The 228,003-nt window shown below is 61.7% G+C and carries 203 protein-coding genes, 5 tRNA genes, 2 rRNA genes and 3 pseudogenes (1 of these 213 only partly in view); 105 read left to right on the plus strand and 108 right to left on the minus strand.

What is annotated here, in order from left to right; all coding sequences use genetic code 11:
• The 3 genes from ACT7DK_RS03870 to ACT7DK_RS03880 all read left to right on the plus strand — a co-directional run.
• Nucleotides 1-2,432: ribosomal RNA gene (locus ACT7DK_RS03870) — 23S ribosomal RNA — on the plus strand (it extends 459 nt beyond the left edge of the window).
• Nucleotides 2,433-2,512: 80 nt separating this feature from the next.
• Nucleotides 2,513-2,627, plus strand: a 5S ribosomal RNA gene (gene rrf / locus ACT7DK_RS03875).
• A 67-nt stretch (nt 2,628-2,694) separates the two neighbouring features.
• Nucleotides 2,695-2,771 (plus strand) — tRNA-Asp (locus ACT7DK_RS03880).
• Between the two features lie 389 nt (nt 2,772-3,160).
• On the opposite strand, the gene ACT7DK_RS03885 is transcribed toward ACT7DK_RS03880, so the two are convergent.
• Complete coding sequence (locus ACT7DK_RS03885) at nt 3,161-5,422, minus strand: Orn/Lys/Arg family decarboxylase (RefSeq protein WP_445396514.1); 2,262 nt, start codon at nt 5,420-5,422, stop codon at nt 3,161-3,163.
• A 212-nt stretch (nt 5,423-5,634) separates the two neighbouring features.
• Here ACT7DK_RS03885 and ACT7DK_RS03890 point away from each other — a divergent pair, with 212 nt between their 5' ends.
• Entirely contained in the window at nt 5,635-6,246 is a 612-nt protein-coding gene (locus tag ACT7DK_RS03890; protein ID WP_445396515.1) for a transglycosylase SLT domain-containing protein, read from the plus strand.
• On the opposite strand, the gene dsdA is transcribed toward ACT7DK_RS03890, so the two are convergent.
• The 6 genes from dsdA to cysK all read right to left on the minus strand — a co-directional run bounded on the left by dsdA (nt 6,223) and on the right by cysK (nt 13,192).
• A complete protein-coding gene (gene dsdA, locus ACT7DK_RS03895; RefSeq protein ID WP_445396517.1) occupies nt 6,223-7,593 on the minus strand; it encodes a D-serine ammonia-lyase in 1,371 nt (456 codons plus the stop codon). The genes ACT7DK_RS03890 and dsdA overlap by 24 nt on opposite strands.
• Before the next feature lie 91 nt (nt 7,594-7,684).
• A complete protein-coding gene (locus ACT7DK_RS03900; protein WP_445396519.1) occupies nt 7,685-9,016 on the minus strand; it encodes an alanine/glycine:cation symporter family protein in 1,332 nt (443 codons plus the stop codon).
• A gap of 74 nt (nt 9,017-9,090) precedes the next feature.
• On the minus strand, nt 9,091-11,124 hold the full coding sequence (locus ACT7DK_RS03905) for a tRNA(Met) cytidine acetyltransferase TmcA (protein ID WP_445396521.1): 2,034 nt from the start codon (nt 11,122-11,124) through the stop codon (nt 9,091-9,093).
• Nucleotides 11,117-11,395 (minus strand): HlyU family transcriptional regulator, encoded by a 279-nt coding sequence (locus tag ACT7DK_RS03910; protein WP_445396523.1) that lies wholly within the window; start codon nt 11,393-11,395, stop codon nt 11,117-11,119. The genes ACT7DK_RS03905 and ACT7DK_RS03910 overlap by 8 nt, the downstream gene beginning before the upstream one ends.
• A gap of 66 nt (nt 11,396-11,461) precedes the next feature.
• Nucleotides 11,462-11,971 (minus strand): PTS glucose transporter subunit IIA, encoded by a 510-nt coding sequence (crr, locus tag ACT7DK_RS03915; RefSeq protein ID WP_445402267.1) that lies wholly within the window; start codon nt 11,969-11,971, stop codon nt 11,462-11,464.
• A gap of 252 nt (nt 11,972-12,223) precedes the next feature.
• Nucleotides 12,224-13,192 carry a cysteine synthase A gene (cysK, locus tag ACT7DK_RS03920; protein ID WP_445396525.1) on the minus strand — a complete coding sequence of 323 codons (969 nt, stop codon included), beginning with the start codon at nt 13,190-13,192 and terminating at the stop codon, nt 12,224-12,226.
• A gap of 279 nt (nt 13,193-13,471) precedes the next feature.
• Between cysK and ACT7DK_RS03925 the strand changes: the two genes are divergently transcribed.
• Together ACT7DK_RS03925 and ACT7DK_RS03930 are read left to right on the plus strand one after the other, a co-directional pair.
• A complete protein-coding gene (locus tag ACT7DK_RS03925; protein WP_445396527.1) occupies nt 13,472-14,986 on the plus strand; it encodes a L,D-transpeptidase family protein in 1,515 nt (504 codons plus the stop codon).
• A gap of 182 nt (nt 14,987-15,168) precedes the next feature.
• Nucleotides 15,169-15,717: a DUF882 domain-containing protein gene (locus ACT7DK_RS03930; RefSeq protein WP_445396529.1), complete on the plus strand. Its 549-nt coding sequence runs from the start codon at nt 15,169-15,171 to the stop codon at nt 15,715-15,717.
• Here ACT7DK_RS03930 and cysZ read toward each other — a convergent pair.
• Nucleotides 15,681-16,442 (minus strand): sulfate transporter CysZ, encoded by a 762-nt coding sequence (gene cysZ / locus ACT7DK_RS03935; RefSeq protein ID WP_445396531.1) that lies wholly within the window; start codon nt 16,440-16,442, stop codon nt 15,681-15,683. The two genes, ACT7DK_RS03930 and cysZ, sit on opposite strands and share 37 nt — an antisense overlap.
• Nucleotides 16,443-16,764: 322 nt before the next feature.
• Between cysZ and zipA the strand changes: the two genes are divergently transcribed.
• Both zipA and ligA read left to right on the plus strand, forming a co-directional pair.
• Complete coding sequence (gene zipA, locus ACT7DK_RS03940; protein ID WP_445396533.1) at nt 16,765-17,763, plus strand: cell division protein ZipA; 999 nt, start codon at nt 16,765-16,767, stop codon at nt 17,761-17,763.
• A gap of 60 nt (nt 17,764-17,823) precedes the next feature.
• The gene (ligA, locus tag ACT7DK_RS03945; protein WP_445396535.1) at nt 17,824-19,866 is read left to right on the plus strand and encodes an NAD-dependent DNA ligase LigA; all 2,043 of its coding nucleotides are present in this window, start codon (nt 17,824-17,826) and stop codon (nt 19,864-19,866) included.
• 34 nt (nt 19,867-19,900) lie between these two features.
• Here ligA and ACT7DK_RS03950 read toward each other — a convergent pair whose 3' ends face one another.
• The gene (locus ACT7DK_RS03950; RefSeq protein ID WP_445396537.1) at nt 19,901-20,449 is read right to left on the minus strand and encodes a LysM-like peptidoglycan-binding domain-containing protein; all 549 of its coding nucleotides are present in this window, start codon (nt 20,447-20,449) and stop codon (nt 19,901-19,903) included.
• A gap of 222 nt (nt 20,450-20,671) precedes the next feature.
• On the opposite strand from ACT7DK_RS03950, the gene gltX reads away from it, so the two are divergent.
• The 5 genes from gltX (at nt 20,672) to ACT7DK_RS03975 (ending at nt 22,725) form a co-directional block, all read left to right on the plus strand.
• Entirely contained in the window at nt 20,672-22,084 is a 1,413-nt protein-coding gene (gene gltX, locus ACT7DK_RS03955; RefSeq protein ID WP_445396539.1) for a glutamate--tRNA ligase, read from the plus strand.
• A gap of 244 nt (nt 22,085-22,328) precedes the next feature.
• Nucleotides 22,329-22,404: transfer RNA gene (locus tag ACT7DK_RS03960), tRNA-Ala, on the plus strand.
• Between the two features lie 38 nt (nt 22,405-22,442).
• Nucleotides 22,443-22,518: transfer RNA gene (locus ACT7DK_RS03965), tRNA-Ala, on the plus strand.
• 35 nt (nt 22,519-22,553) lie between these two features.
• Nucleotides 22,554-22,629 (plus strand) — tRNA-Ala (locus ACT7DK_RS03970).
• A gap of 20 nt (nt 22,630-22,649) precedes the next feature.
• Nucleotides 22,650-22,725, plus strand: a tRNA-Ala gene (locus tag ACT7DK_RS03975).
• A 49-nt stretch (nt 22,726-22,774) separates the two neighbouring features.
• Here the strand turns inward: ACT7DK_RS03975 and xthA are convergent.
• Together xthA and ACT7DK_RS03985 are read right to left on the minus strand one after the other, a co-directional pair.
• On the minus strand, nt 22,775-23,590 hold the full coding sequence (gene xthA, locus ACT7DK_RS03980) for an exodeoxyribonuclease III (protein ID WP_445396541.1): 816 nt from the start codon (nt 23,588-23,590) through the stop codon (nt 22,775-22,777).
• A 47-nt stretch (nt 23,591-23,637) separates the two neighbouring features.
• Nucleotides 23,638-24,399: an SDR family oxidoreductase gene (locus ACT7DK_RS03985; RefSeq protein ID WP_445396543.1), complete on the minus strand. Its 762-nt coding sequence runs from the start codon at nt 24,397-24,399 to the stop codon at nt 23,638-23,640.
• A 187-nt stretch (nt 24,400-24,586) separates the two neighbouring features.
• Here ACT7DK_RS03985 and ACT7DK_RS03990 point away from each other — a divergent pair, with 187 nt between their 5' ends.
• From ACT7DK_RS03990 to fusA, 7 genes are all read left to right on the plus strand, one after another.
• The gene (locus ACT7DK_RS03990; RefSeq protein WP_445396545.1) at nt 24,587-25,609 is read left to right on the plus strand and encodes an efflux RND transporter periplasmic adaptor subunit; all 1,023 of its coding nucleotides are present in this window, start codon (nt 24,587-24,589) and stop codon (nt 25,607-25,609) included.
• Complete coding sequence (locus ACT7DK_RS03995) at nt 25,596-28,688, plus strand: efflux RND transporter permease subunit (protein WP_445396547.1); 3,093 nt, start codon at nt 25,596-25,598, stop codon at nt 28,686-28,688. Before ACT7DK_RS03990 ends, ACT7DK_RS03995 begins: the two co-directional genes overlap by 14 nt.
• A gap of 652 nt (nt 28,689-29,340) precedes the next feature.
• Complete coding sequence (locus tag ACT7DK_RS04000; RefSeq protein WP_445396549.1) at nt 29,341-31,080, plus strand: ABC transporter ATP-binding protein; 1,740 nt, start codon at nt 29,341-29,343, stop codon at nt 31,078-31,080.
• 20 nt (nt 31,081-31,100) lie between these two features.
• Entirely contained in the window at nt 31,101-32,657 is a 1,557-nt protein-coding gene (locus ACT7DK_RS04005; protein WP_445396551.1) for an ABC transporter substrate-binding protein, read from the plus strand.
• A 320-nt stretch (nt 32,658-32,977) separates the two neighbouring features.
• Nucleotides 32,978-33,952, plus strand: coding sequence for an ABC transporter permease (locus tag ACT7DK_RS04010; protein ID WP_445396553.1), 975 nt, complete (start codon nt 32,978-32,980; stop codon nt 33,950-33,952).
• 5 nt (nt 33,953-33,957) lie between these two features.
• Entirely contained in the window at nt 33,958-34,893 is a 936-nt protein-coding gene (locus tag ACT7DK_RS04015) for an ABC transporter permease (protein ID WP_445396555.1), read from the plus strand.
• A gap of 329 nt (nt 34,894-35,222) precedes the next feature.
• Nucleotides 35,223-37,316 carry an elongation factor G gene (fusA, locus tag ACT7DK_RS04020; RefSeq protein WP_445396557.1) on the plus strand — a complete coding sequence of 698 codons (2,094 nt, stop codon included), beginning with the start codon at nt 35,223-35,225 and terminating at the stop codon, nt 37,314-37,316.
• Nucleotides 37,317-37,465: 149 nt separating this feature from the next.
• On the opposite strand, the gene ACT7DK_RS04025 is transcribed toward fusA, so the two are convergent.
• The 3 genes from ACT7DK_RS04025 to ACT7DK_RS04035 are packed head-to-tail and all read right to left on the minus strand — an operon-like array spanning nt 37,466 to nt 40,529.
• Nucleotides 37,466-38,221 carry an ABC transporter ATP-binding protein gene (locus ACT7DK_RS04025; protein WP_445396559.1) on the minus strand — a complete coding sequence of 252 codons (756 nt, stop codon included), beginning with the start codon at nt 38,219-38,221 and terminating at the stop codon, nt 37,466-37,468.
• The gene (locus ACT7DK_RS04030; RefSeq protein WP_445396561.1) at nt 38,218-39,282 is read right to left on the minus strand and encodes a FecCD family ABC transporter permease; all 1,065 of its coding nucleotides are present in this window, start codon (nt 39,280-39,282) and stop codon (nt 38,218-38,220) included. The genes ACT7DK_RS04025 and ACT7DK_RS04030 overlap by 4 nt, the downstream gene beginning before the upstream one ends.
• Complete coding sequence (locus ACT7DK_RS04035; protein WP_445396563.1) at nt 39,279-40,529, minus strand: ABC transporter substrate-binding protein; 1,251 nt, start codon at nt 40,527-40,529, stop codon at nt 39,279-39,281. Before ACT7DK_RS04035 ends, ACT7DK_RS04030 begins: the two co-directional genes overlap by 4 nt.
• Nucleotides 40,530-40,832: 303 nt before the next feature.
• Here ACT7DK_RS04035 and ACT7DK_RS04040 point away from each other — a divergent pair, with 303 nt between their 5' ends.
• On the plus strand, nt 40,833-41,240 hold the full coding sequence (locus ACT7DK_RS04040; protein WP_445396565.1) for a hypothetical protein: 408 nt from the start codon (nt 40,833-40,835) through the stop codon (nt 41,238-41,240).
• Between the two features lie 17 nt (nt 41,241-41,257).
• A complete protein-coding gene (locus ACT7DK_RS04045; protein ID WP_445396567.1) occupies nt 41,258-42,592 on the plus strand; it encodes a hypothetical protein in 1,335 nt (444 codons plus the stop codon).
• Nucleotides 42,593-42,681: 89 nt separating this feature from the next.
• On the opposite strand, the gene ACT7DK_RS04050 is transcribed toward ACT7DK_RS04045, so the two are convergent.
• Complete coding sequence (locus ACT7DK_RS04050) at nt 42,682-42,906, minus strand: hypothetical protein (protein WP_445396569.1); 225 nt, start codon at nt 42,904-42,906, stop codon at nt 42,682-42,684.
• 494 nt (nt 42,907-43,400) lie between these two features.
• Between ACT7DK_RS04050 and ACT7DK_RS04055 the strand changes: the two genes are divergently transcribed.
• The 15 genes from ACT7DK_RS04055 (at nt 43,401) to ACT7DK_RS04125 (ending at nt 55,282) form a co-directional block, all read left to right on the plus strand.
• Nucleotides 43,401-44,624 (plus strand): tyrosine-type recombinase/integrase, encoded by a 1,224-nt coding sequence (locus ACT7DK_RS04055; protein WP_445396571.1) that lies wholly within the window; start codon nt 43,401-43,403, stop codon nt 44,622-44,624.
• A gap of 96 nt (nt 44,625-44,720) precedes the next feature.
• Entirely contained in the window at nt 44,721-45,698 is a 978-nt protein-coding gene (locus ACT7DK_RS04060) for a hypothetical protein (RefSeq protein ID WP_445396573.1), read from the plus strand.
• A 100-nt stretch (nt 45,699-45,798) separates the two neighbouring features.
• Nucleotides 45,799-45,987, plus strand: coding sequence for a helix-turn-helix transcriptional regulator (locus ACT7DK_RS04065; RefSeq protein ID WP_445396575.1), 189 nt, complete (start codon nt 45,799-45,801; stop codon nt 45,985-45,987).
• Between the two features lie 12 nt (nt 45,988-45,999).
• Entirely contained in the window at nt 46,000-46,476 is a 477-nt protein-coding gene (locus ACT7DK_RS04070) for a hypothetical protein (protein WP_445396577.1), read from the plus strand.
• A gap of 312 nt (nt 46,477-46,788) precedes the next feature.
• The gene (locus ACT7DK_RS04075) at nt 46,789-46,959 is read left to right on the plus strand and encodes a host cell division inhibitor Icd-like protein (RefSeq protein ID WP_146137306.1); all 171 of its coding nucleotides are present in this window, start codon (nt 46,789-46,791) and stop codon (nt 46,957-46,959) included.
• The gene (locus ACT7DK_RS04080; protein WP_445396579.1) at nt 46,956-47,234 is read left to right on the plus strand and encodes a hypothetical protein; all 279 of its coding nucleotides are present in this window, start codon (nt 46,956-46,958) and stop codon (nt 47,232-47,234) included. The genes ACT7DK_RS04075 and ACT7DK_RS04080 overlap by 4 nt, the downstream gene beginning before the upstream one ends.
• Nucleotides 47,231-47,632, plus strand: a complete 402-nt coding sequence (locus ACT7DK_RS04085; protein WP_445396581.1) for a hypothetical protein — start codon at nt 47,231-47,233, stop codon at nt 47,630-47,632. Before ACT7DK_RS04080 ends, ACT7DK_RS04085 begins: the two co-directional genes overlap by 4 nt.
• Entirely contained in the window at nt 47,629-48,246 is a 618-nt protein-coding gene (locus ACT7DK_RS04090) for a hypothetical protein (protein ID WP_445396583.1), read from the plus strand. Before ACT7DK_RS04085 ends, ACT7DK_RS04090 begins: the two co-directional genes overlap by 4 nt.
• A 9-nt stretch (nt 48,247-48,255) precedes the next feature.
• The gene (locus ACT7DK_RS04095) at nt 48,256-49,644 is read left to right on the plus strand and encodes a helix-turn-helix domain-containing protein (RefSeq protein WP_445396585.1); all 1,389 of its coding nucleotides are present in this window, start codon (nt 48,256-48,258) and stop codon (nt 49,642-49,644) included.
• 400 nt (nt 49,645-50,044) lie between these two features.
• Nucleotides 50,045-50,350 carry a type II toxin-antitoxin system RelE/ParE family toxin gene (locus ACT7DK_RS04100; protein WP_445396587.1) on the plus strand — a complete coding sequence of 102 codons (306 nt, stop codon included), beginning with the start codon at nt 50,045-50,047 and terminating at the stop codon, nt 50,348-50,350.
• The gene (locus ACT7DK_RS04105; protein ID WP_202088272.1) at nt 50,343-50,639 is read left to right on the plus strand and encodes an addiction module antidote protein; all 297 of its coding nucleotides are present in this window, start codon (nt 50,343-50,345) and stop codon (nt 50,637-50,639) included. Before ACT7DK_RS04100 ends, ACT7DK_RS04105 begins: the two co-directional genes overlap by 8 nt.
• A gap of 7 nt (nt 50,640-50,646) precedes the next feature.
• On the plus strand, nt 50,647-50,820 hold the full coding sequence (locus ACT7DK_RS04110) for a hypothetical protein (protein ID WP_445396589.1): 174 nt from the start codon (nt 50,647-50,649) through the stop codon (nt 50,818-50,820).
• Nucleotides 50,821-51,503: 683 nt separating this feature from the next.
• Nucleotides 51,504-52,406, plus strand: coding sequence for a hypothetical protein (locus tag ACT7DK_RS04115; RefSeq protein WP_445396591.1), 903 nt, complete (start codon nt 51,504-51,506; stop codon nt 52,404-52,406).
• A 1,073-nt stretch (nt 52,407-53,479) separates the two neighbouring features.
• Nucleotides 53,480-53,680, plus strand: coding sequence for a hypothetical protein (locus tag ACT7DK_RS04120; RefSeq protein ID WP_445396593.1), 201 nt, complete (start codon nt 53,480-53,482; stop codon nt 53,678-53,680).
• 12 nt (nt 53,681-53,692) lie between these two features.
• Nucleotides 53,693-55,282 carry a hypothetical protein gene (locus ACT7DK_RS04125; RefSeq protein WP_445396595.1) on the plus strand — a complete coding sequence of 530 codons (1,590 nt, stop codon included), beginning with the start codon at nt 53,693-53,695 and terminating at the stop codon, nt 55,280-55,282.
• Between the two features lie 42 nt (nt 55,283-55,324).
• On the opposite strand, the gene ACT7DK_RS04130 is transcribed toward ACT7DK_RS04125, so the two are convergent.
• From ACT7DK_RS04130 to dusB, 3 genes are all read right to left on the minus strand, one after another.
• Complete coding sequence (locus ACT7DK_RS04130; RefSeq protein ID WP_445396597.1) at nt 55,325-55,690, minus strand: hypothetical protein; 366 nt, start codon at nt 55,688-55,690, stop codon at nt 55,325-55,327.
• A gap of 443 nt (nt 55,691-56,133) precedes the next feature.
• Nucleotides 56,134-56,433: a DNA-binding transcriptional regulator Fis gene (gene fis / locus ACT7DK_RS04135; RefSeq protein ID WP_094038614.1), complete on the minus strand. Its 300-nt coding sequence runs from the start codon at nt 56,431-56,433 to the stop codon at nt 56,134-56,136.
• A 26-nt stretch (nt 56,434-56,459) separates the two neighbouring features.
• Complete coding sequence (gene dusB / locus ACT7DK_RS04140; protein WP_445396599.1) at nt 56,460-57,425, minus strand: tRNA dihydrouridine synthase DusB; 966 nt, start codon at nt 57,423-57,425, stop codon at nt 56,460-56,462.
• 287 nt (nt 57,426-57,712) lie between these two features.
• On the opposite strand from dusB, the gene ACT7DK_RS04145 reads away from it, so the two are divergent.
• The gene (locus ACT7DK_RS04145) at nt 57,713-57,985 is read left to right on the plus strand and encodes a hypothetical protein (RefSeq protein ID WP_445396601.1); all 273 of its coding nucleotides are present in this window, start codon (nt 57,713-57,715) and stop codon (nt 57,983-57,985) included.
• An 11-nt stretch (nt 57,986-57,996) separates the two neighbouring features.
• Here the strand turns inward: ACT7DK_RS04145 and prmA are convergent, their stop codons facing one another.
• The 13 genes from prmA to ACT7DK_RS04210 form a co-directional block, all read right to left on the minus strand.
• Nucleotides 57,997-58,872 (minus strand): 50S ribosomal protein L11 methyltransferase, encoded by an 876-nt coding sequence (prmA, locus tag ACT7DK_RS04150; RefSeq protein WP_445396603.1) that lies wholly within the window; start codon nt 58,870-58,872, stop codon nt 57,997-57,999.
• A gap of 136 nt (nt 58,873-59,008) precedes the next feature.
• Nucleotides 59,009-60,463, minus strand: coding sequence for a sodium/pantothenate symporter (panF, locus tag ACT7DK_RS04155; protein WP_445396605.1), 1,455 nt, complete (start codon nt 60,461-60,463; stop codon nt 59,009-59,011).
• Nucleotides 60,453-60,695, minus strand: a complete 243-nt coding sequence (locus ACT7DK_RS04160; protein ID WP_445396607.1) for a YhdT family protein — start codon at nt 60,693-60,695, stop codon at nt 60,453-60,455. Before ACT7DK_RS04160 ends, panF begins: the two co-directional genes overlap by 11 nt.
• 110 nt (nt 60,696-60,805) lie before the next feature.
• Nucleotides 60,806-61,171: a RidA family protein gene (locus ACT7DK_RS04165; protein WP_445396609.1), complete on the minus strand. Its 366-nt coding sequence runs from the start codon at nt 61,169-61,171 to the stop codon at nt 60,806-60,808.
• Between the two features lie 196 nt (nt 61,172-61,367).
• Nucleotides 61,368-62,708 (minus strand): acetyl-CoA carboxylase biotin carboxylase subunit, encoded by a 1,341-nt coding sequence (gene accC / locus ACT7DK_RS04170; RefSeq protein WP_445396611.1) that lies wholly within the window; start codon nt 62,706-62,708, stop codon nt 61,368-61,370.
• 9 nt (nt 62,709-62,717) lie between these two features.
• On the minus strand, nt 62,718-63,191 hold the full coding sequence (gene accB / locus ACT7DK_RS04175; RefSeq protein WP_445396613.1) for an acetyl-CoA carboxylase biotin carboxyl carrier protein: 474 nt from the start codon (nt 63,189-63,191) through the stop codon (nt 62,718-62,720).
• 34 nt (nt 63,192-63,225) lie between these two features.
• Nucleotides 63,226-63,675 carry a type II 3-dehydroquinate dehydratase gene (gene aroQ, locus ACT7DK_RS04180; protein WP_445396615.1) on the minus strand — a complete coding sequence of 150 codons (450 nt, stop codon included), beginning with the start codon at nt 63,673-63,675 and terminating at the stop codon, nt 63,226-63,228.
• Nucleotides 63,676-63,950: 275 nt separating this feature from the next.
• The gene (acs, locus tag ACT7DK_RS04185; RefSeq protein ID WP_445396617.1) at nt 63,951-65,900 is read right to left on the minus strand and encodes an acetate--CoA ligase; all 1,950 of its coding nucleotides are present in this window, start codon (nt 65,898-65,900) and stop codon (nt 63,951-63,953) included.
• Between the two features lie 182 nt (nt 65,901-66,082).
• Nucleotides 66,083-66,691 (minus strand): 3'-5' exonuclease, encoded by a 609-nt coding sequence (locus ACT7DK_RS04190; RefSeq protein ID WP_445396619.1) that lies wholly within the window; start codon nt 66,689-66,691, stop codon nt 66,083-66,085.
• The gene (locus ACT7DK_RS04195) at nt 66,691-68,481 is read right to left on the minus strand and encodes a DUF294 nucleotidyltransferase-like domain-containing protein (protein ID WP_445396621.1); all 1,791 of its coding nucleotides are present in this window, start codon (nt 68,479-68,481) and stop codon (nt 66,691-66,693) included. The genes ACT7DK_RS04190 and ACT7DK_RS04195 overlap by 1 nt, the downstream gene beginning before the upstream one ends.
• Nucleotides 68,482-68,611: 130 nt before the next feature.
• Entirely contained in the window at nt 68,612-69,040 is a 429-nt protein-coding gene (locus tag ACT7DK_RS04200) for a YqaA family protein (protein ID WP_445396623.1), read from the minus strand.
• A gap of 3 nt (nt 69,041-69,043) precedes the next feature.
• Nucleotides 69,044-69,394, minus strand: a complete 351-nt coding sequence (locus ACT7DK_RS04205) for a DUF2956 family protein (protein ID WP_445396625.1) — start codon at nt 69,392-69,394, stop codon at nt 69,044-69,046.
• Nucleotides 69,394-70,023, minus strand: coding sequence for a molecular chaperone TorD family protein (locus ACT7DK_RS04210; protein ID WP_445396627.1), 630 nt, complete (start codon nt 70,021-70,023; stop codon nt 69,394-69,396). The genes ACT7DK_RS04205 and ACT7DK_RS04210 overlap by 1 nt, the downstream gene beginning before the upstream one ends.
• Before the next feature lie 276 nt (nt 70,024-70,299).
• On the opposite strand from ACT7DK_RS04210, the gene glyA reads away from it, so the two are divergent.
• The 12 genes from glyA (at nt 70,300) to ACT7DK_RS04270 (ending at nt 80,551) form a co-directional block, all read left to right on the plus strand.
• The gene (gene glyA, locus ACT7DK_RS04215; RefSeq protein WP_445396629.1) at nt 70,300-71,553 is read left to right on the plus strand and encodes a serine hydroxymethyltransferase; all 1,254 of its coding nucleotides are present in this window, start codon (nt 70,300-70,302) and stop codon (nt 71,551-71,553) included.
• A gap of 185 nt (nt 71,554-71,738) precedes the next feature.
• Entirely contained in the window at nt 71,739-72,188 is a 450-nt protein-coding gene (gene nrdR, locus ACT7DK_RS04220) for a transcriptional regulator NrdR (protein WP_094038594.1), read from the plus strand.
• Nucleotides 72,189-73,304, plus strand: a complete 1,116-nt coding sequence (gene ribD / locus ACT7DK_RS04225; RefSeq protein ID WP_445396632.1) for a bifunctional diaminohydroxyphosphoribosylaminopyrimidine deaminase/5-amino-6-(5-phosphoribosylamino)uracil reductase RibD — start codon at nt 72,189-72,191, stop codon at nt 73,302-73,304.
• The gene (locus ACT7DK_RS04230) at nt 73,304-73,957 is read left to right on the plus strand and encodes a riboflavin synthase (protein ID WP_445396634.1); all 654 of its coding nucleotides are present in this window, start codon (nt 73,304-73,306) and stop codon (nt 73,955-73,957) included. The genes ribD and ACT7DK_RS04230 overlap by 1 nt, the downstream gene beginning before the upstream one ends.
• Before the next feature lie 13 nt (nt 73,958-73,970).
• Nucleotides 73,971-75,080, plus strand: a complete 1,110-nt coding sequence (ribBA, locus tag ACT7DK_RS04235) for a bifunctional 3,4-dihydroxy-2-butanone-4-phosphate synthase/GTP cyclohydrolase II (RefSeq protein WP_445396636.1) — start codon at nt 73,971-73,973, stop codon at nt 75,078-75,080.
• Between the two features lie 132 nt (nt 75,081-75,212).
• Entirely contained in the window at nt 75,213-77,216 is a 2,004-nt protein-coding gene (siaA, locus tag ACT7DK_RS04240; protein WP_445396638.1) for a biofilm regulation protein phosphatase SiaA, read from the plus strand.
• A 13-nt stretch (nt 77,217-77,229) separates the two neighbouring features.
• Nucleotides 77,230-77,772, plus strand: a complete 543-nt coding sequence (gene siaB / locus ACT7DK_RS04245) for a biofilm regulation protein kinase SiaB (protein WP_445396640.1) — start codon at nt 77,230-77,232, stop codon at nt 77,770-77,772.
• 20 nt (nt 77,773-77,792) lie between these two features.
• Nucleotides 77,793-78,170, plus strand: coding sequence for a biofilm regulation phosphoprotein SiaC (gene siaC / locus ACT7DK_RS04250; protein WP_445396642.1), 378 nt, complete (start codon nt 77,793-77,795; stop codon nt 78,168-78,170).
• The gene (gene siaD, locus ACT7DK_RS04255; protein WP_445396644.1) at nt 78,163-78,951 is read left to right on the plus strand and encodes a biofilm regulation diguanylate cyclase SiaD; all 789 of its coding nucleotides are present in this window, start codon (nt 78,163-78,165) and stop codon (nt 78,949-78,951) included. Before siaC ends, siaD begins: the two co-directional genes overlap by 8 nt.
• Before the next feature lie 37 nt (nt 78,952-78,988).
• Nucleotides 78,989-79,528 (plus strand): HutD/Ves family protein, encoded by a 540-nt coding sequence (locus tag ACT7DK_RS04260; protein WP_445396646.1) that lies wholly within the window; start codon nt 78,989-78,991, stop codon nt 79,526-79,528.
• A gap of 3 nt (nt 79,529-79,531) precedes the next feature.
• Nucleotides 79,532-80,194, plus strand: coding sequence for an alpha/beta hydrolase (locus ACT7DK_RS04265; protein WP_445396648.1), 663 nt, complete (start codon nt 79,532-79,534; stop codon nt 80,192-80,194).
• Between the two features lie 12 nt (nt 80,195-80,206).
• Nucleotides 80,207-80,551, plus strand: a complete 345-nt coding sequence (locus tag ACT7DK_RS04270; protein WP_445396650.1) for a HopJ type III effector protein — start codon at nt 80,207-80,209, stop codon at nt 80,549-80,551.
• A 32-nt stretch (nt 80,552-80,583) separates the two neighbouring features.
• Here ACT7DK_RS04270 and ACT7DK_RS04275 read toward each other — a convergent pair whose 3' ends face one another.
• The gene (locus ACT7DK_RS04275; RefSeq protein WP_445396652.1) at nt 80,584-81,228 is read right to left on the minus strand and encodes a response regulator transcription factor; all 645 of its coding nucleotides are present in this window, start codon (nt 81,226-81,228) and stop codon (nt 80,584-80,586) included.
• Between the two features lie 378 nt (nt 81,229-81,606).
• On the opposite strand from ACT7DK_RS04275, the gene ACT7DK_RS04280 reads away from it, so the two are divergent.
• Nucleotides 81,607-82,311 carry a DUF3108 domain-containing protein gene (locus ACT7DK_RS04280; RefSeq protein ID WP_445396654.1) on the plus strand — a complete coding sequence of 235 codons (705 nt, stop codon included), beginning with the start codon at nt 81,607-81,609 and terminating at the stop codon, nt 82,309-82,311.
• On the opposite strand, the gene ACT7DK_RS04285 is transcribed toward ACT7DK_RS04280, so the two are convergent.
• Entirely contained in the window at nt 82,308-83,843 is a 1,536-nt protein-coding gene (locus ACT7DK_RS04285; RefSeq protein ID WP_445396656.1) for a GGDEF domain-containing protein, read from the minus strand. The two genes, ACT7DK_RS04280 and ACT7DK_RS04285, sit on opposite strands and share 4 nt — an antisense overlap.
• A gap of 211 nt (nt 83,844-84,054) precedes the next feature.
• Here ACT7DK_RS04285 and ACT7DK_RS04290 point away from each other — a divergent pair, with 211 nt between their 5' ends.
• Complete coding sequence (locus ACT7DK_RS04290) at nt 84,055-84,504, plus strand: RrF2 family transcriptional regulator (protein WP_445396658.1); 450 nt, start codon at nt 84,055-84,057, stop codon at nt 84,502-84,504.
• Here ACT7DK_RS04290 and ACT7DK_RS04295 read toward each other — a convergent pair.
• The 5 genes from ACT7DK_RS04295 to ACT7DK_RS04315 all read right to left on the minus strand — a co-directional run bounded on the left by ACT7DK_RS04295 (nt 84,483) and on the right by ACT7DK_RS04315 (nt 90,996).
• Nucleotides 84,483-85,802, minus strand: a complete 1,320-nt coding sequence (locus ACT7DK_RS04295) for a sigma-54-dependent transcriptional regulator (protein WP_445396660.1) — start codon at nt 85,800-85,802, stop codon at nt 84,483-84,485. The two genes, ACT7DK_RS04290 and ACT7DK_RS04295, sit on opposite strands and share 22 nt — an antisense overlap.
• Nucleotides 85,783-87,507 carry an ATP-binding protein gene (locus ACT7DK_RS04300; protein WP_445396662.1) on the minus strand — a complete coding sequence of 575 codons (1,725 nt, stop codon included), beginning with the start codon at nt 87,505-87,507 and terminating at the stop codon, nt 85,783-85,785. Before ACT7DK_RS04300 ends, ACT7DK_RS04295 begins: the two co-directional genes overlap by 20 nt.
• 44 nt (nt 87,508-87,551) lie before the next feature.
• The gene (locus ACT7DK_RS04305; protein ID WP_445396664.1) at nt 87,552-87,926 is read right to left on the minus strand and encodes a DUF1850 domain-containing protein; all 375 of its coding nucleotides are present in this window, start codon (nt 87,924-87,926) and stop codon (nt 87,552-87,554) included.
• Nucleotides 87,926-89,941, minus strand: coding sequence for a TRAP transporter permease (locus tag ACT7DK_RS04310; protein ID WP_445396666.1), 2,016 nt, complete (start codon nt 89,939-89,941; stop codon nt 87,926-87,928). The genes ACT7DK_RS04305 and ACT7DK_RS04310 overlap by 1 nt, the downstream gene beginning before the upstream one ends.
• A 107-nt stretch (nt 89,942-90,048) precedes the next feature.
• Nucleotides 90,049-90,996 (minus strand): TAXI family TRAP transporter solute-binding subunit, encoded by a 948-nt coding sequence (locus tag ACT7DK_RS04315; RefSeq protein ID WP_445396668.1) that lies wholly within the window; start codon nt 90,994-90,996, stop codon nt 90,049-90,051.
• A 277-nt stretch (nt 90,997-91,273) separates the two neighbouring features.
• On the opposite strand from ACT7DK_RS04315, the gene ACT7DK_RS04320 reads away from it, so the two are divergent.
• Nucleotides 91,274-91,882 (plus strand): energy-coupling factor ABC transporter permease, encoded by a 609-nt coding sequence (locus tag ACT7DK_RS04320; protein WP_445402269.1) that lies wholly within the window; start codon nt 91,274-91,276, stop codon nt 91,880-91,882.
• A 68-nt stretch (nt 91,883-91,950) separates the two neighbouring features.
• Nucleotides 91,951-92,679: a DsbA family protein gene (locus ACT7DK_RS04325; protein ID WP_445396670.1), complete on the plus strand. Its 729-nt coding sequence runs from the start codon at nt 91,951-91,953 to the stop codon at nt 92,677-92,679.
• 169 nt (nt 92,680-92,848) lie between these two features.
• Here the strand turns inward: ACT7DK_RS04325 and ycaO are convergent, their stop codons facing one another.
• From ycaO to ACT7DK_RS04340, 3 genes and pseudogenes are all read right to left on the minus strand, one after another.
• Nucleotides 92,849-94,606, minus strand: coding sequence for a 30S ribosomal protein S12 methylthiotransferase accessory factor YcaO (gene ycaO / locus ACT7DK_RS04330; protein WP_445396672.1), 1,758 nt, complete (start codon nt 94,604-94,606; stop codon nt 92,849-92,851).
• Between the two features lie 505 nt (nt 94,607-95,111).
• Nucleotides 95,112-95,429: pseudogene (locus ACT7DK_RS04335) on the minus strand (methyl-accepting chemotaxis protein); the annotation flags it as partial.
• Between the two features lie 685 nt (nt 95,430-96,114).
• Nucleotides 96,115-96,660, minus strand: coding sequence for a PAS domain-containing protein (locus ACT7DK_RS04340; RefSeq protein ID WP_445396674.1), 546 nt, complete (start codon nt 96,658-96,660; stop codon nt 96,115-96,117).
• Nucleotides 96,661-96,728: 68 nt separating this feature from the next.
• Between ACT7DK_RS04340 and ACT7DK_RS04345 the strand changes: the two genes are divergently transcribed.
• A complete protein-coding gene (locus ACT7DK_RS04345; protein WP_445396676.1) occupies nt 96,729-96,899 on the plus strand; it encodes a hypothetical protein in 171 nt (56 codons plus the stop codon).
• A 12-nt stretch (nt 96,900-96,911) separates the two neighbouring features.
• On the opposite strand, the gene asd is transcribed toward ACT7DK_RS04345, so the two are convergent.
• The 5 genes from asd to ACT7DK_RS04370 form a co-directional block, all read right to left on the minus strand.
• Nucleotides 96,912-98,015, minus strand: coding sequence for an aspartate-semialdehyde dehydrogenase (gene asd / locus ACT7DK_RS04350; protein WP_445402271.1), 1,104 nt, complete (start codon nt 98,013-98,015; stop codon nt 96,912-96,914).
• A gap of 110 nt (nt 98,016-98,125) precedes the next feature.
• Nucleotides 98,126-98,665, minus strand: coding sequence for an MltR family transcriptional regulator (locus tag ACT7DK_RS04355; protein WP_445396678.1), 540 nt, complete (start codon nt 98,663-98,665; stop codon nt 98,126-98,128).
• 34 nt (nt 98,666-98,699) lie between these two features.
• Nucleotides 98,700-99,851 (minus strand): mannitol-1-phosphate 5-dehydrogenase, encoded by a 1,152-nt coding sequence (locus ACT7DK_RS04360; RefSeq protein ID WP_445396680.1) that lies wholly within the window; start codon nt 99,849-99,851, stop codon nt 98,700-98,702.
• Between the two features lie 271 nt (nt 99,852-100,122).
• A complete protein-coding gene (locus ACT7DK_RS04365; RefSeq protein WP_445396682.1) occupies nt 100,123-102,030 on the minus strand; it encodes a PTS mannitol transporter subunit IICBA in 1,908 nt (635 codons plus the stop codon).
• 430 nt (nt 102,031-102,460) lie between these two features.
• Complete coding sequence (locus tag ACT7DK_RS04370; RefSeq protein ID WP_445396684.1) at nt 102,461-103,369, minus strand: lysine exporter LysO family protein; 909 nt, start codon at nt 103,367-103,369, stop codon at nt 102,461-102,463.
• A gap of 494 nt (nt 103,370-103,863) precedes the next feature.
• Here ACT7DK_RS04370 and ACT7DK_RS04375 point away from each other — a divergent pair, with 494 nt between their 5' ends.
• The 5 genes from ACT7DK_RS04375 to ACT7DK_RS04395 all read left to right on the plus strand — a co-directional run bounded on the left by ACT7DK_RS04375 (nt 103,864) and on the right by ACT7DK_RS04395 (nt 107,722).
• Nucleotides 103,864-104,631 carry an ABC transporter ATP-binding protein gene (locus tag ACT7DK_RS04375; protein WP_445396686.1) on the plus strand — a complete coding sequence of 256 codons (768 nt, stop codon included), beginning with the start codon at nt 103,864-103,866 and terminating at the stop codon, nt 104,629-104,631.
• A 44-nt stretch (nt 104,632-104,675) separates the two neighbouring features.
• Nucleotides 104,676-105,452 carry an ABC transporter substrate-binding protein gene (locus ACT7DK_RS04380; protein ID WP_445396688.1) on the plus strand — a complete coding sequence of 259 codons (777 nt, stop codon included), beginning with the start codon at nt 104,676-104,678 and terminating at the stop codon, nt 105,450-105,452.
• Between the two features lie 46 nt (nt 105,453-105,498).
• The gene (locus tag ACT7DK_RS04385) at nt 105,499-106,239 is read left to right on the plus strand and encodes an ABC transporter permease (protein WP_445396690.1); all 741 of its coding nucleotides are present in this window, start codon (nt 105,499-105,501) and stop codon (nt 106,237-106,239) included.
• A gap of 3 nt (nt 106,240-106,242) precedes the next feature.
• Nucleotides 106,243-106,935, plus strand: coding sequence for an ABC transporter permease (locus tag ACT7DK_RS04390; RefSeq protein WP_445396692.1), 693 nt, complete (start codon nt 106,243-106,245; stop codon nt 106,933-106,935).
• A 115-nt stretch (nt 106,936-107,050) separates the two neighbouring features.
• Complete coding sequence (locus ACT7DK_RS04395) at nt 107,051-107,722, plus strand: DNA-3-methyladenine glycosylase I (protein WP_445396694.1); 672 nt, start codon at nt 107,051-107,053, stop codon at nt 107,720-107,722.
• Here ACT7DK_RS04395 and ACT7DK_RS04400 read toward each other — a convergent pair.
• Nucleotides 107,719-108,321 carry an arylesterase gene (locus tag ACT7DK_RS04400; protein WP_445396696.1) on the minus strand — a complete coding sequence of 201 codons (603 nt, stop codon included), beginning with the start codon at nt 108,319-108,321 and terminating at the stop codon, nt 107,719-107,721. The genes ACT7DK_RS04395 and ACT7DK_RS04400 overlap by 4 nt on opposite strands.
• On the opposite strand from ACT7DK_RS04400, the gene ACT7DK_RS04405 reads away from it, so the two are divergent.
• The gene (locus ACT7DK_RS04405; protein WP_445396698.1) at nt 108,320-109,012 is read left to right on the plus strand and encodes an ABC transporter ATP-binding protein; all 693 of its coding nucleotides are present in this window, start codon (nt 108,320-108,322) and stop codon (nt 109,010-109,012) included. The two genes, ACT7DK_RS04400 and ACT7DK_RS04405, sit on opposite strands and share 2 nt — an antisense overlap.
• A complete protein-coding gene (locus ACT7DK_RS04410) occupies nt 108,999-111,437 on the plus strand; it encodes an ABC transporter permease (protein WP_445396700.1) in 2,439 nt (812 codons plus the stop codon). Before ACT7DK_RS04405 ends, ACT7DK_RS04410 begins: the two co-directional genes overlap by 14 nt.
• Here the strand turns inward: ACT7DK_RS04410 and ACT7DK_RS04415 are convergent.
• From ACT7DK_RS04415 to ACT7DK_RS04435, 5 genes are all read right to left on the minus strand, one after another.
• Nucleotides 111,434-114,070, minus strand: a complete 2,637-nt coding sequence (locus ACT7DK_RS04415) for a bifunctional diguanylate cyclase/phosphodiesterase (RefSeq protein ID WP_445396702.1) — start codon at nt 114,068-114,070, stop codon at nt 111,434-111,436. The two genes, ACT7DK_RS04410 and ACT7DK_RS04415, sit on opposite strands and share 4 nt — an antisense overlap.
• Nucleotides 114,071-114,092: 22 nt before the next feature.
• Nucleotides 114,093-115,001 (minus strand): TIGR01777 family oxidoreductase, encoded by a 909-nt coding sequence (locus ACT7DK_RS04420; protein ID WP_445396704.1) that lies wholly within the window; start codon nt 114,999-115,001, stop codon nt 114,093-114,095.
• A gap of 326 nt (nt 115,002-115,327) precedes the next feature.
• Nucleotides 115,328-115,828, minus strand: coding sequence for a thiol peroxidase (gene tpx, locus ACT7DK_RS04425; protein WP_445396706.1), 501 nt, complete (start codon nt 115,826-115,828; stop codon nt 115,328-115,330).
• Between the two features lie 134 nt (nt 115,829-115,962).
• Nucleotides 115,963-118,128 (minus strand): phosphate acetyltransferase, encoded by a 2,166-nt coding sequence (pta, locus tag ACT7DK_RS04430; RefSeq protein ID WP_445396708.1) that lies wholly within the window; start codon nt 118,126-118,128, stop codon nt 115,963-115,965.
• 9 nt (nt 118,129-118,137) lie between these two features.
• The gene (locus ACT7DK_RS04435; RefSeq protein ID WP_445396710.1) at nt 118,138-119,340 is read right to left on the minus strand and encodes an acetate kinase; all 1,203 of its coding nucleotides are present in this window, start codon (nt 119,338-119,340) and stop codon (nt 118,138-118,140) included.
• Between the two features lie 281 nt (nt 119,341-119,621).
• On the opposite strand from ACT7DK_RS04435, the gene yfbV reads away from it, so the two are divergent.
• Entirely contained in the window at nt 119,622-120,062 is a 441-nt protein-coding gene (yfbV, locus tag ACT7DK_RS04440; protein WP_445396712.1) for a terminus macrodomain insulation protein YfbV, read from the plus strand.
• 244 nt (nt 120,063-120,306) lie between these two features.
• Here the strand turns inward: yfbV and ACT7DK_RS04445 are convergent, their stop codons facing one another.
• Complete coding sequence (locus ACT7DK_RS04445) at nt 120,307-120,489, minus strand: YgaP family membrane protein (RefSeq protein WP_445396714.1); 183 nt, start codon at nt 120,487-120,489, stop codon at nt 120,307-120,309.
• A 67-nt stretch (nt 120,490-120,556) separates the two neighbouring features.
• Nucleotides 120,557-121,168: a Crp/Fnr family transcriptional regulator gene (locus ACT7DK_RS04450; protein WP_445396716.1), complete on the minus strand. Its 612-nt coding sequence runs from the start codon at nt 121,166-121,168 to the stop codon at nt 120,557-120,559.
• Between the two features lie 130 nt (nt 121,169-121,298).
• Here ACT7DK_RS04450 and aspA point away from each other — a divergent pair, with 130 nt between their 5' ends.
• The 5 genes from aspA (at nt 121,299) to ACT7DK_RS04475 (ending at nt 128,765) form a co-directional block, all read left to right on the plus strand.
• Nucleotides 121,299-122,741 (plus strand): aspartate ammonia-lyase, encoded by a 1,443-nt coding sequence (gene aspA, locus ACT7DK_RS04455; RefSeq protein WP_445396718.1) that lies wholly within the window; start codon nt 121,299-121,301, stop codon nt 122,739-122,741.
• 324 nt (nt 122,742-123,065) lie between these two features.
• Nucleotides 123,066-124,091 (plus strand): AbrB family transcriptional regulator, encoded by a 1,026-nt coding sequence (locus tag ACT7DK_RS04460; RefSeq protein ID WP_445396720.1) that lies wholly within the window; start codon nt 123,066-123,068, stop codon nt 124,089-124,091.
• A gap of 67 nt (nt 124,092-124,158) precedes the next feature.
• Nucleotides 124,159-124,917 carry a M15 family metallopeptidase gene (locus ACT7DK_RS04465; protein ID WP_445396722.1) on the plus strand — a complete coding sequence of 253 codons (759 nt, stop codon included), beginning with the start codon at nt 124,159-124,161 and terminating at the stop codon, nt 124,915-124,917.
• A 729-nt stretch (nt 124,918-125,646) separates the two neighbouring features.
• Complete coding sequence (locus tag ACT7DK_RS04470) at nt 125,647-127,140, plus strand: alanine/glycine:cation symporter family protein (RefSeq protein WP_445396724.1); 1,494 nt, start codon at nt 125,647-125,649, stop codon at nt 127,138-127,140.
• Between the two features lie 179 nt (nt 127,141-127,319).
• Nucleotides 127,320-128,765 (plus strand): NAD-dependent succinate-semialdehyde dehydrogenase, encoded by a 1,446-nt coding sequence (locus tag ACT7DK_RS04475; protein WP_445396726.1) that lies wholly within the window; start codon nt 127,320-127,322, stop codon nt 128,763-128,765.
• On the opposite strand, the gene ACT7DK_RS04480 is transcribed toward ACT7DK_RS04475, so the two are convergent.
• A complete protein-coding gene (locus tag ACT7DK_RS04480; protein ID WP_445396728.1) occupies nt 128,762-129,250 on the minus strand; it encodes a Mut7-C RNAse domain-containing protein in 489 nt (162 codons plus the stop codon). The two genes, ACT7DK_RS04475 and ACT7DK_RS04480, sit on opposite strands and share 4 nt — an antisense overlap.
• Before the next feature lie 179 nt (nt 129,251-129,429).
• Nucleotides 129,430-130,194 carry a hypothetical protein gene (locus tag ACT7DK_RS04485; RefSeq protein WP_445396731.1) on the minus strand — a complete coding sequence of 255 codons (765 nt, stop codon included), beginning with the start codon at nt 130,192-130,194 and terminating at the stop codon, nt 129,430-129,432.
• 345 nt (nt 130,195-130,539) lie between these two features.
• On the opposite strand from ACT7DK_RS04485, the gene ACT7DK_RS04490 reads away from it, so the two are divergent.
• Nucleotides 130,540-131,079, plus strand: a complete 540-nt coding sequence (locus tag ACT7DK_RS04490) for a glycine betaine ABC transporter substrate-binding protein (RefSeq protein ID WP_445396733.1) — start codon at nt 130,540-130,542, stop codon at nt 131,077-131,079.
• A 172-nt stretch (nt 131,080-131,251) separates the two neighbouring features.
• Complete coding sequence (locus ACT7DK_RS04495) at nt 131,252-131,698, plus strand: Spy/CpxP family protein refolding chaperone (protein ID WP_445396735.1); 447 nt, start codon at nt 131,252-131,254, stop codon at nt 131,696-131,698.
• A gap of 135 nt (nt 131,699-131,833) precedes the next feature.
• Here the strand turns inward: ACT7DK_RS04495 and ACT7DK_RS04500 are convergent, their stop codons facing one another.
• The 4 genes from ACT7DK_RS04500 to ACT7DK_RS04515 form a co-directional block, all read right to left on the minus strand.
• On the minus strand, nt 131,834-132,322 hold the full coding sequence (locus ACT7DK_RS04500) for a PIN domain-containing protein (RefSeq protein ID WP_445396737.1): 489 nt from the start codon (nt 132,320-132,322) through the stop codon (nt 131,834-131,836).
• On the minus strand, nt 132,323-133,375 hold the full coding sequence (locus ACT7DK_RS04505; protein WP_445396739.1) for a helix-turn-helix domain-containing protein: 1,053 nt from the start codon (nt 133,373-133,375) through the stop codon (nt 132,323-132,325).
• Nucleotides 133,376-133,512: 137 nt separating this feature from the next.
• Nucleotides 133,513-135,648: a capsular polysaccharide biosynthesis protein gene (locus ACT7DK_RS04510; protein ID WP_445396741.1), complete on the minus strand. Its 2,136-nt coding sequence runs from the start codon at nt 135,646-135,648 to the stop codon at nt 133,513-133,515.
• Nucleotides 135,649-135,680: 32 nt separating this feature from the next.
• Complete coding sequence (locus tag ACT7DK_RS04515) at nt 135,681-137,222, minus strand: AAA family ATPase (protein WP_445396743.1); 1,542 nt, start codon at nt 137,220-137,222, stop codon at nt 135,681-135,683.
• Nucleotides 137,223-137,809: 587 nt separating this feature from the next.
• Here ACT7DK_RS04515 and ACT7DK_RS04520 point away from each other — a divergent pair.
• Both ACT7DK_RS04520 and ACT7DK_RS04525 read left to right on the plus strand, forming a co-directional pair.
• Nucleotides 137,810-139,165 carry a type II toxin-antitoxin system HipA family toxin gene (locus tag ACT7DK_RS04520; protein WP_445396745.1) on the plus strand — a complete coding sequence of 452 codons (1,356 nt, stop codon included), beginning with the start codon at nt 137,810-137,812 and terminating at the stop codon, nt 139,163-139,165.
• The gene (locus ACT7DK_RS04525; RefSeq protein ID WP_445396747.1) at nt 139,165-139,482 is read left to right on the plus strand and encodes a helix-turn-helix domain-containing protein; all 318 of its coding nucleotides are present in this window, start codon (nt 139,165-139,167) and stop codon (nt 139,480-139,482) included. Before ACT7DK_RS04520 ends, ACT7DK_RS04525 begins: the two co-directional genes overlap by 1 nt.
• Before the next feature lie 104 nt (nt 139,483-139,586).
• Here the strand turns inward: ACT7DK_RS04525 and hepT are convergent, their stop codons facing one another.
• From hepT to ACT7DK_RS04675, 30 genes are all read right to left on the minus strand, one after another.
• Nucleotides 139,587-140,396, minus strand: a complete 810-nt coding sequence (gene hepT, locus ACT7DK_RS04530) for a type VII toxin-antitoxin system HepT family RNase toxin (protein WP_445396749.1) — start codon at nt 140,394-140,396, stop codon at nt 139,587-139,589.
• A gap of 784 nt (nt 140,397-141,180) precedes the next feature.
• Nucleotides 141,181-141,726, minus strand: a complete 546-nt coding sequence (rfbC, locus tag ACT7DK_RS04535; RefSeq protein ID WP_445396751.1) for a dTDP-4-dehydrorhamnose 3,5-epimerase — start codon at nt 141,724-141,726, stop codon at nt 141,181-141,183.
• A complete protein-coding gene (gene rfbA, locus ACT7DK_RS04540; RefSeq protein ID WP_445396753.1) occupies nt 141,723-142,610 on the minus strand; it encodes a glucose-1-phosphate thymidylyltransferase RfbA in 888 nt (295 codons plus the stop codon). Before rfbA (ACT7DK_RS04540) ends, rfbC (ACT7DK_RS04535) begins: the two co-directional genes overlap by 4 nt.
• Complete coding sequence (rfbD, locus tag ACT7DK_RS04545) at nt 142,597-143,502, minus strand: dTDP-4-dehydrorhamnose reductase (protein ID WP_445396755.1); 906 nt, start codon at nt 143,500-143,502, stop codon at nt 142,597-142,599. Before rfbD (ACT7DK_RS04545) ends, rfbA (ACT7DK_RS04540) begins: the two co-directional genes overlap by 14 nt.
• Nucleotides 143,502-144,569 carry a dTDP-glucose 4,6-dehydratase gene (gene rfbB / locus ACT7DK_RS04550; RefSeq protein WP_445396757.1) on the minus strand — a complete coding sequence of 356 codons (1,068 nt, stop codon included), beginning with the start codon at nt 144,567-144,569 and terminating at the stop codon, nt 143,502-143,504. Before rfbB (ACT7DK_RS04550) ends, rfbD (ACT7DK_RS04545) begins: the two co-directional genes overlap by 1 nt.
• Before the next feature lie 321 nt (nt 144,570-144,890).
• A complete protein-coding gene (gene galU, locus ACT7DK_RS04555) occupies nt 144,891-145,799 on the minus strand; it encodes a UTP--glucose-1-phosphate uridylyltransferase GalU (RefSeq protein ID WP_445396759.1) in 909 nt (302 codons plus the stop codon).
• A gap of 332 nt (nt 145,800-146,131) precedes the next feature.
• Nucleotides 146,132-147,061, minus strand: a complete 930-nt coding sequence (locus tag ACT7DK_RS04560) for a glycosyltransferase family 1 protein (protein ID WP_445396761.1) — start codon at nt 147,059-147,061, stop codon at nt 146,132-146,134.
• The gene (locus ACT7DK_RS04565) at nt 147,061-149,148 is read right to left on the minus strand and encodes a glycosyltransferase family 2 protein (RefSeq protein ID WP_445396763.1); all 2,088 of its coding nucleotides are present in this window, start codon (nt 149,146-149,148) and stop codon (nt 147,061-147,063) included. The genes ACT7DK_RS04560 and ACT7DK_RS04565 overlap by 1 nt, the downstream gene beginning before the upstream one ends.
• Nucleotides 149,149-149,157: 9 nt before the next feature.
• On the minus strand, nt 149,158-150,636 hold the full coding sequence (locus ACT7DK_RS04570) for a methyltransferase domain-containing protein (protein WP_445396765.1): 1,479 nt from the start codon (nt 150,634-150,636) through the stop codon (nt 149,158-149,160).
• A gap of 46 nt (nt 150,637-150,682) precedes the next feature.
• Nucleotides 150,683-152,419 carry a hypothetical protein gene (locus ACT7DK_RS04575; RefSeq protein ID WP_445396767.1) on the minus strand — a complete coding sequence of 579 codons (1,737 nt, stop codon included), beginning with the start codon at nt 152,417-152,419 and terminating at the stop codon, nt 150,683-150,685.
• Nucleotides 152,416-154,944: a glycosyltransferase gene (locus ACT7DK_RS04580; RefSeq protein ID WP_445396769.1), complete on the minus strand. Its 2,529-nt coding sequence runs from the start codon at nt 154,942-154,944 to the stop codon at nt 152,416-152,418. The genes ACT7DK_RS04575 and ACT7DK_RS04580 overlap by 4 nt, the downstream gene beginning before the upstream one ends.
• Nucleotides 154,937-156,109 carry a nucleotide sugar dehydrogenase gene (locus ACT7DK_RS04585; RefSeq protein ID WP_445396771.1) on the minus strand — a complete coding sequence of 391 codons (1,173 nt, stop codon included), beginning with the start codon at nt 156,107-156,109 and terminating at the stop codon, nt 154,937-154,939. The genes ACT7DK_RS04580 and ACT7DK_RS04585 overlap by 8 nt, the downstream gene beginning before the upstream one ends.
• A 30-nt stretch (nt 156,110-156,139) precedes the next feature.
• Entirely contained in the window at nt 156,140-156,334 is a 195-nt protein-coding gene (locus ACT7DK_RS04590; protein ID WP_445396773.1) for a hypothetical protein, read from the minus strand.
• A gap of 85 nt (nt 156,335-156,419) precedes the next feature.
• Nucleotides 156,420-157,235 (minus strand): sugar phosphate isomerase/epimerase family protein, encoded by an 816-nt coding sequence (locus ACT7DK_RS04595; protein ID WP_445396775.1) that lies wholly within the window; start codon nt 157,233-157,235, stop codon nt 156,420-156,422.
• Entirely contained in the window at nt 157,228-158,004 is a 777-nt protein-coding gene (locus ACT7DK_RS04600; RefSeq protein WP_445396777.1) for an NAD-dependent epimerase/dehydratase family protein, read from the minus strand. Before ACT7DK_RS04600 ends, ACT7DK_RS04595 begins: the two co-directional genes overlap by 8 nt.
• Nucleotides 158,001-159,047 carry an NAD-binding protein gene (locus tag ACT7DK_RS04605; RefSeq protein ID WP_445396779.1) on the minus strand — a complete coding sequence of 349 codons (1,047 nt, stop codon included), beginning with the start codon at nt 159,045-159,047 and terminating at the stop codon, nt 158,001-158,003. Before ACT7DK_RS04605 ends, ACT7DK_RS04600 begins: the two co-directional genes overlap by 4 nt.
• A 9-nt stretch (nt 159,048-159,056) precedes the next feature.
• The gene (locus ACT7DK_RS04610; RefSeq protein ID WP_445396781.1) at nt 159,057-160,910 is read right to left on the minus strand and encodes a hypothetical protein; all 1,854 of its coding nucleotides are present in this window, start codon (nt 160,908-160,910) and stop codon (nt 159,057-159,059) included.
• Entirely contained in the window at nt 160,903-164,229 is a 3,327-nt protein-coding gene (locus tag ACT7DK_RS04615; protein WP_445396783.1) for a glycosyltransferase, read from the minus strand. Before ACT7DK_RS04615 ends, ACT7DK_RS04610 begins: the two co-directional genes overlap by 8 nt.
• 32 nt (nt 164,230-164,261) lie before the next feature.
• The gene (locus ACT7DK_RS04620) at nt 164,262-166,112 is read right to left on the minus strand and encodes a BNR-4 repeat-containing protein (protein WP_445396785.1); all 1,851 of its coding nucleotides are present in this window, start codon (nt 166,110-166,112) and stop codon (nt 164,262-164,264) included.
• A 16-nt stretch (nt 166,113-166,128) separates the two neighbouring features.
• Nucleotides 166,129-166,674: a dTDP-4-dehydrorhamnose 3,5-epimerase gene (rfbC, locus tag ACT7DK_RS04625; protein WP_445396787.1), complete on the minus strand. Its 546-nt coding sequence runs from the start codon at nt 166,672-166,674 to the stop codon at nt 166,129-166,131.
• 1 nt (nt 166,675) lies between these two features.
• Nucleotides 166,676-167,572 carry a glucose-1-phosphate thymidylyltransferase RfbA gene (rfbA, locus tag ACT7DK_RS04630; protein WP_445396789.1) on the minus strand — a complete coding sequence of 299 codons (897 nt, stop codon included), beginning with the start codon at nt 167,570-167,572 and terminating at the stop codon, nt 166,676-166,678.
• Nucleotides 167,569-168,441 carry a dTDP-4-dehydrorhamnose reductase gene (rfbD, locus tag ACT7DK_RS04635; protein WP_445396791.1) on the minus strand — a complete coding sequence of 291 codons (873 nt, stop codon included), beginning with the start codon at nt 168,439-168,441 and terminating at the stop codon, nt 167,569-167,571. The genes rfbA (ACT7DK_RS04630) and rfbD (ACT7DK_RS04635) overlap by 4 nt, the downstream gene beginning before the upstream one ends.
• Nucleotides 168,441-169,508, minus strand: a complete 1,068-nt coding sequence (rfbB, locus tag ACT7DK_RS04640) for a dTDP-glucose 4,6-dehydratase (protein ID WP_445396793.1) — start codon at nt 169,506-169,508, stop codon at nt 168,441-168,443. Before rfbB (ACT7DK_RS04640) ends, rfbD (ACT7DK_RS04635) begins: the two co-directional genes overlap by 1 nt.
• A 10-nt stretch (nt 169,509-169,518) precedes the next feature.
• On the minus strand, nt 169,519-171,120 hold the full coding sequence (locus ACT7DK_RS04645; RefSeq protein WP_445396795.1) for a hypothetical protein: 1,602 nt from the start codon (nt 171,118-171,120) through the stop codon (nt 169,519-169,521).
• 103 nt (nt 171,121-171,223) lie between these two features.
• On the minus strand, nt 171,224-172,306 hold the full coding sequence (locus ACT7DK_RS04650) for a chain-length determining protein (RefSeq protein WP_445396797.1): 1,083 nt from the start codon (nt 172,304-172,306) through the stop codon (nt 171,224-171,226).
• Nucleotides 172,307-172,648: 342 nt separating this feature from the next.
• Entirely contained in the window at nt 172,649-173,398 is a 750-nt protein-coding gene (locus ACT7DK_RS04655; RefSeq protein WP_445396799.1) for an ABC transporter ATP-binding protein, read from the minus strand.
• The gene (locus tag ACT7DK_RS04660) at nt 173,320-174,108 is read right to left on the minus strand and encodes an ABC transporter permease (protein WP_445396801.1); all 789 of its coding nucleotides are present in this window, start codon (nt 174,106-174,108) and stop codon (nt 173,320-173,322) included. The genes ACT7DK_RS04655 and ACT7DK_RS04660 overlap by 79 nt, the downstream gene beginning before the upstream one ends.
• The gene (locus ACT7DK_RS04665; protein WP_445396803.1) at nt 174,108-175,826 is read right to left on the minus strand and encodes a polysaccharide biosynthesis/export family protein; all 1,719 of its coding nucleotides are present in this window, start codon (nt 175,824-175,826) and stop codon (nt 174,108-174,110) included. Before ACT7DK_RS04665 ends, ACT7DK_RS04660 begins: the two co-directional genes overlap by 1 nt.
• Nucleotides 175,827-176,104: 278 nt before the next feature.
• Nucleotides 176,105-176,467, minus strand: coding sequence for a DVU3141 family protein (locus tag ACT7DK_RS04670; RefSeq protein ID WP_445396805.1), 363 nt, complete (start codon nt 176,465-176,467; stop codon nt 176,105-176,107).
• Nucleotides 176,468-176,957: 490 nt separating this feature from the next.
• The gene (locus tag ACT7DK_RS04675) at nt 176,958-178,496 is read right to left on the minus strand and encodes an AAA family ATPase (protein WP_445396807.1); all 1,539 of its coding nucleotides are present in this window, start codon (nt 178,494-178,496) and stop codon (nt 176,958-176,960) included.
• A gap of 685 nt (nt 178,497-179,181) precedes the next feature.
• On the opposite strand from ACT7DK_RS04675, the gene ACT7DK_RS04680 reads away from it, so the two are divergent.
• Entirely contained in the window at nt 179,182-180,033 is an 852-nt protein-coding gene (locus tag ACT7DK_RS04680; protein WP_445396809.1) for a GNAT family N-acetyltransferase, read from the plus strand.
• Between the two features lie 16 nt (nt 180,034-180,049).
• Nucleotides 180,050-180,433 carry a VOC family protein gene (locus ACT7DK_RS04685; RefSeq protein ID WP_445396811.1) on the plus strand — a complete coding sequence of 128 codons (384 nt, stop codon included), beginning with the start codon at nt 180,050-180,052 and terminating at the stop codon, nt 180,431-180,433.
• Between the two features lie 996 nt (nt 180,434-181,429).
• On the opposite strand, the gene hmpA is transcribed toward ACT7DK_RS04685, so the two are convergent.
• Entirely contained in the window at nt 181,430-182,626 is a 1,197-nt protein-coding gene (hmpA, locus tag ACT7DK_RS04690; protein ID WP_445396813.1) for an NO-inducible flavohemoprotein, read from the minus strand.
• A 200-nt stretch (nt 182,627-182,826) separates the two neighbouring features.
• Between hmpA and ACT7DK_RS04695 the strand changes: the two genes are divergently transcribed.
• Nucleotides 182,827-183,417 carry a DUF4202 domain-containing protein gene (locus tag ACT7DK_RS04695; protein WP_445396815.1) on the plus strand — a complete coding sequence of 197 codons (591 nt, stop codon included), beginning with the start codon at nt 182,827-182,829 and terminating at the stop codon, nt 183,415-183,417.
• Between the two features lie 9 nt (nt 183,418-183,426).
• On the opposite strand, the gene ACT7DK_RS04700 is transcribed toward ACT7DK_RS04695, so the two are convergent.
• Nucleotides 183,427-184,407 (minus strand): AraC family transcriptional regulator, encoded by a 981-nt coding sequence (locus ACT7DK_RS04700; RefSeq protein ID WP_445396817.1) that lies wholly within the window; start codon nt 184,405-184,407, stop codon nt 183,427-183,429.
• Between the two features lie 299 nt (nt 184,408-184,706).
• Here ACT7DK_RS04700 and antA point away from each other — a divergent pair, with 299 nt between their 5' ends.
• The 14 genes from antA (at nt 184,707) to ACT7DK_RS04770 (ending at nt 197,713) form a co-directional block, all read left to right on the plus strand.
• Nucleotides 184,707-186,092: an anthranilate 1,2-dioxygenase large subunit gene (gene antA / locus ACT7DK_RS04705; protein ID WP_445396819.1), complete on the plus strand. Its 1,386-nt coding sequence runs from the start codon at nt 184,707-184,709 to the stop codon at nt 186,090-186,092.
• Between the two features lie 3 nt (nt 186,093-186,095).
• A complete protein-coding gene (antB, locus tag ACT7DK_RS04710; RefSeq protein WP_445396821.1) occupies nt 186,096-186,581 on the plus strand; it encodes an anthranilate 1,2-dioxygenase small subunit in 486 nt (161 codons plus the stop codon).
• Between the two features lie 17 nt (nt 186,582-186,598).
• Nucleotides 186,599-187,612, plus strand: coding sequence for an anthranilate 1,2-dioxygenase electron transfer component AntC (antC, locus tag ACT7DK_RS04715; RefSeq protein ID WP_445396823.1), 1,014 nt, complete (start codon nt 186,599-186,601; stop codon nt 187,610-187,612).
• Nucleotides 187,613-187,651: 39 nt separating this feature from the next.
• Entirely contained in the window at nt 187,652-188,560 is a 909-nt protein-coding gene (locus ACT7DK_RS04720; protein WP_445396825.1) for an acetaldehyde dehydrogenase (acetylating), read from the plus strand.
• 13 nt (nt 188,561-188,573) lie between these two features.
• Nucleotides 188,574-189,605: a 4-hydroxy-2-oxovalerate aldolase gene (dmpG, locus tag ACT7DK_RS04725; protein ID WP_445396827.1), complete on the plus strand. Its 1,032-nt coding sequence runs from the start codon at nt 188,574-188,576 to the stop codon at nt 189,603-189,605.
• Complete coding sequence (gene dmpH / locus ACT7DK_RS04730; RefSeq protein WP_094040055.1) at nt 189,602-190,393, plus strand: 2-oxo-3-hexenedioate decarboxylase; 792 nt, start codon at nt 189,602-189,604, stop codon at nt 190,391-190,393. The genes dmpG and dmpH overlap by 4 nt, the downstream gene beginning before the upstream one ends.
• A 68-nt stretch (nt 190,394-190,461) precedes the next feature.
• Nucleotides 190,462-190,653, plus strand: coding sequence for a 2-hydroxymuconate tautomerase (locus tag ACT7DK_RS04735; RefSeq protein ID WP_106729025.1), 192 nt, complete (start codon nt 190,462-190,464; stop codon nt 190,651-190,653).
• A 48-nt stretch (nt 190,654-190,701) separates the two neighbouring features.
• On the plus strand, nt 190,702-191,037 hold the full coding sequence (locus ACT7DK_RS04740; protein ID WP_445396830.1) for a 2Fe-2S iron-sulfur cluster-binding protein: 336 nt from the start codon (nt 190,702-190,704) through the stop codon (nt 191,035-191,037).
• Nucleotides 191,038-191,049: 12 nt separating this feature from the next.
• The gene (locus ACT7DK_RS04745; protein ID WP_445396832.1) at nt 191,050-191,973 is read left to right on the plus strand and encodes a catechol 2,3-dioxygenase; all 924 of its coding nucleotides are present in this window, start codon (nt 191,050-191,052) and stop codon (nt 191,971-191,973) included.
• Nucleotides 191,974-192,092: 119 nt separating this feature from the next.
• A complete protein-coding gene (locus ACT7DK_RS04750; RefSeq protein WP_445396834.1) occupies nt 192,093-193,553 on the plus strand; it encodes a 2-hydroxymuconic semialdehyde dehydrogenase in 1,461 nt (486 codons plus the stop codon).
• A gap of 438 nt (nt 193,554-193,991) precedes the next feature.
• Complete coding sequence (gene dmpE, locus ACT7DK_RS04755; protein ID WP_445396836.1) at nt 193,992-194,777, plus strand: 2-oxopent-4-enoate hydratase; 786 nt, start codon at nt 193,992-193,994, stop codon at nt 194,775-194,777.
• Between the two features lie 87 nt (nt 194,778-194,864).
• Entirely contained in the window at nt 194,865-195,851 is a 987-nt protein-coding gene (locus tag ACT7DK_RS04760) for a TRAP transporter substrate-binding protein (protein ID WP_445396838.1), read from the plus strand.
• Between the two features lie 54 nt (nt 195,852-195,905).
• Nucleotides 195,906-196,457, plus strand: a complete 552-nt coding sequence (locus tag ACT7DK_RS04765; protein ID WP_445396840.1) for a TRAP transporter small permease — start codon at nt 195,906-195,908, stop codon at nt 196,455-196,457.
• Nucleotides 196,454-197,713: a TRAP transporter large permease gene (locus ACT7DK_RS04770; RefSeq protein ID WP_445396842.1), complete on the plus strand. Its 1,260-nt coding sequence runs from the start codon at nt 196,454-196,456 to the stop codon at nt 197,711-197,713. Before ACT7DK_RS04765 ends, ACT7DK_RS04770 begins: the two co-directional genes overlap by 4 nt.
• A 49-nt stretch (nt 197,714-197,762) precedes the next feature.
• On the opposite strand, the gene ACT7DK_RS04775 is transcribed toward ACT7DK_RS04770, so the two are convergent.
• Nucleotides 197,763-198,665, minus strand: a complete 903-nt coding sequence (locus ACT7DK_RS04775) for a LysR family transcriptional regulator (protein WP_445396844.1) — start codon at nt 198,663-198,665, stop codon at nt 197,763-197,765.
• Nucleotides 198,666-198,768: 103 nt separating this feature from the next.
• Here ACT7DK_RS04775 and kynA point away from each other — a divergent pair, with 103 nt between their 5' ends.
• Genes kynA through ACT7DK_RS04795 form a run of 4 tightly spaced genes read left to right on the plus strand, consistent with a single transcriptional unit; the run spans nt 198,769 to nt 202,948 of the window.
• A complete protein-coding gene (gene kynA / locus ACT7DK_RS04780) occupies nt 198,769-199,626 on the plus strand; it encodes a tryptophan 2,3-dioxygenase (RefSeq protein ID WP_445396846.1) in 858 nt (285 codons plus the stop codon).
• 12 nt (nt 199,627-199,638) lie between these two features.
• Nucleotides 199,639-200,271 (plus strand): arylformamidase, encoded by a 633-nt coding sequence (gene kynB / locus ACT7DK_RS04785; RefSeq protein ID WP_445396848.1) that lies wholly within the window; start codon nt 199,639-199,641, stop codon nt 200,269-200,271.
• The gene (kynU, locus tag ACT7DK_RS04790; protein WP_445396850.1) at nt 200,268-201,506 is read left to right on the plus strand and encodes a kynureninase; all 1,239 of its coding nucleotides are present in this window, start codon (nt 200,268-200,270) and stop codon (nt 201,504-201,506) included. Before kynB ends, kynU begins: the two co-directional genes overlap by 4 nt.
• 41 nt (nt 201,507-201,547) lie before the next feature.
• A complete protein-coding gene (locus ACT7DK_RS04795; protein ID WP_445396852.1) occupies nt 201,548-202,948 on the plus strand; it encodes a sodium-dependent transporter in 1,401 nt (466 codons plus the stop codon).
• Nucleotides 202,949-202,974: 26 nt separating this feature from the next.
• Here the strand turns inward: ACT7DK_RS04795 and ACT7DK_RS04800 are convergent, their stop codons facing one another.
• Nucleotides 202,975-203,880: a LysR family transcriptional regulator gene (locus tag ACT7DK_RS04800; RefSeq protein WP_445396854.1), complete on the minus strand. Its 906-nt coding sequence runs from the start codon at nt 203,878-203,880 to the stop codon at nt 202,975-202,977.
• Nucleotides 203,881-203,985: 105 nt separating this feature from the next.
• Here ACT7DK_RS04800 and ACT7DK_RS04805 point away from each other — a divergent pair, with 105 nt between their 5' ends.
• The 7 genes from ACT7DK_RS04805 (at nt 203,986) to ACT7DK_RS04835 (ending at nt 212,769) form a co-directional block, all read left to right on the plus strand.
• Nucleotides 203,986-205,131, plus strand: a complete 1,146-nt coding sequence (locus ACT7DK_RS04805) for a CaiB/BaiF CoA transferase family protein (protein ID WP_096779755.1) — start codon at nt 203,986-203,988, stop codon at nt 205,129-205,131.
• 109 nt (nt 205,132-205,240) lie between these two features.
• Entirely contained in the window at nt 205,241-206,380 is a 1,140-nt protein-coding gene (locus ACT7DK_RS04810; protein ID WP_445396857.1) for an acyl-CoA dehydrogenase family protein, read from the plus strand.
• 12 nt (nt 206,381-206,392) lie between these two features.
• Nucleotides 206,393-207,142, plus strand: coding sequence for an electron transfer flavoprotein subunit beta/FixA family protein (locus tag ACT7DK_RS04815; RefSeq protein WP_445396859.1), 750 nt, complete (start codon nt 206,393-206,395; stop codon nt 207,140-207,142).
• Complete coding sequence (locus ACT7DK_RS04820) at nt 207,142-208,074, plus strand: electron transfer flavoprotein subunit alpha/FixB family protein (RefSeq protein WP_445396861.1); 933 nt, start codon at nt 207,142-207,144, stop codon at nt 208,072-208,074. The genes ACT7DK_RS04815 and ACT7DK_RS04820 overlap by 1 nt, the downstream gene beginning before the upstream one ends.
• Before the next feature lie 119 nt (nt 208,075-208,193).
• On the plus strand, nt 208,194-209,537 hold the full coding sequence (locus ACT7DK_RS04825) for a YjiH family protein (protein WP_445396863.1): 1,344 nt from the start codon (nt 208,194-208,196) through the stop codon (nt 209,535-209,537).
• Between the two features lie 51 nt (nt 209,538-209,588).
• Nucleotides 209,589-211,235 carry an electron transfer flavoprotein-ubiquinone oxidoreductase gene (locus ACT7DK_RS04830; RefSeq protein WP_445396865.1) on the plus strand — a complete coding sequence of 549 codons (1,647 nt, stop codon included), beginning with the start codon at nt 209,589-209,591 and terminating at the stop codon, nt 211,233-211,235.
• A 193-nt stretch (nt 211,236-211,428) separates the two neighbouring features.
• Nucleotides 211,429-212,769 (plus strand): Na+/H+ antiporter family protein, encoded by a 1,341-nt coding sequence (locus ACT7DK_RS04835; RefSeq protein WP_445396867.1) that lies wholly within the window; start codon nt 211,429-211,431, stop codon nt 212,767-212,769.
• A gap of 21 nt (nt 212,770-212,790) precedes the next feature.
• Here the strand turns inward: ACT7DK_RS04835 and ACT7DK_RS04840 are convergent, their stop codons facing one another.
• Nucleotides 212,791-213,690, minus strand: coding sequence for a LysR family transcriptional regulator (locus ACT7DK_RS04840; RefSeq protein WP_445396869.1), 900 nt, complete (start codon nt 213,688-213,690; stop codon nt 212,791-212,793).
• A gap of 92 nt (nt 213,691-213,782) precedes the next feature.
• Between ACT7DK_RS04840 and ACT7DK_RS04845 the strand changes: the two genes are divergently transcribed.
• Nucleotides 213,783-214,595: a phytanoyl-CoA dioxygenase family protein gene (locus ACT7DK_RS04845; protein WP_445396871.1), complete on the plus strand. Its 813-nt coding sequence runs from the start codon at nt 213,783-213,785 to the stop codon at nt 214,593-214,595.
• On the opposite strand, the gene ACT7DK_RS04850 is transcribed toward ACT7DK_RS04845, so the two are convergent.
• Nucleotides 214,592-215,437 (minus strand): helix-turn-helix domain-containing protein, encoded by an 846-nt coding sequence (locus tag ACT7DK_RS04850; protein ID WP_445396873.1) that lies wholly within the window; start codon nt 215,435-215,437, stop codon nt 214,592-214,594. The genes ACT7DK_RS04845 and ACT7DK_RS04850 overlap by 4 nt on opposite strands.
• A 120-nt stretch (nt 215,438-215,557) precedes the next feature.
• On the opposite strand from ACT7DK_RS04850, the gene ACT7DK_RS04855 reads away from it, so the two are divergent.
• From ACT7DK_RS04855 to ACT7DK_RS04865, 3 genes are all read left to right on the plus strand, one after another.
• On the plus strand, nt 215,558-216,190 hold the full coding sequence (locus tag ACT7DK_RS04855; protein ID WP_445396875.1) for an HAD-IA family hydrolase: 633 nt from the start codon (nt 215,558-215,560) through the stop codon (nt 216,188-216,190).
• 191 nt (nt 216,191-216,381) lie between these two features.
• A complete protein-coding gene (locus ACT7DK_RS04860) occupies nt 216,382-216,834 on the plus strand; it encodes a helix-turn-helix domain-containing protein (RefSeq protein ID WP_445396877.1) in 453 nt (150 codons plus the stop codon).
• On the plus strand, nt 216,834-217,334 hold the full coding sequence (locus ACT7DK_RS04865) for a PIN domain-containing protein (RefSeq protein ID WP_445396879.1): 501 nt from the start codon (nt 216,834-216,836) through the stop codon (nt 217,332-217,334). Before ACT7DK_RS04860 ends, ACT7DK_RS04865 begins: the two co-directional genes overlap by 1 nt.
• Nucleotides 217,335-217,454: 120 nt before the next feature.
• Here the strand turns inward: ACT7DK_RS04865 and ACT7DK_RS04870 are convergent, their stop codons facing one another.
• The 4 genes from ACT7DK_RS04870 to ACT7DK_RS04885 all read right to left on the minus strand — a co-directional run bounded on the left by ACT7DK_RS04870 (nt 217,455) and on the right by ACT7DK_RS04885 (nt 220,136).
• The gene (locus tag ACT7DK_RS04870) at nt 217,455-217,766 is read right to left on the minus strand and encodes an AzlD family protein (protein WP_445396881.1); all 312 of its coding nucleotides are present in this window, start codon (nt 217,764-217,766) and stop codon (nt 217,455-217,457) included.
• Nucleotides 217,763-218,473, minus strand: coding sequence for an AzlC family ABC transporter permease (locus ACT7DK_RS04875; protein ID WP_445396883.1), 711 nt, complete (start codon nt 218,471-218,473; stop codon nt 217,763-217,765). Before ACT7DK_RS04875 ends, ACT7DK_RS04870 begins: the two co-directional genes overlap by 4 nt.
• Before the next feature lie 101 nt (nt 218,474-218,574).
• Complete coding sequence (locus tag ACT7DK_RS04880; protein ID WP_445396885.1) at nt 218,575-218,940, minus strand: lysozyme inhibitor LprI family protein; 366 nt, start codon at nt 218,938-218,940, stop codon at nt 218,575-218,577.
• An 80-nt stretch (nt 218,941-219,020) separates the two neighbouring features.
• A complete protein-coding gene (locus ACT7DK_RS04885) occupies nt 219,021-220,136 on the minus strand; it encodes a helix-turn-helix transcriptional regulator (protein WP_445396887.1) in 1,116 nt (371 codons plus the stop codon).
• Between the two features lie 196 nt (nt 220,137-220,332).
• Here ACT7DK_RS04885 and ACT7DK_RS04890 point away from each other — a divergent pair, with 196 nt between their 5' ends.
• The gene (locus tag ACT7DK_RS04890) at nt 220,333-220,737 is read left to right on the plus strand and encodes a transposase (RefSeq protein ID WP_445402273.1); all 405 of its coding nucleotides are present in this window, start codon (nt 220,333-220,335) and stop codon (nt 220,735-220,737) included.
• A 33-nt stretch (nt 220,738-220,770) separates the two neighbouring features.
• Here the strand turns inward: ACT7DK_RS04890 and ACT7DK_RS04895 are convergent, their stop codons facing one another.
• From ACT7DK_RS04895 to ACT7DK_RS04930, 8 genes and pseudogenes are all read right to left on the minus strand, one after another.
• Entirely contained in the window at nt 220,771-221,661 is an 891-nt protein-coding gene (locus tag ACT7DK_RS04895) for a hypothetical protein (RefSeq protein WP_445396889.1), read from the minus strand.
• A 112-nt stretch (nt 221,662-221,773) separates the two neighbouring features.
• Nucleotides 221,774-222,979: a trypsin-like serine peptidase gene (locus ACT7DK_RS04900; RefSeq protein WP_445396891.1), complete on the minus strand. Its 1,206-nt coding sequence runs from the start codon at nt 222,977-222,979 to the stop codon at nt 221,774-221,776.
• A gap of 470 nt (nt 222,980-223,449) precedes the next feature.
• Nucleotides 223,450-223,752 (minus strand): annotated as a pseudogene (locus ACT7DK_RS04905) (energy-dependent translational throttle protein EttA); the annotation flags it as partial.
• Nucleotides 223,753-224,223: 471 nt separating this feature from the next.
• Entirely contained in the window at nt 224,224-224,808 is a 585-nt protein-coding gene (locus tag ACT7DK_RS04910; protein WP_445396893.1) for a hypothetical protein, read from the minus strand.
• Between the two features lie 252 nt (nt 224,809-225,060).
• Nucleotides 225,061-225,369, minus strand: a complete 309-nt coding sequence (locus tag ACT7DK_RS04915; RefSeq protein ID WP_445396896.1) for a GNAT family N-acetyltransferase — start codon at nt 225,367-225,369, stop codon at nt 225,061-225,063.
• Nucleotides 225,370-225,556: 187 nt separating this feature from the next.
• Nucleotides 225,557-225,763 (minus strand): annotated as a pseudogene (locus ACT7DK_RS04920) (ISAs1-like element ISKpn9 family transposase); the annotation flags it as partial.
• A 138-nt stretch (nt 225,764-225,901) separates the two neighbouring features.
• Nucleotides 225,902-227,569, minus strand: a complete 1,668-nt coding sequence (ettA, locus tag ACT7DK_RS04925) for an energy-dependent translational throttle protein EttA (RefSeq protein WP_445396898.1) — start codon at nt 227,567-227,569, stop codon at nt 225,902-225,904.
• 177 nt (nt 227,570-227,746) lie between these two features.
• On the minus strand, nt 227,747-227,941 hold the full coding sequence (locus tag ACT7DK_RS04930; protein WP_445396900.1) for a hypothetical protein: 195 nt from the start codon (nt 227,939-227,941) through the stop codon (nt 227,747-227,749).
• Nucleotides 227,942-228,003 lie beyond the last annotated feature (62 nt).

Here is a 228,003-nt window from a genome sequence, read left to right on the forward strand (position 1 = left end):
GAAAGGCGAAAAGAACCCCTGTGAGGGGAGTGAAATAGAACCTGAAACCGTGTACGTACAAGCAGTGGAAGCCGACTTGTTCGGTGACTGCGTACCTTTTGTATAATGGGTCAGCGACTTACTTTTAGTAGCAAGGTTAACCGTATAGGGGAGCCGTAGGGAAACCGAGTCTTAACTGGGCGATGAGTTGCTAGGAGTAGACCCGAAACCCGGTGATCTAGCCATGGGCAGGTTGAAGGTTGAGTAACATCAACTGGAGGACCGAACCCACTAACGTTGCAAAGTTAGGGGATGACCTGTGGCTGGGGGTGAAAGGCCAATCAAACCGGGAGATAGCTGGTTCTCCCCGAAAGCTATTTAGGTAGCGCCTCGGACTTATACTACTGGGGGTAGAGCACTGTTTGGGCTAGGGGGTCATCCCGACTTACCAACCCCATGCAAACTCCGAATACCAGTAAGTACTATCCGGGAGACACACGGCGGGTGCTAACGTCCGTCGTGAAGAGGGAAACAACCCAGACCGCCGGCTAAGGTCCCCAAGTTCTGGTTAAGTGGGAAACGAGGTGGGAAGGCTCAGACAGCCAGGATGTTGGCTTAGAAGCAGCCATCATTTAAAGAAAGCGTAATAGCTCACTGGTCGAGTCGGCCTGCGCGGAAGATGTAACGGGGCTAAACCAGGCACCGAAGCCGCGGATTCAGAATTTATTCTGAGTGGTAGGGGAGCGTTCTGTAAGTCTGCGAAGGTGTGTCGTGAGGCATGCTGGAGATATCAGAAGTGCGAATGCTGACATGAGTAACGATAAAGGGGGTGAAAAACCTCCTCGCCGGAAGACCAAGGGTTCCTGTCCAACGTTAATCGGGGCAGGGTGAGTCGGCCCCTAAGGCGAGGGCGAAAGCCGTAGTCGATGGGAAACGGGTTAATATTCCCGTACTGACACACATTGCGATGGGGGGACGGAGAAGGCTAGATGGGCCAGGCGTTGGTAGTCCTGGTGAAAGGGTGTAGGTGGTGCGTTTAGGCAAATCCGGACGCACAACACTGAGACCCGAGACGAAGTCACCACGGTGACGAAGTCATTGATGCCCGGCTTCCAGGAAAAGCCTCTAAGCTTCAGATGTGTGTGAACCGTACCCCAAACCGACACAGGTGGTCGGGTAGAGAATACCAAGGCGCTTGAGAGAACTCGGGTGAAGGAACTAGGCAAAATAGTACCGTAACTTCGGGAGAAGGTACGCTGGAGCGGGTGAAGTCCCTTGCGGATGGAGCCTGAGCCAGTCGCAGTGACCAGGTGGCTGGGACTGTTTATCAAAAACACAGCACTGTGCAAACTCGTAAGAGGACGTATACGGTGTGACACCTGCCCGGTGCCGGAAGGTTAATTGATGGGGTTAGCCGCAAGGTGAAGCTCTTGATCGAAGCCCCGGTAAACGGCGGCCGTAACTATAACGGTCCTAAGGTAGCGAAATTCCTTGTCGGGTAAGTTCCGACCTGCACGAATGGTGTAACCATGGCCACGCTGTCTCCACCCGAGACTCAGTGAAATTGAAATCGCCGTGAAGATGCGGTGTACCCGCGGCTAGACGGAAAGACCCCGTGAACCTTTACTATAGCTTGGCACTGAACATTGACCCTACATGTGTAGGATAGGTGGGAGGCTGTGAAGCGGTGACGCCAGTTGCCGTGGAGCCGACCTTGAAATACCACCCTTGTATGTTTGATGTTCTAACTTAGTCCCCTTATCGGGGATGAGGACAGTGCCTGGTGGGTAGTTTGACTGGGGCGGTCTCCTCCCAAAGCGTAACGGAGGAGCACGAAGGTTGGCTAAGTACGGTCGGACATCGTACGGTTAGTGCAATGGCATAAGCCAGCTTAACTGCGAGACGGACAGGTCGAGCAGGTGCGAAAGCAGGTCATAGTGATCCGGTGGTTCTGAATGGAAGGGCCATCGCTCAACGGATAAAAGGTACTCCGGGGATAACAGGCTGATACCGCCCAAGAGTTCATATCGACGGCGGTGTTTGGCACCTCGATGTCGGCTCATCACATCCTGGGGCTGAAGTCGGTCCCAAGGGTATGGCTGTTCGCCATTTAAAGTGGTACGCGAGCTGGGTTCAGAACGTCGTGAGACAGTTCGGTCCCTATCTGCCGTGGGCGTTGGATGATTGAGGGGGGTTGCTCCTAGTACGAGAGGACCGGAGTGAACGAACCGCTGGTGTTCGGGTTGTCATGCCAATGGCACTGCCCGGTAGCTAAGTTCGGAATCGATAACCGCTGAAAGCATCTAAGCGGGAAGCGAGCCCCGAGATGAGTCATCCCTAGAGCTTCGAGCTCTCTAAAGGGCCGTCCGAGACTAGGACGTAGATAGGCAGGGTGTGGAAGCGTAGCGATACGTGCAGCTAACCTGTACTAATGACCCGTGCGGCTTAACCATACAACACCCAAGAAGTGTGAGACCTTGCAGGTCGAGAACGAATTCATCAAAAGACAGCTTTTCCGGATTACCAGTTTATGCCTGGCGGCGATAGCGTTGTGGTCCCACCTGACCCCATGCCGAACTCAGAAGTGAAACGCACCCGCGCCGATGATAGTGTGGCAGCTGCCATGTGAAAGTAGGTCACTGCCAGGCACCCAAATTTGTAGCGTCGATTAAATTCGACCGGTCCACTGAAGTGGACCCTACAAACCGCTTTTGCGGAGCGGTAGTTCAGTTGGTTAGAATACCGGCCTGTCACGCCGGGGGTCGCGGGTTCGAGCCCCGTCCGCTCCGCCACTTTTAATAAGCCCTTAGCTAGTTGATAGCTAAGGGCTTTTTCGTATTGGCTGCGCCGGACGGCGGGAGGATGTCGGCGCGCTGCGCCTCCGCCTCAAAGGCGGTGCCTTTGCCGCTCCGCCATCACATCAAAGCCCTGACCGTTGGCCAGGGCTTTTGCTTTTCTGTTGCCGCGACAAACTGCTCTGCCTCAGTGGGCGTGCGCGCCGGTGCCGCTGGCCCTCCGGCTGGACCTGGATGACATCGCTGTGCGTTTTTCCGCTTGCAGCGGTGTTCCTTTGCCTCCCGTTCGGCAGGGACAAGAGTTTGATGACGGGAAAGTAGCGAGAAAGGGCTAGACTCAAAGCAAAAAGCCACCCGAAGGTGGCTTTTTTGTGCTTGACGGCAGATTAGCGGGCGACGCAGTCCACGAAATAGCGGGTTTCACCCTGGTGCTCCTCGGCCACCAGGCCGTGGATATAGGTCTCGAAGCCTGGGAAGCGCTGGTTGAAGTCCCGGGCGAACTTGAGGTAGTTGACGATGATGTCGTTGAACACCTCTCCCGGGATCAGCAGCGGGATGCCCGGCGGGTAGGGGGCCACCATCACCGCCGTGGTACGGCCGGTCAGGCAGTCGAGCGGTACCCGCTCGATTTCCTTGTGGGCCATTTTGGCGAAAGCATCCGCCGGTTTCATGGCCGGCACCAGATCCGACAGGTACATCTCGGTGGTCAGCTTGGCCACGTCGTTTTCCTTGTAGATCTGGTGGATCTGATCGCACAGATCTTTTAATCCTACCCGCTCGTAGCGGGGATGGCTCTGCACGAATTCCGGCAGCACCTTCCACAGCGGCACGTTGTTGTCGTAATCGTCCTTGAACTGCTGCAGCTCGGTCACCATGGTGTTCCAGCGGCCCTTGGTGATGCCGATGGTGAACATGATAAAGAAGGAGTAAAGCCCGGTCTTCTCGATGACGATGCCGTGCTCGGCCAGGTACTTGGTGACCACCACCGCCGGGATGCCGGTCTCGGCAAAGTCGCCTTTCATGTTCAGTCCCGGGGTCAGTATGGTGGCCTTGATGGGGTCGAGCAGGTTGAAGCCGGGCTCGATGTCGCCGAAGCCGTGCCAGCCGGCGTCGGCCTGCAGCATCCAGGCGTCCCGCTCGTCCAGGCCGTCGTCGGTCAGATCGTCCGGCCCCCAGACGGTGAACCACCAGTCGTCGCCGTATTCGTCATCCACCTTGCGCATGGCGCGGCGGAATTCCAGGGCTTCCGCCAGCGACTCTTCCACCAGGGCGGTGCCGCCCGGCTCTTCCATCATGGCCGCCGCCACGTCGCAGGAGGCGATGATAGCGTACTGGGGGCTGGTGGAAGTGTGCATCAGGTAGGCTTCGTTGAACAGATGGCGGTCGAGCTTGTTGGCTTCGCCGTCCTGCACCAGTATCTGGGAAGCCTGGGACAGGCCGGCCAGCAGCTTGTGGGTGGACTGGGTGGAGAACACCATGGAATCCTGGCAACGCGGCCGGCCCTCGCCGATGGCGTGATAGTCACCGTAGAAGTCGTGGAAGGCGGCATGGGGCAGCCAGGCTTCGTCGAAGTGCAGGGTCTCGATCTCCCCGTCGAGCAGGCTCTTGATCTCTTCCACATTGTAGAGAATGCCGTCATAGGTGGACTGGGTGATGGTCAGCACCCGGGGCTTGGCCTTGGGGTTCCTGGCCAGGATCTCGCGGCAGAAGGGGTTGGCCTGCATCTTTTCGCGGATGCGGGCCGGCTCGAACTCGCTGCGGGGAATGGGGCCGATAATGCCGTAGTGGTTGCGGGTCGGCATCAGGAACACCGGCACGGCGCCGGTCATCATGATGGCATGCAGTATCGACTTGTGGCAGTTGCGATCCACCACCACTATGTCGCCTGGGGCCACGGTGGAGTTCCACACTATCTTGTTGGAGGTGGAGGTGCCGTTGGTCACGAAGAACAGATGGTCGGCGTTGAAGATGCGGGCGGCGTTGCGCTCGCTGGCGGCCACCGGGCCGGTGTGATCCAGCAGCTGGCCCAGTTCGTCGACCGCGTTGCAGACGTCGGCGCGCAGCATGTTTTCGCCGAAGAACTGGTGGAACATCTGGCCGACGGGCGACTTCAGGAAGGCCACACCGCCGGAGTGGCCGGGGCAATGCCAGGAATAAGAGCCGTCGTGGGCATAGTGGGTCAGGGCGCGGAAAAACGGCGGCGCCAGGGAGTCCAGGTAGCTCTTGGCCTCGCGGATGATGTGCCGGGCCACGAAGTCGGGAGTGTCCTCGTGCATGTGGATAAAGCCGTGCAGCTCGCGCAATATGGCGTTGGGGATATGGCGGGCGGTGCGGGTTTCTCCATAGAGGTAGATGGGGATGTCCGGGTTGCGGTGGCGGATCTGATCCACGAAACGGCGCAGTTGCCCCAGCACGTCCTGGGCTTCTTCCTGGCCACAGTCAAATTCCTCATCGTCGATCGACAGGATGAACCCCGCGGCCCGGCTCTGCTGCTGGGCGAAGGAGGTCAGATCGCCATAGCTGGTATAGCCCACCACATCCATCCCCGCCTTCTCGATGGCGGAGGCGAGTTCACGGATGCCCGAGCCGCTGGTGTTCTCGGAGCGGAAGTCTTCATCGATGATGACGATGGGAAAATAAAAGTGCATCAGCTTTCCTTTGGTTGAGCGTCTGAAGGTGGTGGCGGCACGGCGGCTGGGCCGCTACCAATTCTAATCCCTATGCCGTCGGGTGACAAAAAATAGTTATGCACCTGTTGTGATTAAAAATTTAATTGACTCGGGGGTATCGCCGTCCGGCTGGCATTCAGCGCCGGAAGCGGGCACTATGGTTCTCATACAGAACAGCTTATCCCGGGCAGATGAAAGTGAGATGGCAGAATAAAGGCAAGTGGCTGATACTGGCGCTGGCCAGCCTACTGGCAGGCTGTGCCGCCTCGCCACCGCGTAATCCCGAGAATATCTGCGCCATTTTCGAACAACACAAGGGCTGGCACAAGTCTGCCAACAAGGCGCGGGAAAAGTGGGGGGCGCCGGTACACGTCACCATGGCGATGATGTACCAGGAAAGCTCGTTCCGCCACGATGCCCGGCCGCCGATGCGTTATTTCCTGTTCATTCCCTATGGCCGGGCTTCCGATGCCTACGGCTACGCCCAGGCCAAGAAGGCCACCTGGGCCGACTATCAGCGGGAAAGCGGCAACAGCTGGGCCAGCCGCAGCAATTTCGATGACGCCCTCGATTTCATGGGCTGGTATATGAATAAAAGCAGTACCATCAATGGGGTGTCGAAGTGGGACGCCTATGGCCAGTACCTTAACTACCACGAAGGCTGGGGCGGCTATCGGCGCGGCAGCCACCGGCGCAAGGCCTGGCTGCTGAACACCTCGCGCAAGGTCGAGGGCCGAGCCCAGCGCTATGCCGAGCAATACTGGCAGTGCAAGGACAAGCTAAACCGCGGCTGGTTTGGTTGAGGCCGCCTGCGCCAGATAGGCCTCCATCTCCTCCGCCGGCACCATGCCGCCGCCGGTGGCCCACACCAGGTGATGGGCCCGGGCCAGGCGGGCCGGGGTCAATCCCAGCCGCTGGCGATAGCCTTCGGTTTCGGTTAATACCCGCAACGGGCCCGGCATGCCCGCCAGGGCCGATGGCTCGAGCTGGATGCCTTCGCTGCGTGCCAGCAGGCCCAGCAGGAACAGCATTTCCCGATCTTCCAGGGTGTAGAAACCATCCAGCATGGGGGCCATGGTGCGGCCGACAAAACCGGAGGGACGGCCCACCGCCAGGCCGTCGGCGGCGGTCAGGTTGTCGATGCCCAGATCCTGCACCGAAATGCCGTCGTGCAGGCCGGTATAGACCCCCAGCAACATGCAGGGAGCATGGGTGGGCTCGGCAAAGATACAGTGCACGGCGTCGCCGAAGGCCAGCTTGAGGCCGAACGCCACTCCGCCCGGGCCGCCGCCCACCCCGCAGGGCAGGTACACGAACAGGGGATGCTCCCGGTCCACCTTGATCTGCTGCTGGGCCAGCTGGGCCTTGAGCCGCTCGCCGGCCACCGCATAACCGAGGAACAGCTGTACCGAGTTTTCGTCATCGACGAAGTGGCAGAAGGGATCCTGCGCGGCCTGCGCCCGTCCCTGGGCCACCGCCACCGAGTAGTCGCTGTCGTATTCCACTACCGTCACCCCCTGGGCCCGCAGCAGATCCTTCTTCCACTGGCGGGCGTCGGCCGACATATGTACGCTGACCCTGAAGCCCAGTCTGGCGCTGATGATGCCGATGGACAGTCCCAGGTTGCCGGTGGAGCCCACGGCGATGGCATAACGGCCGAAAAACTCGCGGAAGTCCTCGCTGTGCAGCTTGGCGTAGTCGTCGTCCAGGTGCAGCAGGCCGGCCTTGAGTGCCAGTTTTTCCGCATGCTGCAGCACCTCGTAGATGCCGCCACGAGCCTTGATGGAGCCGGAAACGGGAAGTTGGCTGTCCATTTTCAGTAGCAGGCTGCCGGTGATCGGCTGGCCGTAGTGCTCGATCATCGCCTGCTGCATGGCGGGGATGGGGCGAAGGGGAGATTCGATGATTCCCTGCTGCTCCTGGGTCTCGGGAAAGGCGACGTTGAAGTAGCGAGCGAAGCGGGCCAGCCGCCGGCTGGCATCGGCCACGTCACCCGCAGTCAGGCTCAGTGCAGGCAGGGCGAGGTCCACTGGTGTCCGTTCCGGATTGAACCAGCTCACCGGCTGCAGGGCCATCACGGGGGCGAGCAGGGGATGCTGTCTACGGAGGTCGGCGATGGCCTGTGCCGAATAGCTTGGGTGGGGATGCATGTCTTATCTGATCCTGATGGTTGGCTGGAGGCAGTATACCAGTGGCGGCCGGTATTGCTGTAGTCGGCAATACCGGTGACGCCGCGCCCTTTCATGATTTGGCGAAGTAGGACCGGGTCAGCCTGAACACCACAGGGCTCAGCAGCGCCAGGGCGATCAGGTTGGGGATGGCCATCATGGCGTTGAGGGTGTCGGCCAGCAGCCAGATAAACTCCAGCGACTGGGTCGCTCCTACCGGCAGTGCCAGTATCCAGGCGATGCGGAAGGGCACTATGGCCTTGATGCCGAACAGGTACTGCACACACTTCTCGCCGTAGAAGCTCCAGCCGAGGATGGTGGTAAAGGCGAAGATGGCCAGGGCGACGGCGACGATATACTGGCCGCCGGGAATGGCGGAGGAAAAGGCCAGGGTGGTGAGCGAGGCGCCCGCTTCGCCACTGGTCCAGCTGCCGGTGACGATGATGGCCAGGCCGGTGATGGAGCAGACGATGATGGTGTCGATAAAGGTGCCGAGCATGGCGATCAGGCCCTGGCGCACCGGGCTGTCGGTCTTGGCGGCGGCATGGGCGATGGGGGCGCTGCCCAGCCCGGCTTCGTTGGAGAACACGCCCCGGGCCACTCCGAAGCGGATGGCGGCCCAGACGGCAGCACCGGCAAAACCGCCCTGGGCGGCGATGGGGGTGAAAGCGTGCTCTACGATCAGCATAAAAGCGGAGGGAATGGCGGCGAAGTTGAGGGCCAGCACCACCAGGCCGGCGGTGAAGTAGGATACCGTCATCAGGGGGACCAGCTTGCCCGCCACCTCGGAGATCCAGCGGATGCCGCCGATCAGCACGGCACCGACCAGTATCATCAACACGACCCCGGTAGCGAGGCTGGAGATGCCGAAAGAGGCTTGCAGTGCGTCGGCCACCGAGTTGGCCTGCACCGTATTGCCGATGCCGAAACCGGCGATGCCACCGAAGATGGCGAAGGCCGTGCCGAGCCAGACCCACCTGGCACCCAAGCCGTTCTTGATATAGTACATGGGGCCGCCCACATGGTTGCCCAGCTTGTCGGTCTCCCGGAAGTTCACGGCGCAGACCGCTTCGGAATACTTGGTGGCCATCCCCACCAGGGCGGTCATCCACATCCAGAACAGGGCGCCGGGTCCGCCGAAGAAAATGGCGGTGGCCACACCGGCGATATTCCCCGTCCCTATGGTGGCGGACAGCGCCGTCATCAGGGCGTTGAAGGGGGAGATTTCGCCGCTGCCCTGCTCCATGCGGGTAAACAGCAGCCGAAAACCGGTGCCGAGCCGGCGGATGGGCATAAAGCCGAGCCCAAATTGCAGGTACAGACCGATGCCCAGTATCCCCACCAGCATGGGGATGCCCCAGACCAGGCTGTTAATCGAAGCAAGTAACTCGGTGATCAGTTCCATCTGATGCTTCCTTGTTGTAGAGCTGATTGAATCAATACAGTTTTCTTCTATAGCCTAGTGGTATTCAGGACAGATTAACAATCTGTCGGCGCGGACGAGACCGGAAAGAAATGCCGCATGATGGCGCGGAGCGCCTGGATCGCAGCCTTTTGGCCGGCCAGGCCTGCCTGCGGCGCCGCCGCTGCCGGGGTGGCGCCGGGTACCAGCAGGGCCTGGAGCAGGGCCCGCTGCCTGCTATCGAGTCCAAGGGGAATGTGATGGCTGCCCACGAAGCGGGCCAGCACCGGCTGATCGGTCAACAGATCCCGCAGGGCGAAGGCGAAGCCATGGGCGATGGCCTCGTCCAGCCCGGGTTGCGGCGCCGGTGCCGGCAGTGGCAGCTGATGCCACCAGCTTTCCGGCAGAGCCTGCAGCAGTCCCCGGCGATAGAAGGCCAGGTTGGCGCTGAAGTGTGCCTGCCAGGTGGGCAGCACGGCATGGGCGGCCCGGCTGCAGGGCCACAACATCATGGCGGCGTGCAGGCCGCTGACCGCGTCGGCAGTGAGGCCGATGCGTACCGGCTGGAAGCTATTGTGCCGCCAGAAGCGCAATAACTCGGGGCTGGCACCGAAGCTGGTACCGAGGAAATCGGCGCTGCCTTCCTGCTTGAGCCAGTCGAGCAGTCGGGTACCGATACCCCGCTGCTGGCACAGGGGGTGCACCACTATGCGCATGATGCGCCGGTAGCTGAAGCCGCAGGCCTCCCGGAAACCGCCGTGAAAGGCCAGTGACTGGGGCAGCAGGTGGCCGCGGGGGCGGCGGTGTCCTTCCCAGATGGCCTGGCCGAGGGCCGGGTCGAGCTCGCCTTCCCGTACCAGCAGGGCGGCGGCCACCGGTGTTTCCCCCAGACGCGCCAGGACCAGCTCCAGCCCGGGGGCATCCAGCAACTGGCGCAGGTCGCTGGGGCGGGTCTGGTAATGGGCCAGGGTCAGCAAACCGAACAGTTGCCGTAGCAGAGGCTCGTCCTCTGCCAGCTGTTGCCGGCAGAGCCGGCCGATCCGCAGCTCGCCTCCGGCCGGTGGCGGCACCGGGTCCGCGTCCAGCGCCAACAGCCGGAACACCAATGGCTCCAGGGGATCCCGCGGGCTCCAGCGGGCGGGCGTGTCGAGGTGATATTTCTGCCAGTTCGGGGCCAGCCGGGTCAGTTCGGGCTGAAATTTGAGCTGGAAGCCGAGTCCGGTACCTTCGTAGCCGTGCTCGGTGCTGGCAAAGATGCAGCAGTAATGCCGGGCTAGGCTCAGCAGCGTGGGAACCGGGAGGGCGGCGGCCTCGTCGATCAGCAACAGATCCGCCGGCGGCCGCTGGGCCAGCAGGGCGTCCGGTGCGGTAAAGGGCAGGTGCTGACCGCTATGCTCCAGCGCCCGGGCGGCAGCGGCCGGGCTGGGGGCGGTCAGCCGCACCCGGTAACCCATTGTCAGCAGACGGACGGCGGCCAGTCCCAGCAGACTGGACTTGCCCCTGCCCCGATCGGCGGTCAGCACCAGTGGCTGTCGCCGGCGAGCGGCGCTCAGCATCCTGGCCAGGGCTTGGCGTTGTTCCCGGTTCAGGCAACCATGGCGGTCGCGTCGGCGCTGCCAGGGGGTCTCGGGCAGGGTGGGCAGGGCGGGAGCCGGTTGCCCTTGCTGCCACAGCCAGACCTGTTCATCCTGCTGCAGCAGGGCGGCAAAGCGGCGGATAAAGCGGCTTTCCAACCCTTTGGCCTGCTCGGGCAAGGCCACATAACGGACCAGATCGGGATCCGGATAGGACGGCCAGTCGGCCAGGGGCGGACACAACAACAGCACCAGGCCTCCGGCGGTGACCGTGCCCAGCAGGGCGCCGAAGGCATCCGGATGCAGGCCGCCGTAGGCGTTGTAGACCAGGATGGGGTATTCCCGGCCCAGGTAGCGCAGGATACGGGTGGGATCCCGGGACTCATGGCCGGCGGGCGCCGGCCCCAGCCAGAGGCTGTCCTCTGTGCACAGCTCGGCGGCCTGGGCCATGGCCCAGGCTTCGCTGCCGCTCAGCACCAGCAGCCGGCGCTCGCCGATCCGTTGTAGTTGCCAGCGCCAATGAGGCCAGTCAGTCAAATAGACGCTCGCCGTTTTCGTCGATCACCCGCTTGGCCTTGGCGATCATCAACTCGGCGGCCAGCTCGGCGGAAGGCAGCAGATCCGAACGGATCAGCAGGTATTCCCGCCGGTTGCCGTCCTTCAGTTGTACGATACGCCCTTGCAGCCGATACTGGCCACCTTCGGCCTTGGGCTCGGGATAGATGTCGAATCCCTGATAGGACTGGGGCTCAAAGCGGGGGCCGCCGGGCTTGGCCCCTCCGCCCAGTTTCTTCAACCAGTTGAACATGATGCCTACCTTTATTCTCGCCGATAAAAAAGGCGCCTGACGGCGCCTTGCAACAGAAAAAGAGGGTTACTTTTTGATGCGCAGTACCACGTCCTGGGCCAGGGTCACGGCGCCGCTCAGCTTGCTGAGCTCTTTGACCTCGTCCATGTTGGAGATGACGACCGGGGTCAGGGTGGACTTGGCTTTTGCTTCCAGCAGGGCCAGATCGAATTCGATCACAGTGTCGCCCTTCTTCACCTGCTGGCCTTCCTGAGCAATACGGGTAAAACCTTCGCCCTTGAGCTCGACGGTGTCGATGCCGAAGTGCACGAACAGCTCCAGACCGGAGTCGGATTCGATGGAGAAAGCGTGGTTGGTTTCAAAGATCTTACCAATAGTGCCGTCGCAGGGGGCCACCATCTTGTTGCCGCTGGGCTTGATGGCGATGCCGTCACCGACGATCTTCTCGGCGAACACCACGTCCGGCACGTCCTCGATGGCGACGATTTCGCCGGACAAGGGAGCGAAAATCTCGATGCCACTGGTGTCGCTGCTGTCGTCAGATACCATTCTTTTCAGTTTATCGAACAGACCCATAGTCATAAGCTCCTGGAGTTATTTAACGCATAATAATAACAGAGGGACTTTCCCAAAACAAAGCGGCAAAGCCCGTCGAAAACCGCTTGGCCCGGCACAAGGCTTCCACTAGTGTAGGCAAGGGCAGAGATGATGCATCATGATAGCCCGAGCGGGGAGATGGCACCTGCGCCCGGTCAAAGGAGAGAAAGATTTTGTCGTTATTACACGATCATCGGGGTCAAAAAAGGCGCCCGACGGCGCCTTCCTGATTTACTGTTGCAGTTCCTGTTCGGTGAAGATGCCCTGGAACAGGGCGCTGCTCAGGTAACGCTCGCCGGAGCTCGGCAGTACCACCACTATGTTCTTGTCGGCGAACTCGGGCAGGGCGGCGATGCGGTTGGCGGCCACCACGGCGGCGCCGGAGCTGATACCGGCGAGGATGCCTTCGTCCTTCATCAGGCGACGGGCCATTTCGATGGCGTCTTCACTGCTGACGCGCTCTACCCGGTCGAGCAGTGACAGATCCAGGTTGCCCGGAATGAAACCGGCGCCGATGCCCTGAATCTTGTGGGGACCGGGCTTGATTTCTTCACCGGCCAGGGCCTGGGTGATCACCGGAGACTCGATCGGCTCGACGGCGACGGAGGTGATGGCTTTGCCCTTGGTGTTCTTGATGTAGCGTGACACCCCGGTGATGGTGCCGCCGGTGCCCACGCCGGCCACGAAAACATCGATTTCGCCATCGGTGTCTTCCCAGATCTCGGGGCCCGTGGTCTTTTCATGGATCTCCGGGTTGGCCGGGTTGTTGAACTGCTGCAGCAGCACGTACTTTTCGGGGGCTGACTCTTTCAGTTCCAGCGCCTTTTCGATGGCACCTTTCATGCCCTTGGCGCCTTCGGTCAGCACCAGGTTGGCACCCAGCGCCTTGAGCAGTTGGCGACGTTCCAGACTCATGGTATTGGGCATGGTCAGGGTGATCGGATAGCCACGGGAAGCGGCCACAAAGGCCAGGGCAATACCGGTGTTGCCGCTGGTGGGTTCGATCAGTTCCTTGCCCGGTACCAGTTCGCCACGCTTTTCCGCATCCCAGATCATGTTGGCGCCGATACGGCACTTGACGCTGAAGCTGGGGTTGCGGCTTTCGACTTTGGCAAAAACCCGGCCCTGGCTTACCCGGTTCAGTTTGACCAGCGGAGTGCGACCAATGGTCAGTGAGTTATCTTCAAAAATCTTGCTCATCGTGGCTATCCCTAAGGTTCAGTGTCACCAAAAATCATTACACCGTCAGCTTAACCATTCCAGCCGGAATGAGAAGTGACGATTTGTTATAACAATATGTTATTAAATGATAAAATGATATTCCTTTATTCCCTGGCTGATCGCTCCCCAGGTTATGGTGCTTTGCTTGCAACTCTGCTATCAAGGCTGTGACGGGGCGAACGACCCCGGCACTGGTCCGGGTCACCTATAACAGGGTCCCATAGATAGTAGATTCTGGATGCGGGTTAGGAAAGCGAGATGAAAAGGTGCCGAGCAGCGAGCTGGCTGTGGTTGTTACTCTGTCTAAGCCTTGGGGTTTCTTCTGAGCCCTGGCAGAACGAGCCCGAGGCCCGGTTGCAGCTGCACCGGCTGGGCATGGAACTGGCTTTGGCGGATGTCCATCCGGATCTGACCCTGTGGTGGCAGCAAGCGGTGTCAGCCGCCTCTGATGAGGCCGATGACCGGCTGCTGCTGGGACTGAACGCCTTCTGGCGACATTGGTCCACCCTTTCCTTCGTCGAGCGCCAGCATCTGCGCATCCGCCGTGATGCGCTGGTGATCAGTGAGGAAGACCGGAGGGCACTGCATCAGGCGGCCCAAAACGGCAGCCGTCTCCAGTTGGTGCAACGTCTGGTGCCCGGTTACTCAGACCATGACCAGTTGCAGCGGCAGCTGGTGCGGCTGCTGACTCTGGCCGAGCAACCCTGGCCCTCGCTCAAAACGGCTACGCTTCGCCCGGGTGAGTCGGGCGCCGTGGTGCCCCGGGTGCGGGAACGGCTGCAACTGCTGGGGGATCTGTCCGCGGCGGAGGTGGTGGGCGGTGATCCGGCCTACTACGATCCGGGCCTGGAGCAAGGGGTACGGCGTTTTCAGCTGCGTCATGGCCTGCAGGTGGATGGGGTCATCGGCCCCCATACCTATGCCTGGCTGGATGTGCCGCCCCTGACCCGGGCCCAGCTGCTGATGCGCAGCATGCTGCGTACCCTGATCGGCGATACCCTGCCCTCCGCTTACCTGCTGGTGAATATTCCCGAATACCGGCTGCGGCTGTATCAGGATCAGGCCATGGTGCTGGAAAGCGACGTGATAGTGGGCAAGGGCAGCCGCAAGACCCCGATCCTGGCCAGCGAGATCACCAATGTAGTGGTCAATCCTCCCTGGCATGTGCCGCGTTCCATCCTTGCCAGGGACATACTTCCCCGGCTTTCCCTGGATCCCGGCTATATCGAGCGGGAGGGGTTCGAGGTGCTGGACGCCGAAGGCCAAATCGTGCCCCCGGAACAATGGCAGGCGCTGTTGTTTGAGGAGGGCCAGTTCCCCTACCGGCTACGGCAAAGGCCCGGCAGCCGCAATGCCTTGGGCGCCTACAAGTTCCACCTGCCCAACAGCGATGCCATCTACCTGCACGATACCCCGTCCCGTGGGCTGTTCAGCCGGGACAGCCGTGCCCTGAGTTCGGGCTGCGTACGGGTGGAGGAAGCCGAGCAGCTGGCGATCTGGCTGCTGAGCGAGCAATGGAATCCGTCCCGGTTGGCGGAGTTGAGGGCCAACCAGCACACCCGCTGGCTCCGGGTGAACAAGCCGCTGCCGGTGTTCATGGTGTACTGGCCCGGCTGGTTGGGACAGGATGGTTTGCCCCGTTTTCGTGATGATATCTACCAATTCGACGACCGCCTCCGTGCGCCCTTTGAAGCGGGACAGCTCGATCTGGGCTGGCTTGGCGTGGAGCGGGGGGCGATGTCACAAATTTCCCGTTTGACGCACACCTTGTAACCAAAGTTTGTTGATGTTTTGTCCGGCCCCGGGATAAGGTCCTTGCGGTTTGATACGACATCGGCTGTCCGAGAGAAGTTCGTCCGTGAAATCGGCCGGCCCCTGCTCCCGCTACCGGCGGAAGATAGCGGGGCTGTTCCTCGCTGCCGATGCTCTCCGTAAACGGAACTCGAGGAGCCGGTATGAAAGAATGGGGTATGGAGCGTCGTCGTTTTTTACTCGGGGTGGGGGCGTTGGGCTCGACGGCCCTGCTGCCTTTGCCGGCAGGGGCCAGCCTGTCGGCGCCGGTGCGCCGGTTGAGCCTGTACAACCTGCATTCGGGCGAGAAGGTCACGGCCAGTTTCTGGGAACAGGGTCGCTACCTCGACGAGGGGCTCGGCGCCTTCAGTCGCCTGATGCGAGACCTGCGCCGCGACGAGGCCTTTCCCATCGATCCCAAGCTGTTCGACCAGCTGTTCTTGTTGCAGCATCGGCTGGGCCGGCAAGGGGAAATTCAGGTCATCTCCGGCTACCGTTCACCGCAGACCAATGCCCTGCTGCGCAGGCAGGGCAAGGGCGTGGCCAAACAGAGTTACCATATGTTGGGGCAAGCCATCGATCTGCGCCTGCCCGGAGTGCCTCTGGCCGAGCTCGACCGGGCCGCCCGTCAGCTCGGGGTGGGGGGCGTAGGCTACTATCCCAAGTCCGATTTCGTTCACCTGGATACCGGACCGGTACGCAACTGGGGATAGTGCTCCACCCAGAGTGCGGTGGCGCCGCACACCGCCACCGGCATGATCAGCAGGTTGACCAGGGGAAGGCTGGAACACAGGGTGACGCTGGCGCCGAAGCCCCAGGTCAGCCGCCTTTTTTCTGCCAGCGCCCGACGCATCCGGTTGAAGTCGACCTTGTGGTTGTCGAACGGATAATCGCAGTACTGGATGGCCATCATCCAGGCGCTGAAAGCAAACCAGAGCAGGGGGGCCAGGGTCTGGCCAAAAGCCGGGACCAGAAACAGCAGCAGGCAACCGAGGGCCCTCGGCACATAATAAGCCAGCTTGCGCCATTCCCGTCCCAACATGCGGGGTGTGTCTCTGATCAGCCCGAGCCAGCCGTTGTCGTTGGGAATGGTGCCGGTCAATTTCTGCTCCACCCGCTCGGCCAGCAGGCCGTTGAAGGGGGCTGCCAGCATATTGGCCACGCTGGTGAAGATCAGCGAAAACACCACCACTATGGCCACCACCATCAGCGGCCAGAGCACATAGCTCAGCCAGTGCAGGTAGTCGGGCAGTTGCTGCTCGAACCAGACGAACAGTTGCTCGAGCTGCAGAAACAGGAAATAGAAGGCCCCGCCGAACAGCAGCAGGTTGACCATCAGGGGGACAAGCACGAAACCCCGCAGGTCGCGTTCCCACATCAGTGCCCATCCCCTGAGCAGGTACTGGGGGCCGCTGGCCAGGTGGTTAGAGGCGGACATGACAACTCCCGGATTCAGAAAGCCCTCTATTCTAAAGAGCCCCATCCCGGGTGCCAAGCACCTGCGCGAAGCAGACTGTCGTGCCGCGGCGGGCATTTTTTGGACATCGCGCAGTACGGGGCGGCTATTTCCGCATTCCATGACGGATAACGCATGAGAAACGGGTATTTTATCCGGTGTTGGCGGAGATGGCTCTTGTCAAAGGCGCATGGTAAACATACCCTTGTCGGTGTCTTTGGGAATGTCCCGGCTCGAGTAACAGGATTGCGGCTTGCGTCGGCACCATGGCTGATACATAAGCAAAAATTTTAGAGAAACGATAATGCAGGATTTGCGAATTATCTTGATCATCCTGGGCGCGGTCGCCATCGCCGCCTTGCTGATCCACGGCTTGTGGACCAGCCAGAAAGGACGCCAGGAACCGATGCGTGAAAAGCCAATCGGCAAGATGGCGAGTGAGCCGGTGGGCGGCGATAACTTTGACCGGGACGGTGTCGGCAAGGTGCGCGTGGTCGGCACCCGCCAGCCCGAGCCCGCCCCTAGCCAGGATGAAGACGAAGATGACTGGCAACTGTCACCGCGTTTCTCTGCCATCAACGACGATGATGAAGACGAGCCCAGCCTGGGGCTGTCTCCGTCATCTTCCTCGGCCAGCGCGACCCGGTCCAAGCCGGTGGCGGCACAACCGGCGCCCCGGTCTGGCGGCGTCAAGACCGAACAACAGCAGCGCGAGCGCCAGTATCAGGAAGGGGAAATAGACCCCCTGTTCGATGAACCCCTGCAGGAGCCAGCCGCACCCAAGCCTCAGGCGCGGATAGAGCCCGAGCCGGACCCGGTGCCTTCTGCCGAGCCGGAACCCCTGGACGAACCGGCCCCGGCGCTGCGGGAAGTGCCCAAAACCTGGCAGGATGTCTATGTGGTCAACCTGATGGCCCGGCCCAACCAGAAACTGGAAGGCCACGCTCTGATGCGTGCCCTGACCGATTCCGGCTTCTGCTTCGGCGACATGGACATCTTCCACCGTCACCAGACCCCGACCGGCCAGGGCGAGGTGCTGTTCAGCCTGATCAACATGGTCAAGCCGGGCACCTTCAACCCCAACGCCATGGCCGGCTTCAGCACGCCCGGGGTGTCGATCTTCATGCAGTTGCCCAAGCCCGGCATGGCCAAGAACCATTTCAACCTGATGGTGCAGACCGCCGAGAACCTGGCCGAGGATCTGGATGCCCTGCTGTTCGACGCCGAGCGCTCGCCCCTGAGCCCCGACTACCTGGCGCACTGCCGCGAGCAGTTGCGGGACTACGACAGCCAGGCCCGCTAACCCCGATTCTGTTATCAAAGTGCGGCCAGGAGCCGCACTTTTTGTTTGAGCGAAGATCCCATGAGCGACGTCAAAGCCCGACTCCTTGCCCTGCGCGAGCAACTCGACACCTATAACTACCAATACTATGTGGAAGACACCCCCACGGTACCCGATGCGGAATACGACCGGCTGATGCGGGAGCTGGTGGCGCTGGAGCAGGCCCATCCCGAGCTGATGGACCCGGACTCCCCCAGCCAGAAGGTGGGCGGGACACCGGTGTCCGCCTTTCCCGAGGTTGCGCATGCCTTGCCCATGCTGTCGCTCGACAACGTGTTCAGCGACGAGGAGCTGGCCGCCTTCGAAAAACGGGTGATGGAGCGGCTGGGAAGATCCGACCCCCTGGACTTCTGCTGCGAGCCCAAGCTCGATGGCCTGGCGGTCAGCCTGGTGTACGAAGGGGGAAGGCTGGTGCAGGCCGCCACCCGGGGCGATGGCAGCACCGGCGAAGGCATCACCGAGAACGTGCGCACCATTCGTGCCGTGCCGCTGAAGCTGAAAGGGGAGGGATGGCCGGCCCGGCTCGAGGTGCGCGGCGAGGTGTACATGCCCCGGGCCGGTTTCGAGAGGATGAACGACGTCGCCCGGGCCGAGGGCGGCAAGGTGTTCGCCAACCCGCGCAACGCCGCCGCCGGCAGCCTGCGTCAGCTCGACTCCCGCATCACCGCCAGGCGGCCACTGGCCTTCTACTGCTACGGGGTCGGTCTGGTGGAAGGTGAGTCCCTGGCCGAACGCCACTTCGACATCCTGCAGCAACTGAAGGGCTGGGGCCTGCCGGTGTGCCCCGAAATAAAAAGGGTGCAGGGCCGGGTCGGCTGCCAGGCCTATCACGACGACATACTGGCGCGGCGTGACCGGTTGCCTTATGAGATAGACGGCGTGGTCTACAAGGTGGACGAACTGGCCCTGCAACAGCAACTGGGCTTCGTGGCCCGGGCGCCGCGCTGGGCCACCGCCCACAAGTTTCCGGCCCAGGAAGAGCTGACCCGGCTGCTGAAGGTGGAGTTCCAGGTGGGACGCACCGGTGCCATCACCCCGGTGGCCAAGCTGGAGCCGGTGCAGGTGGCCGGGGTCACGGTGTCCAACGCCACCCTGCACAACGCCGACGAGATCGCCAGGCTGGGGGTCATGGTGGGCGATACCGTGATAGTGCGCCGGGCGGGGGACGTTATTCCCCAGGTGGTGGCGGTGGTGCCGGAACGACGTCCGGCCGACGCCACGGCCATCGTGTTTCCCGATCATTGTCCGGTCTGTGACGCCGAGATAGAGCGGATCGAGGGCGAGGCGGTGGCCCGCTGTACCGGCGGCCTGTTCTGCGCCGCCCAGCGCAAGGAAGCCATCCGCCACTTCGCCTCCCGCAAGGCCCTGGACATCGAGGGTCTGGGCACCAAGCTGGTGGAACAACTGGTGGATCAGGAGCAGGTGAAGACGCCGGCGGATCTGTTCCACCTGAGCCAGGGGACCCTGGCCGGGCTGGAGCGTATGGGCGAGAAGTCCGCCGCCAAGCTGCTGGCCGCCCTGGACAAGGCGCGCACCACCACGCTGCCGCGCTTTCTCTACGCCTTGGGGATCCGCGAGGTGGGGGAGGCCACGGCGCTCAACCTGGCCCGCCACTTTCTGACCCTGGAGGCGGTGATGCAGGCCGAGGTAGAGACCCTGCTGGCGGTGCCGGACGTGGGCGAAGTGGTGGCCAAGCACATCTACTACTTCTTCCGCCAACCCCATAACCAGGAAGTGGTGCGGGCGCTGGTGAGCCCGCGGGAGCAGGGCGGTTGCGGCCTGCACTGGCCGGCGATCGAGGCCTTGCCGGCGGCTGCCCAGCCGCTGGCGGGGCAGACTTTCGTGCTCACCGGCACCCTGAGCCGGTTGTCGCGCAACGATGCCAAGGCGGCGCTCCAGGCTCTGGGCGCCAAGGTGGCCGGCTCGGTCTCGGCCAAGACCAGCCAGGTGGTGGCGGGCGAGGCCGCCGGCTCCAAGCTGGTCAAGGCTCAGGAGCTGGGGGTTCCGGTGATGGACGAAGACGGGCTGCTGGCGCTACTGGCCGGGCATGGCAGACAGCTCTGATGGAGAGGGGGGCTGTGCAGCCCCTTTGGTTACTTCAGGGCGTGGTGACGGCGGTAAAGTCCTGGCCCATGCGGCGGAAGGCATTCAGCAGCAGGCCATTGTCCCGGATTTCCAGGTAGTGCAGCCGGCCGTCGGCGTTGATCACCAGGGTCATGTCCTGGCCGGCGTGCAGGTTGCTGAGCGGCTTGTAGGACGGTTCGGCCCGCACCAGGGCGATCAGATCCTGGCCCGGCAACTGCCACTGGCGGAACAGGGCCGCCAGGGTATCTCCCTGGCCCAGGGTATGGTCGATGCGCCGGCCGCCCTCGGGCACCGGTATTTCCCGGGTCAGGGAAGGCTCCAGTGCAAGATTGAGGGTGCCGGTAACGGGCCCTTGCGGGGTCGGCGGCGTCGGTTGCCAGGCCAGCAGCAGCAGCCATAGTGGCGCCAGCACCATCAGGCCGGTGCGGTGCGCCCTGGGCAGTTGGCGCAGTGCCGACAAGGCCCTGCCCACCCCTTGCCGGGCGGGCAGGGTCAACTGGTTCAATTTGGTGCCGAACGATTCCGGCGTATTACGTCTGGTGACTGGTCTTCGTCTGGTCATGTATAGGCCCTCGCGCGCACAAGTGTATCCGTGGGCCGGGTAGCCGACAAGCGGCGGATGAGGCCCTTTTGCTGCCTTGCCCGTTATTGTCGTCTCCACCCTTGCCTCGTCATGCGGGTCAGGTTCGACAAAGCGTTTAACCCGCCCCGGGCGGGTGCTAAAATGAGCGCCACTTCCATCATTTCAGGCTCATTTGGGCTTTTCACCAGCTAAGGCAGAAAAATGACAGTTAAAACGCGGTTTGCTCCCAGCCCCACCGGCTTCCTCCATGTCGGCGGCGCGCGCACGGCTTTGTATTCCTGGCTTTACGCCCGCCATCGTCAGGGCGAGTTCGTCCTGCGCATCGAAGATACCGATCTGGAGCGCTCCACCCAGGAGGCCATCGACGCCATTCTCGAAGGCATGAACTGGCTGGGCCTGGGCTGGGACGAGGGTCCCTACTACCAGACCCGGCGTTTTGACCGTTACAACGAGCTGATCGACCGGCTGCTGGCCGAGGGCAAGGCCTACCAGTGCTACTGCTCCAAGGAGCGGCTGGAAGCCCTGCGCGAGCAGCAGATGGCCAACGGCGAAAAACCCCGCTACGACGGCACCTGCCGCCACGGTGCCCATGACCACCCCGCCGGTGCTCCCCATGTCATCCGCTTCAAGAACCCGGCCGAAGGCACCGTGGTATTCGAGGATCATGTGCGCGGCCATATCGAGATCGCCAACCGGGAGATGGACGACCTTATCATCCGCCGCAGCGACGGCGCCCCCACCTACAACTTCTGCGTGGTGGTGGACGACTGGGACATGGCCATCACCCATGTGGTGCGCGGTGAGGACCACATCAACAACACCCCGCGTCAGATCAACATCTACCACGCCCTGGGCGCGCCCGTGCCCGAGTTTGCCCATGTATCCATGATCCTCGGCGACGACGGCGCCAAGCTGTCCAAGCGCCACGGTGCCGTCAGCGTGATGCAGTACCGGGACGACGGCTACCTGCCCCAGGCACTGCTCAACTACCTGGTGCGCCTGGGCTGGTCCAACGGCGACCAAGAGATCTTCTCTCTGGAAGAAATGATCTCCCTGTTCTCCCTCGACGCCATCAGCAAGTCGGCCTCTGCCTTCAATACCGACAAGCTGCTGTGGCTGAACCAGCACTACATCAAGACCCTGCCGGCCGAGGAAGTGGCGGGCCATCTGGAATGGCATATGCGCGATCAGGGCATCGACTTCGGTCAGGGGCCCGCCCTGGCCGAGGTGGTGAGCCTGTACGCCGAACGTTGCCAGACCCTGAAGGAGCTGGCGGCCCAGAGCCGCTACCTGTTCGAGGACTTCACCACCTTCGAGGAAGGGGCGGCCAAGAAGCACCTGCGTCCGGTGGCGGCCGAGCCCCTGGCCCTGGCCCGCACCAGGCTGGCGGAGCTGGCCGACTGGCGGGCCGGCACCATCCACGAGGCGATCAACGCCACCGCCGCCGCGCTCGAACTGGGCATGGGCAAGGTGGGCATGCCGCTGCGGGTGGCGGTCACCGGTGTGGGCCAGTCGCCGGCCATCGACGGCGTTATGGCGCTGCTCGGCAAGGACAAGGTGCTGGCGCGCATCGACATGGCCCTGGCCTTTATCGCCGAACGGGCCCAGGGCTAATCACCGCTTTAAGCGATAAGCCTTAACGATAAGCCTTAAGCGATAAGCTTGAAGCTGGAAGCCAGAAGAAAAACAAACGGCGCCTTGATACGGCGCCGTCTTTCATTACGCTTCCGGCTTCCGGCCATCATCGCTTAAAAAATGACTGGTTGAATGGCTTTTTTTATTTTGTTGTTGACACTAAAGTGCCCCCTGCCTATTATGCGCCTCGCTCGCAGGGACAAGGTCCCCGAGAGACTTAAGCGGGGCTATAGCTCAGCTGGGAGAGCGCTTGCATGGCATGCAAGAGGTCGGCGGTTCGATCCCGCCTAGCTCCACCAAGATTTCTTGGTAGCCGCTTAAGTCATTTCTGCCAAATGGGGCTATAGCTCAGCTGGGAGAGCGCTTGCATGGCATGCAAGAGGTCGGCGGTTCGATCCCGCCTAGCTCCACCAGGCGGCAGAAAAACACCAGTAAACAGCATTGTTTTGGGGCTATAGCTCAGCTGGGAGAGCGCTTGCATGGCATGCAAGAGGTCGGCGGTTCGATCCCGCCTAGCTCCACCAAAACAATCTGACCCGAATTCGGGGCTATAGCTCAGCTGGGAGAGCGCTTGCATGGCATGCAAGAGGTCGGCGGTTCGATCCCGCCTAGCTCCACCAAACAAAAAGCCGCTGCAGAAATGCAGCGGCTTTTTTTCATCTCATCAAGCTATTGATGATTGCAGAAGCTTGCCCAGATAGGGGCGTGATCCGAAGGCTTGTCCAGCCCCCGCAGTTCGTAGTCGATGCCGGTGTCGGTCAATTGTGCCGCCAGCGGTCGGGTGGCCAGGATCAGATCGATACGCAGACCGCGATTGTCATCGAAGCCCTTGCTGCGGTAGTCGAACCAGGAGTAACTCTGGCTCTCTAGCGGGTGTTGCAGCCGCCAGGTGTCCACCAGGCCCCAGCCCAGCAGCCGATCCATCCACTCCCGCTCTTCCGGCAGGAAGGAGCATTTGCCTTCGCGCAGCCAGCGTTTGCGGTTGTTCTCACCGATGCCGATGTCGAGATCCGTATGGGAGATATTCATGTCCCCGATAATCACCAGGGCTTCGTCCGGCTGGTGGTGCTCATTCAGATAGTTCTGCAGATCCCGATAGAAACGGGTCTTGGCGGGAAACTTGCTTTCGTGGCTGCGGTTTTCCCCCTGAGGGAAGTAGCCGTTGAGCACGGTGAGCAGGCTGCCGTCCGGACGGGCGAAGCGGCCCATGATCATCCGTCGCTGCGCGTCTTCCTCGTCGGTGGGAAAACCCTTGCGGATCTCGAGCGGCGCTTCCCTGCTCAGCAGGGCCACGCCGTAGTGGCCCTTCTGGCCGTGAAAATGAACCCGATAGCCCATGGCTTCCACCTCCGCGAGCGGAAAGGCGTCGTCGTGCACCTTGGTTTCCTGCAGGCCGATAATGTCCGGCTGGTGCTTGTCGATCAGCGCCTGCAACTGGTGCAGGCGTGCTCTGAGGCCGTTGATATTAAAGGAAATGACTTTCATAAAGGTGCCTGTTTCACAAATTTGGCACCATGCTAGCAGAAAGCGGCCTAGTCGGCAGCCGGGCCGTCCGGGTAGATCATCCGTTTGCTCATGCCGCCGTCGATAATGTACTCCTGCCCGGTGATAAAACCTGCCTGGGAAGAAAGCAGGAAACGGGCGAGGGCGGCCACGTCTTCAGCCTCGCCGACCCGCCCGACCGGATGCTGGCGATGATCCTCCGGACCGGGGGCCATGGCCTGTCGCTCAGGGTGCAGCTCACTGACATCGATCCAGCCCGGGCTGATGGCGTTGACCCTGAGCTCCGGGCCCAGGCTGATGGCCAGGGCGTGGGTCAGGGCGATGAGCCCGCCTTTGGCCGCGGCATAGGCCTCGCTGTCGGGCTCCGACTGGTGGGCCCGGGTCGAGCCGATGTTGATGATGGCCGAGCCCGGGCGTAGCAGGCCCGACAGGTGCTTGCAGATAAGCATGGGGCCGGTGAGGTTGACCGCAAGCACTCGCTGCCAGTGAGCCAGGGACAGCTGGCGGATCGATTCGTGATAGGGCAGGCTGATGGCCGCGTTGTTGATGATGCCGGTGAGATGGCCGAACTGGCGTTCGACCAGCCGGCTCAGCGTCTGTATGGCCTGCTCGTCGGCCACATCGAGATGGACCAGTTGTAAACCGGGCAACTGGGCCTCATCCAGTTCGGTCAGGGCGAATTTGTCGATATCCAGCCCCAGTACCTGGTAATCGTGTCGCAGAAAATAACGGGTCATGCCGAGCCCTAGGCCGTGGGCCGCCCCGGTGATGAGTATTTTTCCCTGGCTCATGCTGTCTCCTCGGCCAAAAGTTATACCGGCATTGCGGGTCTAGTACTAAGCGTAGTGGGATTTTTAGGCGATGCTCAGGGGCCGGGGCAGGGCCTGCCACACTTTGTCACATCTTTCCCGCCGGTTGACATAGTCTGGCCGGCCTAACCGGGTACACTGGGACAAGCGTGAGATTAGGGATGGAACAATGTCGAATAATAACAAGTACATGGGGCTGTTATATGGCTGTCTGTTGGGGCTTTCCAACCTGGCCTGGGCCCAGAGCGGCCCCGTGGTCGCTACCGTGCGGGTGACCGAACAGCCGGTGCAGGCCGAGGTTGAACTCATCGGTACCTTGAAAGCCAACCAGGAGGTGGCGATTGCGCCCCAGGTCAGCGCCCGGGTCACCCGGGTACACTTCGTGCCGGGTCAGCGGGTCGAGCAGGGTCAGTTGCTGCTCAGCCTGGACGACAGGGCCGCCCAGGCGGCGGTGAAGGAGGCGGAAGCCGCGCTGATGGACGCGCGTCGTATTCTCAGCAACTTCCAGACCCTGTTCAGCCGCAAGGCGGTGACCCAGACCGAGCTCGAGGGCCAACAGGCGGCAGTGGCCATGGCCGAGGCCAAACTGCAGGCGGCTCGGGTGCAGGCCGACTACCTGAGCCTGAGGGCGCCCTTTGCCGGGGTGGTCGGCCTTTCCGACGTGGCCCCCGGCATGTTGCTGGCGGCCAACACCCCGGTGGCGGAGCTGCTCGATCTCAGTAGCCTCAAGCTGGATCTGGCGGTGCCGGAGCGCTATTTCCGGCAACTGAAGGTGGGCGATCAACTCAATGCCATCACCGATGCCTATGGCGAACAAGTGTTTATCGGCGAACTGGCGGTGATCGCCCCCAGCGTCAACGCGGACACCCTCAATGCCGGGGTTCGGCTGTTGTTCGACAACAGCGCCGGCCTGCTGGTGCCGGGCATGCTGATGCGGGTACGTCTGCTGCTCCACAACAGCGTGCAGGCGGTGATCCCGGCCCAGAGCCTGCTCTATACGGGCAATCAGCGCTATGTGTTCGTGGTGGATGACGAGGGCAAGGCCAGCCGGCGCAGCGTAGAAATAGGGCGCAACCTGGGCGATACGGTCACCATTACCCACGGCCTGGCACCCGGTGAGCGGGTGATCAGCGAAGGCACCGTCAAGGTGCGCGACGGCATGGTGGTGGAGGTCAAGCGTGAAGCTCTCTGATGTTGCCATCGCCCGGCCGGTGATGGCCATAGTGCTCAGCCTGATGCTGTGCGTATTCGGCCTGATTTCCTTTCTGCAGCTGCCCCTGCGGGAGATGCCGGACACCACCTCGCCGGTGGTAACGGTACGCACCGACTATAGCGGCGCCAGCGCCAGCGTGCTGGAAACCCAGGTCACCAAGCGGCTGGAAGACGAGCTCTCGGGCATCAGCGGGGTCAAGTTCATCAGCTCCAGCACCACCGACGGCCGTTCCAGCATTACCATCGAGTTCGAGCCCGGCCGGGATCTGGATAATGCCGCCAGTGACGTGCGCGAGGCGGTGGCCCGTGCCTCACGACGTCTGCCTTCCGAGGCCGATACGCCCATCGTCACCAAGGACACCGGGCGCAATGACGTCATCCTCTGGGTCACCCTGAGATCCACCGGCATGTCGTCCCTGGATCTGGGTGACTATGCCCAGAACGTGCTGGCGGATCGCTTCAGCCTGCTCGACGGGGTCAGCTCGGTGTGGGTGGGCGGCCGCAAGGAGCGGGTGATGAACGTGCGCCTGGATCCCGCCGCCATGGCGGCCCGGGGCGTGACGGTGGCCGATATCGCCGCGGCCTTGCGCACCCAGAACGTGGAGTTGCCCGCCGGTACCCTGGAGAATGCCCAGCAGAACTTCTCCGCCCGTATCCAGCGAGGCTATGACCAGGCGGTGAATTTCGAGACCCTGACCATTCGCCGGCTCGGCTCCGGCGAGCGGGTCTATCTGCGCGATGTGGCCCAGGTGTGGGAGGGGGAGAAACCCGAAGACACCCTGTTCCGCTCCAACGGCCAGAACGTGGTGGGCCTGGGGATCGTCAAGCAGACCCAGGCCAACACCCTCGACGTGGTCGCCGTGGTCAAGGAGGCGGTGCTGGCCCAGCAGCCCTTCCTGCCGGCTGGCACCGAACTGACCTGGACCTACGACAGTTCGGTGTTCATCGAAAGCGCCATCGGTGAGGTCTACCGGACCCTGATGATCACCATGGCCCTGGTGGTGTTGGTGATCTATATCTTCCTGGGCCAGGTACGGGCCACCCTGATCCCGGCGGTGACGGTGCCGGTGTCGCTGGTCAGCGCCTTCATCGTGGCCTCGGCCCTGGGCTTTACCGTCAACCTGATCACCCTGATGGCGCTCATCATGGCCATCGGCCTGGTGGTGGACGACGCCATCGTGGTGCTGGAAAACATCTACCACCACCTGGAGCGGGGGCGCTCGCCGCTGGCGGCCGCCTACCACGGCACCCGGGAGGTGGGTTTCGCGGTCGTCGCCACCACCCTGACCCTGGTCTCGGTGTTCCTGCCCATCGTGTTCATGGGCGGCATCATCGGCCGCATTTTCACCGAATTCGCGGTGCTGCTGGCGACGGCGGTGGCGTTTTCCTCCCTGGTGGCCCTGACTCTGAGCCCGGTGATGGGCAGCAAGATCCTCAAGCCGCACCGCCAGTCCGGCTGGCTGGCCCGCCATTTCGACGCCGGTTTCGCCTGGCTGGAGGGGCGCTACCGACGCCTGCTCGGCAACGAGCTGGGCCATGTGTGGTGGGCACCGGTGATGATGGTGGCGGCCCTGGGGCTGATCGCCCTGTTGTTCCGGGAAATCCCCCAGAGCCTGACGCCGCGGGAAGACAGGGGCGTGGTGTTCGTCATGGTGCGCGGCGCCGAAGGGGCCAGTTTCGAGCGCATGAGCCGGGCCATGGGGGAGGTGGAGGAACGCCTGACCCCGCTGCTGGAAGAAGGCACAGTCACCAGCCTGACCGTGCGCACCCCCGGCTTCGGCGGCGGGGTCAACAGTGGCATGGTGATCGCCGGCCTGGAAAGCTGGGAAAAACGGGACCTGCCGGCGGAAGCGCTGGTGACCAGGATCCGCGGCCTGACCCGGGACGTGGCCGATGTACTGGTGATCCCCATACTGCCGTCGTCCATCCGCAGCGGCTCTACCTCGCCGGTGGAGTTCGTGCTGGGTGGTGCCGACTACGACGAGTTGTACCAGTGGGCCGAGCAGCTCAGGGAGCTGGCACGGCAGAACCCGGGCCTGAGCGATCTTGATCTGGACTATGCCGAGACCAAGCCCGAACTGCTGGTGGAAGTGGATCAGCAACGGGCCGCCAAGCTCGGCATTTCGGTCACCGACGTGGCCGACAGCCTGAACGTCATGCTGAGCGGCCAGGCCATCACCACCTATTCCCGCCAGGGGGAGGAATACGACGTCTATCTCAAGGGGCGGGATGAGGCGTTCCGCCAACTGAGCGATCTGACCGGTATCTACCTGCGCAGCGGCGGTGAAGAGCTGGTCTCCCTCGACAACCTGGTCAGCCTCAACGAGCAGGGCGCCTCTCCCTCGCTCAACCATTACAACCGCAAGAAGGCCATCACCCTCAGCGCCAACCTGGTCGGCAATTACAGCCTGGGCGAGGCGCTGGACTACCTGGACGAGCTGGTGCGCGAGCAACTGCCCGACAACGCCACCGTGGATTACAAGGGAGAGTCGCTCGAATACAGGTCCAACCAGGGTGACGTGGCCTTCGTGTTCGGATTGGCGCTGGTGGTGGTGTTCCTGATCCTGGCCGCCCAGTTCGAGAGCTTTGTCCATCCCTTTATCGTGCTGCTGACGGTGCCGCTGGGGCTGCTGGGCGGTCTGCTCGGCCTCTATCTGGCGGGCATGACCCTCAATGCCTACAGCCAGATCGCTCTGGTGATGCTGATAGGGTTGGTGACCAAGAACGGCATACTGATCGTTGAGTTTGCCAACCAGTTGCGGGATCGGGGGCTTGAGTTCCACGAAGCGCTGGAGGAGGCGGCGGTGCGCCGGCTGAGGCCCATACTGATGACCGCCTTCACCACTGTGGCCGGCTCCATCCCTCTGATCCTGGCCAGCGGGGCCGGCGCCGAAAGCCGGCAGGCGGTGGGGGTAGTGGTGTTCGCCGGCGTGGCTCTGGCCACCCTGCTCACCCTCTTCATCGTGCCGGCCATGTACCGGATGCTGGCGCGCCATACCACCTCGCCGGAGCACCAGCAGCGGCTGTTGACCCAGGCGCTGAAGGAAAAGTCCCAGTAGGCCTGATGCGATAGGCGGCGCCTGGCGAACCATGCCCAGGCCTCTTTCGAGGCCTGGGCATGGTAACAAAGTCGTCTGTTTCACTGGGACAAGTCGACTAAAGGGCACCTCCACCGACACGCTGCAAGCACATCCCTGTGACGGTCGATGTAGCCGTTCCCTCTACTCTTTTTTGGCATGAGTGTTGCCTGTTTAAGTAAGCTCGAGGCTTTGCCTGCAGTCCGAGGCCTCCCGGGGTCGTCGTTTTCCGGGGCCGGCAGGCAAGGGGCCAGCCCTTGTGTCCGACCGAGTTCATTATCCTGCCCGTCCGGGGTTAGGTACTAGAGTAAAAAATCTATTTCATTTTTATCCGGGTTGATCTATCTTGATATAAAGAGTTAGTTGTAAATCCTGCATGCTAACCAGTGGGTGATATTTGTTACTAAAATTGTGAGCCAGATCCGGATAACTGCGGTTCAGTTTTTTGAAAACGGGCCTACAATACTTTCAAATGTTACTTTTTTGTTGCCGTCAGCTGCCGTGGACGGAGAGATCCTGGCCCAGACTGGGGTGGATCCTGGCCGCGGTTCCGGCAATGAGAACAGAACCGGCCGCCCGCCCGGGAGCCGGAAAGGACGCAGTATCGAGGGGCTTGCCCCGGTTAAGGATGAACATGTCCCTGCTAGAAGTGAAACACCTGCGGATCGAGTATCCGTCCCGCCACGGCGTCATGGCCGCCGTCGAAGATCTTTCCTTCAACATCGAAAAGGGTGAAATACTCGGGGTGGTCGGTGAGTCCGGCGCCGGCAAGTCGACCATCGGCAACGCCGTCATCGACCTGCTGAGTCCGCCCGGGCGCATCGCCAGCGGCGAGGTCTACCTGGACGGGGAAAAAATATCCGGCCTGGATCCCGCGGCCATCCGCGCCGTGCGCGGCCGGCGCATCGGTTTTATCTTCCAGGATCCCATGACCTCGCTCAATCCGCTGTTCACGGTGGAATACCAGATGGTGGAGACCCTGCTGGCCAATACCGGCATGAGCCGGGAGCAGGCCCGCAAGAAGGCGGTGTCGTTGCTCGAGGCGGTGGGTATTCCCCAGCCCGAGCTGCGCATCAAACAGTATCCGCACCAGTTTTCCGGCGGCATGCGCCAGCGGGTGGTGATCGCCATCGCCCTGTCGTGCGATCCGGAACTGATCATCGCCGACGAGCCCACCACCGCCCTGGACGTGTCCATCCAGGATCAAATCCTCACCCTCATCCGCACCCTGTGCAAGGAGCGCAACGTGGGCTGCATGCTGGTCACCCACGACATGGGCGTGGTGTCGAACGTGACCGATCGGGTGGCGGTGATGTACCGCGGCCGGCTGGTGGAAATCGGCCCTACCGCCAAGGTGCTGGGCACGCCCGAGCACGCCTACACCCGCAGTTTGATCTCCGCCGTGCCCCGCTCCGACGTCAAGCTGGTGCGCTTCCCGCTGGTGTCCTATATCGAGGATGCCAAGGAAATGAGCCACCTGGATCTCAAGCATCACTGGCTGGGCCAGAGCCAGGATCAGCGGCAATATCAGGGCGCCCTGCTCAGGGTGGAGCACTGCAACCTGCGCTTCGTGACCAAGGATTCCTTCTTCCCCTCGCGCCGGGAATACCTGCAGGCCACCAACGACGTCAGCTTCGAGATCGTCGAAGGCGAAACCTTCGGCCTGGTGGGGGAGTCCGGCTCCGGCAAGTCCACCATCGCCCGGGCCATCACCGGGCTTTACCCGCCCGACAGCGGCCAGATCTGGTTCGAAGGTATAGAGCTCACCGCCATCAAGACCGAGCAGGAACGCCGCCCCCTGCGCCGGCAGATGCAGATGGTGTTCCAGAATCCCTACTCTTCCCTCAATCCGCGCATGCGGGTGGAGGACATCATCGCCGAGCCGATCCGCTTCCACCGACTGGCCGGGAGCGAGGCGCAGACGCGCGGCATCGTCGCCGACCTGCTCGACTACGTGGGCCTGGGCCGGGCGGCGGGGGTCAAGTTTCCCCACGAATTTTCCGGCGGCCAGCGCCAGCGCATCTCCATCGCCCGGGCCCTGGCCACCCGGCCGCGGCTGCTGATCTGCGACGAGCCCACCTCGGCGCTGGATGTTTCGGTGCAGGCACAAATCCTCAACCTGCTCAAGGATCTGCAGGACGAGCTCAGGCTGACCATGCTGTTCATCAGCCACGATCTGCCGGTGATCCGGCAGATGTGCGACCGCATCGGGGTGATGAAAAAAGGCACCCTGGTGGAGGTGGCACCGACCGAACAGCTGTTTACCCAGGCGGCGGATCCCTACAGCCGCTCGCTGATTTCCCTGATGCCCGAGTTCAAGGGCATGTCCCGGGAAGGTCTGGATATTGCAGACGTGGCCGCTGGCCAAAACTAATCCCATCGACGGAGTGTGAAATGAAAAAAGGACTCAACAAAGTAACAGCGGCGCTGCTTGCCGCCGGTTTCGCCTTCAGCCTGCAGGCGGCGGACATCACCATCGCCTACGACTCGGATCCCACCTCCATGGATCCCCACGAGCAGTTGTCGGGCCAGACCCTGGAGATGTCGCACCTGCTGTTCGACCCCCTGGTGCGCTGGACCAAGGAGTTCGACTTCGAGCCCCGGCTGGCGGAGAAGTGGGAGCGGATCGACGAGGAAACCATGCGTTTCCATCTGCGCCAGGGCGTCAAGTTTCACAGCGGCAATGACTTCACCGCCGACGACGTGATCTGGACCTTCAACCGGCTGAAGGAATCCCCCGACTTCAAGGCCATCTTCGAGCCCTTTGTCGAGGCGGTGAAGGTGGATGATCACACCGTGGATCTGGTGACCACCGGCCCCTTTCCGCTGGTGCTGAACACCGTGACCTACCTGTTCCCGATGGACTCCAAGTTCTACAGCGGCACCACCGAGGACGGCAAGGACAAGGCGGAAGTGGCCAAGCACGGCAGCTCCTTCGCCTCCACCAACACCTCGGGCACCGGCCCCTTCAAGCTCAAGTTCCGCCAGCAGGGGGTGAAGGTGGAATACGAGCGTAATGCCGACTACTGGGACAGCAACTCGCCGGGCAACGTGGACAACATCACCCTGGTGCCGATCAAGGAGGACGCCACCCGGGTGGCCGCCCTGCTGGCCGGCGACGTGGACTTCATCAAGCCGGTGTCCCCCAACGACCACGACAGGGTCAAGGCGGCCAGCGGCGTCAAGCTGGTGACCGAGTCCGGTACCCGCATCATCACCTTCCAGCTCAACCAGGACCGCTTCGAGCCGTTCCGGGATGTGCGGGTACGTCAGGCGGTGAACTACGCCATCAACCAGGAGGGCATCGTCCAGCGTATCATGCGCGGCTTCGCCACCACCGCCGGCCAGCAACCGCCCGCGGGCTACGTGGGCCACAACCCCGAGCTCAAGCCGCTGTTCGATCTGGACAAGGCCAAGCAGTTGATGGAGGAAGCCGGCTACAAGGACGGCTTCAAGATCAGCATGATCGCCCCCAACAACCGCTACGTGAACGACTTCCGCATCGCCGAGGCGGTGAAGGCGATGCTGGCGCGCATCAATATCGAGGTGGATCTGAAGACCATGCCGGTGGCCCAGTACTGGCCGGAGTTCGACAAGTGTGCCGCCGACATGCTGATGATCGGCTGGCACTCGGACACCGAGGACACCGCCAACTTCTCCGAGTTCCTGACCATGACCCGCAACAGCGAGACCGGTCGCGGCCAGTACAACTGCGGCCATTATGCCAACGCGGAACTCGACGGCCTGATCGAGGCGGCCAACCTGGAGACCGATACCAGCAAGCGGGAAGCCATGTTGCAGCGGGCCGAAAAGATCCTCTACGACGACGCCGCCTTCGTGCCCCTGCACTGGCAGGACCTGGCCTGGGGGGCGCGCAACAACGTGGAAGCCGAGCCCATCGTCAACGCCATGGACTTCCCTTACCTGGGCGACCTGGTGGTGAAAGAGTAATGCGGCAGGAAGCGGGGATGGGATCCTGGTAGCAATGCGCTCGCTCAGGACGGCTCCGAGGTATTTAAGGCGTCACCCCCGCGCAGGCGGGGGTCCATGTGTTGCTGCCGGTTCCTCGGTATTCACGGGAAAGTGCAACGGGCGCTGGATACCCGCCTTCGCGGGCATGACACCGTAAATTGTGACCTCCTTCCCAGGCTCCGCGTGGGCAGGCAGGGGAAATGACGAGAACGAATATTCCTCGTCCGGCTCCGGCACAGCCCGGAGCCTTTCGCGCGACCCTGGTCGCGATGAGTCAATTACAAGGAAACTTTCAGGTCATGTTGACGTTTTTACTGAAACGGGTGTTCCAGGCCCTGATCGTGATGTTTGTCATCAGTCTGGTGGCCTTTTCCATTCAGGACAACCTGGGCGACCCCCTGCGCGAGCTGGTGGGGCAATCGGTGTCGGAAGAGGTGCGCCAGCAGATGCGGACCGAGATGGGACTGAACGATCCCTTTATGGTCAAGTACAGCCGCTTCGTCGGCAATGTCCTGCAGGGGGACTTCGGGACCTCCTATTTCTTCAAGCAGCCGACCATCGAGGTCATCTTCGAGAAGCTGCCGGCGACCCTTGAGCTGGTGTTCTGTGCCAGCATCATCATCATTGCCCTGAGCATACCGCTGGGGGTGTATTCGGCGATCAAGCCCCGCTCCATCCTGTCCAAGGCGATCATGGGGGTGAGCATCATCGGCATTTCGGTACCGGTGTTCCTCACCGCCATCCTGCTGATGTACGTGTTTTCCATCGAACTCGGCTGGTTGCCCGCCTATGGCCGGGGCGAGCTGAGCAGCCCGCTGGGGTGGGACTCGGGGCTGTTCAACTGGCAGGGCTTTCGCAACCTGATACTGCCGAGCATCGCCCTGTCGTCGATCATGCTGCCGCTGTTCATCCGTCTGGTGCGTTCCGAGATGCTGGAGCAGCTCAGCGCCGAATACGTCAAGTTCGCCTGGGCCAAGGGCCTGGACAAGTACCGCATCTGGTTCATCCACGCCCTGAAGAACACCCTGCTGCCGCTGATCACCGTGGGCGGGGTGCAGATCGGCACCATGGTGGCCTACACCATCCTCACCGAGACGGTGTTCCAGTGGCCGGGCATCGGCCTGTTGTTCCTCGAGTCCATCAACCGGGTGGACACGCCGCTGATCACCACCTACGTGATCTTCGTCGGCTTCATCTTCGTGGTGACCAACACCATCGTCGATTTGATCTACGGTCTGGTCAACCCGACCGTCAACCTGGCCGCCAAGGGGTGAGCACCATGAGTACAGACGTCAGCCTGAGCCGCTGGGCCCGCTTCAAACAATCGGATTTTTTGTATCACTTCCTGCGCGACAAGGTGGCCATGGTCAGCTTCGCGGTATTCGTGGCGCTGGCGGCGGCGGCCTTTTTGTCGCCGCTGATCGCCCCCCACAACCCCTATGACCTGGCCACCATCGACATCCTCGACTCCGAGCTGCCGCCGAACTGGCTGCCGGGCGGCGACGAGCGCTTCATGCTCGGCACCGACGTGCAGGGCCGCGACATCTTCAGCACCATCCTCTACGGCTCCCGGGTATCGCTGATGATCGGCCTGGGCGCGGTGGCGCTGCAGCTGGCCATCGGCATCGTGGTGGGGCTGTCCGCCGGCTACTTCGGCGGGCGCGTCGACAACCTGCTGATGCGCATCGCCGACGTGCAGCTGTCCTTCTCCACCATGATGGTGGCCATCATCGTCTCGGCGGTGTTCCAGGCCACCCTGGGCGCCGATTTCTACGCCCAGTACGCGGTGCTGATGCTGGTGGTGATCATCGGCCTGGCCGAATGGCCCCAGTACGCCCGCACCATCCGCGCCACCGTGCTGGCGGAGAAGAAGAAGGAATACGTGGAGGCGGCCCGGGTGATGGGCTTCAAGTCCGTGCGCATCATGTTCCGCCATATCCTGCCCAACTGCCTGTCGCCGATCCTGGTCATTTCCACGGTGCAGGTGGCCAACGCCATCATGAGCGAGGCGGCGCTGTCCTTCCTCGGCCTCGGCATGCCGGTGGACAAGCCCTCGCTGGGGTCGCTGATCAGCATGGGCTTCAGCTACATCTTCTCCGGCTCCTGGTGGATCACCGCCTTCCCCGGCATCTACCTGGTGGTGCTGGTGCTGGTGATCAACCTGCTCGGCGACTGGCTCAGGGACGTGTTCAACCCCAAGGTGTACAAGGGCTGAGCTGTAGCTTCCGGCCAAAACACCCTGGGTGTTTTGGCCGGCCTGTTCATCCGGGGGCAAGGCCGGCGGTACTGCTGTCGATGGCGGTGGTGCCACAGGCGGATGCCATGAGTCGAGATCGGCAGGAACCCGGAGCCAGCAGTGGCAGGGTGCCGGAAGACCAGCCGAAAGGCCTGTTCTTGTGTGAAAAATGTTCGCGCCGGCCTTCTGGCCATTTGCTCACACCCGGGTTCTACTGCATAATGTGCGCCTCAAAATCTGAGGTGCGGTGTGTCGGTACTCTTCACATGCTCCGTCTATTTCTTCAATCAACCATATAAAGTTGCATCATGTCTGACTTATCCATATACAGAAACATCGGTATCTTTGCTCACGTTGACGCGGGCAAAACCACGACCACCGAACGTATCCTCAAGCTGACCGGCAAGATCCATAAACTGGGTGAAGTACATGACGGTGAATCCACCACCGACTTCATGGAGCAGGAAGCCGAGCGCGGCATCACCATCCAGTCCGCGGCCGTCAGCTGCTTCTGGAAAGGCCACCGTTTCAACGTTATCGACACCCCCGGACACGTTGACTTCACCGTTGAAGTGTACCGCTCCCTGAAGGTACTGGACGGCGGTATCGGCGTATTCTGTGGTTCCGGCGGCGTCGAGCCCCAGTCCGAAACCAACTGGCGCTATGCCAACGAATCCGGCGTTGCCCGTATCATCTTCGTCAACAAGCTGGATCGTATCGGTGCCGACTTCCTGCGCGTGGTGCAGCAAACCCGCGACGTACTGGCCGCCAATCCGGTAGTGATGGTGCTGCCCATCGGCATCGAAGACGAGTTCAAGGGTGTGGTCGACCTGCTGACCCGCAAGGCCTACGTCTGGGACGACAGCGGTGACCCCGAGAAATACACTATCGAAGATGTGCCGGCCGACATGGTCGAGCTGGTGGAAGAATACCGTGAAAAACTGATCGAAAGCGCCGTCGAGCAGGACGACGACCTGATGGAAGCCTACATGGAAGGTGAAGAGCCCTCCATCGAGGACATCAAGCGTTGCATCCGCAAGGGTACCCGCACCATGGCCCTGTTCCCGGCCTTCTGTGGTTCCGCGTTCAAGAACAAGGGCATGCAGCTGGTGCTGGACGCCGTGAACGACTACCTGCCGAGCCCGACCGAAGTCGACCCGCAGCCGCTGACCGATGAAGAAGGCAAGGAAACCGGCGAGTTCGCCATCGTCGATGCCGACGCCCCGCTGAAGGCCCTGGCATTCAAGATCATGGACGACCGTTTCGGCGCCCTGACCTTCGTGCGTATCTACTCCGGCCGCATCAAGAAGGGTGACACCATCCTCAACAGCGCCACCGGCAAGACCGAGCGGGTTGGCCGCATGGTGGAAATGCAGGCTAACCAGCGTACCGACCTGGAATCCGCCCAGGCCGGTGACATCATCGCCATCATCGGCATGAAGAACGTGCAGACCGGCCACACCCTGTGTGATGTCAAGCATCCCTGCACCCTGGAAGCCATGGTGTTCCCCGAGCCGGTGATCTCCATCGCCGTTGCGCCGAAGGACAAGAACGGCTCCGAGAAGATGGGTATCGCCATCGGCAAGATGATCGCCGAAGATCCCTCCTTCCGCGTGGAGACCGACGAGGATTCCGGTGAAACCATCCTGAAAGGCATGGGCGAACTGCACCTGGACATCAAGGTCGACATCCTCAAGCGGACCTACGGCGTCGAGCTGATCGTGGGTGAGCCGCAGGTGGCCTACCGTGAAACCATCACCGCCGAAGTGGAAGACAGCTACACCCACAAGAAGCAGTCCGGTGGTTCCGGTCAGTACGGCAAGATCGACTACATCATCCGTCCGGGCGAGCCGAACACCGGTTTCGTGTTCAAGTCCTCCGTGGTCGGCGGTAACGTACCCAAGGAATTCTGGCCCGCGGTCGAGAAAGGTTTCGGCAGCATGATGAGCACCGGTACCATCGCCGGCTTCCCGGTGCTGGACGTTGAGTTCGAGCTGACCGACGGTGCCTACCACGCCGTTGACTCCTCGGCCATCGCCTTCGAAATCGCCGCCAAGGGCGCCTTCCGTCAGTCCATCGCCAAAGCCAAGCCGCAACTGCTGGAGCCGGTGATGAAGGTGGACGTGTTCAGCCCGGAAGACAACGTGGGTGACGTGATCGGCGACCTGAACCGTCGTCGCGGCATGATCAAGGATCAAAACGCCGGCGTGACCGGTGTGCGCATCAAGGCTGAAGTACCCCTGTCCGAAATGTTCGGCTACATCGGCTCCCTGCGTACCATGACTTCAGGTCGTGGCCAGTTCTCCATGGAGTTCTCGCACTACACCGCTTGCCCGGCCAACGTATCCGAAAAAGTGGTCGCTCAGGTGAAAGAGCGCAAGGCCGCAGAAGCCAAGAAGTAATGCCGGCGTAAGCCTAGGCATTCAACAAAAACCGCTGCCCCGGCAGCGGTTTTTTTATGGTCGGCAGGCGCCGCAACGGGCGTTGTCGGCAAAGGTGAAACCCCCACGGCACGAATAACGCCCGTCATGGCCGGCCAGGCAAAACACGGCTAGGCACAGGACGACAGCGGAACGATCAGGGGCGGTCCGGATGACGAGGCCAGGAATTCCGCTTCAATGCCGTAGACGGAGCGCAGTCTCTGTGGCGTGATCGCGGTGTCAAAGGCGCCCTGCCCGGCGATCTTGCCGGCATCGAGCAAGAGGACGGCATCACTGTGGCGGGCGGCCAGGTTGAGATCGTGGATGGCGATCAGCACCAGGGCGCCGGTCCTCGCGACATAGGCCCGGAGCTGGCGCAGTACATGCATCTGGTGCCTGATGTCGAGCGCGCTGGTGGCTTCATCGAGCAACAGCAGCTCGGGTTCCCGCAGAAGCCGCTGGGCCAGGAGGACCAGCTGCTGCTGACCACCGGACAGGGTCTGCATCCGGTGTCCGGCCAGGTCGGCGATCCCGAAAGCATGCAGGATCCCGGCCGCCGCATTAAGCGAGTCGGCACCAATCTGCCAGCCAAGCCGGTGGTGGAGCCCCAACAGCACGACTTCAAGGACACTCAATTCCGCACGAACCTGATATTGCTGCGGCATAAAACCGATGTCGCGGAGGTCGACGCCCTTGCCTTTCCAGGTGATGGTGCCGCCGTGGGGCACCAGCCCGGCGATGGCATTCAGCAAGGTGGACTTGCCGGCGCCATTCGGTCCGACCAGGCCGAGGATCTGGCCGGCGGCGATGGTGGTGGTGATACCGGAGAGGATCCTGGTTTTCCCCCGCAGTACGGTGACATTGTCGAGACGAAGCTGTTCTTTCATATGGCACCTGACCGGGCACGTTTGGCGATCACGGCGAACAGCATGGGGACGCCGGCGATAGCGGTGATGATGCCGACCGGAATGACGGCGGCGGGCGAGATGAGCTTGCCGAAGACGGAGGCGCCGACCAGAATGACGGCACCGACGATGGCCGCGAGTGGCAAGGCGAACCGGTGATCTTCGCCCACCAGCGCACGGGCGACATGTGGCGCTATCAGCCCCACGAAGCCGATGGTGCCCACGAAGGAAACCGCCGCGGCGGTCAGCAAGGCGACGATGATGAAGCTGTGCTTGCGGATGGTTTCAACCTGCAATCCCAGGCTTCGGGCATTGGCGTCCCCGAGCCTCAGGGTGGTCAGGGCCCAGGTGCTGCGCATGATGAAGGGCAGGCAGAAGGCGAAGATCAGTCCCGATACCGCGACACTGGTCCAGGTTGCCTTGAGCAGGCTGCCGAACAACCAGAACACGATCTGTTGCAGGACTTCCGGCGAGGCCAGAAACTGCAACAACGACTGTGCCGACTGGAAGAAGAACAGGACAGCGATACCGCCGAGTACCAGGATCTCGGGGGTGGCCCCACCCAGGCGCACGATCAGGTACACCAGGCCGCAGGAGAGCAGCGTCATGGCAAAGGCGGCCACCGGCACCAGCAGATAGGTCGGTACCGGGAGCAGCGTGCCGAACATGATGGCGAGGGCTGCGCCAAAACCGGCGGCAGCCGAGAAGCCGAGCGTGAACGGGCTGGCAAGCGGGTTGGACAGGATCGTCTGCATCTGCAGGCCCGCGAGCCCGAGACAGGCGCCGACCAGGACGCCCATCAGGGTCTGGGGCATGCGCAGTTGCCAAAGAATGGTGGCCACGGTGCGATCAGCACCGTCTGGTCCTGCCCATAGTCCCTGCCATATTTCCGCAAGTGCCAGGCCCGATGGACCCGTGGCCAAATCCAGCAGGATAAAGAGCAACAGGCAGGCCGAGGCGGCCAGCAGGGAGAGGTGGCGCCGTATCGAGGTATGGCGATAGGTGACACATATGGTGTCGATATGGGTGAGAGTCAGCGTCATTGGCTGCTCCCTTCGGGCTCGTAGGGCAGCACGAACACGCCATCGGCCTGGATCGGCAACCAGGTTTCGTAATAGCGGCGCAGGTTTTCCGCCGGATCGACATCCCTGAAGGCATCGGGATAGAGTTGTTTGGCAATGTACTGGGCGTAGATGTAATCGGAGAGGGTACGCGAGCCGCCGTGATAGATGGCGTGGACGCCCCCCTTGCCGACGGCGGGAAGGTCATGCCAGCCGGGCCGGGCCAGGTAAGCGCCGATACGTTCGCGGGCGACGGCCGGATCGGCCAGGAAGCCGACGCCGACGGCCTGGGGTTTGTTCAGCCATTCGGAGCCGGCGAGGAAGATAAGATCGGGCTTCTCCGTCAGCACATATTCGGGCCTGAGCGGCCCCCAGTTGCCGATCTGCCCCTTGGCGATGTTGGTACCGCCCAGTCTTTCGATGAGCTCTCCCCACATGCTGTCGCCATAGGAATTGCCGATCTCCGAGGGGCCCTGCTGGGCCAGTTCGACATAGACTTTTTTGTGGGTGGGCCCGGCATTGTCGATGCGGTCCTCGATGTCGGTCATCGCTGCCCGGTAATGCGCCGCCAGCCGTTGGGCGCGATCTTCGGTCCCCATCACCTTGCCCAGCACCTCCGTCGACAGCACATGCTTTTCAACGGTTTGGGCATTGTAATCGAGGGTGACAACGGGGATACCTGCCGCCTCGATTTGCCTGACGCCGTCGCCGAGTGCCTCGTAGGACCAGGCGGCGAGGATGACGAGATCGGGCCTGGCGGCGATGACCTTTTCGACCGAGAAGGTACCGTCTTCGGCGTTGCCGACATCCGGGATCGCCGAGAGTGTCGGCAGGACTTTTTCGTAGGCGGCAAACTGGCGCGGACGCCAGTCCTTCCAGGGCGAGAGCGACAGGGCCACCACCTTGTCGAGCGCGCCGGGACCAACGACCGCCAGATAGTCCTCGTAGTAAAAACCGAGCACGACGCGTTCGGCCGGTTTGGGCAGTACCACTTCGCGTCCCATGACATCGGTGACCCTGATGTCGGCCAGGACCGGGCCCGTCAGCGACAGAAGGGCCGCGGTGACAAAAAATAGTTTCTTTATGCTTACCATGTCGATCTCCGGATATTGTGCATCGGCGATATTGCCGGTATGTGAGCAGGGAGCCCGCCGGTGGCGGTCGCCCCGCGACAGGTGTGTGCGTGCCACAGCGCGGCGGCGCCGGCGACCTGTCTGATGTCGGCTCATGGCATGATCACTGGCGTGGCTGCCCCGGGACGAGTCGGGCCGAGATGTCCGGCGGGCAGGGGGCCCAAACGCAGCGGCTGTCGACGCCTGGGGCGGCGCAGACAGGGTGCGGAGTGATCAGGCCATCGGTGCCGGAGGGGCGCGGGGAGAACCCGGATGGCGGTTTCGGGGCGGGATCAGGTAGCCGGAGGACCAGGTTGGATGTGCCTTGGGCAAGACCCGGGCGGGAAGATGCCATGAGGTAGGCGAGGGGAGTGCCAGCAGTTGTGCGAAGAGGCAGCCTCCGGGGAGGCAGCAAGGGGGTTGCGGATCCTGGTCGTGGTGTTTGCCGGCGGAGGCCTGGCCGGCACCGGCGCAGGAAGGATGCGCCATGGCACCGTGCTGCCCGGCGACGATCGGCATATTCCCGTAGAGGAAGGCACCGGCAACGGCTTGCAGGGCGAGCATGCCGGCCGCGACAAGGGCTACTCTCCATCCACAGTGCCGTCTCACCAAGATCACTCTCCCTTGTATCGCCCGGCAGAACATGCGCCGGCCACGAGCGGTAACCCAGACTACCTAAAAGAGGCATTTGATTTATTGTTTTATATCAATCGGAGGCTCGGCCCAGCGTCCGACGGTTTCCCCTGCGAACGGCCGGGGTTATCTTTATCTTTTGGGGTGCATCGCCAGCGCCCCGGCTTTATCATCGTCGGCCTGTCCTGTTTCTAAAAGACGAGAACCACGCCGTGCTCACCCTGTTGCTTGAACGCATGACTTCCTGCTCCCGCCGGCAGCTGGCCGGCGGGCTGATCCTGGTCGCCATGACGCTGGTGGCCGCCGGGCTGCTGGGGATGCCGGTGGCGCGGACCTGGGCCGGGGCGGGGTACTGGATGGCGGCGGCCCTGCTGTGGCCGGCGCTGGCCCGACGCAATCGCATCCAGGCGCTGCTGTTGCTGGCCATCGGCGGCCTGTGCCTGGCCTGGAGTGCCGGGCTGGGCACGGCCGTGGAGGTGGAGCGCATCGTGACCAGCAACAGCGGCCTGCTGTCGATGCTGGTGGCGGTGAGCTTTCTGGGGCTGGTGAGCCGGCCCGCTACCGAAGGCGACGAGCGGCTGCCCCGGGGGCGGCGGGCGGTGGCTTCCACCCTGGGGGCGGTGCATCTGTTCGGCTCCGTCATCAACCTGTCGTCGGTGTTCATCATCGGTGATCGCCTGGCTCGGCGGGGCACGCTCAGCCGGGAGCAGGCCATAGTGCTGATCCGGGGCTTTACCGCCGCCGCCTTCTGGTCGCCTTTCTTCGCCGCCATGGCGGTGGCGCTGAGCGTGGCGCCCGGGGCGGATCTGGCCCGCCTCTGGCTGGTGAGCATGCCGCTGGCCCTGCTGGCCATGGCGCTCACCTTCTGGCAGCTGTGCCGGCAGGGGGGAGAGCGGGCCTCGGTACGGGAGTTCAGGGGCTATCCGTTGCATGCGGGCAGCCTGGTGCTGCCGGCCCTGCTGGCGTCATGCGTGCTGCTGTTGCACGAATTACGGCCGGCGTTGTCGATTCTGGCGGTGATCACCCTGCTGGCGCCGGCACTCAGCCTGGCGGTGGTGGTGGCCGGCCGGCGCTCGCCGCTGGCGGCGCTGGGGCAACTGGTGAACGGCCGGCTGCCGCAGATGGGCAACGAACTGGCGCTGTTTCTCGCCGCCGGCGTGCTGGGCTACGGCCTGGAAAGCCTGATCGCCGCCTGGGGCGGCACCCTGCCGCTCGCGAGCTTCGGGGCGCTGGAGGCGAGCCTGACCTACCTGGCCACGGTGCTGTTGTCGCTGCTGGGCATTCACCCGATCATCTGCATCGCGCTGGCGGGCTCGGTGCTGGCGCCGCTGTCGCCCGACCATACCCTGCTGGCGCTGGTGTTTCTGTCGTCCTGGGCGGTGGGCACCTCCACCGGGCCCTTGTCCGGCATCAATCTGGCGTTTCAGGGCCGCTACGGGCTGGACTCGTTTCGCATCATGCGCTGGAATCTGGGCTATCTGGGGCTGATGTCGGTGCTGGTGGTACTGGCCATCTGGCTGCTGGCCGCCCTGCTCGGGGTGGACTGAAACTGGCGGACAGGTGGAGCCGCATTGACGGCCGTGATGGCGGCAAGGTGGGATAGGCGCCGCTCCGGTCGTCTACCCCACTCCAAGGATTACCATCCAAGTGAACGCATGCACATGAAATAGGTGTTATGGCTCCGCTTGCCGGAGTGGGCATTGCTCAGGGCCGTGGGCTGAGGGGCCTGAATCATGGCCGCCTGATTGCAGCGCTGGCTATCGGCCAGGAGCCGCTGCTCGTTGGTCTCTATTAAAGCCTGCCGGGGTGTGCAGCCGGTTATCAACAGCACGGCCAGGCCGATGGCAAGGTAGCGTTCCATGGCACAGTTCCTTCTGGTTACCATTTCTTTCAGTGTAGCCAGTTTGAGGTGGCCGCGCCGGAGACTTTGGGAGTGCCGGGGCGGCGTGGGCAACGGGATGGAAAAGCACTCGCTATGGGGCTGGCGGTGTATGAACCAAGGAGGCGGCCCGCATGGTCGGGACCTGGCCCTCGTCGAGAGGGACTGAGCCCATGAGGACCAGGACGGTGCAAGGTATCGCATGGGGTATTGCATCAAGCAAAAAAGGCGTTCACCGCTCAGGTAAAACGCCTCTAGTATCAATAGCTTGTTATTAAGCTATCAGTTCATGCCGTATTACCACAGAACAGGATTCGCGGCCTTTCACTGTGTTTCATGTGGTGTCTGTTAAGTGGTTGATACTTAATGTGTTAGTGTGTTTTTTTGATTCTTTTTGTTTCTCTGTGTTTCCATAAATTCCCCCTTGATACTAAGATATGTGCGCTACACGGTGCGCTACACAAGTCGGGGGCGGCATGGCGAAAAACAAGCTTAATGACAACAAGATAAAGCGGTTGCTCAGGTCTCCGCCCGATAAGGATCAGTGGGTTTCTGACGGAGAGGGGCTGAGCGGCAAGCTCACCAAGCGCGGCACCCTGGCCTGGTACTTCCGTTATCGGCTGGGAGGCAGGGGCACCAAGGAAGATAAACTTCCCCTTGGGAGTTATCCCGGGCTGTCCCTGGCTGCCGCCCGCAAGCTGCGCGACCAGTGCCGGGAGTGGCTGGCCAACAACGAGGATCCCCGCTTCAAGCTCAATGCTACCGCCCAGGAAGCGTTGAAGCCGGTCACGGTACGGGATGCCCTGGAATACTGGCTGGACAACTACGCCGCCCACAACCGCGCTAACCACGACAAGCACCGGCGCCAGCTCGAGGTCCACATCTTCCCCCAGATCGGCAAGCTGCCGCTCAACCTGGCCGACCGCCGCCAGTGGCTCACCGCCTTGGAGCGGATCAGCCATAACGGTTCCCCGGTGGCCGCCGGCTATGTGCTGCAAATGTGCAAGCAGGCGCTGCGCTACTGCGACCGCCGCGGCTACGCCACCAGCACCGCTCTGGAAGGGCTGACGATACCGGACGTGGGCAAGAAGCAGGGCAAGCGGGACCGGGTGCTCACCGATGCCGAGCTGGGCGGCCTGTGGCGCTGGCTCGATAACAACGGCGTCCAGCCCTATTACCGGGATTTGCTCAGGCTGATCACCGCGTTCTGTGCCCGCACCCAGGAGATCAGGCTTTCAACCTGGGCTGAATGGGATCTGGAGGCCCGGCTGTGGACGGTACCCGAGGCGAACAGCAAGACCGGCACCCGCATTATCCGACCCATACCCGAACGGGTGATCCCCTGGCTGGAAGAAATGCGCCGCTCCAATGATGGCCCCTACCTGCTGGGCCAGCTCAAGAAGCCCGAGGCCGTGAGCCAGCAGGGCCGTACCTTTTACAAGCGGCTGAAGCACCGGGAGCCCTGGACGTTGCACAACTTGCGGCACACCTTCATCACCAAAAACGCCGACCTGGGCGCCCCGCCCCATGTGGTGGAGCTGCTGGCCGGCCATGAACTGGGCGGCGTGTTCGCCGTGTACAACCGCAGCCAGTACCTGCCGGAAAAGCTGGAGGTGCTGAACCGCTGGCTTGACCGCCTGGAGCTGCTGGCCGAGGCGCCGGACAACGTGATCCCGGCTTCATTCAACCGCACCGCATAACCGAGTTTGCCGGGAATAGGGGGACGCCCCGAAAAGCTGGTGAACCCTGCCAGCCTGTCCCGGCACCTTTTTCAGGGCCGCAGAGGTAGCGATAACATGTCAAAGCTGTTCCAGCTCAAGAAATGGCTGACCGTACCAGAGGCCGCCGACAGGCTTAGTAGCTCTTTTGGTGAGAAGGTGACTGAGGCGGATGTGCTCAGACTGGCATTGGATGGCCATCTTATCTTATCCGTATCTTTTCCAAACAAAGCGGTGTCTAAAAAGAGAGCGGAGGTCGACGAGGATTACTCTAATCTGGTTGCCAGGCTTCTCATGGGAGAGCTGAGGAAAGAGGCTGCTAGCTTATGTGATCCTCTTATGCTTGATATCTTGGTTGAGCATTTTAAGATGAGTGCTCATGTCGCAGATTTTATTATTAAAAATAATTTCACGGATCTTATCTCACACTATAAATATACCGCGGTTGTGAGTTTGGGCGAGGGTGGCGAGGTTTTTGATCTTCCTCTGATCGGAGCTGAACGGCTTGATGTTGAGCACCGCTATCAGATGCTGACAGGTGGCCCCGAGATTACCTTGCACTGTTTGGAGGGGGTCTTTGTTATAGATGCTGGGGGTGATTACTACCAGTTGCAAGATCGGTTCAGTGATCTTCCCAGTGACAAGCTCCCCAGTTTTGAGCGGCCAAAGCCTTTTAGCGAAAGGGATTACTACCCTGCCGCGACATTGCCGGAAGATGCCTTGTGGGTGGTGCGCACTGAGGCCCTGCTGGATCTTGAAAGGCGCATTCTGCAAGGGGAAGAAACGGACTCTCCAGCAGGTAAAAGCCAGACCAAGCCGCTTATCAATGAAGACCGTTGGTTTGATGTGCTGGGCGTGATGGCCATCCTGCTCTACGAGAACACCGATGATCCCCGGATGAGGAAGGGCGAGAACAACATCAACATGGCGGGCATCAAAGGGGCCGTCATCGACAAGGCCCAGAAGCTGGGATTGAGCGGCGAGCGCCTGGAGAGCCTGAACAAGGACATTTCCGCCGCCCTCAAAATCCTGCAGTACCCGCCACCGAAGAACTGAATTCTTGTCAGCCAAGAATATTCTTGGCACCTGACAAGAATCCCCCACCGACAAAGCACAGAATCCCCCCTGTAACAACAAGCAACCCACAGGGGGATTTATGAACACCGAGAATCAGGATCGCCTACTGAATGCCAAGCAAGTGCAAACCCTGGTATCCGCCAGCCGGGTATCAATCTGGCGCTGGGAGAAAGCCGGCAAGTTTCCAAAAAGCGTAAAGCTGGGCGGCGTGACCCGCTGGCGCGAGTCGGATATTCAAAAATGGATTTCCGGCCTGAAGGCCGCATAAGGGGGGCGCCGCATGACCGACAGCAAAAAGGGCCTGAACTCCGCACAAGTCCAAGCCCTTCAACACAGCAGCATAACGCTCGGTAATGGTAGCACCGGCACCGAACGGGAGCCAGTGAGCAGCCCGGCAACAATTCGGGAGCGGGTTGCCTTGTTCCTGGCCGAGTCTCCGGAGGGCGTTACCGTGCTCAGTATGCTGAACCATAGCGGGGCCACGTCCAGCAGGAATATACCGTCGCTGCTTGAGCGTGAACTGGGGATTAAACTGGATGCGGGCCAGGATGCCAACGGCACCAACGAAGGGCGACATAACCGCTGGCGGATTCAGACCCGGGCCGATTGCCTCAAGGTGCTGGCGGATGTAAACCGCCAGCGGCGAAAGCGCAATGCGCCGCCCTTGTCGCCGGAACGAATGACCCGCATCGCCGGCCGGTACCCTGATTTATCCACCATCACTGCAGCTAGCACTGCGGCCACCGCCAGCGCCTGACCCGGAGCTTTCCCCATGATTCGCTATTCCCACGAGGGGGCATTGTGTCCCCCGGTTTCCCTGTGTATCATCGCCAGTGCTGGCTTAAGCAACCAGCAAGGCAGGCGGATTAAGCACCCGCAGGCTGTGACTCACATAGGACAATCTGAACCCCATTCCCCCACGGCGGCCAATCATGGCGGCCGTGACTTCCCTGTTTCGGGGGCATGGGTCGGGAGCCAAAGAAAACGCCCCCGCTGTGCTTTCCTATGTGAGCACTGCTTTGCGGCTACCCGATCCGCCTATGTCGCATTGCACATAGGAACCATCATCATGATCTACACCTTTCTGATCGTTGCCCAAGGCCGCAAGCTGGCCGAGCTTTCCCGCATTCGCACCATTTCCGCCTATGGCCGCACCGAAGCGGAGGCCCGCGCTCACCTGGCCGGCCTGCCGCTGGTGTTTGCCGGTCGCCGCCCTGCCGGGCTGGAGGTGGCAGCATGAGCCGTTTGATCACCATCCCGAAAAACACCCCTGTCGAGGTCGCCAAGGGCGAGATTTCGCGCAACAACGAGCGCCTGGCCAGCCTGGGCCATGGTGTGAAGGCGATCGGAGAACTGCTGTTTACTGTCGCCGATGCGGGCGAACTTGGAAAAGAGACCGCCGCCCGTGTCGGCTACCTGCTGGACGAGCTTGGGGGAGTGATCAGCGACACGCTGAACATGAACACGATGCTGTCTATCCATATCGAAGCCGCAGAGCAGGAGGGCCGGAAATGAAGCCCTTCACCGAGTTTTGCCAACACCACCAACTCAATCCCACCACCCAGGACGGCCAGGAGCAATACGCCGAATACCAGCGCCAGCTTGAGCTGTTCCGCGCTGCCGCCGAGGGCTCCCGCCGACCGCTCGAGTTTATCATCTGCTGTACCACGATAGAGGGTGACTTTCATGGCTACGGGCCTTTCCTGGCCTACGGCAAAAGCCAAGACGAGATCGTCACTGAGGCCAGCGCCGCCTTGGCCGGCTCCGCTTACGTCGACAAGGCCGTTCACTTTACCACCCGCCTTGATGATGACGGCGAGGTGATCCCGCCGCTCGAGGGTGACCGAGTGCCGAAGGTCTGGCTTGGTGCCCAGAGCTTGCGCGGCGCCTGGCAGGAAGGGGGCGGCGAATGAGCGAGCACCCGCATTACGCCCAAGGGGCTTTCATCATCGAGCTGACGGTGTTCAACCGCTGGCCGTTCCGGCTGGGCCCCTTCCATACCGGCGCCAGCGAAGGCGAGCTTGTGGCAGAGCTGGCGGCCCTGCTCGATGGGCTGCCCTGCCGGCTGGATGGCCTGGACTACTACGACCACACCGAAGTGCCGCAGGCTGAGTACCTGGTGCCTTGGCGGGGCCGGGATACCCTGCTGGCGCACGGGCTGAGGGCCAAGCCATGGGGCGAGCCCTTTGTGCCTGCCGATCTGCCGCTGCTGCGCGGCCTGCTGGCTCATCGTTACCATGAACATTACCGGGGTGTTCTCCCTGGCGAACGGGTCGGGCTACCCATGGACCCCGACGCCTTGCGGCAGGCCATGCGGGATCATATTGAAGGGACCATGGTGGCGGCCCTGGGCCGGGAGCAGGGCGAACAGCAGGCCCTTGCCCTGTACCTGGGTATGATGGGGGCGAGCGGCCTTTCTCCAGTAGCGTTGGAAGTGCTGGATGCGCTGCTGACGGAGCTGGCCGAGACCGCGCAGGGTCATCTACCCGCTATCGAGTCGGGCCGGCCCCGAGCCGTTTTGCACTGAGGGGGTCGGATGAACGCACAGCGTAAAGCCAGGCTGAACCAGTATGCCCTGGACTTTGGTCCCCGGGAGCATGTCCGGCTGATCCACGGTGCTCCTGGCGCCAAGGCGAGCCATATCGCCATTGCCGTGAACGGCGAGTGTTGGCGGGAGTTCAGCCATCCGCCGGTGCTGGCGCCTGATGAAGCTGAGCGGCTGGCCGCCATCGGCGCCGCGGATGTGTACCTGGGCCAGAACGGGATCGCCCCCTTCCGCCGGCGCAGCGTGGCCAACATCACCCACCTGAACGCCTGCTTTGTGGATCTGGACACCTACCAGATTCCGGCCCTGGTCGGGCTGAGCTACCGGGAGCGGTTACAGGCCGTGCTGGAGAATGCGGGGGATTTACCCTTGCCGACCCTGGCCGCCGACAGTGGCCGGGGCATCTACCTGATATGGGCGCTTAAGGCGCCCTTTTTCATCGGTACCGACAAGGGCAAAGGCAGCGCCCAGGCCGAGCTGAGAACCAAGATCCTTGGCCGCTGGCAACGGGTGGAGGATCTGCTTATCCGGCGGCTGGCGGACTTTGGCGCCGATCCCAAGGCACGGGACGCCGCCCGGGTGCTGCGACTGGCCGGCAGTGTGAACCAGCGCAACGGCCACCAGGTGAGTTATGCGCAGATGGCGCAGCCTGTAGACTTCGCCGAGCTGGAGCGGCCCTTGCTCCGGTGGTACGAACGCACTTACCCGGCCCCGGTGAAGCGGGCCCCGGGCGAGCGCCGGCAGCGAGAGGGAGACCGGCAGAGCGTGAGGCAGTTGCTCAATGCCCGCACCCTGGCCGCCGCCCGAATGGAGGATCTGAAAACCCTGGCGGCCCTGCGGGAAGGGCTGAGTGATCACCGGGCCCGGGCCCTGTTTGCCTTTGCCCAGGCCGCCGCCGACTTCTGCCACGACGAGCGGACGCTACTCAGGGAGTGCCAGCAGTACGCCGCCGAATGCTTCAACGACCCGCACGGCAAGTATGCTCTCGAGCGGCTGCCGGTGCGGCTGGGCGCCCTGCTGGCGCGGTTTCGGGAGAGCGTGGGGCACCCGGCCAGCAGCAGGCAGAACCAGCGTTACCGGCTGACCAATGCCCGCATTATCGACGACCTGGCCATTACCGAGCAGGAGCAGGCCCACATGCTGACCCTGATCGGCAAGCCGGAGAAACTTTTACGGCACGCCAAACGAATGGAGAAGCGCAGAAGAAGCCAGGGTATCAGGGCTGCCGCCCAGTATCAGCAGGAGCGCCAGCGCACCCAGGTGGAACGCCGGCAGCGAGCGCGGGAGCTGGCCGCCCAGGGCTTGAGCCGGCAGCAAGTGGCCGAGCGGCTGGGGGTCAGTAAGCGAACCATTCAGATGATACTGAACGCGCAACCCTGAGGAAGGACATGATGTGTTCCTTTACATGATGGTTGTTGCCCAAGGGGGGTGAAATGATGTGTGCTCTTATATGTTTATATACCAGCCCTTTGTCATTAAGGGGATTCCCAAGGGGTGACAGCAAAATTGGTCGCCGGCGGCGAAATTTGGGCGAAAGGCCAGCAATGACCGCGGCGCCTCACTACCGGCACCGCGTGCCGGGCGGCTTGGCCGGCAACGCCGACCAGCGCAGCCGGGAGCCACAGGCAAGAAAAAGCCCTGACGCTGGGCAGGCTTCAGGGCTTTGGCCGTGTGGACTGGGTTCACGGGCTGAGTCGCAGCATAACAGCCATGGCCGCCCGGGTGAATCCCATGTCGGCGCCTGTTGTTACCATGTAGGTTATAAACTACAATTCACGCCATGAAGGTGATCGAATCAAGCAAGTTCCGGCAGTGGCTGAAGAAGCTGAAGGACGATACCGGCAGGGCCCGGGTGGTGTCCCGGATCAACCGGCTGGCTGCCGGCCTGGCCGGCGACGTGGCCCCGGTGGGGCAGGGCGTCAGCGAACTGCGCATTCACTACGGGCCGGGCTACCGGGTTTACTACTACCAGCAGGGTGAGGTGCTGGTGTTGCTGCTGTGCGGTGGCGACAAGGGCAGTCAGCGCCGGGATATTGATACCGCTCACCAGTTGTTGAAGGAATGGAGGGAACAGCACCATGGCTGAAGCATTCACCGAGTTCGACCCCGCCGAGTACCTGAGCAGCCCGGAGGCCATCGCCGAGTTTATCGCCGATGCGCTGGAGACCGGGGACGCCGCCTATATCTCCAAGGCGATCGGCATTGCCGCCCGCGCCAGGGGCATGAGCGAGCTGGCCAGGGAAACCGGCCTGTCCCGCGAGCAGCTTTACCGGAGCTTCAGTGAGCGGGGCAATCCGACCCTGAGGACCATCATGGCGGTGACCAAGGCGCTGGGTGTGGACATTACCGCCCGGGCTCATGTTGAGCAGCATTGACCACGCCATGAAGCCCAAACGGCAATTGCCCGCCGGCGAGAAAATCCCCAGGCTGTTGACCCTTGATGAGATCGAGGCTCTGCGGCAGGACAAGCGACGCCGGCACAAGGCGAACGTGGAAATGCTGAAGACCATGGACTTGTCCCGGTTGATGCCTGATAACGAAAAGCCGGCTGGCTGAGAGATGGGTTCTTCATTATGTGAAGGAAAACCCCGGCAATCACCAGTCCAGAGGGCTGCAATTGCCCAAGGAGGGTGACCGTCGAGGTCTTGAGCAAAGAATACTAAGCGATATCGGTGCCGGCAACACGATGTAATGCCTTGGGGAACAAGCAAAAGCCCCCGGAGTGCTACACGTCACCAGGCTACAATTGCCTCCGGAGGTAGCAGAACAGGGGCTTCCGAGGGAATTGTAGTTCCTTGATAGGGGATGGACAACGCCAATCAACCTCACCCCCTCAAACTGGAGTACCCCCCTAAAACGGGGGTAAAAAACACCCCCAAGTCGGGGGTTATTTGCCAAAACGGCCCCAAACCGGGGTCGCTTACCGGTTCTGTGTGGATGTACAGTACTTGCTGCTGCTCCCTTGGCTGGCCCCATCTGCCGGCCCTTCCCGCCGAGCCGTCGAACGCCGCCCCTTTATTACTCAGCCAACGGCTGGGTTAAAACTCCAGCAGTCTTCCCGCCGAGCCGTCGAACGCCGCCCCTTTATTACGAAACTTTCGTAATATCCGGCACCAGCTTCACCGCTGAAATCCCAGCGATGGCCACCCCCTGATTTGTCAGGCATGCCGCCGAATTGAAACCGCTGGATTCAAATGATGATATAATCACCACATTGAAACCATCAGATTCAAACCCACATGGCCAGACCCAGCACCACCACACCAGAGCAGCGCCAGCAAATCATCGAGCTGAAGCGCCGCCATTCCTTCACCGAGGTCGCCGAGCTGCTTGGCCTGCCCATTGGCACCGTGAAGACCATAGCCAGGCGCTCGGGCGCATTCAGCGACAACCCCAGGCATCGAGAGCTGTTTACCTTGCCGCCCCTGCAAGGCACCACAGCCACCAGCGTGGCCGCCGTGGCGCTGCCGGAGCAGCGAGCCGTGACCGGGGATAAGGAGCTGGACGCCGTGCTATGGCTGCGCGAGACCATCCAGAGCGGCAACCCGGCGCTGATTGACAAGGCGCTGTCCGCTGCCGAGCGCATCAAGACCCCGCCCAGGGAGCTGGAAAGCCGCTATGCCCAATACCTGCTCACCAGCACCGGCAACACCATGGCCGCCGCTTTCGGCTCCATCGGCTTTGCTGACCTGCGAGAGCTGGCCGAGCGCACCAGAGCGAAGGCCATCAACCAAGCCGAGGCCGCCGCCCGCTTTGGTGATGACCCGGACATGATGACCGAGGCCGACCGCTTCTGTATGCGCGTGATGAAAGGCGCAAGGGATGGCCAGCATGGCGGCATTGATGACGAAGACGCCGCCGCCCGGTTCCGCCAACACCCGGAGCTGATGCCGCACACCCTGGAAGACTGTCTTCACGAGCTGGCCTTCTGGCATGACCTGTACCGGCTGCGCCATGCGGCGACTGACTGGGAGGGACCGGAAGAAGCGCATGCCCGCGAGCACTTCACCGTGTCGTTACTGGCCGAAATCCGCCCCCGCCACAAGGCCGAAGCCAAGGCGGTACTGCGGTATCTGCTCGAGCGTGACCGCAAGGACAGCCAGCACTTTGATGTCACCCTCGAGAACCTGCTAAGCCTGTGATCGTGGGCCATGGCCACACAAGCCCGAGTCTTTACAGATCCTGTAAAGCCTTCACAAGCACGGTAAAGCTTTGCTCCCCAGGACGGGGGAGCACTCCCCGAAACGGGTAAACCTTGTGGAGCGCAAACCGCCGCCCAGGCTCCCCAAGGCTGCCGCTCGAGTACCAAATTGGAACACGGGAAGGTGTACCAAAGCGGCACACAACCGGGCCGGGACCACTGCCGGGTTTTCGGCTGTGACACTGTCACCAAATCGGTGACACCCGGCAGCAACCCCGCTGTGTACCTGTTTCGGGTACTGTTTTTGTACCTATTTCGGGTACATCGGAGCGATCGCACATAGAAGGCTGACGCAGCAGGGAGGGCGAAATGCCCACCCTACCGAACGCCCCCTACTTGGGGAGTGGGCGGGGTATCGTTCCTGGAAACGAGCCCCCAGCACGCCAGCCAGAGCAGGGGGGATGGGACTATCCCGATATTCCCCGCGCGTAGGGGTGCCCCGGATCAGGGCCCCCTGGCCGGGCGACACATTGCCCGACACTTTACCCGACACATTCAACGCCAGCGCCGGCAAGGCCCAGGGTGGTAACACAACACATTACCCGACAGTTTACCCGACAGTTTACCCGACACTTCCAAGCCCAGGGCAGGCCGGGCTGGGGCCGTGATCGGTGACAGTTCACCCGACAGTTCGGGCGACAGTTCACAGGGAAGAAGGCGGAATATCTGTACCAGGCACTGCGCAAGCATAAGGTCAGACCAGTTTGGCGACATTGCGCAATCTGCTCCGACCAGTTAGATCGGCGAACACAGACGGCGGCGGATGGAGTGGGTGAAAGCCTTGCCAGCAAAGGGTTTGCTCCGCCTGCGCACTGCGCATCCAACTGCGCAGTTGCGCACAGTCAATGCGCAGCCAGTGCGCAACGCCAGCGGCCGGCAGCCAACACCCGTATTGCTTCGCCCCTCTCCCGGCGTTAGCCTGTCTCCATCATGGGATATTTGTCTATCACATGACCAACCAGCCCTGGCCTCACCGCCGGGGCTTTTTCGTTTCTGGCTGCAGGAGAAGAGATCGTGAGCAAGCAAGAAGACAGCGATGAGATTGCCTTGGCAGTCAACGAACTGATAACCGGCGGCCCTTTCGCCGTCAGCACCGGCAGCGGTATGACACGGGCCGAGTTCGATGACTACTTCAAGCGGCGGTTTCCCGAGCAATGGGCCGAGGGCCAACCGGCGCACACTCATATCAAAGACTATTCCACCCACATTCACTGAGAGGGTATCAACATGGCGGAAGGACTGGGTTCACTGGCCAACGGGTTCATTTCTGGTTTCCAGATGATGGACGGCTACCAACGGGGCAAGAAGGAAGATGCGCGGGCCGACAAGCTGATGGGGTTGCGCGAGCTGGAAAGCCAGCGCGACCACGACTACAAGCAATGGGACATGAAGCACACGGAAGGCAGGGCAAAGCGAAAGGATTTTGAGAGCGATAGAACCCATGATCAGGGGCTGAGGCAATTTGCCGCCGATCAGGATTACCGCAAGCGCACGCTTTCTTTGCAACAGCAGCAGGAGGCTCGCTTGGCCAGGGCGCAGCAGTTTGAGGTTGAGCAGGTGGAACGGCAGCGGTTTCAGGAAGAGCACACGCCACTGTTCTCGGTGATTTATGAGAAAGCCGCCGCCGGCCAGCCGCTGACGGATGATGAAATGCGAATTGCCACCGACCCCCGCGCTGGCAAGTTCAACATCGGCCTGTACAACAGCGAGGCACTGCAGGCCGGGCAAACCGCACTGCGCGAGCTGAATGGCATTATCAAGCAAGGGGCAGCCGGTGAACTGGGTGCCATGAAGCCCCAGGCGTTACACCAGCGCATCAACAGCCCCGAGATCACCAGTGCCATGAAGGTGATCACCAGAGGGGACGCCAGCAAGGTGGAGGGCAAGATCGACCCGACCACCGGCAAGCTGATCACCAGCGCAGAGTTCAGCGATTTCATGCCACTGCCGCCGGGGGAGGACGGCGTGCCGCGCTTCGCCATCAACCTGGCGGTCACCTATGACGACGGCACTACCGAACGCAAGCCGGTCACCGAAGGCCGCAGCCCTGACCAGAAGGACCCCATCAAGCACTTCACCATTCCCACGCTGGGCAATTACCTGGGGCAGCATACCTACCTTAGCCAGGCGGTAGTGAATAGCGGTATTCAGGAGAAACTGGGCTTCACCGAAGGGCCGGACCACAAAGGCTACAAAGGCGCCGCCAAGGATTATCTGCTGGAGACGGAGAAAGCGGCCACCAAAATGCTCGGGTCCAGCTCCTACCAGAACATGTCACCAGAGCAACAGGAGGCCGCGCTGAAGCAGGTAACCGACCGGCGCGACGAAGGGCTGAGCAGAATTCAGACGCTCTATGGCATGGGCAGCAAAGGCGGCGATCGGGGCGATCAACTGACAGCATGGGCAAACAATAACCCTGATCAGCGTGGCTGGCTGCCTATCCTTGCCGGCCCCAAGGGGTCGGCGGAGGACAAGGCCGCACTGCAAAGCGGCGATCCAGCGCAGGTGGAGAAGCGGATTGCCTTTTATATGAAAAAGGCGGAAGAGGATCAGGCCAATAAGATAGTGGCCAGCATCAAGGAGAAGGCCGGGCAGCGGGGGCAAGGATGGACCGGGGCAACCCCATCTTTGGGCTCGGCGCCTGACCTGAGGGAGGCCATGGAAATTCCTCCTGGTGATGTACGGACCACAGAAAAGGAGTTTATCAACGCAGTAGCCCGTCCGTATCTCAACAACGCCACCCCCGGCAACCAGCCGGCGGATCAAGGGCGGTTAGCGGACGCTTGGCGTAACGCTTACCCCTCGATCAACCGCTGACGAAGTAGGCGGCCAGCGCGGCCGCCCACTACTGCCTGGCGGTCACGGTTGATATCGGCATGGCTGAATATAAATAGTGTCACCCGGGGAGGTGCTGAGCTTGGAAGGTAATTTGTTATGTAGGCGGCACAGATCCTTTTTGGTGCTGATGCCCGCAACAACAAAGCTATCTTGTACCCATTCGCCATCCTTGAGGTATCGAATGGATATTTTTCTTCCGGACGCAACTCGACGAGGTATCTCCACGTCATAATATTTACCGGAAGAGAAAATTAGGTAATTGGTTACAACTTCCATCCTTCCATGCCCCGGTGTAGACGCTGAGCTCGCCCATTCATCTGCGTTGCCTATACTCGAGTAGGCCCCCGCCAATCCCACCGCCAAAAGTCCATACATCAATATTTTCATTGTCATATCCCATCATCTCAACAGACCAACTCAGTCCCTGTGCTTGCCATCTGAGTTTATCGCCAGAGCGGCAGAGAACAAGCAAGAACCGGAGTTAAAGAAGGCCAGGTCTACCTATCTGCAACGGTGTGGCGGCGCCACCATGGTCAAGAGTAGAGATGCTGGCCAGCGAGCGCCAGCGCCGAATAGGGCGCCGATTTGAGAAGCAGGTAGGGCAAGGGCTCAAGCAGGGGGCGGACACTTTGGGCGCCGATTTGTGGGCCCGCTGGCGCTGGTGATCAGAGGGCGATAAAGGGGGGCTGAAAGCGGGATGGGGCGTGGCAGGCTATACACTGCAGATAGGACACTTTGTGTCGTGCGCTACATGGTGCGCTACATTAGCAGAAAAGGCGCTCACCGTTTAGGTAAAGCGCCTTTCCTATCAATAACTTGTAGTCAAGCTATCAGTTCATGCCGTACTTTTTCAGCTTCTTGCGCAGGGTGCCGCGGTTGATGCCCATCATGTTGGCGGCGCGGGTCTGGTTGCCGCGGGTGTATTGCATGATCACGTCCAGCATGGGCGCTTCGACTTCGGCGAGGACCAACTCATACAGCTCGGTTACTTCCTGGCCGTTGAGTTGGGCCAGGTAATTGCGCAGGGCCTGTTCCACCGAGTTGCGCAGCGGGCGCTGGGTGGGCTGCTCGGAGGTCGGAGATTTAGTAGTAGTAACCAGTGCATCGGAAGTCGTAGTTTGTTCGAACATATCGGGTCTGCTCTTCTTTTGTTCGTTTAAGCTATATTCGCGAAATATCGCTCCAGAGCGTCGAGCTGCTGCCCGGCGGCCTCGAGAGCGTTGAAATCACTGCGAAAGTCACGGCCCGCGTCACTTTCCTGCAGGTACCACCCCACATGTTTCCGGGCGATCCGTACGCCCATCGCCTCACCGTAAAACTCGTGCAGTGCGGCAACATGTTCCCGGATCATGGCCCGCTCCTGGTCCTTGGGGAGCGGTGCGGGAGTGGTGCCCTGCTCAAGATAGTGGCGGATTTCTCTGAAAATCCATGGCCGCCCCTGGGCAGCCCGGCCAATCATGATGGCATCGGCGCCGGTGTAATCCAGTACAAAACGCGCCTTTTCCGGGCTGTCGATATCCCCGTTGGCGACAACGGGAATAGAGACGGCTTGTTTTATTGCCCTGATGGTGTCGTATTCCGCTTCCCCCTTGTACATGCAGGCGCGGGTGCGGCCATGCACGGCCAGGGCCTGGATGCCACAGTCTTCGGCGATGCGGGCAATCTGCACGCCGTTGCGGTGCTCCGGATCCCAGCCGGTACGTATCTTCAGGGTTACCGGAACCGCCACTGCCTCGACCACGGCGCTGACGATAGACTCGACCAAATCCGGGTACTGCAGCAGGGCGGAACCTGCCATCTTCTTGTTCACCTTCTTTGCCGGGCAGCCCATGTTGATGTCGATGATCTGCGCGCCCCGGTCCACATTGAACCGGGCCGCATCGGCCATCAACGCCGGGTCTGCGCCGGCAATCTGGACGGACCGGACACCCGTTTCCCCTTCATGATCCATACGCCGGCGAGACTTGTCGGAGTCCCGCAGCAGGGGATTGGACGACATCATTTCCGACACGGCCATGCCGGCGCCCATGCGCAGGCACAGGGTACGGAAGGGTCTGTCGGTCACTCCGGCCATCGGCGCCACCAGCAGCGGCGCGGACAATTTGTAAGGACCAATTTCCATGGGAACGGGGTTGTCTCGGCTCAGGGTCGCGTATCTTACGCATTTTTTGGGAAGCTGAAAAGGTCACAAATTAACCGGCGCGGATTTTTTTATAAGTCAAGATGCCCGGGCGTCTTTTGTGCGAAAAACCGGCGGATTCCAATCATCTGGATAGACCTCCCACCAGATGGGGCGAAATGAGCTAAAATGCCCATGCGCGCAGCTAGACGGCTGTTATTACAATGTTTTTTCGAACCGGGGGACTGTTGCTGGCCGTGGCGACCGCGCAAGCTCCATATGCAACCCCATTGCCTTTTGAGGCAGCCTGGCAGCAGCTGCTGGCCCGGCGACGGGAGCGGGTCACTCTGTTGGTGCTGCTGAGCTCCCTGCCGCTGGTGTTCGTGGCCGGTTTTATCTGGCCGGTGGAGGCCTTGTCGTCCTGGCTCGATACGCTGGCCCGGCTGGTGCCCAGCACCCAGGGCATCAAGGGCATGCTACGACTGAAGCCGTATCTACCCCCCGGCCAGCCCTGTGCCGGCCCCTTGGACGGTTGCCGCTTCTGGCTGGGCCCATGTCAATGAGGCCGTACGGCTCAGCGTTTGTGGCCGCTGAGCCGGGCCCATTCTTCCCGGAACACCGGCGCCTCCATGGCGAACCACTGTTCGTACACCCGGTTCAGGCCCTCGGCCTGGGTCTCCAGTATACCGGAGAGGGCCAGCCGGCCGCCGGGCCTGACCAGCGAGCTGATCAGCGGCGACAGCTCCTTGAGCGGCCCCGCCAGGATGTTGGCCACCACCAGATCGGCCTGCAGCCCCTCGGGTTGATCCTGGGGCAGATAGACGCTCAGCCGCTCGGCCACGCCGTTGCGCTCGGCGTTGTCCCGGCTGGCCTGCAGCGCCTGGGGGTCGATGTCGATGCCGATCACCTCTTTGGCGCCCAGCTTGAGCGCCGCCAGCGCCAGTATCCCCGAGCCGCAGCCGAAGTCGATCACCGTCTTGCCGGCCAGCTCCTGGCCGTCCAGCCACTCCAGGCAGAGGGCGGTGGTGGGATGGGTGCCGGTGCCGAAGGCCAGCCCCGGATCCAGCATGACGTTGACCGCATCCGGATCCGGCACCTCGCGCCAGCTCGGGCAGATCCACAGCCGCTGGCCGAAACGCATGGGGTGGAAGCTGTCCATCCACTCGCGTACCCAGTCCTTGTCTTCAAGCTGTTCGACCTTGTACACCAGATCCTTGCGATAGAACTTGCGCATAAAGTCGATCACCGGGGCCGGGTCGGTCTCGGCATCGAACAGGCCGATCACCACGGTATCGTCCCACAGCAGGGTTTCGCCGGGCAGGGGCTCGAACACCGGCTTGTCTTCGGCGTCCATGTAGGTGACGGCCTGGGCGCCGCGCCCCATCAGCATGTTGCTGACCTTGTCGGCGGTCTTTTCGGTGGCGTTGATGCGAATTTGTATCCAGGGCATGGCGTGGCTTCATGATGCTGTAAAGGGGCGATTCTACCATCGGTGTGGCCTGCTGTCCTGTCGGCAGGCAGACCTTACCTTGAGAATCGGGCCGTCCGAATCCGCCCCGGCCGTATCGTCGGCCGGGGTGCTTTTTTCACTGGCGGCCGAACAGCTCGCGCACCCTGTGCGGCGGCGGCGGGCTCAGCAATGAACCCAGTACATAGGCCAGGCCGGAGAGGGTCAGGCTCGGCACTATGGCGTGCAGCCCCAGGGGCTTGATGCCGAAATGCAGCAGCAGGCCGTAGCTCAGGGCACCGGTGACCATGGAAGCCAGGGCCCCGGTGGCGTTGCCGCGCCACCAGTAGAGTCCCAGCACCAGCGGCCAGAAGAAGATGGCCTGCAGCGCCCCGAAGGCCATCAGGTTGAGCCAGATGATCATGTCCGGCGGGCTCAGGGCCGCCCACAGCACGACCAGGCCCAGCCCCAGGGTCACCAGCCGGCTGGCGCGTTTGATGGCGGTGGGCGAAGGCGGGGTACGACACAGGTAGTTGAGGTAGAGATCCTTCACCAGGGTGGCCGACGCCTGGATCAGCTGGGAGTCGATGGTCGACATGATGGCGGCCATGGGACCGGCGAGGAAGAGCCCGGCCACCAGCGGCGGCAGCACCGCCAGCATCAGGGTCGGCATGACCTTGTCGGGCACGGTCAGCTCGGGCACCAGCACCCGGCCCAGGGCGCCGGCAAAATGCATGCCGAACATCAGTACGGCGCCCACCAGAGTCCCGATGATGATGCCCTTGTGCATGGCCGCGCTGTCCTTGTAGGCCAGGCAGCGCACCGCCGAATGGGGCAGGCCGATCACGCCGAAACACACCAGCACCCAGAACGACAGCATAAAGCTCATGCCGAGCACACCGTCCGGCCCCTGGGGACGGACCAGGCCCGGATCGATCTCGGCCAGCCCCGCAAACAGGGCCGACGCCCCGCCGCCGGCGTGCAGCACCCCGGCCAGCAGCACCAGGGTGCCGAGCAGCATCAGCACCCCCTGGACCGCATCGGTGATCACCACGGCGCGAAAACCGCCGATCAGGGTGTAGAGCAGCACCGTCGCCGCGAACAGCATCAGGCCGCCCTCGTAGGGCAGCCCGGTCACGGTTTCCAGCAGCCGGGCACCGCCGATAAACTGCACCACCATGGTGGCGACAAAGGCGGCGAGCAGGCCCATTCCCGCCAGCAGCACCACCAGCGGACTCCGGTAGCGGGCGAACAGCATGTCGTTGATGGTGAGGGCATTGACCCGGCGGGCGATATGGGCGAACTGCTTGCCCAGCACGCCCAGGGTGAGCCAGACCGTCGGCACCTGGATCATTGCTAGCAGCACCCAGCCCAGGCCCAGGCGGTAGGCCGCCCCCGGCCCGCCGATAAAGGAGGAGGCGGAGGCGTAGGTGGCCACCATGGTCATGGCCAGCACGAAGCCGCCCATGGATCTGTTGCCCAGGAAGTAGTCCTGCACGAAGCCGCCTTCCGGCGGACGACGGCCGAGCCAGAATCCCAGGCCCAGCATGGCGGCGAGATAAATGACCAGCGGGATCAGCAACTCAGGGTTCATGGCGGTCTCCCAGCTCAACCGGCCGGAACCCGCGGCGCACCATCAGGATGCACAGCAGCACGAACAACAGCGGATTGAACAGACAACTCAGCACAAACCACAGCGGCCAGCCGGCCAGGATGAGCCCGGGCGGCACCAGGTAGGCGGTAGCGGCCCAGCCGGCCAGGTACAGCAAGGCCAGCGTCACGCTCAGCACCGCTTCCCGGCGGGCGACATGGATGAGTTTGGTCATTTTGGGTCCCCTTTGCAGGGGGCGAAGGATAGCAGCCCGGTGTTTGCCGGATCAACCAGAGGGGGCGGCCGCGCTTTGTTCGCGGCCGCGGCCGCTATCTGGCCGGCGTCTCAGGCGAGAAAGCCTTCTCCCGCCGCGGCGACAAAGGCGATTTCCACCAGGTAGCCGGGGTTGGCCAGCTCCGCCTTGACGCAGGCTCGGCTGGGGGCGGTGCCGGGGGCGAACCAGGCGTCCCACACCTCGTTGAAGGCGGCCAGGTTGGCGAAGTCGGTGAGGTAGATGGTGGCGGACAAGAGCCGCGTCTTGTCGCTGCCGACCTTGGCCAGGGCCAGTTCGGCCTGGGCCAGCACCTGGGCGCTCTGCCCCCGGATATCGGCGTCGAGGTCGCCCTCCGGCACCTCGACGAAATGGGCGATGCCGTTGAACACGGTAATGTCGGACCAGCGCTGGCTGGGGTTGATGCGATGAATCTCCATGATATGACTCGTTCAGGTGGGCTTCGGCTGGATATTCTAACGGGAAAGGAAGAGCCAGGAAAAGGCAGCTGGAGCATGGGAGCCCAGGTATTGCTTCGAGAGCATGAAGAGATTGGGGGGCGATAGAAGTCGACCCAGTCGCAGACAACAACGGCGCCTTGCGGCGCCGTGGGCGAGGGACTCGAGGCCTCTCGGTTTACAGCCCCAGCTTTTTCTCGAGATAGTGGATGTTGGTTCCGCCGTTGCGGAAGTTCTCATCGCTCATGATCTCTTTGTGCAGCGGGATATTGGTCTTGATGCCCTCGATCACCAGCTCGTTGAGGGCGTGCTTCATGCGGGCGATGGCGATATCGCGGTTTTCGCCGTAGCAGATCAGCTTGCCGATCATGGAGTCGTAATAGGGCGGCACCCGGTAGCCGGCATAGATGTGCGAATCCCAGCGCACGCCCAGGCCACCCGGCGAGTGGAAGCGCTTGATCTCGCCCGGGCTCGGGATAAAGGTCTGTGGATCCTCGGCGTTGATCCGGCATTCGATGGCGTGACCACGCACCACCACCTGCTCCTGGGTGATGGACAGGGGCTGGCCGGCGGCAACGCGCAGCTGCTCCTTGATCAGATCCACACCGGTGATCATCTCGGTTACCGGGTGTTCCACCTGGATACGGGTGTTCATCTCGATGAAATAGAACTCGCCGTTTTCGTAGAGGAACTCGAAGGTACCGGCACCGCGGTAGCCGATGTCGACACAGGCCTTGCAGCAACGCTCGCCGATGAACTTGCGCATCTCGGCGGTAATGCCGGGGGCCGGGGCCTCTTCCACCACCTTCTGGTGGCGGCGCTGCATGGAGCAGTCGCGCTCGGCCAGGTGGATGGCGTTGCCCTGGCCGTCGGCCAGCACCTGGATCTCGATGTGACGCGGGTTTTCCAGGAATTTCTCCATGTACACCATGTCGTTGCCGAAGGCGGCACCGGCCTCGGCCTTGGTCATGGCGATGGCCTTTTCCAGCTCGTTTTCGGCGCGCACTACCCGCATGCCGCGGCCACCGCCGCCGCCGGCGGCCTTGATGATCACCGGGTAGCCGATGCGCTTGGCGATGGTGGCGTTCTTCTTGGCATCGTCACCGATGGGGCCGTCGGAGCCGGGCACACAGGGCACGCCCGCCTTCTTCATGGCCTCGATGGCGGATACCTTGTCGCCCATCAGGCGGATGGTATCGGCGCGGGGACCGATAAAGATGAAGCCGGACTTTTCCACCTGGTCGGCGAAGTCGGCGTTTTCCGCCAGAAAGCCGTAGCCCGGGTGGATGGCCACGGCGTCGGTCACCTCGGCGGCGGCAATGATGGAGGGCACGTTCAGGTATGACTGGTTGGCCTGGTTACCACCGATACAGATGGATTCATCGGCCAGCAGCACGTGCTTGAGTTCACGGTCCGCAGTGGAATGCACCGCCACCGTCTTGATCCCGAGCTCCTTGCAGGCGCGCAGGATCCTGAGGGCGATTTCACCGCGGTTGGCGATGACTACTTTATCCAGCATGGCAATTCCTTATTCGATGATGAACAGGGGCTCGTCGAACTCGACCGGCTGGCCGTTGTCGACCAGGATGGCCTTGAGCACGCCGGACTTGTCGGCTTCGATCTGGTTCATCATCTTCATGGCTTCAACGATGCACAGGGTGTCGCCGGCCTTGACGCTCTGGCCCACTTCCACGAAGTTCTTGGCGCCCGGGCTGGGAGCGCGGTAGAAGGTGCCCACCATGGGGGAGCGCATCACGTGACCGCTGATTTCCGGGGCGGCGGCTTCGGCCGGAGCGGCGGTGCCGGGATTGCCGGGGTTGGCGGCAGGGACGGCGGCCGGGGCCGGGGCGGCCTGCACATGATACTGGGGTACGGCCATGGCCGGCGCCGGGGCGCCGTAGCGGCTGATGCGAACGGACTCTTCCCCTTCGGAGATTTCCAGCTCGGCGATGCCGGATTCTTCAACCAGTTCGATCAGTTTCTTGATTTTACGAATATCCATGAGCGTTCTCTTTTTGTGTTGGTGCTGTGCAGAATCAACGACGGGCCAGGTAACGGGCCGCCGCTTCAAGGGCAAATTCGTAACCATCGGCACCCAGGCCGCAGATCACCCCCACCGCCTTGTCGGCCAGGTAGGAATGGTGGCGGAAAGGCTCGCGGGCGTGCACATTCGACAGGTGCACCTCGATAAAGGGGATCTTCACCCCCAGGAGGGCGTCGCGAATGGCCACGCTGGTGTGGGTGAAGGCGGCAGGGTTGATGATGATGAAATCCTGCCGGCCGAAGGCCTGGTGGATGGCGTCGATAAGCTGATATTCCGCATTGGATTGCAGGTGGCTGAGCTCGATATCGCGTTTGCCGGCCTGTTCGGTCAGGCGCGCCACGATATCGTTCAGGCTGTCCTGGCCGTAGATGCCGGGTTCACGCTGGCCCAGCAGGTTCAGGTTGGGACCGTTGAGCAGCAGAATTCGGAGTTTATCGGCCATTATGCAGCAATCCTCGTCAATCTTGCGGGTTACATATCGGGACACATGGAGCCTAGCCGGTTTTGGCCCTGATGGGCAACAAAAATCGTGCCGCTTGGCTCGGTGCGCCCAATTATAGTGATTTCGTGAAAATTGACAGCATTTTACTGGTCTAATGACCTGATAAAGTGTGAGGAAGGCGGGGGCCTCGGGCTCCTTTGGTCAGCTTTTGTCCGTTGGTCAAGGACATAAACGACAACGCCGCCCGAAGGCGGCGTGAATTAGCGGGGCCTGGCTCAGGCGACCCGGCCGCGTTCTTCGATCAGCCGGTCGACCACGCCCGGATCGGCCAGGGTGGAGGTATCGCCCAGGGAGTCGGTCTCGCCGGTGGCGATCTTGCGCAGGATACGACGCATGATCTTGCCGGAGCGGGTCTTGGGCAGGCCTTCGGCCCAGTGGATCACGTCCGGGGTGGCGATGGGGCCGATTTCCTTGCGCACCCAGTCCTTCACCTCCTTGTGCAGCTCGGCGGAGGGCACTTCGCCGGCATTGAGGGTGACATAGGCGTAGATGCCCTGGCCCTTGATCTCGTGGGGCACGCCGACCACGGCGGCCTCGGCGATCTTGGGATGGGCCACCAGGGCGGATTCGATTTCGGCGGTGCCCATGCGGTGGCCGGACACGTTGAGCACGTCGTCCACCCGGCCGGTGATCCAGTAGTAGCCGTCCTCGTCGCGGCGGGCGCCGTCACCGGTGAAGTAGGTACCGGGGAAGGTGGAAAAGTAGGTCTGCTCGAAACGGTCGTGATCGCCGAACACGGTACGCATCTGGCCCGGCCAGGAGTCCAGGATCACCAGGTTGCCGTCGGTGGCGCCTTGCAGCACCTGGCCTTCGCCATCCACCAGTGCCGGTTGTACCCCGAAGAAGGGGCGGGTGGCGGAGCCGGGCTTGAGATCGGTGGCGCCGGGCAGCGGGGTGATCAGGATGCCGCCGGTCTCTGTCTGCCACCAGGTGTCCACTATGGGGCAGCGCTCGTCGCCGATCACCCGGTAGTACCACTCCCAGGCCTCGGGGTTGATGGGCTCGCCCACCGAGCCCATGATGCGCAGGCTGGCACGGCTGGTGCCTTCCACCGCCTCATCGCCCTTGGCCATAAAGGCGCGGATGGCGGTGGGGGCGGTGTAGAGGATGTTGACCTGGTGCTTGTCGACGATTTGCGCCATGCGGTTGGTCTTGGGGTAGTTGGGCACGCCCTCGAACAGCAGGGTGGTGGCGCCGTTGGCCAGGGGACCGTAGAGCAGGTAGCTGTGGCCGGTGATCCAGCCCACGTCGGCGGTGCACCAGTAGATGTCGCCGTCGTGGTAGTCGAACACGTACTTGAAGGTCATGGCCGCATACACCAGGTAGCCGCCGGTGGTGTGCAGCACGCCCTTGGGGGTGCCGGTGGAGCCGGAGGTATAGAGGATGAACAGCGGGTCTTCGGCGTTCATTTCCGCCGGCGGACAGTCGGGGCTGGCGTCCTGGGCGGCTTCATGCCACCAGAGATCCCGGTGTTCGTGCCAGGCGATGTTGCCGCCGGTGCGGCGATAGACGATCACCTTCTTGACGCTGTCCACCTTGGGGTTGGCGAGGGCCTCGTCCACATTGGCCTTGAGCGCTACCCGACGGCCGCCGCGCAGGCCTTCGTCGGCGGTGATCACCACCTTGGCCCTGGAGTCGACGATGCGGCTGGCCAGGGCGTCGGGGGAGAAGCCTCCGAACACCACCGAATGCACGGCGCCGATGCGGGCGCAGGCCAGCATGGCCACGGCGGCCTCCACCACCATCGGCATATAGATGCTGACCACGTCGCCCTTGGCCACACCCTGGGCTTTCAACACGTTGGCGAAACGGCACACCTGTTCGTGCAGCTCGCGGTAAGTGACTCGCTTGTCTTCGTCGGGGCTGTCGCCTTCCCAGATGATGGCGACCTCGTCGGCCCGGCTGGCCAGGTGGCGGTCGATACAGTTGGCGGACAGGTTGAGGGTGCCGTCTTCAAACCACTTGATGCTGATATGGCCGGGATCGTAGGAGGTGTTCTTGACCTTGGTGTAGGGCTTGATCCAGTCGATTTGCTTGCCTTGTTCGCCCCAGAAGGCATCGGGATCCTCGATGGACTGGCGATACATGGCCTGGTAGCCGGCGTCGTCCAGCAGGGCGTGCTGGGCGATATGGGCCTTAACCGGATGAACCTTTACTTCACTCATTATTCCGCTCCTTGGGGCAATAACCATTGTGTAACAAGGTGACGCAGATGGTCGCCTGGCTCAATTAGACTTTCGGCTAGCGATGCAACACCCCCATCACAAGCCGGCAGTGATTTGTTGATGGTTTGTTTACCCCAGTATACGGCCTTGTTGTCGACAATCCAGTCCGGAATCCCCCCGAATCAGGCCGCCCGGCGCTGGCGCAGCTTCAGGAACATCAGCGCCGTGGTCAGGGCATCGCCGAAGGCGCTGTGGCGGGCCAGCAGCGGGACCCCGAGATCTTGGGCCATGTGTTCGAAGCCCAGGTTGGGCTCGATGTCCGGATTCTGCATCAGCCGGCGCCGGCGGTAGAGGTGGGCCAGTTCGACATGGCGATTGGGCAGGGCAAAGCCGAGCTGCTCCCGGGTGAGCCGGCTCAGGATGGCGATGTCGAACAGCACATGATAGCCGAGCAGGGGGCGGTTCTGGATAAAGCCCAGCAGCAGGGGCAGGGCCTTGTCCGGCGACAGGCCCTGGTGCAGATCCTGGTGGCGCAGGCCGTGGATGCGGATGCTGTCGCCGGTGAGTTTGGGACTGGCGGCCAGGGTCAGCTCCAGCCGCTGGCTGGTGAGCACGCGGTTGCCCCGGACGGGCACGGCGGCGATGCTGAGCACGTCCGCCTGACGGGGATCCAGGCCGGTGGTCTCGGTGTCGATGGCGATCAGCTCGTCCCCCTGGTAGGGCTCAAACAGGTGTCGCCAGGGGGTATGGGCGAACTTGCGGGCCAGCCAGAGGCGCTTGAGCGGCAGCATCAGAGGTTCCGGATCTGGAAGTGGAACTCCAGCTTCTGTTTGAGCTTTTTTACCACGTGCAGGGCGTGGCGCAGCAGGTCCCGCCGGTGGCGGGGCAGGCGGGCAGCGTCTATCTGCTGGTTCAGGCCGTCGCCGCCCCGGGCCAGTTGCTGCTCCAGCCGCAGTTGCCAGAACAGGACGAGGGCGGCGCTGAGGTTGTCGGCAAAATCCGGCTCGAAGATACCCTTGTCGGTAAGCAGACGGATTCGCTCCAGGGTGCCGTTCTCGGTGATGCCCTGCTCCAGGGCCAGGGCCCGCACCCCCTGGACGATGGGGAAGATGCCGCCGCGCTTGATGTCCAGGCCCTGCTCCGGCTGCTTGATATCGCCGAAGAAGGTGAGGGGGGTATGGAATTTGAGCGCCTGAGCGGCGAACTCGCTCAGCAGCAGCTCCTGGCCGCGCACTGCCTCCAGCAGCTGTTTTTGCAGCTGGCGCACCAGGGATTCCCGCCCGGCGATGAAATGCGGCTCGCTGAGGATGGCCAGCTGCATATGGCTATGGGGGCTGTTCTGGCGCACCCAGCGGCGGATCCGCTCCTGCCAGGCGCTCAAGGAGTGCACCCATTCCGGGTTGTTGACCATCACCTTGCCCGGACAGGGCGGGTAACCGAGCCGCTCCAGATAGCGGCTGAACTGCTCGGCGAAGGGCAGGATCTCGGCGGCAGACAGGCCCTCTTCCAGCACCAGGGCGTTGTCCTGATCCGTCTTCAGGATCTGCTCGCCCCGGCCCTCGCTGCCCAGCACCATCAGCGCCAGCCGTTCGTGGTAGCGGGCCGGAAAGGCGAACTCGAAGGCCTTGCGCATCAGCTGCTCGTTGAGGCTGGCCAGCAGCTGCATGATAAAGGGCAGGCGTACCCCGTTGTTGTGCAGGTTCTCCACCAGCATGCCGAGGGTGGCGGCGGCCTCGGCCAGTTCGTCGATGCTGCCGGCCCGCAGGATGCGCAGCCCCAGCACGTGGGAATGGGTGGAGAACTGGCTGAGCAGCTGGGTCATTTCCAGTATGCCCACCAGCTGTTCCCGCTCCTTGACCGCCACCCGCTCTATCCGGTGGCGAACCATCAGCATCAGGGCGTTGAACAGGAAGTCACCCTTCTGCACCGAAATCAGGTTGAAGCTGGCGAGGCGCTGCACCGGCTCGGTGCCGGGCAGGCCGTCGAGCACGGCGCCGTAGAGCAGATCGGTGCCGGTAAGCATGCCGAAGCTGCCGTCGTGGGTGACGATGAGCGATTCCAGGTGATGGCTCTTGAGCAACAGGGTGGCCTGGTAGAGGGAGGTCTGGCCGTCGATCACCATGGCCGGCTGGATGTTGCCGTTGTCGATGCGGGTGAGGATGAATTCCGACAGGTTCTTCTGGGAAGAGGCGACCCGTTGCCGGCCCTGCAGATCCCGCTGGAACCAGGCGGCGAAGTCGGGGTTGTCGGTCATCAGGGTGAGAAAGGCCTGGGTGGGCAGCACGAAGCACAGGGTTTCTTCCAGCGCCACATAGCTGTGGCGGCACTCGCCGTCGAACTGGCCGCGGATGTCGAACAGATCGTCGGTGGTATAGTGGGCGTAGATTTCGCCGCGCTCGGCATGGCGCTCTTCCACCACCCCCTTGAGGATGATATAGAGGCTGTCGATCAACTGTCCCGGATGCAGTATGGTCTCGCCCCGATCGAAATAGGCGATGTCGGTCTGATCCAGCACATCCTGGCGCTGCTCGGCGGTCAGGGTATCGAAGGGGGGATGATCGAAGTTGAACTGATCCTGCATGTGCGGCTCCTTGCCCCGGCGTTCACCTCCAGTATCGCCGCCCCCCGGGGACTGTCCAGCCGACTTTAGTCGCAGGGCGATACAGCGGTATTTGAGCGGGGACTGTTGCCCGTCCCGGTTTGGCGCAGAGTTACAGCAACAACTGCTCGGCAAACCAGATCACGATCAGGTAGCGGCTGGCCTTGCCGATAAACACCAGGGGCACGAACAGGGCCAGTCGGACCCGCATTATCCCGGCGATAAAGGTGAGGGGATCGCCCACCACCGGCAACCAGCCCAGCAGCAGGGTCCAGACCCCGAAGCGGTTGAACCAGTACTGGGCCCGGGCCAGTTGCACCGGCTTGACCGGAAACCAGCGCCTGTCCTGGTAGTGCAGCAGGTACTTGCCCAGCCACCAGTTGATCACCGAGCCCAGGGTATTGCCCACGCTGGCCAGGGCCCAGAGCAGCACGGCGGCGTCGGGCTGGCGGCTGAGCACCGCCGCCAGTACCACCTCGGAATAGAAGGGCGCCACGGTGGCGGCCAGCAGGCTGCTGGCGAAGACCAGGAGAAAGTCCACGCCTCAGCCGCGAGCCAGCCAGAGGTAGAGGCCAAAGCCGAGCCAGCTCAAGGCCAGCAGCAGCCAGGGCAGCAGGGAGGCGGATGAGGAGGCCGGTGCCTCGTCCAGCGGCAAGGCCTCGTCCGCCGTTTCCTCATCCTGGCGGCGGGCCTGTTGCTTGCGCGCCTTGTCGGCGGCGCGGGCCTTCGCCTTCTGTTGTTTCTTGTATTCCTCTATGCCCTTCTGGATGCCCTGGGCGATCAGCCGGGTCTGCTCCTTGGTCTGGCCCGGGCGCTGGGTGGCCCGGGCGATGCGCTCGGCCTCGTCCCGGCTCTGGGGCGAGGCCTCGGCGGGCCTATTCTTGTGGTAACGCATCAGTCGGCCACGTTGTTGAGGTAGTGCAGATCCATGCTGAACATGGCCCGCAGCAGTTCGGCGGCCGCGGCATAAAAGCCGAACTCGTCCTGCTCCCGGCAGGCGTCCACGAAAGCGGGCAGCCAGCCGATGATCAGCTGGTTGGCCAGCTCCCGCTGTTGGTCGAGCAGGGTCTGGCGTGCCGGCACGTCCCCCCGTTCGGCCGCGTCGGCGGCGGCCAGGGCCAGGGTGCCCATCATTTCCAGCTGGTTGCAGACGTTGAGCGGATCATCGTCGTCCAGCCGGGTACCGTGTTGGCGCAGCAGCACCGACATCAGCACCAGGGCCTCGTCTTCCGGCGGCGCCAGGGTCGAGGTGTCCAGCAGCGAGGGCTGGCCGAACAGCCGGCCGTACTGCTCGGTCAGTTCCGCATGGGGCTTTTTCAGTCCGGCCACCCGCTCGGCCTGCCGGCGGAACGCCTCGGTGGTGGCGTTCAGGGGGTCCAGGGTGGCCAGGCTGTCCAGGAAGGCGTGCATGTCGTAGCCGCTGAACTCGCGGATCTCGCTGTCGGCCAGGGGGGCGGCGAAGAGGGCGGTAAACCAGTGATAGAGTTCGGCTCGGCGGTGCGAGGTAACCATGAAGTCTTGCATATTCCCCTCAACATTTGTTTGGGTGCCCGGCGCGGCTTTCCGAGACCGGCACCACGGGCCAAAACGCCTATTCTATCGGGTTTGGGCGCTATATCCAGCCCGTGGCCCGGTAGCGGGGGCATGATGAGCTTGTTATGCTCCCTTCAACTTTTTGTGAACTTTTCAACATAAAGATAAAAAAATGTTGATAACTTCCTCGCCGGGGCTAGGCCGGGCCGCGCCTTGGGGGTAAACTCTAGCCCCAACAGTGATAACCGCACGAGTCAGGAGAAACGGATGTTAAAGCGTGACATGAATATCGCCGATTATGATCCCCAGCTGTGGCAGGCCATCAGCGATGAAACCCTGCGTCAGGAGGAGCATATCGAGCTGATTGCTTCCGAAAACTACACTAGCCCCCGGGTGATGCAGGCGCAGGGTTCCCAGCTGACCAACAAGTACGCCGAAGGCTACCCCGGCAAGCGTTTCTATGGCGGCTGCGAGTATGTCGACATCGCCGAAGAGCTGGCCATCGAGCGCGCCAAGCAGCTGTTCGGCGCCACCTACGCCAACGTCCAGCCCCACTCCGGCTCCCAGGCCAATGCCGCCGTCTTCATGGCCCTGGTCAAGCCCGGCGATACCGTCATGGGCATGAACCTGGCCCACGGCGGCCACCTGACTCACGGCTCTCCCGCCAACTTTTCCGGCAAGATGTACAACATCATCCCCTACGGCATCAACGAGCAAGGCGTGCTGGACTACGAAGAGATGGAGCGCCTGGCGGTCGAGCACAAGCCGAAGATGATCATCGGCGGCTTCTCCGCCTTCTCCGGCCTGGTCGACTGGGCGCGCATGCGCGAGATCGCCGACAAGGTCGGTGCCTGGTTCATGGTCGACATGGCCCACGTGGCGGGTCTGATCGCCGCCGGTCACTACCCGAGCCCGATCGCCCATGCCCACGTGGTGACCTCCACCACCCACAAGACCCTGGCCGGTCCCCGTGGCGGCCTGATCCTGTCCGCCTCCAACGATGAAGAGCTGGAGAAGAAGCTGAACTCCGCCGTTTTCCCCGGCGGCCAGGGCGGCCCCCTGATGCACATCATCGCCGCCAAGGCGGTGGCCTTCAAGGAAGCCATGGAGCCCGAGTTCAAGGAATACCAGGGCCAGGTGCTGAAGAACGCCCAGGCCATGGCCGACGAGTTCCAGAAGCGCGGCTACAAGGTGGTCTCCGGCGGTACTCACAACCACCTGTTCCTGCTCGACCTGATCGACAAGGACATCACCGGTAAGGAAGCCGACGCCGCCCTGGGCCGTGCCTTCATCACCGTCAACAAGAACGCCGTGCCCAACGATCCGCGCTCTCCGTTCGTGACTTCCGGTATCCGCATCGGTACCCCGGCGGTGACCCGTCGCGGCTTCAAGGAGACCGAGGTGCGCGAGCTGGCCGGCTGGATCTGCGATGTGCTCGACAACATCAACGACGACGCCACCATCGCCCGGGTGAAGGAGCAGGTACTGGATATCTGCCGCCGCTTCCCGGTCTATGCCTGAGTCTGAGTGGTTCGATGTCAAAACGGGGCCTTCGGGCTCCGTTTTTCTATCCGGCACCGGGTCGTCGAAATGGCGCCGGGTGCCGGGTTCCCGCCGGCTCCGGCGCGGAAGCCTGCCGGCAGGATGCTGGCAATCTCAGGTCCGCTTCTTTACACTAGGGCCATCGCCGGCTCCGCGGAGGCACCATGCACTGCCCCTTCTGTAACGCAACCGAAACCAAGGTCATCGACTCCCGCCTGGTGGGGGACGGCCTGCAGGTGCGCCGGCGACGGGAATGCAATGCCTGCAGGGAGCGGTTCACCACCTTCGAGACCGCCGAGCTGGTAATGCCGCGGGTGATCAAGACCACCGGCATCCGCGAGCCCTTCAATGAGGACAAGCTGGAAGCCGGCATGCAGCGTGCGCTGGAAAAGCGTCCGGTCAGCACCGAGGCCATCGAGCAGGCCATCAGCCGCATCAAATCCCAGCTGCGCGCCACCGGCGAGCGGGAAGTCAAATCCGAGCTTATCGGCAACCTGGTGATGGAAGAGCTCAAGCAGCTCGACAAGGTCGCCTATATCCGCTTCGCCTCCGTTTACCGCTGTTTCGAGGATCTGCGCCAATTCGGCGAGGAAATAGCCCGTCTGGAGCAATAAGTGTTCAGCAAAGAAGATGCGTTCTGGATGGCCGGGGCGCTCGCCCTGGCCGGCCGCGGCCGCTTTACCACCAGCCCCAATCCGGCGGTGGGTTGCGTTATCGTCAATGAAGGCGAACTGGTCGGCGAGGGCTATCATCAAAAAGCCGGTGAACCCCACGCCGAGGTGTTCGCCCTGCGCCAGGCCGGTCCCCGCGCCCGGGGCGCCACCGCCTATGTCACCCTGGAGCCCTGCTCCCACCATGGTCGTACCCCGCCCTGCGCCCAAGGCCTGATCGACGCCGGCGTGGCCCGGGTGGTGGCGGCCATGGTGGATCCCAATCCCCGGGTCGCCGGGCGGGGACTGGCCATGCTGCAGGAGGCGGGCATCCGGGCCGAAGCCGGCCTGATGACGGCGGCGGCGGAGGCGGTCAACGTCGGCTTTCTGCACCGCATGCGCACCGGCCGTCCCTTCGTGACCGTCAAGCTGGCCGCCAGCCTCGACGGCCGCACCGCGCTGGCCAACGGCGAGAGCAAGTGGATCACCGGTCCCCAGGCCAGGCAGGACGTGCAGCGCCACCGGGCCCTGAGTTGTGCCGTGTTGTCCGGAGCCGACACCGTGCTGGCCGACGACGCCGCCCTCAACGTGCGCTGGCCGGAGCTGCCCGCCTCGGTGCGGGAGCAGTACCCCGAGGCCGGGCTGCGTCAGCCGCTGCGCATCGTGGTCGATACCCGCAACCGGCTGCATCCGGGACTGACCCTCTTTTCCGTCCCCGGCCCGGTGCTGTTGCTGCGCGGCCGGGTCGGCGGCGGTTTCGGCCCTCAGGTGGAAGAATGCGTGCTGCCGCTTGCCGGGAATGGCAAACTCGACCTGCCGCTGCTGCTCGACGAACTGGGCCGGCGCCAGCTGAACCAGCTCTGGGTGGAGGCAGGGGCCCGGCTGTGCGGTGCCCTGCTCGGCCAGGGGCTGGTGGATGAACTGGTGCTCTACCAGGCCCCCAAGCTGATGGGCAACAGCGCCCGCGGCCTGTTCGAACTGCCGGAACAGACCGCCATGGATGCCGTGCCCGTGCTCGAATGGCGCGACTGCCGCCGGGTGGGCGATGATCTTAAACTGACTGCAAGGGTAAAAAACTGATGTTTACCGGTATCGTTGAAGCCACGGGCCTGCTTGCGGCCATCAGCCGCAAGGGCAAGGAGTCGGTGATCAGGATCCATTGTCCCGGGCTGGATCTGTCCGACGTCAAGCTGGGTGATTCCATCGCCACCAACGGTGTCTGCCTGACGGTGACCGAACTGGGCAAGGACTACTACTGTGCCGACGTGTCCGGCGAAACCATCGCCCGCACCGGCTTCGCCGACTACCAGGCGGGCCAGAGGGTCAACCTGGAGAAGGCGCTGCTGCCCACCAGCCGGCTGGGCGGCCACATCGTCTCCGGCCATGTGGACGGGGTGGGCAAGGTGGTGCGCCGCACTCCGCTCGGCAGCAGCCTGGAGCTGTGGCTGGAGGCGCCTGCGGAGCTGGCCCGCTATATCGCCGAAAAAGGCTCCATCACGGTCGACGGCATCAGCCTGACGGTGAACGCGGTGGACGGGGCAGCCTTTAAACTGACCCTGGTACCCCATACATTACAAGAAACCACCCTGGACGACTGGCAACCGGGCCGGTCGGTCAACCTGGAGGTGGATATCATTGCCCGCTATCTGGAGCGCCTGCTGAGCGGTGCGCCCGCATCACCACAGGGCGGACTGACGCTGGCGACCCTGGCCGCCAGCGGATTCGTGAAATAACAAGGAGAACACCATGGCCTTAAGCAGTACCCAGGAAATCATCGACGATCTTCGTCAGGGCAAAATGGTCATCCTGATGGATGACGAGGACCGGGAAAACGAGGGCGACCTGATCATGGCCGCCGAGCATGTGCGGCCGGAAGACATCAACTTCATGGCCAAATACGGCCGGGGGCTGATTTGCCTGACCCTGACCGAGGCCCGTTGCCGCCAGCTGGATCTGCCGCTGATGGTCAGCCGCAATACCGAGCAGTTCTCCACCGCCTTCACCGTGTCCATCGAGGCCGCCGAAGGCGTCACCACCGGCATTTCCGCCGCCGACCGGGCCCGCACCGTGCAGGCGGCGGTGGCCAGGGACGCCAAGGCGGCGGATCTGGTGCAGCCGGGCCATATCTTCCCGCTCAAGGCGCAGAACGGCGGCGTGCTGACCCGCGCCGGCCACACCGAAGCGGGCTGCGACCTGGCGCGGCTGGCGGGCCTGGAGCCGGCGGCGGTGATCGTCGAGATCCTGAACGAAGACGGCACCATGGCCCGGCGCCCGGATCTGGAGAAGTTCGCCGAACAGCACGGCATCAAACTCGGCACCATCGCCGATCTGATCGAATACCGCAACCAGAACGAAACCACCATCGAGCAGGTGGCCCGCTGCCATCTGCCCACCGAATACGGCGACTTCGAGCTGGTCACCTTCCGCGATACCATCGACAACCAGGTGCACTTTGCCCTGAAAAAAGGCGAGATCCTGGCGGAGCAGCCGACCCTGGTGCGGGTGCACATCCACGACATGCTGACCGACGTGCTGATGACCGACCGCCACGCCGCGCGCACCTGGCCGCTGACCAAGTCCATGGCGCGCATCGCCGAGGAAGGAGGCGTGCTGGTGATCCTCGGCAAGGAGGAAACCCCGGATCACCTGCTGTCCCTGGTGCGCACCTTCGAGGCGGTGGACAGGGGCGAGCGGCCCGAGGGCGCCAAGTGGCAGGGTACCTCCCGCCGGGTGGGGGTGGGCTCGCAGATCCTGCGCGCCATGGGGGTGGGCAAGATGCGGCTGCTGAGCTCGCCCAAGCGCTACCACGCCCTGTCCGGCTTCGGCCTGGAAGTGGTGGACTACATCACCGACTGACCGCCGGACAGTGGTGACGAGGCCCGCTCCCGAGCGGGCTTTTTATTCGGCGCCGATTGAGTTTTGGCCCGGATGGGGCAACAATGGCCGCCTCACTAAAGGGACAGCTAATTTAAGGTAACAGGAGAGCCTATGGCCATCTGGGGTCGGGGACTCAGGGCGAAGTCCGTGCTCGCGTTGTTGATAGCCTGCCTGCTGGCCTTTATCCCGGCCGGCGGCATCGGCTGGCAGGTGATGGCCTCGGTACAGGAGCATTTCGGCCTGGCCTATGCCCGTAATGTCACTCAACTGAACCGGCAGAATCTGCTGGTGCCGTTGTCGCGGGATCTGGCCCTGGCCCGACGCCTCGCCGATTCGGTGTTGACCCGACAATGGCTGGAGCAGGAAGCGAATGCCGACCATAAGGCGTTGCTGTTCCGCGAGGCCGAAGGCTTCGCCGCTGATTTCAGCAGCCGCTCCTACTTCCTGATCAGCGCCGGCAGCCGCGACTACTATTACCGGGAGCCGGACAAGCCCTTTACCGGCGAGCCCCAGTACCGGCTCGACCCCGACAGCGCCGACGACCAATGGTTTTTCAATATCCTGGCCAGCGGCGACAAGCTCAATATCAACGTCAACCGCGACAGCCGGCTCGGCACCACCCGGGTGTGGCTGAACGTGCTGGTGGAGGAAGGGGGGCGCCCCCTCGGCCTGGCCGGCACCGGCATCGATCTCACCCGTTTTATCCAGGAGTTCATCGCCACCGACGAGCTGGGGGTGACGCCCATGATCATCGATGGCCAAGGCGCCTTCCAGGCGCACCCGGACCCCGCTCTCATCGCCCTGGGTTCGGCCGCCGGCATCCACGGTGGCCAGCGTACCCTGCCCGAGCTGCTCGGCTCCCGGGAGGAGGGTGAGCGCCTGCACCGGCTGATGCGCGAGGCCGTGTCCGCCCCCGAGTCGGTCGGCACCGGCTGGTTCAGCCTGGACGGACGGCGCCAGCTGCTGGCGGTGAGTTTCATCCCCGAGCTGGACTGGTACCTGGTGACCGCCGTGGACATGAACGCGGCCCAGGTGCTGGAGGCCGGTTTCGTCAACAATGCCCTCGCGGCCTTCGTCGTCATGCTGGTGGTGTTGCTGCTGGCCCTGGTCTATGCGGTGGACCGGATATTGCTCAACCCCCTGCGCCGGCTGCAGGGGTCGGCCACCGCCATCGCCCAGGGCCGTTACGATGTCTCCCTGCCACCGCCCTCGGGGGATGAAATCGGCGATCTCAGCCAGGCCTTCGGGGTGATGGCCGACAAGGTGCGCCGCCATACCCGGGAGCTGGAGCAGAAGGTGCAACACCGTACCCGTGAGCTGGAGGAGGCCAACCGCCGGATGCGCCAGGCCCACCAGCAGATCAACGACTCCATCGACTATGCCAGCCTGATCCAGCGCGCCATCTTGCCGGATCAACAACTGACCCAGGTACTGGGCGAGCATCATTTCGTGCTCTGGCACCCGCGGGACGTGGTGGGCGGCGACTTCTACCTCTTTCATCCCGGCGAGGAGGGACGCTTCCTGGTGGGGGTGGTCGACTGCGCCGGCCACGGGGTACCGGGCGCGCTGATGACCATGCTGGCGCGGGCGGCGCTGGACCATGCCATCCGCGAGCGGGGCATCGCCTCGCCGGCGGCCGTGCTGGGGCTGGCGGACAGCACCCTGCGTGGCATGCTGCAGGACTGCGATCTGCCGCGGGGCCTGGCCACCAACATGGACGTGGGCCTGGCCTGTGTGGAGCCGGGCGCGGGCCGGCTGTTGTTTGCCGGCGCCAAGATGTCGCTCTATTACAGCGACGGCGAGCGGGTGGAGGAGTGCAAGGGCAGCCGGCGGGCCCTGCTGGACCGGCGGGATGCCCGCTTCGAGGACAGCTGCGTTCCCCTGAGCGCCGGCCATATCTACTACCTGGCCACCGACGGCTACCTGGATCAGGCCGGCGGCAGCAAGGGATTCGGCCTGGGCAGCAGCCGCTTCCGGGAGCTGCTGCGTACCCATGCCCAGTTGCCCCTGGCGGAGCAGGCCGAGGCGCTGCGCCAGGCGCTGGACGACTACAGGGGCAGCCATCCGCAGCGGGATGACATCACCCTGCTCGCCTTTAAAATCGATGCATGCTGAACGAGGGATTCCGATGCCAGCCATAGACCTGCTTTCGATCCGGGAGCAATTCAACGAAAACCAGATACTGCTCTGTTTCAACGGCCCCATTTCCCGTAGTCTTATCGAGGAAATCGGCAATGCCCTGCGCAACTACCTGCAGGCGGAAAACGCCCTGCCCGCCGCGGCCATGGACGTGTTCGGGGTCTATATCGAGCTGACCCAGAACATCCGCCACTACGCCTCCCGCCTGGGCTACAGCGAGCGCGACGGCGCCGCCACCGTGGTGGTGGCGCGGGGGGAGGACGGGCACTACCTGGTGCTGGCGGGCAACCGGGTCGAGCTGGCCGATGGCCGGGCCCTGTGCCGGCGCATCGAACAGCTGGCCGGCATGGACAAGGCGGCGTTGAAGGCGGCCTACAAGTCCCAGCTGCGCCAGCCGAGGTCGGCGGACAGCAGCACCGGCGCCGGCCTGGGATTGCTGGACGTGGCCAGGAAGTCGTTCCGGCCGATGACGGCCAAGCTGGTGGATACCGGTGACGGTCGGGGGTTTTTCAGTTTATTGGCGGTAATATGAGCGTGAACCCGGAATTAGCTATGAAGGCGTTGAATATCACAGGTACCCAGTCCACTCCGGACATTCTCTGCAACCCGGACACCGGCGTGGTCGCCATGGGCGGCGACTCCTATCCCGAAAACTCCTTCGAGTTTTTCAACGAACTGATCGAGTGGGTGGAGCAATTTCTGGAGCAGACCGAACGGCCATTGCGCCTGGAGCTGCGGCTCATCTATATGAACACCAGCAGCGTCAAGGCCATGATGGACATCTTCGATCTGCTGGAAGCGGCCTTCGGCCGGGGCCGGCAGGTGATGGTGCAATGGTGCTACGACCCGGACAACGAACGGGTGGCGGAGCTGGCCGAAGAGTTCAGGGAAGACTGCAGTTTCCCCTTCGATATTGTGCCCCATGACTAACCGATTGCCCGACGACGCCGAGCTGGAGCGGTTGCTCAGCGCCCCGGAGCACAGGGACAACCCGCTGCTGCCGGTGCTGAGGACGCTGCTGGAGCGGGATCGGGAGCACCGCCTCCGGCTGGAGCGGCTGCTGCGCATCTCCGACTGCAGCTATGATCTGGCCCGTTCCCAGACCGAGGATCTGTTGCAGCAGTACGACAGGCAGTTGCGGCGGCTGGAGAAGATCACCCGCATTTCCGATCGTTACCAGCGCAGCCTGCTGGAGCTCAACGACCGGCTCAAGCAGGCGGCGCTGCGCGATCCCCTCACCGGCCTGGCCAACCGCCGGCTGCTGATGGCGCGGCTGGGCGAGGAATGGGAGCGTTGCCGGCGCGGCAGTCCCCCGTTCTGCCTGGCGATGCTGGATGTGGATCATTTCAAGCGCATCAACGATGCCTTCGGCCACGACGTGGGCGACCGGGTGCTCTGCCTGCTGGCCCAGGCCGTCGGCGGCCAGCTGCGCGGTTACGATCTCTGTGCCCGCTGGGGCGGCGAGGAGTTCATGCTGCTGTTGCCGGATACCGGGCTGGAGCAGGCCCGGCAGCTGGTCGAGCGGATCATGCAGGCGGTGCGCGGCCTGTGCCTGGCGGACATCGACGAGCAGTTGTTGCTCACCGTGAGCGTGGGGCTGACGGCCTATCGCCCCCATGAAGCGCCGGACAGTACCATCAACCGGGCCGACGGCGAGCTGATCCGGGCCAAGCGCAGTGGCCGGAACCGGCTGCAGGTGGCGCTGCCCTGAGCCGCGAGAGACCATTTCCAGAAGGAGAAAGATACAAATGGCAACCTTGTTGGGGCCGGCGGACTTCGTCGACATGCCCTGGAAAAACGGCGGCGGCACCACCCGGGAGCTGTACCGGCTGCCCGCCGAGGGCGACCTCGAACTGCGGGTCTCCATGGCCCGGGTGGGGCAGAGCGGGCCCTTTTCCTGCTTTCCCGGCATCGATCGCATCCTGATGCTGGTGCAAGGCGACGGCTTCGAACTGGAGATGGCCGGTGAACGGCGGCTGGTGACGGAACCCTTTGTCCCCCTGCACTTCAACGGGGAGGCTGCGGTGGGCTGCCGGCTGCTGGGCGGCGAGTGCCTGGACTTCAATGTGATGACCGCCAGACGCTGGGGCCGGGCCGAGCTGAGGGTACACCCTCTGGCGCCGGACCGGGATTACCGCAGCGAGGGCTCCCGGGGCCGCCTGCTGTACCGGCATGGCGCCGAGCCCGAACTCTGGGTGCTGGCGCCGGGGGAAACCCTGGTGCTGGCGGCCCGGGAGCCGGCCGAGGTGCTGGTGGAGATCACCCTTTATCCCCTTGACGGAGCCTGAAGCATGCTGCCCTATATCGAACGAGAGACCGGCCTTCGGCCGGATGCCTGTGTGATCTGGCTGCACGGCCTGGGGGCCGACGGCCACGACTTCGCCCCCATCGTGCCCGAGCTGGGGCTGCCGTCCGAGCTGCGGATCCGGTTTATCTTTCCCCATGCGCCGGCCATCCCGGTCACCGTCAACGGCGGTTACCGCATGCCGGCCTGGTACGACATCCTGTCGTTGGAGATAGAGCGCAAGGTAGACGAAACCCAGCTGCGGGCGTCGGCCCGGGCGGTGCAGGCCTTGATTGAACAACAAATCGGGCAGGGCATCGACAGCCGCCGCATCGTGCTGGCCGGCTTTTCCCAGGGCGGCGCCGTGGCCTACGAGGCGGCGCTGAGTTTCGACCGGCCACTGGGCGGCCTCATCGCCATGTCCACCTATTTCGCTACCGCCGGCAGCCTGGAACTCAATGATGCCAACCGGCACCTGCCGGTGCAGGTGTTGCACGGCGACCGGGATCCGGTGGTGCCGGAGCTGCTGGGACAAAGGGCGTGCCGGGAGCTGGAGTTGCTCGGCCTCCTGCCCGAATATCACAGCTATCCCATGGAGCACAGCGTCTGCGCCGCCGAGATCCAGGACATTTCCCGTTTTCTGTGCCGCCTTCTGGCACCCCAAGACTGAAGGAACCCATTGATGAATATCAAGCAACTGCAGGCCAAGCTGGAGCAGGCCCCCGAAGCAATCGAATTCGCCGAGGTGATCGCGCTTGTCGACAGCCTCTACGACTTCACTCCCACCGCCTTTACCAACGGCGATCAGGAGAACCCGGCGGGGCAGAACAACGGCTCCTGCAAGCTGTTCGCCTTCGCCCGCCTGCAAGGCTTCAGCGAGGAAGAAACCCTGGCCTGCTTCGGCGGCTACTATCGGGATGACGTGCTCGGCAACCCCGACGGCCAGGACCACCAGAATATCCGCAATTTCATGAAAACCGGCTGGCTGGGTATCGCGTTCGATGGCCAGCCGCTGAGTCCGAGATAAGTCCGGCGGGGGGCGGGACGGCCTGTTGCCGGTCAGAATTCCCCGCCATGTCCATCCAGTTGCGACAGGGCGATCACCGCCTGGGTACGGTTCTTCACCCCCAGTTTGCGGAAGATGGCGGTGACATGGGCCTTGATGGTGGCCTCGGAAACGTCCAGTTCGTAGGCGATTTGCTTGTTGAGCTTGCCTTCCGACAGCATGGTGAGCACCTTGAACTGCTGGGGAGTGAGGCTGGCCAGGCGTTCGGCGATATTATCCTGGGGGGCGTCAGCCAGGCTGATGCCTTCGGGAAACCAGGTATCGCCTGCCAGTATGGTGTTGAGGGCACTGACCAGGGTGCGCATGGGGGCGGACTTGGGGATAAAGCCCAGGGCGCCGAAGCGCATGGCCTGCTGTACCACGGCGGCCTCCTCACTGGCGGAGACCACCACCACCGGCAGTTCGGGGTACTGGTTGCGTAGCTGAACCAAACCGGAAAAGCCGCTGGCACCGGGCATCTTCAGGTCCAGCAGCAGCAGATCGACATCCCCGGTTTCGCTCAACAGCTGCATCAGGTTGTCGATGCTGTCCACTTCCTGCAGCTGGGCGCCCTCCACCGCCAGTTGCACCGCCTGGTGCAAGGCATTGCGAAACAAGGGATGGTCATCGGCAATGATAATGCTGTAGCCCGTTTCCATGGTGTTATTTGAATCCTTGTATCGGTGAGTAATCGATGGAAACTTATTCCATCGTTTTTTCCCTTGGTATGATAGGGCTTTAGACCCGGCCTGAGAACAGGAAGGAACGATTTTCGTGATCCCTCAGGACCGGCATGATGCTCCGCATTCTGCAGCCGGCCCTGCGCGGGCGTGGCGGAAACCGACGTACAGGTTCGATGTCGGGCCGGGTTTCGGAGGCCGCCGACGTGCCCGGAGAGGGCTTTCGGCGGCGGGGGCTGGCACTATTCCCCGGTTCTGGCGGTCATATTGGTGTTTTCGTGATCGGCACCGATTGGTGTATGGTTGGCGCAGAATGTGCCGGATGTCCCGGTGGGGAGCGAGATGAGGAAGCCCTTAATGTTTCGAAAATGCATGCTGATGCTGTGTGGGTTGATGGGGGCCGGGGCGGCGGTGGCTCGGGATATCGATCAGTTGCAGGCCGAGTTCAGCGTCCAGCTCAATGGCGATCAGACCCGTGGCATCAATACCCTGGTGATCGATCGCAACAAGGACCGGTACCATGTGCACTTCGCGTTGGAACATTGGCTGCTGGATGTGGATCAGCGTGCCAGCTTCAGTTGGGAGGACTGCACGGCCCGGCCCGACACCTTCAACTACAAGGCCAAGGCCGTCGGCGTGCGGCGTGAAGAGCGGCTGGTGTTCGATCAGCAGACCGACATGGTGCTCTACCAGGACGGCAAGGGTGATCAACTGCTGTCGGCCGAAGGCGGGGCCTTCGACCCGGTCAGCTTCTTCTTCGAGGCGCGTTGCGATCTTATCGCCGGCCAGACCACCCTGACCTACCCCGTGGTCCGGGACGGGGAGATCAAGCAGACCACCTTCAAGGTGGTCGGCGAAGAGGCGATCCGTACCGGGGTGGGTACCTTCGATACCCTGATCGTCGAGCGTGACCGGGGAAACAGCAAGCGCAAGACCCGTTTCTGGGTGGCACCGGAGCTGGACTACCTGCTGGTGCAGATAAGCCATGAAGAAAATCGCCAGCTGGCGGTGACCGCGACCTTGAGCAAGCTGAACTATCGCCTGGTGGACGACGGCATTTAACCCGTCGCCATCTGCTGCTCCTGCAGCGGGGGCTCGCTGCAGATGCGGCAACGGCCGCCTTCCTTGGCCCGGTACAGGGCCCTGTCGGCTCTCACCAGCAAGGCGTTGATGCCATCGCCCTTGTCGGCTTCGGTCAGGCCGCCGCTGAAGCTGAAACCGATGGTTCTGTCGGCCAGGTAGAGCGGGGTGGCGGAGATGGTTTCCAGCAGGCGATGGGCCAGATAAAGGCCCTGCTGGAGATCCGTGTCCGGCAGTATCAGCAGAAACTCCTCGCCGCCGATGCGCGCCAGCACATCGGTGTCCCGTATCGCCCGCCGGCCGACGCCGGCAAAGTGGCGCAATACCTGATCCCCTATGTCATGGCCATGCTGGTCATTGATCAATTTGAAGTGGTCGATATCCACCATCATGATGCAGAAGGGGTGGTGGTAGCGCTGCAGGTTGGCCACTTCGTACTGCAACCGGGCTTCGGCGGCGCGACGGTTGGGGCACTGGGTGAGGGCGTCGGTAGTGGCCAGCTGTTTCAACTGCTGGTTCAGGCGCACCAGCTCGTTGTTGGCCCTGCTGATGGCCAGGCGGTGGCGCCGGTTGCGTTTCAGGGTCAGCAGGGTCAGCAAGCCTCCCCACAGGGAGCCGGTGGTGGCGAGGCTGATGATGGTCGCCCACCTGTCCTGCTCCTGGGCCAAGTGATAAACGTGCTGGGCGTCGGTCAGGGCATGCACCTGATAACCGCTTTCTTTCATCCTGTGGCTGGCCAGGACGACGGGGCTCTTCTGCGGCCCCAGCAACCGCACCTCCGGCAGCAATGGGCTCATGCTGAGGGGTAACAGCGGAGGATCTTGCCCGGTGGCCGGACTGGATCGGTAAGACAGCTGGCCCTCGTCCAGCGCATGCAGCAACCAGGAGGGATTGTCGGCCATCGAAACGATACCTTCGTTGTCGGTGACCAGCAGTTCGGTCCGAAATCCAGGCCGGCTGAAGCCGTTCACCGAAGAGCTGAGCAGCAATAACGCCACGGCGGCGCCGTCGACTTCGATGGGCGCCGCATAATAATAGGTGGCCTGCTTCAGCTCGGGGTCGAGCACGAGGCGACGAAAGCGCTGCGGTATCGCGCCGGCCAGAAAAAAGGAGGGAAGCGGCAGCAGGACCGGACTCTGGATCAGTACTTCACCCTTTGGACCGAGGAGCCAGATCCCGTTGAGTTCGAACGCCGCGCCGAATTTATCCAGGTCCGCCTGTAATGCACCGCCATTGCTGTTGTTTTCCAGAAAGTGCCGGGTGGTGGACAGGGTCGCCAGGGCCTGGGCGATGTGCTGGATTTTCCGCGTGTCCCGTTGCAGAGCCTGACTCGCGGTTGTGGCCGTCAGGGCGCTCTGCTGGTGTAATTCATTCAGTTGGCTCAGGATGCGCTGGTGGATCCAGTGGCGACTCATGAACCAGCAGGACAGGGCCACGACCAGCAACAACAGCAGGATGGCGCCGAACAAGTAGTAGTCCCGTGGCAGCCAACGGATATTCTTTGACGGCATCATCCTTGCACCTGTCAGCCAGGGGGCTCCTTGTTGTCCGGGTGCTTTATAGTCTAGTTGAGTGGCGATAATACGAGCAGCTTTCGGGGAGGTATCAAGGTTATAATCAGTAAATTATATACAACTTATACTGATCCAGATCAACGGCGATCCCGGCCCCATGCCACAGTATGGGGCCAGCAGAGGGGATGAATGCCTGACCCCGGGAGTGATTATGCGCCTGACCCATTACACCGACTACGCCCTCAGGGTACTGATATACCTGAACCTGCACCGCTCGCGCCGCTGCACGGCGCCGGAGATCGCCGCCCATTTCCGGGTGTCCCATCACCATCTGCGCAAGGTGATCCAGGATCTGCACCAGCGGGGCTATGTCACCACCATCAGGGGAAAGGGCGGCGGCCTGCATCTGCTGCGCTCACCGGAGCAGATAGTGATCGGCACCCTGGTGCGGGAGCTGGAGCCGGACATGAAACTGACCGACTGTTTCGAGTCGCGTCATCATTGCGTGATAGCGCCCGCCTGCCGGGGCCGGCAGATGTTCAGCCTGGCGCTGAAGCAGTTCCTGGCGGTGCTGGATCAGCACACCCTGGCGGACCTGATGCCGGCCCGGGTGCGGGGCCAGTGCATCGAGCTGCTCTATCAGGATGCGCCCCCGGTCTGATGCCGGTACTTGGCCAGTTTGTCGTACAGGGTCTTGCGCGGGATGCCGAGCCGCTCTGCGGCCAGGGCCACGTTGCCGTCGGCCTGGTTCATGGCCGCCAGGATCAACTGCTGCTCCAGCTCCGCCAGCTGCTGGGGCAGGGTGAGGCGGGTGTCGCCGGCAGGCGGCAGCACCCCCAGCACATACTGCTCCGCATAATGGCGCAGTTCGCGCACGTTGCCCGGCCAGTCCCGCTTCAGCAACTGCTGCACCAGCTCGTCGCCGGGCGGCGGTGTATCCCGGTTGTATTGAGCCTTGGCCTGCTCCACGAAGTGCAGGAACAGCAGCGGAATATCCGCCCGCCGTTCGCGCAGGGGCGGGATCTGCAGGGTGACCACGTTGAGCCGGAAATAGAGATCGGATCTGAACAGTCCGGCCTCGCCGGCGGTTTGCAGATCGATCTTGGTGGCGGCCACCACCCGGGCGTCCACCTCGATAAGCTTGTTGCCGCCGAGCCGTTCCAGCACCGACTCCTGCAGCACCCGCAGCAGCTTGGCCTGCAGGTTGAGCGGCATGCCTTCGATCTCGTCGAGGAACAGGGTGCCGCCGTCGGCGTGCTCTATCTTGCCGATACGGCGCTTGGTCACCCCGGTAAAGGCGCCGGGCTCGGCGCCGAACATCTCGCTCTCGAAGATGGACTCGGGCAGGGCGGTGCAGTTGACCGCCACGAAATGGCCCTTGCGGCCGCTGCCCTGGTGCAGGCTGCGCGCCACCATCTCCTTGCCGGTGCCGGTGTCGCCCAGGATCAGGACGCTGGCATTGGTGTCGGCGATGTTGTCGATCTGCCGGCGCAGCAGCTCGATCTGCGGGCTGTGGCCGAGCAGCAGGGCGGGGCCACGGCTGGCGGCCAGCTGCCGTTTCAGTTGCCGGTTTTCCAGCACCAGGGCGCGCTTGTCCATGGCCCGGCGCAGGCTGTGCAGCAGCTGCTCCGGCTCGTAGGGCTTCTCGAAGAAATCCTGGGCACCCAGGCGCATGGCGGCCACCGCCATGGGAATGTCGCCGTGCCCGGTGAGCAGCAACACCGGCAGCTCGGCATCGCGCTGCTGCAGCCGCTGCAGCAGCGCCAGGCCGTCCATCCCCGGCATGCGCACGTCGGACAGCACCACCACCGGCGCCTCGGGGGACAGCGCCTGCAAGGCCTGCTCGGCCCGGGCAAAGCCGCGGGCCTTGATGTCGGACAGCAGCAGCGTCTGCAGCAGGGTCTGGCGCACGTCCTCGTCGTCTTCCACCAGCCAGACTTCAATCTCGGGGTTGTTCATCAACCTCTCTCCAACTCAGGGTAAAGCGGGCGCCACCCTCGGCGGTGGCGGCGATTTCCAGCCGGCCGTCGCTGGCTTCCACCAGGTCCCGCACTATCGCCAGTCCCAGCCCCAGCCCCTGTCCCGCCTGCTTGGTGGAGAAGAACGGCTCGGTCACCCTGTCGAGCAGCTCGGGCGCGATGCCGGGGCCATTGTCCCACAGGCAGAGGCGGTGGGGCTCGGCCGCGATGGTGATGGCGGCGTCCGCGCTGCCCGCCAGGGCATCCAGGCTGTTGCCGAGCAGGTTGGCCAGCACCTGCTCCAGGGCGTGCAGCTCCATGGGCAGCAGTATCTCCCCCGGCGGGCGGTGGAGGCGGACGCCCTGCTCCTCGACGCGGGGACCGAGCCAGCTCAGCACATTGTCCAGCGCCTCGTCCAGCCGGGCCCGGCCGCGGGTCTTGCGGCGGGTGGCGGCGAACAGCTTGAGCTGGGAGGTCAGGCGGGCGATGCGGTCCACCAGCCGGCCCATGGTCTGCAGGCTCTGCTCCACCTGTTCGGTGTGGCCGCGCTGGGCCAGCAGCAGGGTGTTGACCGACTGGTTCCTGAGCGCGGTGAGCGGCTGGTTGATCTCGTGGGCCACGCTGGCCGCCATCTGGCCGAGGGCCGCCAGCCGGTTGACCTGGATCAGTTCGTGTTGCATGGATCTGAGCCGGGCCTCGGCCTGGAAGCGCTCCTGCACCTGCCGCTCCAGCTGGCGGTTGGACGCGGCCAGGGCGGCGGTACGCGCCATCACCTTGCGTTCCAGCTCGCCCTTGGCCCTGAGCTGGGCCTGCACATAGCGACGGCGCTGGCGCCAGTACAACAGCAGCAGGATAAAGGCGACGATGCTGAAACCGGCCACGGCGGTGACCAGGCTGGCGGTGTCGTACAGCGGCCGGCTCGGCCACCACAGCTGCAACCGCCAGCGCAAGCGGGGCAGCATCAGCTCGCTGACCCGATACTGATGTCCCTGCCAGACCAGCTGCTCACCCTGGCGGCCGAGTGCCAGGGGGTGCAGCGGCATGGGGTGGTACTGGCGGGTGCGCTCCAGTCGTTGTCGGGCGGACGGGGACAACGGGGTCAGGGTGGCGAACTTGAGCTCGCTGCGGGAGGCCAGGGCGATCACCTGGTCCGGGTCCACCACCATCACCAGGTCCTGGGCCGGCTGCCAGCTCCGCTCCAGCTCCAGCAGGGTGATCTTGGCGGCCAGTACCCCCTGGGCGCCCTGCTCCCGCCCCAGCCTCAGGCCGAAGAAGTAGCCGGGGATGCCGGTGGTGGCGCCCACCCCGTAGAATTCGCCGAAGCTGCCTTCGAGGGCGTCGGTGAAGTAGGGCCGGAAGCGGTAGTTCTGGCCGATGAAGGAATGGGGCTGATCCCAGTTGCTGGCGGCCAGGGTGGTGCCCCGGCCGTCCATCATGTAGAGCGCCTCCACCCCGGTGTCCGCCGCCAGTTGCGCCAGCAGCCGGTTGGCCTGCTGTACGGCCTCGGCATCGTCGGGCGAAGCCAGGGCGCGGGTCAGTACCGGATGGGAGCGCAGGGCGCGGGGAATGTTCTCGAAACGGGCGATTTCCGACTCCAGCGCCGCCCGGTACACCAGCAGCTGCTGCTGGGCCCGGAGCTCCTGCTCCACCGCCTGGCGTTGCCAGCTGCCGTGCCAGATCCAGGCCAGCAGCAGGGCGAACAACATGATGCCGAGCAGCCAGAGCAGCCGCTTGCCGAGTGAAGGGGTATTCAGTTGACCTCCGCTGAGTCACAGGCGCTGAGGGTGACGGCCTGCCCGGCCGGCAGCCAGTGGCCGAGCGGGCGGCACAGGCCGGAATCCAGGCAGAGGGTATAATCGCCGGTAAACTCGGAACTGGCAAGCTGCACCTCGGTCAGCAGCAGCCCCGGCCGCCAGCGCCAGGCGCCGTCCTCCAGCCGGGCCTCGGGCGGCGGCTCCATGCCGGCCCCCGAGCCCCGTACGCTGGCCTCCACCAGCCGCAGCCGGTCGCCTTCGACCCGGTAGTGTTCGGCCCAGCGGATTTTCTCCACCGAGTGATCCCAGCTCAGGCCGATGCTGCCGGTCAGCAGCATCAGGGTGGCGGAGGCGGTGGCCAGGCAGATCATCAGGCCACGGCCAGCGCCCGCTGGCGCTTGTATTGCCACCAGTGGCGCCCCAGCAGCAGGGCGGCCAGGCCCAGGCCGAGCTCGTCGGTCAGCGGCAGCGAGAACACCAGCAGGGCGGCGGCGGCCACGGCAGTCAGCCGCTCCCACCAGGCGAAGGGGCTCAGCCAGTAGCCGATGGCGCCCATGCCCCACAGGGACACCGCCAGCAGCGCCTTGAACACCACGAAGACGGTGGCGGCCAGGCCCGCGTCGCCCTGCAGCATCAGCTCGGGGGCGTATACCGCCATGTAGGGCACCACGAAGCCGGCGATGGCGATCTGCAGCGAGCGGATGCCGATGCGCAGCCCCGATGCCTTGGCGATGGGCGAGGCGGCGAAGGCGGCCAGGGCCACCGGCGGGGTCAGATCCGCCATGATGCCGAAGTAGAACACGAACATGTGCGACACGATCAGCGGTACGCCCAGCTCCAGCAGCGCCGGAGCGGCGATGGAGCTGGTGATGATGTAGTTGGGGATGGTGGGGATGCCCATGCCCAGCACCAGGCAGGTGAGCATGGTCAGCGCCAGGGACAGCAGCAGGCTGTGCTCGCCCAGCTGGATGATGTAACCGGCGACGATGGTGGCGGCACCGGTGAGCGAGATGACCCCGATGATCACCCCCACCAGGGCGCAGGCCACGCCCACCGGCAGGGCGTGCAGGGCGCCCTGGTAAAGCGCGTTCACCACGGTGGACAGGATGCCCTGCTCGCGTTTGGCCAGCAACAGCACGGCGAGCACCGCCACCACCACGAAGATGGCGGTGATGCCGAACTGGTTGAAGGTGGCACAGGCCAGGCCCAGCCCTATCCAGAAGGCGTAGCGCAGCCCCCTGGCGCCCAGGTGTTTGGCGACGCCGTTGCCCATGATCAGCACCACGGTGAGCGCCAGGCCCATCATGCCGGCGAACAGCGGGGTGAAGCCGGAGAACAGCATCACCACCAGCGCCACCAGCGGCAGCAGCAGGTACCAGCGTTGCCTGAGCGCGGCCATCGGCTGAGGACACTGGTCCTTGGGCAGGCCGTGCAGGCCGGCGCGGCCCGCTTCCAGGTGCACCATCAGGAACACGGTGAAGAAGTAGAGCACGGCGGGGATCAGCGCCGCCTTGGTGATCTCCACATAGGGCACGTTGATGGTCTCGGCCATGATAAAGGCCACGGCGCCCATCACCGGCGGCATGATCTGGCCGCCCATGGAGCTGGTGGCTTCCACCGCCCCGGCGAAGTCGGCCTTGTAACCGAACTTCTTCATCAGCGGTATGGTGAACTGGCCGGTGCTGACCACGTTGGCCACGCCGGAGCCGTTGATGGTGCCCATCATGCCGGAGGACAGCACCGACACCTTGGCCGGGCCGCCGCGGGTGTGGCCGACCGAGCCGATGGCCACGTCGTTGAACAGCTTGAGCATGCCGGCCTGCTCGAGGAAGGCACCGAACAGGATGAACAGGAAGATGTAGCTGGACGACACATAGGTGGGGGTGCCGTAGATGCCCTCGGTGCTGAAGGCCAGCTGGGACACCACCTGATCCAGGCCGTAGCCCCGATGCATCAGCGCTTCGGGCAGGTGCTGGCCGAACAGGGCGTAGGCCACGAAGGCCAGGCAGATCAGCGGCAGCGCCCAGCCCATCAGCCGGCGGGCGGCGTCGAACACCATCACCAGGGTGACGCCGCCGATGATCCAGTCGGCCTGGTTCATGTCGCCGGCGCGATAGATGAGGTCCGCCTCGAACCACCAGTGGTAGAAGGCGAACAGCAGGGCGAGTGCGCCCAGCAGCGTGCCCCAGACCGAGGGGCGGGACAGGTGCTGGCCCCGGGCACCGTGAAGCTGGTACACCAGGAACAGCAGAAAGCCGACGTGGATGGCCCGCACCACTGTGGTGGACAACGGGCTGAAGGCGGCGGTGACTATCTGGAAGATCGAAAAGGCCAGGGCGCCGTAGAAAATCAGCGCATGGGGCCGGGTATTGGCACTGTTCATCATGCTTGCTCCTGGAGGCGACGCCCGGGGCGCCGCCTCCTGTGGCCGGATGTTTTCCGGCCTTGTGTTATATGGGTCGAGGGGATGGGGGGAGCGGCTTCCCCCCGGGCTCAGTTCAGCAGGCCCTTTTCCTTGAAGTAGCGCTCGGCACCGGGGTGCAGCGGCAGCGGCAGGCCTTCCACCGCCAGCTCGGGGGCGATGCCGTTGGCGGCGCTGTGGGCGTTGCGCAGGGCGGGCAGGTTTTCATAGACCTGCCTGGCCATCTGGTAGGCGGTGTCGTCGGAGACCTTCTCGTGGGTAACCAGCAGGTTGCTGATGCTGACGGTGGGCACGTCCGCGTCCTGGCCGGTGTAGGTGCCGGCGGGGATCACCCCGGTGCGGTAGGCGTCGTTGCCGATGTTGGCCACCAGCTCCTCGGGGATGGGAATGAACACCACCGGGGCGTGGGAGGCCAGATCCCGGAAGGCGGCCATGCCGAGGCCGGCGGACTGCAGGGTGGCGTCCAGCTGGCGGTTCTTCATCAGCTCCACCGACTCGCCGAAGGGCAGGTATTCGGTGCGGGAGAAGTCGTCGTAGCTCAGGCCGGCGGCCTTGAAGATGGCGCGGGCGTTGAGCTCGGTGCCGGAGCGGGGAGCGCCGACCGAGATGCGCTTGCCTTTCAGATCCTCCAGGCTGGTGATGCCGCTGTCGGCCCGGGCCACGATCTGGATGTAGTTGGAATAGGTGGAACCCACGGCCCGCAGTTTTTTCAGCGGCGCCTGGAAGCCGGCTTCCTCCACCCCGTTCCAGGCGTCGGCCACGCTGTCGGCCAGGGCGAAACCGATCTCGCCCCGTCCCCGGTCCAGCAGGGTCAGGTTTTCCACCGAAGCTCGGGTCGCCTGCACCTGTACCTTGGCATCGGGGATGTGTTCGCCGTAGAGCTGGGAGATGGCCACGCCGAGCGGATAGTAGACGCCGCTGGTGCCGCCGGTGAGCACGTTGATGAACTCGCCGGCCTGGGTGGCGGTGGCGGAGAGGGCCAGGGTGGCACCGAGCAGACAATGTTTGATGACCTTCATTGGTTAGCTTCCTTGGTTATGGGTGTGCAGCAATAAGGTTGCAGGTTTGATGCCAATGGTTAATGGGATGTATTTTTCATTAAGTCATTGATTTTAATGATATCGTTGCCAGGGGGATTCCGGATTCTCAGAATTTATGCGGATACTGTTCCGATATTCCGGAAAACGGGAAGCGTCGGGCGCCATGCCGTTATCCGGGCCCTGTAGTATGATCGGACACGGCCGCAGGCCTGGGTACCAAGACCATTGCAAGGAGCCGACATTGATATTGCTGAGTATGGTGGTGCTGGCGATCGCCGTCCGGGGCGTGGACTGGCGGGCGTGGCTGGCGGACAAGTCGCGCCAGCATCTGTGCTTCGGGGCGGCCATCGCCCTGGTGCCGCTGTGGATGCTGCAGGCCGGGATCAAGGAAGGGCTGGAGGTCCATTTTCTCGGCCTGACCACGCTGGCGCTGGTGCTGGGCTGGCGGCTGAGCCAGCTGATGGCCCTGCTCAGCCTGCTGCTGGTGACGGTGTTCGGGGTCGAGTCCTGGAACGAGTTCGGGGCCAATCTGCTGCTGGGAGTGATACTGCCGATAGGCGTCAGCTACTTCGTGTTCCTGCTGACCTACAGCTACCTGTACCGGCACCTGTTCGTCTATATCTTCGTGGCCGGTTTCTTCAACGCCGCCCTGACCATGGCGGTGAAGATCCTGGCCTTTGCCGGCTACATGACCTGGTCCGGCCAGTATCCCTGGCAGACGGTGCTCGACAACTATGTGAGCATACTGCCGTTGTTGCTGTTCCCCGAGGCGCTGCTCAACGGCATGGCCATTACCCTGCTGGTGGTGTTCCGGCCCCAGTGGGTCTGTACTTTTTATGACAGGGACTACCTGATCAACAAGTGACGATGGGGGCTGTTGGTGGCCGAGCCGGTCTGTTAGTCTGCTCCAAAGCAACCCGAAGCGAGAATCCGATGAAGCATAGAGTACTGAAAACCATGATGCCGGTATTGGCCCTGGGTTTGTTGCCCGCCGCCCAGGCCGAGATGAGCCGGGAAGAGTTCCAGCAACTGGTACGGGAAACCCTGCTCGAGCAGCCGGAAATACTGCGCGAAGCCATCGTCAAACTGGAAGAAAAGGACAAGCAGGCCCAGCAGCAGCAATTCGAACAGCAGCTGAAGGAGCAATCCGCGCAGCTGTTTGCCAACCGCACCGACGGCATCATGGGCAACCCCAAGGGCAAGATCGAGATGGTGTATTTCACCGACTACAATTGCCCTTACTGCCGCCGGATGAACCAGACCCTGCTGGAGGTGCTGAAAAGCGAGCCGGAGCTGAAGGTGATCGTCAAGGACATCGGCATACTGGGACCGGATTCGGTGCAGGCCGCCCGCCTAGCCCTGGCCGCCGCCCGGGAGGCGCCCCGGCAGTACGAGGAGCTGCACCAGGCGCTGATGAGCCAGCAGCGGGTACAGGCCGCGGCCCTGGCCACCATCGCCGACAAGGCGGGGCTGGACGCCAAAACCCTGCAGGCGAAGGCCGACAGCAAGGACATCGCCGACAAGCTGACCCAGAACATGAGCCTGTTCCGCAGCCTGGGGCTGAACGGCACCCCGGCGCTGGTGTTCCCCGACGGCACCCTGATCCCCGGCGCCATCGACGCCGCCGGGCTGAAGGACATCCTCAAGGACAAGCAGTCCTGAGTTTGCCCCGGCCTTGGCGACCATATAAAGCAAAACCCCGGCATTGGCCGGGGTTTTGCTTGGATTGACAGCGCTTCGGAGTGCTTTGTTGTCACTCCCGCGAAGGCGGGAGTCCAGTGCAGGGTGTCATGGACCGCCTTCGCGGAGCGACGAGGCTGCGCTTAGTCCCTTATCCCCACCGGGCGGCGCGCTTGGCCTTCTGCAGCTTCTCGTAGGTGGCCAGCAGCGCCTGGTGGGCGGCGAAGTCCGCCAGGCTTTCGTCGGCGGCGGTCAGGCCGTGGAAACGGGCTTCGCCCGCTACCTGTTGCCAGGCCTGGGCCACGGTGTCGGCGCCGAACATGCTGTCGAAGGCGGCCCGGTATTGCGCCGGCTCGCGGCTTTCGTCCAGGTGCAGCTCCAGCGAGGCCTTGAGGCAGCGGTAGTAGCGGTGGCGTTCTTCGGTAAACACCGAAGCATTGAAGCTCAGGGTCCAGTCGGCGTAGTCCAGGGCGGTTTCCAGCTCGCCGGCGGCCAGGGCCAGCATGCACTTGAGTTCGCCCACCCGCAGGGTGTGCCAGGCGGTGCCCTTGTTGGGGGCGATGCCGAGCAGCTCCCGCACCCGGGTAAAGTCGTCCAGTCCTTCCTCTTCCAGCTGCTCGTACAGGCCCATCAGCTGCTCGCCGTCGGCGTCGCTGGTGGGCAGGCTCAGCAGGGTGGCGCGCAAGTGGGCCCCCATGTTGTTGTTGGCCAGCTCCAGGTCTTCCACCGGGTAGATGTCGGACATGCCGGGCACCAGGATGCGGCAGGCGTACACGCCCAGGTGCTCGTAGTCGGCGATGTACACCGGCTGCTCCAGCTCGTTGAAGATGGCCATCAGGTGGTTGAATTCCTGCTCGGACGTACCGCTGAAGTCCCAGTCGGCAAAGTCGTAATCGGCCTGGTCCTTGAACAGATCCCAGCTGATCAGGCCGGAAGAGTCGATGAAGTGGGTTTCCAGGTTGTGGTGGTCGGCCACTTCGTCGTCGTCGAAGGAAGGCGGCACGAACACGTCCAGATCCTTCAGGCTGCGGCCCTGCAGCAGCTCGGTGACGGTGCGCTCCAGCGCCACTTCAAAGCGCGGATGGGCGCCGAAGGAGGCGAAGCAGGTGCTGTTGGCCGGGTTGAACAGCACCACGCAGATCACCGGGTAGCGGCCGCCCAGCGAGGCGTCGAAGGCGTGGATGGGGAAGCCTTCCGCTTCCAGCGCGGCGATGGACTCCTGGATGTGCGGGTAGCGGGCCATCACCTCGGCGGGGATGCTCGGCAGGCTGATGCGCTCGGCTATGATGCGGTTCTTGATATGGCGCTCGAACACCTCCGACAGCCCCTGGGTGCGGGCTTCGGTCTTGGTGTTGCCGGCGCTCATGCCGTTGGAGACATAGAGGTTGCCGACGATGTTCATCGGGATATAGACGGTTTCATTGTCGCCCTGGCGCTCGAAGGGCAGGGCGCAGATACCGCGCTCGGCGTTGCCCGATTGCAGATCGACCAGTTGCTCGGCGGTCAGCTCACCGTCGGGATCGTAAAAGCCGCGGGTAAAGTCGTCGAGCAGGCCGGCGGGCAGGGTATTGTCCTGGGGCAGCGGGAACCACTTCTCGTTGGGGTAGTGCACGAAGTCGCCCCCGGCGATGTCCCGGCCCAGGTAGAAGTCGGCGAAGAAGTAGTTGGTGGCCAGCCGCTCGAAGTATTCACCCAGGGCCGAGGCCAGGGCCGCCTTCCGGCTGGCGCCCTTGCCGTTGGTGAAGCACAGCGGGCAGTCCCTGTCACGGATATGTACCGACCAGACGTTGGGCACCGGGTTCAGCCAGGAGGCCTCTTCGATGTCGAACCCCAGGGACCGGAGCTGGCGCTGGAAGTAGTCGATGGAGTCTTCCAGGGCGGCGTCTTTGCTGGGGATAAAGGTTTTCATGGTGTCCTCGGGCGTGATCGGCAAAAAAGGGGGCCGATCCTAACCCGAGGCGATAATTTGAACAAGGGCTGTTTCAGCCCGCGGCGGGCAGGCGCAGCCGGGAGAGTTCGCCCATCCAGGCATCGGAGAGCTGCTCGGCCAGCTCGATCTGTTGCAGCAGGCGCTGCTCATCCGAGCCTTCCTCGCGCAGGGCCAGGGCGCAGGCGAAGGCCTGCTCCAGCTGCTGTTGATGCTGCTCCAGCCGGTTTCCGGCCCACTCGCCGTGCTGCTCCAGCCACTGGCGGAAACGTCCCTGCTGCTGCAATTCGGCCATGCGCGCCCGGGCCGCTTCATCCTGGCGGTCTTCCAGCAGCCGGTACCCGGCCTGTTTGAGCACCAGGTGTTCGACCTTGAGCAGGGATTGCAGGCTGAGCCAGCGAGCCTGCTCGACCAGGCCGCGGGTTTGGCCGGCGGCGGTATTGGTGGTGACCACCACTTCCTCCACGAGTCGGATGCTCTGATCCGCCTGCCGGGCCTGCTGATCGGTCTGTTGCTGGCGTTGGCCGAGTTCTCGCATGCTGGCCTCAAAGGCGGCGAGGTGCTCGGCAATGCCCGAGGCGGTGGCCTGGGTCCGTTCCGACAGCGCCCTGACCTCGTTGGCCACCACGCTGAAGCCGCGGCCGTGCTCGCCGGCCCGGGCCGCCTCTATGCTGGCGTTGAGCGCCAGCAGGTTGGTCTGATCGGTAATTTCCCGGATCATCGCCAGGGCGTCGACGATGTGCTGGCGGTGCCGGTCGAGCTGCTCCGCCGACAGCCGCATCTGTTGCATGTGCTGCTGGATCTGGCGGCTGGCATCGCCGACCTGGCGCACCCGATTCTGGGCGTCTTCCGCACTGGCGGCACTGCGCTCGGCCAGGCTGTGCACCTCGGCCATCAGCTGGTCGATATCACCCAGATCCCGTTCGGTCACCTGCAGGTCCTGCAGCAGGTGGCGGGCATTGAGCCGGTGCAGGCCGGCGGTGAGCCGGTTTTCGCTGGTCAGCGCCTGTACCCGCGACATGACCACCATGGCGTCGTTGATCTTGTCGAGGGAGCGGCGGAAGTCGCCGGGCAGGCCCACCGTCATCGCCTGGCGGGAAAAGTCGCCCTCGGCGGCATGGCCGAAACAGGCCGAGGCCTCCTTGAAATACGTTTCTATCACATCGAGCAGGTCGTTCAGGGCCCAGGCGGCCTGGCCTACTTCTCCCTTGTTGCGGGTATCCCCCAGGCGCTGGTAGATATGACCGGCGGAGGCATTCTGCAGCTGCAGGCTGAGCCTCTGCTGGGCCAGTGCCGCGCGTCGCGCCTCGCGGATGGACAGGGCCACCAGCAACAGGGCGAGCAGCAGGCTGGCGCCGAGGAACCAGCCGAAATGGCGCGGAAGCCAGTATTGCAGCACCAGCTGGCTCACCATCAGGCTCAGGATCAGCAGGCTGAAGATCACGAACTGGGAGTAGAAAAAGGGGGCCCAGGAATGTTTGCGCGGGCTGTTAGCAGGCATCGGCTTTCTCCAGGTTGTTCCGGTAGAGGCCGTTGACCCAGGTCGGGTAGTCGAGCTCCTGCCGTTGCAGGTAGTCGCACAGGGCCTGGTAGGAGGCCTCGGCGGCTTCTCGCCGCGCCAGCCCCTGCTCCAGCGTCCTGAGCCGCCGGTAGAGTGGCGCTATCACGGCGATGGCCGGCTCGGGGGCATGGCGGCGCACCGAGAAATAGCCGTTCTTACGACCGTCGAGATCAAAGGAGGGGGTGATATTGGCGTAGACCCAGTAGTAGTCGCCGTTGGCGGTGCTGTTCTTGACGAAACCAAAGAACTCCTGGCCCTGTTGCAGGGTTTGCCACAGCAGCTTGAACACCCCCCCGGGCATGTCGGGATGACGGATAAGGTTATGGGGGCGATTCCGCAGTTGCGGCTCCTTGTAGTCGGACACCGCCATAAAGGTGCGGTTGGCGTAGGTGATATTGCCTTTCAGATCGGTCTTGCTGACGATAAGTTTGTCGGCCGGCCAGGTGATACGGCGGCCTTGATGAGGTTGCTGCATGCGTTCATGATCCCTGGGTAAGCCCTCTCGCCTGCCTGGACCGCACGAACGGGTTGTCGAGAGGGCGAATGGATTCGCTTGAAGATGCATACTTTAGTGGTAAAGATCGCTCCCTTCATGATCCAGAACAAATATTGGGCAACTTGGGGCAGGGCAGCCGCGATCTTCACGGCGTCGTCACAGTTTATCGGCCCAAAATGCAAAACGCCCGCAAGGGGCGGGCGTTGTTAACATCATAACCGGGATAACGCTTACGGCAGCAGGTGCAGCATGCGGCGCAGGGGCTCGGCGGCGCCCCACAGCAGCTGGTCGCCCACGGTAAAGGCGGACAGGTACTCGGGGCCCATGTTCAGCTTGCGCAGGCGGCCCACCGGTACGGTGAGGGTGCCGGTCACGGCGGCCGGGGTCAGTTCTTCCATCGACAACTGGCGGTCGTTGGGGATCACCTTCACCCAGTCGTTGTGGCTGGCCAGCAGCTTCTCGATCTCGGGGATGGAGATGTCCTGCTTCAGCTTGATGGTGAAGGCCTGGCTGTGGCAGCGCAGGGCGCCGATGCGCACGCACAGGCCGTCCACCGGGATGGCGGCGCCGGTCTGCAGTATCTTGTTGGTCTCGGCCTGGCCTTTCCACTCTTCCCGGCTCTGGCCGTTCTCGAGCTGGGTGTCGATCCAGGGGATCAGGCTGCCGGCCAGGGGCACGCCGAAGTTGTCCACCGGCAGGTCGCCGCTGCGGGTCTTTTCGGTGATCTTGCGCTCCAGCTCCAGGATGGCGGAGCCCGGGTCGGCCAGCTCGGCGGCCACTTCGTCGCGCAGCATGCCCATCTGGGTCACCAGCTCGCGCATATGGCGGGCGCCGCCGCCGGACGCGGCCTGGTAGGTGGCCACGGACACCCACTCCACCAGATCCTGCTCGAACAGGCCACCCAGGGCCATCAGCATCAGGCTGACGGTGCAGTTGCCGCCGACGAAGGTCTTCACGCCCTTGTCCAGGGCCTGCCGGATCTGCTTGCCGTTGACCGGATCCAGCACGATGATGGCGTCGTCGTCCATGCGCAGGGCGGAGGCGGCGTCGATCCAGTAGCCATTCCAGCCGGCGGCGCGCAGCTTGGGATAGACTTCCTTGGTGTAGTCGCCGCCCTGGCAGGTCAGCACCACGTCCAGCGCCTTGAGGGCGTCGATGTCGTAGGCGTCCTGCAGGGTGCCGGCGTCTTTACCGAAGTCGGGGGCAGGCTGACCGGCCTGGGAGGTGGTGAAGAAGACCGGATCGATACGGGCGAAATCGCCTTCTTCCACCATGCGGCTCATCAAGACGGAGCCGACCATGCCACGCCAGCCGACCAAACCTACTTTTTTCATCATCGAGTGTCCTTTCTTGGAAAGTGAGTAAACAAAAGCCTCTTTCACAATACTGATTGAGCGCAAAGGTGCAAGGGGCAAGAGGGGATCTCGGGGGATTTTTGGCCGGTTCAACCGGCGAGCAGGGGGTTGGCCTGGGTCATGTCGGCGCAGGCGGCGACCACCGCCAGCGCCAGGGCGGAGCGGATCACCTGCTCCTGTCGCTGCTGCTGCATCTGCAGCAGGCCGGGATCCAGCTCGCCGGCCGGGGGCGGTGCCGTGAAGGGCTGCACCTCCATGGCGGCCACCATGTGCAGCGCCTTGAGCGGCTCGGCGATTTCCGGGTCGGTGAGGCGGTATTCGTGCCCCTGGCTGTTGAGGGAATCCCTGAGTTTGAGCAGTCGGTCGATGTCCTGGTACAGCTGCTGGGAAATGATGCCGAGGCCGTAGACCAGCTTGAGCCGCACCGCCAGATCCGCCAGCGGCCCCATGGTGCCGAGCAGGGGCTCGACCGCGAACTTGACCGCGTAGTCGTCCTTGCGAAACACCTTCTGGATCAACTGGTCGAGCATGTCGTCAAACACCTCCACCATGGCGATCACAAAGCCCCGGGCGGAGGGGCTGCGGTGCAGGCGTTCGAAAATCTCGGCTTCTTGCTCGCGGCTTATCATGTTCTGGCTCTTCGACTGCTCAATCCGCCCCGGCTCAGTGGCTGAGCGCGAGGTACCTCTGTTCTATCTGCTCGGCGACGGCGCTGCCGGCGTCCAGCCCGGTGTAGTGGGCCAGGGTGGCTTTCAGCCCCTCCGTTGCCAGCCGCTGCTGCAGCTCCACCGCCTGGGGATCGTCGTCGTTGCGGTAGCAGAAGGCGGCGGCAATGCCTTTTAACAGATTTGCGTTGTCGATGCCATATTCCAGGGTGCCGAGCAGGGGTTTGATCAGCCGGTCCTCGGGGCCCAGCTTGCGGATGGGCTGGCGGCCGACCCGGTCTATTTCGTCCACCAGGTGGGGGTTGGCGAAGCGGCCGAGGATCTTCTCGATGTAGGCCTGGTGCTGCGCTTGGTCGAAGCCGTAGCGGCGGATCAGCACGGCGCCGCTTTCCTGCATGGCGGCCTTGACCTGCGCCCGGATCGCCGGATCGGCAATGGCCTCGCCGATGGTGCGGTAGCCCGCCAGGGCGCCCAAGTAGGCGGTGATGATATGGCCGGTGTTGAGGGTGAACAGCTTGCGCTCGACAAAGGCCATCAGGTTGTCGGTAAGCTCCATGCCGGGAATGACGGGCACGGGTCCCCTGAACTGGGTCTGATCCACTATCCACTCGCTGAAGGTCTCCACCGTGACCGCCAGGGGATCGGCCTGGTCGGTGGAGGGCGGCACTATGCGGTCCACCGCCGAGTCGACGAAGCCGACAGACTGCTCCAGCTCGGGCAGGTAGCGGGCGTCCAGATGCTTGAGCACTTCGCCCTTGAGGAAGCTGGTGCCGCGCACCTGGTTTTCGCAGGCGATGATGTTGAGCGGGGCGGCGTTGCCGCGCTCGAAGCGCCGTTGCAGGCCCTCGGCCAGGGTACCGGCGATCAGGGTGAGCACGGTCGGGCCCACGGCGGTGGTGATGAGGTCGGTGTTGGCGATAAGCTCCAGCAGCTCGGGACGGCGGGAGTCGATGGCGTCGACGCCGGTGACGGTGTCGGTGCGCACTTCCTGGCCGACGATGTGCACCGGGTAGCAGTGCCGGCTGCTCAGGGCCTCTACCAGTTGCGGGTTGACGTCGGCGAAGGTCACGTGGATGCCGGCGTCGGCCAGCAGCTTGCCGATAAAGCCGCGGCCAATATTGCCGGCGCCGAAATGAATGGCGGTTGTCATGGGTTCACCTTTTTAAGGGAGGCCCGAGGGCCTCGGGTTGCTGACTAGTTTTGGCGTACTCGGGCAAAGGGTCGACTCCACCGACACGCCGCACGAGATGACACTCGCCGTTTCAGCCTGCTGCGAACATTCACTGGATGTTCGGTCAGGCTGAAACGACTCGTCACGGCGAGACAAGCTCGCCCCCTGGGGGCTCGGACATGCCGTCCCTGGCATGTCACGGTCGGTGGAGTCGCTCCCTTTGCCCTCTGGGTATCGCCAGTACCCTGGCTCAGGCCGGATTGAGCGCCTTTAGTACCTCGTCCACGTTGCCGGTGGTGGTCAGTTTGGCGATCACGGCGTCGTCGTCGAGGGCGCCGGTGATGGCGGCGATCACGTCGAGATGCTCGTTGTTGCGGGCGGCGATGGCGATCACCAGCCTGGCGATGTCGTCCTCGTCGTCACCGAACTTCACCCCCTGCGGGTACTGGCAGACGATGACCCCGGTCTTTTTCACCGCGTCCTTGGCGTCGCTGGTGCCATGGGGCACGGCGATGGACTCGCCCAGGTAGGTGGAGGTCAGTTGCTCCCGGGCCAGCATGGCGTCCACATAGGAAGGCTCCACGTAGCCGCCTTGCACCAGTTGTTCGCCGGCGAAGCGGATGGCGTCTTCCTTGCTGGCGGCGCTCAGGCCCAGGTGGATATTTTCCGCCCGCAGCCGGAAGGGGGCATTGTCATCCGCGCCGGCCTCGTCGGCGGCAACCGGAGCAGCGACCGGGGCCGGTTCGGCCTTGGCGCGACCCTTGCTCAGCCGGGCGACCAGGCTGTCGTAGAGGGAGCCGTCGAGGAAGTTGCTGAGCGAGATATGCTCGGCCTGGGGCGCATGGCGGCGGGCCCGGTCGGTCAGATCCTTGTGGGTGAGCACGATGTCGACGCTGTCGTCCAGGTTGTTGATCGCCAGGTTGCTGACCGAGATGCCGAGTCCCGCCGCCGCCACCTTCTTGGCCAGCATGCTGGCGGCCATGGCGCTGGAACCCATGCCCGCATCGCAGGCCACGATGATCTTGCGGACCGCAGCCGGATCCTTGGTGACGCCGGCGGCCGCGCCGGCACCCTTGCTCTCGGCCTTCATCGCCTGAACCTTGGCGGCGGCGGCTTCCAGCTCGTCGCCGTTTTCGGTCTGGCGCTGGGTCTTCAGTAGCAGGGAGGCGACGGTGAAGGACACCGCCATCGAGGCCAGCACCGCCAGCACCACACCGACATGGGCGCCGCGGGGGGTCATCAGCATCACGGCGAAGATGGAGCCGGGAGAGGCCGGGGCCTGCAGGCCGGCGTTGAACAGGGTCAGGGTGAAGACACCGGTCATGCCGCCGGCGATGACCGCCAGGATCAGGCGGGGGTTCATCAGCACGTAGGGGAAGTAGATTTCGTGGATGCCGCCGAAGAAGTGGATGATGGAGGCACCGGCGGCGGATTGCCTGGCGTTGCCGCGGCCGAAGAACATGTAGGCCAGCAGCACGCCCATGCCCGGACCCGGGTTGGCTTCGATCAGGAAGAAGATGGACTTGCCGAACTCGCTGGCCTGCTGGATGCCGAGCGGGGTGAAGATGCCGTGGTTGATGGCGTTGTTGAGGAACAGGATCTTGGCCACTTCCACGAAGATGGAAGTCAGCGGCAACAGGCCGGCGTCCACCAGGAAACCGACACCGGCGGCCAGGGCCGTGGACATCAGCTTGACGAAGGGGCCGATCAGCAGGTAGGCGACGATGGCGCAGAGCATGCCGATGATGCCGGCGGAGAAGTTGTTGACCAGCATCTCGAAGCCGCTCTTGACCTTGCCCTCAATGGCCTTGTCGAAGTGCTTGATGGCCCAGCCGCCGGCGGGGCCGACGATCATGGCGCCCATGAACATGGGGATGTCGGTACCCACTATCACCCCCATGGTGGTGATGGCGCCCACCACGGCGCCCCGGTCGCCGCCCACCAGCTTGCCGCCGGTGTAGCCGATCAGCAGCGGCAGCAGGTAGGTGATCATGGGGCCGACCATGGTTGCCAGGGTTTCGTTGGGCAACCAGCCGGTGGGAATGAAGAGGGCGGTGATAAAGCCCCAGGCGATAAAGGCGCCGATGTTGGGCATCACCATGTTGGACAGGAAGCGTCCGAAGTTCTGAATTTTAATCTTGCTGTTCTGGGATAGCATAACTTTAACCCCGCCTGGTGCGATGTCAGTTCCATTGTCGGTAGGCGATAACCACGCCTGGTGTTTGAGCTCGTGAGAAATCTAACACTTCTGCGGCAAACGGGAGCCAGGCTGGCATTTATCGTGATCTTGATCTCCTTTTGTAATCCGCCCCGGCATTTTTAAGGTGACGATGATCACGTTATAAGATGGTAATTTTTCAACATTTAACAAAATCGCAGGGCAGTGACGACTAAAATGTGATTGGAATCACTTTTTAATGCGGCAACCTCCCCTTGCTTTAGGTGATCCCCATCACATTTACGAAAGAATTATTCCCGATCAAGATAATTGAAAGTGATCTTTGTCACATTTTTATGGCGTGGACGTCGGCGGCCGGGGCCGGGTGGCCGCCGGCGGCGTCGATATGAAAAAAAATTACAGCTCGGGCTCAGGCCGAGAAGGAGAGGAAGCTCAGGATGAATACCGGTGCGGCCAGGCTCAGGATAAAGCCGGAGACGATGGCCACCGGCACTATGGCCACGCCGCCGGAACGCTGCAGCACCGGCAGGGTGAAGTCCATGGCGGTGGCGCCGCCATAGCCGACGGCGCAGGAAGGATGGCGCCGCATCAGCGCCGGGATGATCAGGATGGCCACCAGCTCCCGGGCCAGGTCGTGGAGAAAGGCGGCACTGCCGAGCACCGGCCCCAACTGGTCGCTGATCAGTATGCCGGAGAGGGAATACCAGCCGTAGCCGGAGGCGAAGGCCAGGCCCTGGGACAGGGGCAGGCCGAGCAGCCAGGCACCGGCCAGGCCGCCCACCCAGGAGCTCACCATCACCACCAGGGCGATGGCCAGGCCCCAGGGGTTGAGCACTATCTGGCGCAGCTTCATGCCCGAGTTGCGCAACTGGATACCGATCAGCAGCAGCAGCAGCATCAGCGCCCATTCGCTCAAGCTATCTATCGCCAGCCACTGCGGGTCCAGAAACTGACCGAGCAGCACGCCGCCGAGGATCACCAGGCACAGCTTGACGGAGTCGAGCAGCAGGGCCCATTTGCTGATGGCGGGCGCGCCGCGCTCGCCGCTGACCCGGCCCCGCTTGACATCGAGCAGCCACAAGCCGGCCAGGTTGGCCAGGGTGATGCAGCCGAGGAACACCAGGCAAAGGGTGAAAATGGTGCCCAGGTGGCTGCTCAGGTTGTCGACGAAGGCCAGGCTGATGCCCATCAGGAACAGGATCAGGTACACCATGCGCGCCACCGACATATTGATAAAGTGGACTATGGACTGGGAGCGACAGGGAATGCAGTAGCCCAGGGCCAGGGGCAGCAACACGATAAGCAAGCCGGAGTACATAGAATTTATCTTCCAATTTATTGATGCAGCGGGATTTTTAAGCGATATATTCGATTTGGGACAGAATACGTGAGGAGATATGGAAAAAAAAGCCGAATATCTGCGCCCCTCCCGGGCGGTCATCCCGCCAAGGCAGCAGAGTGTGCCATCCGTCGGCGCTAAGGCGGGCATCCGGGGCCGGCCTGCTGGGCTCGCGCCCGCGACACAGCGTATTTTGAATAAATCTGCATGGGTGGGGAGCAGGGCCGGCGTATTTCGTCAGGGTAAGGAAGGGAACGGGTCGGCAGCTGATGATTTATTCGCTATTTTTGAATAACTTTATACTGTAAAAAGATGTTAATGCTGTATAAAAAACCGACCGGTATGGTATTAGGAAGGCGATTATGTTGTTATTGGTCGGAACTGATGGTAATTTTCCGGTAGCGGTTAACAAGTCGTTAACCATGGATGAAATACATGCCGCCCTGTCGGCATCGGGAACAAAGGTCTAACGGATGAGTAAACCTGCCCTCGAAGTATCGGGCCTGCACAAGCATTACGGCTCCCTGGAAGTGCTCAAAGGTATCGATTTAAGCGCCGTCAACGGCGATGTCATTTCCATTATCGGCTCCTCCGGATCCGGCAAGTCCACCTTCCTGCGCTGCATCAACCTGCTCGAAACCCCGTCGGCGGGCGAGGTGAGGGTGCATGGCGAGTTGATCGAGATGCGGACCAACAAGGCCGGCGAACGCGAGCCGGCGAGCATGCGCCAGGTGGAACGGATCCGTTCCCGGCTGGCCATGGTCTTTCAGAGTTTCAATTTATGGTCTCATATGACCATACTCCAGAACATCATCGAAGTACCGGTGCATGTGCTCAAGGTGCCGAAGAAAGAAGCCATCGACAAGGCCGAGGCCCTGCTGCAGCGGGTCGGCCTCTACGATCGGCGGGAGTATTATCCCGGCCACCTGTCCGGCGGCCAGCAGCAGCGGGCGGCCATCGCCCGGGCCCTGGCGGTGGACCCCGAGGTGATGTTGTTCGACGAACCCACCTCGGCCTTGGATCCGGAACTGGTGGGCGAGGTGCTGGGGGTGATGCGCGGGCTGGCGGAAGAAGGCCGGACCATGCTGGTGGTGACCCACGAGATGAGCTTCGCCCGGGACGTGTCCAACAAGGTGATGTTCCTGCACCAGGGACGGGTGGAGGAGCAGGGCGATCCCAAGCATGTCTTCGCCAACCCGACTTCCGAGCGGTTCAAGCAATTCATCTCTTCCGTTTACTGATACACACAAGCAATACCAAGGACGTTACACAAGGAGTAAGGCTTATGAAGAAACTGTTGGTTGCAGGCGCCATGATGGCCGCACTGGCTGCTGGCGCCGTTCAGGCCCAGGATTGGAAAACCGTACGCTTCGGCATCGAAGGCGCCTACCCTCCCTTTTCCTGGACCGATGAAAGCGGCCAGCTGCAGGGCTTCGACGTAGACATGGCCAATGCCCTGTGCGAGCAGATGCAGGTGCAGTGCCAGCTGGTGGCCCAGGACTGGGACGGCATCATCCCCGCCCTGCTGGCGCGCAAGTACGACGCCATCATCGCCGCCATGTCCATTACCGAAGAGCGCAAGCGCACCGTCGACTTCACCGGCAAATACGCCCTGGTGCCCAACAAGTTCGCCGCCAAGAAAGGCACCGAGCTGGAGCTGAGCAAGGAAGGCCTGGCCGGCAAGCGTGTCGGTGTGCAGATCGCCACCACCCACGACAAGTACCTGACCGACAACTTCGGCCAGGACGTCGCCCTGGTGCGCTATGGCACCGCCGATGAGGCCTACCTGGATCTGAAGGCCGGCCGCATCGACTATGTGTTCCTGGATGCCACCGCCATCGAGGAAGGCCTGCTCAACAAGGAAGGCGGCGATGCCTTCGAGTTCGTCGGCCCCTCGGTGACCGACGCGCAGTGGTTCGGCGAAGGCTTCGGCATCGCCGTGCGCAAGCAGGATCAGAAGCTGAAGGAAATGCTGAACAAGGCGATCCTGGAATTGCGTGAAAACGGTAAGTACCAGGAAATCAACAGCAAGTACTTCGAATACGACGTATACGGCGGTTAAGCAGCGGTTACCGGCCCCGCTGGGGCCGGTATGATAGGAAGTCGTTATGCTGGATCTGAAAGGATACGAAAGCTCCCTGCTGGAAGGGGCCTGGGTGACCATAGAGGTGGCCCTGTTGTCTTTATTGCTGGCGGTGACCCTGGGATTGCTGGGGGCGCTGGCCAAACTCTCTTCATTCAAGCCTGCCCGCTGGCTCGCCACCGGCTATACCACCGTGATCCGGGGCATTCCGGATCTGGTGCTGATGATGCTGATCTTCTTCGGCGGCCAGGTGCTGCTCAACAATTCCCTGTATTCGTTCAACCAGAAGCTGAACGACTGGATAGGGGGAGGCGATCCCGATCACCAGTGGGTCAGCTATCTGCCCGACTATGTGGAGATCAGCCCCTTCATGGCGGGCATCATCACCATCGGCTTCATCTTCGGCGCCTACATGACCGAGACCTTCCGCGGCGCCATACTGGCGGTGGACAAGGGCGAGCTGGAAGCGGCCCGCGCCTACGGCATGAAGCCGACCCTGGTGTTCCGCCGCATCCTGTTTCCGCAGATGATGCGCCATGCCCTGCCGGGGCTGGGCAACAACTGGCTGGTGCTGCTCAAGACCACGGCGCTGGTGTCCATCATCGGCCTCGACGACATGGTGCGCAAGGCCTCCCTGGCGGCGGGGGCGACCCAGTTGCCCTTTACCTTCTACATGGCGGTGGCACTGATCTTCCTGCTGTTCACCGCGGTGTCCACCTCCATGCTCAGGTGGGCCGAGCGCCACTACGCCATTCAGACGAGGTAATCCATGGACTTTTCAATTGTCGTGAATGAATGGGACGTCTACTGGCAGGGGCTTTACACCACCCTGTTCCTGGTGGCGCTGTCCCTGTTGCTGGGATTTGTGATCGCGGTGCCCACCGGTATCTGCCGCAACAGCAACAACTGGCTGCTGAAGGGGCCGGCCTGGGCCTATATCTACTTCTTCCGCGGTACGCCCCTGCTGGTGCAGCTGTTCCTGATCTACTACGGGGCGGGACAGTGGGACTGGCTGCGGCAGTCGCCGGCCTGGGAGCTGTTCAGCCAGGCCTGGTTCTGCGCCATCCTGGCCTTCACCCTCAATACCGGCGCCTATACCGCCGAGATCATCCGCGGTGCCATCAACGCCATGCCCAAGGGACAAATCGAGGCGGCCTATGCCTATGGCATGAGCCGGATGACCACGCTGCGGCGGATCATACTGCCCAATTCCTTCCGCCGTGCCCTGCCGGCCTACAGCAACGAGGTGATTTTCATGCTGCACGGCTCGGCGGTGGCGGGGGTGATCACCATAGTGGATCTGACCGGCGCGGCGCGTATCGTCAACTCTCGTTACTACTCGCCGTTCGAGGCCTTCCTGGCGGCCGGTCTGGTCTATATGTGCCTGACCTTCCTGCTGGTATGGGGCTTCCGCAAACTGGAAAACCGCTGGTTCCGCCACCTGAAGCCGAGAACGGCATGATGCCGTGATCCCCGGGGTTGGAGCCGGTCGGCTTCAATCCCCGGGCGGTGGTGATTGTCCTGGCCTTTTGGCGCTTCCCCATGCACAGTGAGGAAAACTCAAACGAGGCCGAATTATGGAACACTTCGAACTCATCTACCGGCGTGCCTGCACCCGTCATGGCGGCGAGGCCGCACTCCGGCAGCGCATCATGACGCCCCTTTGTACCCCGCAGCAGCTGGCGGCCATCCCCGATGATCGCTGGCTGTCCTCCTTCACCATGAGCCTGTTCCAGTCCGGCTTCGTCTGGGAAGTGATCCGCCAGAAATGGCCCGACTTCGAGCGGGCCTTCTTCGGCTTCGCGCCGGAGAAGATGCTGCTGCTCGACGAGCATCACCTGGAGCGGCTCAACAACGACGCCACCATAGTGCGCCATGCGAAGAAAATCGCCGCCGTGCCGGTCAACGCCCGCATGGTGCTGGAGCTGGGGAAGCCTCACGGCGGTTTCGGTGCCTTCGTGGCCAACTGGCCGGCGTCGGATCGGGTCGGGCTCTGGCAGGCGATCCAGGACCACGGCCGGTTGCTGGGGGGCAATATCGCCGCCTACGGCCTGCGCCGGCTGGGGGTGGACACCTTTATCTTCACCCCCGACGTCACCGCCTACCTGGTCAACCACCGGGTGGTCGATGCCGGGTTAGGCAGCCGCAAGGGCAGGCAGCAGGCCCAGGCGGCCTTCAACGAGTGGCGCCGGCAGAGCGGGCTCAGCTTCAGCGAGATCAGCAAGACCCTGGCCTGCTCCCTCGGCTAGGGCTCCAGATAGGGGGTCAGGAAGGCATGCACCTGGCGGGCGATCCGCGGCTGGGCCTCGGCGGTGGGATGGATGCCGTCGTCCATCATCATGCCGTTCTCGCCGAGCAGCGGGGACACGAAGAAGGGCAGCAGCGGCAGCTCGTGCCGTTCGGCCAGCTTGCCGAAGATGCCCTCGAACTGCTCCAGGTAGCGGCGGCCGTAGTTGGGCGGCAGGCGGATCTCGGTCAGCACCACCCGGGCACCGGCCCGGTCGGCGAGCGCTATCATGGTGTCGAGGTTGCGCTCGATCAGCGGCGGCGGCAGTCCGCGCAAACCGTCGTTGCCACCCAGCTCCAGCACCACCAGGCTCGGCTGGTGGCGCTCCAGCAGGGGCGGCAGTCGTTGCAGGCCGCCCTGGGTGGTATCGCCGCTGACGCTGGCGTTCACCACTTCCACCCGGCGCCCCTCCTGCCGCCACTGCTCGGCCAGCAGCCGGGGCCAAGCCTGGTCGATGCTCATCCGGTAACCGGCGCTGAGGCTGTCGCCGAGGATCAGAACGGTGTTAGCATGGGCGGCGGATGACACCAACAGCAGTATCGTCAAAAGGATACGTGGCATGACAACTTCTTCTCCGATCATCAGGGTGGCCGGCCTGACCCACAGGGTCGGCCTGGGCGATGCATCACTGACCATCCTTCAGGGGATAGGGCTGGAAGTCAAGCCCGGACAAAGTGTGGCCCTGGTGGGGGCGTCCGGCTCCGGCAAGTCCACCCTGCTCGGGTTGCTGGCCGGCCTGGACATCGCCAGCGAGGGCGACATCGAGATCCGCGGCCAATCCCTGGCCGCCCTGGACGAAGAGCAGCGGGCCCGGCTGCGGGCCCGCCATATCGGTTTCGTGTTCCAGTCCTTCCTGCTGCTGCCCACCCTCACCGCCCTGGAAAACGTCATGCTGCCCGCCGAGTTGCAGGGCAGCCGCCAGTGCCGGGAGCGGGCGCTGCACCTGCTGGCACAGGTCGGGCTGGCCGAGCGGGTGCGCCACTTTCCCAGCCAGTTGTCCGGCGGCGAGCAGCAGCGGGTGGCCATCGCCCGCGCCTTTATGACCGAGCCGGACATACTGCTGGCGGACGAGCCCACCGGCAACCTGGATCACCATACCGGTGCCCAGATCATCGAGCTGCTGTTCCGCCTGAACCGGGAGCACGGCACCACCCTGGTGATCGTCACCCACGACGAGGCCCTGGCCGGCCGCTGCCAGCGTCGCCTGCTGATGACCGCCGGTCACCTGGAGGAGCAGCATGCCGAGTCTTAGCTGGCGCCTGATCTGGCGCGAGGCCGGGCGGGGACCGCTCCGGCTGTTCGTGCTGGCCCTGGCCCTGTGCGTGGCCAGCATCCTCAGCGTGACCCTGGTGGCGGACCGCCTCAACAACGCGCTCAAGGTGTCGGGACGGGACTACATCGCCGCCGACCGCATCCTCACCGGCAGCCGGCCGGCCCGGGAAGACTGGCTGACGGAGGCCGGCCGGCGGGGACTGTCCGTGTCCCGTACCCGCTCGTTCCAGAGCGTGCTGTTCGCCAACGACGAGCTGCAGCTGGCCAGTGTCCGGGCGGTGGACGACGCCTTTCCCTTCTACGGCGAGCTCGAGCTGAACCCGGCCGGCCGGGTGCGGCCGGGCACCATCTGGCTGTCTGCCCGGCTGCTGGCGCTGCTCGGGCTGCAGCGAGGCGACCGGGTGGAGCTCGGCAATATCGAGCTCGAGGTGGCGGGAGAGCTGGTGAAGGAGCCGGACGAGGGCTTCTCGCCCTTCCTGCTGGCGCCGCGCGCGCTGATCCACCTGGATGACGTGGCCGCCACCGGCATCTTCATGGAGGGCAGCCGGGCCCGTTATCGCTACCTGTTCCGGGGCGATGAAGCCGGGCTGCAGGCCTATGCCGACTGGCTGCGGCCGCAACTGCAGCAGGGGCAGCGCTGGCGCGGCCCGGACGACGCCGACACCCCGGTGGCCCGCTCCATCAGCCGGGCCGAGCAGTTCTTCCGGCTGGCCTCGCTCACCGGGGTGCTGCTCGGCATCCTGGCCATGGCCATCGCCCTCGGCTATTTTTCCCGCCGGGAGCAGGACCGCATCGCCCTGCTCAAGACCCTGGGCGCCGGGCGCCGGCAACTGCTGTCCTGGCTCGGCCGGCTGCTGACCGGCCTGTTGCTGCTGGGGGCCGGCCTGGGCGCCCTGGCGGGCTACGGCCTGCACAAACTGATCCTGCTGAGCCTGGGGGAGGTGCTCGACATCCCGCTGCCACCGCCCTCCCTCATGCCCTTCGTGGTGGCGGCGGGGCTGGCGCTGCTCACCACCCTGATGCTGTCGGTGGTGCCCCTGCTGCGGCTGTTGCGGGTGCCGCCCCTGCGGGTGCTGCGCAACGAGGCCGAGGCCCGCATCTCCCCCTGGTGGAGCGCCGGCATACTGCTGGCGGGTACCTTCGGCCTGAGCTGGCTGTTCGCCGGCAGTCCGGGCCTGGCGGTGGGGTTGCTGCTGGGGCTGCTGGCCCTGGGGGGGCTGCTCGGCGGCCTGTGCTGGCTGTTGCTGGCCCTGGCCCGCCGCAGCGGCGGCGGCATCGCCTTCCGGCTGGCGCTCAGCCGGCTGCAACGGGCGCGGCTGGCGACCCTGGTGCAGTTCGGCGGCGTGGCCCTGGCGCTGTTCCTCGGCACCCTGCTGTGGGTGGTGCGCGGTGAGCTGGTGGACGGCTTTCTGGCCCGGCTGCCGCCGGACACCCCCAACCGCTTCCTGATCAATATCGCCACCGAGGAGCGGGAGCCGATCCGGGCGCGGCTGCTCCAGGCCGGGCTGGACAGCTCCCGCTTCTATCCGATAGTGCGCGGCCGCCTGACCGAGGTCAACGGCGCCCCGGCGGCACCGGATGTGGACAGCGAGCGCGGCGGCGGCCTGGGGCGGGAGCTCAACCTGACCTTCGACGAGCAATTGCCCGAGGGCAACCGCATCCTGCGCGGCCGGTGGTCGGTCGCCCCCGGCGGGGTTTCGGTGGAGTCGGGTCTGGCCGAGCGGCTGGCGTTGTCGATTGGCGACCGGCTGACCCTGGATCTGGCCGGCCAGCGGGTCTCGGCCGAGGTCCGCAATATCCGCGAGGTGGACTGGGACAGCATGAAGCCCAACTTTTATCTTATCTTCAGCCCCGACGTGCTGGCGGACTACCCGGCCACCTGGCTGGCGAGCTTCTACCTGCCGCCGGCGCAGCGGGCCCTGGAGGTGGAGCTGATCCGTGCCTTCCCCACCATCACGGTGTTCGACGTGGAAGCACTGCTCGATCGGCTGCGCCAGGTGCTGGCCCAGGTCAGCCAGGCGTTGCTGGTGATCATGGCGCTGGTGACCGGCGCCAGCCTGCTGGTGTTGCTGGCCCAGGTTGAAGCCACCCTCGAAAGCCGCCGGCGGGAGCTGGTGCTGCTGCGCACCCTGGGCGCCGGCCAGCGGCTGATCATGGCCTCGCTGCGCTGGGAGTGGCTGGCGGCGGGCCTGGCGGCCGGGCTGGCGGCGGCGCTGGCGGTGGAACTGTGCGTGGCGGTGCTCTTGCCCTGGTGGCTGGACCTGCCCTGGCAGCCCCACCCCCGCATCTGGTTCGGCCTGCCGCTGCTGGGGGCGGCCCTGCTGCTGCTCACCGGCCGTGCCGGCGGCATACTGCGCGGCCCCCTGGGCGAGCGCCTGCGCCAGTTGGCCCAGGGGCTGGGTTAGGCGATATCCAGCGCCACCGAACTTAGCAGGGCGGTGGCTCGCTCGACCTCCATGGGCTGGCCCAGGTGGTAGCCCTGGGCCTGGTCGCAGCCCATCAGCCGCAGCAGCTCGAGTTGCTCCCGGTTTTCCACCCCTTCGGCGATGGTCTGCAGCCCCAGGTTGCGGGCCAGGCTGATGATGGCACCGATAATGGTCCGGCTCTCCTCATCCTCCAGCAGATCCCGGACGAAGCTCTGGTCGATCTTCAGCCGGGTCAGCCGGAGGCGCTTGAGGTAGCTGAGCGACGAATAGCCGGTGCCGAAGTCATCCAGTGCCAGATGAACGCCCAGCAGGTTCAGCTGCTCCATCACCGCTACCGCCCGTTGCGGGTTGTCCATCATCACGCTTTCGGTCAGCTCCAGCTCCAGCAGCTCCGCCGGCACCGCCGCCAGCTGCGCGCGCAGCCGTTCGCACAGGCCGGGATGGCGGAACTGCACCGCGGATACATTCACGCCCATGATCACCGGCGGCAGTCCCTGCCGCTGCCAGCGCGCCTGTTGCTGCAGGGCCGTGGCCAGCACCCAGTCGCCCAGGGGCACGATAAAGCCGTTTTTCTCCGCGATGGGGATAAACTCCGCCGGCGACACCGTGCCCAGCTCGGGATGCTGCCAGCGCAGCAGGGCCTCGAAGCCGATCAGGCGGCCCTCGTCCAGGCTGAACTGGGGCTGGTATACCAGCCGCAGCTGCTGCCGCTCCATGGCCTGGCGCAGGCCGTTTTCCAGCAACAGCATGCGGCTGTAGCGGCTCTGCATCTCGGCGGTGAAGAAACGGTAGCCGTTGCGTCCCGCCTCCTTGGCCTGGTACATGGCGATGTCGGCATGGTGGTAGAGGTCGTTGAAGCTCTGGCCGTCGTCGGGGTAGAGGGCGATGCCGAGCGAGACCGACAAGCGGATGTCATGTTTCCTGATCACATAGGGCTCGGCCATCACGCTCAGCAGCCGCTGGGCGAAGTGGGCGGCGCCCTCGGCGTCGGTCATCGGCAACACCAGGATGAACTCGTCACCGCCGAAGCGGGAGATGGTGTCCTCTTCCCGGCAAAACTGCTTGAGCCGCTCCGCCACCCGGATCAGCAATTTATCCCCGACCTTGTGCCCCAGGGAGTCGTTGATGCTCTTGAACCTGTCCAGATCCAGGAACAGCAGCGCCATGGCCGCCTGCTTCCGGCGGGCCAGCTGGATCGCCTGGCGGGTTCGTTCTACCAGCAGGCTGCGGTTGGGCAGGCCGGTGAGGGGATCGAAGTGAGCGAGAAAGTGGATCTGCTCCTTGTCCCTGATTTGCTCGGTGATGTCGATATGGGTCCCCACCGTGAGGGGGCCCGGCTCGCCCCGGGGATCCCGCAACGTCCTGCCCCGGGACAGTATCCACACCCAGTCGCCATTGGCATGGCGCATGCGGAACTGGTTCTGATACAGGGCATCGTCCGCCCGGCGCAGATAGTCGTCGAAGGCCCGCTGGGCGCGTTCCCGGTCGTCCGGATGCAGCAGCTCGCGCCAGCTCGTGGCCAGCCGCTGGCCGTGGCGCCGCTCGTAGTCGAGCTTGTCGAGGCCCAGCATGGAGAAATACTCTTCGCTGCAGTGCAGTTCATCGCTGTCGCCGTCGTATTCCCAGGCACCGGTATTGGAGGCGGTGATCAGCGATTTCTGACGGGCCAGGGCCTCCTCGAGCTGGTTCCTGGCCTCGGTGATTTCCCGGGTCCGGCTCCGGACTTCCAGCTCCAGGCGGCGGGCCTGCCAGCGGGTTTGCGCCAGCAGGTACACCAGAAAGGCCAGCATCAGGCTGAAGACCAGGGCGCCCAGCAGCTGCTGGGCCAGGCCCTGGGTATCGCGCCAGCCCCCGGGCTGGGCCAGGCTGAGCTGCCAGTGGCCGTTGGGCAGGCGCAGGGATTCGGTGATGGCGTCCGGGGGCAGGGGATGGGCCGAGCCGGCAATGATCTGGCGGTGCGTGCCGCCCTGCCCGTCGGCCAGCCGGCGCCACAACTCGAAGGCATAGCCCCGTTGTTCCAGGGTCTGCAGCTCGACATTGGCCAGCAGATCCGACAGCCGTATCACCACGCTGACGAACCCCCAGAAGGAATCGCCGTCCTCGTCCATAAACACCGGCAGCCGGCCGATCAGGCCCACGCCGCCCTGGGCCAGTTCGACCGGCCCGGTCAGGGTCAGGCGGCGGGAGTCCCGGGCCAGCACCGCCTCCGCCCCCTGGACCGGGTGGGTCAACTGGTTGAGTCCGAGGGCGCCTTCATTGCCGGCCAGCGGATAGGTGTGGCTGATGATGCCTCCCGGCGACAGCGCCAGCGCCTTGACCTGGGGGTAGTAGGGCAGCAACTGCCCGGCCACCGCATCGAAATCCCGGATCTCGCCCCCGCCCTGCTTGACCAGGGCGGCCAGGGCGTAGGCCGAGGACAGGTTGCGCTCCAGCTTCACCTGCAGGCTGTTGATATGGAAACGGGCGATATCGATGGCGGCGAGCTTCTGCTGCTTCACTTCCTGGCTGGAATGCTGCCATACCAGGCTCGAGCCGATCAGCAGACTGAGCAGAAAAACCAGCATGATCATGACTTTGGCGCCGCTGTGCAGTCGGCTCTGGGGTGGGGGCATCTCTTATCCTTCGATGAGGAGCTCAGGCGTTGCGCATGGCTTCCAGGGTTTCCTTCAGGGCCTTGTCCAGGGTGGGATAACGAAAATGGAATCCCACCTGCTGCAGCCTTACCGGCATCACCCGTTGTCCGGTCAGCAGCAGCTCCGCCATTTCGCCGAACAGCAGCCGCATCGCCCAGGCCGGAATACGGGCAAAGTGCGGTTTGCCCAATACCTGGGCCAGGGTGCGGCTGAACTGCTCGTTGGTGACCGGCTCGGGGGCGGTGGCGTTGAAGACGCCGCTGCATTCCTCGTGCTCGAGCAAGAACAGGATCAGATTAACCACATCTTCGATATGGATCCAGGACATATACTGCTTGCCGGAGCCGATGGGGCCTCCCAGCCCCAGGCGGTAGCTGGGCAGCATCTTCTTGAGGCCACCGCCCTCGGCGCCCAGCACCATCCCCAGGCGGATCAGGCAGACCCGGGTCTGTTCGCTGGCCGCCGCCATGGCCAGCTCTTCCCAGCGGGCGCACACCTGGTGGCTGAACTCGGGATGGGGATGGGAGTCTTCGTCTACCAGGGCGTCGCCCTGGCGACCGTAGAAGCCCACCGCCGAGCCGCTGATCAGCACCCCGGGAGGCCGGCTGCCGGCCTTGAGCTTGTCCACCAGCTCGGCGGTCAGGCGCCAGCGGCTCTGGCAGATGAGCTCCTTCTGGGGCGGGCTCCAGCGCTTGTCGGCGATGGGCTCGCCGGCCAGGTTGATCACGGCGTCGAAGGCATCGAGGTTGTCCAGCGCCTGCAACGAAGCCAGGGCCTCGATATCGTGCCCCAGGCGCTGATAGACCTTGTTGGGCGAGCGACTCAATACGGTGACCTGATGATGTCCCCGCAGGTGGCTCATCAGGCGATGGCCGATAAAGCCGGTTCCGCCGGTCAGCAGTATCTTCATGATCCCACTCCTCTGTACCTGGGCTACGAAAGTGCTCTGGCTTCATCAGGCCGCGCCGCGCGCCGCTGGCCGACGCCGCTGGGCTTTCTGCCCCGGCCGAAAGGGGCGCATCAAGAGCACGGCTGGTCTGATGAAGAATACACCTTCAGGATAACAGAGGGTTACGGATATTCCCCATGAGCGGTGGCGGGGAGGCGGGCAGGATCGCGGCCGCGGGAATGGGCCGCGACCGGGGTTATCCACATAAACTGTGAGTAAGTCTGTAGATTACCCCGGTAGCCAAGGCTAGTTTCTTGATCTTAAAACAAAAAACCGATCGGGCAGGATTAGGACAGGGCCGCGATGGCCGCCTCGTAGGCAGGCTCGTCGGTCAGCTCGGCCACGCGCTCACCATACACCACCTGACCCTGCTCGTCGATGCACACCACGGCGCGGGCGGACAGGCCGCGCAGGGCGCCGTCGCTCAGGGCCACGCCGTAGGCCTTCAGGAACTCCGGGTGACGGAAGGCGGAGGCCACCTGTACATTCTCGATGCCTTCGGCGGCACAGAAGCGGCTGGCGGCGAAGGGCAGGTCCATGGACACGCACAGCACCTTGGTGTTGGCCAGGGTGGCGGCTTTCTCGTTGAACTTGCGCACGCTGGCGGCACAGACGCCGGTATCGATGCTGGGGAAGATGTTGAGCAGCAGCTTCTGGCCCTTGAAGTCGCTCAGGCGGAGGTCGGTGAGATCGGCACCGGTCAGGATGAAGTCGGGAGCGGCCTGGCCGGCCTGGGGGAACTGACCGGAAACGGCCACGGGATTGCCCTGGAAGGTCACTGCGGACATTGGTTTATCTCCTTCTGTGAAAGTTAAGGCTAAGTTACCAGTTTTCACGATAAGGAAAAGGTTTTTGTTTTTGCCGGCGCCACCGGGACGGACAAATGAAAACGCCGCCCGGGGAGGGCGGCGTGAAGAGCGGTTTAGCCGTGGGCCTTGGCCGCCTGCTGGGCCGCCTGGATGGCGGTGAGGGCGATGGTGTAGACGATGTCGTCGACCAGGGCGCCCCGGGACAGGTCGTTCACCGGCTTGCGCATGCCCTGCAGCATGGGGCCGATGGACACCAGTTCGGCCGAACGCTGCACCGCCTTGTAGGTGGTGTTGCCGGTGTTCAGATCCGGGAAGATGAACACCGTGGCCTTGCCCGCCACCGGCGAGTTGGGGGCCTTGGACTTGGCCACGTTCTCCATGATGGCGGCGTCGTACTGCAGCGGGCCGTCGATCACCAGGTCCGGGCGCTTCTCCTTGGCGAGGCGGGTGGCCTCGCGCACCTTGTCCACGTCGGCGCCGGTGCCGGAGGTGCCGGTGGAGTAGGAGATCATCGCCACCCGCGGCTCTATGCCGAAGGCCTGGGCCGACTCGGCGGACTGGATGGCGATCTCCGCCAGCTGCTCGGCGGTGGGATCCGGGTTGATGGCGCAGTCGCCGTACACCAGCACCTGGTCCGGCAGCAGCATGAAGAACACCGAGGACACCAGCGAACTGCCGGGGGCGGTCTTGATGATCTGCAGCGGCGGGCGGATGGTGTTGGCGGTGGTGTGGATGGCGCCGGACACCAGGCCGTCCACCTCGTTGCGCTCCAGCATCATGGTGCCCAGCACCACGTTGTCCTCGAGCTGCTCCTGGGCCACCACCTCGGTGATGCCCTTGGACTTGCGCAGCTCCACCAGGCGCTCCACGTAGTTGTTGCGCACCTGCACCGGATCCACGATTTCCACCTTTTCATCCAGCACCACGCCCTGCTGGGCGGCCACCCGCATGATGGCGTCGTGGTTGCCGAGCAGCACCGGCCGGGCGATGCCCCGCTCGGCGCAGATGGCGGCGGCCTTGATGGTGCGCGGCTCCTCGCCTTCCGGCAGCACGATGCGTTTGGCGGCGCGGCGGGCCAGCTCGGTGAGCTGGTAGCGGAAGGCGGGCGGGCTCAGGCGGCGGCTGCGGGCCGACTTGGCGCTGAGCGATTCGATCCAGTGCTTGTCGATATGGCCGGCCACGTAGTCCTGCACCAGCTCGATCCGGCCCAGGTCGTCCACCGGTATCTCCAGGTTGAAATGCTGCAGGCTGACCGCGGTCTGCCAGGTGTTGGTGTTGACCATCAAGATCGGCAGTCCGGTTTCGATGGCGCGCTGGCACAGGGCCATGATCTGCGGCTCGGGATGGTAGCTGCCGGTGAGCAGCAGGGCGCCGATCTTGACCCCGTTCATCGCCGCCAGGCAGACCGAAACGATGACGTCGGAACGGTCGCCGGAGGCCACCAGCAGGCTGCCCGGACGGAAGTGCTCCACCATGTTGTGGATGGCGCGGGCGCAGAAGGTCACGCTCTGCAGCCGGCGGCTGTTGAGTTCGCCCTCGTTGATGACGGCGGCGTTGAGGTGGCGGGCCAGGTCCATCGCCCGCGGCGCCACCAGCGGGGTGTTCCAGGGAATACAGCCGAGGATGCGCAGCGGCGTCTTGCCGAACACCTGCAGCACTTCCAGGTTGGGGGACACCTCGCCCTTGGCATGGGGGTTGAACATCTCGGTGAGATCGGGGCGGGTGTTGCCCTGCTCATCGACCGGTGCGCCCACCTTGTTGATGATGCAGCCGACGATGCGCTTGTTGAGCACGCCGCCGAAGTTGGCACAGGCCAGCTCCAGCCGCTCTTTCAGTTGCTGGCTGCTGTCGCTGCCGGGCTGGGTGATGAACACCATGTCCGCGTCCAGCGCCTTGGCCACGTCGTAGTTGATGCGGTTGGCGAAGGGTTGCTTGTCGGTGGGGATCAGGCCCTCCACCACCACCACCTCGGCGCCGCTGTCCTTCACGTGCTTTTCATAGCGGGCGACGATTTCTTCCAGCAGCACGTCCAGGTTGCCGGCGGAGATCATGCTCTCGGCGTAGCTGAGGGCAAAGGGCTCCGGCGGCGTGAGGTTGGCGGCGTTGGCGATCACCGCGGTGGAATGATCCTGGCCCTTGCGCCGGGAGCGCGGCTGGGACACCGGCTTGAAGAAGCTGATATTGACCCCGTTGCGCTCCATGGCGCGCACCATGCCGAGGCTGACCGAGGTCGCCCCGACGCCGCTGCTGACGGGAATGAGCATTATGGTTCTGGCCATGGTATCCCCTTACTGTTGACGGCTGAGGGCCAGGGCGTCCTGGGCGATCACCCATTCCTCGTTGGTCGGCAGCACCCAGGCCGGGGTGCTGCCCTCGGCGGTGATGCGGCCGGCCTTGCCGAAGCGGGCGGCCAGGTTGGCGTCCGCGTCCAGTTTGAAGCCGAGCAGCCCCAGGTAGGACAGGGTCAGTTCCCGCACCAGGGCGGAGTTCTCGCCGATGCCGCCGGTGAAGACGATGCCGTCGAGGCGGCCGTCGAGGGCGCAGCTGTAGCCGGCGATGTACTTGGCCAGGCGGTAGCAGAAGATATCCAGGGCCCGCTTGGCTTCCGGCAGGCTGTGGTAGTTGTCTTCCGCGAAGCGGCAGTCGCTGGTGTTCTCGGTCAGGCCCAGCAGGCCGGACTCCTTGGTCAGCAGGGTGTTGATGCGGTCGGTGCTGTAGCCCAGCACGTCGTGCAGGTGGAAGATGATGGCCGGGTCGATATCGCCGCTGCGGGTGCCCATCACCAGGCCCTCGAGCGGGGTCAGGCCCATGGAGGTATCCACCGACTCGCCGTTCTTGATGGCGCAGACCGAGGCGCCGTTGCCCAGGTGGCAGCTGATGATGTTCAGCTCGGCCACCGGCTTGTCCAGCAGGCGGGCGGTTTCCTGAGCGATGAAATAGTGGCTGGTGCCGTGCATGCCGTAGCGGCGGATGCCGTGCTCCCGGTACAGCCGGTAGGGAATGGCATACAGATAAGCCTGCTCGGGCATGGTCTGGTGGAAGGCGGTGTCGAACACCGCCACCTGGGGCAGGGCGGGGAAGGACTTGCGTGCCGAGGCGATGCCCACCAGGTGGGCCGGGTTGTGCAGCGGGGCCAGGCTGGCGCAGTCTTCGATGCCCTTGATCACGGTCTCGTCAATCAGCACGGAGCGGGTGAACTGCTCGCCGCCGTGCACCACCCGGTGGCCCACGGCCACCAGGCTCTGCAGCAGCTCGGGGTTGGGGTTCAGCAGGCTGGTTACGATAAAGTCCAGTGCCTGCTGGTGGGCGGCCCCGGCACCCAGCTCGGCACTGCCCTTTTCGCCATTGAGCTTCCACTTGATGCGGGCTTCCGGCAGGTAGAAGCACTCGGCCAGGCCGGAGAGCCGTTCGTCGCCGGTTTCGGCATTGAGGATGGCGAATTTGAGCGACGAGCTGCCGCAGTTGAGAACGAGAACCAACTTGCTAGTCATGTATGAAACCTTTTCGTCAGGGGTTACGAAAATCTTGGCGCCCGGAGGCGATTTCCGGGCAATAAATGCCGGTTAAACTCTATCCTTAAGGTTAGACGCATTCCCAAGTGGAGATAACGCCGTTACCATCCCTGACTTCACCGGTCTGACCGGGCCGATTTAGGGCGAGATAATACCTTTTTTTTGTCATAAAATAACAGAAAATTAGCGCGTTTTTTTGACTTGGATTGATGAATTGTAATTAACCAACAGAAATGGCGCGGCCAGCCCCGGGAGGTATCATGGGCATCTTCACCACCACCTTGCACAGAGGCAAGGCCTACCTGAGCATCTGGCCCAGGGAGCGGCGGCTGGCGGCCCTGTTCCCCGAATACCGGGTGATCGCCGCCACCAGCATGGGCATGCGCACCATGCCGGTGCTGGTGACCCTGAGCCTGTTGTTCCAGTTCCAGTTCGGCGCCCCCCAGTACTGGCCCAGCGTGGTGGCCTCGGTGCTCTTTCTCGCCAGCCTGCCGCTGCAGGGGCTGTACTGGCTCGGCAAGCGGGCCGACACCCTGCTGCCGCCGACCCTGGTCAACTGGTACTGGCAGCTGCACGAGAAGATCGCCGCCGCCGGCATCCCGATCAAGGAGCCGGTGTCCCGGCCCCGCTACTACGAGCTGGGGGAAACCCTGAACCTGGCCTTCAAGCAGCTGGACAAGTCCTTTATCAACGACATGTGAGAGGGGACGGCGACGGGCGTCGTCAGCACCGCGCCGGCGGATCTGAGAGACTGACGACGACGTCGGTTACCTGCTTTTTTGCCGGATGCGTCCCTTTGCCGCAGCTCTTCAACCATGGTCATCTCCGCGCAGGCGGAGATCCATGACACATTGCACCGGACTCCCGCCTCCACGAGAGCGACTACAGAGAGCGACGACGCCGTGTCAGCAGTCTGAAAGGGGCCTTGAGCAGGCCCCTTGGTCTTTATTTGCCGGTATGGATGCCGAGCAGCCGGTACAGCGGGCAGAAGTTGATGAGTCCGGTGGCCAGCGGAATGACGCCGAGCCAGCCCCAGGGTGTCTGGGGCCCCACAAGCACCAGGGCGATCAGCACCAGGCCGAGCAGGATGCGCAGGGCCTTGTCCACACTGCCTATGTTCTTCACCATGTCGTTCTCTCCGTCGGGGATGGTGCCGCCAGTATGGCGCCGGCGACGCGGTCGCTCAGTGACAAAGTCACAACAGCCGCCGCAGGGCATCGGCATTGAGCAACCGGATATGGCCGCGGGACAGGCTCAGCCAGCCCTGGCGGGCGAAATGGCCGAGCCGGCGCGATACCACCTCGCGGGCGGAGCCGATGCTGTGGGCCAGCTGCTCGTGGGTGATGGCGAGTTCGTCGTGGCCTTGCGCCAGCAGGGCGCGGGCCAGCCGGCTGTCGAGGGAATCGAAGGCGATGCTGTCTATCTGGGCCATCAGGGCGGCCAGGCGTTCGCCCAGGCTGGCGAACACCAGCCGGCGGAAGGGCGGCGATCGCTCCAGGGCCCGGTTGAACTCGGCTTCGGGCAACAGCAACAGCCGGCTGGGGCGGGTGGTGACGGCGGTGGCCGGAAAGGGGCTGTTGCCGAACAGGCAGGAAGTGGTGAGCACGCAGCTGTCACCCTCGTTGAGCCGGTACAGCTCCACGTCCCGGCCCTGGCGGCCGAGCAGGCTGACGCGGATCTGCCCCGACAGCAGCCAGATAAACCCCTGGCAGGACTGGCCCGGCGACATCAACGGCTGGCCGGCGGGCAGCTCCAGCAGATGGCAGTGCGGCCGCAGGTCGGCCAGCGGGGCGGGCAAGGGAAGCATAGGCTAATCCTTAATGAAGGAAAGAGGTGTCCTGAATGGTAGATCAACCGGCGAGAGCTGCGGCACCGCTCCGCCGTGCGGGATCGCCACCGGGCCCGCCAATTCATGACAACGCCGAGGCCGGACCACCATGCATGACATGATCCCCATTCGTATCGAAGAAGATCTGCTGGGTACCCTGGCGGTGGAAAACCACCATTATTACGGTATCCATACCCTGCGGGCGCTGGACAACTTCCGCCTGAGCAACCAGACCATCGCCGACTTTCCCGATCTGGTGCGCGGCATGGTGCTGACCAAGAAGGCGGCGGCCCTGGCCAACGGCGAACTGGGCACCATAGATCCGGCTATCGCCGACCGCATCGTGGAGGCCTGTGATCTGATGCTGAGCACCGGCAAGTGTTTCGATCAGTTCCCGGTCGACGTCTTCCAGGGCGGGGCGGGCACCTCGGTCAACATGAACACCAACGAGGTGCTGGCCAACCTCGCCCTGGAGCTGATGGGCCTGCCCAAGGGGCGCTACGACGTGGTCAACCCCAACGATCACGTCAACAAGTGCCAGTCCACCAACGACGCCTATCCCACCGGCTTCCGGGTGGCCCTGTTCAACAGCGGCGAGCACCTGCTGGCGGCCCTGGAGCGGCTGCTCGGGGCCTTCGAGGCCAAGGCGGTGGAATTTGCGGACATCCTCAAAATGGGCCGTACCCAGCTGCAGGACGCGGTGCCCATGAGCCTGGGTCAGGAGTTCCATGCCTTCGCCGTCACCCTGCGCGAGGAAGTGAAAAGCATCCGCCTGTGCCGGGAGCTGCTGCTGGAGGTCAACCTGGGGGCCACCGCCATCGGCACCGGGCTCAACACCCCGCCGGAATATTCCCGCCTGGCCATCGCCAAACTGGCGGAGATCACCGGCCAGGCCTATGTGCCGGCGGAAGACTTGATTGAAGCTACCTCCGACTGCGGCGCCTACGTGATGCTGCACGGCGCCTTCAAACGGCTGGCGGTGAAGCTGTCGAAGATCTGCAACGATCTGCGGCTGCTGTCCTCCGGTCCCCGCGCCGGGCTCAACGAGATCAACCTGCCCGAGCTGCAGGCGGGCTCCTCCATCATGCCGGCCAAGGTCAATCCGGTGATCCCCGAGGTGGTCAACCAGGCCGCCTTCAAGGTGATCGGCAACGACGTGACCGTGACCCTGGCCGCCGAGGGCGGCCAGCTGCAGCTGAACGTGATGGAGCCGGTGATCGCCCAGGCCATGTTCGAATCCCTCAGCCTGATGGAAAAGGCCTGCGTGGCCCTGCGCGACAAGTGCGTGACCGGCATCACCGCCAACCCCGAGGTGTGCCGGGACTATGTGCTCAACTCCATCGGCATCGTCACCTACCTCAATCCCTATATCGGCCATCACGAGGGGGACATCGTCGGCAAGATCTGCGCCAGAACCGGCAAGAGCGTGCGCGAGGTGGTGCTGGAGCGGGGCCTGCTCACCCCCGAACAGCTCGACGAGATCCTCTCCATCGACAACCTGATGCGGCCCCAGTACCGCGCCCGTCGCTACGCGCGGCCCCTGGAGCCCTGAGGCGGCGGGCGCCGGCCGTGGTTGAGCTTTAACCAAGAAAGAGAAATAATCGCCTTTCCAGACGGCCGACCCTTCGTCGCTCTCTGTCGCCACTCCCGCGAAGGCGGGAGTCCGGCGCACCATGTCATGGATCTCCGCCTTCGCGGAGATGACGGCAGTTGAGCAACGGCGATAAAGGGAGCTGTCTGGCGACAAAGCAGGCGATGAACGTTGTCATCAAGCTGCTTTCCTGTTTTCTTCCGGCGGCCCGCTGCGAAACGGAGCTTCTTTGGCCGCCATGCCTGAGCAGGCCGGTCACAGGAGGTGGCCGGCCCGGATACCCTGATGCGATCTATCCTTCTGACGCTGCTGCTGGCGGGGGCGGGGGGCGCGGCCGCCCACTGGCTCGGCTTTCCTTCCGACTGGCTGGTCGGCGCCATGCTGCTGGTGGCCCTCTGCTCCATGCGCGGCCTCGCCACCCGGGTGCCCCGGCACAGCCTGGAACTGGTGCAACTGGTGCTGGGCCTGAGCGTCGGCCTGCGCGTCAACACCGAGTTGCCGGCGGGGGCTTCCCTGCTGATCAGCCTGGGCGGCCTGTTGCTGTGCCTGGCCACCCAGCTGCCCCTGGTGCAGGGGCTGTTGCGCCGGCTCGGCTGGTCCCGGGAGGAAGCCATGCTGGCGGCCTCGCCGGGGGCCCTGTCGGTGATGGCGGCGCTGGCGTCGGAGCTCGACAACCCGCTGCGGGTGGTGCTGTCGCAGACGGTGCGGGTGATGCTGCTGATCAGCGGCGTTACCCTGGTGCTCTGGCTGGGCTGGGTCAACCAGGTGCCCCTGCCCGGCGAGCAGGCCTTGTCCCACGGGCTCAGCCTGCTGCTGCTGGCCGCCGCCCTGCTGCTGGGGCGGGGCCTGCGCCGCCTGCGTCTGCCGGTGAGCCCGCTGCTGGGCGGCATGCTGGTGGGGGGCGTCTTCGCCGCCCAGCAGCCCCAGGGCATGGTGCTGGCCGGCTGGATGCTGCCCCTGTCCATGCTGCTGCTCGGCGCCCTGCTGGGCTGCCGCATCCGCCCCCTGCCGGCGCGGGAGCTGGCAGGGCTGCTGGGCATCGGCCTGGTGATCTGCCTGGCCAGCTCGCTGGTGTCCCTGCTGTGGGCCGGGCTGGTGGCCTGGCAACTGGATATGTCGGTGTTCCAGGTGTGGCTGGCCTATGCCCCGGGCGGGCTGGAGGCGATGATCTACCTGGCGCTGGTCACCGGCGAGGAGCCCTCCTGGGTGATCTTCCACCATGTGGTGCGCATTGTGCTGCTGAGCCTGGGCGGCGGCTGGCTGATGCAGCGCTACCAGGCCCGGGCGGCCGCCCCCGACAAGGGGGACTGACGGCGGGCTTGCAAAAACGGCCGGCATTGGCCAGTCTGGGGCATTCCCCAAAGCACCGCGAGTTCCTATGAATTTCCTGTCCCAGCCGATCCCATCCCATCCCGAGCCGGACTGGAGCCGGCTGCAGGCCCTGCCCATCGAAGAGGCGGGCGATCCCCTGGTGCCGCTCGGCCTGGTCTCCTCGCCCATCCGGGTCTACCCGGCCTATTTTCACCTGGGGGTGCCAAACGCCCTGGCCGAGTGCCATGTGCGTGCGGCGGTGCTGACCCGGCTGCAACAGGCGGCCCGGCTGCTGCCGGCCGGCATCGAGCTGGTGGTGCTGGACGGCTGGCGCCCGCTGGCGGTACAGCAATACCTGTTCGACACCCTGCTGGCGGCCATGCGCGACCATGATCCGGCCGGCAGCGAGGCCGAACACCAGGCCCGGGCCCGCCATTTCGTGGCGCCGCCCAGCGCCGATCCGCGCGCACCCAGCCCGCACCTGACCGGCGGCTCCGTCGACGTGACCCTGTGCGACCGCGAAGGGCGGCTGCTCGACATGGGCACAGAGTTCGACGACATCAGTCCCTGGTCTTACAGCGCCGCCTTCGAGGCGGTGGCCCGGCCCGGTCCGCGGGAGGCGGAGGTGATCGAGAACCGCCGCCTGCTGCACAGCGTGATGAGCCGCGCCGGCTTCACCAACCTGCCCAGCGAGTGGTGGCACTTCGACTACGGCAACCAGTCCTGGGCCTGGTACAGCCAGGCTCCACAGGCCCTGTTCGGAGCCATATTGCTGCCCAGCCTGCAACAGCGCTGGCAGCGGCAGGTGGCGGTGTTTCCCCGTTAAAGGCGGGCGGTGGCCGGCGCCGTCGGCCGACTCCCCCGCGAATCGATCCGCACCGCCGGCGCCGGGGCCGAACCCGGCGCCGTTTGTATCGCACGCCTCATTTCCTGTCTGCCCCTCGCGAACCTGCACCCTGTGCACCATGTCGCCCAGTCTGATTTTTTGCTCTATTTTTGTTAATGCGTTGCGACCTGGATCCGGTGGCGGAGCCGGGAGACGGCATGCGGTGTTGACGATACTTTATACTGTTCTGGCTGTATTTTTATTCATTAAAAACGGTCGACTTGGTAGATGGCTTGTTAAATCCACTTACAACTGCTTACTTTTCAGTAAATGAAAATGTGATATTGCTTACATATTTTAAAATTGTACCGGTGGCAAAACCAAGACAGTTTTTACCTTATGTAAACCGGAAGACGCTTTTTTGAAGCCGGATGGTAAAGGGGGTGTTTCATTTTATTTCTTTAAAAACAATAAGTTGAACTTTATCTCTGGACTGGGGTATAAGCAGGATAACCGGCTTGCCGCAGGCTGTTGCCCTGTTGTTAACCGTTGGGCGGGCTATCGATAAGAAATTCTAATCGGTGGTCCTACTTGTGTTGAGCCGGATAGCAGAGTACTTTTCCCTGCACTTATCGATCGAACCTGGTTTGATCGTTAATTGAAAGCCCCTTTACAGGACGATGTGCTGCGACGGCAGTGTCATCCGAAATCGGAACAAAGGACGTTACTATGAGTGATTTGGTTAACGCGATTAACGGTTATATCTGGAGCCTGCCCCTGATCTATTTGTGTCTGGGCGTAGGTCTTTACTTCTCCCTTCGCACCCGCTTCCTGCAAGTTCGGCACGTCAAGGAAATGGTCCGCCTGATGTTCAAAGGCGAATCCTCTCCCGCCGGTATCTCCTCCTTCCAGGCCCTGGCGTTGTCGCTGTCCGGCCGGGTTGGTACAGGTAACATCGCCGGTGTGGCCACCGCCATCACCTTCGGTGGTCCCGGCGCCGTATTCTGGATGTGGGTCGTGGCCTTCCTGGGTGCCGGTACGGCTTTTATCGAGTCGACCCTGGCGCAGATCTACAAGGAAAAAGACGACAACGGATTGTATCGTGGTGGCCCCGCCTACTACATCGAGAAAGGCCTGGGCATGAAGTGGTATGCCTGGATCTTCGCCTTCGCCACCATCATCGGCTGCGGCCTGCTGCTGCCCGGTGTTCAGGCCAACAGTATCGCCTCCGGCATTGAGAACGCCTTCGGCATTTCCACCTCCGTGTCCGCCGCCGGTGTGGTCGTGCTGCTGGGCCTGATCATCTTCGGTGGGGTCAAGCGTATCGCCCACTTCACCCAGATAGTGGTGCCCTTCATGGCGCTGGGCTACATCCTGGTGGCCTTCGTGATCATCATCATGAACATCGGCATGCTGCCGGATGTGATCAGCCTGATCGTGGGCAGCGCCTTCGGCCTGAAGGCTGGTTTCGGCGCCATCCTGGGCCTGGCCATCGAGTGGGGCGTGAAACGCGGTATCTACTCCAACGAAGCGGGTCAGGGTACCGGCCCCCACGCCGCCGCCGCCGCCGAGGTGTCCCACCCGGCCAAGCAGGGTCTGGTGCAGGGCTTCTCCGTGTATATCGATACCCTGTTCGTCTGTACCGCCACCGCCTTCATGGTGATCATCACCGGCGCCTACAACGTCATGGGCAAGGCTGGTGAAGCCATCGTCGAGCAACTGCCGGGCGTGTCTGCCGGTCCGGGTTACACCCAGGCGGCGGTAGAGTCGGTGATGCCCGGTTTCGGCAGCATCTTCGTGGCGGTGGCGCTGTTCTTCTTCGCCTTCACCACCATTCTGGCCTACTACTACATCGCCGAAACCAACGTGGCCTACATCAACCGTAAGGTACACCGTCCCTGGCTGACCTTCGTCCTCAAGGTCGCGCTGATGGCCTCTGTGGTGTACGGTGCCGTCAAAACTGCGGACGTGGCCTGGGGCCTGGGTGACATCGGCGTGGGCCTGATGGCCTGGCTGAACATCGTCGCCATCCTGCTGCTGCAAAAGCCGGCGCTGGTGGCCCTGAAGGACTACGAGGCGCAGAAGGCCCAGGGTCTGGATCCCACCTTCGATCCCACCAAGCTGGGCATCAAAAACGCCGACCACTGGGTCAAGGACAAGAAGCCCAAGGCGGCTCAGGTCGGCGATGAAGTGGTTGCCGACGCCCAGGCGGAACGCACCTAAACCGAACACTCTTGTGACAAGGCCGGGAACCCTCCCGGCCTTTTTTTTATTCCGGCGCCGGGCCCAAACGCTGCTGGTCCCACCCCGGGGGGGCGCTTGCACCTATACTCGCCGATAACATAACGTTACTGTCTAACCAAGAAATGGTTGCACATTCACCCCTTAAGGAGAGGCGAGAGATGGACACTTCCAACCCCCTGTGGCAAACCGGCTGGTATTGCGACGGCCAGTGGCGTACCAGCCCCGACAGTTACGAGGTGCGCAACCCGGCCAGCGGCGAAGTCATCGCCAAGGTGGCCCGCTGCGGTGGCGCCGAAACCGAGGAGGCCATCGCCGCCGCCGGGCGGGCCCTGGTCCGCTGGCGCAAGACCACGCCCAAGGAGCGGGGCGCCGTGCTGCGCCGCTGGTATGAACTGATGATGCAGCACCAGGATGAACTGGCCGAGCTGATGGTGCTGGAGCAGGGCAAGCCCCTGACCGAGGCCAAGGGCGAGGTGGCCTATGCCGCCAGCTTCCTCGAATGGTTCGCGGAAGAAGCCAAGCGCGCCTACGGCGAAACCATCCCCAGCCCCAGGCAGGAAAACCGGCTCTGGGTGGTGAAGGAGCCGGTGGGGGTGATCGCCGCCATCACCCCCTGGAACTTCCCCTTCGCCATGCTCACCCGCAAGGTGGGGCCGGCCATCGCCGCCGGCTGCACCGCCGTGGCCAAGGCCTCGGAAGAAACCCCCCTCTGCGCCAACGCCCTGGCGGTGCTGGCCGAGCGGGCGGGCATGCCGCCCGGGGTGCTCAACCTGGTGTCCGGCGATGCCCCGGCCATCGGCGAGGCCATGATGGCGAGCCCGGCGGTGCGCAAGCTGTCCTTTACCGGCTCCACCCGGGTGGGCAAGCTGCTGATGGCCAGGGCCGCCGACACGGTGAAAAAGCTCTCCCTGGAGCTGGGCGGCAACGCCCCCTTCATCGTGTTCGACGACGCGGATCTGGACGCGGCCGTGGCCGGGGCCCTGGCCTCCAAGTTCCGCAACACCGGCCAGACCTGCGTGTGCGTCAACCGCTTCTTCGTGCAGGACGGCATCTACGACGCCTTCGTCACCCGCCTGGCCGAGGCCGCGTCCGCCATGAAGGTGGCCGAGGGCCTGACCCCCGGCGCCCAGCAGGGGCCGCTGATCAACCCGGCGGCGCTGGAAAAGGTGGAACGCCACGTGGCGGACGCCCTGGCCCTGGGCGGCCAGCTGGTGTGCGGCGGGGCGCGCCATCCGCTCGGCGGCACCTTCTACCAGCCCACCGTGATCCGCGATGCCAATGAGCAGATGCAGCTGGCCCAGGAGGAAACCTTCGGCCCGGTGGCGGCCTGTTTCCGCTTCAAGGACGAGGCCGAGGCCGTGCGCCGCGCCAACGCCACCCCCTTCGGCCTGGCCGCCTACTTCTACACCAGGGATCTGAACCGGGTGATCCGGGTGGCCGAGGCGCTGGAGTCGGGCATGGTGGGGGTGAACGAGGGCATCATCTCCAACGAGGTGTCCCCCTTCGGCGGGGTCAAGGAATCCGGCCTGGGCCGGGAAGGCGCCCGCATCGGCCTGGAGGAGTTTCTGGAAACCAAATACATCAACCTGGGCGGCCTGGGCTAATCCTCGGGCAGCCAGCCGGGCAGGGCGCGGCACAGCGCCTCGCGCATCCGCCGGGTATGGGAGCCCGGCCAGTACAGGCGGCGGCAACCGGGGCACTGGAACACCGGCGCCATGCCGTCGGGCGGCAGCGGCGGCGGGTGGCCGGCCAGATCCCCGGCCCGGGCCGGGTTCAGGGGGTTGTTGCACAGCAGGCACCGGCGGAACAGCCGCGGCGGCGGCCCGAGCCGGCAGGCCAGGATCACCTCTTCCAGCTGAGCCAGGGGAGCCGAGGCGGCGATCAGCAGGGACTTTTCCGGGCGCAGAAAACGCACCAGGTGCCGGTCCCGGGTGAGCAGGACCCGCCCCTCGGCATCGGCCAGGGCCACCAGCCGATGATCATCCAGGGCGGGCTCGTAGCGGGTGTCGAAGTCCAGCACCCGCAGCCAGCGCGCCAGCCGCCCCAGCATGGCATCGGCCACAAAGCGGGGGTTCCTGCTTTTACCCATCCGGTATCCTCCCGTTCACGACTCTCTTCCTGAGTGTAACCTCGGGCGGGCTGGCCGACGTCCGGCTTCCGCCAGCGGGTTGGCGACGCCGGGGGATGAATGTGCGGGCAGGGAGGAGAAGGCGGGAGAGGGGCACCACCCAAGCGGTGCCCATGCTAACGTGGCGGTGAAAACGGCGCTCAGTTGCCGTTGAACATGGCTTCCAGGGCGGCTTCCTTGTCGTCCTCGGCCGGCTGGGCCTGGGGCTGCTCCTGGGGCTGGGACTGTGCCTGGGGGGCGGTTTCCAGCCGTTTCAGCTGTTGCTCCGCCGCCTGCAGCTGGGCGCGGGTCTCGGCCAGTTCGGCCTGCAGCCGGCCGAGGGCGGGCTCCGCCTGGGCGGCCGGCGCCTGCGCCTTCTCCTGCACCGCCGCAGGTGCCAGGGCTTGCGACAACAGGGGTTGGGGCGCCACCGCCGCGGCCTGGGGAGAGGCCTCGGGTCCGGCCAGCAGGGCCGGGGCCGAATTGTGGTTCAGCCAGTCCTGCATGGCGGAGGGCCACACCGCCGCCCGGCCGGTATGGGACTCGGTGAACACCTTGGTCTGTTCGCCGGTATTGAGCAGGGCCGCCATCTGGTTGGTTTCCGAGTTCCATACCAGGCCGGCCCGCTCCGCGCCTTCCTGCGGGTTATAGCGGGAGGCCAGGTAGAACAGGGGGCCTTCCTGCTGCAGTTCGGTGGCGGTGCGCAGCAGGTTGACGGTGGTGTCGTAATGGGGGCCGAGCAGGCCGGTCATCCGGGTTTTGATCACCGGTTGTTCGAACAGGTTGGTGGTGTTGGGGTCCAGCCCCACCATGGGTTTGAGCAGGGCCCACATCAACTGGCCCGGGCCCATGGCCAGCATGGGGGCCACACAGGCACTCAGCAACAGGCTGAGCGCGGCCGCTTTCAGCAGGGTTAGCAGACGCATCTGAGAATCCATTTAATTTATTAAAAACAAAGGTTTACCTATACGAGTCCGGCACGGGGCCGCACAAATGGAGCAGGCGCGCGCACGTTACCATAAATTGGCCAAAAAGAGGCCGGCGGGGTAAAAAAATAGTACCCTGCCCGGCGGCACGGCCCCGGAAAAGCCCAGCCGGTTCAACGGCAAAGGCGGTTTTTTCGGCGGCCGGGGCGGACGGCGGCGCTGCGACAGTCCCTGCGTGCGGCGGTGCTTATCGCGTCCCATGGCCGGCGCGGACGGCGGGCCGAAACGCCAGGCATGATCCCGGGGCGACTTTTTGGCACCCTTGGCCCTTTTCAGGAGACGGCAATGACGAAGACAGCAACACTGGGGGCGGCGCTGGCCCTGTTACTGAGCGCCTGTAGCGGCGAGCCCGGGCGGGAGATCCGCCTGCTCAGCGGCGAGAGCGAGCAGGAGCTGGCCAGCAGCCATATGGCCCGGGCCGTGCTGGAGCAGGCGGGCTTCGAGGTGAGCATCGGCCGGGCCAACCTCGGCCAGAGCTGGCAGCGGCTGTGGGCCGGTGAGGCGGACGCCAGCCTGAGCATCTGGATGCCCGAGGCCTCGGCCCCCTTCGTGGAACGCTTTTTCGAGCGCTTGCACGACCTGGGGCCCAACTATCTCGGGCCCGGGCTCGACGGGACCCGGCGGCCGGCAGGCGACAGGCCCCATACCCTGGCCCGGCGCGCCCTGGAGCAGGACGCGCCCGAGGCCCTGGCGATCCTGGCCGGGCTGCGCTGGCAGCAGCCGGAGCTGGAGCGGGTGCTGGCCGAGTGGGAGCAAAGCGGCGACTGGGAGCAGGCCGCCGCGGCCTGGCTGGCGCAGCGCCAGCCCCCGGCCGCACCGGAATAACGCCGCGCCTGCGGCGGTCTCCATGGCCGGCGGGCCCGATTTCCGCCGCCCGTGCTTTTGAGCGACAAATCGGGGCAAGCTTGACCGGGGTCATGGTGGCGACCGGCGCACCGGACTAGACTCAGCAGGCGGTGGCCGAGCGTCGCCGCCGATACCCTTTGGAGGACAAGCTATGAACAGGCGATTTTCATGGACGCGGGTACTGGTGCTGGGAATGGCGCTGGGGGCGGGAGGGCCGGCCCTGGCCCAGGGCATGGGGCCGGGCATGGGCATGATGCAGGGTTCCGGCATGGGCATGGGCATGGGACCCATGATGGATGGCGGCATGCCCTGCGGCTCCATGGGCATGCATTCGGGCTGGATGGCGGGAGCCCAGGGGCCCCTGACCGAACAACAGCAGCAGGCGCTGTCGGCCCTGCAGCAGGAGCTGCATGCCGCCCACTGGGAGCAGATGCAGGAAATGCACAAGCTGCAAGCCGACCAGATGATGTCCGACGCCCCTCAAGACAAGGCCGCCATACTGGAGCTGCACCGCAAGATGAGCGACATCCACCTCAAGATGCTGGAGCTGCGGCTCGATGCCCAGGAAAAAATGAACGAGATCCTGAAACCGCAATAACCCGGCTCCCGGGTGCCCAGGGCACGAGCCAGGCATGCTCCGCCGCTCGTGCCCGGCCATGGACGGCAAAGCGCAGCGCCGCAGCCGCCTCGCGGCCTGTCCGTGCCGGGCACCGGCGAACCTGCTTGAGAAGGCTCATGGCTTTTCAATATCGTCCAGGCGCGATAGTGCCATGTCCCAAGGCAAGCGGCTGCCGGCCGCTTTCATATTGTCATATGCAGCACGTGCATTTATTTTATTGAGTAATCCGTATACAACGAGCTGTTCAACAACCCAAATTGTTCCCATTACAACTACCGCTTCCTTGCTGGCGGCTTTTCGTAAATCATTGTCCCCGGTCAGAAGAGGGCAAGATTCCTGTTTGGCAAGGGCCAAAGAAAAGCAATCATAGCGGCTGGGTCCGGCATAGGTTTGCGTCATTCTGAAAGCCTCTACCATTCCTTCAGACGTCAGTTCCGCCAAAACCAGGCCCAAACCAAGCAAGTGAGAATGCTGATGGGAAAGTTCATCATGATAAAGCAAATCAGATACCTTAAACTGAAAGGGTAACTGAAACATCAAGTCCAGCAGTTGCCCGGCCTCCATATCAATCAGAACATTGGCATCACTAATCAGCACCTGCATTTATGCTTGTGCTCCTTCCATCATCTTTGACTGGCGGAACATAGCCAAGGGTATTTTCAGTAATTCCGCTGCTTTGGCATCTGAAATAATACCTTCACCTGCACCACGATACACCAGTTGCTCAAACAACAGAGTGTGCTCGGCAGGGTACGGCTCACCGGGCTCGGCTTTTCGCCAGCCTCGTGCAGAAAACTCGATAAATTGCTTTTTATATTGGTGTTCTTCCAGAATATTAAGATCTTTGCAACGGTAAAGAATGCCGGCCATGCTCAGGCCATACTCATGTTTGAGCAGGTGAAGTTCTTTCCAGTCAATTTTTCTTCGCTGGTTGCCAAGATGCTCAAAAGCCCCAACAGCCGGCAACAAGAAGGAGGAGGCAAACCGATTACAGGCAACCTCTTCATCCATGGTTGAAGGCAAACTTTCATGTAAGAGTAAATGCCCCAGTTCGTGAGCCAAGGTAAAACGCTGGCGACACCCGGGCCACTGGCTGGAAACAACAACAATGGGCTGACCTTCAACCTTTGCCTGCAATCCATCGAATTTATCGGCCTGTTCGGATGCAGTGATAATCACCAGAATGCCTTTTGACTCCAGCAAGTCGATCAAATCGGGCAAGGGGTTTAGCCCCAGCTGCCACTGATTTCTTACTGCGAGGCTAAACTGTTCAACATCCTCAACAGAGTTAATTTCAGGCAGGCTTTCGGGTAAGGAAAAGTCGGGAACAGGAAAAGCAGGCCAGAGGTTTCTGAGCTCAAACCAGCGTTCGGCCTGGTCCAGCACGTCGGCGGTAATACGATCCAGCACCTTTTGTGGGACGCTGGACTTTTTACGGTACTCCACCCCGGAAAGGTGAACTCTAACCGGCCTGAAGAAAAATTCGATGCGTACACCCAATACGTCGGCCATTTTTATGAGCACAGGAGAGGACGGCATGCTGTGATCATGCTCGTACTTCTTGATCATGTTCGCACTTACACCTGCCGCCTTGCCGAGCTTTTCCATCGACAGGCCAGCAGCAGCACGGGCTCGCTTTAATCGCTCACCAATCATACTGACCTCCGGTTTATAAAACAGTTATTTTCCTGGTTATTGTAAACCGTAAAGGCAGTCCTGGCTATGCCGGCGGCATGGCCCTCAGGCCGGATCCGGTTCGGATCCTCAGGCTCAGTGTGGGCACGAGCCACACGTCAGCCCCGTAACGCTTCCCACAAAAACCGCGCCTTGCGCAGCCGGCGGAGGGCCCAGCCCAGCAGGGCGGTGTCCGGCTCCCTGAATTGCGCCCGCTCCCGGTCCAGCCGCCAGGCCATGCGCAAGGGGGTGCTGTACAGCCCGGTGGGGTAATCCACATAGCTCGGGTACCAGGCATAGGTGGCGTACACCAGCGCGGCCAGCGGCAGGGCGCGGCCCCGGCGGCCGAGCGGGTGTTGATCGTCCGTAAGACCCCAGCCGGCGTAAAACGGCTGGCCCCATACCGTGACCGGCCTGCCGCGGATCAAGGCCTCCAGCCCGGTGAGGGAGGTCAGGGTATGCACGGCGTCGCACTCGTCCAGGCAGGCCACAATGCCGGCCCGGGTTTCCACCAGATCGGCGCAGCGGGCCAGCACCGCCTCCGGCACCCGGCCACGGCGGTTGCCGCTCACCACGTCCGGGTGCGGCTTGAACACGATAAAGGCGTCGGGGTGGGCGGCGCGCACCGCCTGCAGCAGGGCGGCGTTGCCCTGCACAAAGGGGCTGCCCAGCAGGATGGAGGCATCGTCATCCACCTGGCCGGGCACCAGGATAATGGTCCGCCTGCCGGCCGGCGTTCGCCAGCCCAGCTCAACCTGGGTGCCCACGTTGTACTTGGTGAGCGCCCGGGCCTTGAAATGGGCCAGCAACTGCTCGCCCTGGGCCAGCTCATGCGGGCCGAACTCATGGCTGGCCAGGTAATGCTCGATGGCGCTGGGCGTGCGCGGATCGTAATAGATGCCCTGGTTATCGATGACCAGGGAGCCCGGGCGGCGCAGATCCGAGCCCAGCCCCACCGAGCGCAAAAAGCCGTCTTCCATCCGCCACACCGGCAGCGGGCAACCGGCCAGTTGCGATTCAAATTTGCGGCCCCACACCAGCACGGCCCGAGAAGGGGAAGTGTCGTTCCCGCGTCCCCCTTTGCCATTCCCGCGCAGGCGGGAATCCAGTTGTCTGTCATTCCCGCGCAGGCGGGAATCCACGTCCGCCTGTTGCTCGAATAAATCCAACCCTGCCGGCGGGCGGTCAACAAAGGTCACCTGGCGCGCATAACGGCTTAAAAACCGGGGCGCAAAACGCCGCCGCCACAGCGAAAAACCCACCGCATACAGGGTATCCACCGGCGGCACCGGCGGGCGCTGGGCCACAATCAGGTCCAGCAGATCTTCCAGCTCGCAGTGCTCGCCGGTGACGGGATCCACATAACGGCAATAACGCAGATAAGCCGCCGCCAGCAACTGCGGCACGGTGCGCTCCACGCCCCGGCGCGGCACCGCCACCCGGTCGTCCGTGACCCCCCAGCCGGCATAAAAGGGCGCGCCAAAGCACACCACCGGCTTGCCGGCCAGCAGCGCCTCGAACCCCAGCTGGGAGGTAACGGTATACACCTTGTCCACCGCCGCCATCAGCGCAAAGGGATTGATGCTGTCGGCCAGCAGCAGCACATCGTCTCCCGCCGCCCCGGTCAGATAGCCCCGCTTTTTGCCCAGCAGCACATCCGGGTGGGTGCGGATGATCAGCTGGGCGTCGGGGTTCTCGTCGCGGGCGGCGGCCAGCATCGCCATAAAGGACTGCTCATTCGCCAGCCCCAGGCGCACCGCCTGATCGCCCCGGGTCTGGTCCACCAGCAGCACCCGGGGGCGGGCGGCATCCAGCCGGGCCGCCACCGCCGGCGGCAGCCGGTTATCGGCATAGCAGTTGTACTTGGTGATCCCCTGGCCGACCAGCCGCTCCCGCAGCTGCTCCGCCCGCCGTTGCCAGTTCTGGCTCCACCAGCTTATATCCTGCAGCATTTGCTCCAGCCGGCTGGGGCGGGTGGCGTCGTAATACACGCCCAGCTCGTCCACCAGCAACGACAGCCGGGTGGCGCCGGACGCCGGGTGGCCGATGTAGCCGACAAAGCCGTCTTCCAGCTGCCAGAACGGCAGGCCCCGCCACGCCGCCAGCCGGCGGGCACGTTTGGTATTGGGCTTCATGCCCCAGCCCACCACGGCCGAGGCGCCGGCCGTTGCCGGCCAGCCAATGGCGTGCGGAGCCAAAAACGCATTCAGCACCCGGCGCTGGCGCCAGATGCCCAAAGAAATAGTTAACAGCATAGGATAATTGCTCCGACCCCTTTTTCCGGGGGTTACGCCTGCTCCCGCTCGAAGGCGACGATTTGCCGCCGCTCGCGGGAAAATTCCACCCCGATCAGGTGGATGGGCAAACCCCGGGTGCGGTATTTTTCCGCGTAATTCTTCTCTTTAAGCTGTTGCAGCGCCTTGCCTTCGGGCAGTTGCTCCACCACCTTGAATTCGAACAGGTAAATCTGGCCGTTAAAGTCGACCGCCATGTCCACCTTGCCGGTGTTGGAGGCGTCCTCCACCGTCACCGCGAGGCCCAAGGCGGCAATATGGCTGTAGAACACGCTGGCGTAGTGGCCCTCGTATCTGGCGATGGGGTTGTTGCGATACCAGTCGTGGGGCAGGGCGGCGAACAGGGATTTGAAATGCTGCTCCAGGGCGGCAAAGTCGTTGGCCTGTAATACCCGCAGCAGGCGAATGGTGGGTTCGGCGCTGTCCAGCCCCAGCCGGGGCAGCAGGGCCTGGTTGAGGCTGGCTTCCACCTCCCGGTTGGGGTAGCCCAGGGTATAGAGCCAGTAGCTGGGCACCGGCTCCTCCTTGTGGCGGATGGTGAGATAACCGGTCTGGAACAGCAGCGCCTCGGTGCTGATATTGTCTACGTCAAACTGCCCCAGCAGGTTGAGCGGGCTTTCCAGCCGGTCCAGCTGCGGGGTGAAAAAGCCGCGCTCGGCCAGCAGTTTGACCAGAAAGCCGGGGGTAGCGCTCTCGAACCAGTAGGGGCGGAATTCCCGCTCCTGAAACAGCAACAGCACATCGAAGGGGTTGTATACCGGCTCGCCGTCCCAGTTGTAGCCGTTGTACCAGGTTTTTATCTGCCCCCGATCCAGCCCCGGCAGCTCGGGCGCGAACACGGTATCCAGATCCTGCTCGGTATAACCGCAGATGGCCGCATAATCCCTGGACAGGGTGATATCCCGCAGGTTGTTCAGCCCGGAGAACAGGCTGACCTTGCTGAATTTGGACACCCCGGTCAGCAGGCAAAAACAGAGGTGGGGGTCGGCGTCTTTCAGCACCGAATACAGGTTTTTCAGCCCCTCGCGCAGCTCGGTGGCGATGGCCGTATCGGTGATGTTGTCCAGGATCGGCTTGTCGTATTCGTCGATCAGCACCGCCACCTGTTCGCCATGTTGCTCATGGGCACGGCGGATAAGTTCGCCAAAGCGGCCGCCTATGGTCTCGTTAACCAGGCTTACTCCCAGCCGCTCGGCCTGTTCGTTCAGTTGCTCGTGGATATTTTGGTCGAGTAGCGGGCGCCCGTTCATCACCCCGCTGCCAAATCCCAGGCGGACCACCGGGCGGGGACGAGACCAGTCCCACTGGCCGTGGATAAAGAGGCCCTGGAACAAGGGCTCTTTGGCCTCGAACAGCTGGTGCAGGGTGTCGAGCAGCAGGCTTTTGCCGAAGCGGCGCGGGCGGGACAGAAAGTAGTAGCTGCCCTGCTCTAGCAACCGGTGGATAAAGGGGGTTTTATCCACATAGTAATAGCCGCCGGTGCGGATCTTCTCGAAAGATTGCACCCCGGTGGGAAGCTTGCGTCGCCCTGCCATGGTTTGCTCCTGTCGGCCCGGAAGAAACGGCCATTGTAGCACAGCGCAAAAAAGGGGCCGGAGACAATTAAGGGCGTGTCTACCGGTGCCCGGGGCCAGGGCACAGTGGACCACCCACAGCGCAACAGGCAGGGATTAACCCAATGCCTTGATGCCCTGGCGGGCAAAGTCGAGCAACGCCTGGTGATAGCCGGATAACACCACATCCTGCACTATGGCGGGGTCGACCTCGAGGTCATGGTGCACCAAGGCATTTCTTTCTCCGGCCAATCACCTAAATAGCTGTTCCGAATAGTAGATCACTGTCGGCAACGACCGGGTTCCGCTAAGCAGACCCTCCGCGTCAGGGATGGCACGGCGGAGCCCCCAGGGATGGGTTCACGGCGTGTCTGCGTGCGGGGCCCGGTCGATGTAGCACTATTAGGATCAGTTATTTAGCGCCAGGGCGCGGTCGATTGAATTAAATGTGCAAAATATCACTCAAAATAAGCTGACTAATCATTATTTGGGTATTTTATTGCTCAATAAGGGGCTTCCTTGCTATTGTTGAGCAATATAATTCTCACCGCATTGCGAGGTAACTCAGTGTGGAACCCATCAACCTCACCATTCAGATTTTCCACCAGGGGAACTGGCAGGACGCGGCCGAGCTGATCATAACGCAACCCCAACTCGGCAGAAGCGGACCGGTGCGGCTGGGATACGACTTCGACTACGCCATTCAGTTCCAGTACCGGGACGACGAACATGCCTGCGGCCTTACCTTGCCCGTGGAGCTGATGATCCCGCACGACTCGCCCACCTGGTTCGGCTTTTTGGAGGACATCATGCCCGCCGGCGCGGCCCGCCGATATTGGGTGAACCAACTGGGGCTGGGCAATATGCCACCGGAAAGGCAGGACACCGAGTTGCTGCGCCAGGGCACCATAGCTCCGGTTGGCAACCTGCGCATCAAGGAAGCCTTGCCCGAGCTGCCCGCCGGCAGCGGCCTCAAGCAGCGGCGTTTTTCCGTGCAGGACGTGGTGGAGCGCGACACCGACTTTCTGGAGTATGCCCAGCAAATGGGTGCGGCCAGCGGGGGCGCCACCGGTGCCGGCGGGGAAGCGCCCAAGCTGCTGCTGCGTTGTTCAAGCAACGATGACGTGTGGATAGACACCTTTCAGGACGATCCGTACAACCCGGATGGCCATTACCTGGTTAAATTTCCGCGCAACAACCGCGGCCCCATCGATTGCGACATTCTGCGCGCCGAATATCACTATTATCAGGAGCTGCACAGCCTGGGCGTGAGCACCATCAGCACCGCAGGCATGCGGCTGTTGGAAGGCGAACGCTTTCCTTCCCTGTGGCTGCCCCGCTTTGACGTGGCCATGGCAAACGGTCGCCAGATCCGCTACGGGCTGGAATCCGTTTACTCGGTGTTCAACAAGGCACCGGGCAGCTATTTAAAGCATCAGGATGTACTGCGCAGCCTGGTTACGCTGCTGGAAAAGCAACACCGGGTAACGGAGCTGGGGGAAAAGTTTGCGCGGCAGGCATTTGTGATTGAGTGGGTAAAGCGGGATCTGTTGAACGTGGCCTTTGGCAACTCGGACAACCACGGCCGCAACACCGCCCTGCTGAAAAAGCCCGAAGGGATCTGGCTCTCGCCGGTGTACGACTTTGCGCCCATGAAGGCCGACCCGGAAACGGTGCCCAGGGCCACCACCTGGGGCAGCCCGCTGGAAGAAGGCGGCCATTTTCACTGGCAGGCCATTGCCGAAGCGCTGGCGGATCTGGTTGAACCGGCGCAGCTGCTGGATGAGCTGGGCGAACTGGCCCGAAAACTGGTCGGGCTTAAGCAGCGTCTGCAAAGCCGGGGCGTGCCCGACAGCATCATCAAGATGCCGGTGATGGGGTTTGATTACCTGGATGCCAAACTGGAAAGCTGGAAATTACTTTAATGAAAAAGCCGAGCCCTACCGAACGGGAAGCCTTGCTGATTGCCCTGCTTACCCAACTGTTCAGCGGTGAGATCACCGAAGGAAAACTGCTGCGTACCCTGAGAAAAGAGCTGCTGAACATGTCGCAAACCGAATACGCAGCCCTGGTGGGCGTGAGCCGGCGGACCTTGTCGGACGTAGAGCGGGACACCGGCAGCCCAACGCTGGCGGTGCTTAACGCCATTTTCAAACCCTTCGGCCTCAGGGCCGGCCTGTTGCCCCGCAGCCCGACCCTGATGAAAAAAATGCTGGCCGGCGAAATGCCGGGGGTGGGCTAATAAATTCGACCTACGGGCGGCGGAGGGTTACATCGGGGGCTACCGTAGGATCCACTTCAGTGGACCGTCCCCAGGGCAAGATTACGAACCCCCCAGGGGTGGGATTAACCCAATGCCTTGATGCCCTGGCGGGCAAAGTCGAGCAACGCCTGGTGATAGCCGGATAACACCACATCGTGCACTATGGCGGGGTCGACCTCGAGGTAATCGTGCACCAAGGCATTTCTCAGGCCAATCACCTTGCGCCAGGGCGTATTTTTATCGATCACTCCTTTTTCGGCCAGCCGGTTGAATGCGGTGAGTGCCTCGTTGCTGGCCATGCCGGTTTCCTTCCTGGCCCAGTGCTTGGCCAGGCCAATGCAAGACTCAATAAGTACCTGAAGCGTCCGCTCGGCAGCCCTTTGCTCAAACCGGCTCCAGGGCCCCTGCTGCAGCCGCCGCTTAAGCTCGGCCAGGTCCAGCTCACACTGGTCGACATGCTCTTTTTGCGCATTCAAGTAGGCATTTGGCCCGGTGTTATTCATGCAGCCCTCCGGTTTTGTTGGCATGAACAAGTCCAGCTCCCACATGGAATAAATGCGCTGCTCCGCTTGCATGCGGTGGGCAGGAAACTGATCCAGCAGCAGCTTGCCCTGATCCAGTACATTCCAGCCAAGGGGAATGGGAGCAATGGCCAGATCCACCACGCTGATGGAACCTTCCGGCATGGCAAGCCGGTGTTGCCAGTCTATCGCCACTTCTTCCGGCCTCAACCGGCGGGAGAGCGCATCCGGCAGCCAGCTGGTAAACACCACCCCAAAATCGTAGTCGCTGGCGGCATGATGATCCCCTCTTGCCCGAGAGCCATAAAGCCACAGCGCGGCAATGTCCGGCCGCCGGCGCGCCAGCTCAATAATCTTCGCAAGTTGCTCCATGCCGACCTCTTTTCCGCTTAAGGCGTGATGTGAAACAGTATATCGAATTGAAATCCGGGCAGCAGGCTTTGTATGAGAAGGAGCATCATCAAGGCGAAAGGGGTTACGCCGGGGTCTGCCGTAGGGTCCATTTCAATGGACCTCCCACCGCCGGCGCGGTGGTTCGGTCGAATAAATTCGACCCTTGGTGGGATTGCGCGGTGGTTTTACCTTGCCGCCTGTGTTCCGGGTTCCCCGCACTCCTGCACTTTCCCCGTCACTCCCGCACTTTCCCCGTCACTCCCGTACTTTCCCCGCCACTCCCGTACTTTCTCCGTCACTCCCGCATTTTCCCCGTCACTCCCGCACTTTCCCCGTCACTCCCGCGAAGGCGGGAGTCCAGGACGGTATGCACCATGCCGTGCCGGGCATCTGGATCCCCGCCTACGCGGGGATGACGGCAGTGGGAGCGGGAATGATATTCCCGTCACTCCCACACTTTCTCCGTCACTCCCGCGAAGGCGGGAGTCCAGGGCGGTATGCACAATGTCGCGCCGGGCCTCTGGATCCCCGCCTACGCGGGGATGACGGCAGTGGGAGCGGGAATGATATTCCCGTCACTCCCGCACTTTCTCCGTCACTCCCGCGAAGGCGGGAGTCCAGGGCGGTATGCACAATGTCGCGCCGGGCCTCTGGATCCCCGCCTTCGCGGGGATGACGGCTGTGGGAGCGAGGATGATGGTAGGGGCGCGCGAGGATGACAAGAAGCGGAGATGACGATGGGGGATGACGGTAGGCGCCGGGGTCAGCCCGGCAGCTCGGCATCCGCAAACAGCGGGGCTTTTTTGTCTTTTTCCGAGAGCAGGGGCGCCAGGGGCAGGGGCCATTCAATCCCCAGGGTGGGGTCATCCCAGCGAATAGCGCGTTCATGCTCGGGGGCGTAATAATCGGTGGTCTTATACAAAAACTCGGCCACCTCCGACAGCACCACAAAACCGTGGGCAAAGCCTTCCGGTATCCATAGCTGGCGCTTGTTGTCGGCCGACAGATGCACCCCCACCCAGTGCCCGAAGGTGGGCGAGCCCCGGCGAATGTCCACCGCCACATCGAACACCTCGCCCAGGGTGCAGCGCACCAGCTTGCCCTGGGGCTGCTCAACCTGGTAATGCAGGCCGCGCAGCACTCCCCTGGCCGAGCGGGAATGGTTGTCCTGTACAAAGGTCAGGCTCCGGTCAATGGCCTGCTCAAACCGGCGCTGGTTCAAGCTTTCATAAAAAAAGCCGCGTTCATCACCAAATACCCGGGGTTCGAGGATCAGTACATCGGGAATGGCGGTAGCTATGAGGTTCATGGGCGAAATCCGGGTTTAATCATGTTCAACAGATATTGGCCGTAGGCATTCTTGGCCAGGGGCGCCGCCAGGCGTTGCACTTGCTCGGCATCGATAAAGCCTTTGCGCCAGGCAATTTCTTCCGGGCAGGCCACCTTAAGCCCCTGGCGGTGCTCTATGGTCTGAATAAAGCTGCCCGCCTCGATCAGGCTGTCGTGGGTGCCCGTGTCCAGCCAGGCATAGCCCCGGCCCATGATGGACACCGCCAGTTCGCCCCGGCTCAGGTAGGCCTTGTTGATGTCGGTAATTTCCAGCTCCCCCCGGGCGGAGGGGCTAAGGCCACGGGCAATGTCCACCACCTGGTTGTCGTAGAAATACAGGCCGGTGACCGCATAGTTGCTCTTGGGGTGGGCCGGCTTTTCTTCCAGCGACAGGGCCTGGCCATGGTCGTTAAACTCCACCACGCCGTAGCGCTCGGGGTCCTGCACATGGTAGGCAAACACGGTGGCGCCGCCGGCTTGGGTGTGGGCTTTGGCCAGCTCTTTGGGCAGGTCGTGGCCGAAAAAAATATTGTCGCCCAGGATCAGGGCGCAGGGCGCGTCGCCGATAAAGTCGGCACCGATGATAAAGGCCTGGGCCAGGCCATCGGGGCTGGGCTGCACCGCATACTGCAGGTTCAGCCCCCATTGGGCGCCATCGCCCAGCAACTGCTCAAAGCGGGGGGTATCCTGTGGGGTGCTGATGATCAAAATGTCGCGAATGCCGGCCAGCATCAGGGTGCAAAGCGGGTAATAGATCATCGGCTTGTCATATACCGGCAGCAGTTGCTTGCTTACCGCCATGGTCACCGGATAAAGCCGGGTGCCGGAACCGCCGGCCAGGATAATGCCTTTACGATGGGTCAATGTTTCGCTCCAGGATCTCGGTAAGCGTGTGTGCCAGCGCCTGCTGCCAGGGCGGCAGCATAATATCAAAGGCCGCTTCCAGCTTGCGACAATCCAGGCGGGAATTAAGCGGGCGCGGGGCCGGGGTGGGCCAGGCGCTGCCGGCAATGGGGTTGAGCCGGCTCAGGGCCAGCGCCATGCCCGCCCGGCGGGCCTGCTCAAAGACAAAGGCGGCGTAGCCATGCCAGCTGGTCGCCCCCGCCGCCGCCAGGTGGTAAAGCCCGGCCAGGGCCGGCCGCGCCCTGGCCCGGCGCAGGGCATGGGCGGTGACATCCGCAATCAGCGCCGCAGCGGTGGGCGCGCCGATCTGGTCACTCACCACGCTCAGCTCTTGCCGCTCGCAGCCCAGGCGCAGCATGGTTTTTGCAAAGTTGTTGCCGCGGGCGGCATACACCCAACTGGTGCGAAAAATCAGGTGGCGCGAACAGTGGCGGGCAATGGCCTGCTCGCCGGCCAGCTTGCCGGCGCCATAGTGGTTAAGCGGCCCGGTGGGGTCATGCTCCCGCCAGGGCTGGTTGCCCGAACCATCAAATACGTAATCGGTGGAATAATGCACCAGCCAGGCGCCCAGCGCCTCCGCTTCCCGGGCCAGCACCTCCACACCGGTGGCGTTCACCAGGGTGGCCAGCTCCCGCTCGGTTTCCGCCTTGTCCACCGCCGTGTACGCCGCCGCATTAACAATCACATCCGGCCTGAGGGCCCGTACCGTTTGTGCCAGCCGCTCCGGCCTGGCCAGATCGCCGCAATAATCGGAACTGTGGCGATCCAGTGTCGTGAGTCGCCCCAGCGGAGCCAGGGCCCGTTGCAGCTCCCAGCCCACCTGGCCGTTTTTACCCAGCAGCAAGATATGCATCAGCCCTGTCCACCATAGTGCTGCGCCAGCCACTGCCGGTATTCGCCGCTTTTCACATGGCTCACCCAGGCCTGATTGGCCAGGTACCATGCCACGGTTTTGCGCAGGCCGCTTTCAAACGTCTCCTGCGGCGTCCAGCCCAGTTCCCGCGCTATTTTGCCGGCATCGATGGCGTAGCGCCGGTCGTGACCCGGCCGGTCGGCCACGTGCGTGATCAGCGAGGCATAAGGGCTGAAAGGCGAGGGGGCCAGCTCGTCCAGCAGGCGGCAAATGGCGTGCACCACCTCCAGGTTGGTTTTTTCGTTGTGGCCACCGATATTGTAGGTTTCGCCCACCGCGCCCCGGCAGACCACCTTGTACAAGGCCCGGGCGTGGTCTTCCACATACAGCCAGTCGCGCACCTGGTCGCCCTGGCCGTAAACGGGCAGGGGCTTGCCTTCCAGCGCGTTGAGGATCACCAGCGGGATCAGCTTTTCCGGAAAGTGGCAGGGGCCGTAGTTGTTGGAGCAGTTGGTGATCAGGGTGGGCAGGCCATAGGTGCGCTGCCAGGCGCGCACCAGGTGATCGCTCGACGCCTTGGAGGCCGAATAGGGGCTGCTGGGGGCATAGGGCGTGCTTTCGGTAAAGAGATCGGCGGTGCCGTGCAGGTCGCCATAGACCTCGTCGGTAGACACATGATGAAAGCGAAACGCCGCCTTGCGTTTGTTGTCCAGGCCGTTCCAGTAGTGGCGGGCCGCCTCCAGCAGGGTATAGGTGCCGACAATGTTGGTGGTAATGAACTCGGCCGGGCCGGAAATGGATCTGTCCACATGGCTTTCCGCCGCCAGGTGCATCACCGCATCCGGCTGATGCTCGGCAAACAGCGCATCCAGCCCGGCGCGATCACCAATGTCGAGCCGGGCAAAGCGGTAACGGGGCGAGTCCATTACCCCGGCCAATGATTCGAGGTTGCCGGCGTAGGTGAGCTTGTCCACGTTCACCACAGCGTCGGGCGTGTGCTGAATAATGTGGCGGATCACCGCCGAACCAATAAAACCGGCACCGCCGGTAATCAGAATGTTGCGCATGGTATTGTTGTGCCCAGATGGTTGGTTTTTCGATAGCGGCCGCATCAATTCGGCGGGGCCTGCCGGAGCCATTTCAATGGACCGTTCCGATCCCCGTCACTCAGCGCTTACCCCGTCACTCAGCGCTTACCCCGTCACTCCCGCGAAGGCGGGAGTCCAGGGCGGGCACAATACTGCGTTGGCATCTGGATCCCCGCCTTTGCGGGGATGACAACAGTGGAACGCGGGGATGACAACAGGGGAACGCGGGGATGACGATAGTAGGATCCATTTCAATGGACCATCCCACCCACGGCGTTGGGGTTTGGTCGACAGCCGATCTTACGGCAAACTCAGGTTCACCACCTGCGGCTCAGCATATTGACCCAAATAGTCGGCGAAGGCGGCGCCCAGCTCCGGGTGGCGCAGGGCGTATTCCACATTGGCCTGCATATAGCCCAGCTTGCTGCCGCAGTCGTGGCTTTTGCCCACAATGCGGTAGGCTTCTACCTGCTCTTGGGTCATCAGCTCGGCAATGGCATCGGTCAGCTGAATTTCGTCACCGGCGCCGGGCGGGGTTTTGGCCAGCAGCGGCCAAATGGCCTGGCTTAGCACATAGCGCCCCACCACCGCCAGGTTGGAAGGGGCTTCATCCACGGGCGGTTTTTCCACAATGGCGGTAATGGGCTTGCTCTGGCCAACCGCCACCTCATGGCCCATGCAGTCGGCAATGCCGTATTGGTTGACCTGCTCGGCGGCCACCGGCTCCACCATGATCTGGCTGATGGCCTTTTCCTTGAAGCGGGCCTTCATTTGCGCCAGGTTGTCGGTTTTAAGGTTGGAAGCGGCATCGTCTATCAATACATCCGGCAGCAGCACGGCAAAGGGTTCGTTGCCCACCAGCGGGCGGGCGCACAAAATGGCATGGCCCAAGCCCTTGGCCACCCCCTGGCGCACATGCATGATGGTGACATGCGCCGGGCAGATGGAGCGCACCTCGTCCAGCAACTGGCGCTTTACCCGTTTTTCCAGGGTGGCTTCCAGCTCGAAGCTGGTATCGAAATGGTTTTCGATGGAATTCTTACTGGAGTGGGTAACCAGCACAATCTCGGTGATGCCGGCCGCCACGGCCTCGCTGACCACGTACTGGATAAGGGGTTTATCCACAATCGGCAGCATCTCTTTGGGAATGGCCTTGGTGGCCGGCAGCATGCGGGTGCCCAAACCGGCAACGGGGATGATGGCTTTCATGTTTTTATCCTGTCATTGTTTGAATTTTTAGGGACTGGTTTTGCGCGAATAAGGGACCATTTCAATGGACCGTTCCGATCCCCCGTCACTCCCGTGTTTGCTCCGTCACTCCCGCGCTTTACCCCGTCACTCCCGCGAAGGCGGGAGTCCAGGGCGATATGCACAACACTGCGTTGGCATCTGGATCCCCGCCTTCGCGGGGATGACAACAGGGGAACGCGAGGATGACAACAGGGGAACACGGGGTTTGTTGTAGGGTCCGTTTCAACGGACCGTCCCGCCAACGGCGTTGGGGTTCGGTCGAATAAATTCGACCCTTGGCCCCGCGGCTGTTAACCGGTTACCGTGGCACGGGCATGGTACAACATCGCCCGTCTTTCTTCCTCGCCGGCGTTTAGCCGTAAAATAGCCTCCACCCAGGCTTGCTGGTCCATGGGCAGCAGCAGGCCGTTTTGCATATGGCGTACCACGGGGCGGTAAACCGGGTGGTCGGCATAAATGCCCACGGCGCCGGCCCGGGTAATGTCAAAAAACTTGGTGCAGGAGCGGGCGGCGTTAAAGGGGCCTTCCAGCAGGGGGGCCAGGCCGATGGTGCGGCCGGGGCGAGCCAGCAGCGCCCGGTACGCCGGCCATTTCATGGGGTGCAGCACGTGCACCCGGGGCAGGGCCGCAAACTGCGCCCGCACCCGGGCGTTGCCGATGATTTCAAAACACAGCGTCGGGTCCTGGCTTAGCGCCGCTGCCACCACGGGATAAAGCCAGCGAATTTCATCCTGGTGCGAGGCCGAGCCGTGATAGAACAGGGTGTTCATCGGCCGGTCGTCGCCATAGGGGCAGCCGGGCGGCAACACCAGCGGCGACCAGTGGGCGTACTTTTCCGCCAGCCAAGGGGTGGACACCCACAATTCGGCCCCCATTTTTTTCAGCCAGGCCTGGTGCCGCCAGGCCAGGTGCCAAAGCTTGCAGCGATAGCGCCAGGGCAGGCCGGCATGGGCGCGCAGGTCGAACAGATCGTCGTCCATAAAAAACACCAGGCGGCCCAGCCCGGCCCGGTTCTGCTCCACCCAGCGGCGCCAGGCCGGGGTTAAATAGCGCACAAACACCAGGGTGCCAAAGTGGGCTCCCGTTTCCGGCGGCGTGCCGTTAAGCCCCAGGGCCAGCACCTCATCCCCGTTGGCCAGCAGCCGGGGGCGCACAAAAAAGTCCGTGCTGGGGTTGGCTCCCTGCTCGACAACAAGGGCGCGGGAAGGAGGGTGCGGCATTACCAAGGCCAGCCCACCCGCGGAATTTTGCCCAGTTTAAAATCCGGCTGCGAATAGTTGAGGTTGGGGTTATAGAAAGGGTCCCGCTCAATCACATGGCCCCAGCGGGTGCGCATATAGTCCGCCTCGCGCCTGGCCCTGGCCTGTTTTTCCGGCGAATCGTCCTTGCCGCGAGAAACCGACTCGTGGTGATAAAGCTCGGCGTAAGGGGTGTAGATCACCCGCCAGCCCGCTTCCCTTACCCGCAGGCAATAGTCCACGTCGTTAAAGGCCACCGACAAGTGGTCGGTATCCAGCCCGCCCAGCTGTTCGAACAGTTCCCGCCGGGTAACAAAACAGGCGGCGGTTACCGCCGACAGATCCTGCGCCAATACCGCGCGGTGCATATAGCCCGGATTATCCCCTTCCAAAACGCCGTGCAGGTGCGAGGCACAGCCCCCCGGCCCCAGCACGTCGCCGGCGTGCTGCACCCGGCCATCGCTGAAATACAGCCGGGCCCCCACCACGCCCACCCCGGGCTGCAACAGGCGGGACACCATTTCTTCCAGCCAGTTCGGGGTGATCACTTCGGTGTCGTTGTTCAGCAGGCAGATCACCTCGCCCCTGGCCTGCTGCACCGCAAAATTGTTGATGGCGGAAAAATTAAAAGGCTGGTCGTAGGGCAATACCCGGATGCGCTCATCCTGTGCGATTTGTTCAAAGTAGGCCAGGGTGGCCGGATCGCTGCTTTGGTTATCGACGATCAACAGCTCGTAATGGGGCCAGGTGGTTTTTTCCAGCACGCTTTCAACACAGGTTTGCAGGTAATTCAGCGCATCCCGCGTGGGTACCACAATGCTCACCCTGGGCAAGGGCGCAGGCAAGGGGTAGCGTACCCGGAGGTAATCGCCCACGGCTTCCACCCCGGCGGTTACCCCTTGCTGGGCCAGATGCCGCTCCAGAGCCTGCCGCTGTGGCCGCACCGGTTGCGGTGGCCGGGCAAGATGGCACAGCACGGCGGGAATATGGCAGACCCCGCCGGCACCGGCCAGGGCGGCGGCATCCAGCACCAGCTGGTAGGCGCCGGCAAAGCCGGACTGCCGCAACACCTTAAGCAGCAGTTCGCTGCGCAGGGCAAAGGCCGTGCCCACATAGCCCGAGGCGTGAGCCAGCTCTTCCGACCAGTCGGGTTTAAACACGGGATCCTGCCGCCGGCTTGCCAGCAGATGATCATGGTCGGAATAGATAAGCTGGGTCTCGTCCTTGGCGGCCTCAACCGCCATCCAGGCCAGGGCCCAGGGAGCCAGCTCGGTGCCCGGCTGCATCATGAATACCCAGGAATGTCCGGCAGCGGCCAGCCGCGCTTCAAGCCCGGCCAGGTTGACCACAGTGGCCAGGCCCTGCAGGGATGGGGGCAATGCCGGAGCCGTATTGTCGTCAACCAGAATGCAGGCCCGGCAGGAAAGGGCATGCTGCCGTTCAAGGCTGCGCAGGCTGCTGGCAATGGCGTTGGCATCGGCGTGCTCCCGGGCGTCGATAACGGCCTCGAAAACAACTTCCCGCAGCTTGGGGCTTTTAACGGCGCGCTGCAGCCGGCTCAAATCGGCCGGGGTAAAGCGTTCGAACAAGGCTATCCATTCGGCATAGGTGGGCGATGCCATGTAATAGCGGGTGTTGGCGGCCAGCCGGTATGCCCGGTAGGGCCGAAAAAGCTGCATGCCCATGGTAATGCCTAGGGCGCGGCGTTGTGATACCGGGGTATGCACAATACGGCGATAAATCACATAGCGGCTGGCGAGGGTACTGATAGGCCGAACCTGGAAAGGAACCCTGCACTGTACCGGCAGCGAGCTGGTCAGCTCCACCCAGGCGCTGCACACCCCGGCGGGAAGCCGGGCCAGCTCGTGCAGGCGCCCCTTCAGCGTAATAGGCAAAGGAGAAAAGCGGCGCTCGCCCGCTCTGGTTTCCGTTACCAGGGTACCTTGCAGGGCCGAGCCCTGGTGTTCCAGCAAGGCGGTGATCAGCACCCAGCCGGGGCTTAGCTTGCCCCGAGCCGGCGTTAACTCAAAGCACTGGATGTGCTCGTTTTTTAAAGGCGATACCGTCACAAGATCCCCTTAGTTGCCGCTGTATCGTTTGAGACTGCGCAACAGCTGGGTGCCGAATCCAGGCGAAGACCCGGCCGACTCTGTGGATACCCGGGCAAGGGGAACCTGCTCGCCGTTGAACTGCACGCCCAGTTCAAAGGCGTCTTCCAGCCAGGCGGCTGGCAGCTCGAACGAAAAACCGCAAGGCGTGGTGCGCCAAAACGCCGGCGCGGTCTGCTCCTGGCCGAACAAGGCGGTCAGCACGTCCTGGCGGACCTTGCGGGGGCTGAACAGCAACCGGCCCCGGGGCCCGCTCACGTAAACCTGGTAGCAGGTTTGATAACGTTCGCTTCCCAGCGCCCAGCCCGACAGCCTGAGGGCATTGGAGTCGGCATGCAGCTGGCCCGGGGTGGGCGAGTCCAGGTGCCAGCGAACCAGCGACTTGAGCTGCGGCTTCAACAGCTTGCGGATGCTGATCCGGCCGGCCGTTGCCTCGACCACGGTTTTTTTAAGATGGGCCTCGTAACTGTTGGCCTTGTCGATGGCATCCCGCGCCTTGATCAGGGGGGAAGGGGTCTCCCAACTGATATCCACCGGAAAGTACCCCAAGGCATGCAGCTGGTTTCTGACCTGCTGGTGGAACTCTGCAGGCACATACGAGTCTAGTATAAAGTCGCGGTACCCGGCCTGCCGGGTCCAGACTTCCACCAGCTCTGCCATCAGTCCCTGCTCCAATACCCGGCGGGTGGTTTTGTCTATGGTGGCGGTGGTAAAACCCTGGCTCACCGCCTCCCGGAGCCCGGCGGAAATGTCAAACTTGCCCTGGGTAATTTGCAGATAGGTACGGTCACCCGACACCACGGGCACTTGCGGCTTGCCGCTGAAAATGCGCCGGCTGATGGTGGACTTGCCGGTGCCCGGCTGCTGCATCAGCAGCCAGGCATAGGGCTTGAGCCTGCGCACATGCACCACATAGCGCTGCAGCGGGTCCCCCGCCTGGTTCACACTGTGGCCTATCACCTTCCAGGCATAGTCTTTCAATACCTTGCCCAGCTTGATACGGGTGGGAAAGTAGCGCTCGTCGATGGCGCGCTTGACCTTTATCCATTCGTCCTGGTGGCCCGGGGCCATGCTGATCTCCAGCACCAGCAGGCCGTTGTCCGACAGGCGCTCCATCAGCCGGTGGATAAGCTCGGCCTGATCCTCGGCATAGTGCAGGGCCGAAAGCAGGGTAATCACATCGAAGGGGCCTTCGGGCAGGCAATCCCAGGACTGGTTAAGAAACTCCGCGGCAGCAAAGCGCAGCCTGGCCCGGGAAAGGGCCTCCGCCGATTTATCTATGCCCACCACGCGTGCGGCGCCGTCGAACAGGGCGTAGCCGCAAAAAAAGCCTTCGTTGCAACCCACATCGAGAAAGCGCTTGCCCGCCAGCGGCGGCAAACGCAGAGAAGACAGTTTCTGTAACGATTCTGAACCACCCCTTACATCGGGGAACGACTGGTATTGCATCTATTGTTCTCACATAAAAAGGGGCGAGTGCGCCACTCACTCATTGTTAGCCAGTGCGCCGATTTTCTGCCTGGCCAAAGCGAAGGTAGTGTAGAAGCGGGTTGAATCCTTCGGCTCTTACATCTGGATTAAGTGACAGGTAGGCGGCACTGTCAAAATTTGGGCTGGGGTTGCGACCTTCAAAACCACCAAATTTGAGGTAGTGGAGTGCCGGGTTCTTGCGGAATTTTTCATCGATTGCTACATCCGGATACTGGGCAAGGTACCATTTGGCATCGAACAGGGGAGAGCTATATAAATCGGCCAGCTTACGCCGAAGGGCCTTTTGATCTGCTCGCTTTTGCAGTTGTTGCTTTAGCAGCGAAGTTTTTGCGTTACGAGTTTGCTGTTGGCCAGAGGCAGCTAAACCGGTAGGATCTTGTTGCTCATCTTCTTTACGGGCTGCCAGGTAATATTTTTCCAGCTCTTCCTGAACATTAAACAGCTGCTCTAGCAAAAGCTTATTTTCCTGCTGTTGTTCCTGTACAGCAGTCTGCCGCTCTGCCAGCTTTTTCTTTGCATCCTCCTGTTCTTGTTGCAGGGTGCTCAGCTGCTTCTGCAGCTGCTTAAGCTGGTTTTGGTGCTCCAGCTTTGCTTTGGCATGAGCCTGTTGCTCCATTTGGAGCTGCTTTTCCAATGCTTGTTGTTTGTGCTGATGATGGGAAACTTGCTTATCATGCTCCTGTAAGCGTGATTCCAGCTCTTCCTGAACAGTGAACAGTTGCTCTAGCAGAAGCTGGTTTTCTTTCTGTTTATCTTCTAGCTTTTGTTTCTCCTGAGATTTTTCTATTTTCAGAGTTTTAATCTGCTTCTGCAGTTGATTTATCTGACTTTGATATTCTTTTTTTGTTTTAGTATGAGCCTGTTGTTCCTGTTCAAGTTGTTGGGTCAATGCCTGCTGTTTTTGTAGATGGTTAGAGGCTTGCTCCTCACTGTTCTGTAATCGAGACTCTAGTTCTTCCTGTACAGAAAATAGCTGATTGAGAAAAAGTTGATTTTCCTGTTGTTTTTCATTTAGTTCTTTTTTGGTTTTGGTATGATCTTGTTGTTCCTGTGCAAGAAGTTGCTGACGTTTCTCTAATTTCTCTTTTAACGTTTTCAGTTGTGATTGGCTACTGGCTTGCTGTTCCAGTACAACCGGGAGTTGCTGCAGGGCAGATAACCCTTTCTGGTAATGATTTACCAACAGGTTGATATTCACAGGTAACAGTGTCGGATCGAAATCTTGGTCCGACAAGGGTTGAGCCAAAGCAGCCAGTTGCTGGCTGAGCGTTTGCAGAGCGGCTGAATGAGTAAACAGTGTATGAGCCAACAATTGAAAAAAAGGATCTGGTTTAATTTCAGCGGTGATGGGAGCATTAACATTAACTGTCAGCTCCGGCCAGCAAAGACGGCAAGCATCCACAAAAGCCTGAGGTGCAGCAAACACTTCTTCCAGATTTGCCATCAGCACCTTGCCCCGGTGTTGCTTATAAAATAGAACAAGTTGGGCAGTGTGTTGTTGCCACGACGTTATCGCCTGTTCAACTGGCACTCCCTCGTTAATGGCTTGCTCCAAAGCAAGATCCATCGGGGCGTAAAGCACAATAGCTGGGAGATTATTAGCCAATGATTCAGTTGCCTGACTTAGCTCTTGCTCGCCAATTAGGTCCAGTGTAGCAACGGGGCTTATACCCACCTGCTGTAGCAGGGAGGCAACCTCGTCTCTGTAGTGAATGGCCGAGGCACCTAACAATAAATTCATGTGTGCTCCTGAGAATTTTCAATTTGGCAAACAAATGCGTGATTATGAACGCTAAAGATTGGACTGGTTTGTTGATAAACATTCAAGTATTGCTTACCCATCCAGCCTGTGGTGGAAGTTATTCCATCGTTCTGCTGCCATTGGTGAACCGCGTTTACTTTCTGCTGCCACTCATCTTGTTTGGCGGCAGTAATAAGTAAGCTCCGGAGTTCGGTTACATCGGCATTGTGCAAAAGCCAGCCTGCCTCCGTGGAGGCAATGCGTTCACCCACGGCACCGGTATTCATACCCACAACGGGGATGCCGCACGCCCAGAGCTCGGTAAGCGTATGGCACCAGGTTTCGGGCCAAATAGAGAGTACAGCCCCCAGATGAGGCCTGATCTCGGCAATTTTTTGCGCAAATTCGTTGCGACGGTATTTACCATGGAAAATTACATGATCCGGCATTTGCAAGCCGGGCTCCAGATCTCCCAAAAGATGGATTTGCAGTAATTGAGGCGGCGTTTGTTCTGCCAGAGCCTGTATTAACTTTCCGCCTTTTGCTTCCGACAGGTTTCCCGGCACCACCATCCGCAGTGGTTTATCGTTACTGGGGCAAATTGCCAGTTGTTGCAGAGCGGCAAAGTCTCGGCCATGGGGTATAATCCTGAACGGTTTGTTTGCCAGTGCCGAGTAGCGCTGCAACAGCAGGTTACGGGTGAACTCGGTGGTGGTAATAAAGGTATCGCACAAGGAGAGTGCCTGCTCAAACGCCGATTGCCAGGCATGGATCTGCCCGTGTTTAAGATGATTAAAACTGCTCTCTGGCCACAGCTCATGTTGGCAGTGGCCTTCTCCGGCTGTGCAGCGTGCAGCGCAGAACTGTTTTTTGTCATCCAGTAACTTTACGGTCGGGCACAGGGTATAGAAGTCGTGAAAAGAGAATATAGTGGGTATGCCAAGATGAAAGGTTACCTCGAGTAACCCCAGGCTGTGCCAGGCAATATGGCGAATATGTACAAGCTCTATCGACCATTGCATCAGCCAGTGCGCTACCACCGCATCATATTCCTTGCTTTTGTGCGGCAATGCACTGATTGGCTCGGCCAATGTGTGGCTGTTGATTTCGGTGTACACACCATCGGTAAAATGTTCCAGCACAATACGCTGGCCAGTACAATGCAGCACCAGCGCCTCTACCTCTGGTGCCAGCGCCTGCATCAGATCCTGATTGGTCTGGGGGGTGCCACCGGTACGTGTTGAAATAACGTAAAGTACCCTTGGCCGGATTTGAGCATGAGTGTCGGTACACTGCCTTAGCGCGGTTCCCACCCGGCTGCGCGCCTGCTGCAGCACGGGGGCAGAAAATGCCTGGCGCACCTGCTCTGTGTAGTGGGGGTAACGAGCATCTACCACGGCACGGCCTGCCTGCAGCAGGGCATCTTTTGCGGAACCAAAACTGGCCGAGCGTTGATGCGCAATATAGGTACTGTCATCAATCAGGTGCAGCCAGCCTTGAGCACCGGCACGCATGCAAAAGTCGTTTTCTTCTCCATAACCCCGAGGAAAAGCCGCTTCATCAAAGTGGCCAATATCATCAAGGCAGGCGCGGCGCATATACATGCAAAAGCCGTTTCCGGTAGGCACTGCTGGCAAGTAATGACCGGATGCCTGTGCAATGGCACGAGCACACTCGGCAAGGCTGGTGCCTTGCAGCAGTGGATTAACGCCGGGGACAGGGGCTGAAAATGCCCCCGCGTTATTGGAAAAAGGGGTGACAGTTGCCACTTTGGGATGGGAGCAGGCAGCCCAGCGCAGCCGTTGCACCCAGCCGGCGGAGACGCAGGTGTCGGAATTTAACAAAATAACATCGGCCTGCCCGGCCAGTGCTATGCCTTTGTTCACTGTATGGGTGTAGCCCTTGTTATGAGCGTGAGTGAACACCTCAAAACCCGGCACCGCTTCATATTGTTTGAGCAATGGAACAATGGCGGCGTCTGTGCTGGAGTCGTTAATCACCAATATCCGGCAGCCTGAAGGGGTGTAAGCCCTAACCGATTCCAGGCACACGGCAACCGCAGTGGCGGCATTGAATACCGGAATAATAATGACCGGCCAGCCGGTTGTGGCAAGGCGTGTGAGCCTGGCATGGTCTGCTTCGCTATGGGTGGAGGAAGACAGGCTCCACCACCAGGGAGCAGTACTCCACTGCAGTTTGGGGGCAGCGCCCTGGGCCTTGCCAACCTGCAGATAATGCAACAGCGGTGCCATGTTTGCCGCCGCTGCGCCGGGTTGCTGCTCCAGGTAGTAGCCAGTATCAAACGCCGGCCCCGGCTCCCGGCCTTCTCGCCAGCCGTGCCGCAGGTAGTGGCGCACCGGGTCTGCGCCTACTGCTGCCACATCGGGATTTTGCAGCAAATACCATTTGGGGTTGAACAGGCCACTTTCGCGAAGCAGCCGTTCTTCTGCTGTTTGCATGGCGTTGGCTGCCCTGACCTTGCCGGGCAATAACCTGGCCGCTTGCTGACGAAGGTATTTAATCACTGCCAAACAGATCCCGGGTGTATACCTTGTCGGCTACATCTTGTAGCTGGTCGGTCATACGATTGGCCAGGATCACATCCGCCGTATGTTTGAACTCATCCAGATGAGTGATCACTCGAGAATGGAAAAACTCGGGCTGGTGCAGCTCGGGCTCATACACCACCACTTCTATGCCTTTGCCTTTAAGGCGTTTCATAATGCCCTGAATGGCTGAGGCACGAAAGTTGTCTGATCCGGACTTCATGACCAGACGGTAGACGCCCACTACCCGAGGGTTGCGCTTGATAACCGATTCGGCAATAAAATCCTTGCGGGTGCGGTTGGCATCCACAATGGCCTGGATCATGTTGTTGGGCACATCCTTGTAATTGGCCAGCAACTGTTTGGTGTCTTTGGGCAGGCAATAACCCCCGTAGCCAAAACTGGGGTTGTTGTAGTGGCTGCCTATGCGAGGATCAAGCCCGACCCCTTCAATAATCTGGCGGCTGTTCAGGCCATGGCTTTCGGCATAGCTGTCCAGTTCATTGAAATAGGCCACCCGCATGGCCAGATAGGTATTGGAAAACAGCTTGATGGCCTCGGCCTCGGTGCTGTCGGTAAACAGCACTGGCACATCTTTCTTTATCGCTCCTTGCTGTAATAACGCGGCAAACTGCTCGGCGCGCGCACTGCGCTCACCCACAATAACCCGGCTGGGGTAAAGGTTATCGTAAAGAGCTTTGCCTTCACGCAAAAACTCGGGAGAAAAAATAATATTATCCGTGCTGAACTTCTCTTTTACCGATGCGGTATAGCCCACAGGCACCGTGGACTTAATGATCATCACGGCGTTGGGGTTTATCGATATAACCTGTTCAATTACTGCCTCCACACTTTTTGTGTTGAAGTAATTGGTCTCGGGATCATAATCGGTTGGAGTGGCAATGATCACGAAGTCTGCATCACGATAAGCCCACTCTGCATCCAGAGTTGCCGTGAAGTCCAGTGCTTTGTTGGCAAGAAATTCGCTAATCTCTTTATCTTCTATTGGCGATTTTTTAGCGTTTAATAAGGCCACCTTTTCCGGCACTATATCAACGGCGATAACCTGATTATGCTGCGCCAACAGCATAGCATTGGATAAACCGACATAACCGGTACCGGCTATGGAAATAGTAAATTTCATCGTCTTAAACTCTTTATTAGCTGGCTGGCATTAGCCGTATTTGTTTGCTGTTGCGGTAATAAGCTCTTGCAATTCAGCTTCAGGCAAAGCATTCACTCCAGCAGCCCCTTCACGGCCGCCGCCAGTAGCAAACTGGCTGCAGAAATCAGCGGCGCCATAGAGATTATTTTTAGGAGCTCGCAAGCTAAAGCTTAAAACAGCATCATAATTAACACCGAAAGCCAAGCGCCCCTATTCGGCTTTCGGTAGACAGAATATATCATTGCATTTGAAAATCTAAATTGAGTTAGCTAACGAAATTAATCTAACGCTAAGAGTGATGCGAATATTTTTCATTGATAAAGTTAACAGCAGTTCTGATTGCATCAGAGGATTTTTCTGTTTCAAGCATTTCAATACAGCGCCAACTATCATAGCCTGCTGCATTTAAAGCTTTTGCAGCTTCACAGTGGTAATCAGCAGGTTCAGAGAAATCACTTAATTTCGGCTGTGAAATATGAAGATGTGCTATCGAATTCATATTGCGTTCAATCGCCTGGCTTATTGAATCACCATTTAAAAATGTGCACCCCGTATCCAGATGAAACACTAAGCCCGGATGAGACACAGCGGCAACAATATGCGCACTTTCTTTATAGGAGGTAATAATCTCACCACCATAAATTTGTGGTACAGATTCAAGCCCAATGCTTACTTTGTACTGCCAACAAATTTCAGCTAAAGCGGCTAAACGTTCCTCAGCAAGCTTTAAAGCATCTTCATAGGAATGACTAAGTATTAAACGATTTTTCGGCGCGCCAAACACTAATACTTTAGCGCCAGCAACATCTGCCAGCTCACTCACAAACTTCATATGCTGTTTTAAAGCAGCAAAATTTTGTTTATCGCCTAACAACTGTAGCTCTGGTTTACCATACAAGAATGCCTGAAATGACGGTATAACCAAGCCAAAACTGTCACAAGCTTTACGATAGTTGCCCATAACATTAGCGTTTAAAGCATCCCAGCCGTTATTAACTTTACCCGGCGCAACTTCAATGCCACCGACACCTAAACCGGCCAGTAGTTCAAATACCTGCTCGTTGTTACCTGTCCAGGCAATATTGGAGATGGCTATTTTACCCACACTTCACCTCAGGGTTCTTCAACCAATTTGCCATTTCAGTAAGCACTTGCTCAGCGTTCATCATATAAGCGCCTGATTGCATGCCAAATTCAGCCGGAAAATCTGTTTTCATATCGTAGTGTACTGCTGGAAAAGGGTCTGCACCAACAGTCAACAGAGGGAAAAAGGTATCTTTAATTACCTTGGTAGAAACAGGCTCCACGGCCATATTCACAACAGGTAAACCTTTGCTAACTACTGTTTGAATATCCTGCCAGATACGCGACAACGGGTACCACTGAAAAGACGACTGCAGGTTAATTTTTTCAAGAATATTGCCACACAGCATATCGAACAAAATATTCTTCTTTAAACCTTGGCCAAATAAGCCAGGCAGCCGGATAACATGAAAGTGCTTAAAGCATCCTTCCAGCGATTTTTCTAGCATTAACCGATGTTTACCGTAAGGGCCTACAACATCTATATCTATTGGCGTTGTCTCAGTAACATTAGTTGGTACAGGATAAACATCTACGGTTGATATCAACACAAAACGCTTTGCCTTAATCGTCTTATACACTGCACTCAGGCTAGTAATAACAGCCAAGTCCTGCTCCGGGTTTTGGTTTGCCCACCACTTAACGGCTGGCACACCCGCGCACACTACCAGATCAAACTCTTTACCTTTAACATCGTCAATGTTTTTAGAGTTAAAGATTTCATCAAATGGTGCCTGGTTATATATATTCGAGCCCACAAACCCCGTGTAGCCAATTAGTGCACTTTTCATATCCTGCTCACTTGAATTTCGTTTTCTGCTTCAATCATAGAAAGAATAGATTCTGATGCATAAAAAATAGTATCGATTTTACCTGACATTACAACAAACTTACGCCCTTGCTTACTGACATAACAGGAGCGGTCATCAGTAGCGCCGATAATTTTAGTTTTAACCGACAATTGCGGCGCTATATACTCAAATTTTTCACAAAATTCTGGCATATAACGTTTAACTTGCTCTTCCATCAACTTACGTTTGCTATCAATTACACTTGCATCTACTTGGCTTAGATAATGACGGGCAGCAGCCATAGTGTTGTATTTACCTAAAGGGGTATGGGTTACGCTTGATAACGTAAAAATATCGGCGGCTTCAGTGGGGTAAATTGAACATAGGTTACCATCTACCATCGTAAGCGCATATGAACCAATCTTTGAACGATAGTACAGCAGCAACGTAGGCTCGTAAAACACCGGGTGGTCTATAGGCAGCAAGCTGCCCCACGTTGCATCAATGACGTAGTCAAATGCCTCACCATTCAAAAATACCTTACCATCTCGCTCGTCGACATTTTCTATCGTAGTTGCCAGCTGTAAATTATCTTTAAGACGTAAGTTAAACAACTCCCGGGCTTTATCAGTACGCATTACCCGCTCATCAGTTAGCAGTACGCCGGAGCAGTTAGTTAAGCCATGTTGCTCTGCTTTAACTTCGGAGAACTCAATGCCGGATGAGGTCATAATTAAACGGTAAGTTAAAAAGTCTATCAGTGAGTCCTGGTTAGGCACGGCATACAGGTTGTGCGTAATAGGGTCTGACAGTGTTGGGTAGCGCTCGATAAAGCGCATATAACCATCGCGACTTTGCACCCGGGTGCGATAGCTGCGCGCATAATGGAAGCCTTGGTGTAATCTAAATTGATTATTTCCAGAAGCCAAAGCGAGAACGCTTTCCTTCCTATCAAAAACCTTAACGTCAAAACCTAGCGCTTTAAAACTTGACGCAATATGGCAACCATACCAACCGGCACCGATAATCCCAAACCTAAACATACCTAACCTCTATTTAAAATAGCGATCAACATAATCGCAGACAAAATTGGTAAATTTTTCTATGTCAAGCTTGAAATTTTCTCTATATGCTCCTTCTGTATCTGACGGTAAATCTTGGACCATAGAGCTTGGTATGTATACGCTTGGCTGACAAGACTCGCGATATACTTCTGAGTCATAGATATTAATATCTTTCTTGTTTCTCAGAACATTCGAAGAGGAAAATACGATTCCGGGTTTATTACTAATCCATTTATACTTCACCATGCCGGCCCCCCAGGGGCAGATGAAAAAATCTATAATAGAAGACCAAACGATACTTTCCATAATACTTACCCCGACCGTATCAAAAATTGATATTTTCTCAGAGTAAGGCCCATTTTTAATTTGGGCTACTAAATCATCACAAAATCGTTTCTCACGTTCTATCAATTCTGCATCATTATTTGCTAAAACCTTAGAGCCATAAGACATTGGCAGATGACCATCATTAGAGTTCTTTCCATCAATTATTATTGACAAGCTCTTGCCAGTCCTGCGCGAGATGCTCTCTATTAAACTGGCTAGATAAATCTCTTGATCTACCCAAATCCTATTGTCAAATCTTACAGTTATTAGTATTACCAAGTCTTTATTTCTTGCCGTTTCACATAGTGAAAAATCAAATTTCTTCTCACTACAGAAATGATGGGAATAATCTACAACCCTACTTGACAAGGAGGATGAAATATAGGAGTCACCGATGATAACAGGAACGCTTTTAGTCTGCTGTTGGTATAAAAGGACATCGGATTTACTACATTCAAGATATTTATCAGGCTCCACCTCAAAAACGTTCTTTTTTACACCAAAAAAACTGTTCGCACCAACATTTAGATACTTATCAATAAATACATTATTTTTTTTATTAATCAACCTCTCCAAAGCTGACCAGTCATTCCAAAGCTGGTGACCAAAATGCCAGTCATTATAAGTTATAACTGAGCAAGGTTTAGGGCTTTCATCTTTATCAAAGATAAAGTCGTAACTATCAAAATTTAATATAATCTCCTTAAAAAACTCTTTGAGGTGGCTCTGTCCTGAAGTTTTCATAAAAGAAACACAGGAGAAGCTATCTAGAAGTATAATGCAACTATTACGACCTTCGAACCCTGAAACAAACACTATAAAGCTTCGGTTACCATCTGGATAGAAATAGTATCCAGACTTTGAACCAAGGTAACATAAAAATTTAGCCCGAACTAAGTCACCATTTTTTTTGAAAAAAACAGGGCCACGGCTTGATACTGCGTCATCTTGCCATTTAGTTGATGCTGCACCGACAGCGCAAAATTGTACACGTTCGTCATTTAAGATGTCATAAAAAGGACAACTGTTATACTCTGTGCTATTTAATTCAAAAAACTCGTCCAAGCAAAAAAATACGTCATCAATAATGCACTGATCAAAAATGCACTTTAAAAAAAAACCAATATCATTTTCTCTCTGCCCCTTGTCCATTTCGACAAATTTAAGAGCGCTTAGAAAAAAAGAAATACACTCTTTAATAAAAATAAACCACTGTTTTTTTTCTATGGTAGCTCTGGATTTAGTTAACGATCTATTCGATACAAACTGCAAGTTGTTATCTAGAATCCATACGCCTAAGGGGCTATCTTCTGTATCAACCCAGAGCAAAGAGTAAAAACTGCCGCAGCGTGATCTAACCAAATATCTAATACGCGCATTCTCTTTAACATAAGTTGACGCGTCACCATTTTTTATAGCCCTACCATTAAAAATATACTGATCACCAACACAGTGGTCAAGGGGCGAGAAAATTTCAACAGAATCAAAACGAAGGGCTTCATTCAAACTAAACATTTAAAGACCTCAGTAATTCGAGAATTGAGGAGTTTTTTAGCGTGTATTTGTCTTCAACGAGCGAACGAGCTTCTTTAGCTATTTTTTTCCTATAGCTTTCATCATCTATTAATCTAGACAACGAACCAAACCAAGAATCATTTTGATTCAACACAATATTAGAGTTACATTTATTTGCTATATCTTTGTATACATCATGCTCAGACACTATAATTGCCATGTCTAAGGCAGCGTATTCCAAGAATTTCAAGTTAGATTTAGACTTATTGAAGTTATCATTAACCAATGGTATTAAACCGATATCCCACTTAACTCTTTTAAGCAACCAATTAACAAACGATGGATAGTCTGTATTTTTAGGTAAAGCAACTCTATTACCAAATAGCGGTTTGTGGTTTTGGAATGCACCTATTACTTCTATCTCAATTTTATCACCGTACTTTTCTTTCAATTTATTCATGGCATCGGATATCATCAACAGGTCTTCTTGGTGAGTATTAGTCCCTATGTAACCAATTTTGACAGGAAAATCTAAGCTTCTTGCATAATCGCCGGAGTATAGATCCCTTTGAACACCAAGCTGCCATAGATTTTCATCTAACATATTTGGTACTACTACGACCGAACTGTTGTAATGTTCAAACTTAGTTTTTAATTTGGCTGTTGATACAGTTATTTTATCTGCAACTTTAGCAAGAAACTCTACTTTCGAGGCAAGCTCATCAAAATTTCCTTTAAAACCTCTTTGCAGCATTCCACCTTTATCAAGGAGATCATCATCTATTTCATAAATTATTTTTTTTGAAGCAGATTTAACTTTAGTAGTCCATTCTTTTATGTCTTCTAGCTTGAATTTACTTGCGTCTCTTTGAATTAGAAAAATGTCATAGTCGTTTGGGTTTGGTAAATCCACGACAACATCTACGTCAAAATTAGCTCTAACATTTGCATGGGTATATGGCATTACAACCCTTACATACCCAGATCCTGCCGGTAAACTATCACCACGCAATGATGGCAACAAAGCTAGCTTAGGCTTTATTTTTTTGGGATTTAGTTCACGATGCTTAGCTAGTGCTTTAGCCATCAATACTAACTCACTAACAGCCGCCTTATGTGGACTATAATTTGCTGCAGTTGACAAACCTTCATACTTAATTTTCTGAATATCTGAAGGATCAGCTATTAATCGTTTAATCAGATCAAAGCATGTATCCACGTCATATGGATCTACCAAGAAGCTGTTATGCCCATTTATGGCATACTCATCTGTACCACCATTCTGCGTAACAAACGATACTGTTTCGCAAGCCATAGCCTCTAAAGCCGTGCGACCAAAAGCCTGATAGTCAGACAGATCAATAAATATATCCGCTTCAGCCAACAAAGCGGCTACTGCTGGTCTTGTCAAAACACCAGCGTTCTCAAACTCAAATTCGCTGGATAATTTTTTGAACTCTTCAGTATCAGATTCACAACCAAATATTTTAACTTTTACTGCATTACCAAACTCACGCTTAATTCTACTGAGCAGAAGCATCGTCCTTTCAGCACCACGATAAGGTGTCTGCGGCCTTATCATTGCGGTAATAACCATCTCGCTACTAGCTTTTTTTGTAATCGGTTTGTATACATCATGGTCAATACTAGGTACAACTTTCTCGACGTGCACTGCATGGTTTACTTTTACTTGATCTATTATCCAGCGTGTTTTTGCGAAACAGAAAATACCTGGTAAATAGTTATAGGATTCGTATGCTTCCTGCCAAAGTGCTGAACCTTTTTCAAAAAACATCGGCTCATAATCTTGTATATAGTAAGCAGGAAGTATGTGTTTATTTGCCTGAACGATACCCTTCAGATACTTTACAGATTTAAAAATAGTCGCGACAACAACATCGAACCCTGATGAAATAACATTGACACTTTGATCATTAAAACCAATAAATATGTCATCAACATTTGGGATATCTGCATAGTTGTTTCTGAATCGTTCCAAGTTTGAATCATTAACTGCGACCTTGGCATTAACACCCAAGCGACGCATAGCGGTCACTTCTTGTACTACAGAATGTGAACCACCACCACCACCTTTAACCGGGAGTAAGAAGAGGACTGATAAGTCAGTCAGGGCTAATGGTTTTCCAACTTTGGAACATTTTTCTATCTCGACTTGCAGCCGACTGCGCACGTCGTCTAGCTGCGCAGTGTTTTTAACTCTTTCGACCAACCCGGTATATTTCTCTACACCATGCTTTTTCTTAAGATTATCAGATCCCTGCTTAGATAGATGTTGTCTGTTTAGATGACCGAAACTTTTAGATTTAGCATGGAATACATAAACGTCGTCTGCGATTGCAAATTTGTAACCAGCATCGATAGCTCTGATACAAAAATCGTTTTCCTCTCCATATCCCACTGGAAACGTTTCTTCATCCATAAAACCTACGGAATCTAAAACCTCTTTTTTAAGCATAAAACAGAAGCCATTGACAAATGGGAGTTCTGGATAGATGCGCGCACTTACTTGTGAAACGAGCTCAGCGAAACCGTCTATAGTAAAACCATCGGGAACACTATTAATGAAAAAACCACCATTTTCATCTCTTAGACGAGGAACACTCTGCCAGCTTGCTGCATTTGATAATGGGCCAACAATACCTAGTTTCTTATCACTACTTAAACAACGCACCAAACCACTTAACCAGCCCTTGGTGACAATAGTGTCGCTATTTAGCGTAACAATATAATCGCCTTTGCACTGGCGCAGCCCCACGTTTACCGTTGGCGTATAACCTTTGTTTTTATCGTTTTCCGTTAAAAAAAACATCGGCTTATTTTTACAAAACGCCCTTAACCATTCGGTTGTGGGTGTTTCAGAGCCGTCATTAATGACGTACACATTAACCTTAAAATCATCAGTGTTGCGTTCTATCGCTTCTAAACAACGCTGCACATCGTCAAGGGCGTTATATACCGGCACAACAATGTCTACCGTGCAGCTTTCACTATTAATGCTATATAACTGCGCCGGTGACGCACTAACACTTTGTACTGCTGGGTTTTCACTTTTGGCAGGTGGCTTTTCTGCTTGTATTGATAGAATTTCAGGCTTAACCGGCACAGCTTTACCAAGCTTTAGATTCGCCAGCTGTATATTAAATTCGATTACCTTCGCTAACGCAGGTGACTGCTTTAATGCTTGCTCAAACAGCGCCAGCGCCTGGCTGTAATGGCCAGCGCGCATGGCGGCATTACCTTGTTCCAGATAGGTTTGTGTGGTGCTTCCTGCCGCCGGGGCTTGTGTATTAACTGCCATATTTACTCTCTGAAATTCTATAAAAATAATGATTATGCGTTAAATGCTACGTCTAGAATATAAATGGGCTTTACCACGCTGGCGTGACCAACGTCGTGGTTGGGCTGGTCGTTGTATTGCAGTAACAGGCTTAACACCTGCTGTTGCTGCCAGCGCAGACGGTCTATTACCGGCTCGGCCAGGCCTAATGGCTCTGGATGTAGTATTTTTTGATTTGCCGGATGATAAGTGTAATCTGGTGCCTTTAAACACAGCGCAGCAATGCAGTCGACGGTTAAATCACCACGGTAAATAACAAACACATTATCCTGCTTGTCCATTACAATTTCCGGGCGTGAAATAGGTATACGTAAGGTACCACCACCGCATAAGTCAAACCCTGATGTACGGTTTGAAATAATCTGGTGTTGCCATTTGCTGCCGTCAAACCACAGGTGTTGATATTGCACTATGCCGTTTTCATCGTTGGCGTAAAACACAATATGCGGCCGGTTACGGCTGTCTACCGCCATGCTGCACTGGTTAATCAGGTTGCTGCCTGGGGATACTGGCCATATTACCTCGGCATTCACTTGAGTAATGGGTAACTGAAAGGGCTTAAGGTTGGATGAATGCCAGCTATTGCCATTATCAAAAGACTGGGCGTAGCAAATGTTCAAGTTGTTTATCTGCTGATCTTCACCAATGCTATGAGTACGCCAGACAAAGCTTAAGTGTAAATTGCCATTATGATCCCGCACAGGATGGTTCCAGTAAGCATTACTGGTCCAGGGAAGGTTGGTGGCACCGGATAAAACAGCTGTATCCGAGTCTTGCCAGCGCTGCTCCGTCTCATTGTATTGCTTGATAAACGCTGAGCCTTTTTGATGATTTCCATCACGATACAGTAATTGCAGCGGAGCACTTTCGGATGGCATTAAGAATGCCGGATAGGTGACTTTGGTTTCCCGCTGGCCGGTCATGGCCAGTTCATCACTCCAGTTTTCTATATATTCCGGAGCCAGGCTGCGGCGATATTTTAACTGGGTGCCATGGTGATCGTAGCTGATATGGAGATAGCCGTCTCTGTCCATGCCCAGGCTGATGCTGTTGTGGGCGTCCTTAATGTTGTAATCGCCCTTTATATCACTCTGCAGCAGTTCGCCGTTGTTCAGGTTTCGCTGTACTACGCGCAGGGTATGCTGGTCTACATAAAAGGCGGTATATTGCCAGCCGTTGTGAGTGAAAATGCCATGGTGACGAAATATCACCGTATTCACGGTATTGCCGGCCCAGGCATCACCCAGCGCCACTTGGCTGATGGTTTTTACACTAAAGCCCGGCTTGTCAGTAGTGTTGTTGTATTGGCTCCATGCGCTGCTTATACCCAGCTGGGCCAGCTGTTCAAACCAACGTGCCTGAGTAAGTACCTGGCTGTGAGCAATGGTGCCCACCGAGGATGCCTTGTCAAAGTGCTTTCTGGCATCTTGAGTATGGTTCAGGCTGGCCCTGGCTCTTGCCAGGGTGTTGAAAGTCCCGGAGATAAGGATGCGCACTGCATTTCTGTTTTTCCGGGGCAGCTCACTTAGCAATGCCTTTGCCGTATCAAGTTCACCAAGCTGAAAGTGAGCGGCGGCCTTGAGGCTGATCAACTCAATATGCTGAGAGTGATGTTTGAGTACTGTGGCATCCTGTGCTGCCAGTGCTTGCCAGTCGCCGGCATGCCAGAGCAAGATGGTTTGCAGGTAAAGCCGGTGTTCATTTGGCAGCAGGGCGCCTTCCGTGGTGGTTGCCAGGGCTCTGGAGTTATGTCGCCGCAGAGCCGGCTGTTGCAGCTTTTTTGACTTGTGGCTTTTTTTGTTTTTGTTCTTTCCTGGCTTTTGGTTTTTGCTCGCTTCAGACATGCTGTGCTCCGGCCATTTAAAACGTGGGGCTCTGGGCCAAAGTCAGGGCGTCGGCATCTTTTGCGGAAAGTTGCGGAGCTGTTCCGGCGGCCAGTGGCCAGTTAATGGCCAGCGCATCATCGTTCCAGGCCAGGGAATATTCATCACCAGGGTTATAGTAATCGGTACACTTATACTGAAACTCGGCTTCTTCACTGGTCACATAAAAACCATGGGCAAAACCCGGTGGCACCCACAACATTTGCCTGTTGCTCTCGTTCAGTAATACGCCAGCCCATTGGCCAAAGGTCGGAGAGTGTTTACGCATGTCCACTGCCACATCAAACACTTCACCTTTGGTAACCCGTACCAGCTTGCCCTGGGGTTTTTTTAGCTGGTAGTGCAGACCACGCAAAATGCCCTGTTTGGATTTGCTGTGGTTGTCCTGCACAAACTGGTAGTTTCCACAGTGTTGTTCAAACTCGCTCTGGCGAAAGGTTTCCATAAAAAAGCCACGCTCGTCACCAAACACCCTGGGGGTAAGCAGTACTACATCGGGAATGGCAAGGGGTTGATATTCCATTTCACTTTCCTTCTGCTTCAAGCAGGTGCAGCAAATACTGGCCATAGTGGGTTTTGTAAAGGGCTTCGCCACGGTGGTGCAGCTCTTTGTCACTTATCCAGCCATTGCGCCAGCCAATTTCTTCCAGGCAGGCAATTTTAAGGCCCTGGCGGTGCTCAATGGTTTGCACATAGCTGCTGGCTTCCAGCAGGCTGTCGTGGGTGCCGGTGTCCAGCCAGGAAAAGCCCCGGCCCAGGCGTTCTACTCTCAGGTTGCCCTGTTGCAGATAGGCATTGTTGACGCTGGTAATTTCCAGCTCGCCCCGTTCAGAAGGCTTAACGTCTTTGGCAATGCTGACCACTTCGTTGTCGTAAAAATACAGGCCGGTTACCGCATAACTGCTTTTGGGCTTTGCCGGTTTTTCTTCAATGCTGATGGCTTTGCCCTCGGCATCAAATTCCACCACGCCAAAACGCTCGGGGTCGTGCACCAGGTAGCCAAATACAGTGGCGCCGCTTGGCTGGGCGGCGGCTTTTTTCAGCTGCTCGGAAAAGTGCTGACCATGAAAGATGTTGTCGCCCAGCACCAGGCACACCGGGCTGTTGCCAATAAAGTCTTCGCCAATAATAAAGGCCTGGGCCAGGCCGTCCGGGCTGGGTTGCACCGCATAGCTGAAGCTCACGCCAAACTGCTCGCCGTTACCCAGCAGTTTTTGGTACTGGGGCAGATCATCCGGCGTTGAGATGATCAAGATTTCGCGAATGCCGGCCAGCATCAATACCGAGACGGGGTAGTAGATCATGGGCTTGTCGTAAATAGGCAGCAGCTGTTTGGAAATGCCCAAGGTGATTGGGTGCAGCCGGGTGCCGGAGCCGCCGGCCAGAATAATGCCTTTAGTGTTGCTGGTGTAGGTGGTCATGCAAAAAACTCTTCAAGGGTTAACTGTAATTGTTGTTGCCAGTGGGGCAGCTCTGCGCCCAGCGCCTGTTCCAGCTTGCTCAGGTTCATGCGGGAGTTCAGCGGGCGGGCAGCCGGGGTGGGGTAGTTGGCAGTAGCAATGCCGTTTACCTGGCTTATGGCAAGCTCTTGACCAAGCGCGCGGGCCTGTTCAAAAATGGCTTGGGCAAACTGCTGCCAGCTGGTGGTGCCATTGGGTGCCAGATGATACACACCACTTTCAATCTCTTTTTCTATTGCCAGCTGAGTTATCAGAGCAATTAAGCGGGCTGGGGTGGGGGCACCTATCTGATCGTTAACCACGCTGAGCTCGGTTCTTTCTTTGCCCAGGCGCAGCATGGTTTTCATAAAATTGTTGCCACGGGCGGCGTATACCCAGCTGGTGCGGAATATCAGGTGGCTGCAGCCTATGGCCTGTATGGCCAAGTCGCCCTGTAATTTGCTGTGGCCATAAAGGTTTTGGGGGCCGGTGGTGTCATCTTCTTGCCAGGGAGTAGTGCCGGTGCCCGGATATACATAGTCCGATGAATAGTGCACCAGCCGTTTGCTCTGTTGCTTGCAATATTCAGCCAGTTGGGCCGGCAGTTCGGCGTTCAGCCGCATGGCCAGCTCCGTCTCGCTTTCGGCTTTATCTACGGCGGTGTAGGCGGCGGCGTTGAGAATAAGATCGGGCTGTTCAGCCTGAAGATAAGCGGCCACGGCATCGGCATTGGCCAGGTCCAACTGCTGACGGGTAGGTGCCAGCAGTTGCCCGTGCAGCACCAGCTGGCGGCGCAGTTCAAAGCCAACCTGGCCGTTGCCACCGGTAATAAGAATTTTTGACTGTGGCATTACACGCTTGCTCCCAGCCGCTCTCCCTGATAGCTGCCGTTTTGCACTCGTAGCCACCAGTCTTTGTTATTCAGGTACCACTGCACGGTTTTGCGCAGCCCGGTTTCAAAAGTCTCGGCCGGTTTCCAGCCCAGTTCGCGTTCGATTTTTGCGGCATCAATGGCATAGCGCACATCGTGGCCCGGGCGATCTTTTACATAAGTGATCAGCTCACGGTAACTGCGTTCTTGCGGCACCAGCTCCTGCAGAATGTCACAAAGGGTGTGCACCACCTCTATGTTCTGCTTTTCGTTGTGGCCGCCAATGTTGTAGGTGTCGCCAATGGCGCCCTGCTGGGCCACCAGCACCAGGGCCCGGGCATGGTCTTCCACAAACAGCCAGTCGCGGATTTGCTTGCCATCGCCATACACTGGCAGCGGCTTGCCGGCCAGGGCGTTGAGGATCATCAGCGGGATCAGCTTTTCGGGGAAGTGATAGGGGCCGTAGTTGTTGGAGCAGTTGGTGACCAGGGTGGGAAGGCCAAAGGTGCGCTGCCAGGCCCGCACCAGATGATCGGAGCTGGCCTTGCTGGCGGAGTAGGGCGAGCTGGGCGCGTAGGAGGTGGTTTCGGTAAACAAGTCATCGGTGCCGTGCAGGTCGCCGTACACTTCATCGGTAGAGATGTGATGAAAACGAAAGCCCTCGGCTTTTTCCGGCGCGGAAGTTTTAAGAGCGCTCCAGTAGCTGCGGGCTGCTTCCAGCAGGGTGTAGGTGCCTACAATGTTGGTTTGAATAAACTCGGCGGGGCCATCGATGGAGCGGTCTACATGGCTTTCGGCAGCCAGGTGCATCACTATGTCGGGGCGGTGCTGTTCAAACACTGTCTGCATGGCGGCTGCATCGCAAATATCCGCCTGCACAAAGGTGTAGCGCGGGTTGTCTTCCACACTTGCCAGTGACTCCAGGTTACCGGCGTAGGTGAGTTTGTCCAGGTTTACTACTTTGTGCTTGGTGTTGTTGATTAGCTCGCGCACCACGGCCGAGCCGATAAAGCCGGCGCCGCCGGTAATTAAAAATGTTTTAGCCATGTTTTTTCCGTTAAATTGTGCTACCGCTGAGCATAAGCTCTTTAATTAGTTCGATTTGGGCTTCGGCCTTGAGAAGCTCGCTTTCAAGTAACTGCTGGCGTGACTGTGTAGCTTGGTGTTCATTCAACAGTTTTTGGTGTTTTTGTTGTAATTCCGCATGTTTTTTCTGCAGTTCGAGTAATCTTCTTTCTTGTTCTTTAAGCGCATTATTATCTTTGGTTAACTGCTCTTTTTCCTGCTTAAGCTGCCCGAGCTCGATAGTAACTGTATTGAGCTGTTGTTGTGTTTGTTCTTTAGCCTGGCTTTCGGCTTGAAGCTGTTGTTGTAGCTTGGTGTATTGCTTTTGAAGATCATTTTGTGCCTGGGTTAGCTGCTCATGGTGCTGTTTGATATTATCCCGCTCTTGAGTGGTGAGCTTGAGCTGTTGCTGTGCCTTCTCCCTAGCTTGGGATTCACTTTGCAGTTGCTGCTGAAGCTCGGTTGTTTGCTTTTGTAGTACAGCTAAGAGTGTTTCCTTTTCCGTTAGTGTGACCTTGTCTTTGGCAAGCTGTTCATTATTTTGCTTAAGTTTATCGGCCTCTTCCAAGCAGGAGTTTAGTTGCTGTTGTACCTGCTCTTTGGCCTGTATTTCAGTTTGTAATTGCTGCTGTAGGCTGTGGAACTGCTTTTGGAGAGCACTCTTTGCTTGAGTTAGTTGCTCATGCTGCTGCGCGAGGTTATCTCGCTCTTGAGTAGTGCTATTGAGCTGTTGCTGTGCTTTTTCTTTACCCTGGTTTTCAACTTCAAGGAGTTTTTTAAGTTCGGTTTGTTTCTGGCTCAACTGTTCGTGTTGCAGCCTTAGGTGATCCCTCTCCTGAGTGGTAGCTTTGAGTTGCTGTTCAGCTTTTTCCTTGGTGTTAGTTTCAGTTTTTATATCATGTTGCAACGCTTCAAGCTGTTGTTGGAGGCTTTCGACTAAAGTATTAGCGCGCTGCAGTTCTGATTGTACGACTTGAAGAGCCTGCTTAGCTGGGTTGATTGCCAGTTGCCAGAGGGAAATGTCTGGATCACTGTTGTCTACATCAAGCAGGTCAAAGCAGTGGTTTTCCAGCTTTGGCAACAGTTCACCGGGGTTATGCGGGCTTTGGTAAAGCGCTATATCCGGCATGCTTACCTGGATATGCCGGAACAGGGAAAGCTGGTTCTGCTCAAGCAGGCTGTCGAGAATGGCCTGCTCTTCGCCGTTGGCTTCCACTACCAGCTGGTTGTGTTGCTCCGGGCTGAGTTGCAAACGCTCCATCAGCACTTGCGGGCTGATGGTGGCCACCTGGTGCTGCCGCACCGCCTTTATGCCGGGGAACAGCTGGCTCAGCCCGGTGGCGGGGTGCAGGCTGCTGGCCTGGGCCAGGTTGTATTCGGTTAATTCTGCATTGGTCGCCGGGCTACTGCTTACTGCCAGCTCCCATACTTCGGCATTAGGCATGCCGGCGGTGGCCTGGCGCAGGGCCTTGGCCAGGGTGGGCAGGGGCTCTATTAAAACAAGGCGGGTAGGGTTTAGTTGCTGATAATGGGGCAACTGGCCGCCGCTTCCGGCACCAATGTGCACCAAAGTGTGGATTGGGGTTGGGTTCATTAATCGTCCTTTTACGGCCAGTTAGCCTGTGCGGATAAAATCGCGTTTGTGATTTTTGGTAGCAGTGTTGGTGCGAATACAGTCGCGCCTGCGGCCAACGGAGTTAGTCCCTGTGGTCGCGGATGATCAGCATCATCATGCTGGTAATAAAAGCCAGGAACAGGGCGACAATGGCAAACACCGTGGTGTTGTAGAGCCGCTCGGGTTGGGTGGCATATTCCGGCTGCAGCGGGCTTTGCAGCACGCTTACCTGCTTGAGTTTGCGGGCGGCCTCTATGCGGGTGTTTTCCAGTGCCGCCAGGGCGCTGGAGTAGGTTTGCTGGGCAAACTGGGCCTTAAGCTCCAGGGTTTGATAGTCGGCGGAAATGCGGTTAAGGGCATTGCCGGTTTCTTGCGCCAGGCGGTTGCGCTCGCGCTCTATCTGGGTTTGCAGGGCATTGATTTCGTTTTTTATTTGCACCATTTCGGCGGAGCGGGTGCTCTGGTAGCTTTGGGCGGCGTTCAGCCTGGCCTGCATGCGGGCCAGTTCGCCTTCCAGCGTGCCCACCACCTGGTTAAGGCTTTCTACCGTTTGCAGGGGAGAGATCAGGCCGTGTTCATTCTGGTAGGCCAATAGGTCGGCGCGGGCTTCATCGAGCCTGTGTTCCAGCCGCTCCAGCTGGCGCTCTAAAAAGCGTACCTGCTCTTCCGCCAGGCGCTGGCCCATGTTGTTCATATGGGCTTCGCCGCTTTGCAGCAACAGGGCGGCCAGTTGATGGGCAAATTCCGGGGTAAAGGCCTGTACCTCTATGTTGAGTACACCGGCGTATTCGTCCAGTTCTACCGATATGCGCTTCTTATAGTATTCGTGTACTTCCTCGATGGGGGCGTCGGCATCCCACAGGCGGGCGAACAGGTCGCCGTTTTGGCTGTAGTGCTGGCGAAAGGGGAGTTCTTGCTGCACTTTTTTCAGCATATCCACGGAAAGCAGGTGTTCGCGCAGCAGCAGCAGGTCACCATTGCCGCCACCGCCTTTTAACAGGCTGGAGAAGTTGAATTCGGCCGGGGCGATTTGCGGGCTTTCCAGCACCACGGTGGCGCGGGAAACATAGCGGTCTTCGGCCCAGGCAAACCAGTAAAAGGCAACGGCAATAATGGACATTATTGCCAGTGCCCAGTGGGGTTGTTGTTTGATAAAGCGGTTCATGGGTGCTCGTGTGTTGGATTCGAAAAAATTTGGTTTTAAATTTTTTGTCGGCAGGGCCGGGTTTATGGATTCCCGTCTTCGCGGGAATGACGATAGGTTCGTCGGGTCATTTCGATGGACCGTTTTGCCATTGGCGCCGGGCTTGTACCTTGAGTTTATGGATTCCCGCCTTCGCGGGAATGACGATAGGTTTGTCGGGTCCATTTCGATGGACCGTTTGTCATTGGCGCCGGGTTTGGTCGACTGAAGTCGACCCTACGAGGTGTTTCGGCATTGGGGTTGTGGTTTGGTCGACTGAAGTCGACCCTACGTGGTGCTCTGGCATCGGTGTTGTGGTTTGGGTTACGCGCGGGTGCCGGCATCCTGGTGGTAGGCGGCAATGGCATCGTTGATATCGTCAAACCAGGTGGCGTGGCCTTTTTTAAGGTAAATACCGGCCTGGCACAGGTCTTTAAGAATGCCTTCGGAGTGGGACACCATAATCAAGCTGGACTGGCCTACCTTGTCCTTAAAGGCTTTGCTGGCTTTATCCTTGAAGTTGCGGTCGCCTACGGCGGTGGCCTCGTCGGAAAGGTATACATCAAAGTCAAAGGCCAGAGACAAGCCAAAATTCAACCGGGCGCGCATGCCGGAGGAATAGGTTTTTATCGGCCGGTCGAAGGCGCTGCCCAGTTCGGCGAAGTCTTCCACATAGTCGATAATGCGCTGCACGTTAAGGCCGCCGCCATGTACCCGGGCCACAAACTTTACGTTTTGCCGCCCGGTCATGCTGCTTTGAAAACCGCCGGAAAGGCCGATGGGCCAGGATACCCGGCAAAGGCGTTCTATTTTGCCGCGCTCGGGGTTGTCCATGCCCGCGATCAGCCGCAGCAGGGTGGATTTGCCGGCGCCGTTCTGGCCAACCAGCCCCACGCTTACCCCCTTGGGGATGGTGAGGTTGATGTCGGTCAGCACCCAGGGGCTTGCCCGACCATCGCGGTTGTTGTAGCGCTTGTAAAGGTTCTGAATATGGATCATTTTGCTTTCAACTGGTCTCGATAACGCAAGTGCATCAGCAGCCCCAGGGCGTTTAGCGCCAGGATCCAAAGCCATAAATAAACGGCGCTGGTGCCGGCCACCACCCGGTAGTTTTCAAAAAAGCCCAGACGCATTAATTCAATTCCATGAACTATGGGATTGAGTGTTAAATACTCCAACGCTGAGTGGGGGAGGCTGTTTAAGGGCAAAATGGCACCACTAACAATCATTAGTGGCAGGTTTGTCATATTTATAACTTTACCTACTTCTGGAATTAACTTTACTGTCACCGACACTACCAGCCCGAACCCAAGCCCAAGCGCCCATAAAGAGAGCCACCCAAATAACGCTTGAATAGCGTTGTCCGGAAAAATATCCAGGCCCAGGCCAAGCCCACCAACAATAAACAGCATAAATATAAAGGTGCGCAGCATGTCATCCACAAAACTGCGCACCAGCACAGTGTCTACCGGTTGTACCTGGCGGTAGGCAAACAGGGCCTGGCTGGCGTTAATGGCGCCCTGGCTGCGAGTTAACCCTTCGCGCACCAAGAAAAAACCCATCATCCCTACAATAAGCCAAGGGATATATTCGGCATTCATGATGAGTTTGTTTGTTGAGCCAAAAGCCCCGCGTATCAACGCCATGATGGCGATTACTGCTGCTGGCTCGAAGATCATCCAGAACCAGCCCATGCGGTCGGCCATGGTGCGGGACACGGCCTCCCGCATAAACATGGCAAACCATACGCTGCGGGTAACCTGCCAGGGAGTACGCGCTTGCATTACAGGTCTATCGCCACTTTGGCGGCAATGGCAATCTGGTAAAGGATCTGGGTGAGGGTGCTGGCCAGCTGCAGGTTTTTGGTGGGCGCGGCCGGCAGCACCAGAATCTCGTCGCCCGGGCGCAGGGTTACGTCCGCCGCTTCGCGCACTTCGCCGTTTTGGCGCACCACCAGAATGCGTTTTTCATCGGCCCGCTCGGTAAAGCCGCCGGCGCCGGCGATATAGTCCTGGGCGCTGCGGCCGGGAGCAAACACCACCGACTGGGGCACCAGTACTTCGCCGCTGATCAAGAGCGCATCGGATTTTTCCGGAATGGTGATCACGTCGCCGTCTTGCAGGCGGATGTTGCTGATGGCGCCGTTGTTGGCCAGCACCAGGCGGCCGTTGGGCTCCACCTGGCGCGCGCGTTCAATAAACTGGCTGATAAGCTCGGCCTCGCGCACCCGGATCTGGGCTTCTTCGTTGGTGGCGGAAGAGGCGCCCAGGTAGGTGGTTTCCAGCCGGTTCAGGCTTTCTTCCAGCGCCTGCCGTTGCCGCTCGGCCACGCTTTGCCGCTTGAGCGAGATGCTGTTCACGTCGGTCATCTCCGCCGGCACGGCCACGGCATCCAGCAGTTCGTGCAGCTGGGCGTCGCGCGGCAGGGCGAAGCGGGAGGGGCCGTAGTAGCTGCCTTCCAGCGTCACCACTATGGTGTCGTCGCGCAGGTCGCTGCTGAAGGTGACCTGGTCGCCGCTTTGCAGCGGCTGCCGGTTGAAGTCGGCCAGATCCAGGTAGCTGGAAACGGGGCCCTGGCTGCGGGCGCCGCGCAGCAGCACATGGGTAACGTTGGATTGCAGCCGAGCCAGTTGCAGCAGATCCTGGCCGCTCATGGCGCCCGGGGTCAGTTCGTAACGGTAGGGGCGGGCCACGTCGCCTTCCACGGTGACGGTGGGGCCGCGCTCTTCCACCACCAGGGTGTCGCCGTCCCGGAATTGCGGGCGGGGCAGGTTGCCGTTAATTAAAAAGTCGTACAGGTCGGCGCTGGCAATGGTGTTGCCGTTGCGCACCACCCGCACCTTGCGGTAGCTGCCCACGGCGTCGTCTATGCCGCCGGCCTGGTCCAGAAAATACAGCAGCGAGTCGTTGGGGGTGCCGGCAAAGCGGCCGGGGTTTTTGACATAGCCGGTAACGAACACCGACACCGGCTGCACGCCCTGCAGGTTGGTGTATACCTGCACGTTGTTGGAATAGATGGAGTTAACGGCGGCGCGCACGCGGCCGTCCAGCTCGCCGTGGCGAATGCCCTGCACCTTGATGGGGCCCACGCCGGGAATAAAGATATTGCCCTGGGCATCCACCGGCAGCACCCGGTCTATTTCCACCGCGCCCCACACCCGCAGGGTGACCTGGTCGCCGGGGGTGATCACGTAATCCGGGTTGAGCCCGTCCGCCCTTATGCCGCGAAAGCCGCCGGTAAACAGGTGGGCGCCAAAGCTGGGAATGGCCCGGGCGGGCAGGGCCTGGCCGGGCTGGGCCTGGGGCGGGCCGTAGCGGCCGCTTTGCCAGCTGGTGCTTTGGTTGGTGCTGGCCTGGTCGGCCTCGGACGGGGCGTTAAAGCGGCTTTGCTGCTCGGCGGGCAGTTCGCCGGCATCGGCGCCAATCAGCTGGGCCTGGGCCTGGGCGGCCAGGGTGAGCAGGGCGAACAGGCCGGTGTGAACCGCCAGTTTTTTTAGTGACATGGGCATTTTTTCTCAAATTTTTGATTGTTCGGGGCATATTCGACCGAACCATGGCGCCGTTGGCGGATTGGTCCACTGAAGTGGACCCTACGGTTGGCTCGGCGCCGTTGTTGGGTGGTCCACTGAAGTGGACTCTACGGTTGGCCCGGTGTTGATGTTGGTTTCTGTAGGGTCGAATTTATTCGACCGGATCATGGCGCCGTTGGCGGATTGGTCCACTGAAGTGGACCCTACGGTTGGCTCGGCGCCGGTGTTGGGTGGCCCGGTGCCGGCGGACCCTAGGGGTTGAGCAAACGGGTGACCGGGCGCACCTGGGCCCAGGCGCCGGCATCGGTTTGGCAGGCCAGGTGGTATGCGGTGGCGCCGGTGGGCTGGCTTACTTCCAGCTCGCGACAGGTCCGGCCGCTGGCGGCAAAGTAGGGGGCGTTGGCCAGCACCTGCACGTTGGGTCCCCAGGGGGACTGGGCCAGGGTGGTGGCGGCGCCGGGGGCGGCATTGCCGAGGAACTGGTTCAGCTCGGAGGAGTATTGGCTGTGGGGGGCACTGGTGTGTTGTTCTGCCTGGCTGGCACAACCGCCCAGGGTTAACACGCCCAGGGCCAGCAGGGTATAGGGAATAATCTTGTTGTTCGATAACAGCATGGGGTTTTGCGCTCTTTTCTTACTGAATTATGGCGTTGAGCTGGCAGATTTTTTGCTTGGGGCCGGGCAGGATGGCGATTGTTGTTTTAATTAAAGACAAAAGGCGGCTGGAGAGAAGAAATGTTGTTAATAAACAAACGGTTATCTTTTGGTTGTTTATAAAAAAGGTACGCTACCGCCCTTAGGTTACAGCCCCTAATCTGCTGGTTTCACTCGCTCCTTGTAAAACGCGGTTGCAAATAGCAAGGCGTTATTTTTTGGACGCGGAATAATAGCACCGCCACTCATGGATTTCGACCGTTGATAAATGGTGCGCGCGTATATTAGACGCAGCAGAATATTAAGGTTGTGTTACGTTTTAATGACCACTTGCTCTAGACGGTGGGGCGCAAAGTGGTGTTGGCGTTATGGATCCCCGCCTTCGCGGGGATGACGGTAGGGGGCGGGGATGACGGTAGCGGGGCGGGGATGACGGTAGCGGGGATGGTCGTTATGCCTGCTCCCGCTCGAAGGCGACGATTTGCCGCTGCCGGCGGGAGAATTCCACGCCTATCAAATGGATGGGTTTGCCACTGGCACGGTATTTGTCGGCGTAGGCCTTGTGCTTCAGCTGGGCCAGGGCGCTGCCTTCCGGCACCTGCTCCACCACCTTGAATTCGAACAGGTAGATCTGGCCGTTAAAGTCCACCGCCATGTCTACCTTGCCGGTGTTGGAGGCATCCTCCACCGTGACCTTAAGGCCCAGGGCGGCAATGTGGCTGTAGAACACGCTGGCGTAGTGGCCTTCGTATTTGGCGATGGGGTTGTTGCGGTACCAGTCGTGGGGCAGGGCGGCGAACAGGGATTTAAAATGCTGCTCCAGGGCGGTGAAGTCGTTGGCCTGCAATACCCGTAGCAGGCGAATGGTGGGTTCGGCGCTGTCCAGCCCCAGTTGGGGCAGCAGGGCCTGGTTTAGGCTGGCTTCTACCTCCCGGTTGGGGTAGCCCAGGGTATAGAGCCAGTAGCTGGGCACCGGCTCTTCCTTGTGGCGGATGGTGAGATAGCCGGTCTGGAACAGCAGCGCCTCGGTGCTGATGTCGCCCACGTCGAACCGCCCCAGCAGGTTGAGCGGGCTTTCCAGCCGGTCCAGCTGTGGGGTGAAAAAGCCGCGCTCGGCCAGCAGTTTGACCAGAAAGGTCGGGGTGGCGCTCTCGAACCAGTAGGGCCTGAACTCCCGCTTCTGCAACAGCAACAGCACATCGAAGGGGTTGTACACCGACTCGGCGCCCCAGTTGTAGCCGTTGTACCAGGCCTTGATCTGCGCCCGGTCCAGTCCCGGCAGCTCGGGCGCGAACACGGTATCCACATCCTGCTCGGTATAGCCGCAAATGGCGCTGTAGGGGGCGTCCAGGGTGATGTCGTTGAGGTTGTTCAGCCCGGAGAACAGGCTGACCTTGCTGAATTTGGACACCCCGGTCAGCAGGCAGAAGCAGAGGTGGGGGTCGGCGTCCTTCAGCACCGAATACAGGTTTTTCAGCCCCTCGCGCAGCTCGGTGGCGATGGCCGTATCGGTGATGTTGTCCAGGATCGGCTTGTCGTATTCGTCGATCAGCACCGCCACCCGTTCGCCGTGCTGCTGGTGGGCGTGGCGGATCAGTTCGGCAAAGCGGCCTGCAATGCTCTGGTTGCCGAGCGAAACACCCAGCCGTTCGGCCTGCTCGTTCAGCTGCTCGCGGATGTGTTGGTCGAGCATCTCCCGGCTGTTCATTACCCCGCTGCCAAAGCCCAGGCGGACCACCGGGCGGGGCCGGGCCCAGTCCCACTTGTGATGGATAAAGAGGCCCTGGAACAGCGCTTCCTTCGCCTCGAACAGCTGGTGCAGGGTGTCGAGCAGCAGGCTTTTGCCGAAACGGCGTGGGCGGGAAAGGAAGTAGTACTTGCCCTGTTCGATCAGTTGATGGATATAGGGGGTTTTGTCCACATAGTAGTAGCCCCCTTCAATGATTTCCGAGAGTGACTGGATCCCGATGGGAAGCTTGCGCCTGCTCATTTCCAGCTCCTGGCCGCCTGACGAAGGCGTTAGTGTAGCATAGCGGCCAGCGGGCCATGTATTGCGATATGTTGCGTCACTAACGCGCTCCTTCCCGTCACTCCGCTCTTTCCCGTCACTCCCGCGCAGGCGGGAGTCCAGGTGTCGGGCGCCGATGTGGTGTTGGCGTTATGGATCCCCGCCTTCGCGGGGATGACGGCGGTAGGGGCGGGGATGACGGCAGTGGGAGCGGGGATGATATTCCCGTCACTCCCGCGCTCTTTCCCGTCACTCCCGCGCTCTTTCCCGTCACTCCCGCGCTCTTTCCTGTCACTCCCGCGCTCTTTCCCGTCACTCCCGCGAAGGCGGGAGTCCAGGTGTCGGGCGCCGATGTGGTGTTGGCGTTATGGATCCCCGCCTTCGCGGGGATGACGGTAACAGGGGCGGGGATGACGGCAGTGGGAGCGGGGATGATATTCCCGTTGCTCCCGTGCTCCTTCCCGTCACTCCTGCCCTTTCCCGTCACTCCCGCCCTTTCCCGTCACTCCCGCGAAGGCGGGAGTCCAGGTGTCGGGCGCCGATGTGGTGTTGGCGTTATGGATCCCCGCCTTCGCGGGGATGACGGCAGTGGGAGCGTGGATGACGGTAGCGCGGCCAATTCCGCCTATGCTCTAAACAACCGGTGTGCGTTCAACAGGAGGGCGATATGGCCGAACCGCATTATCAAATCCGTCCCATGCGCCGGCAGGAGGCCGGGCTGGCGGTGGAGTGGGCCGCACGGGAAGGGTGGAACCCGGGGCTGCACGACATGGATTCTTTCTACCAGGCCGATCCGGAGGGGTTTTTGCTCGGCCTGCTCGATGGCGAGCCCATCGCCTGCATTTCGGTGGTGAAATACGGCGATGATTTCGGTTTTCTCGGCTTTTATATCGTGGTGCCGCCCTTTCGCGGCCAGGGCTATGGCTTGCGCCTGTGGCAGGCGGGCATGGCCCGGCTGGCCGGGCGCAATGTGGGCCTGGACGGGGTGGTGGCGCAGCAGGACAACTACCGCAAGTCCGGCTTTGTCCTGGCCTGCCAGAATGTGCGTTACGAGGGGCGGGTGGCTGGCGGCTTAAGCGAGCCGGAGGGCATGGTGGCCTTTCCGGCCATGCCCTTCGAGGCCTTCGCCGCCTACGACCGGGATTTTTTTCCGGCCGAGCGGGGGCGCTTTCTCCGTGCCTGGCTCGCCCAGTCCGGCTCGGTGGCGCTGGGCATCCGCCGGGGCCAGCGGCTGGCGGGTTATGGCGTGATCCGGCCCTGCCGCTCCGGCTACAAGGTCGGCCCGCTGTTCGCCGACGATGCGGTCCAGGCGGATCGGCTGCTGCAGGCCCTGCTTGCCAAGGCCACGCCGGGTGCCCCCTTCTACCTGGATGTGCCTTCGGTCAATGCCGCCGCCGTGGCCCTGGCCGAGCGGCGGGGCATGCAGGCGGTGTTCAATACCGCCCGCATGTATACCGGCCGGCCACCCGAGCTGGCGGTGGCGCGTATGTTCGGGATCACCAGCTTCGAGCTGGGATAACGGGGGGGAGGCCATCATGGGGGCGGAGCTGAATCACACCATCGTCTGGTGCAGCAACAAGCAGCGTTCGGCGCGTTTTCTGGCAACCCTGCTCGGCCTGCCCGAGCCGGTGGCGTTCGGCCCCATGCTGGTGGTGCGGCTCGATAACGGCGTGTCCCTCGACTTTTATCAAAAGGAGGGACGCATCGCCGCCCAGCATTATGCCTTTTTGCTCGGCGACGACGACTTCGACCGGGCTTTTGCCCGCCTGCGCGAGCAGGGGCTGGACTACTGGGCCGATCCCGGCCGCCAGCGTGCCGGCGAGCTCTACCGGCTTCACGGCGGGCGCGGTTGCTACTTCGACGATCCCGACGGCCACCTGCTCGAGATCATGACCCGGCCCTACGTGCTCGGCGGCTGAGCCGGCCCACGGCGGGGCCTGCAGGGCCAATTTATTCGGCCTGCTCCCGCTCGACTCCCGCGCTCCTTCCCGTTACTCCTGCGCTCCTTCCCGTTACTCCTGCGCTCCTTCCCGTCACTCCTGCGCTCCTTCCCGTCACTCCCGCCCTTTCCCGTCACTCCCGCGAAGGCGGGAGTCCAGGTGTTGGGCGCCGATGTGGTGTTGGCGTTATGGATCCCCGCCTTCGCGGGGATGACGGCGGTAGGGGCGGGGATGACGGTGGTAGGAGCGGGGATGACGACAGTAGGGGCGGGGATGATATTCCCGTCACTCCCGTGCTCTTTCCCGTCACTCCCGCGAAGGCGGGAGTCCAGGTGTCGGGCGCCGATATGGTGTTGGCGTTATGGATCCCCGCCTTCGCGGGGATGACGGCAGTAGGGGAGGGGATGATATTCCCGTTGCTCCCGTGCTCCTTCCCGTCACTCCTGCCCTTTCCCGTCACTCCCGCCCTTTCCCGTCACTCCCGCGAAGGCGGGAGTCCAGGTGTCGGGCGCCGATGTGGTGTTGGCGTTATGGATCCCCGCCTTCGCGGGGATGACGACAGTAGGGGCGGGGATGACGGCAGTGGGAGCGGGGATGATATTCCCGTCACTCCCGCGCTCTTTCCCGTCACTCCCGCGAAGGCGGGAGTCCAGGTGTCTGGCGCCGATATGGTGTTGGCGTTATGGATCCCCGCCTTCGCGGGGATGACGGCAGTAGGGGCGGGGATGACGGCGGTAGGAGCGGGGATGACGACAGTAGGGGCGGGGATGATATTCCCGTCACTCCTGTGCACTTTCCCGTCACTCCCGCGAAGGCGGGAGTCCAGGTGTCGGGCGCCGACGTGGTGTTGGCGTTATGGATCCCCGCCTTCGCGGGGATGACGGCAGTAGGGGCGGGGATGACGGCGGTAGGGGCGGGGATGACGACAGTAGGGGCGGGGATGACGGTAACAGGTGCGGGGATGGTGGCGGGCCCTCAGAGCTGCTGGTGCGGGCCGAACACTTCGTAGTGCAGCTGCTCGTCGGCGATGCCCCAGGCGGACAGGGTGTCCTTGACCATGGCCATAAAGGGCAGGGGGCCGCAGAAGTAGTAATGGGCGCCGGGCAGCAGGATGCTGTCCTTGACCTTGTTCAGATCCATCAGGCCGGTGGCGTCAAAATCTTCCGCCGGGCGATCCTGGGCGGCGGGCTCGCGGTACCAGACGTGGGTCTCCAGGTTGGCGTGGGCCTGGCGGCGTTGCCGGATATCGTCACCAAAGGCGTGCTGGGCGCCGTTTTCGCAGGCATGCAGCCAGTGGATGGGCGCCGGGTGGCCCTGGGTGAGCAGCTGATCCAGCATGGCGCGCATCGGGGTCTGGCCCACGCCGCCGGAGATCAGCACCACCGGGGTGCCGGCATCCACCGCCATAAAGAAGTCTCCCGCCGGCGGCAGCAACTGCAGCACATCGCCCTCGGCTACCTTGTCGTGCAGGAAGTTGGAGCCGGTGCCGCCGGGCTCGCGCTTGACCGCGATGCGGTAATCCCGGCCGTTGGGGGCCTGGCACAGGGAATACTGGCGGTATTCCTTGTGGGCCAGTTCGGCCGCATCCAGGTGCAGGCTGAGGTACTGGCCGGGCAGGTAGTCGGCCACTGGGCCGCCGTCGGCCGGGGCCAGCAGGAAGCTGGTGATCTGCTCGCTCTCGGCCCGCTTTTCCTGCACCACAAAGGCGCGGGTGCCGCGCCAGCCGCCGGTTTTGCTCTCGTTGGCCCGGTAGATCTGCTCCTCCCGGCCGATAAAGATGCCGGCCAGGGCGCCGTAGGCCTGGGCCCAGGCGTCGATCACCTCGGGGGTGGCGGCGTCCGGGGCCAGTTCCTTGATGGTTTCCAGCAGGTGGTGGCCAACAATGTCGTACTGGGCCGGCTGGATGGCAAAGCCGGTGTGCTTGTGGGCAATGCGCTCCACCGCCGCGCCCAGCACCGCCGGGTTGTCGATGTTTTTGGCATAGGCCAGCACGGCGGCAAACAGCGCCGCCGGCTGGCGGCCGGACGCCTGGTGGCTCAGGTTGAACACGTCCTTCAGCTCCGGGTTGTCGCGGAACATGCGCCGGTAGAAGTGTTCGGTCAGGGCGGTGTTGGCCGACTCCAGCAGGGGAATGGTGCTCTTGATGATGTCGATGGTGCGTGCGTCCAGCATTTTGCTTCTCCGTTTTAATTGATATGTGAGGTGCAACTTTTCGCGCATCTTATAGATACATTTGATATGCATCAATAAGATCCTGCGGCTTTTATGCATGGTCCGGCCAGTGGGGGAGCGGAGAAAACGGCATTTTCCCTTTGCAACGGCGGGCTTAGCGACAACAATACTGTTATTTGCCAACGAATGAGGACGCCCCCATGACCCAAGATTCCCGCCTGCAGCAGGTGCTGGACGCCATCGACGCGGAAAACCGCCAGGATCCCCACCAGGAGCAGGCCGACGGCCAGAGCTGGCCCAAGGAATACCTCTACAGCCTGCGCATGAGCGAGCAGCTGGCCCGATTTGCGCCGAACGCCTCCGAATTGCTGCAAATCGCCGCCCGGGCCCAGCACATCCGGCGCTGGACGGTGCCCCGTACCGACTACCCCATGGACAGGGCCGGCTACAAGCACTGGCGCACCGATCTGGCGAAATATCACGGCGAACTCACCGCCAAATTAATGGAAAGTGCCGGTTACGGCGAAGAGGATCAGGAACGGGTGAAGGCCCTGCTGCTGAAGAAGCAGCTCAAGCGCGACGACGAGGTGCAAACCCTGGAAGACGTGATCTGCCTGGTGTTCATCCACTATTACCTGGAAGACTTCGCCACCAAGCACGAAGAGGAAAAGCTGCTCGACATCATCCGCAAAACCTGGGGCAAAATGTCGGAAGCGGGCCACGCCGCCGCCCTCAAGGTGCCGCTCAGCGCGCCGGTGCAGAGCCTGGTGGGCAAGGCGCTGGCGGCCTGAGCCGGGCGCTCAGCGCCTGGCCTTGCCGAAGGTGGCCGAGGGCAGCTCGCCAAAGCGCTGCTGGTACTCCTTGGCGAAGCGGCCCAGCTGGGTAAAACCGCAGTCCATGGCGATGCTGGAGACGCTTTCTCCGGCATCGGCCTGTTGCAGGCGCCGGCGCACTTCCTCGTAGCGCAGGTTGCGAAAGTGCGCCACCGGCGAGCAGCCGTAAACCTGGTGAAAGTCCTTGTACAGCCGTTCGCGGCCGATGCCCACCAGCTGTTCAAAATCCGACAAATTCAGCGATTTATCCAGATTTTCCTGCATCATGGCTTCCAGTTCGTGCAGGTAGGCGGGCCTGTTGAGTTGCCGGTCTTCCAGCTCGCGGGAATAGTTGTGCGGCTGGGCATAGAGCAGGCCGGTGATCAGGGTGTCCTGGAACGACGCCCAGACGTGGGGAAAGTCGAACAGGCTGCTCTGGTTTTGCAGCATGCCCTGCAGGGTGGCAACCGTGTTCCACCAGTCGCCCATGCCCTCGTTCAGCCGGATCCCCGGCTCGAAGATCACCGGCTTGGTGATCTCCCGGTGCAGCAGCGCCGCCAGCTTTTGCTCCACCGCGGCGCGGGAGATGCGCACCAGCTGCTTGCGGCAATCGGCGCCCAGTATCAGGCTGACCGGGTGGCCCGGTGAGACGATCAGTCCCAGCTCGGGGTTGGACTCAATTCTGTCCTTTTTGTGTTCGATGTACTGGCTGCCGGCCAGCGGCAGGCTGATGCTGTAGCTGTGCAGCAGATCCTGGGTTTTGACGTGGGCGGAGGTGGAGTACTCGATCACCCCGAAGGAGAGCTGGCCCAGCACGGCACCCTGGTGGCGAAACAGCAGCTCGTTGGGTTTTAGAATTTCCAGATCGTGGGGGCCGCAGACGCTCCTCATCCAGTCGCGGGCCGAACTGATGCTGTTCAGCTCCGCGGCCAGAAATTGTCGCTGTACCCTGTGGTGGTACTGGCTCATGGTATTCCCTCTCGGACAGTGCTTCCAGCCTCGTCATCGCCGGCATCCGGCCGTGATGAGTGAATGATTTTTTATTTTTTAACATCTGTTTTACGCGGCATCTTGGGCTCTTTGCCCCAGGCTGTCAACCAAGGGCGGGCAGGAGCGCCGCCTGGCACCGGCCTTATGAAGGCCCATCTTGTTTAACATTTTCGATCCATAAAAACTGCATATCGTTAACCGGCAAACTGAATATTGCCCCTTTCCCCGGAGCGCTAGATTGGCAGCCATGGCAATCAGGTTCAAAAGGAGAGGACCCCATGAGCACCCAGAGAAACTTGGCCCAGTGGCAAGCGTTCATCGAAAACAGCCTGGACTTTCGTCCCGATGAGGGCGTGTTCCGCATCGCCCGGGACATCTTTACCGACAGGGAACTGTTCGATCTCGAGATGGAGCTGATTTTCGAGAAGCAGTGGATCTTTGCCTGCCACGAAAGCCAGATCCCCAACCCCAACGACTTCATCACCATGCAGGCCGGCCGCCAGCCGATGATCATCACCCGCGACGGCAAGGGCGAGATCCATGCGCTGGCCAATACCTGCCAGCACCGGGGGGCGACCCTGACCCGGGTATGCAAGGGCAACCAGTCCACCTTTACCTGCCCCTTCCACGCCTGGTGCTACAAGTCCGACGGCCGGCTGGTGAAGGTAAAGGCGCCCGGTGAATACCCCGCCGATTTCGACAAGTCCAGCCGCGGCCTGCGCCAGGCGCGCGTTGCCAGCTACAAGGGCTTTGTCTTTATCAGCCTGGACACCGAGTCGGGCCTGAGCCTGGAGGATTTTCTCGGCGACACCCGGCTGTTCTTCGACATGATGGTGGAGCAGTCCGCCACCGGCGAGCTGGAGGTACTGCCCGGCCAGTCCACCTACACCTTCAACGGCAACTGGAAGCTGCAGAACGAAAACGGCCTGGACGGCTATCACGTCAGCACCGTGCATTACAACTACGTCAGCACGGTGCAGCACCGCCGCGAGCTGGAAGCCCGGAAGCAGGGCACCACCGGCGACACCCTGGACTACAGCAAGCTGGGCGCCGGCGACAAGGACACCGACGACGGCTGGTTCTCCTTCCGCCATGGCCACAGCCTGCTGTTCAGCGACATGCCCAACCCCGAGGTCCGCCCCGGTTACCGGACCGTGATGCCGCGCCTGCTGGAGCAGCTGCCGGAAGAGCGGGCCAGGTGGACCATGCACCGGCTGCGCAACCTGAACATCTACCCCAGCCTGTTCTTCATGGATCAGATCAGCTCCCAGCTGCGCATCATCCGCCCGGTGGCCTGGAACAAGACCGAGGTGATCAGCCTCTGCCTGGGCGTCAAGGGCGAGTCGGACGCGGATCGGGAAAACCGCATCCGTCAGTTCGAGGACTTCTTCAACGTCTCCGGCATGGGCACCCCCGACGATCTGGTGGAGTTCAAGGAGTCCCAGCGCGGTTTCGAGGCCCGGCTCTCCCCCTGGAGCGACATTTCCCGGGGTTACGAGACCTGGCAGTACGGCGAAACCCCCAACAGCAAGGTGCTGGGCATCCGGCCGGTGATCACCGGGGTCGAGTTCACCCACGAAGGGCTCTACGTGAACCAGCACGGCGCCTGGCAGCAGATGATGCGGGAAGGACTGAAGCAAAAGGCACGTCAGGAGGAGGTTTAAACCATGGAACACCAACAGTCACTCGAGCAGTTTTTTTACCGGGTTGCCGAATTCTGCGACAACCAGGACTGGGACAACTACCTGGAGCAGTTCGCCCCCGACTGCGAATTCCATATTCCCCAGTGGGACAGCGAGCACAGCTACACCCGGGATCCCAAGCGGGAAATGTCGCTGATGTACTACCCCAACCGGGGCGGCATCGAGGATCGGGTGTTCCGCATCCGCACCGGCAAGTCGGCGGCCTGTACCCCCATGCCGCGCACCCTGCATCTGATCGACAACCTGCGCTACCGGCAGGACAAGGACGGCCGGTTCGAGGTGAAGGTGAACTGGGTCACCCATTACTACCGTTTCGGCGAGAGCCACCACTTCTTCGGCACCGCCAACTACCGGCTGCGCCGGGAAGGGGACGCCTGGAAGATCACCTATAAGCAGTCCATTTTGCTGAACGACAAGATTGATTCGGTACTGGATTTCTATCACGTCTAACTTGGGCCGAGGTTGTTATGTCCTATTCTGCCGCCATCGTTTTCCGTGATGGAAACACCCGCTTCATCGAGGTGAAGCCAAACGAACTGCTGATGGATGCCGCCCTGCGCCAGGGCGTCAAGCTGCCGGTCGACTGCCGGGAAGGGGTCTGCGCCACCTGCCGCGGACGCTGCGAGTCCGGCGAGGTCGAGCTCGAGTACGTGGATGACGAAGCCCTGAGCGAAAAGGAGCTCGCGGCCGGCCATATCCTGGCCTGCCAGACCCGGCTGACGTCGTCCGGCTCCTTCTACTTCGATGTGGACTCCACCCTGTGCAGCGTGTCCACCGAGCTGTTCGAGGGCACCGTCAGCGCCTTCAAACAGGTGTCGGACGCGGCCGCCCTTATCGAAATCAAGCTGCAGGGCGAGGGCGGCCGGCTCAGGTACCTGCCCGGGCAGTATGCGCGGGTACAGGTGCCGGGCACGGGCGAGTGGCGGGCCTATTCCTTCGCCAACCACTCGGCGGCAGAAGGTTTTGTCCGTTTTCTGATCCGGCTGCTGCCGAGCGGGGTGATGAGCGACTACCTGCGCCAGCGTTGCCGGGTGGGCGACGCCATCCGCTTCGAGGCCCCCATGGGCGCCTTCTACCTGCGGGAGGTGGAGCGGCCCCTGCTGATGGTGGCCGGCGGCACCGGCCTGTCCGCCTTCCTCGCCATGCTGGAGCGGCTGGCGGAGCAGGGCGACTGCCCGCACGCCATCCGCCTGTGCTACGGCGTGACCCAGGATCAGGATCTGAGCGAGCTGGAGCGGCTGGACTCCTTCAGGGAGCGGCTGGCCGACTTCGACTACGAGGTCATCGTGATGAAGCCTTCCGAGCACTGGCAGGGCAAGCGCGGCGTGGTGTGCGACCTGTTCGACCGGGACTTTTTGCAGCAGCCCTTCGACGCCTACCTGTGCGGGCCGCCGCCGATGATCGACGCCACCCGGACCTGGCTGGAAGCCACCCCCGTGGCCGAACACCGGCTCTACTTCGAAAAATTCGTGTCCAGCTGATCCGGCGCCATGGTCACAACGCATTCTGGAGATGTACCAATGAACAAACTCAAGGCGGCCATCATAGGCCCGGGCAACATCGGCACCGACCTGCTGATGAAGATGCTGCGCTCCGACTGGATTGAGCCGGTGTGGATGGTGGGCATCGACCCCACGTCGGAAGGCCTGAAGCGCGCCCGCGAGATGGGCATCAAGACCTGCGACACCGGCGTCGACGGCCTGCTGCCCCACGTCATTGCGGACGACATCCGCATCGCCTTCGACGCCACCTCGGCCTATGTCCACGCCGAGAACAGCCGTAAGCTCAACGAGCTGGGGGTCATCATGATTGACCTGACCCCCGCCGCCGTCGGCCCCTTCTGCGTGCCGCCGGTCAACCTCAAGCAGCACGCCGCCCGGCTCGAGATGAACGTCAACATGGTCACCTGCGGCGGCCAGGCCACCATCCCCATGGTGGCCGCCGTAAGCCGGGTGCAGCCGGTCGCCTACGGCGAAATCATCGCCACCGTCGCCTCCCGCTCGGTCGGCCCCGGCACCCGCCAGAACATCGACGAGTTCACCCGCACCACCGCCGGCGCGGTGGAGTCGGTGGGCGGCGCCCGCCAGGGCAAGGCCATCATCATCATCAACCCGGCCGAGCCGCCGCTGATGATGCGCGACACCGTGCACTGCCTGGTGGACGGCGAGCCGGATCAGGCCGCCATCACCCGCTCGGTGCTGGACATGGTCGAGCAGGTACAGCAGTACGTGCCCGGCTACCGCCTGGTCAACGGCCCGGTGTTCGACGGCAATAAGGTCTCCATGTTCATGGAAGTGGCCGGCCTGGGCGACTTCCTGCCCACCTATGCCGGCAACCTGGACATCATGACCGCCGCCGCCCTGCGCACCGCCGAGCTGTTCGCACAAGAGGCGGCCGGCGGTGCCATTCAACTGCCGGCCCGGGGCTAAGGAGACAAGCGAGATGAACCTGAAAGACAAAAAGGTCGTGCTGCACGACATGAGCCTGCGCGACGGCATGCACGCCAAGCGCCACCAGATTTCCCTCGAACAGATGGTGGCCATCGCCACCGGCCTGGACCAGGCCGGTATGCCGCTGATTGAAGTGACCCACGGCGATGGCCTGGGCGGCGCCTCTGTCAACTACGGCTTCCCCGCCCATTCCGACGAGGACTACCTCAAGGCGGTGGTGCCGCGGATGACGCAGGCCAGGGTGTCGGCGCTGCTGCTGCCCGGCATCGGCACCGTCGACCACCTGCGCATGGCGCGGGACCACGGGGTGAGCACCATCCGGGTGGCCACCCACTGCACCGAGGCGGACGTGTCCCAGCAGCACATCGGCCTGGCCGCCAAGCTCGGCATGGACACCGTCGGCTTTTTGATGATGGCGCACATGGCCAGCCCCGAGAAGATCCTGGAGCAGGCCCGGCTAATGGTCGACTACGGCGCCAACTGCATCTACGTCACCGACTCCGCCGGCTACATGCTGCCCGATGACGTCAGCGCCCGCTTAAGCCTGCTGCGCGCCGAGCTGCCGGCGGCGGTGGAGCTCGGTTTCCACGGCCACCACAACATGGGCATGGCGGTGGCCAACTCCCTGGCCGCCATCGAGGCCGGTGCCGTGCGCATCGACGGCTCGGTGGCGGGCCTGGGGGCCGGCGCCGGCAATACCCCGCTGGAAGTGCTGTGCGCGGTGCTCGACCGGCTGGGCGCCGACACCGGCATCGACCTGTACCGCATCATGGACGTGGCCGAGGATCTGGTGGTGCCGATGATGGACCAGCCCATCCGCGTCGACCGGGATGCCCTGACCCTGGGCTACGCCGGGGTGTACTCCTCCTTCCTGCTGTTCGCGAAGCGCGCCGAGGCCAAGTACGGCGTGTCCGCCCGGGACATCCTGGTGGAGCTGGGCCGTCGCGGCACCGTCGGCGGCCAGGAAGACATGATTGAAGACCTGGCCCTGACCCTGGCCAAACAACAAGGACTAAAACGATGAGCAAGCTGACCCAAGCCCAGATTGAGCACCTGGCCGAGCACCTGGAAACCGCCGAGCTCGAGGCCTATGAGGTGACCAAAATCACCGACGACTACCCCGAGATGAGCTACCGGGATGCGTTCGACATCCAGTGGGAAATCCGCCGCCGCAAGGAGGCCCGGGGCACCAAGATTGTGGGCATGAAGATGGGCCTGACCTCCTGGGCCAAGATGGCGCAGATGGGGGTGGAGCATCCCTGCTACGGCTTTCTGGCCGACTACTTCAGCGTGCCGGACGGCGGCGACATCAAGTTCGACGAGCTTATCCACCCCAAGATTGAAGCCGAGCTGGCCTTCGTCACCAAGGCGGAGCTGAAGGGCCCGGGTTGCCACATCGGCGACGTGCTGCGCGCCACCGACTTCGTGCTGCCGGCGGTGGAGGTGATCGACTCCCGCTACAAGGACTTCAAGTTCGACCTGAAGAGCGTGATTGCCGACAACTCCAGCTCCAGCCGTTTTATCACCGGCGGGCGCATGGCCGAGGCGAGCGAGCTGGACCTGAAGACCCTGGGCGTGGTGATGGAAGTCAACGGCGAAGTGGTGCAGACCGGCGCGGGCGCGGCGGTGCTGGGCCACCCGGCGGCCTCGGTGGCGATGCTGGCCAACATGCTGGCCGAGCGCGGCGAGGTGATTCCGGCGGGCAGCTTCATCATGATTGGCGCCATCACCGCGGCGGTGCCGGTGCAGAAGGGCGACAGCTTCGTGGTGCACTACCAGGGGCTGGGCAGCATCAGCGGGCGGGTGGTGTAACCGCCGCCGCGACCGCCAGACAGCGCGATAACGTGACAAACAACAGAGCCACAGAAGGAGACGCCGCCATGCCGATAGTCCTGGTGAACATGATGGAAGGGCGCAACGACGCCCAGAAGGAAGCGGTCATCGAGGAAGTGACCGCCGCCCTGGTGCGGGCGCTGGACGCGCCGCGGGAGTCGGTGCGGGTGCTGATTAACGAGCTGCCCCCGCAACACTTCGGCATCGGCGGCCAATCGGCCAAAAAGCTGGGGCGTTAGCCCGTAGGGTCGAATTTATTCGACCTAAATACACAACAGGAGGCCAGGATGCCCCACTACACCATCACCCTGCACCACCCGGACCAACCCTGCGAGCAGTTCCGGGTCGCCCCCGGGCAAAGCCTGCTCGCCGGGGCCGAGGCCGGGCTCCAGCGGCCGGTGCCGGTGGGCTGCCGCTGCGGCGGCTGCGGGCTGTGCCGGGTGCGCATCCTGCAGGGCCCCTACCAACGGCAATGCATGAGTCGCCGCCACGTCAGCCTTGAGCAGGCCGAGCAGGGCTATGCCCTGGCCTGCCGGGTGCTGCCCGAGGGCGACCTGGAGATCGAGCTGGCCACCCCCTGCCCGGATACCCCGGCGGCCCGGCTCTGCAACGGACATGGATAAGGAGTAAGGACGATGAAAAAAGGTGTAATCCGCCCCGGCCACGTGCAGCTGCGCGTGATGAACATGTTTGAGGCCCTGGCCCACTACCGGGACCTGCTCGGCCTGATTGAAACCGACCGGGACGACCAGGGCCGGGTCTACCTCAAGGGCTGGACCGAAGTGGACCAGTTCTCGGTGGTGCTGCGCGAGGCCGACGAGCCCGGCATGGACTTTATGGCGTTCAAGGTGCTGGACGAGGCCACCCTCGACCGCCTGCACCGGGACCTGCTCGCCTACGGCGTGGCGGTGGAGGACATCCCCGAAGGCGAACTCAAGGGCTGCGGCCGCCGGCTGCGCTTTACCGCGCCCACCGGTCATGCCTTTGAGCTGTTCGCCAGCAAGGCTCAGCCCGGCCGCTACGGCATCGGCAACCACAATCCGGAAGCCTGGCCCCGTGACCTCAAGGGCATGAAGGCCCAGCGCTTCGACCACTGCCTGCTGTACGGCGACGACCTGGACGGCACCTACAAGCTGTTCCACGAGGTGCTCGGCTTCGACCTGTGTGAGCAGGTGCTGACCCCGGACGGCGAGCGGGTGGCCCAGTTCCTCACCGTGTCGATGAAGTCCCACGACGTGGCCTTTATCAAACATGCGGAGAAGAACAAGTTCCACCACGCCTCCTTCTTCCTGGAAACCTGGGAGGACGTGCTGCGCGCCGGCGACCTGATTTCGATGACCAACACCTCCATCGACATCGGCCCCACCCGCCACGGCATTACCCACGGCCAGACCATCTACTTCTTCGACCCCTCGGGCAACCGCAACGAGGTGTTCTGCGGCGGCGACGCCTTCTACCCGGATCACCCGCCCATCACCTGGGACGCGGACAAGCTGGGCAAGGCCATCTTCTACCACGACCGCCAGCTGAACGAACGCTTCCTGACCGTGCTGACTTAAGCGCTGGAAGCTTGAGGCTGGAAGCTGGACGTAAACAGCGCACCGCAACATACCGTCACTCCCGCGCAGGCGGGAGTCCAGGCCCCGGGCGCCGGGGCAACCCATGACGAGAGCAACACATGAACGAATTCAAGCACTTTATTAACGGCGAGTACGTCGCCTCCGCCAGCGGCAAGACCTTCGACAACCGCTGCCCGGTGGACAACAGCCTGATCGGCCGGGTGCACGAGGCCGGCCGTGACGAGGTCGACGCCGCCGTACGCGCCGCCAGGGCCGCGCTCAAGGGCCCCTGGGGCAAGCTCACCCAGGCCCAGCGCACCGCCCTGCTGCACAAGGTCGCCGACCGCATCAACGAGCGCTTCGACGAGTTCCTCGAGGCCGAGTGCCGCGACACCGGCAAGCCCTACCGCATCGCCAGCCACATCGACATTCCGCGCGGCGCCGCCAACTTCACCGCCTTCGCCGAGACACTGGCCAACCACCCCACCGAGGGCTTCCGCCTGGACACCCCGGACGGCAAAGGCGCGCTCAACGTCGGCCACCGCAGCCCCAAGGGGGTGATTGCCGTTATCTCCCCCTGGAACCTGCCGCTGCTGCTGATGACCTGGAAGGTGGGCCCGGCCCTGGCCTGCGGCAACACCGTGGTGGTCAAGCCGTCGGAAGAAACCCCCGCCACCACCACCCTGCTGGGTGAGGTGATGAACGAGTGCGGGGTGCCGCCCGGGGTGTTCAACGTGGTGCACGGCTTCGGCCCCGACTCCGCCGGCGAGTTCCTCACCACTCACCCGCTGGTGGACGCCATCACCTTCACCGGCGAGACCCGCACCGGCGAGGCCATCATGAAGGCCGCCGCCGTGGGCCTGCGCAACATCTCGCTGGAGTGCGGCGGCAAGAACCCCGGTATCGTGTTCGCCGACTGCGACCTGGAGAAGGCGGTGGAGGGCACCATGCGTTCGGCCTTCGTCAACTGCGGCCAGGTGTGCCTGGGCACCGAGCGGGTGTACGTGGAGCGGCCCATCTTCGACGCCTTCCTGGCGCGGATGAAGGAAGAAGTGGCCAAGCTGAAACTCGGCCGGCCACAGGACCCGCAGGCCAACTTCGGCCCGCTGGTGAGCCAGGAGCACCGGGACAAGGTGCTGTCCTACTACCGCCTGGCGGTGGAGGAGGGCGCCACCGTGGAAATCGGCGGCGGCATCCCGGACATGGGCCCCGAGCTCAACGGCGGCGCCTGGGTCGCGCCGACCATCTGGACCGGCCTGAGCGACGACGCCCGGGTGATCCGCGAGGAAATCTTCGGGCCCTGCTGCCATATCCGGCCGTTCGACCGCGAAGAGGAAGTCATCGCCTTGGCCAACGACACCGACTATGGCCTGGCCGCGGCCATCTGGACCGAGAGCAGCAGCCGGGCGGTGCGGGTGGCGGAGCAGATGGAAGCGGGCATCGTGTGGGTGAACAGCTGGTTCCTGCGCGACCTGCGCACCGCCTTCGGCGGCGCCAAGCAGTCCGGCATCGGCCGGGAGGGCGGGGTGCACGGCCTGGAGTTCTACACCGAGCTGAAGAACATCTGTATCAAGTTGTAAGCGCCGTTTGGGATTAAGTGTAATCGGACAAAGCGCACGGCTCCGCCGACACGCCGTAAAGACAGGACACTCGCAGTTTCGACCTGCTGCGAACATTCACTGGATGTTCGGTCAGGCCGAAACCGCTCGTCACGGCGAGCAAGCTCGCCCCCTGGGGGCTCCGCCGCGCCCTCCCTGGCGCGGAGGGTCGGCGGAGCCGCACCCTTTGCCCGCCCCCAACGCCCAGTGTCGCCTGTTGGCAAGGCCATCAGGCCACGGCGGAGCTTGCAAAGAGGCAACAGGGATTGCCTCCACCGACCGTCACATGCCAGGGATGGCATGTGCCGAGCGTCACAGGGATGTGCTTGCAGCGTGTCGGTGGAGGTGGCCCTGTTGTCTCTTCACTGGGTCACCACAGACAGGCTTAGCAACGTTCGTAAACCGTTTTAAGGACAGACCATGAACCAGGAACAGATTATCCACCACGGCGACGAGCTCTACCGGGCCCTGCGCCAGCGCGAGCCCCTGGCGCCGCTCACCCGCCGCGTCGAGGACATCAGCATCGACGATGCCTATAACATCTCGCTGCGCCTGCTCGACCGCCGCCTGGCCGACGGCGAGCGGGTCATCGGCAAGAAAATCGGCCTCACCTCCAAGGCGGTGCAGACCATGCTCAAGGTGGACCAGCCGGACTTCGGCTTTCTCACCGACGCCATGGTGTACAGCCAGGGCCAGGAGGTGCCCATCGGCCAGCAGCTTATCCAGCCGCGGGCCGAAGGCGAAATCGCCTTTATCCTCAAGCGCGACCTGATGGGCCCGGGGGTGACCGCCGCCGACGTGCTGGCCGCCACCGAGTGCGTGCTGCCCTGCTTCGAGGTGGTGGATTCGCGCATCGAAAATTGGCAGATAAAAATCCAGGACACCATTGCCGACAACGCCTCCTGCGGGGTCTTTGTGCTGGGTGACACCGCGGTGAGCCCGCGCAAGCTCGACCTGGCCACCTGCGGCATGGTGGTGGAAAAGAACGGGGCCATCATCAGCACCGGCGCCGGGGCGGCGGCCCTGGGCAGCCCGGTGAACTGCGTGGCCTGGCTGGCCAATACCTTAGGTGCGCGCGGCATCGGGCTGAAGGCGGGCGAGGTGATACTGTCCGGCGCCCTGGTGCCGCTGGAGCCGGTGCGGGCCGGGGACTACCTGACGGTGTCCGTCGGCGGCATCGGCAGCGCCTCGGTGCGCTTTAGCTGAGTTCCTCGCCGGGGCCGGCAGGCCCGGCCCCGGCAGAAGCAACCGTGAGTCATAAACGGACTGAATAACATCATAACGGAGTTGAACATGACCAGATTCAAAACAGCACTCACCCTGGTAGCGGCCGCCGGCCTGGCACTGGGTTCCGTCACCGCCCAGGCCCGGGATTTCCGCCTCGGCCTTATCACCCCGCCGGCCCATATCTGGACCCAGGCGGCCACCGACTTCGCCCAGGAGCTGCGCGACCAGTCCCACGGCCAGCACCGGGTGTCGGTATTTCCCTCCCAGCAACTGGGCAACGAAGCCCAGATGGTGCAACAGCTGCAAACCGGCGCCCTGGACATGGCCTTCCTGACCATCGCCGAGATCTCCAACCGGGTGCCCGACTTCGGCGCCCTCTATGCCCCCTACCTGGTGGAGGACATCGATCAGGCCGCCGCCCTGCTGCAGTCGGACGCGGCTTCCCGCTTGCTGGATCAGCTGCCGGGCAGCGTCGGCGTGGTGGGCATCGGCTACGGCATGGCCGGCATGCGCCAGGTGCTGAGCCGGACCGCGGTGGAAGGCCCCGGGGATCTGAAGGGCAAGAAACTGCGCATCACCCCCTTCGAGCCCATCCGCGACTTCTATACCGCCTTGGGAGCGGCGCCCACGCCGCTGCCCCTGCCCGGCGTGTACGACGCCCTGGCCAACGGCCAGGTCGACGCCATCGACATGGATTTCGACTCCATCCTGGTGCTGAAATTCTACGAGCGGGCCAACCACCTGCTGCTGTCCAACCACATGATGTTCCCCATGGTGGGCGTGGTATCCGGACGGATGTGGCGCGAGCTGAACGATGACGACAAGGCGCTGATCCAGACCCTGATGAAGGCCCAGCTGGACAAGGTGATCGACCAGTTCCGGCAACAGGAGCGGGATCAGGAGCAGCAGCTGCGTGATCTGAACATCCAGATCGTCGAGGCGGATCGCGCCACCTTCACCGATGCCATTCAGCGCTGGGAAGCCACCTGGTCCGGCAAGGCCAAGGCGCTGGACGGACTGCGCCGGGCCGCCATGGATATCAAGGGCAGCTGAGCCGATTTGTAACCAGGAGAGCCCCGGCATGCCGGGGCCGGGGAGAGTGGAGTAATGCTTAAGCGCATATCGGATAAGGTAGCGTCGGCGGAAATGACGGTTGCGGCCTTGCTGGCCGGGGCCGTCACCTTGCTGGTGCTGCTCAATATCGTCACCCGGGCCATGGGACAGGCGATTTACTGGGTGGACGAGCTGGCCATCTACTGCATGGTATGGATGACCTTTATCAGCACCTCGGCGGTCTTGAAAAAGCGCCGGGGTGTTTCCGTCACCATCCTTACCGACCTGCTTCCAGCCGCCCTGCGGCGCTGGCTGACGGTGTTCAGTGACCTGATGATACTGGGGTTTGCCCTGGCCCTCTTCGTGCTGTGCTGGCGTTGGTACAGCCCCCTGGCCCTGATGCAGGCGGGGTTTGATTTCCAGGCCTTTCAGTCGGAAACCTTCAACTTTATGTACGCGGAAAACACCAATACCCTGGGCATCAAAAAGTTCTGGGTCTGGCTGGTGCTGCCGGTGTTCTCCCTGTCCCTGGGAATTCACGCCCTGCTCAACCTGTTTGACAGCCTGAGCGGTTCGCAACAGACAATGACGGGAGAGCCCACATGACCCTGGTTGTATTCCTGGTACTGCTGTTTACCGCCGTGCCCATCGCCCTGGTATTGGCGCTCACCGCCATCTGGTATATCGGCTCCTCCGGCAATACCGTGCTGTTCGAGTCTTATCCCCAGCAGCTGTTCGGGGCCATCGAGAGCTATGGCCTGCTGGCCATTCCCCTCTTTATGCTGGCCGGCGAGCTGATGAACGAAGGCGGCCTGACCAAGCGGCTGATCAACCTGGCGCGGATCCTGGTGGGCGGCTTCAGGGGCGGGCTCGCCTACATCAACCTGGTGGCCAATATGATGATGGCGGCCATCATGGGCTCGGCGGCGTCGCAGATCGCCATCATGTCCCGGGCCATGGTGCCGGCGATGGAGAAGGAAGGCTACGACAAGCCCTTCTCGGCGGCCATTACCGCCGCCGGCGGCCTGCTGTCGCCCATCATTCCCCCGTCCATGCTGTTCGTGCTGTTCGGGGTGCTGGCCCAGGTACCCATCGCCGAGATGTTTATCGCCGGCATTGTGCCCGGGCTTATCATGTCGTTGCTGTTCTTCCTGGTCATCAGCCTGATGGGGCTGGTCCACCAGTACCCGAAAGGGGACTGGCCCAGCCGCAGGCAGGCCCTGGAATATCTGCTGATGGGGCTGCCGGCCGGGGTGATCCCGGTGCTGATCATCGGCGGCATCCTCACCGGCCTGGCCACCCCGACCGAGTCGGCGGCGCTGGCGTCGCTGGGCGCCCTGCTGATCGGCAAGTTCGTGTACAAGGATCTGCAGTTCTCGCACCTGTTCGGCATCCTCCGGCGCACCGCCATCAACTCCGGCATGGTGATCCTGCTGATCGCGGCGGCCGGGGTGTTCGGCTGGGTGATCGTGTTCGAGGAAATTCCCCAGGGCGCCGCCGCCTGGATCGCCGAGCAGACTTCGGATCCCTTCGTGTTCCTGCTGATGGTGGTGGGCATACTGCTGCTGGTGGGCATGGTGCTCGACGGCATCGCCGCCCTGATCCTGGTGGTGCCCATACTGCTGCCCATCGCTCAGCTGCAGTTCGGCATCAGCCCCTATCAGTTCGGGGTGGTGGTGTGCCTGACCCTGGTGATGGGGCTGCTGACCCCGCCGGTGGGCGCCGGGCTCTTCATCGCCTCCTCCATGACCGGGGCTTCCCCCCTGAGCATCTTCCGTGCGCTGCTGCCCTTCCTGCTGGCGACCCTGGTGACCCTGGTGCTGCTGAGCTGGAAAGGCAGCCTGGTGACCATGTTGCTGTGATGGCGTCGGCAGGCCCGAAGGCGACGCGCTGCGGGCCATACCGCTCTGATCAACGGGTGCCCGGCGCCACCCGTGTCAGGCAGTCGGCGAAGCGGGCGGCGGGGGAAGCGGGGGCCTCGTCCCTGCGCAGCAGCAGCTGCCAGTCCAGGTGGAGCCCTTCTTCCGTCACCCGCACCGTGCTCAGCCCGCCCTGGGCCAGGTAGGGTGCCAGCACCCACTCCGGCATGATGGTCAGCCCGAAGCCTTCCTTCACCAGGGCGATCACCGCCTCGGTCACCCCGGCCCGGATCACCCGGGCCGGCAACACCCGGTAGTGGCTGAACAGCTGCTCGTATTCCCGTCCCTTGCCCGGCTGGGTGTGGTAGGTCACGTAGGTGTGGGCCGCCACCTGCCCGGCGTTCACCCAGTCTTGTCCGGCCAGTTCGTGCCCCGCGGGCAGCACCAGCCGCATCTCGTCCCGGAACAGCCGCCGGCACTGGAAGCCCTCGGGCGGCTGGCCCGAGGTCAGCGCCAGGTCGATGCGCCCGGTGCGCAGGGCGGCGTAGGGATCGAGGGAGACATCGGGGATGATCTCCACGCTGATGGTGGGCTGCTCCCGGGCGAAGGCGGCCAGGCAGGCGGGCAGCCAGTGGTAGCCGCCGTAGGCCTCGTTGCCCAGGCGCACCACGTGCTCTATGCCCACCGACAGCTTGTTGATGTCGGCCTCGGCCCGCTCCAGCTCCGCCAGCACCAGCCGGGAGGAATGCAGCAGCCGCTTGCCGGCGCTGGTGGGTACCAGTTTCTTGTGCTGGCGGTAGAACAGCTCGGTGTTGAGCAGCCGCTCCGCCTCCTTGATGCGGTGGCTCAGGGCGGACTGGGTCAGGCCCAGCAACTGGGCGGCCTCCACCAGGCTGCCGGCCTCGCTCAGGGCCACCATCATCTGCATGTGCCGGGTACTGACTCGAACGCTCATGTATTAATTTATTTAATTGAAAAGTGAATATTAATGAAATTTACACCAAGGCCGGGGGCGGCGTAAACTCAAGTTATCTTCAATTGTTAACAGGATGTTGGTTATGCGCGGCAAGGAATCGATCACCGCCCGCCAGGGCATGGTGGATCTGGACAACGAAGGGGTGCACTGGCAACAGGACCTCAGCTACGGCCAGTACCTGGATCTGGACGCCCTGCTCCATTGCCAGCGGCCCCGCTCCGCCGAGCACGACGAGATGCTGTTCATCGTCATCCACCAGGTGTCGGAGCTGTGGATCAAGCTGTGCCTGCACGAGGCCCATGCCGCCGCCGAGCATATCCGCCGGGACCAGCTGCAACCGGCGTTCAAGATGCTGTCGCGGGTGGCACGCATCCAGGAGCAGTTGATCAAGGCCTGGGAAGTGCTGGTGACCATGACCCCGGCCGACTATGCCCGCTTTCGCGGCAGCCTGGGGCAGAGCTCGGGCTTCCAGTCCTACCAGTACCGGGAGCTGGAGTTTTTGCTCGGCAACAAGAACGCCCGCATGGTGGAGGCCCACCGGGCCCACCCGGAGCATTACCGGCACCTGACCGCCATACTGGCAGCCCCCAGCATCTACGACATCAGCCTGCAGCTGCTGCACCGGCGCGGCTTCGCGTTGCCCGCCCACTGCCTTGAGCGGGACTGGTCCCAGCCCTACCAGGCCTGCGCCGAGGTGGAAGCCGCCTGGTCCCGGGTCTATCACCATACCGAACAGCACTGGGATCTGTACGAGCTGGCCGAGAAGCTGGTGGACATGGAATACAACTTCCAGAAATGGCGCTTCAGCCACATGAAGACGGTGGAGCGCATCATCGGCCACAAGAAGGGCACCGGCGGCACCGGCGGCGTTTCCTACCTGGTGAAGGCGCTGGACCTGACCTTTTTCCCCGAACTCTGGGCGGTTCGCACCAGCATCTGAGGAGGACGACGTATGAGCCGACTCTGGGACATTTCCCAAACCCTGCGTCCCGGCATACCGGTGTGGCCGGGCGACACCCCCTACGGTGCCGAGCCGAGCTGGGTGATGGAAAACGGCTGCCCGGTGAACGTGGCGCGGCTGTGCCTGTCCACCCACACCGGCACCCATGCCGACGCGCCCCTGCATTACCACGCCGAGGGCCAGGCCATGGCCGAGGTGGCGCTGGAGGCCTATGTCGGCCCCTGCCTGGTGTTGGACCTGACCCATGCCCGCGGCCGGGTGGAGCCCGGCGACCTGCCCGCCGGGCTGCCGGCGCGGCTGGAGCGGGTGCTGCTGAAAACCTGCGGCCGTTTTCCCCATGATCAATGGCGGGCGGACTTTACCGCCGTGGCCGCCGCCACCATCGATCTGCTGGCCGAGCGGGGCGCCCGCCTTATCGGGGTCGACAGCCCCTCGCTGGACCCCCAGGACGCCAAGACCCTGGATGCCCACCAGCGGGTCTGGCATCACCGCATGGCCATCCTGGAAGGGCTGGTGCTGGACGACATCGAGCCCGGCCATTACGAACTGATAGCCCCCCCGTTGAAACTGGCGCACCTGGACGCCTCGCCCGTGCGCGCCCTGCTGAGGAGTATTGAAGCATGACCACCCTGACCCGCGACCATCTGGCCCGGCTGGATAGGGACGATCCCCTGGCCCCTTACCGGCAACAGTTCGAGCTGGAAGAGGGGCTTATCTACCTGAACGGCAACTCCCTGGGCGCCCTGCCCGGGGCCGCCCGCCGGCGTGCCGCCGAGGTGGTGGAGCAGGAGTGGGGCCGGGGCCTTATCCGCAGCTGGAACACCCACGACTGGATAAGCCTGCCCGAGCGGGTGGGGGACAAAATCGCCCGCCTGATCGGTGCCGAGCGGGGCGAGGTGGTGGTGGCCGATTCCACCTCGGTCAACCTGTTCAAGCTGGCGGCGGCGGCGCTGGAGATGCGCCAGGGACGCGGCAAGGTAGTCTCCGAACCCGGCAACTTCCCCACGGATCTCTACATCCTGCAGGGGCTGGAGCGGTTCCGGCCCGGCGTGCGGCTGGAAACGGCACCGCGGGAGGCGCTGGACACGCTTATCGACGAAGACACCGCCCTGGTGGTGCTGACCCATGTGCACTACAAGTCCGGCGAGATGTTCGACATGGCCGCCCTTACCGCCCGGGCCCGGGCCGTGGGCGCGCTGATGCTGTGGGATCTGAGCCACAGCGCCGGCGCCGTGCCGGTCGACCTGAACGGCGCCGGAGCCGACTTCGCCGTGGGTTGCGGCTACAAGTACCTGAACGGCGGCCCCGGCGCCCCCGGTTTTCTGTTCGTGGCCCGCCGCCACCAGGAGGACTTCCGCCAGCCCCTGAGCGGCTGGTTCGGCCACGCCAATCCCTTCGCCATGCAGGACAGATTCGAGCCGGCCGCCGGCATCCGGCGCGGCCTGTGCGGCACCACCGGGGTGCTGGCCACCAGCGTGCTGGAGGTGGGGGTGGAGCTGATGGTTTCCGCCGACATGGGGCAGATCCGCGCCAAGTCCCGCCGGATGGGGGAGAGCTTCATCGAGCTGGTGGAGTCGCACTGCGGGAATTTCGGTTTCGGGCTCGCCTCGCCGCGGGACGCCGAGCGGCGCGGCAGCCAGGTGTCGCTCACCCATGAGCAGGGCTTCGCCATCATGCAGGCGCTGATCGCCCGCAATATCATCGGCGACTTCCGCGCCCCCGACATACTGCGCTTCGGCTTTACCCCCCTCTACACCCGCTACGTGGATCTGTGGGACACGGTGCAGGCCCTGGCCGAGGTGATGCGCCGGGAAGAGTGGAAGCAGCCCGAATTCCGCAAACTGACCGCGGTAACCTGAGCCCGGCCACCAACCTCATTACCCCCAAGGAGAACACCGTTATGGAAAACAACAGTCTGACCCGGCCGCTCGGCGGCCTGGGCCAGGTGGCTGCGTCCACCGCCGCCAGCCCCCAATGGTCCGGCCGCATGGCCTTCGTGCTGGCCGCCACCGGCTCGGCGGTGGGGCTCGGCAATATCTGGAAATTCCCCTACATCACCGGCGAGCACGGCGGCGCCGCCTTCGTGCTGGTGTACCTGGCCTGCATCCTGGTGATCGGCATCCCGCTGCTGATGGCCGAGGTGATGATAGGCCGGCGCGGCCGCCACAACCCGCCCCATGCCATGGCCGCCCTGGCCGGGGAGGCGGGGGCGTCGCCCCGGTGGCGTTGGCTCGGCTGGGTAGGCGTGCTCACCGGTTTTCTGCTGCTCAGCTTCTACGTGGTGGTGGCCGGCTGGGCGGTGGCCTATATCTTCGACACCGGCGCCGGCACCTTCAACGGCGCCTCCGGCGAGCAGGTGGGCGCCCACTTCGGCGCCCTGCTGGGATCGCCGCTGCCCCTGATCTTCTGGGGCAGCCTGGTGCTGGCACTGACCCTGGGGATTGTCGCCCTGGGGGTACGGCAGGGGCTGGAGCGGGCGGTCAACCTGATGATGCCCGGGCTCTTCCTGTTGCTGCTGGTGCTGGTGGGCTACGCCATGACCACGGGCCACTTTATGCAGGGGCTGGAATTCCTGTTCAACCCGGACTTCGGCAAGCTCTCGGGCAACAGCGTGCTGGTGGCCCTGGGCCACGCCTTCTTCACCCTGAGCCTGGCCGGGGGCGGCATGATGACCTACGGCGCCTACCTGCCCGGCAAGGTGTCCATCGCCAAAACGGCACTGACCATCGGCCTGTTGGACACCCTGGTGGCGCTCTTGGCGGGCATGGTGATCTTCCCCCTGGTGTTCGCTAACGGCCTGGAGCCTGGCGCTGGCCCCGGGCTGCTGTTCGTGACCCTGCCCCTCGCCTTCGGCCAGATGCCGCTGGGCGCGCTGTTCGGCGCCCTCTTCTTCGTGATGCTGTCGGTGGCGGCGCTGACCTCGGCCATTTCGCTGATCGAGCCGGCGGTGGCCTGGCTGACCGGGCGCTACCGCATCAGCCGGGCGCGGGCCTGCCTGGGCTCGGGGGTACTGATGTGGCTGCTGAGCCTGGGCACCGTGTTCTCCTTCAACCTGTGGGAGCAACACACCCTGTTCGGCAAGACCTTCTTCGGCGGCCTGGACTACCTCACCTCCAGCTGGATCATGCCGTTGTCCGGGCTCTTTATCGCCCTGTTCGCCGGCTGGGTGATGAGCCGCACCGCCACCGAGCAGGAACTGGGCCGGGGCCCGGGCTACCGGCTGTGGCGCTTCACCATCCGCTACCTGAGCCCGGTGTTTATCGTGCTGATGTTCCTCAATGCCATCGGCGCCTTTGGCTGAGGCGCCGGTCTTCCGAAGCGCTTCGCCTAGGGTGTTGCCGGCTCCTCCGTAAACATCCGTTTTACCTCCGCCATCACCGCCTCGGCCACCGGGGTGGGGGAAAAATGGTGGGAGTGGGCCAGCACCAGCCGCTGCGACGGCAGCGGGTTGGCGATGGGGCGGCACACCAGGCGGGCGCCGTCCTGGGTCTGATCCGACAGCGGACGGGTGATCAGCAGGGCGACCCCCAGCCCCTGGGCCACCATGCCGCGCACCATTTCCAGCGAGGTGGTGCGGTAGGCGATACGGGGCTCCAGCTGGTATTGCCAGAACGGCGACATCAGAAACTCCCGGCTGTGCGGCAAGTCGATCTGGATCAGCGCCTCCCCGGCCAGATCCTCCAGCGACACGGCCTGCTGCCGGGCCAGCGGATGCGTCGGGGGCAGGGCGGCGTAGAACCGGCACTCCTTGAGCAGCTGCACCCGGGGGCGTTCGGTCATGCCCAGATCGTAGGTCAGCGCCAGCTCGACCTGGCCGGTGTCCAGCATGCGGCTGATGGAGCCGAGATCCCCCTCGCGCAGTTGTACCTCCACCCCGGGCAGCGTTTCCCGCAGGCGGCGCAACAGGCCGGGCACATAGGGCGGCCCCAGAGAGCTGAAATAACCGATGGTGATCTGGCCGCGCAGCTGGGGGCCGGCATCCTGCGGCTCGGCGAACATCTCGGCGCGGGACAGCAGGGCCCGGGCTTCTTCCAGCTTGCCGCGGCCGAAGGGGGTGATGGCCAGCCCCCGTGGCGGGTTGCGGATAAACAGCTCGGCCCCCAGCTCGGCTTCCAGGTTGCGCACGATCAGCGATACCGACGGCTGGGACAGGTGCAGCCGGCGGGCGGCAGCGGCGGTACCGCCGCTTTCGGCCACCGCCACGAACACCTTGAGTTGATGCAGGGTTATCACTACTAGAAAAATCTATATTGAATATATGTAACTAATATTTTACACAATATTCACCCGCTGACAAACTCAGAGCCAAGACTTCACCACCACTCTGAGGCCCATACCATGGAACAGCAGCACCAGCGTCAGCCCCTGGCCGGGATTAAAATCGTCGATCTCACCCGTGTTTTGTCCGGCCCCTTCTGCACCGCCCTGTTGTCGGATCTGGGCGCCGAGGTCATCAAGGTAGAACCGCCGGGCGGTGATGAGTATCGCCATGTGGGTCCCTTTGAGCAGGGAGAAAGCGCCCTGTTCACCCTGATGAACCGCAACAAGAAAGGGGTGGTGGCGGATCTGAAAAATCCCGGGCACCTGGCCCGCTTGCTGGAGCTGGTGCGCGAGGCCGACGTCCTGGTGGAAAACTTCAAGCCGGGGGTGGCCGAACGGCTGGGGGTGGGCTTTGCGGCCATCAAGGCCATCAACCCCGACATCATCTACGCCAGCATTTCCGGCTTCGGCCAGCGGGGCGAGTCGAGCGGCCTGCCGGCCTACGATCTGGTGGTGCAGGCCATGTCCGGCATCATGGCCATCACCGGCGAGCCCGACGGCGAGCCGACCAAGGTGGGCGAGTCCATCGCCGATCTGGCCGCCGGGCTCTATGCCTCCTGGGCCATACTGGCCGCCCTGTTCGACCGGCAGCGCAGCGGCGAGGGGGTCCACCTGGATATCGCCATGCTCGACTGCCTGTTCTCGCTGATGCCGACCCCGGTGGCCCAATGGATGTTCGGGGGCGAGGCACCGGGGCGGGTCGGCAACCGTCATCCCTTGTCCACGCCCTTCGGATCCTTCAACGCCGCCGATGGCCGGGTCATTATCGCGGTGCTCAACAACCGCCAGTTTGCCGCGCTGTGCGCCGTCATGGGCCGGCCCGGGCTGGCGCAGGACGCCCGCTTCGGGTCCGACGAGGCCCGCACCCGCCACGAGCCGGCGCTGCGCGACCTGATCGAAAGCTGGCTGTCCGGCCACAGCGTGGCGTCGGCCATCGCCAGCCTGGCGGCGGCGGGCATTCCCGCCTCGCCGGTGCTGGACATGGGCGAGGTGCTGGCGCGGGCCCGGCAGGGCGAACGCCGGCTGCTGCGCACCCAGCGGCACGCGCGCCTGGGCGAGATCCCCATGATGACGCAGCCGGTACGGGCCAGCGCCTGGGCCAGCCCGGCGCCGGCAACGGCCCCCGCCCTGGGGGAGCACGACGCCGAGTTGTTCCGACCCTAAGCCGGCCCATTCCCACTTTCATTACGCCACACCGGCGCGGCCGGTGGGCCCCGTTGCGCCCTGGTGTCAGGGGGCGACGGCATACCGACAACCCAAGGAGAGGATCACCATGAACATCACCATTACCGAAGACGATCGGATGCTGGCCGACGCCATGCAGCGCTTTTGCCGGGAGGTGATAGCGCCGGCGGCGGCGGACATAGACGAAGGCAGCCATTCGGCGGTCCGCCACCGGGCGGCGCTGTCCGACATCGGCATCATGGGCATGAACCTGCCGGAACACTGCGGCGGCACCGGGGTGTCGGCGGTGGCGCTCTACCTGGCGGTGGAGCAACTGGCGGCGGCCTGCGGCTCCACCGCCTCCATGGTGACCGCCCATTTCCTGGCGACCGACTCCATCCTGCACGGTGGCACCGAGGCGCAGCGCCGGCGCTGGCTGCTGGGGGCGGCCAGCGGCGAGCTGTTGGGGGCCTTCGCCCTGACCGAGCCCAACGCCGGATCCAATCCGGCGGCGATGCGCACCCTGGCGGAAAAAACCGGCTCGGGCTACCGGCTGCGCGGGGTGAAGCACTTTATCTCCAACGCCGCCGAGGCGGACTTTCTGGTGGTGTATGCCAAAACCGACAAGAGCGCCGGCCACAGGGGCATCAGTGCCTTTATCGTCGATCGCCACGCGGCCGGGGTGTCGGTGAGCGCGCCCGAGCGCACCATGGGCCTCAGGGGCGGGCATGTGTTCGAGGTGGCGCTGGACTGCGAGGTGCCGGCCGACCGCCTGCTGGGCGGCGAAGAGGGCAGGGGCTTTCGCACCGCCATGCAGGTGCTGGACAACGGCCGGGTGGAAATTGCCGCCAGTTGCACCGGCATTGCCGGTGCCGCCCTCGAGGCGGCCCTGCACTGGGCCAGGACCCGCGAGGTCAACGATCACCCCATCGCCGAGTTCCAGGGGCTGCAGTGGATGCTGGCCGACATGGCCACCGAGCTGGAGGCGGCGCGGATGTTCGGCCTGCGGGCGGCCACCAGGCGCGAACAGGGGGAACGCTTTTCCCAGGAGTCGGCCATGGCCAAGCTCTACGCCTCGGAAGCGGCCGGCCGCATTGCCGACAGGGCGCTGCAGATCCACGGCGGCTATGGCTACACCCGGGAAATGCCGCTCGAGCGCTATGTGCGGGACCTGCGCATCATGCGCATCTACGAAGGCTCGTCCGAAGTGCAGCGCAATATCATAGCGCGCACCCTGCTGAACCACTGAGGAGCAACGGCGATGAAGATACTGGTCACGGTAAAAAGGGTCATCGATTACAACGTCAGGGTCAGGGTGAGGGCGGATCAGAAAGACGTGGAGCTGGCCAACGTCAAGATGGCGCTCAACCCCTTCTGTGAAATTGCGGTGGAAGAGGCGGTGCGGCTGAAGGAAGCGGGCGTCGCCTCCGAGGTGGTGGTGGTGTCGGTCGGGCCCCAGGAGGTGCAGGAGCAGATCCGCGCCGCCCTGGCCCTGGGCGCCGATCGCGGCATCCATGTGCACACCGAACAACTGCCCGAGCCGCTGTCGGTAGCGCGCTTGCTGGCGCGGCTGGTGGAGCGGGAGCAGCCGGGGCTGGTGATCCTCGGCAAACAGGGCATCGACGCCGACCACAACCAGACCGGGCAGATGCTGGCCGCGCTCACCGGCATGGGCCAGGGCACCTTCGCCTCGGCGGTGAAGATAGCCGGGCAGGAGGCACTGGTTACCCGGGAAGTGGATGGCGGCCTGCAGACCCTGGCGTTGCGGCTGCCGGCGGTGGTGACCACGGACCTGCGGCTGAACGAGCCGCGCTATGCCGCCCTGCCCGGCATCATGAAGGCGAAGAAGAAGCCGCTGGAGCAGTGCACCCCGGAGGCGCTGGGGGTGAGCCTGCGGGCCCACAGCGAGCTGCTTGGGGTGACGCCGCCGGCGGAGCGCCAGGGCGGGGTCATGGTGGGCTCGGTGGAAGAGCTGGTCGACAAACTGAAACACGAAGCGAAGGTGATCTGATGGCTATCCTGATCGTTGCGGAACACGACAACCGTATCCTCAAGGCCGCCACCCTGAACACGGTGGCCGCCGCCCGCCAGCTGGGCGGGGAACTCATCGTGCTGGTGGCGGGCCAGGGCTGCCGGGCCGTGGCCGAGGCCGCCGCCCGGGTGGAGGGGGTGGCCAGGGTGTGGCTGGCCGACCATGCCGCCTACGCCCATCAGCTGGCCGAAAACCTGGCGCCGCTGGTGGCGGAGCTGGGCCGGGACTGCAGCCATCTGCTGGCGCCGGCCAGCACCGGCGGCAAGAACCTGCTGCCGCGGGTGGCCGCCCTGCTCGGCGTGGGCCAGCTGTCCGACATCATCTCGGTGGAAGGCGCCGATACCTTTCGCCGGCCCATCTATGCCGGCAATGCCATCGCCACCGTCCGCTCCCTCGATCCGATCAAGGTGCTCACCGTGCGCACCAGCGCCTTTGCGGCGGTGGCCGGCGCGGGCGGCAGCGCATCGATAGAAGCAGTGGATTCGGTACATGACACGGGGTTGTCCCGTTTTGTCGCCGAGCAGTTGTCGGTGTCGGAACGTCCCGAGCTGGGCGACGCCCGGGTGGTGGTGTCCGGCGGGCGCGGCCTGGGCAAGGCCGAACACTTCGCCCTGATCGAGGCCCTGGCCGACAAGCTGGGCGCGGCGATAGGCGCTTCCCGCGCCGCCGTGGATGCCGGCTTTGTCGCCAACGATCGCCAGGTGGGCCAGACCGGCAAGATAGTGGCGCCGGAGCTCTATATCGCCGTGGGCATTTCCGGCGCCATCCAGCACCTGGCCGGCATGAAGGAGTCCCGGGTCATCGTGGCCATCAACAAGGACGAAGACGCGCCCATCTTCCGCATTGCCGACTACGGCCTGGTGGCGGATCTGTTCGAGGCGCTGCCCCGGCTCACGGCGCAACTGCCCTGAGCACGGGGACGGGAACGGCAGCAACGAAGGAATGAAGGGGCGTCGCTACCGGTGGCGCCCTGTCGAGGGAATGACCCGCCTGGGCGGGTCCAGCACTAGCCTGTCAACGGAGAAGAAGGATGAATAACGTCGAGGTAATGCAAGGAAGACGCGGGGGCGCTGTCAAGGCGCTGCTGGGCAGTTTGATCGGATTGTTGATTTTCTTTATTCCCTTGTCGCTCGGGGGCGACCAGGCCACTATTCCCCTGGTGAGCCTGATCGGGGCCATCAAGGGGGCGCTGGGCGACAGCCTCCAGTACCTGACCCTGGCGCTGACCCTGTTGCTCTGCCTGACCTGGGGGGCTGCCCGGCTGACCGGCAATGCCGCCCTGGCACGCTACCATCGCAAGGACAATGCCCTGGTCGGCCTGCTGTTCCTGCTGGGCGCGGTATTTGCGGCCTTGCTGGTGTTCCGGATTGGGCCCGACTGGTTCCTGCACAAGGACGTGGGCGGGCTGGCGCTCTATCTCGGGGGCAGCGTCTTTCTGACGGTGGTGGTGGCCGGCTTCCTGGTGCTGTTCCTCACCGAGTTCGGTTTTCTCGAATTCGTGGGCACCCTGATGGAGCCGCTGATGCGCCCGCTCTACCGCCTGCCCGGCCGCTCGGCGGTGGATGCGGTGGCCTCCTTCGTCGCCGCCCCGGCGGTGGGGATTTTCATTACCAACAAGCTGTACCGCAGCGGCCACTATACCCAGCGGGAAGCGGCCAGCATCGCCACCAACTTCAGTATCTGCAGCCTGGGCTTCTTCGCCCTGCTGGCGTCCATCGGCGGCATCATGGAATACCTGCCGCACATGATCGTCTCGTCCTTCGTCATCAACTTCCTGCTGGCCGCCGTGGTCACCCGGCTGCCGCCGCTGAGCCGCAAGCCGGACCGCTACTTCGACGGGCGCACGGCCCGGCAGGGCAGGGACGGCGGCAAACCGCAGGGTCCCATCCTGTTGCGCGCCTGCCAGGCCGCCGCCGAGCGGGCGGCCACCACCGGCCCCGAGGTGTTCGGCCGTTACCTGTGGGAGGCGGCGACCTTCGCCCAGAAGATAGTGGCCTATATCCTGTCGATCGCCACCATCGCCCTGGTGGTAGGCACCTACACGCCGCTGTTCGAGTACCTGGGGCTGGTGTTCGAGCCCTTGCTCAGGCTGCTGCAACTGCCCGACGCGGACAAGATAGCGCCCACCGTGTTGCTGTCCATCGCCGAAATCGCCCTGCCCGCCATCATCATCGCCGGGGGCGAGGTGGCGCCGATGAGCGTGTTCTTCGTCTGCACCCTGTCCACCATCCAGATCATCTTCTTCACCGAGAGCGCCAACGCCATGCTGGAATCGGACATCCCGCTGTCGGTGACGGATCTGGTGCTGATCTTTCTCATCCGGACCCTGCTGGCCATCCCCCTGGTGGCGCTGGCGGCACACCTGATCTTCTGAACCTGGAGCAGGGGCGGGCCGCCGCCCCTGCCGTTTTGACGGGAAATAGCAATGAACAGAGAAATCATGGAGTTCGACGTGGTCATCGTCGGTGCCGGCCCCGCCGGGCTGGCGGCGGCCTGCCGGCTGATGCAGCAGGCGCGGGAGGCCGGCCGGGAGCTGAGCCTCTGCGTGGTGGAAAAGGGCTCGGAAGTGGGGGCCCATATCCTCTCCGGCGCCGTGATCGATCCCCGGGCCCTGGCCGAGCTCTTCCCGGACTGGGCCGAGCGCGGTGCCCCGCTGACGACCCCGGTGGCGGCCGACGAGCTTTACTGGCTGGCGCATGAGGGTACGGCCCGCCGTATCCCTGGCTGGCTGGCGCCCCCCAGCCTGCACAACGAGGGCTGTTACGTGGCCAGCCTGGGCAAGCTGTGCCGCTGGCTGGCCGAGCAGGCCGAAGCCCTGGGGGCGGAGATTTACCCGGGTTTTGCCGCGAGCGACGTGCTCTACCACGACGACGGCGCGGTCAAGGGCGTCGCCACCGGCGACATGGGCGTCGGCCGGGATGGCGAGCCCGGGCCCGGCCATGTGCCGGGCATGGAGTTGCATGCGCGCTACACCCTCTTTGCCGAAGGCTGCCGCGGCCACCTGGGCAAGGAGCTGATCGCCCGCTTCCGGCTGGATGACAAGGCGGATCCCCAGCATTACGGCATCGGCATCAAGGAGTTGTGGGACATCGATCCGGCCAGGCACCGGCCGGGACTGGTGATGCACGGCACCGGCTGGCCGCTGGCGGGCGACACCGGCGGCGGCAGCTTTCTCTACCACGGCGAGCACAACCAGGTGGTGGTGGGACTGGTGGTCGACCTCAACTATACCAACCCCTGGCTGAGTCCCTTCGACGAGTTTCAGCGCATGAAACAGCATCCGCTGTTCCGCCGGTACCTGGAAGGAGGCAAGCGGGTGGCCTACGGTGCCCGGGCCATCGCCAAGGGCGGTTTCAATTCCCTGCCCAGGATGACGATGCCCGGCGCCCTGCTGCTCGGCTGCGATGCCGGCACCCTGGATCCGGCCCGCATCAAGGGCACCCACACCGCCATGAAGTCCGGCCTGCTGGCGGCGGAGGCGGTGTTCGAGGCGCTGGCCGGCGGCGGGGACGGGCGGGCGCCGACCGCCTTCGACGCCCGTTTCCGCGCGTCCTGGCTGTACGATGAGCTGTATCGCGGCCGCAACTTCGGCCCGGCGCTGCACCGTTTCGGCCCCTGGCTGGGGGGCGCCTTCAACTTCCTGGAGCAGAAGCTGTTCGGCGGCCGCCTGCCCCTGACCCTGCACGATCGCCGGCCGGACCATGAGGGACTGAAGGCGGCGGCGGGCTGCCCGCCCATCAGCTATCCCAAGCCGGATGGCAAGCTCAGCTTCGACAAGCCGTCTTCGGTGTTTTTGTCCAACACCAACCACGAAGAAGATCAGCCCTGCCACCTGCAACTGCAGGATGCGGCCATCCCGTTGGCGCAGAACCTGCCGCGCTGGGCGGAGCCGGCCCAGCGTTACTGCCCGGCGGGGGTGTATGAGGTGGTAGAGCAAGCAGCGGGAGCCGGGCTGCAGATCAACGCCCAGAATTGCCTGCACTGCAAAACCTGCGATATCAAGGATCCGTCCCAGAATATCCGCTGGGCAGTACCGGAAGGAGGCGGCGGGCCCAATTATCCCAACATGTAGCCGAAGTTGGAGATATGTTCTTGGTACAGGCGGTACATCATATTGCCACTACATAGCCAAAAAGTTATGAGGTTCATATACAAACTATATTCATTTTAAATGTTTACGGAGTGTTAATTTTCCCCTGTGGGTAGCGGGTTCAGAGCCGGTGCGCCGCATTAAAAGGACGTAACAACACAGGGGAGAGGAACCTATGAATGCCATTGTTTTGGCTATTTTGGTGATGGTGGGGCTGTGTCTGGCCCGGGTATCGGTGGTGTTTTCACTGGTGGTCGCCGCCCTGGTGGGCGGGCTCTGGGCGGGGATGTCGGTGGAGCAGGTGATCGGCGCCTTCAACGAGGGGCTGGGCGGAGGCGCCACCGTGGCGCTGGCCTACGCCACCCTCGGCGCCTTTGCGGTAGCGCTGTCGCGTACCGGCATTACCGGCCTGGTGGCCGACAAAACGCTGGCCTGGGTCGGGGCCCGCCGTGAGCCGGGCCAACTGGGGGGCATCAAGTGGTTGCTGTTCGGCGCCCTGGTTATCGTGGGCGCCGCTTCCGGCACCGTGGTGCCGGTGCATATCGCCTTTATTCCCATACTGGTGCCGCCGCTGCTGGGGTTGATGAGCATGCTGCAACTGGACCGGCGCGCCGTGGCCTGTGTGATCACCTTCAGCATCACCATCATGTACATGACCACCCCCGTCGGGTTTGGGACGATTTTTCTCAACGACATTCTCACCGGCAGCGTCAACCAGGCCGGCAGTGAACTGGGTTTGCAGGTGACTCCTGAGATGGCGCCCAGGGCCATGCTGATCCCGGCACTGGGCATGGTGTTGGGGCTGCTGGTGGCGGTGCTGTTCAGCTACCGCCGGCCGCGGGCATATCGGCATCAGCCGGTGGCGGCCGCAGCCCGGGAAAAGACCGAGCTCCGGCTTTCCAAACGGCAGTTGGCAATGATACTGGTGGCGGTGGTGGGGGCCCTGGCGGTGCAGCTTGCTACCGGCTCCATGGTGCTGGGCGGCCTGCTGGGCTTTGCCCTGTTGTCGATGAACGGCCTGTTCAAATGGAAGGAGCAGGACGACGTCTTCACCCAGGGCATGCGGTTGATGGCGCTGATCGGTTTTATCATGATTGCCGCCTCCGGCTTTGCCGGGGTGATGAAGGCCTCGGGCGCCATTCCCGAACTGGTGGCGGGATCGGGGGCGCTGATCGGCAACAGCCCGGCGCTGGCGGCACTGGTGATGCTGCTGGTGGGGTTGTTCATTACCATGGGCATCGGCTCGTCGTTTTCCACCGTTCCCATTATCGCCGCCATCTATGTGCCGCTGGCGCTGAGCTTCGGCTTCTCGCCCCTGGCCACCCTGGCGCTGGTGGGTACGGCGGGCGCCCTCGGCGATGCCGGCTCGCCGGCCTCCGACTCCACCCTGGGGCCCACCGCCGGGCTGAACGCCGACGGCCAGCACGATCATATCCGCGACTCGGTGATCCCCACCTTTATCCACTACAACATTCCGCTGGTGATCTTCGGCTGGGTGGCGTCCCAGGTGCTGTAGCCCCGTTGTCTGCCGGCATGGCTAGCCGGCTTGCCCGGCTACCAGGCCGAGGAACAGCCGGGCCGGCACCGACAGCGGAAAGCGGCGGGAGTGGGCCAGCACCACCCGCTGGGGCTGGACCTCGTCGGCGAGCGGCACGCAGGCGAGGGCCGCACCATCGTAGCTGCGGTCTCCCGCCGGCCGGGTGCAGGACAGCGCCACCCCGTGACCGTGGGCCACCAGGCCCCGTTGCAGTTCGAAGGACGCCGTGGTGTGGACGATGTCGGGCTTGAGTCCCCGGTGCCAGAACAGGGAGAGGAAATACTCCCGGGTGAGCGGCAGATCCTGCAGTATCAGCCGCTCCGCCGCCAGCTCTGTGAGGCTGATGGAAGGGCTGCCCGCCCTGGGATGGGTGGTGGGCAGCAGGGCATGGGGGAGCAGTTCATCCAGCACCTCGGCGTCTATCTCCTGCGGCAGGCCCAGATCGTAACTCAGGGCCAGCTCGGCCCGGCCCTGCTCCAGCGCCCGGCTCACGCCGGCCAGATCCTCCTCCTGCATCAATACCCGGATCCCGGGGTAGCGGCGCTCGAAGCGGCTCACCAATCGTGGCAGGTAGTAGGGCGCGATATCCCTGAAACAGCTCAGCACCAACTGGCCCTCCACCTCGCTGTCGTCCTGCCGCTGGCGGGCCAGCAGGTTGTGGGACAGGGTGAGGATATGGCGCGCCTCCTTCAACAGCGCCTCGCCGCCGGGCGTAAGGCTGACCCCCTGGCCCCGGTGGCGCTGGAACAGGGGCTGCTCCAGCAACCCCTCGAGCTGGGTGATGGCGATGGACACCGAAGGCTGGGACACATGCAGCACCTCGGCCGCCTTGCTGACGCTGCCCTGCTGGGCCACCGCGACAAAGTAGCTCAGTTGCCGGAAGGTAAAAGGTATAGCCATTGCTCTATGTATCCCATATGTAAACTGTATTTATAAGCTATGTGATGCCGGTGCTAAAGTCGAGTCGTCGCTAACCACAGGGAGGAATCACCATGGGCCACACAACCACCACGACCTGGCTGACACAGGATCAACGGGACGCCTATGCGCGAGACGGCGCCATCGTCGTCAGGGGTGTGTTCAAGGACTGGATAGAGCCATTACGGACAGGTTTTGAACGGGTGCTGCGCGAGCCTGGCGAGCATGGCCGGGAGAACGTGACCGGCAACGATGGCGGACGTTTTTTCGAGGATTACTGCAACTGGCAGCGGATACCTGAATTCCGGCATTGGATAGAGGCATCCCCCGGAGCGGCGATTGCCGGGGAGGCTACCGGCTCACGGCAAATTCAGGTATTCCACGAGCATATTCTGGTGAAGGAGCCGGGCACCGCCAAGCCCACACCCTGGCACCAGGATTTACCCTACTACTGCGTGGACGGTGACCAGACGGCCAGTTACTGGATACCGCTGGATCCCATTACCAAGGAAAATGCCCTGCAGGTGGTGCTGGGCTCCCACCGCTGGCCCAAGTTGGTGCGACCGAGCAAGTGGTCCACCAATGCGTCCTGGTACCAGGATGACAGCCCTTTTATGGACATGCCGGATATCGACGGCGGGGACTTCGAGATCCTCATTCCCGAGCTGGAGCCGGGCGATGCGCTGTTGTTCAACTTCAAGACGGTGCATGGTGCCCCGGGCAACCGGACATCCAACCGGCGCCGGGCCTTTTCTACCCGCTTTATCGGCGACGACGTGCGCTATATCGACCGGGGCGGACCCACCTCGCCGCCGTTCGACGGCATCGGCCTGCAAACGGGGGAGCGGATGCGGGAGGACTGGTTCCCGGTGGTGTGGCGGCGTTAGCCCAGCCGGCGCCAGCCGAAGCGGCGGCGAAAGGCCAGGGGGCTCAGCCCGGTATGGGCGAGGAAGCTGCGGTTGAAGTGGCTGGCGTTGTTGAATCCCGCCTGCTCGCGCACCAGCGCCACCGGCAGGAGGCTGGTGGTGAGCAGGTGGCAGGCGTGACCCAGGCGCAGGCGGTTGAGGTACTGGCTGAAGCTGGTGTCGCAGTGCTGTTGCAGCAGCCGCTTGAGGGTGGCGGGGCTCAGGCTGCAGTGGCGGGCCACCTGTTCCAGGCGCAGGGGCTCTTGGTAGTGGCGCTGCAAATGGCCGAGCAGCCGATCCAGGCGCCGGTCCGGCGGTTGCTGCAACCGCCCGCCCAAGGGGCGGCCATGCTGGTCCGCGCGCAGCAGTTGCAGCAGCTCCAGCAGGGCGGCCAGGGCCGGCAGCGGGCCCGGTTGCGCCATGCGCTCGAACAGTCGCCGGGCCCGGCGGGCGGTGGCGGTGCCGAACACGGCGCCGTTGCCGAGCCCGGCCAGCCAGTCGAGCAGGGGCGACAGCTCCACCAGTCCCGCCGCCACCTGGGCCTGCAGCCAGTGCCTGGGCAGGAACACCACATACACCTCGGGCGCGCCGTCCGAGGCCTTGGCGTCCCAGGTGTGGGGCACGTCGGGGCCCACCAGCGCCAGATCGCAATGCCCGAAGGGGGCCACGTCCTCGCCGATATAGCGCATGCCTTCCGCCCCCAGGGTCAGGGTGATCTCGTATTCCGGGTGGTAGTGCCACTGAAAGGGCACGCCGGCGTCCTTGAGGTGGGTCAGGGCCCAGGATCTGTGATGGGGCAGGCTCAGCAGTTCGCGTTTAAGCATTTTGGGCCACCTTGGATCTTGATAATGAGCCAATAGTATCTTTTTTCGGGCCAAAGCAATAAATGGTGCCGGGTTGGGAGCGTAGGATCGGGGTAACGGTAACCGATAAAGGAGAGCACCATGAACACAGTGGCGGCCAAGGGCCTGATCTTCGATTTGGACGGCACCCTGGTGGACTCCCACCGGGCGGTGGAGCAGGCCTGGGCCCGCTGGTGCGACCGGCACGGCATTCCCCTGAGCGATGTGCTGGCCATCTGCCACGGGGTGCGCAGCGAAGAGACCATCCGCCGGTTGGCGCCGCAGCTGGACGTGGCGGCCGAGGCCGCCTGGCTGGAAGCGGTGGAGAAGAGCCTGAACGACAGCGTGACCGCCATCCCCGGCGCCCGGGAGCTACTGTGCTCGTTGCCGGACTATGGCTGGGCCATCTGCACCTCGGGCAGCCTGCCCCTTTCCATGCCCAAGCTGGATCGCAACGAGCTGCCCCTGCCGCGGATCCGGGTGACCGCCGAACAGGTGAGCAGGGGCAAGCCGGATCCCGAGCCCTACCTGCTGGCGGCCCGGCTGCTGGGGCTGGCGGCACCGGACTGCCTGGTGTTCGAGGATGCCCCGGCCGGCATCGCCTCGGCCCTGGCCGCCGGCTGCCGGGTGGTGATAGTGGGCGGCTGCCGCCACGAGCACGAACGGGTGCTGGGCAACATCCCCGACTACCGGAAGGTCGGCTACCGGGATGGGCGGCTCAGCCTACCGGTATAACCAGATGATGGCGTCGTTTCGGCGCCATTAGCCTGCTAATCGTTGATATTTGCCGATATTGATGTCATCCCCGCGTTCTCCCTCGTCATTCCCGCGTTCTTCTTTTCCCACCTTGTTGGTTTCGTTTATTTCGACTACAGTAATAGCCCTGTTTCGTATATTTCGTTTATGGCTATTGTTCGAGGTGTGAGATGTCCAGTGATAACCTAGTCCGGTTGCCGACCCCAGATGAAGTAGAGGTGGCCCGCTCTTCCAGCCGTACCCTGGCCAAGTACGCCAACGAGGACAGGGTAAATCTCACCATCAATGGTCGGCAGGGGAAAGATGCCTTGATCCTGCCCGGCACAGTAGTGGATCTGCTGCTCAATATCCTATCCGAGTTGTCGCAAGGCAATGCCATCAGTGTAATGCCCGTGCATGCCGAACTCAGCACCCAGGAGGCGGCCAACCTGCTGAACGTCAGTCGACCACATCTGGTTAAGCTGCTGGAGTCGGGAGAGATTGAGTTCAAGAAGGTGGGTACCCACAGACGTATCCTGGCCAGGGATCTGCTGGCTTACAAAGCCCGTCTCGATAAGGCGCGCTCCGCCGCCCTGGATGAACTGGCCGAGCTGTCCCAGCTCAATGATATGGGATACGAGTGATGGCTCGCTTTACCGTCGTTCTGGATGCCTGTGTATTGTATCCGGCCGTGGTAAGAGATGCCGTCATGCGACTGGCGATGACCGATCTGTTCAAGGCGCATTGGAGCGATACCATTCATGATGAGTGGATGAATGCCCTGAGGAGGGAGCGGCATGCCGATGGACAGCCGAAATTCCGTGAAGAGGTGCTGCAGCGGACCCGTGAGCTCATGGATCTTTATGCCCGGGATGCCAAGGTGGAAGGGTTCGAGGCTCTTATCGAAACGATCAGCTTGCCGGATCCTAATGACAGACATGTGGTGGCCGCCGCCTTGAAGGTCAATGCCGATGCCATCGTTACCTACAATCTGAAGGATTTTCCGGCCCCATACCTGATGGAGCATTTCGGACTGGAAGTGATCCACCCCGATGATTTTTTCCGTTACCAGTTCGATCTGAATGCAGGCCTGGCGGTCAAGGCGTTTCAGGCCCAGCTGGCGGCACTGAAGAACCCCCCTTGAGCCGGGAGGCGTTTCTGGTGCGACTGAAGCGCTGCCAACTGATCCAGACGGCGCGTTATCTTGAAGACTTTCTTTGAGTCGTCTGGAATTCCCTATGCCAGGCTTGTGACGGTCGTTGTGTCACCCCAGCTGCCTGGCCAGCGCGGCCACCAGGATGCCGGCGGCGATGGCCGGCAGCGGCTTTTTCAGCGCCAGCATGGTCAGCCCGGTGGCCAGCAGCGCCAGGCGGGCGCCGGTGTCGCCGTTGAGGGCCAGGGGTGTGAGGATGGCCACCAGCACCGAGCCGGACATGGCGCCGATAAACTGCTGCACCCGGCGGTTGATGGGCACGAAGGACATCACGAATACCCCGCCCCAGCGGGTGGCCAGGGTGACCAACGCCATCACGCCGATGATAAGCCAGGGCCCGAAGCCCGCGGTGTCCAGGTTCATGGCTTTTCCTTCTCCATCCACAGGGCGCCGAGCACGCCGCCCGACAGCGCGCCCACCACCACATGGCTGTTGGCGGGCAGATACCAGTAGGCCAGCATGGCCGAGAGCGCGGCCACCACCCAGATGGCCAGCTGGCGCAGATCCTTGCGCCCGCCCACCACCATGGCCAGCAGGAAACAACCCATCACCATGTCCAGCCCCAGGCTGACCGGATCCTCGATGGCGTTGCCGAAATGCAGCCCGAGCCAGGTGCCGAGGATCCAGAACGACCAGATGGCGAGCCCGCCGCCGAACAGCACGCCCAGCGCCCGCTCGCCCCGGTGAAAGCCCTGCATGGCCATGGCCCAGTTGGCGTCGGAGGCGAACAGCATCACCCCGTAGCGCCTGGCCGGCGGCAGGTGGCGCAGCCAGGGGTAGAGGGTGGCGCCCATCAGCAGGTGGCGGGCGTTGATGGCGAAGGTGGTGATCACCAGGGGCACCAGCGGCACCTGGGTGCCCCACATGTCGAGAGAGGCGAACTGGGAGGCACCGGCAAACACCAGGGCGCTCATCAGCACGATATCGGCATTGTTCAGCCCCACCTGGGTGGCGGCCAGGCCGAAGGCCAGCCCGAACACGGCGACGAAAAGGGAAAGCGGCACCAGCTGCTTGAAGCCGTGCCAGGTGTCCTGCCCGTCCAGCCGGGCGAGGGCGGCGTAGGTGTCCATGAGAGACCCGTCGGTTATTACTATCCAAAACGCCAGAATGCCACTGAAATGGCGGTTATTCCACAGATTAATATATGGAATTTAGGCCACTAGCCAGCCTGTTATGGCGTCGTTGCTGCCAAGTGCATTTTGGTGAGTTCGGCCGTTCGATGTTCGGTGAGTTCAATCAGGGCCTGGGTACGAATCAGTGGCTGGATCGAGCCCCCGGAGTAGGCACTGGCGACCAGGTCGGCATGGGCGTCACGAAAGGTGATCCAGGCTCGTTGTGCTTTCTTCAGCCTGTCCTTCCGCTCACTGTTCAAGGCTGCCATGAGCTGCGAGTATGCCTGGTTCAGCATAAAATCAGCCGCCGCATAATGCTGCCCCGCCGCTTCATTCAACTCGGCCTGGGTTAAAGCAGGCTGACCGAACACCGGGTTGCTCAACAAGATGCACATCATTGTTGCAAGGGAATAGATGGCTTTCATTCCAGGCTCCTTTGTCGCCCTGTTGCTGTGGTCAATGACACGGCCAACCTATCTGAGTAGCCGGATGGCACCAAGGTCGGTTACTCCACCATCACGCTGACCGTATGGAATACCTTTGAAAGCAGCTCGGCCTGGCTCTGGGTCTGGGTCTTGCGGAGCAGGTTGCGGATATGAAAGCGCACGGTGGCCTCGCTGATAAACAACCCCTTGGCAATTTCGACAACCGGTATGCCGTTGATCAGCCGCTGCAAGACTTTCACTTCGGCGTTGCTCACGCCAAACGTCTGTTGCAGCAGATTGGCTGGGGGAATGCTGGTGCTGGGGGAAAGGATAAAGACAATACAGCTGGCGCTCTTGCCCAGCCAGTCAAATTGCTCCTGGGTGCTGCACCAGGGAAAACACAGCGCTATCTTGCGTATTCCTTGCTCGGCGAAAGGCACCACACTGCTGAGCTTACTGTTTTTGTCCTGGCCGACGGCGCCGACCAATTTATGCAGGCGGCTGTTTGCGCCCGCCTCCGGTAGCCGCAGCGTCGACTCTTTGGCCGAGGCTAGCTCCCTGTGCAGATAGGGCTCGGCCCTGTGGTTGTGCTGCACCACCTGCCCCTGCCTGGTAAGCAGGGCCGTGGCGGCGGCGATATGTTCGAGCGAATCCAGTGCAAGTTTCGAGGTAAGCCGGGCTTCCAGCAGTTGAACATTGATCAGGAAGGCACGTTGCAGGTGGGGAAGCAGCGACTGCATCAACAGGTGTTCATCAGCCGTGTAGAGTGCGTCCGTCTCGCTGCGGACGACCGATATCCAGCCACGTCGTTGCTTGTTGCGGTAAAATAGCCCGGCATTGAAGTGGGTATAGCCGAGATCTTCGTAGAAGTTTTCGTAGCAATAGAGGGAATGAAGGTTTTTCACATCAAAGAAGTCCTGACTGGTGAACGCCTTGCCTTCTGGGATGATGCTCAGCAATCCAACCAGTTCATCCTTGGCCATGATGTCGTGCTGGTATCGTTCCACTTCCGCGGCTGACACCCCATTGCTGTAAACACAGTTGATCCTGGCATCGGCGAGGTCTTCCAGCACCAGGTTGACGCTGTGTCCCCCAATGGCCCGCTGGATCTTGCCGGCGACCGACGGCCACAGGGCGGGATCCGCCGCCGCGGCATAAATCGCGTCTATCAGGAGCAACAGGGAGTTATCGACCATGGCCCCTCCGACCAAGACGCCGGTTTCAGTCGCTCGAAGAAAGGCCACTGCCAAGTCGGTCGCCTACTGCATATGTCCATTTGGTAAGGGTAGTTTATTGGACGCGGCCGTCCATCATCCCCTGTGCTGGGGGGGGCAGATACCGCCCGGTGCATCCTTGATGTTGTGGAAGAAGGGCGCTCCGTCAGCCGGATGACTGCCAGGCAAGTTCAGGGCTCATGAATCCACCATGACGGCGGAAGTACTGATCAAGTTCATGCGCGGGCTGCTTGCCTCTTCCCCGGGAAAAGTCTTTCTGATCCTGGACAATCTGCGGGTCCATCGTGCCAAGCGGGCCAAACGCTGGTGGGAAACAGGAATGGCAAAGCCTGATCTGGAGGTGTTTTCCTGCGCACCCGAACTGGATCCGTATGAGGTCATCCATGATGACCTGGAAGGCATGGTGCATGGTGGGTCGGCGATTCGCCGTGTGAAAGAACCCCAGCAGCGAACCCGCTTCTGTATGCGGAAGTTACAACGCATACAGGAGCGGGTGACAAGTTACTTCCAGTCGGGCCTGTCGCTTATGCGGCATGGTCGATGTATTTTGCTGCCGGGTTAATATTTGCATGTAAATCCGCGAGGCAGAACCATATCAGGGCACCGGCCGCACGGATTCAGTAATAAAGTTGTTCTTTGCCAAGAAACTGGAGAGCCATCTATCTGTGTTGGAATTCCCGTATGCATATAGATACGCCTCCACTCCAGGGTCTGGCAAAGCGCCGTAATCTGCCAAGGTCTGTAAAACTTCTGCATATTTTTCGGGGTAGTTTTGAACGGCATAGAAGCCAATCACATCAGTCAACAGAAGTTCGGAGGTACCATCAGATTGAGGTAAGGGGAAGTTAGTGTCAAGGCCATGATCTAACATCAACTGTAGTATTTCGATATAACCGTTCCAGCTAGGATAGGCTTCTCCGGCAAAGAGCAGATAATCATGAAGAGCTACGTGATAAACATGAGCCCGCCCATTTACACCATCAACCGGAACGGGGCGCGTTGGATCCGCCCCATTTTCCATTAGAGTTGATACGGTACGATAAATCCTGTCATGTGACTGGATTAACGCTATGGGGCTGCTTAATCTTGCCAGTGCCAATCGGATAGGAGTATCTCCATAGGGTTGATTTCCTGTTGGTTCTGCTAGGGCGCCATGAGAGATAGCATACTTGATCATCTCTGGGTTGAGATGTTGTGACGCTTGGCTAAGCACAAGTTGCATGTACTGTATGTCATTTTGTAGACCTGTGCACTCAATTGCTGATATCAGTTTGGAAGGATCATCTTTTTTATATTCTTCGTCTACATAAAAGCTTTGAGGGAAAACCAAGTCGGAATGCCCTGGAAGATCTACTTTAATAATTTCCGGAGGGTAAGGGTTACACTCCTCAGTGAATAATCGGGACCACTTTTTCGACTGGGTAGTCCTCCAGCAAAAATGGTCGCAATTACTTCCTAATGTACCGCTGTTTGATATTGCTTGCATGTCATAATTTCTCGGTTTGAGCACGTCATCATATCCGGAGGTACACCCTGAGATACAAAGCGTAATTATAAATGCAGTAACTGGTGGCCTCATTACCATATCCTCCCTCTTTTTAAGGATACCTGCGCTTAAGCTCCCAAACCTCTCTAAAAAATTGCTGTGAAGCTGGCCCGCCACCAGGACAGTCTCTAGTCCCCCGGCAGTCTTTTTGAGCGGCTGGTCTATAACCCACTGCACCCAGACCTATTATTTGTCGCCCATCAATGGTGAGTATTGGTCCACCGGACGATCCCCTCCAAGAGTGACAGTCATGGTCTACCACACCATCTGTAATATTATATAAAGAGCAGCCCCACTCCATGGTCATGAAATTTCCATCCCCAATATCACTTGAGTAACCTGGCAGCATTACACCTCCTCTTAACCTGGGAACCATTGAGTTTGTTAGTCTGCCTCTGATCCCTAGGTACATCCCTTCGGGGACGTTAGGGTGTAAAACTAGAATGGCCCAGTCATTTTTAATAGTGTCGTCGTAAAACCCATTGACCCCCTGGTGGGTTACATGTGAAACAACAGTGTGCTCTGTTTTTTTAAATATCTCATCAAAAACCACTGACGTCGGCGTTCCATTTTCAACACAATGAGCATTGGTTAAGACTATCCGTCTACCTACTCTTGCTCCAGTGCAATAGCCACCGCCTGCATTAAGCACTCTCCCAACTGCCGATGTGAAATTCATGTGAGGAATTACAGGTATCCTCAAAATATCTCGATCGTCGATCCCTTTGGATTGATGTATTTTAGGAATCCTGGAAAAATTGGGTTCGAACTGTGTCTCACGTATGGCACGGTCAAAATTTGATGTGTTATGTCCTTTATGCTGCAGATATGCGGATGCAACAGCCGCCATAATATCAAACCACATCTCTCTCTGACGGGAATTTATTACCTCCGCCTCTTGATGGTTTATTATTCCGTCATAAAGTAAAGATACGCTCTCTCTGTAATAATGCCCAGCCTTTTGAGGCATGGAGTTATCGAGGAACCGGTTGGCCATGAATAAATGCAAAGCCGCGTCATAGATATAATGCCGCTCAGGATAATATTTGCTTGATGAACGCAAGGAGTTTGCTGTTTGCTTCATCATTCTCTCTGCTGAATATATGGCATCAGTCGTCAATGATGTATATATCTCCCCAATGGTTTTATCTACCATGGTTGCCGCCGTATCAGCATTTGCAGTATGACTTGCAAATGAAAAAATAAAAATGACGAGGCTTAGCTGCATTCTATGCCATAGGGTTGTCTTCGTTGGCATAGGTACCTCCTATGGAGTATCAATCTAAAGCATGCCTGACAGTAATTATAGACATTGTGACGGATCGTCAAGTGTCATTTTTATGTCCATCTGGAATTGGTTAGTCTAGCCGCGATGATAAAATAACTGATAAAAATCCCCCTGTATTTTTAGATGCTCTCAATAAACAATTGGTGGGATTTTCCCATTCGGAAGACGTGGCGTGACTACAGGTTGTTACTTTCACCGAGTCCGTGCATGAGGCCGCTCTATGTTGCATCATTAGAAATAGCTGTTTAGTTAAAGCAGCTTTTTAGATGCGACATGGTAGTCTGCCTTGCTACAAACATTTAATAGTAAACTCTTACATGGTTAAATGTAGTATTGATGGGTTCGATAAGAACTATTCAAATGGATAGTTTTTCTATTGATAAGTGAAAATAAAAAAGCCCGCGCGAGGCGGGCTTTGAATACAAGCGGTATCGGCGGCCTTATTTGGCAATCCGCTTGTACTTGATGCGATGGGGCTGGATGGCCTCGGCGCCGTAGGTTTTCTTCTTCCACTCTTCGTATTCGGTGAAGTTGCCTTCGAAGAACTCCACCTTGCCCTCGTCCTTGTAGTCCAGGATATGGGTGGCGATACGGTCGAGGAACCAGCGGTCGTGGGAGATGACCATGGCGCAGCCGGGGAATTCCAGCAGGGCGTTTTCCAGGGCGCGCAGGGTTTCCACGTCCAGATCGTTGGTCGGTTCGTCCAGCAGCAGCACGATATCGGTATTATTCAGCCCCACTTGGGTGGCGGCCAGGCCGAAGGCCAGCCCAAACACGGCGACGAAAAGGGAAAGCGGCACCAACTGCTTGAAGCCGTGCCAGGTGTCCTGTCGGTCCAGCCGGGCGAGGGCGGCGTAGGTGTCCATGGGATATCCCGTTTATTGTTCTGGTCAGGGGCGACAGCATAGCACCATGGCGAAGGTGGGCCGAGCTGGCGGAAAGTAGTAAAAACAAGGCGGAAAGGCGGAGTTGTTTTCGGGAAACGGCGCAGCTGTTATTTCTTCAAAAATGTACACTCTGCTATACAATATTGCTGCTAGTGTTCAAATTTTTATCACCCCCAACGCATTGTCAGATAAGGCCTTTCATGATCTTTCCCTGCGCTCACCTGCGGGTTGTAAGTAGCGCGTTGCGATAAACTTTGCGCAGCAATTCGCTACTTACAAACTGTCGAGTGGAGGTGTGAAGCACCGGAACGGTGTTGGAATACTTTGTTACAAATGTTTACAGTAATTATGCTCTACTTTGTAGTTTTTTAACTCCACTTTAGAATAATTACTATCAGCACCTTTTACGATTTCAAAAAGTTTTACATCACACGTTTTCTTCCCATTTGGCGCCTCTACGTAATCATAAAGAGCTTCATAATTAGCGTTCTTTTCTGGAGTAAAGGAAACCACTTTTCTGCACCATGAATACATAAAGCCTTTGTCTGCCTCTACTGTACCTGGAGTAAAGCCACTTATTCCAACACCGTTGAATTGAAATGAAAACTCTGAACCAGCTGGAATATACACTTCATTTTGATGAGAATCCGGAATCTCTTTATTGTATAGAGGTATGTCTATTCGGCTGAGACTGCGAACTAAGTTTGCTTTAGAACCCAAGGTTGCAATAGGCGATAAAACCTTATCAGACACACAACCTCTAGGATCAGCAGTTCTTACAAAGTTGTTGTTGCTAGGCACTGAAGTAAGCCTGAGCTTAGCGCTATCTTTTCCCTCAATTGGAGCCAAGTATGGATTTGAGGCGCAGCCCACCATAAAGAGCGTAGATGCTAAAGCAATTTCTTTTTTCATTTTATTTCCTCTGATTGTTTATAATGCTTTGCTCACCAGAAAATTAGGAGCGAAGCGAGTGATTTTTCCGCGAGCAGCAACTGGTTAAATCGCATGTTTCCGCACCATCAGGTGAATCAGTGCCACCCGGGCGCCGTTGTAATCGACCCGTTGCTCAATGTCGTAAGGCCGGAAACCAAGTTTTGGGTAAAAGAGCAGACCTGCTGCGTTTCGATTAAAGCTCGACACTGAAACCGCCTCCGCGCGATGCTTCTAGAATCCCAAGGCGAGCATATGGTTGATCAGATAGCTGCCCACCCCAGAACCTCTGGCATCGGATGCCACAACAACGTTACCGATTGAGCACAGCCCTTCTTCCCACCGGTAAAAATTCGCAAACGCAACAACGCGTCCTGCGACTTCCACTACCGTTGAGTCAGTGCGCTTTTCGATGCCCTGACTTACCTCGGCTTCCGACAGTGGGAAAGTTGCCCTCGGGAAGCAGTAAAAAAGCTCTTCTCGTGTTTTCGGAAGCTTACAAATCTTGGGGATGTCGTCTTCCCTTACCTCTCGGAGATACATAGGTTCCCTCCATGCAACTTAACGTTCGCCATAACCGGTGCTTTTGCACGTTCGTGTTAATGGCGTTGTCAGCTGGGCTTGGCCGCACTATAGAGCGCCATTGTACCGAAGACGGTGTTTAAAGTCCGTCGTTGTGTTACTTCAACAAAGCCAGCTTGCTCAAAGAGCAGGGCTGACACATCGGAGTTCACAATTTAAACAGACCCATGGGTTCGAGCAAATAATCGTCATTCAGGCAGCACAGCTTCCGCTTATTCGCCATGCTCAGGCTACGTGACGTATTGCGCTTCAACATGTTCAGGATCCATTGTCTGATGACAACTAGGTTTTCGCTCGCATAACCCACCTTGGCTTGCAGCCTATTTTCGTCAAAGGCGATGTCCAGCATCCAGTGCTGACGGTGGTGAGGTGCGGGAATGATGTTGGCCGAGTTCGGGAATGTTGACAGCGGCGGCCGGAACAACGGATTTGATTTATTGCAAACCATTAAAAGCCCGCATGATGCGGGCTTTGGAATAACAATGAGCAGACCTTATTTGGCGATGCGCTTGTACTTGATACGGTGGGGCTGGATGGCCTCGGCGCCGTAGGTTTTCTTCTTCCACTCTTCGTATTCGGTGAAGTTGCCTTCGAAGAACTCCACCTTGCCCTCGTCCTTGTAGTCCAGGATATGGGTGGCGATACGGTCGAGGAACCAGCGGTCGTGGGAGATGACCATGGCGCAGCCGGGGAATTCCAGCAGGGCGTTTTCCAGGGCGCGCAGGGTTTCCACGTCCAGGTCGTTGGTCGGTTCGTCCAGCAGCAGCACGTTGCCGCCGGTCTGCAGCAGCTTGGCCATGTGCAGGCGGCCGCGTTCACCGCCGGACAGCTCGCCCACCCGCTTCTGCTGGTCGGTGCCCTTGAAGTTGAACCGGCCCAGGTAGGCGCGGCTGGGGATCTCCAGGTTGCCGATGCGCATCATGTCCAGGCCGCCGGACACTTCTTCCCACACCGTCTTCTTGTCGTCCATGGCGTCGCGGAACTGCTCCACCGAGGCCAGCTGCACGGTGTCGCCCAGGGTGATGCTGCCGGCGTCCGGCTGCTCGGCGCCGGTGAGCATGCGGAACAGGGTGGATTTACCGGCGCCGTTGGGGCCGATGATGCCGACGATGGCGCCCTTGGGAATGCTGAACGACAGGTCGTCGATCAGCACCCGGTCACCGTAGGACTTGGTCAGGTGCTCGACTTCCACCACCTTGTCCCCCAGGCGCGGGCCGGGCGGGATGAACAGCTCGTTGGTTTCGTTGCGCTTCTGGTAGTCCTGGTTCTGCAGCTCTTCAAAGCGGGCCATACGCGCCTTGGACTTGGCCTGGCGGCCCTTGGGATTCTGGCGCACCCATTCCAGTTCCTTCTGGATGGACTTCTGGCGCGCGGCTTCGGAGGACTGCTCCTGGGCCAGGCGCTGATCTTTCTGCTCCAGCCAGGAGGAGTAGTTGCCTTCCCAGGGAATTCCTTCGCCCCGGTCCAGCTCCAGGATCCAGCCGGCCACGTTGTCGAGGAAGTAACGGTCGTGGGTAATGGCCACCACAGTGCCTTCGTAGTCGTGCAGGAAGCGCTCCAGCCAGGCCACGGACTCGGCGTCCAGGTGGTTGGTGGGTTCGTCCAGCAGCAGCATGTCGGGTTTTTCCAGCAGCAGCTTGCACATCGCCACCCGGCGGCGTTCACCCCCGGACAGCTTGCCTATCTGAGCGTCCCAGGGCGGCAGGCGCAGGGCGTCGGCGGCCCGCTCCAGCTGGTTGTCCAGGTTGTGGCCGTCGTGGGCCTGGATGATGGCTTCCAGCTCGCCCTGGCGCTTGGCCAGCTTGTCGAAGTCGGCGTCCGGATCCGCGTAGGCGGCGTAGACCTGATCCAGCTCCTTGAGGGCGCCGGCCACCTCGGCCACGCCTTCTTCCACTTCCTGGCGCACCGTGTATTCCGGGTTGAGTTTGGGCTCCTGGGGCAGGTAGCCGATCTTGATGCCGGGCTGGGGGCGGGCCTCGCCCTCGATTTCGGTGTCGATGCCGGCCATGATGCGCAGCAGGGTGGACTTACCGGCACCGTTCAGGCCCAGTACGCCGATTTTGGCGCCGGGGAAAAACGACAGGGAGATATTCTTCAGAATATGACGCTTGGGCGGAACCACCTTGCCCACGCGGTGCATGGTGTAAACAAATTGAGCCATTGTTACTTGTCCTGATAAATCAGTAAGTTAATAGGTTTTCTTGGCGGGCCTGGCGGTCGCCTGGGGCCAACCGGACAGCCATGGCGGTATATGGTACTTGGCTGGGCGGGGAATGCCAGTGGTGAGCGTAAAATCCCGGATACCGGGGAGGGGAAGGGGCGCGTCCCTGCGGCCGGGTTATTCGTCTTCTCTGTTGCTGCTCCAGCGGGTGAGGCTGGCGGAGATGACGGTGTTGCCGAAAAAGGCCCAGTCCATCCAGACCGGCTTGTCGGCATGTTTGTCCACGGCGGCGGCGGTGGCAAGCAGCGGTGCCCAGAGGGCGACCATCAGCGAGCAGGCCAGCACACCTTTTCTGATTTTTATTGTTTTCATGGGCACTCCCGAGTGAGGGGAGCTCATTTATAGCACGGCCGGGGCGGGTCCAGAAGGCGAAA

This window comes from Zobellella sp. An-6 (genome assembly GCF_052487945.1).

Bases quoted from the DNA above. Each gene is read 5' to 3' on its own strand.
- ACT7DK_RS03885 (WP_445396514.1), bottom strand. From the start codon at position 5,422: ATGCACTTTTATTTTCCCATCGTCATCATCGATGAAGACTTCCGCTCC.
- ACT7DK_RS03890 (WP_445396515.1), top strand. From the start codon at position 5,635: ATGAAAGTGAGATGGCAGAATAAAGGCAAGTGGCTGATACTGGCGCTG.
- dsdA (WP_445396517.1), bottom strand. From the start codon at position 7,593: ATGCATCCCCACCCAAGCTATTCGGCACAGGCCATCGCCGACCTCCGT.
- ACT7DK_RS03900 (WP_445396519.1), bottom strand. From the start codon at position 9,016: ATGGAACTGATCACCGAGTTACTTGCTTCGATTAACAGCCTGGTCTGG.
- ACT7DK_RS03910 (WP_445396523.1), bottom strand. From the start codon at position 11,395: ATGTTCAACTGGTTGAAGAAACTGGGCGGAGGGGCCAAGCCCGGCGGC.
- crr (WP_445402267.1), bottom strand. From the start codon at position 11,971: ATGGGTCTGTTCGATAAACTGAAAAGAATGGTATCTGACGACAGCAGC.
- cysK (WP_445396525.1), bottom strand. From the start codon at position 13,192: ATGAGCAAGATTTTTGAAGATAACTCACTGACCATTGGTCGCACTCCG.
- ACT7DK_RS03925 (WP_445396527.1), top strand. From the start codon at position 13,472: ATGAAAAGGTGCCGAGCAGCGAGCTGGCTGTGGTTGTTACTCTGTCTA.
- ACT7DK_RS03930 (WP_445396529.1), top strand. From the start codon at position 15,169: ATGAAAGAATGGGGTATGGAGCGTCGTCGTTTTTTACTCGGGGTGGGG.
- cysZ (WP_445396531.1), bottom strand. From the start codon at position 16,442: ATGTCCGCCTCTAACCACCTGGCCAGCGGCCCCCAGTACCTGCTCAGG.
- zipA (WP_445396533.1), top strand. From the start codon at position 16,765: ATGCAGGATTTGCGAATTATCTTGATCATCCTGGGCGCGGTCGCCATC.
- ligA (WP_445396535.1), top strand. From the start codon at position 17,824: ATGAGCGACGTCAAAGCCCGACTCCTTGCCCTGCGCGAGCAACTCGAC.
- ACT7DK_RS03950 (WP_445396537.1), bottom strand. From the start codon at position 20,449: ATGACCAGACGAAGACCAGTCACCAGACGTAATACGCCGGAATCGTTC.
- gltX (WP_445396539.1), top strand. From the start codon at position 20,672: ATGACAGTTAAAACGCGGTTTGCTCCCAGCCCCACCGGCTTCCTCCAT.
- xthA (WP_445396541.1), bottom strand. From the start codon at position 23,590: ATGAAAGTCATTTCCTTTAATATCAACGGCCTCAGAGCACGCCTGCAC.
- ACT7DK_RS03985 (WP_445396543.1), bottom strand. From the start codon at position 24,399: ATGAGCCAGGGAAAAATACTCATCACCGGGGCGGCCCACGGCCTAGGG.
- ACT7DK_RS03990 (WP_445396545.1), top strand. From the start codon at position 24,587: ATGTCGAATAATAACAAGTACATGGGGCTGTTATATGGCTGTCTGTTG.
- ACT7DK_RS04000 (WP_445396549.1), top strand. From the start codon at position 29,341: ATGTCCCTGCTAGAAGTGAAACACCTGCGGATCGAGTATCCGTCCCGC.
- ACT7DK_RS04005 (WP_445396551.1), top strand. From the start codon at position 31,101: ATGAAAAAAGGACTCAACAAAGTAACAGCGGCGCTGCTTGCCGCCGGT.
- ACT7DK_RS04010 (WP_445396553.1), top strand. From the start codon at position 32,978: ATGTTGACGTTTTTACTGAAACGGGTGTTCCAGGCCCTGATCGTGATG.
- ACT7DK_RS04015 (WP_445396555.1), top strand. From the start codon at position 33,958: ATGAGTACAGACGTCAGCCTGAGCCGCTGGGCCCGCTTCAAACAATCG.
- fusA (WP_445396557.1), top strand. From the start codon at position 35,223: ATGTCTGACTTATCCATATACAGAAACATCGGTATCTTTGCTCACGTT.
- ACT7DK_RS04025 (WP_445396559.1), bottom strand. From the start codon at position 38,221: ATGAAAGAACAGCTTCGTCTCGACAATGTCACCGTACTGCGGGGGAAA.
- ACT7DK_RS04030 (WP_445396561.1), bottom strand. From the start codon at position 39,282: ATGACGCTGACTCTCACCCATATCGACACCATATGTGTCACCTATCGC.
- ACT7DK_RS04035 (WP_445396563.1), bottom strand. From the start codon at position 40,529: ATGAGCCGACATCAGACAGGTCGCCGGCGCCGCCGCGCTGTGGCACGC.
- ACT7DK_RS04050 (WP_445396569.1), bottom strand. From the start codon at position 42,906: ATGGAACGCTACCTTGCCATCGGCCTGGCCGTGCTGTTGATAACCGGC.
- ACT7DK_RS04055 (WP_445396571.1), top strand. From the start codon at position 43,401: ATGGCGAAAAACAAGCTTAATGACAACAAGATAAAGCGGTTGCTCAGG.
- ACT7DK_RS04060 (WP_445396573.1), top strand. From the start codon at position 44,721: ATGTCAAAGCTGTTCCAGCTCAAGAAATGGCTGACCGTACCAGAGGCC.
- ACT7DK_RS04065 (WP_445396575.1), top strand. From the start codon at position 45,799: ATGAACACCGAGAATCAGGATCGCCTACTGAATGCCAAGCAAGTGCAA.
- ACT7DK_RS04070 (WP_445396577.1), top strand. From the start codon at position 46,000: ATGACCGACAGCAAAAAGGGCCTGAACTCCGCACAAGTCCAAGCCCTT.
- ACT7DK_RS04075 (WP_146137306.1), top strand. From the start codon at position 46,789: ATGATCTACACCTTTCTGATCGTTGCCCAAGGCCGCAAGCTGGCCGAG.
- ACT7DK_RS04080 (WP_445396579.1), top strand. From the start codon at position 46,956: ATGAGCCGTTTGATCACCATCCCGAAAAACACCCCTGTCGAGGTCGCC.
- ACT7DK_RS04085 (WP_445396581.1), top strand. From the start codon at position 47,231: ATGAAGCCCTTCACCGAGTTTTGCCAACACCACCAACTCAATCCCACC.
- ACT7DK_RS04090 (WP_445396583.1), top strand. From the start codon at position 47,629: ATGAGCGAGCACCCGCATTACGCCCAAGGGGCTTTCATCATCGAGCTG.
- ACT7DK_RS04095 (WP_445396585.1), top strand. From the start codon at position 48,256: ATGAACGCACAGCGTAAAGCCAGGCTGAACCAGTATGCCCTGGACTTT.
- ACT7DK_RS04100 (WP_445396587.1), top strand. From the start codon at position 50,045: ATGAAGGTGATCGAATCAAGCAAGTTCCGGCAGTGGCTGAAGAAGCTG.
- ACT7DK_RS04105 (WP_202088272.1), top strand. From the start codon at position 50,343: ATGGCTGAAGCATTCACCGAGTTCGACCCCGCCGAGTACCTGAGCAGC.
- ACT7DK_RS04110 (WP_445396589.1), top strand. From the start codon at position 50,647: ATGAAGCCCAAACGGCAATTGCCCGCCGGCGAGAAAATCCCCAGGCTG.
- ACT7DK_RS04115 (WP_445396591.1), top strand. From the start codon at position 51,504: ATGGCCAGACCCAGCACCACCACACCAGAGCAGCGCCAGCAAATCATC.
- ACT7DK_RS04125 (WP_445396595.1), top strand. From the start codon at position 53,693: ATGGCGGAAGGACTGGGTTCACTGGCCAACGGGTTCATTTCTGGTTTC.
- ACT7DK_RS04130 (WP_445396597.1), bottom strand. From the start codon at position 55,690: ATGAAAATATTGATGTATGGACTTTTGGCGGTGGGATTGGCGGGGGCC.
- fis (WP_094038614.1), bottom strand. From the start codon at position 56,433: ATGTTCGAACAAACTACGACTTCCGATGCACTGGTTACTACTACTAAA.
- dusB (WP_445396599.1), bottom strand. From the start codon at position 57,425: ATGGAAATTGGTCCTTACAAATTGTCCGCGCCGCTGCTGGTGGCGCCG.
- prmA (WP_445396603.1), bottom strand. From the start codon at position 58,872: ATGCCCTGGATACAAATTCGCATCAACGCCACCGAAAAGACCGCCGAC.
- panF (WP_445396605.1), bottom strand. From the start codon at position 60,463: ATGAACCCTGAGTTGCTGATCCCGCTGGTCATTTATCTCGCCGCCATG.
- ACT7DK_RS04160 (WP_445396607.1), bottom strand. From the start codon at position 60,695: ATGACCAAACTCATCCATGTCGCCCGCCGGGAAGCGGTGCTGAGCGTG.
- ACT7DK_RS04165 (WP_445396609.1), bottom strand. From the start codon at position 61,171: ATGGAGATTCATCGCATCAACCCCAGCCAGCGCTGGTCCGACATTACC.
- accC (WP_445396611.1), bottom strand. From the start codon at position 62,708: ATGCTGGATAAAGTAGTCATCGCCAACCGCGGTGAAATCGCCCTCAGG.
- accB (WP_445396613.1), bottom strand. From the start codon at position 63,191: ATGGATATTCGTAAAATCAAGAAACTGATCGAACTGGTTGAAGAATCC.
- aroQ (WP_445396615.1), bottom strand. From the start codon at position 63,675: ATGGCCGATAAACTCCGAATTCTGCTGCTCAACGGTCCCAACCTGAAC.
- acs (WP_445396617.1), bottom strand. From the start codon at position 65,900: ATGAGTGAAGTAAAGGTTCATCCGGTTAAGGCCCATATCGCCCAGCAC.
- ACT7DK_RS04190 (WP_445396619.1), bottom strand. From the start codon at position 66,691: ATGCTGCCGCTCAAGCGCCTCTGGCTGGCCCGCAAGTTCGCCCATACC.
- ACT7DK_RS04195 (WP_445396621.1), bottom strand. From the start codon at position 68,481: ATGCAGGATCAGTTCAACTTCGATCATCCCCCCTTCGATACCCTGACC.
- ACT7DK_RS04205 (WP_445396625.1), bottom strand. From the start codon at position 69,394: ATGCGTTACCACAAGAATAGGCCCGCCGAGGCCTCGCCCCAGAGCCGG.
- ACT7DK_RS04210 (WP_445396627.1), bottom strand. From the start codon at position 70,023: ATGCAAGACTTCATGGTTACCTCGCACCGCCGAGCCGAACTCTATCAC.
- glyA (WP_445396629.1), top strand. From the start codon at position 70,300: ATGTTAAAGCGTGACATGAATATCGCCGATTATGATCCCCAGCTGTGG.
- nrdR (WP_094038594.1), top strand. From the start codon at position 71,739: ATGCACTGCCCCTTCTGTAACGCAACCGAAACCAAGGTCATCGACTCC.
- ACT7DK_RS04230 (WP_445396634.1), top strand. From the start codon at position 73,304: ATGTTTACCGGTATCGTTGAAGCCACGGGCCTGCTTGCGGCCATCAGC.
- ribBA (WP_445396636.1), top strand. From the start codon at position 73,971: ATGGCCTTAAGCAGTACCCAGGAAATCATCGACGATCTTCGTCAGGGC.
- siaA (WP_445396638.1), top strand. From the start codon at position 75,213: ATGGCCATCTGGGGTCGGGGACTCAGGGCGAAGTCCGTGCTCGCGTTG.
- siaB (WP_445396640.1), top strand. From the start codon at position 77,230: ATGCCAGCCATAGACCTGCTTTCGATCCGGGAGCAATTCAACGAAAAC.
- siaC (WP_445396642.1), top strand. From the start codon at position 77,793: ATGAAGGCGTTGAATATCACAGGTACCCAGTCCACTCCGGACATTCTC.
- siaD (WP_445396644.1), top strand. From the start codon at position 78,163: ATGACTAACCGATTGCCCGACGACGCCGAGCTGGAGCGGTTGCTCAGC.
- ACT7DK_RS04260 (WP_445396646.1), top strand. From the start codon at position 78,989: ATGGCAACCTTGTTGGGGCCGGCGGACTTCGTCGACATGCCCTGGAAA.
- ACT7DK_RS04265 (WP_445396648.1), top strand. From the start codon at position 79,532: ATGCTGCCCTATATCGAACGAGAGACCGGCCTTCGGCCGGATGCCTGT.
- ACT7DK_RS04270 (WP_445396650.1), top strand. From the start codon at position 80,207: ATGAATATCAAGCAACTGCAGGCCAAGCTGGAGCAGGCCCCCGAAGCA.
- ACT7DK_RS04275 (WP_445396652.1), bottom strand. From the start codon at position 81,228: ATGGAAACGGGCTACAGCATTATCATTGCCGATGACCATCCCTTGTTT.
- ACT7DK_RS04280 (WP_445396654.1), top strand. From the start codon at position 81,607: ATGTTTCGAAAATGCATGCTGATGCTGTGTGGGTTGATGGGGGCCGGG.
- ACT7DK_RS04285 (WP_445396656.1), bottom strand. From the start codon at position 83,843: ATGATGCCGTCAAAGAATATCCGTTGGCTGCCACGGGACTACTACTTG.
- ACT7DK_RS04290 (WP_445396658.1), top strand. From the start codon at position 84,055: ATGCGCCTGACCCATTACACCGACTACGCCCTCAGGGTACTGATATAC.
- ACT7DK_RS04295 (WP_445396660.1), bottom strand. From the start codon at position 85,802: ATGAACAACCCCGAGATTGAAGTCTGGCTGGTGGAAGACGACGAGGAC.
- ACT7DK_RS04300 (WP_445396662.1), bottom strand. From the start codon at position 87,507: ATGTTGTTCGCCCTGCTGCTGGCCTGGATCTGGCACGGCAGCTGGCAA.
- ACT7DK_RS04305 (WP_445396664.1), bottom strand. From the start codon at position 87,926: ATGATCTGCCTGGCCACCGCCTCCGCCACCCTGATGCTGCTGACCGGC.
- ACT7DK_RS04310 (WP_445396666.1), bottom strand. From the start codon at position 89,941: ATGATGAACAGTGCCAATACCCGGCCCCATGCGCTGATTTTCTACGGC.
- ACT7DK_RS04315 (WP_445396668.1), bottom strand. From the start codon at position 90,996: ATGAAGGTCATCAAACATTGTCTGCTCGGTGCCACCCTGGCCCTCTCC.
- ACT7DK_RS04320 (WP_445402269.1), top strand. From the start codon at position 91,274: ATGGTGGTGCTGGCGATCGCCGTCCGGGGCGTGGACTGGCGGGCGTGG.
- ACT7DK_RS04325 (WP_445396670.1), top strand. From the start codon at position 91,951: ATGAAGCATAGAGTACTGAAAACCATGATGCCGGTATTGGCCCTGGGT.
- ycaO (WP_445396672.1), bottom strand. From the start codon at position 94,606: ATGAAAACCTTTATCCCCAGCAAAGACGCCGCCCTGGAAGACTCCATC.
- ACT7DK_RS04340 (WP_445396674.1), bottom strand. From the start codon at position 96,660: ATGCAGCAACCTCATCAAGGCCGCCGTATCACCTGGCCGGCCGACAAA.
- ACT7DK_RS04345 (WP_445396676.1), top strand. From the start codon at position 96,729: ATGGATTCGCTTGAAGATGCATACTTTAGTGGTAAAGATCGCTCCCTT.
- asd (WP_445402271.1), bottom strand. From the start codon at position 98,015: ATGAAAAAAGTAGGTTTGGTCGGCTGGCGTGGCATGGTCGGCTCCGTC.
- ACT7DK_RS04355 (WP_445396678.1), bottom strand. From the start codon at position 98,665: ATGATAAGCCGCGAGCAAGAAGCCGAGATTTTCGAACGCCTGCACCGC.
- ACT7DK_RS04360 (WP_445396680.1), bottom strand. From the start codon at position 99,851: ATGACAACCGCCATTCATTTCGGCGCCGGCAATATTGGCCGCGGCTTT.
- ACT7DK_RS04365 (WP_445396682.1), bottom strand. From the start codon at position 102,030: ATGCTATCCCAGAACAGCAAGATTAAAATTCAGAACTTCGGACGCTTC.
- ACT7DK_RS04370 (WP_445396684.1), bottom strand. From the start codon at position 103,369: ATGTACTCCGGCTTGCTTATCGTGTTGCTGCCCCTGGCCCTGGGCTAC.
- ACT7DK_RS04375 (WP_445396686.1), top strand. From the start codon at position 103,864: ATGAGTAAACCTGCCCTCGAAGTATCGGGCCTGCACAAGCATTACGGC.
- ACT7DK_RS04380 (WP_445396688.1), top strand. From the start codon at position 104,676: ATGAAGAAACTGTTGGTTGCAGGCGCCATGATGGCCGCACTGGCTGCT.
- ACT7DK_RS04385 (WP_445396690.1), top strand. From the start codon at position 105,499: ATGCTGGATCTGAAAGGATACGAAAGCTCCCTGCTGGAAGGGGCCTGG.
- ACT7DK_RS04390 (WP_445396692.1), top strand. From the start codon at position 106,243: ATGGACTTTTCAATTGTCGTGAATGAATGGGACGTCTACTGGCAGGGG.
- ACT7DK_RS04395 (WP_445396694.1), top strand. From the start codon at position 107,051: ATGGAACACTTCGAACTCATCTACCGGCGTGCCTGCACCCGTCATGGC.
- ACT7DK_RS04405 (WP_445396698.1), top strand. From the start codon at position 108,320: ATGACAACTTCTTCTCCGATCATCAGGGTGGCCGGCCTGACCCACAGG.
- ACT7DK_RS04400 (WP_445396696.1), bottom strand. From the start codon at position 108,321: ATGCCACGTATCCTTTTGACGATACTGCTGTTGGTGTCATCCGCCGCC.
- ACT7DK_RS04410 (WP_445396700.1), top strand. From the start codon at position 108,999: ATGCCGAGTCTTAGCTGGCGCCTGATCTGGCGCGAGGCCGGGCGGGGA.
- ACT7DK_RS04415 (WP_445396702.1), bottom strand. From the start codon at position 114,070: ATGCCCCCACCCCAGAGCCGACTGCACAGCGGCGCCAAAGTCATGATC.
- ACT7DK_RS04420 (WP_445396704.1), bottom strand. From the start codon at position 115,001: ATGAAGATACTGCTGACCGGCGGAACCGGCTTTATCGGCCATCGCCTG.
- tpx (WP_445396706.1), bottom strand. From the start codon at position 115,828: ATGTCCGCAGTGACCTTCCAGGGCAATCCCGTGGCCGTTTCCGGTCAG.
- pta (WP_445396708.1), bottom strand. From the start codon at position 118,128: ATGGCCAGAACCATAATGCTCATTCCCGTCAGCAGCGGCGTCGGGGCG.
- ACT7DK_RS04435 (WP_445396710.1), bottom strand. From the start codon at position 119,340: ATGACTAGCAAGTTGGTTCTCGTTCTCAACTGCGGCAGCTCGTCGCTC.
- yfbV (WP_445396712.1), top strand. From the start codon at position 119,622: ATGGGCATCTTCACCACCACCTTGCACAGAGGCAAGGCCTACCTGAGC.
- ACT7DK_RS04445 (WP_445396714.1), bottom strand. From the start codon at position 120,489: ATGGTGAAGAACATAGGCAGTGTGGACAAGGCCCTGCGCATCCTGCTC.
- ACT7DK_RS04450 (WP_445396716.1), bottom strand. From the start codon at position 121,168: ATGCTTCCCTTGCCCGCCCCGCTGGCCGACCTGCGGCCGCACTGCCAT.
- aspA (WP_445396718.1), top strand. From the start codon at position 121,299: ATGCATGACATGATCCCCATTCGTATCGAAGAAGATCTGCTGGGTACC.
- ACT7DK_RS04460 (WP_445396720.1), top strand. From the start codon at position 123,066: ATGCGATCTATCCTTCTGACGCTGCTGCTGGCGGGGGCGGGGGGCGCG.
- ACT7DK_RS04465 (WP_445396722.1), top strand. From the start codon at position 124,159: ATGAATTTCCTGTCCCAGCCGATCCCATCCCATCCCGAGCCGGACTGG.
- ACT7DK_RS04470 (WP_445396724.1), top strand. From the start codon at position 125,647: ATGAGTGATTTGGTTAACGCGATTAACGGTTATATCTGGAGCCTGCCC.
- ACT7DK_RS04475 (WP_445396726.1), top strand. From the start codon at position 127,320: ATGGACACTTCCAACCCCCTGTGGCAAACCGGCTGGTATTGCGACGGC.
- ACT7DK_RS04480 (WP_445396728.1), bottom strand. From the start codon at position 129,250: ATGGGTAAAAGCAGGAACCCCCGCTTTGTGGCCGATGCCATGCTGGGG.
- ACT7DK_RS04485 (WP_445396731.1), bottom strand. From the start codon at position 130,194: ATGCGTCTGCTAACCCTGCTGAAAGCGGCCGCGCTCAGCCTGTTGCTG.
- ACT7DK_RS04490 (WP_445396733.1), top strand. From the start codon at position 130,540: ATGACGAAGACAGCAACACTGGGGGCGGCGCTGGCCCTGTTACTGAGC.
- ACT7DK_RS04495 (WP_445396735.1), top strand. From the start codon at position 131,252: ATGAACAGGCGATTTTCATGGACGCGGGTACTGGTGCTGGGAATGGCG.
- ACT7DK_RS04500 (WP_445396737.1), bottom strand. From the start codon at position 132,322: ATGCAGGTGCTGATTAGTGATGCCAATGTTCTGATTGATATGGAGGCC.
- ACT7DK_RS04505 (WP_445396739.1), bottom strand. From the start codon at position 133,375: ATGATTGGTGAGCGATTAAAGCGAGCCCGTGCTGCTGCTGGCCTGTCG.
- ACT7DK_RS04510 (WP_445396741.1), bottom strand. From the start codon at position 135,648: ATGCTGTTAACTATTTCTTTGGGCATCTGGCGCCAGCGCCGGGTGCTG.
- ACT7DK_RS04515 (WP_445396743.1), bottom strand. From the start codon at position 137,222: ATGGCAGGGCGACGCAAGCTTCCCACCGGGGTGCAATCTTTCGAGAAG.
- ACT7DK_RS04525 (WP_445396747.1), top strand. From the start codon at position 139,165: ATGAAAAAGCCGAGCCCTACCGAACGGGAAGCCTTGCTGATTGCCCTG.
- hepT (WP_445396749.1), bottom strand. From the start codon at position 140,396: ATGGAGCAACTTGCGAAGATTATTGAGCTGGCGCGCCGGCGGCCGGAC.
- rfbC (WP_445396751.1), bottom strand. From the start codon at position 141,726: ATGAACCTCATAGCTACCGCCATTCCCGATGTACTGATCCTCGAACCC.
- rfbD (WP_445396755.1), bottom strand. From the start codon at position 143,502: ATGCATATCTTGCTGCTGGGTAAAAACGGCCAGGTGGGCTGGGAGCTG.
- rfbB (WP_445396757.1), bottom strand. From the start codon at position 144,569: ATGCGCAACATTCTGATTACCGGCGGTGCCGGTTTTATTGGTTCGGCG.
- galU (WP_445396759.1), bottom strand. From the start codon at position 145,799: ATGAAAGCCATCATCCCCGTTGCCGGTTTGGGCACCCGCATGCTGCCG.
- ACT7DK_RS04560 (WP_445396761.1), bottom strand. From the start codon at position 147,061: ATGCCGCACCCTCCTTCCCGCGCCCTTGTTGTCGAGCAGGGAGCCAAC.
- ACT7DK_RS04570 (WP_445396765.1), bottom strand. From the start codon at position 150,636: ATGCAATACCAGTCGTTCCCCGATGTAAGGGGTGGTTCAGAATCGTTA.
- ACT7DK_RS04575 (WP_445396767.1), bottom strand. From the start codon at position 152,419: ATGAATTTATTGTTAGGTGCCTCGGCCATTCACTACAGAGACGAGGTT.
- ACT7DK_RS04585 (WP_445396771.1), bottom strand. From the start codon at position 156,109: ATGAAATTTACTATTTCCATAGCCGGTACCGGTTATGTCGGTTTATCC.
- ACT7DK_RS04600 (WP_445396777.1), bottom strand. From the start codon at position 158,004: ATGAAAAGTGCACTAATTGGCTACACGGGGTTTGTGGGCTCGAATATA.
- ACT7DK_RS04605 (WP_445396779.1), bottom strand. From the start codon at position 159,047: ATGTTTAGGTTTGGGATTATCGGTGCCGGTTGGTATGGTTGCCATATT.
- ACT7DK_RS04610 (WP_445396781.1), bottom strand. From the start codon at position 160,910: ATGTTTAGTTTGAATGAAGCCCTTCGTTTTGATTCTGTTGAAATTTTC.
- ACT7DK_RS04615 (WP_445396783.1), bottom strand. From the start codon at position 164,229: ATGGCAGTTAATACACAAGCCCCGGCGGCAGGAAGCACCACACAAACC.
- ACT7DK_RS04620 (WP_445396785.1), bottom strand. From the start codon at position 166,112: ATGTCTGAAGCGAGCAAAAACCAAAAGCCAGGAAAGAACAAAAACAAA.
- rfbC (WP_445396787.1), bottom strand. From the start codon at position 166,674: ATGGAATATCAACCCCTTGCCATTCCCGATGTAGTACTGCTTACCCCC.
- rfbA (WP_445396789.1), bottom strand. From the start codon at position 167,572: ATGACCACCTACACCAGCAACACTAAAGGCATTATTCTGGCCGGCGGC.
- rfbD (WP_445396791.1), bottom strand. From the start codon at position 168,441: ATGCCACAGTCAAAAATTCTTATTACCGGTGGCAACGGCCAGGTTGGC.
- rfbB (WP_445396793.1), bottom strand. From the start codon at position 169,508: ATGGCTAAAACATTTTTAATTACCGGCGGCGCCGGCTTTATCGGCTCG.
- ACT7DK_RS04645 (WP_445396795.1), bottom strand. From the start codon at position 171,120: ATGAACCCAACCCCAATCCACACTTTGGTGCACATTGGTGCCGGAAGC.
- ACT7DK_RS04650 (WP_445396797.1), bottom strand. From the start codon at position 172,306: ATGAACCGCTTTATCAAACAACAACCCCACTGGGCACTGGCAATAATG.
- ACT7DK_RS04655 (WP_445396799.1), bottom strand. From the start codon at position 173,398: ATGGCTTTGGATCCTGGCGCTAAACGCCCTGGGGCTGCTGATGCACTT.
- ACT7DK_RS04660 (WP_445396801.1), bottom strand. From the start codon at position 174,108: ATGCAAGCGCGTACTCCCTGGCAGGTTACCCGCAGCGTATGGTTTGCC.
- ACT7DK_RS04665 (WP_445396803.1), bottom strand. From the start codon at position 175,826: ATGTCACTAAAAAAACTGGCGGTTCACACCGGCCTGTTCGCCCTGCTC.
- ACT7DK_RS04670 (WP_445396805.1), bottom strand. From the start codon at position 176,467: ATGCTGTTATCGAACAACAAGATTATTCCCTATACCCTGCTGGCCCTG.
- ACT7DK_RS04675 (WP_445396807.1), bottom strand. From the start codon at position 178,496: ATGAGCAGGCGCAAGCTTCCCATCGGGATCCAGTCACTCTCGGAAATC.
- ACT7DK_RS04680 (WP_445396809.1), top strand. From the start codon at position 179,182: ATGGCCGAACCGCATTATCAAATCCGTCCCATGCGCCGGCAGGAGGCC.
- ACT7DK_RS04685 (WP_445396811.1), top strand. From the start codon at position 180,050: ATGGGGGCGGAGCTGAATCACACCATCGTCTGGTGCAGCAACAAGCAG.
- hmpA (WP_445396813.1), bottom strand. From the start codon at position 182,626: ATGCTGGACGCACGCACCATCGACATCATCAAGAGCACCATTCCCCTG.
- ACT7DK_RS04695 (WP_445396815.1), top strand. From the start codon at position 182,827: ATGACCCAAGATTCCCGCCTGCAGCAGGTGCTGGACGCCATCGACGCG.
- ACT7DK_RS04700 (WP_445396817.1), bottom strand. From the start codon at position 184,407: ATGAGCCAGTACCACCACAGGGTACAGCGACAATTTCTGGCCGCGGAG.
- antA (WP_445396819.1), top strand. From the start codon at position 184,707: ATGAGCACCCAGAGAAACTTGGCCCAGTGGCAAGCGTTCATCGAAAAC.
- antB (WP_445396821.1), top strand. From the start codon at position 186,096: ATGGAACACCAACAGTCACTCGAGCAGTTTTTTTACCGGGTTGCCGAA.
- antC (WP_445396823.1), top strand. From the start codon at position 186,599: ATGTCCTATTCTGCCGCCATCGTTTTCCGTGATGGAAACACCCGCTTC.
- ACT7DK_RS04720 (WP_445396825.1), top strand. From the start codon at position 187,652: ATGAACAAACTCAAGGCGGCCATCATAGGCCCGGGCAACATCGGCACC.
- dmpG (WP_445396827.1), top strand. From the start codon at position 188,574: ATGAACCTGAAAGACAAAAAGGTCGTGCTGCACGACATGAGCCTGCGC.
- dmpH (WP_094040055.1), top strand. From the start codon at position 189,602: ATGAGCAAGCTGACCCAAGCCCAGATTGAGCACCTGGCCGAGCACCTG.
- ACT7DK_RS04735 (WP_106729025.1), top strand. From the start codon at position 190,462: ATGCCGATAGTCCTGGTGAACATGATGGAAGGGCGCAACGACGCCCAG.
- ACT7DK_RS04740 (WP_445396830.1), top strand. From the start codon at position 190,702: ATGCCCCACTACACCATCACCCTGCACCACCCGGACCAACCCTGCGAG.
- ACT7DK_RS04745 (WP_445396832.1), top strand. From the start codon at position 191,050: ATGAAAAAAGGTGTAATCCGCCCCGGCCACGTGCAGCTGCGCGTGATG.
- ACT7DK_RS04750 (WP_445396834.1), top strand. From the start codon at position 192,093: ATGAACGAATTCAAGCACTTTATTAACGGCGAGTACGTCGCCTCCGCC.
- dmpE (WP_445396836.1), top strand. From the start codon at position 193,992: ATGAACCAGGAACAGATTATCCACCACGGCGACGAGCTCTACCGGGCC.
- ACT7DK_RS04760 (WP_445396838.1), top strand. From the start codon at position 194,865: ATGACCAGATTCAAAACAGCACTCACCCTGGTAGCGGCCGCCGGCCTG.
- ACT7DK_RS04765 (WP_445396840.1), top strand. From the start codon at position 195,906: ATGCTTAAGCGCATATCGGATAAGGTAGCGTCGGCGGAAATGACGGTT.
- ACT7DK_RS04770 (WP_445396842.1), top strand. From the start codon at position 196,454: ATGACCCTGGTTGTATTCCTGGTACTGCTGTTTACCGCCGTGCCCATC.
- ACT7DK_RS04775 (WP_445396844.1), bottom strand. From the start codon at position 198,665: ATGAGCGTTCGAGTCAGTACCCGGCACATGCAGATGATGGTGGCCCTG.
- kynA (WP_445396846.1), top strand. From the start codon at position 198,769: ATGCGCGGCAAGGAATCGATCACCGCCCGCCAGGGCATGGTGGATCTG.
- kynB (WP_445396848.1), top strand. From the start codon at position 199,639: ATGAGCCGACTCTGGGACATTTCCCAAACCCTGCGTCCCGGCATACCG.
- kynU (WP_445396850.1), top strand. From the start codon at position 200,268: ATGACCACCCTGACCCGCGACCATCTGGCCCGGCTGGATAGGGACGAT.
- ACT7DK_RS04795 (WP_445396852.1), top strand. From the start codon at position 201,548: ATGGAAAACAACAGTCTGACCCGGCCGCTCGGCGGCCTGGGCCAGGTG.
- ACT7DK_RS04805 (WP_096779755.1), top strand. From the start codon at position 203,986: ATGGAACAGCAGCACCAGCGTCAGCCCCTGGCCGGGATTAAAATCGTC.
- ACT7DK_RS04810 (WP_445396857.1), top strand. From the start codon at position 205,241: ATGAACATCACCATTACCGAAGACGATCGGATGCTGGCCGACGCCATG.
- ACT7DK_RS04815 (WP_445396859.1), top strand. From the start codon at position 206,393: ATGAAGATACTGGTCACGGTAAAAAGGGTCATCGATTACAACGTCAGG.
- ACT7DK_RS04820 (WP_445396861.1), top strand. From the start codon at position 207,142: ATGGCTATCCTGATCGTTGCGGAACACGACAACCGTATCCTCAAGGCC.
- ACT7DK_RS04825 (WP_445396863.1), top strand. From the start codon at position 208,194: ATGAATAACGTCGAGGTAATGCAAGGAAGACGCGGGGGCGCTGTCAAG.
- ACT7DK_RS04830 (WP_445396865.1), top strand. From the start codon at position 209,589: ATGAACAGAGAAATCATGGAGTTCGACGTGGTCATCGTCGGTGCCGGC.
- ACT7DK_RS04835 (WP_445396867.1), top strand. From the start codon at position 211,429: ATGAATGCCATTGTTTTGGCTATTTTGGTGATGGTGGGGCTGTGTCTG.
- ACT7DK_RS04840 (WP_445396869.1), bottom strand. From the start codon at position 213,690: ATGGCTATACCTTTTACCTTCCGGCAACTGAGCTACTTTGTCGCGGTG.
- ACT7DK_RS04845 (WP_445396871.1), top strand. From the start codon at position 213,783: ATGGGCCACACAACCACCACGACCTGGCTGACACAGGATCAACGGGAC.
- ACT7DK_RS04850 (WP_445396873.1), bottom strand. From the start codon at position 215,437: ATGCTTAAACGCGAACTGCTGAGCCTGCCCCATCACAGATCCTGGGCC.
- ACT7DK_RS04855 (WP_445396875.1), top strand. From the start codon at position 215,558: ATGAACACAGTGGCGGCCAAGGGCCTGATCTTCGATTTGGACGGCACC.
- ACT7DK_RS04860 (WP_445396877.1), top strand. From the start codon at position 216,382: ATGTCCAGTGATAACCTAGTCCGGTTGCCGACCCCAGATGAAGTAGAG.
- ACT7DK_RS04865 (WP_445396879.1), top strand. From the start codon at position 216,834: ATGGCTCGCTTTACCGTCGTTCTGGATGCCTGTGTATTGTATCCGGCC.
- ACT7DK_RS04870 (WP_445396881.1), bottom strand. From the start codon at position 217,766: ATGAACCTGGACACCGCGGGCTTCGGGCCCTGGCTTATCATCGGCGTG.
- ACT7DK_RS04875 (WP_445396883.1), bottom strand. From the start codon at position 218,473: ATGGACACCTACGCCGCCCTCGCCCGGCTGGACGGGCAGGACACCTGG.
- ACT7DK_RS04880 (WP_445396885.1), bottom strand. From the start codon at position 218,940: ATGAAAGCCATCTATTCCCTTGCAACAATGATGTGCATCTTGTTGAGC.
- ACT7DK_RS04885 (WP_445396887.1), bottom strand. From the start codon at position 220,136: ATGGTCGATAACTCCCTGTTGCTCCTGATAGACGCGATTTATGCCGCG.
- ACT7DK_RS04895 (WP_445396889.1), bottom strand. From the start codon at position 221,661: ATGCAAGCAATATCAAACAGCGGTACATTAGGAAGTAATTGCGACCAT.
- ACT7DK_RS04900 (WP_445396891.1), bottom strand. From the start codon at position 222,979: ATGCCAACGAAGACAACCCTATGGCATAGAATGCAGCTAAGCCTCGTC.
- ACT7DK_RS04910 (WP_445396893.1), bottom strand. From the start codon at position 224,808: ATGAAAAAAGAAATTGCTTTAGCATCTACGCTCTTTATGGTGGGCTGC.
- ACT7DK_RS04915 (WP_445396896.1), bottom strand. From the start codon at position 225,369: ATGTATCTCCGAGAGGTAAGGGAAGACGACATCCCCAAGATTTGTAAG.
- ettA (WP_445396898.1), bottom strand. From the start codon at position 227,569: ATGGCTCAATTTGTTTACACCATGCACCGCGTGGGCAAGGTGGTTCCG.
- ACT7DK_RS04930 (WP_445396900.1), bottom strand. From the start codon at position 227,941: ATGAAAACAATAAAAATCAGAAAAGGTGTGCTGGCCTGCTCGCTGATG.